The organism is Shewanella denitrificans OS217, from assembly GCF_000013765.1.
GTDB classification, from domain to species: Bacteria; Pseudomonadota; Gammaproteobacteria; order Enterobacterales; family Shewanellaceae; genus Shewanella; species Shewanella denitrificans.
The window spans coordinates 3,977,649-4,208,334 of record NC_007954.1 but is presented as its reverse complement, the minus strand read 5'-3'; the positions used below and the strand labels follow the sequence as shown (position 1 = coordinate 4,208,334).

At 46.1% G+C, this 230,686-nt stretch carries 182 protein-coding genes, 3 tRNA genes, 3 rRNA genes and 4 pseudogenes (2 of these 192 only partly in view); 120 read left to right on the top strand and 72 right to left on the bottom strand.

The window, feature by feature from the left end; translation table 11 throughout:
- From coxB to lexA, 3 genes are all read right to left on the bottom strand, one after another.
- On the bottom strand, positions 1 to 171 hold the 5' end (the start) of the coding sequence (gene coxB, locus SDEN_RS18280) for a cytochrome c oxidase subunit II (protein WP_011497932.1). 1,365 nt of this gene lie to the left of the window's left edge; only the first 171 of its 1,536 coding nucleotides appear in the window; its start codon is at positions 169 to 171; its stop codon lies off the left edge, out of view.
- A gap of 391 nt (positions 172 to 562) precedes the next feature.
- Positions 563 to 1,069, bottom strand: coding sequence for a cell division inhibitor SulA (locus SDEN_RS18275; RefSeq protein WP_011497931.1), 507 nt, complete (start codon positions 1,067 to 1,069; stop codon positions 563 to 565).
- On the bottom strand, positions 1,066 to 1,683 hold the full coding sequence (lexA, locus tag SDEN_RS18270) for a transcriptional repressor LexA (RefSeq protein WP_011497930.1): 618 nt from the start codon (positions 1,681 to 1,683) through the stop codon (positions 1,066 to 1,068). Before lexA ends, SDEN_RS18275 begins: the two co-directional genes overlap by 4 nt.
- Before the next feature lie 303 nt (positions 1,684 to 1,986).
- On the opposite strand from lexA, the gene plsB reads away from it, so the two are divergent.
- The 5 genes from plsB to SDEN_RS18245 all read left to right on the top strand — a co-directional run bounded on the left by plsB (position 1,987) and on the right by SDEN_RS18245 (position 7,696).
- Positions 1,987 to 4,410: a glycerol-3-phosphate 1-O-acyltransferase PlsB gene (plsB, locus tag SDEN_RS18265; protein WP_011497929.1), complete on the top strand. Its 2,424-nt coding sequence runs from the start codon at positions 1,987 to 1,989 to the stop codon at positions 4,408 to 4,410.
- On the top strand, positions 4,410 to 5,663 hold the full coding sequence (mtr, locus tag SDEN_RS18260) for a tryptophan permease (RefSeq protein WP_011497928.1): 1,254 nt from the start codon (positions 4,410 to 4,412) through the stop codon (positions 5,661 to 5,663). The genes plsB and mtr overlap by 1 nt, the downstream gene beginning before the upstream one ends.
- A 105-nt stretch (positions 5,664 to 5,768) precedes the next feature.
- Positions 5,769 to 6,551 carry a VOC family protein gene (locus SDEN_RS18255; RefSeq protein WP_011497927.1) on the top strand — a complete coding sequence of 261 codons (783 nt, stop codon included), beginning with the start codon at positions 5,769 to 5,771 and terminating at the stop codon, positions 6,549 to 6,551.
- Positions 6,552 to 6,772: 221 nt separating this feature from the next.
- The gene (locus SDEN_RS18250; RefSeq protein WP_011497926.1) at positions 6,773 to 7,369 is read left to right on the top strand and encodes a glutathione S-transferase family protein; all 597 of its coding nucleotides are present in this window, start codon (positions 6,773 to 6,775) and stop codon (positions 7,367 to 7,369) included.
- A gap of 54 nt (positions 7,370 to 7,423) precedes the next feature.
- Positions 7,424 to 7,696, top strand: a complete 273-nt coding sequence (locus SDEN_RS18245) for a hypothetical protein (protein WP_011497925.1) — start codon at positions 7,424 to 7,426, stop codon at positions 7,694 to 7,696.
- A gap of 97 nt (positions 7,697 to 7,793) precedes the next feature.
- Here SDEN_RS18245 and SDEN_RS18240 read toward each other — a convergent pair whose 3' ends face one another.
- The 4 genes from SDEN_RS18240 to rsmD form a co-directional block, all read right to left on the bottom strand.
- Positions 7,794 to 10,922, bottom strand: coding sequence for an efflux RND transporter permease subunit (locus SDEN_RS18240; protein ID WP_011497924.1), 3,129 nt, complete (start codon positions 10,920 to 10,922; stop codon positions 7,794 to 7,796).
- An 11-nt stretch (positions 10,923 to 10,933) separates the two neighbouring features.
- The gene (locus SDEN_RS18235) at positions 10,934 to 12,316 is read right to left on the bottom strand and encodes an efflux RND transporter periplasmic adaptor subunit (protein WP_011497923.1); all 1,383 of its coding nucleotides are present in this window, start codon (positions 12,314 to 12,316) and stop codon (positions 10,934 to 10,936) included.
- A gap of 111 nt (positions 12,317 to 12,427) precedes the next feature.
- Positions 12,428 to 12,853 carry a CopL family metal-binding regulatory protein gene (locus SDEN_RS18230; RefSeq protein ID WP_041405893.1) on the bottom strand — a complete coding sequence of 142 codons (426 nt, stop codon included), beginning with the start codon at positions 12,851 to 12,853 and terminating at the stop codon, positions 12,428 to 12,430.
- 357 nt (positions 12,854 to 13,210) lie between these two features.
- Complete coding sequence (rsmD, locus tag SDEN_RS18225) at positions 13,211 to 13,786, bottom strand: 16S rRNA (guanine(966)-N(2))-methyltransferase RsmD (protein ID WP_011497921.1); 576 nt, start codon at positions 13,784 to 13,786, stop codon at positions 13,211 to 13,213.
- 233 nt (positions 13,787 to 14,019) lie between these two features.
- On the opposite strand from rsmD, the gene ftsY reads away from it, so the two are divergent.
- The 6 genes from ftsY to yjeH all read left to right on the top strand — a co-directional run bounded on the left by ftsY (position 14,020) and on the right by yjeH (position 20,815).
- On the top strand, positions 14,020 to 15,483 hold the full coding sequence (gene ftsY / locus SDEN_RS18220) for a signal recognition particle-docking protein FtsY (RefSeq protein ID WP_011497920.1): 1,464 nt from the start codon (positions 14,020 to 14,022) through the stop codon (positions 15,481 to 15,483).
- Between the two features lie 3 nt (positions 15,484 to 15,486).
- On the top strand, positions 15,487 to 16,173 hold the full coding sequence (ftsE, locus tag SDEN_RS18215; protein ID WP_011497919.1) for a cell division ATP-binding protein FtsE: 687 nt from the start codon (positions 15,487 to 15,489) through the stop codon (positions 16,171 to 16,173).
- Entirely contained in the window at positions 16,170 to 17,135 is a 966-nt protein-coding gene (gene ftsX, locus SDEN_RS18210; protein ID WP_011497918.1) for a permease-like cell division protein FtsX, read from the top strand. The genes ftsE and ftsX overlap by 4 nt, the downstream gene beginning before the upstream one ends.
- 280 nt (positions 17,136 to 17,415) lie before the next feature.
- Positions 17,416 to 18,270: an RNA polymerase sigma factor RpoH gene (gene rpoH, locus SDEN_RS18205; RefSeq protein ID WP_011497917.1), complete on the top strand. Its 855-nt coding sequence runs from the start codon at positions 17,416 to 17,418 to the stop codon at positions 18,268 to 18,270.
- A 266-nt stretch (positions 18,271 to 18,536) separates the two neighbouring features.
- The gene (locus SDEN_RS18200) at positions 18,537 to 19,361 is read left to right on the top strand and encodes an HDOD domain-containing protein (protein WP_011497916.1); all 825 of its coding nucleotides are present in this window, start codon (positions 18,537 to 18,539) and stop codon (positions 19,359 to 19,361) included.
- A 185-nt stretch (positions 19,362 to 19,546) separates the two neighbouring features.
- On the top strand, positions 19,547 to 20,815 hold the full coding sequence (gene yjeH, locus SDEN_RS18195; protein WP_011497915.1) for an L-methionine/branched-chain amino acid transporter: 1,269 nt from the start codon (positions 19,547 to 19,549) through the stop codon (positions 20,813 to 20,815).
- Between the two features lie 30 nt (positions 20,816 to 20,845).
- On the opposite strand, the gene SDEN_RS18190 is transcribed toward yjeH, so the two are convergent.
- Together SDEN_RS18190 and SDEN_RS18185 are read right to left on the bottom strand one after the other, a co-directional pair.
- Entirely contained in the window at positions 20,846 to 21,295 is a 450-nt protein-coding gene (locus tag SDEN_RS18190) for a TerB family tellurite resistance protein (protein WP_011497914.1), read from the bottom strand.
- A 141-nt stretch (positions 21,296 to 21,436) separates the two neighbouring features.
- On the bottom strand, positions 21,437 to 22,015 hold the full coding sequence (locus SDEN_RS18185; protein WP_011497913.1) for a DUF2780 domain-containing protein: 579 nt from the start codon (positions 22,013 to 22,015) through the stop codon (positions 21,437 to 21,439).
- A gap of 251 nt (positions 22,016 to 22,266) precedes the next feature.
- On the opposite strand from SDEN_RS18185, the gene SDEN_RS18180 reads away from it, so the two are divergent.
- Positions 22,267 to 22,977: a hypothetical protein gene (locus SDEN_RS18180; protein WP_011497912.1), complete on the top strand. Its 711-nt coding sequence runs from the start codon at positions 22,267 to 22,269 to the stop codon at positions 22,975 to 22,977.
- Positions 22,978 to 23,049: 72 nt separating this feature from the next.
- On the opposite strand, the gene SDEN_RS18175 is transcribed toward SDEN_RS18180, so the two are convergent.
- Both SDEN_RS18175 and SDEN_RS18170 read right to left on the bottom strand, forming a co-directional pair.
- Positions 23,050 to 23,343, bottom strand: a complete 294-nt coding sequence (locus SDEN_RS18175) for a hypothetical protein (protein ID WP_011497911.1) — start codon at positions 23,341 to 23,343, stop codon at positions 23,050 to 23,052.
- A 198-nt stretch (positions 23,344 to 23,541) separates the two neighbouring features.
- Positions 23,542 to 24,510: a LysR family transcriptional regulator gene (locus tag SDEN_RS18170; protein ID WP_011497910.1), complete on the bottom strand. Its 969-nt coding sequence runs from the start codon at positions 24,508 to 24,510 to the stop codon at positions 23,542 to 23,544.
- Positions 24,511 to 24,622: 112 nt separating this feature from the next.
- Between SDEN_RS18170 and SDEN_RS18165 the strand changes: the two genes are divergently transcribed.
- The 3 genes from SDEN_RS18165 to SDEN_RS18155 all read left to right on the top strand — a co-directional run bounded on the left by SDEN_RS18165 (position 24,623) and on the right by SDEN_RS18155 (position 27,113).
- Positions 24,623 to 25,831: a multidrug effflux MFS transporter gene (locus tag SDEN_RS18165; RefSeq protein ID WP_011497909.1), complete on the top strand. Its 1,209-nt coding sequence runs from the start codon at positions 24,623 to 24,625 to the stop codon at positions 25,829 to 25,831.
- Between the two features lie 112 nt (positions 25,832 to 25,943).
- The gene (locus tag SDEN_RS18160; RefSeq protein ID WP_041405892.1) at positions 25,944 to 26,630 is read left to right on the top strand and encodes a tRNA-uridine aminocarboxypropyltransferase; all 687 of its coding nucleotides are present in this window, start codon (positions 25,944 to 25,946) and stop codon (positions 26,628 to 26,630) included.
- Positions 26,631 to 26,657: 27 nt separating this feature from the next.
- Entirely contained in the window at positions 26,658 to 27,113 is a 456-nt protein-coding gene (locus SDEN_RS18155; RefSeq protein ID WP_011497907.1) for a hypothetical protein, read from the top strand.
- A 160-nt stretch (positions 27,114 to 27,273) separates the two neighbouring features.
- Here the strand turns inward: SDEN_RS18155 and SDEN_RS18150 are convergent.
- Both SDEN_RS18150 and SDEN_RS18140 read right to left on the bottom strand, forming a co-directional pair.
- Positions 27,274 to 28,433 (bottom strand): IS3-like element ISSde8 family transposase gene (locus SDEN_RS18150; RefSeq protein WP_086022114.1). Its coding sequence is split into 2 segments (ribosomal slippage): positions 27,274 to 28,175 and positions 28,175 to 28,433, totalling 1,161 coding nucleotides; the frame shifts between segments, so codons are not numbered across the junction.
- Positions 28,434 to 29,500: 1,067 nt separating this feature from the next.
- Positions 29,501 to 30,505, bottom strand: a pseudogene (locus tag SDEN_RS18140) (IS4 family transposase); the annotation flags it as partial.
- On the opposite strand from SDEN_RS18140, the gene SDEN_RS21060 reads away from it, so the two are divergent.
- From SDEN_RS21060 to SDEN_RS18130, 3 genes are all read left to right on the top strand, one after another.
- On the top strand, positions 30,490 to 30,654 hold the full coding sequence (locus tag SDEN_RS21060) for a reprolysin-like metallopeptidase (protein ID WP_157599891.1): 165 nt from the start codon (positions 30,490 to 30,492) through the stop codon (positions 30,652 to 30,654). The pseudogene SDEN_RS18140 and the gene SDEN_RS21060 sit on opposite strands and share 16 nt — an antisense overlap.
- Positions 30,651 to 31,046, top strand: a complete 396-nt coding sequence (locus SDEN_RS18135) for a hypothetical protein (protein ID WP_041405891.1) — start codon at positions 30,651 to 30,653, stop codon at positions 31,044 to 31,046. Before SDEN_RS21060 ends, SDEN_RS18135 begins: the two co-directional genes overlap by 4 nt.
- Before the next feature lie 107 nt (positions 31,047 to 31,153).
- On the top strand, positions 31,154 to 31,939 hold the full coding sequence (locus SDEN_RS18130; RefSeq protein WP_011497904.1) for an ankyrin repeat domain-containing protein: 786 nt from the start codon (positions 31,154 to 31,156) through the stop codon (positions 31,937 to 31,939).
- 264 nt (positions 31,940 to 32,203) lie between these two features.
- Here the strand turns inward: SDEN_RS18130 and SDEN_RS20990 are convergent, their stop codons facing one another.
- Positions 32,204 to 32,332 carry a hypothetical protein gene (locus SDEN_RS20990; RefSeq protein ID WP_269571445.1) on the bottom strand — a complete coding sequence of 43 codons (129 nt, stop codon included), beginning with the start codon at positions 32,330 to 32,332 and terminating at the stop codon, positions 32,204 to 32,206.
- A 544-nt stretch (positions 32,333 to 32,876) separates the two neighbouring features.
- Between SDEN_RS20990 and SDEN_RS18125 the strand changes: the two genes are divergently transcribed.
- The 3 genes from SDEN_RS18125 (at position 32,877) to SDEN_RS18115 (ending at position 37,148) form a co-directional block, all read left to right on the top strand.
- The gene (locus SDEN_RS18125; protein WP_232279985.1) at positions 32,877 to 34,115 is read left to right on the top strand and encodes an amidohydrolase; all 1,239 of its coding nucleotides are present in this window, start codon (positions 32,877 to 32,879) and stop codon (positions 34,113 to 34,115) included.
- A gap of 199 nt (positions 34,116 to 34,314) precedes the next feature.
- The gene (locus tag SDEN_RS18120) at positions 34,315 to 35,640 is read left to right on the top strand and encodes a M16 family metallopeptidase (RefSeq protein ID WP_011497902.1); all 1,326 of its coding nucleotides are present in this window, start codon (positions 34,315 to 34,317) and stop codon (positions 35,638 to 35,640) included.
- Positions 35,640 to 37,148: a M16 family metallopeptidase gene (locus SDEN_RS18115; RefSeq protein ID WP_011497901.1), complete on the top strand. Its 1,509-nt coding sequence runs from the start codon at positions 35,640 to 35,642 to the stop codon at positions 37,146 to 37,148. The genes SDEN_RS18120 and SDEN_RS18115 overlap by 1 nt, the downstream gene beginning before the upstream one ends.
- Before the next feature lie 134 nt (positions 37,149 to 37,282).
- Here the strand turns inward: SDEN_RS18115 and trmL are convergent, their stop codons facing one another.
- Positions 37,283 to 37,744, bottom strand: a complete 462-nt coding sequence (trmL, locus tag SDEN_RS18110; protein ID WP_011497900.1) for a tRNA (uridine(34)/cytosine(34)/5-carboxymethylaminomethyluridine(34)-2'-O)-methyltransferase TrmL — start codon at positions 37,742 to 37,744, stop codon at positions 37,283 to 37,285.
- 137 nt (positions 37,745 to 37,881) lie between these two features.
- Between trmL and SDEN_RS18105 the strand changes: the two genes are divergently transcribed.
- The 6 genes from SDEN_RS18105 (at position 37,882) to SDEN_RS18080 (ending at position 43,474) form a co-directional block, all read left to right on the top strand.
- Positions 37,882 to 38,946 (top strand): WD40 repeat domain-containing protein, encoded by a 1,065-nt coding sequence (locus SDEN_RS18105; RefSeq protein WP_011497899.1) that lies wholly within the window; start codon positions 37,882 to 37,884, stop codon positions 38,944 to 38,946.
- Between the two features lie 271 nt (positions 38,947 to 39,217).
- Positions 39,218 to 40,393, top strand: a complete 1,176-nt coding sequence (nirK, locus tag SDEN_RS18100; RefSeq protein ID WP_011497898.1) for a copper-containing nitrite reductase — start codon at positions 39,218 to 39,220, stop codon at positions 40,391 to 40,393.
- A gap of 88 nt (positions 40,394 to 40,481) precedes the next feature.
- Positions 40,482 to 41,438, top strand: a complete 957-nt coding sequence (locus SDEN_RS18095) for a hypothetical protein (protein WP_011497897.1) — start codon at positions 40,482 to 40,484, stop codon at positions 41,436 to 41,438.
- A gap of 41 nt (positions 41,439 to 41,479) precedes the next feature.
- A complete protein-coding gene (locus tag SDEN_RS18090) occupies positions 41,480 to 42,118 on the top strand; it encodes an SCO family protein (protein WP_011497896.1) in 639 nt (212 codons plus the stop codon).
- Between the two features lie 73 nt (positions 42,119 to 42,191).
- Positions 42,192 to 42,671: a copper chaperone PCu(A)C gene (locus SDEN_RS18085; RefSeq protein ID WP_011497895.1), complete on the top strand. Its 480-nt coding sequence runs from the start codon at positions 42,192 to 42,194 to the stop codon at positions 42,669 to 42,671.
- Positions 42,672 to 42,880: 209 nt separating this feature from the next.
- Complete coding sequence (locus SDEN_RS18080) at positions 42,881 to 43,474, top strand: FMN-dependent NADH-azoreductase (protein WP_011497894.1); 594 nt, start codon at positions 42,881 to 42,883, stop codon at positions 43,472 to 43,474.
- A gap of 82 nt (positions 43,475 to 43,556) precedes the next feature.
- Here SDEN_RS18080 and SDEN_RS18075 read toward each other — a convergent pair whose 3' ends face one another.
- The 5 genes from SDEN_RS18075 to SDEN_RS18055 all read right to left on the bottom strand — a co-directional run bounded on the left by SDEN_RS18075 (position 43,557) and on the right by SDEN_RS18055 (position 50,812).
- A complete protein-coding gene (locus SDEN_RS18075; protein ID WP_011497893.1) occupies positions 43,557 to 44,483 on the bottom strand; it encodes a DUF3014 domain-containing protein in 927 nt (308 codons plus the stop codon).
- 147 nt (positions 44,484 to 44,630) lie between these two features.
- The gene (gene recG, locus SDEN_RS18070) at positions 44,631 to 46,706 is read right to left on the bottom strand and encodes an ATP-dependent DNA helicase RecG (RefSeq protein WP_011497892.1); all 2,076 of its coding nucleotides are present in this window, start codon (positions 46,704 to 46,706) and stop codon (positions 44,631 to 44,633) included.
- Between the two features lie 1,444 nt (positions 46,707 to 48,150).
- Entirely contained in the window at positions 48,151 to 48,774 is a 624-nt protein-coding gene (locus SDEN_RS18065; RefSeq protein WP_011497891.1) for a response regulator transcription factor, read from the bottom strand.
- On the bottom strand, positions 48,771 to 49,835 hold the full coding sequence (locus SDEN_RS18060; protein ID WP_011497890.1) for a sensor histidine kinase: 1,065 nt from the start codon (positions 49,833 to 49,835) through the stop codon (positions 48,771 to 48,773). The genes SDEN_RS18065 and SDEN_RS18060 overlap by 4 nt, the downstream gene beginning before the upstream one ends.
- A 302-nt stretch (positions 49,836 to 50,137) precedes the next feature.
- On the bottom strand, positions 50,138 to 50,812 hold the full coding sequence (locus SDEN_RS18055; RefSeq protein ID WP_041406536.1) for a tetratricopeptide repeat protein: 675 nt from the start codon (positions 50,810 to 50,812) through the stop codon (positions 50,138 to 50,140).
- A 1,099-nt stretch (positions 50,813 to 51,911) separates the two neighbouring features.
- On the opposite strand from SDEN_RS18055, the gene SDEN_RS18050 reads away from it, so the two are divergent.
- The 10 genes from SDEN_RS18050 (at position 51,912) to SDEN_RS20600 (ending at position 63,735) form a co-directional block, all read left to right on the top strand.
- Positions 51,912 to 52,661 carry an iron-containing redox enzyme family protein gene (locus SDEN_RS18050; protein WP_011497888.1) on the top strand — a complete coding sequence of 250 codons (750 nt, stop codon included), beginning with the start codon at positions 51,912 to 51,914 and terminating at the stop codon, positions 52,659 to 52,661.
- Positions 52,662 to 52,690: 29 nt separating this feature from the next.
- Positions 52,691 to 53,950, top strand: coding sequence for an MFS transporter (locus SDEN_RS18045; RefSeq protein ID WP_011497887.1), 1,260 nt, complete (start codon positions 52,691 to 52,693; stop codon positions 53,948 to 53,950).
- Between the two features lie 22 nt (positions 53,951 to 53,972).
- Entirely contained in the window at positions 53,973 to 54,257 is a 285-nt protein-coding gene (locus SDEN_RS18040; protein ID WP_011497886.1) for a 2Fe-2S iron-sulfur cluster-binding protein, read from the top strand.
- Between the two features lie 13 nt (positions 54,258 to 54,270).
- Positions 54,271 to 55,560 (top strand): ATP-grasp domain-containing protein, encoded by a 1,290-nt coding sequence (locus SDEN_RS18035; protein WP_011497885.1) that lies wholly within the window; start codon positions 54,271 to 54,273, stop codon positions 55,558 to 55,560.
- Complete coding sequence (locus SDEN_RS18030) at positions 55,553 to 56,830, top strand: ATP-grasp domain-containing protein (protein ID WP_011497884.1); 1,278 nt, start codon at positions 55,553 to 55,555, stop codon at positions 56,828 to 56,830. Before SDEN_RS18035 ends, SDEN_RS18030 begins: the two co-directional genes overlap by 8 nt.
- Complete coding sequence (locus SDEN_RS18025; protein ID WP_011497883.1) at positions 56,827 to 58,050, top strand: ATP-grasp domain-containing protein; 1,224 nt, start codon at positions 56,827 to 56,829, stop codon at positions 58,048 to 58,050. Before SDEN_RS18030 ends, SDEN_RS18025 begins: the two co-directional genes overlap by 4 nt.
- A gap of 410 nt (positions 58,051 to 58,460) precedes the next feature.
- On the top strand, positions 58,461 to 59,618 hold the full coding sequence (locus tag SDEN_RS18020) for an FAD-dependent oxidoreductase (protein ID WP_011497882.1): 1,158 nt from the start codon (positions 58,461 to 58,463) through the stop codon (positions 59,616 to 59,618).
- 2 nt (positions 59,619 to 59,620) lie between these two features.
- Positions 59,621 to 60,262 carry an HlyD family efflux transporter periplasmic adaptor subunit gene (locus SDEN_RS18015; protein WP_011497881.1) on the top strand — a complete coding sequence of 214 codons (642 nt, stop codon included), beginning with the start codon at positions 59,621 to 59,623 and terminating at the stop codon, positions 60,260 to 60,262.
- A 1-nt stretch (position 60,263) separates the two neighbouring features.
- Positions 60,264 to 63,320 carry an efflux RND transporter permease subunit gene (locus tag SDEN_RS18010; protein WP_011497880.1) on the top strand — a complete coding sequence of 1,019 codons (3,057 nt, stop codon included), beginning with the start codon at positions 60,264 to 60,266 and terminating at the stop codon, positions 63,318 to 63,320.
- Between the two features lie 247 nt (positions 63,321 to 63,567).
- Entirely contained in the window at positions 63,568 to 63,735 is a 168-nt protein-coding gene (locus SDEN_RS20600; RefSeq protein ID WP_198134609.1) for a hypothetical protein, read from the top strand.
- Between the two features lie 310 nt (positions 63,736 to 64,045).
- On the opposite strand, the gene SDEN_RS18000 is transcribed toward SDEN_RS20600, so the two are convergent.
- Positions 64,046 to 65,458, bottom strand: a complete 1,413-nt coding sequence (locus tag SDEN_RS18000) for an ATP-binding protein (protein WP_041405889.1) — start codon at positions 65,456 to 65,458, stop codon at positions 64,046 to 64,048.
- A complete protein-coding gene (locus tag SDEN_RS17995) occupies positions 65,458 to 66,138 on the bottom strand; it encodes a response regulator (protein ID WP_011497877.1) in 681 nt (226 codons plus the stop codon). The genes SDEN_RS18000 and SDEN_RS17995 overlap by 1 nt, the downstream gene beginning before the upstream one ends.
- A 276-nt stretch (positions 66,139 to 66,414) precedes the next feature.
- On the opposite strand from SDEN_RS17995, the gene SDEN_RS17990 reads away from it, so the two are divergent.
- Both SDEN_RS17990 and SDEN_RS17985 read left to right on the top strand, forming a co-directional pair.
- A complete protein-coding gene (locus SDEN_RS17990; protein WP_011497876.1) occupies positions 66,415 to 66,960 on the top strand; it encodes a Spy/CpxP family protein refolding chaperone in 546 nt (181 codons plus the stop codon).
- A gap of 62 nt (positions 66,961 to 67,022) precedes the next feature.
- A complete protein-coding gene (locus SDEN_RS17985; RefSeq protein ID WP_011497875.1) occupies positions 67,023 to 67,910 on the top strand; it encodes a cation efflux pump FieF in 888 nt (295 codons plus the stop codon).
- A 41-nt stretch (positions 67,911 to 67,951) separates the two neighbouring features.
- Here SDEN_RS17985 and glnG read toward each other — a convergent pair whose 3' ends face one another.
- The 4 genes from glnG to typA form a co-directional block, all read right to left on the bottom strand.
- Entirely contained in the window at positions 67,952 to 69,352 is a 1,401-nt protein-coding gene (gene glnG / locus SDEN_RS17980) for a nitrogen regulation protein NR(I) (RefSeq protein ID WP_011497874.1), read from the bottom strand.
- 65 nt (positions 69,353 to 69,417) lie between these two features.
- The gene (gene glnL / locus SDEN_RS17975; protein WP_011497873.1) at positions 69,418 to 70,455 is read right to left on the bottom strand and encodes a nitrogen regulation protein NR(II); all 1,038 of its coding nucleotides are present in this window, start codon (positions 70,453 to 70,455) and stop codon (positions 69,418 to 69,420) included.
- A 178-nt stretch (positions 70,456 to 70,633) separates the two neighbouring features.
- Positions 70,634 to 71,188 (bottom strand): DUF4124 domain-containing protein, encoded by a 555-nt coding sequence (locus tag SDEN_RS17970; protein WP_011497872.1) that lies wholly within the window; start codon positions 71,186 to 71,188, stop codon positions 70,634 to 70,636.
- A gap of 156 nt (positions 71,189 to 71,344) precedes the next feature.
- Positions 71,345 to 73,156, bottom strand: a complete 1,812-nt coding sequence (gene typA, locus SDEN_RS17965) for a translational GTPase TypA (protein ID WP_011497871.1) — start codon at positions 73,154 to 73,156, stop codon at positions 71,345 to 71,347.
- Positions 73,157 to 73,790: 634 nt separating this feature from the next.
- Here typA and glnA point away from each other — a divergent pair.
- Positions 73,791 to 75,200, top strand: a complete 1,410-nt coding sequence (glnA, locus tag SDEN_RS17960; RefSeq protein WP_011497870.1) for a glutamate--ammonia ligase — start codon at positions 73,791 to 73,793, stop codon at positions 75,198 to 75,200.
- Between the two features lie 368 nt (positions 75,201 to 75,568).
- Positions 75,569 to 76,792 carry a dicarboxylate/amino acid:cation symporter gene (locus SDEN_RS17955; protein ID WP_011497869.1) on the top strand — a complete coding sequence of 408 codons (1,224 nt, stop codon included), beginning with the start codon at positions 75,569 to 75,571 and terminating at the stop codon, positions 76,790 to 76,792.
- Here SDEN_RS17955 and SDEN_RS17950 read toward each other — a convergent pair.
- From SDEN_RS17950 to SDEN_RS17935, 4 genes are all read right to left on the bottom strand, one after another.
- Complete coding sequence (locus SDEN_RS17950; protein WP_011497868.1) at positions 76,761 to 77,906, bottom strand: aminotransferase class V-fold PLP-dependent enzyme; 1,146 nt, start codon at positions 77,904 to 77,906, stop codon at positions 76,761 to 76,763. The two genes, SDEN_RS17955 and SDEN_RS17950, sit on opposite strands and share 32 nt — an antisense overlap.
- Positions 77,903 to 79,084: a PrnB family protein gene (locus SDEN_RS17945; protein ID WP_011497867.1), complete on the bottom strand. Its 1,182-nt coding sequence runs from the start codon at positions 79,082 to 79,084 to the stop codon at positions 77,903 to 77,905. Before SDEN_RS17945 ends, SDEN_RS17950 begins: the two co-directional genes overlap by 4 nt.
- A gap of 214 nt (positions 79,085 to 79,298) precedes the next feature.
- Positions 79,299 to 79,946 carry a DUF2959 domain-containing protein gene (locus tag SDEN_RS17940; protein WP_011497866.1) on the bottom strand — a complete coding sequence of 216 codons (648 nt, stop codon included), beginning with the start codon at positions 79,944 to 79,946 and terminating at the stop codon, positions 79,299 to 79,301.
- Positions 79,947 to 79,962: 16 nt separating this feature from the next.
- A complete protein-coding gene (locus SDEN_RS17935) occupies positions 79,963 to 80,190 on the bottom strand; it encodes a hypothetical protein (protein ID WP_011497865.1) in 228 nt (75 codons plus the stop codon).
- Between the two features lie 94 nt (positions 80,191 to 80,284).
- On the opposite strand from SDEN_RS17935, the gene SDEN_RS17930 reads away from it, so the two are divergent.
- The 9 genes from SDEN_RS17930 (at position 80,285) to SDEN_RS17890 (ending at position 88,869) form a co-directional block, all read left to right on the top strand.
- Positions 80,285 to 81,226 (top strand): virulence factor BrkB family protein, encoded by a 942-nt coding sequence (locus SDEN_RS17930; RefSeq protein WP_011497864.1) that lies wholly within the window; start codon positions 80,285 to 80,287, stop codon positions 81,224 to 81,226.
- Positions 81,227 to 81,280: 54 nt separating this feature from the next.
- Positions 81,281 to 81,718 (top strand): D-aminoacyl-tRNA deacylase, encoded by a 438-nt coding sequence (dtd, locus tag SDEN_RS17925; RefSeq protein WP_011497863.1) that lies wholly within the window; start codon positions 81,281 to 81,283, stop codon positions 81,716 to 81,718.
- A gap of 53 nt (positions 81,719 to 81,771) precedes the next feature.
- A complete protein-coding gene (locus tag SDEN_RS17920; protein WP_049763106.1) occupies positions 81,772 to 82,326 on the top strand; it encodes a thioesterase domain-containing protein in 555 nt (184 codons plus the stop codon).
- 626 nt (positions 82,327 to 82,952) lie between these two features.
- Positions 82,953 to 84,495 (top strand): 16S ribosomal RNA (locus tag SDEN_RS17915).
- Positions 84,496 to 84,711: 216 nt separating this feature from the next.
- Positions 84,712 to 84,788 (top strand) — tRNA-Ile (locus SDEN_RS17910).
- A gap of 137 nt (positions 84,789 to 84,925) precedes the next feature.
- A tRNA-Ala gene (locus SDEN_RS17905) sits at positions 84,926 to 85,001 on the top strand.
- A gap of 498 nt (positions 85,002 to 85,499) precedes the next feature.
- A 23S ribosomal RNA gene (locus tag SDEN_RS17900) occupies positions 85,500 to 88,404 on the top strand.
- Positions 88,405 to 88,587: 183 nt separating this feature from the next.
- A 5S ribosomal RNA gene (rrf, locus tag SDEN_RS17895) occupies positions 88,588 to 88,703 on the top strand.
- The 16S, 23S and 5S rRNA genes sit together here with 3 tRNA genes alongside, the layout of an rRNA operon.
- A gap of 89 nt (positions 88,704 to 88,792) precedes the next feature.
- A tRNA-Asp gene (locus SDEN_RS17890) sits at positions 88,793 to 88,869 on the top strand.
- 713 nt (positions 88,870 to 89,582) lie between these two features.
- Here the strand turns inward: SDEN_RS17890 and SDEN_RS17885 are convergent.
- Positions 89,583 to 90,599, bottom strand: a complete 1,017-nt coding sequence (locus SDEN_RS17885; RefSeq protein ID WP_011495048.1) for an IS110-like element ISSde4 family transposase — start codon at positions 90,597 to 90,599, stop codon at positions 89,583 to 89,585.
- A gap of 307 nt (positions 90,600 to 90,906) precedes the next feature.
- On the opposite strand from SDEN_RS17885, the gene SDEN_RS17880 reads away from it, so the two are divergent.
- On the top strand, positions 90,907 to 91,659 hold the full coding sequence (locus tag SDEN_RS17880; RefSeq protein WP_011497861.1) for a Crp/Fnr family transcriptional regulator: 753 nt from the start codon (positions 90,907 to 90,909) through the stop codon (positions 91,657 to 91,659).
- Positions 91,660 to 91,770: 111 nt separating this feature from the next.
- Positions 91,771 to 92,682 carry a universal stress protein gene (locus SDEN_RS17875; RefSeq protein WP_011497860.1) on the top strand — a complete coding sequence of 304 codons (912 nt, stop codon included), beginning with the start codon at positions 91,771 to 91,773 and terminating at the stop codon, positions 92,680 to 92,682.
- Between the two features lie 61 nt (positions 92,683 to 92,743).
- On the opposite strand, the gene SDEN_RS17870 is transcribed toward SDEN_RS17875, so the two are convergent.
- Both SDEN_RS17870 and SDEN_RS17865 read right to left on the bottom strand, forming a co-directional pair.
- Entirely contained in the window at positions 92,744 to 94,396 is a 1,653-nt protein-coding gene (locus SDEN_RS17870) for a ShlB/FhaC/HecB family hemolysin secretion/activation protein (protein ID WP_011497859.1), read from the bottom strand.
- 207 nt (positions 94,397 to 94,603) lie between these two features.
- A complete protein-coding gene (locus SDEN_RS17865; RefSeq protein WP_041406521.1) occupies positions 94,604 to 95,824 on the bottom strand; it encodes a threonine/serine ThrE exporter family protein in 1,221 nt (406 codons plus the stop codon).
- Between the two features lie 151 nt (positions 95,825 to 95,975).
- On the opposite strand from SDEN_RS17865, the gene SDEN_RS17860 reads away from it, so the two are divergent.
- Together SDEN_RS17860 and SDEN_RS17855 are read left to right on the top strand one after the other, a co-directional pair.
- Positions 95,976 to 96,371 (top strand): MAPEG family protein, encoded by a 396-nt coding sequence (locus SDEN_RS17860; RefSeq protein ID WP_011497857.1) that lies wholly within the window; start codon positions 95,976 to 95,978, stop codon positions 96,369 to 96,371.
- 221 nt (positions 96,372 to 96,592) lie between these two features.
- A complete protein-coding gene (locus SDEN_RS17855) occupies positions 96,593 to 98,950 on the top strand; it encodes a YgiQ family radical SAM protein (protein WP_011497856.1) in 2,358 nt (785 codons plus the stop codon).
- A 95-nt stretch (positions 98,951 to 99,045) separates the two neighbouring features.
- On the opposite strand, the gene SDEN_RS17850 is transcribed toward SDEN_RS17855, so the two are convergent.
- The 6 genes from SDEN_RS17850 to gmk form a co-directional block, all read right to left on the bottom strand.
- Positions 99,046 to 99,978, bottom strand: a complete 933-nt coding sequence (locus tag SDEN_RS17850; RefSeq protein WP_011497855.1) for a calcium/sodium antiporter — start codon at positions 99,976 to 99,978, stop codon at positions 99,046 to 99,048.
- A 149-nt stretch (positions 99,979 to 100,127) separates the two neighbouring features.
- Positions 100,128 to 101,783: an AMP-binding protein gene (locus SDEN_RS17845; protein WP_041405887.1), complete on the bottom strand. Its 1,656-nt coding sequence runs from the start codon at positions 101,781 to 101,783 to the stop codon at positions 100,128 to 100,130.
- 344 nt (positions 101,784 to 102,127) lie between these two features.
- Positions 102,128 to 102,511, bottom strand: coding sequence for a RidA family protein (locus SDEN_RS17840; protein ID WP_011497853.1), 384 nt, complete (start codon positions 102,509 to 102,511; stop codon positions 102,128 to 102,130).
- A gap of 45 nt (positions 102,512 to 102,556) precedes the next feature.
- A complete protein-coding gene (spoT, locus tag SDEN_RS17835) occupies positions 102,557 to 104,662 on the bottom strand; it encodes a bifunctional GTP diphosphokinase/guanosine-3',5'-bis pyrophosphate 3'-pyrophosphohydrolase (RefSeq protein ID WP_011497852.1) in 2,106 nt (701 codons plus the stop codon).
- A gap of 27 nt (positions 104,663 to 104,689) precedes the next feature.
- The gene (gene rpoZ, locus SDEN_RS17830; RefSeq protein WP_011497851.1) at positions 104,690 to 104,968 is read right to left on the bottom strand and encodes a DNA-directed RNA polymerase subunit omega; all 279 of its coding nucleotides are present in this window, start codon (positions 104,966 to 104,968) and stop codon (positions 104,690 to 104,692) included.
- Positions 104,969 to 105,029: 61 nt separating this feature from the next.
- A complete protein-coding gene (gene gmk / locus SDEN_RS17825; RefSeq protein WP_011497850.1) occupies positions 105,030 to 105,653 on the bottom strand; it encodes a guanylate kinase in 624 nt (207 codons plus the stop codon).
- Positions 105,654 to 105,880: 227 nt separating this feature from the next.
- On the opposite strand from gmk, the gene SDEN_RS19955 reads away from it, so the two are divergent.
- From SDEN_RS19955 to yjjG, 6 genes are all read left to right on the top strand, one after another.
- Complete coding sequence (locus SDEN_RS19955) at positions 105,881 to 107,344, top strand: hypothetical protein (RefSeq protein WP_011497849.1); 1,464 nt, start codon at positions 105,881 to 105,883, stop codon at positions 107,342 to 107,344.
- A gap of 99 nt (positions 107,345 to 107,443) precedes the next feature.
- Positions 107,444 to 108,652, top strand: coding sequence for a phosphotransferase enzyme family protein (locus SDEN_RS17815; protein ID WP_011497848.1), 1,209 nt, complete (start codon positions 107,444 to 107,446; stop codon positions 108,650 to 108,652).
- A 315-nt stretch (positions 108,653 to 108,967) separates the two neighbouring features.
- On the top strand, positions 108,968 to 112,081 hold the full coding sequence (locus tag SDEN_RS17810; protein WP_011497847.1) for an efflux RND transporter permease subunit: 3,114 nt from the start codon (positions 108,968 to 108,970) through the stop codon (positions 112,079 to 112,081).
- Positions 112,082 to 112,084: 3 nt separating this feature from the next.
- Positions 112,085 to 113,173 carry an efflux RND transporter periplasmic adaptor subunit gene (locus tag SDEN_RS17805; RefSeq protein ID WP_011497846.1) on the top strand — a complete coding sequence of 363 codons (1,089 nt, stop codon included), beginning with the start codon at positions 112,085 to 112,087 and terminating at the stop codon, positions 113,171 to 113,173.
- A 456-nt stretch (positions 113,174 to 113,629) separates the two neighbouring features.
- Entirely contained in the window at positions 113,630 to 115,078 is a 1,449-nt protein-coding gene (locus tag SDEN_RS17800) for an MFS transporter (RefSeq protein WP_011497845.1), read from the top strand.
- Positions 115,079 to 115,133: 55 nt separating this feature from the next.
- Complete coding sequence (gene yjjG / locus SDEN_RS17795) at positions 115,134 to 115,814, top strand: pyrimidine 5'-nucleotidase (RefSeq protein WP_011497844.1); 681 nt, start codon at positions 115,134 to 115,136, stop codon at positions 115,812 to 115,814.
- 77 nt (positions 115,815 to 115,891) lie between these two features.
- On the opposite strand, the gene SDEN_RS17790 is transcribed toward yjjG, so the two are convergent.
- From SDEN_RS17790 to SDEN_RS17765, 6 genes are all read right to left on the bottom strand, one after another.
- Positions 115,892 to 116,701: an isocitrate lyase/PEP mutase family protein gene (locus tag SDEN_RS17790; RefSeq protein WP_011497843.1), complete on the bottom strand. Its 810-nt coding sequence runs from the start codon at positions 116,699 to 116,701 to the stop codon at positions 115,892 to 115,894.
- 75 nt (positions 116,702 to 116,776) lie between these two features.
- Complete coding sequence (locus SDEN_RS17785) at positions 116,777 to 117,487, bottom strand: sulfotransferase (RefSeq protein WP_011497842.1); 711 nt, start codon at positions 117,485 to 117,487, stop codon at positions 116,777 to 116,779.
- A 6-nt stretch (positions 117,488 to 117,493) separates the two neighbouring features.
- Positions 117,494 to 122,002, bottom strand: coding sequence for an EAL domain-containing protein (locus SDEN_RS17780; RefSeq protein WP_011497841.1), 4,509 nt, complete (start codon positions 122,000 to 122,002; stop codon positions 117,494 to 117,496).
- Between the two features lie 90 nt (positions 122,003 to 122,092).
- Complete coding sequence (locus SDEN_RS17775; protein ID WP_011497840.1) at positions 122,093 to 123,034, bottom strand: acyltransferase; 942 nt, start codon at positions 123,032 to 123,034, stop codon at positions 122,093 to 122,095.
- Between the two features lie 5 nt (positions 123,035 to 123,039).
- Positions 123,040 to 123,939, bottom strand: coding sequence for an acyltransferase (locus SDEN_RS17770; protein WP_011497839.1), 900 nt, complete (start codon positions 123,937 to 123,939; stop codon positions 123,040 to 123,042).
- Between the two features lie 76 nt (positions 123,940 to 124,015).
- Complete coding sequence (locus tag SDEN_RS17765; RefSeq protein WP_011497838.1) at positions 124,016 to 125,536, bottom strand: YifB family Mg chelatase-like AAA ATPase; 1,521 nt, start codon at positions 125,534 to 125,536, stop codon at positions 124,016 to 124,018.
- A gap of 523 nt (positions 125,537 to 126,059) precedes the next feature.
- Here SDEN_RS17765 and SDEN_RS17760 point away from each other — a divergent pair.
- The 4 genes from SDEN_RS17760 to SDEN_RS17745 all read left to right on the top strand — a co-directional run bounded on the left by SDEN_RS17760 (position 126,060) and on the right by SDEN_RS17745 (position 130,586).
- A complete protein-coding gene (locus tag SDEN_RS17760; protein ID WP_011497837.1) occupies positions 126,060 to 127,280 on the top strand; it encodes a hypothetical protein in 1,221 nt (406 codons plus the stop codon).
- A gap of 105 nt (positions 127,281 to 127,385) precedes the next feature.
- Positions 127,386 to 128,570 carry a KAP family P-loop NTPase fold protein gene (locus SDEN_RS17755; RefSeq protein ID WP_011497836.1) on the top strand — a complete coding sequence of 395 codons (1,185 nt, stop codon included), beginning with the start codon at positions 127,386 to 127,388 and terminating at the stop codon, positions 128,568 to 128,570.
- Positions 128,567 to 128,857: a hypothetical protein gene (locus SDEN_RS20895; protein WP_011497835.1), complete on the top strand. Its 291-nt coding sequence runs from the start codon at positions 128,567 to 128,569 to the stop codon at positions 128,855 to 128,857. Before SDEN_RS17755 ends, SDEN_RS20895 begins: the two co-directional genes overlap by 4 nt.
- Positions 128,858 to 129,278: 421 nt before the next feature.
- Positions 129,279 to 130,586 carry a hemolysin family protein gene (locus SDEN_RS17745; RefSeq protein ID WP_011497834.1) on the top strand — a complete coding sequence of 436 codons (1,308 nt, stop codon included), beginning with the start codon at positions 129,279 to 129,281 and terminating at the stop codon, positions 130,584 to 130,586.
- Positions 130,587 to 130,595: 9 nt separating this feature from the next.
- On the opposite strand, the gene ilvY is transcribed toward SDEN_RS17745, so the two are convergent.
- The gene (gene ilvY, locus SDEN_RS17740) at positions 130,596 to 131,477 is read right to left on the bottom strand and encodes an HTH-type transcriptional activator IlvY (protein WP_011497833.1); all 882 of its coding nucleotides are present in this window, start codon (positions 131,475 to 131,477) and stop codon (positions 130,596 to 130,598) included.
- Between the two features lie 243 nt (positions 131,478 to 131,720).
- Here ilvY and ilvC point away from each other — a divergent pair, with 243 nt between their 5' ends.
- From ilvC to ilvA, 5 genes are all read left to right on the top strand, one after another.
- Positions 131,721 to 133,199 carry a ketol-acid reductoisomerase gene (gene ilvC, locus SDEN_RS17735; RefSeq protein ID WP_011497832.1) on the top strand — a complete coding sequence of 493 codons (1,479 nt, stop codon included), beginning with the start codon at positions 131,721 to 131,723 and terminating at the stop codon, positions 133,197 to 133,199.
- A gap of 380 nt (positions 133,200 to 133,579) precedes the next feature.
- Positions 133,580 to 135,253: an acetolactate synthase 2 catalytic subunit gene (ilvG, locus tag SDEN_RS17730; protein ID WP_011497831.1), complete on the top strand. Its 1,674-nt coding sequence runs from the start codon at positions 133,580 to 133,582 to the stop codon at positions 135,251 to 135,253.
- Positions 135,250 to 135,531, top strand: a complete 282-nt coding sequence (ilvM, locus tag SDEN_RS17725) for an acetolactate synthase 2 small subunit (protein WP_011497830.1) — start codon at positions 135,250 to 135,252, stop codon at positions 135,529 to 135,531. The genes ilvG and ilvM overlap by 4 nt, the downstream gene beginning before the upstream one ends.
- A gap of 100 nt (positions 135,532 to 135,631) precedes the next feature.
- Positions 135,632 to 137,491: a dihydroxy-acid dehydratase gene (ilvD, locus tag SDEN_RS17720; protein WP_011497829.1), complete on the top strand. Its 1,860-nt coding sequence runs from the start codon at positions 135,632 to 135,634 to the stop codon at positions 137,489 to 137,491.
- A 1-nt stretch (position 137,492) separates the two neighbouring features.
- Positions 137,493 to 139,046 (top strand): threonine ammonia-lyase, biosynthetic, encoded by a 1,554-nt coding sequence (gene ilvA / locus SDEN_RS17715; RefSeq protein WP_011497828.1) that lies wholly within the window; start codon positions 137,493 to 137,495, stop codon positions 139,044 to 139,046.
- Between the two features lie 9 nt (positions 139,047 to 139,055).
- Here the strand turns inward: ilvA and SDEN_RS17710 are convergent.
- Positions 139,056 to 139,262, bottom strand: a pseudogene (locus tag SDEN_RS17710) (Ohr family peroxiredoxin); the annotation flags it as partial.
- Between the two features lie 398 nt (positions 139,263 to 139,660).
- On the opposite strand from SDEN_RS17710, the gene SDEN_RS20985 reads away from it, so the two are divergent.
- Complete coding sequence (locus tag SDEN_RS20985; RefSeq protein WP_259394868.1) at positions 139,661 to 139,786, top strand: hypothetical protein; 126 nt, start codon at positions 139,661 to 139,663, stop codon at positions 139,784 to 139,786.
- 245 nt (positions 139,787 to 140,031) lie between these two features.
- On the opposite strand, the gene SDEN_RS17705 is transcribed toward SDEN_RS20985, so the two are convergent.
- Complete coding sequence (locus SDEN_RS17705; RefSeq protein WP_011497826.1) at positions 140,032 to 141,561, bottom strand: SO_0444 family Cu/Zn efflux transporter; 1,530 nt, start codon at positions 141,559 to 141,561, stop codon at positions 140,032 to 140,034.
- Between the two features lie 2 nt (positions 141,562 to 141,563).
- Positions 141,564 to 142,079 carry a Zn(2+)-responsive transcriptional regulator gene (gene zntR, locus SDEN_RS17700; RefSeq protein ID WP_011497825.1) on the bottom strand — a complete coding sequence of 172 codons (516 nt, stop codon included), beginning with the start codon at positions 142,077 to 142,079 and terminating at the stop codon, positions 141,564 to 141,566.
- Between the two features lie 294 nt (positions 142,080 to 142,373).
- Here zntR and purH point away from each other — a divergent pair, with 294 nt between their 5' ends.
- The 3 genes from purH to nhaC all read left to right on the top strand — a co-directional run bounded on the left by purH (position 142,374) and on the right by nhaC (position 147,402).
- Positions 142,374 to 143,978 carry a bifunctional phosphoribosylaminoimidazolecarboxamide formyltransferase/IMP cyclohydrolase gene (purH, locus tag SDEN_RS17695; protein WP_011497824.1) on the top strand — a complete coding sequence of 535 codons (1,605 nt, stop codon included), beginning with the start codon at positions 142,374 to 142,376 and terminating at the stop codon, positions 143,976 to 143,978.
- A 201-nt stretch (positions 143,979 to 144,179) separates the two neighbouring features.
- Positions 144,180 to 145,478 (top strand): phosphoribosylamine--glycine ligase, encoded by a 1,299-nt coding sequence (purD, locus tag SDEN_RS17690; RefSeq protein WP_011497823.1) that lies wholly within the window; start codon positions 144,180 to 144,182, stop codon positions 145,476 to 145,478.
- Between the two features lie 448 nt (positions 145,479 to 145,926).
- The gene (gene nhaC, locus SDEN_RS17685; protein ID WP_011497822.1) at positions 145,927 to 147,402 is read left to right on the top strand and encodes a Na+/H+ antiporter NhaC; all 1,476 of its coding nucleotides are present in this window, start codon (positions 145,927 to 145,929) and stop codon (positions 147,400 to 147,402) included.
- Positions 147,403 to 148,504: 1,102 nt separating this feature from the next.
- On the opposite strand, the pseudogene SDEN_RS17680 reads toward nhaC, so the two are convergent.
- Positions 148,505 to 148,867 (bottom strand): annotated as a pseudogene (locus tag SDEN_RS17680) (transposase); the annotation flags it as partial.
- A 153-nt stretch (positions 148,868 to 149,020) separates the two neighbouring features.
- On the opposite strand from SDEN_RS17680, the pseudogene SDEN_RS17675 reads away from it, so the two are divergent.
- From SDEN_RS17675 to SDEN_RS17655, 4 genes and pseudogenes are all read left to right on the top strand, one after another.
- Positions 149,021 to 149,955 (top strand): annotated as a pseudogene (locus tag SDEN_RS17675) (transposase).
- A 538-nt stretch (positions 149,956 to 150,493) separates the two neighbouring features.
- Positions 150,494 to 151,087, top strand: coding sequence for a hypothetical protein (locus SDEN_RS17665; protein WP_157599886.1), 594 nt, complete (start codon positions 150,494 to 150,496; stop codon positions 151,085 to 151,087).
- A 150-nt stretch (positions 151,088 to 151,237) separates the two neighbouring features.
- Entirely contained in the window at positions 151,238 to 151,741 is a 504-nt protein-coding gene (locus tag SDEN_RS17660; RefSeq protein ID WP_011497819.1) for a polymorphic toxin type 44 domain-containing protein, read from the top strand.
- Positions 151,741 to 152,289 carry a hypothetical protein gene (locus SDEN_RS17655; RefSeq protein ID WP_011497818.1) on the top strand — a complete coding sequence of 183 codons (549 nt, stop codon included), beginning with the start codon at positions 151,741 to 151,743 and terminating at the stop codon, positions 152,287 to 152,289. Before SDEN_RS17660 ends, SDEN_RS17655 begins: the two co-directional genes overlap by 1 nt.
- A 35-nt stretch (positions 152,290 to 152,324) precedes the next feature.
- Here the strand turns inward: SDEN_RS17655 and SDEN_RS17650 are convergent, their stop codons facing one another.
- The 13 genes from SDEN_RS17650 to nadC form a co-directional block, all read right to left on the bottom strand.
- Positions 152,325 to 153,212, bottom strand: coding sequence for an IS982-like element ISSde7 family transposase (locus SDEN_RS17650; RefSeq protein WP_011497817.1), 888 nt, complete (start codon positions 153,210 to 153,212; stop codon positions 152,325 to 152,327).
- A 472-nt stretch (positions 153,213 to 153,684) separates the two neighbouring features.
- On the bottom strand, positions 153,685 to 155,013 hold the full coding sequence (locus tag SDEN_RS17645; protein WP_011497816.1) for an NAD(P)/FAD-dependent oxidoreductase: 1,329 nt from the start codon (positions 155,011 to 155,013) through the stop codon (positions 153,685 to 153,687).
- Positions 155,014 to 155,059: 46 nt separating this feature from the next.
- Positions 155,060 to 155,611 carry a GNAT family N-acetyltransferase gene (locus SDEN_RS17640; RefSeq protein ID WP_011497815.1) on the bottom strand — a complete coding sequence of 184 codons (552 nt, stop codon included), beginning with the start codon at positions 155,609 to 155,611 and terminating at the stop codon, positions 155,060 to 155,062.
- Between the two features lie 139 nt (positions 155,612 to 155,750).
- Entirely contained in the window at positions 155,751 to 158,138 is a 2,388-nt protein-coding gene (locus tag SDEN_RS17635; protein WP_011497814.1) for a bifunctional diguanylate cyclase/phosphodiesterase, read from the bottom strand.
- A 319-nt stretch (positions 158,139 to 158,457) separates the two neighbouring features.
- The gene (gene mutT, locus SDEN_RS17630) at positions 158,458 to 158,853 is read right to left on the bottom strand and encodes an 8-oxo-dGTP diphosphatase MutT (protein ID WP_011497813.1); all 396 of its coding nucleotides are present in this window, start codon (positions 158,851 to 158,853) and stop codon (positions 158,458 to 158,460) included.
- Between the two features lie 8 nt (positions 158,854 to 158,861).
- Positions 158,862 to 159,086: a DNA gyrase inhibitor YacG gene (locus SDEN_RS17625; RefSeq protein ID WP_011497812.1), complete on the bottom strand. Its 225-nt coding sequence runs from the start codon at positions 159,084 to 159,086 to the stop codon at positions 158,862 to 158,864.
- Positions 159,087 to 159,123: 37 nt separating this feature from the next.
- On the bottom strand, positions 159,124 to 159,867 hold the full coding sequence (gene zapD / locus SDEN_RS17620; RefSeq protein WP_011497811.1) for a cell division protein ZapD: 744 nt from the start codon (positions 159,865 to 159,867) through the stop codon (positions 159,124 to 159,126).
- Positions 159,868 to 159,876: 9 nt separating this feature from the next.
- On the bottom strand, positions 159,877 to 160,497 hold the full coding sequence (gene coaE / locus SDEN_RS17615) for a dephospho-CoA kinase (RefSeq protein WP_011497810.1): 621 nt from the start codon (positions 160,495 to 160,497) through the stop codon (positions 159,877 to 159,879).
- A complete protein-coding gene (locus SDEN_RS17610; protein ID WP_011497809.1) occupies positions 160,497 to 161,414 on the bottom strand; it encodes a prepilin peptidase in 918 nt (305 codons plus the stop codon). Before SDEN_RS17610 ends, coaE begins: the two co-directional genes overlap by 1 nt.
- A 157-nt stretch (positions 161,415 to 161,571) precedes the next feature.
- On the bottom strand, positions 161,572 to 162,840 hold the full coding sequence (locus SDEN_RS17605; protein WP_011497808.1) for a type II secretion system F family protein: 1,269 nt from the start codon (positions 162,838 to 162,840) through the stop codon (positions 161,572 to 161,574).
- Between the two features lie 176 nt (positions 162,841 to 163,016).
- Positions 163,017 to 164,726: a type IV-A pilus assembly ATPase PilB gene (pilB, locus tag SDEN_RS17600; RefSeq protein ID WP_011497807.1), complete on the bottom strand. Its 1,710-nt coding sequence runs from the start codon at positions 164,724 to 164,726 to the stop codon at positions 163,017 to 163,019.
- Between the two features lie 67 nt (positions 164,727 to 164,793).
- On the bottom strand, positions 164,794 to 165,210 hold the full coding sequence (locus SDEN_RS17595) for a pilin (RefSeq protein WP_011497806.1): 417 nt from the start codon (positions 165,208 to 165,210) through the stop codon (positions 164,794 to 164,796).
- An 856-nt stretch (positions 165,211 to 166,066) separates the two neighbouring features.
- Positions 166,067 to 166,942: a carboxylating nicotinate-nucleotide diphosphorylase gene (gene nadC / locus SDEN_RS17590; protein ID WP_011497805.1), complete on the bottom strand. Its 876-nt coding sequence runs from the start codon at positions 166,940 to 166,942 to the stop codon at positions 166,067 to 166,069.
- Positions 166,943 to 167,297: 355 nt separating this feature from the next.
- Between nadC and ampD the strand changes: the two genes are divergently transcribed.
- The 8 genes from ampD to SDEN_RS17550 all read left to right on the top strand — a co-directional run bounded on the left by ampD (position 167,298) and on the right by SDEN_RS17550 (position 183,370).
- Positions 167,298 to 167,867 carry a 1,6-anhydro-N-acetylmuramyl-L-alanine amidase AmpD gene (ampD, locus tag SDEN_RS17585; RefSeq protein WP_041405885.1) on the top strand — a complete coding sequence of 190 codons (570 nt, stop codon included), beginning with the start codon at positions 167,298 to 167,300 and terminating at the stop codon, positions 167,865 to 167,867.
- A gap of 80 nt (positions 167,868 to 167,947) precedes the next feature.
- On the top strand, positions 167,948 to 168,931 hold the full coding sequence (gene ampE / locus SDEN_RS17580) for a beta-lactamase regulator AmpE (RefSeq protein ID WP_011497803.1): 984 nt from the start codon (positions 167,948 to 167,950) through the stop codon (positions 168,929 to 168,931).
- Positions 168,932 to 169,271: 340 nt separating this feature from the next.
- On the top strand, positions 169,272 to 170,024 hold the full coding sequence (gene pdhR, locus SDEN_RS17575) for a pyruvate dehydrogenase complex transcriptional repressor PdhR (protein ID WP_011497802.1): 753 nt from the start codon (positions 169,272 to 169,274) through the stop codon (positions 170,022 to 170,024).
- Between the two features lie 101 nt (positions 170,025 to 170,125).
- On the top strand, positions 170,126 to 172,786 hold the full coding sequence (aceE, locus tag SDEN_RS17570) for a pyruvate dehydrogenase (acetyl-transferring), homodimeric type (protein ID WP_011497801.1): 2,661 nt from the start codon (positions 170,126 to 170,128) through the stop codon (positions 172,784 to 172,786).
- A 13-nt stretch (positions 172,787 to 172,799) separates the two neighbouring features.
- Positions 172,800 to 174,698 (top strand): pyruvate dehydrogenase complex dihydrolipoyllysine-residue acetyltransferase, encoded by a 1,899-nt coding sequence (gene aceF, locus SDEN_RS17565; RefSeq protein ID WP_011497800.1) that lies wholly within the window; start codon positions 172,800 to 172,802, stop codon positions 174,696 to 174,698.
- 237 nt (positions 174,699 to 174,935) lie between these two features.
- Complete coding sequence (gene lpdA / locus SDEN_RS17560) at positions 174,936 to 176,366, top strand: dihydrolipoyl dehydrogenase (RefSeq protein ID WP_011497799.1); 1,431 nt, start codon at positions 174,936 to 174,938, stop codon at positions 176,364 to 176,366.
- Between the two features lie 165 nt (positions 176,367 to 176,531).
- Positions 176,532 to 180,971: an EAL domain-containing protein gene (locus tag SDEN_RS17555; RefSeq protein ID WP_011497798.1), complete on the top strand. Its 4,440-nt coding sequence runs from the start codon at positions 176,532 to 176,534 to the stop codon at positions 180,969 to 180,971.
- 185 nt (positions 180,972 to 181,156) lie between these two features.
- Positions 181,157 to 183,370, top strand: coding sequence for a patatin-like phospholipase family protein (locus tag SDEN_RS17550; RefSeq protein ID WP_011497797.1), 2,214 nt, complete (start codon positions 181,157 to 181,159; stop codon positions 183,368 to 183,370).
- Positions 183,371 to 183,780: 410 nt separating this feature from the next.
- Here the strand turns inward: SDEN_RS17550 and hxpB are convergent, their stop codons facing one another.
- A complete protein-coding gene (gene hxpB / locus SDEN_RS17545; protein WP_011497796.1) occupies positions 183,781 to 184,458 on the bottom strand; it encodes a hexitol phosphatase HxpB in 678 nt (225 codons plus the stop codon).
- 433 nt (positions 184,459 to 184,891) lie between these two features.
- Between hxpB and acnB the strand changes: the two genes are divergently transcribed.
- Positions 184,892 to 187,489: a bifunctional aconitate hydratase 2/2-methylisocitrate dehydratase gene (acnB, locus tag SDEN_RS17540; protein WP_011497795.1), complete on the top strand. Its 2,598-nt coding sequence runs from the start codon at positions 184,892 to 184,894 to the stop codon at positions 187,487 to 187,489.
- An 87-nt stretch (positions 187,490 to 187,576) separates the two neighbouring features.
- Here acnB and SDEN_RS17535 read toward each other — a convergent pair whose 3' ends face one another.
- A complete protein-coding gene (locus SDEN_RS17535) occupies positions 187,577 to 189,019 on the bottom strand; it encodes a diguanylate cyclase domain-containing protein (protein WP_011497794.1) in 1,443 nt (480 codons plus the stop codon).
- Between the two features lie 205 nt (positions 189,020 to 189,224).
- On the opposite strand from SDEN_RS17535, the gene SDEN_RS17530 reads away from it, so the two are divergent.
- From SDEN_RS17530 to SDEN_RS17480, 11 genes are all read left to right on the top strand, one after another.
- Entirely contained in the window at positions 189,225 to 189,923 is a 699-nt protein-coding gene (locus SDEN_RS17530) for an LON peptidase substrate-binding domain-containing protein (RefSeq protein ID WP_011497793.1), read from the top strand.
- Between the two features lie 57 nt (positions 189,924 to 189,980).
- Positions 189,981 to 190,631, top strand: a complete 651-nt coding sequence (locus tag SDEN_RS17525; protein WP_232279984.1) for a sigma-70 family RNA polymerase sigma factor — start codon at positions 189,981 to 189,983, stop codon at positions 190,629 to 190,631.
- Entirely contained in the window at positions 190,624 to 191,289 is a 666-nt protein-coding gene (locus tag SDEN_RS17520; protein WP_041405882.1) for a ChrR family anti-sigma-E factor, read from the top strand. Before SDEN_RS17525 ends, SDEN_RS17520 begins: the two co-directional genes overlap by 8 nt.
- 211 nt (positions 191,290 to 191,500) lie before the next feature.
- Positions 191,501 to 191,932: a nuclear transport factor 2 family protein gene (locus SDEN_RS17515; protein WP_011497790.1), complete on the top strand. Its 432-nt coding sequence runs from the start codon at positions 191,501 to 191,503 to the stop codon at positions 191,930 to 191,932.
- A complete protein-coding gene (locus tag SDEN_RS17510) occupies positions 191,933 to 192,652 on the top strand; it encodes an SDR family NAD(P)-dependent oxidoreductase (protein ID WP_011497789.1) in 720 nt (239 codons plus the stop codon).
- Entirely contained in the window at positions 192,649 to 193,902 is a 1,254-nt protein-coding gene (locus SDEN_RS17505) for an NAD(P)/FAD-dependent oxidoreductase (protein WP_011497788.1), read from the top strand. The genes SDEN_RS17510 and SDEN_RS17505 overlap by 4 nt, the downstream gene beginning before the upstream one ends.
- A complete protein-coding gene (locus SDEN_RS17500; protein WP_011497787.1) occupies positions 193,902 to 194,726 on the top strand; it encodes a DUF1365 domain-containing protein in 825 nt (274 codons plus the stop codon). The genes SDEN_RS17505 and SDEN_RS17500 overlap by 1 nt, the downstream gene beginning before the upstream one ends.
- A 43-nt stretch (positions 194,727 to 194,769) precedes the next feature.
- Positions 194,770 to 196,050 (top strand): SAM-dependent methyltransferase, encoded by a 1,281-nt coding sequence (locus SDEN_RS17495; RefSeq protein ID WP_011497786.1) that lies wholly within the window; start codon positions 194,770 to 194,772, stop codon positions 196,048 to 196,050.
- Between the two features lie 46 nt (positions 196,051 to 196,096).
- Positions 196,097 to 196,609, top strand: coding sequence for a DUF2878 domain-containing protein (locus SDEN_RS17490; protein ID WP_011497785.1), 513 nt, complete (start codon positions 196,097 to 196,099; stop codon positions 196,607 to 196,609).
- 51 nt (positions 196,610 to 196,660) lie between these two features.
- The gene (locus tag SDEN_RS17485; protein WP_011497784.1) at positions 196,661 to 197,188 is read left to right on the top strand and encodes a chalcone isomerase family protein; all 528 of its coding nucleotides are present in this window, start codon (positions 196,661 to 196,663) and stop codon (positions 197,186 to 197,188) included.
- Positions 197,185 to 197,715: a DUF3833 domain-containing protein gene (locus tag SDEN_RS17480; RefSeq protein ID WP_011497783.1), complete on the top strand. Its 531-nt coding sequence runs from the start codon at positions 197,185 to 197,187 to the stop codon at positions 197,713 to 197,715. The genes SDEN_RS17485 and SDEN_RS17480 overlap by 4 nt, the downstream gene beginning before the upstream one ends.
- Before the next feature lie 81 nt (positions 197,716 to 197,796).
- On the opposite strand, the gene SDEN_RS17475 is transcribed toward SDEN_RS17480, so the two are convergent.
- From SDEN_RS17475 to hslV, 4 genes are all read right to left on the bottom strand, one after another.
- The gene (locus SDEN_RS17475; RefSeq protein WP_011497782.1) at positions 197,797 to 198,048 is read right to left on the bottom strand and encodes a DUF2999 family protein; all 252 of its coding nucleotides are present in this window, start codon (positions 198,046 to 198,048) and stop codon (positions 197,797 to 197,799) included.
- Positions 198,049 to 198,391: 343 nt separating this feature from the next.
- Positions 198,392 to 198,775, bottom strand: a complete 384-nt coding sequence (locus SDEN_RS17470; protein WP_011497781.1) for a gamma-butyrobetaine hydroxylase-like domain-containing protein — start codon at positions 198,773 to 198,775, stop codon at positions 198,392 to 198,394.
- 190 nt (positions 198,776 to 198,965) lie between these two features.
- On the bottom strand, positions 198,966 to 200,291 hold the full coding sequence (gene hslU, locus SDEN_RS17465) for an HslU--HslV peptidase ATPase subunit (protein ID WP_011497780.1): 1,326 nt from the start codon (positions 200,289 to 200,291) through the stop codon (positions 198,966 to 198,968).
- Between the two features lie 20 nt (positions 200,292 to 200,311).
- A complete protein-coding gene (gene hslV, locus SDEN_RS17460; RefSeq protein ID WP_011497779.1) occupies positions 200,312 to 200,836 on the bottom strand; it encodes an ATP-dependent protease subunit HslV in 525 nt (174 codons plus the stop codon).
- Positions 200,837 to 201,916: 1,080 nt separating this feature from the next.
- Between hslV and SDEN_RS17455 the strand changes: the two genes are divergently transcribed.
- Together SDEN_RS17455 and SDEN_RS17450 are read left to right on the top strand one after the other, a co-directional pair.
- Positions 201,917 to 202,930 carry an IS110-like element ISSde14 family transposase gene (locus SDEN_RS17455; RefSeq protein WP_011497235.1) on the top strand — a complete coding sequence of 338 codons (1,014 nt, stop codon included), beginning with the start codon at positions 201,917 to 201,919 and terminating at the stop codon, positions 202,928 to 202,930.
- 448 nt (positions 202,931 to 203,378) lie between these two features.
- The gene (locus SDEN_RS17450) at positions 203,379 to 204,425 is read left to right on the top strand and encodes an AlbA family DNA-binding domain-containing protein (RefSeq protein ID WP_011497778.1); all 1,047 of its coding nucleotides are present in this window, start codon (positions 203,379 to 203,381) and stop codon (positions 204,423 to 204,425) included.
- Between the two features lie 434 nt (positions 204,426 to 204,859).
- On the opposite strand, the gene SDEN_RS17445 is transcribed toward SDEN_RS17450, so the two are convergent.
- From SDEN_RS17445 to priA, 3 genes are all read right to left on the bottom strand, one after another.
- On the bottom strand, positions 204,860 to 205,456 hold the full coding sequence (locus SDEN_RS17445) for an SPOR domain-containing protein (protein WP_011497777.1): 597 nt from the start codon (positions 205,454 to 205,456) through the stop codon (positions 204,860 to 204,862).
- A 2-nt stretch (positions 205,457 to 205,458) separates the two neighbouring features.
- Positions 205,459 to 207,204 (bottom strand): arginine--tRNA ligase, encoded by a 1,746-nt coding sequence (gene argS, locus SDEN_RS17440; RefSeq protein WP_011497776.1) that lies wholly within the window; start codon positions 207,202 to 207,204, stop codon positions 205,459 to 205,461.
- A gap of 108 nt (positions 207,205 to 207,312) precedes the next feature.
- A complete protein-coding gene (gene priA, locus SDEN_RS17435; protein ID WP_011497775.1) occupies positions 207,313 to 209,517 on the bottom strand; it encodes a primosomal protein N' in 2,205 nt (734 codons plus the stop codon).
- Positions 209,518 to 209,649: 132 nt separating this feature from the next.
- Here priA and SDEN_RS19950 point away from each other — a divergent pair, with 132 nt between their 5' ends.
- From SDEN_RS19950 to SDEN_RS17325, 21 genes are all read left to right on the top strand, one after another.
- Positions 209,650 to 210,573 carry a FimV/HubP family polar landmark protein gene (locus SDEN_RS19950; protein ID WP_011497774.1) on the top strand — a complete coding sequence of 308 codons (924 nt, stop codon included), beginning with the start codon at positions 209,650 to 209,652 and terminating at the stop codon, positions 210,571 to 210,573.
- Positions 210,574 to 210,763: 190 nt separating this feature from the next.
- Positions 210,764 to 210,976: a 50S ribosomal protein L31 gene (gene rpmE / locus SDEN_RS17420; RefSeq protein WP_011497773.1), complete on the top strand. Its 213-nt coding sequence runs from the start codon at positions 210,764 to 210,766 to the stop codon at positions 210,974 to 210,976.
- Between the two features lie 408 nt (positions 210,977 to 211,384).
- The gene (locus SDEN_RS17415; protein ID WP_011497772.1) at positions 211,385 to 212,623 is read left to right on the top strand and encodes a malic enzyme-like NAD(P)-binding protein; all 1,239 of its coding nucleotides are present in this window, start codon (positions 211,385 to 211,387) and stop codon (positions 212,621 to 212,623) included.
- A 143-nt stretch (positions 212,624 to 212,766) separates the two neighbouring features.
- Positions 212,767 to 214,740: an RNase E specificity factor CsrD gene (csrD, locus tag SDEN_RS17410; protein WP_011497771.1), complete on the top strand. Its 1,974-nt coding sequence runs from the start codon at positions 212,767 to 212,769 to the stop codon at positions 214,738 to 214,740.
- A 169-nt stretch (positions 214,741 to 214,909) separates the two neighbouring features.
- Positions 214,910 to 215,788 (top strand): hypothetical protein, encoded by an 879-nt coding sequence (locus SDEN_RS17405; protein ID WP_011497770.1) that lies wholly within the window; start codon positions 214,910 to 214,912, stop codon positions 215,786 to 215,788.
- Complete coding sequence (locus tag SDEN_RS17400; protein ID WP_011497769.1) at positions 215,788 to 216,396, top strand: PilN domain-containing protein; 609 nt, start codon at positions 215,788 to 215,790, stop codon at positions 216,394 to 216,396. The genes SDEN_RS17405 and SDEN_RS17400 overlap by 1 nt, the downstream gene beginning before the upstream one ends.
- Complete coding sequence (locus SDEN_RS17395) at positions 216,393 to 217,049, top strand: hypothetical protein (protein WP_011497768.1); 657 nt, start codon at positions 216,393 to 216,395, stop codon at positions 217,047 to 217,049. Before SDEN_RS17400 ends, SDEN_RS17395 begins: the two co-directional genes overlap by 4 nt.
- A complete protein-coding gene (locus SDEN_RS17390) occupies positions 217,030 to 217,353 on the top strand; it encodes a hypothetical protein (RefSeq protein ID WP_011497767.1) in 324 nt (107 codons plus the stop codon). The genes SDEN_RS17395 and SDEN_RS17390 overlap by 20 nt, the downstream gene beginning before the upstream one ends.
- Before the next feature lie 15 nt (positions 217,354 to 217,368).
- Complete coding sequence (gene mshL, locus SDEN_RS17385) at positions 217,369 to 219,018, top strand: pilus (MSHA type) biogenesis protein MshL (RefSeq protein ID WP_011497766.1); 1,650 nt, start codon at positions 217,369 to 217,371, stop codon at positions 219,016 to 219,018.
- A gap of 11 nt (positions 219,019 to 219,029) precedes the next feature.
- On the top strand, positions 219,030 to 219,944 hold the full coding sequence (locus tag SDEN_RS17380) for an ExeA family protein (protein WP_011497765.1): 915 nt from the start codon (positions 219,030 to 219,032) through the stop codon (positions 219,942 to 219,944).
- Positions 219,941 to 221,200: a tetratricopeptide repeat protein gene (locus SDEN_RS19945; protein ID WP_011497764.1), complete on the top strand. Its 1,260-nt coding sequence runs from the start codon at positions 219,941 to 219,943 to the stop codon at positions 221,198 to 221,200. The genes SDEN_RS17380 and SDEN_RS19945 overlap by 4 nt, the downstream gene beginning before the upstream one ends.
- Complete coding sequence (locus SDEN_RS17370) at positions 221,197 to 222,957, top strand: GspE/PulE family protein (RefSeq protein ID WP_011497763.1); 1,761 nt, start codon at positions 221,197 to 221,199, stop codon at positions 222,955 to 222,957. Before SDEN_RS19945 ends, SDEN_RS17370 begins: the two co-directional genes overlap by 4 nt.
- Positions 222,958 to 222,959: 2 nt before the next feature.
- Positions 222,960 to 224,177: a type II secretion system F family protein gene (locus SDEN_RS17365; protein ID WP_011497762.1), complete on the top strand. Its 1,218-nt coding sequence runs from the start codon at positions 222,960 to 222,962 to the stop codon at positions 224,175 to 224,177.
- A gap of 32 nt (positions 224,178 to 224,209) precedes the next feature.
- The gene (locus tag SDEN_RS17360) at positions 224,210 to 224,734 is read left to right on the top strand and encodes a hypothetical protein (protein ID WP_041405878.1); all 525 of its coding nucleotides are present in this window, start codon (positions 224,210 to 224,212) and stop codon (positions 224,732 to 224,734) included.
- A gap of 153 nt (positions 224,735 to 224,887) precedes the next feature.
- Positions 224,888 to 225,505: a pilin gene (locus SDEN_RS17355; RefSeq protein WP_011497760.1), complete on the top strand. Its 618-nt coding sequence runs from the start codon at positions 224,888 to 224,890 to the stop codon at positions 225,503 to 225,505.
- Positions 225,506 to 225,655: 150 nt separating this feature from the next.
- Positions 225,656 to 226,174 carry a prepilin-type N-terminal cleavage/methylation domain-containing protein gene (locus SDEN_RS17350; protein ID WP_011497759.1) on the top strand — a complete coding sequence of 173 codons (519 nt, stop codon included), beginning with the start codon at positions 225,656 to 225,658 and terminating at the stop codon, positions 226,172 to 226,174.
- 180 nt (positions 226,175 to 226,354) lie between these two features.
- Entirely contained in the window at positions 226,355 to 226,828 is a 474-nt protein-coding gene (locus SDEN_RS17345) for a pilus assembly FimT family protein (RefSeq protein WP_011497758.1), read from the top strand.
- Complete coding sequence (locus SDEN_RS17340) at positions 226,818 to 227,372, top strand: type IV pilus modification PilV family protein (protein WP_011497757.1); 555 nt, start codon at positions 226,818 to 226,820, stop codon at positions 227,370 to 227,372. Before SDEN_RS17345 ends, SDEN_RS17340 begins: the two co-directional genes overlap by 11 nt.
- Entirely contained in the window at positions 227,372 to 228,208 is an 837-nt protein-coding gene (locus SDEN_RS17335) for a PilW family protein (protein ID WP_011497756.1), read from the top strand. Before SDEN_RS17340 ends, SDEN_RS17335 begins: the two co-directional genes overlap by 1 nt.
- A complete protein-coding gene (locus SDEN_RS17330) occupies positions 228,198 to 228,647 on the top strand; it encodes a hypothetical protein (RefSeq protein ID WP_011497755.1) in 450 nt (149 codons plus the stop codon). Before SDEN_RS17335 ends, SDEN_RS17330 begins: the two co-directional genes overlap by 11 nt.
- A 64-nt stretch (positions 228,648 to 228,711) precedes the next feature.
- Positions 228,712 to 230,686: the 5' end (the start) of a DUF6701 domain-containing protein gene (locus SDEN_RS17325; protein ID WP_157599885.1), read on the top strand. 2,612 nt of this gene lie beyond the right edge of the window; 1,975 of the gene's 4,587 nt are visible here — the first part of the coding sequence; the start codon lies at positions 228,712 to 228,714; its stop codon lies off the right edge, out of view.

The following is a 230,686-nucleotide window of genomic DNA, read 5'->3' as shown; positions in this document are numbered from 1 at the left end:
ACCAAAGACCACCAGGCCAATGACGCAGCAAATATACAAGATGATCATGTGCAGATCGTAGACTTTGCCACTGATCTCAGTCACACCTTGAGTCATGTTCAACGGCATTTCAGATGCCGCTAAGGGGGGTGCTAGCAGCACCACGATTAAACTATACAACCATTGCTTCACAAGACTTCTCCTCTGCCAATTGCAATAGCAACTACAAAGAAGAGTCACACAGTAAGTCTCAGCTCTATGCAAACTCTTCGGTTCCCAAACAAGCTTGATGACTTCAAAGCACCCTGGTGGTTGTAAAGCCAAAAAATGGCTTAGTGATCTCGTGCGCTACACCTGGTGCCTACGACAGAAATATCAATCTTTAATTGACGTTTCGTACTCGGTTTTTAACTGCCAAATCGAAACGTTTTATTTTTGTAAATGCTTTGTTACCAAACATCTACTGCTTACATTACTTGCAGATTAAATATTGATCAAGATCACTTTTAAATCTAATTCACTGAAAAAAGGTATAAAAAAGCCCCGCGTGATACGCAGGGCTAGTGATGCATGCCATTAAAATTTAATGAAAAGCACTCAGTTGAGTATTGGTTTTTAGTGGCATTTGGGCATTAATCATCATACTTTGCTGTAAGTGAGTGTTCACATCTTCAATGATGACACCCATGGCGCGTGCACTCTTAGCGACGATTTGCAGGCGGCGATTGTCACGCTCATCTAATTGCGTTGTCCAGGTAATCACCGCACTGGATGTACCACTTGTGAGTGCTTTTTCCATCGCCCACAGGGTTTCTACTTCATCTTTGGCGTGAACTAATAGGATGCGGTCCATCCTGACACCCGCTTGAGCGAGTTGTTGTTTATACGCGGTATGAGGGGGATTAATTAATACAATCCACTGGCCTTGTTGGCTTAATATCGCTAACTGGGCACATAATTGGCCTAATTCCGTGGCGCCTTGGGTGCTACTTCTTAAGCTTGCTATGGCCTGTGAGCTGCTGCTAGTTTGGCTGGGTGTGTCTAGCCAAAGTCCAGGGTGGCGAGGGGCGGTACCCATTAATTTTCTCATAACCAAGCTCCGTTACGTATGACGCCAACAGCAAGCCCTTCAATCGTGAGGCTTTGGCAGGTTAAATCGACTTTTATTGGTGCATAATCTTCGTTTTCAGCATGCAAATAAATCACATTACCTTTTTTCTCAAAACGCTTTACCGTGACATCATCTTCAACACGAGCGACCACCACTTGGCCATTTTTGGCCTCTTGCATCTTATGCACCGCCAGCAAATCGCCTTCGAGTATGCCGATATTTTTCATGCTGTCGCCACGGACCCTAAGCAGAAAATTTGCTGCAGGTTTAAACATATGGGGGTCAACTTGAAAATACTGTTCAACATGCTCTTGAGCCAGAATAGGTTCACCTGCAGCCACTTGGCCTATCAAGGGCAAGCCCAATTCAACTTCAGCATCCTCTTGAGTTAAGCGGATCCCTCTGGACGTGCCAGGCATGATTTCGATACAGCCTTTTTTAGCCAAGGCCTTTAGATGTTCTTCGGCAGCATTGGCACTTTTAAAACCAAGACGAGTCGCAATTTCTGCCCGAGTCGGTGGCATACCTGTATCGGCGATATTGCGTTTGATTAGCTCTAAAATCTCAGTTTGGCGTGGCGTTAACGGTCTCATGATGAATCCTGTCTTTTTATACAGTGACTGTCATTATATACAGTATGTTTGACCGCGCAAGGTTTAACCAAGTTTTTTTATCATTTTATTAGCGCTCTGTTTTTTGTTATTGATTTTTAAGGATTATATTATCTTTGGTTTGTTAGGGCGTTTCAGTGCTAAGCGGCTATTTGCAGCCTTTATTCAGATTTATACCGTGTTTTTTTCGCTATTTATGCCCGCTGGAATACTGAGGCTAGTGAAAGCTCAATAGATTCTGTTATTCTATGCGACCACAATCAGCGAGTATGTGTTGCTAAAAACATGTCTAATTACGACTCAATATTTATAAAATCATTACGTTGGATCCAAAAATGGCTGGTGCAGACCATAGTGGTTCCCCATGATCCTTTGACGGATTTGAATCTCGATCCCAGTAAACCAGTCGTCTATGTGATGAAAACTGAGTCCATCAGTGATCTTGCAGCCTTAAGCGGAATAACCGCAAATTTTGGTTTACCTAGCCCTTATGATCCGCTGACGTTAGATAAGGTGTCCATTGCTCGGGTTGTGTGTTTAGAAGGGCGTAAGCCCATGATAGGCCAACGTGAAGGTGGCGAAAAATTCTTAGACAGTTTCACTCAATTACTTGCCCTGCATAAACAAGATAAGCAATTAGATATTCAATTGGTGCCAGTGAGTCTCTACTGGGGCCGCACCCCAGGCAAGGAAGATGACACCATGAAAGCGGCGGTGTTTGAGCGTGAGAACCCCACTTGGCTGCGTAAATTTTTCATGATTTTGTTCTTGGGCCGACACAACTTTGTGCAGTTTTCTAATGCGGTTTCATTACGGCATATGGCCGATGAGCATGGTACGGATAAAAGCATTGCTCATAAGCTAGTGCGAGTGGCGAGGGTGCATTTCCGCCGTCAACGTAAAGTGATGACAGGGCCGCTGCTGCCCAATCGTCAGGCATTATTTAATGCACTATTGAAGTCTGAATCCATTAAGAAAGCCATAGAAGAAGAAGCGACCAATAAGAAAATCTCCATTGAGAAAGCCCGCGAAACCGCCATCGTCTATCTCGATGAAATCGCCGCCGATTACTCAGACAGCCTAGTGAGGATAACCGAACGTTTCCTGACTTGGTTATGGAACAAGCTCTACAGTGGCATCAATATTGAGCGCGCCGAACAAGTGAGGCAGTTGCACCATGATGGCCATGAGATAGTCTATGTGCCTTGTCATCGCAGCCACATGGATTACTTGCTGATTTCTTATATTCTCTATTATCAAGGCATGGTACCGCCGCACATTGCCGCAGGAATTAACCTTAATTTCTGGCCCGCAGGCCCTATGTTCCGTCGTGGTGGCGCTTTCTTCATTCGTCGCAGCTTTAACGGTAATAAGCTTTACACTGCGGTGTTCCGCGAATATTTAGACCAATTATTTGCTAAAGGCTACTCGGTTGAATACTTCACTGAAGGCGGACGTTCACGTACTGGCCGTTTATTAGCGCCTAAGACTGGCATGATTGCCATGACAATGAACAGCGTGCTGCGGGGTATCGAGCGCCCTGTGACCTTAGTTCCCGTTTACTTAGGCTACGATCATGTGATGGAAGTGGCCACTTACCATAAAGAATTAAGTGGCAAAAAGAAGCAGAAAGAATCGCTCTGGCAAGTGTTTGGCGCCATACGTAAATTGGGCAACTTCGGTCAAGGTTATGTGAACTTTGGCGAGCCGATTAATATGCAAAACTTCTTAACAGAGCAAGCCCCCGAATGGCGCGCTGAGTTAGCCAAAGATCCAGAGCAAAAGCCGAGCTGGTTTACTCCAGCGGTGAATGTGCTCGCCAATCGAGTGATGACCAATATCAATGGTGCGGCGGCGGCCAGTTCCGTGACCTTAACCAGTTTGATATTGCTGGCATCGGAGCAAAATGCCCTAGAGCGCACTCAGCTGGAGCGTCAGCTGGATCTCTATTTAAACCTACTTAAAAAAGTGCCTTATACCCCTTTTACCTCGGTCGCACAGGGGGATAGCCAACAAGTTGTCGATCATTGCTTAGGGTTAAATAAGTTTATTTCGACTCGGGATGCCTTAGGGGAAATCATTTCTATCGATCCTAAAATTGCTGTGACCATGAGTTACTATCGCAACAACATTATTCACCTTATGGTGGTGCCTTCGCTTATCGCCAGTTGTTTAGTGCAGTATGAAGTGCGCAGTAGAAGCGAAATCAAGGCAATCGTTAATGATTTCTACCCCCTGCTTAAGGCAGAGCTATTTATGGGGATTGCCGATCTGGATAGCTATATCGATGACATCATAGATTTACTTATCGAAGAGCAACTGGTTGAAGAATCAGCAGGTTTGAGCATAGTGGAGTCGCACATTTCTCAGCTATGGCTGATGGCGCAAACCGTGAGTGAAACCTTGCAGCGTTATGCCATCATCTTCAATCTATTGGCCCATAAGCCCAATGTCGAACGTGCCGATCTCGAAAATGACAGCCACCTGTTGGCCCAGCGTTTAGGTGCATTACACGGCATTACGGCGCCAGAATTTTATGATAAAAAACTCTATAACACCTTGAGCGTTAAGCTTAAAGAGCTAGGTTATCTGTCTGCGGTAGAAAAACAGGTGGACGTGGCGCGCATCAGAGATCATGCCAATGGCCTACTGTGGTCATCGGTAAGACAAACAATTATCGACAGCGTAGCTGCGGAGCATGGACACTAATGGCAAATCACATGAATGCGGCCAAGCATGGTCAGGGCAAGTCTCTATTTGGCGGGGCCATGATTATCGCAGGCACCACAGTGGGGGCGGGAATGTTTTCTTTGCCCGTGGTGGGCGCAGGCATGTGGTTTGGTTATTCAATGCTTATGCTAGTGGCGGTATGGTTCTGCATGCTGATGTCAGGCTTGTTGCTGTTAGAGGCCAACCTGCACTTTGAGCCTGGGGCCAGCTTCGATACCCTGACTCGCCATACCTTAGGGCGTTTCTGGCGCATAGTGAATGGCCTGTCTATCGCTTTCGTGTTGTATATCTTAACTTATGCCTATATCAGCGGTGGTGGCTCTATCGTTAACCACAGCTTAGGGACCTTGGGCTTAAGTTTGCCGCAAAGTGTGGCGGGGTTAGTGTTCGCCTTAGTACTGGCCTTGGTGGTGCTGATAAGTACTCAGGCCGTGGATAGAATTACCAGCATAATGCTGGGGGGAATGGTGTTAAGTTTCTTCCTCGCCATAGGTAATTTACTGCTTGAAATTGATATGCAAAAGCTTATTGAGCCAGACGGTGAGGCTAGCTATCTGCCGTATTTATTTGCGGCAATTCCCTTTGGGCTCGCCAGTTTTGGCTACCACGGTAATGTGCCAAGCTTAGTCAAATATTACGGCAAAGACCCAGGCACAATCGTTAAGGCCATCTGCCTGGGTACTTGCATCGCCTTGGTTATTTATAGCTGCTGGTTAGTGGCGACCATGGGCAATATTCCCCGCAGTATCTTCGCCGATATTATTGCTAAAGGCGGTAATATGGGGGTGCTAGTGGCCGCCTTATCTGAGGTGATTTCTAGTGCTTGGCTCAACAATATGCTGACCTTGTTTGCCAACCTTGCGGTGGCCTCATCCTTTCTTGGGGTGACCTTAGGCTTATTCGATTATCTCGCCGACTTGTTCGATTTTGACGATAGCCGTAAGGGACGGTTAAAGACTGCTGCCGTGACCTTTATTCCTCCTACGGTTTTAGGCTTGCTATTCCCCAATGGCTTCTTGATGGCCATAGGTTTTGCCGCCTTGGCAGCGACCATTTGGGCGGTAATAGTGCCAGCATTACTCGCCTACAAGGTGAGGAAGTTATCCCCAGACTATGACGGTTTTAAAGTGCCAGGTGGCACACCACTTATTATCCTAGTGGTGTTATTTGGTTTCATCACCGCGAGCTGTCATTTACTTGCCATGGCCGATATTTTGCCGGTTTATGGCTAACTTAAGTTAGTTTTTCTTATCAAAAAGTCTTCTTTTGAAGACTTTTTTGCTTTTCTGAACTTTTTTGTCTTAACTGTTTGAAGTTGCATAAATTAAGGCCAGATTATGAAAGTCACACACTATAACCAAGGTGAGCCTTGCTGGGCTGAACTTGCCTGTCATGATTGGCAAGGGGCTAAACGTTTTTACCAAGACTTATTTGATTGGAATGCCTTCGACATGCCCATGCCAGAGGGTAACTATACTATGCTGCAAATCGACAATGATGATGTCGCAGCTTTATATCAAATGCCGGCAGAAATAGCCGAAACTTCCCCTACACACTGGAGCATGTATATTGCCGTCGATGATGTGGATGCCACCATTGAACGAGTAAAAGCCGCCGGTGGTCAACTGCTCTTAGGGCCTCATAATGTTGGCGAGGCCGGCAAGATGGCCGTTTTTGCCGATCCTGAAGGCAGCCGTTTTGCCGTGTGGCAGGCCATTAATCATATTGGCATTAAACGCAGTCAGGAGAGCAATGCCCTGTGCTGGGTCGAGCTTGCCTGCCGTGAGACTGAGCAAGCCAAAGCGTTTTACACCAGCGCCTTAGGCTGGCAATGCAAATTAGCGGACATGCCAGCATTTGAATATAACGAATGGTATGTGGGTGAGCGGGCCATTGGCGGCATGATGGCAATGACAGAAGAGTGGGGGGATATGCCTGCCCATTGGATGCTCTATTTTGCCGTCGAGAATTGCGATGCCATGGTCGAAAAAGCTGTCGCCAGCGGGGGTAAAGTCTGCGTACCGCCGACGGAAATCGACAATGTCGGCCGTTTTTCGGTACTGGCAGATCCTCAAGGTGGGGTCTTCTCTGTGATAAGTCTTAAAGCCGGCACTTATTAGGCCGCACTTATATTTCAACTCCAGCCAGTTATCCTCAAAAAGCACTGTTTCTTCAGTGCTTTTTTGTTTTCTGTCTCGCTCATTTATGATACAAACATGGGCAAATTATGATAGAAGACAATGGCCGTTTCGAAGATCATATTTTAACCGCTTTGATTAATCCAAAAACTACGTAAGTTAACAGTGTTATGCCTGTGTTAATTCCATAAAAGGGAGATGAAATGAAACTCTATGGCGACGCGTTATCAGGGAATTGCTATAAAATACAATTGCTTTTGTCATTGCTGCAGCGGGATTACACTTGGTGTGAAATAGATATACTCAAAGGGGATACTCAAACGCTTGAGTTTCTTAACATGAATCCTAATGGCAAAATCCCTCTGCTGGAATTAGACGACGGACGGTTTTTATCTGAGTCCAATGCCATTTTAGGCTACCTCGCCGAAGGTTCGGTATTCGTGCCACAAGATCCGTATCTTAAGGCCAAAGTCTATGAGTGGATGTTCTTCGAGCAATATAGCCATGAGCCTTGTATCGCCGTGGCAAGATTTATTCAGAAATACTTAGCACTGCCAAAAGCGCGTGAGCAAGAGTATCAGGCTTTGCAAGCTAAGGGGCATAAGGCGCTGGCCATTATGGAACGACAATTAAGCCAATCTGAGTACTTAGTGGGAAATGTCTTTTCCTTAGCCGATATTGCCCTCTACGCTTATACCCATGTGGCTGATGAGGGGGGCTTCGACTTAGCGCAATACCCCAATATCCAAGCTTGGTGCAAACGTATCGAAGGTCAAAGCGGTTACCGTAAAATGGGTTAATTGTGGATGTTAAATATTGCTGTTAGTCATTGTTGAGGGAGAGATGAAGGACAAATGAAGAAATGGATGCTAGCGGCGAGTGCCGCCTTACTGCTTTTGGGGTGTGGGACTAAGCAAAATGCCAACTCAAATTATTATAGCCCACCCGATACCTGTGATGGTGCACCGGGTTGCGCAGTTTCCGCCATTATCGAGGGGGTGATAAAAACGGATGATGCCTCAAGAAAATGCGCCGATTTAAGGGGCGAAAATAAACAAGCCTGTGATCAGCAAGTTTCTGATATTAAAGAATCAATCCGAAAAGCCCAGGCCGAGCGCTCGCGATAGTGGCAAGGAAATAAAAAGCACTGAATGTTCAGTGCTTTTTTTAACCCGTCTTATTCAATAGCGTTGAGCTATTTATCCAGCTTTCTACTGTAACTTCTTACCGCAATTTTCTACCATAAATCAGCAGGTAAATAGCGGGGATAACAAATAACGATAATAACGGCGCTGTGACCATACCGCCCACCATAGGGGCGGCGATTTTTTGCATTACCTCGTTGCCCGTACCGCTGCCCCACATGATAGGTAATAAGCCAAAGAAGATGGTGGCGACCGTCATGGCTTTAGGGCGAATGCGCATCACGGCACCTTCCATTAAGGCTTGGCGTAAATCCTCTCGATTGCGCATCTCACCCCTGTCCGTATGGGCCTTGATGCTGTTGTTTAAGTAGACCTGCATCACCACCCCAAACTCGGCGGCAACCCCGGCTAGGGCTATCATGCCCACAGAAACCGCGACCGAAAGATTAAAGTCCAGCATAAACAATAACCAGGCGCTGCCCACTAAGGCAAAGGGTAGGCTGAGCATGATGACTGACGCCTGCACTAAGGAGTTAAAGGTGAGCATGAGCAAGATGAAGATCACTGCCAGCATCACAGGGATCACCAGCTGCATCTTAGCTTCTACTCGCTGCATATACTCGTATTGACCGGCAAAGCTGTAGCTATAACGAGGCGGTAACTTCACTTGAGCATCCAGTGCGCTGCGCGCCTGCTTGATGTAATCGCCGACAGAAATGTCTTTCAAATCGACGAATACCCAAGAAATGAGGCGGCCATTTTCACTGGCAAGCATGGGTGGACCATTGCTGATGACAAGGCTGGCAAGATTACTTAAAGGTATGTACTTGCCAGTTTTAGTCAGTACCGGCAAGTCTTTAAGCTTCTCTATATTGTCCCTAAGCTCTCTTGGGTAGCGGATGTTTATCGGGTAGCGTTCTTGCCCTTGAATGGATTCACCGACCTTCATGCCGCCAATGGCAATCTGAATGACATCTTGGATATCGGCCAAGGTCATGCCGTAACGGGCTGCCATCTTGAGATCGGGCGTGATATCAATATAACGCCCGCCACTGGTACGCTGGGCAAATGCCGACAAGGTTCCAGGTAGTGTGCTGACTATGGCTTCGATTTGTGTGCCTATGGCTTCAAGCTCGGCCACATTAGCGCCGGAGATCTTAATGCCCACGGGAGTACGAACCCCGGTGGATAACATGTCGATGCGCGTCTTGATGGGTTGCACCCAGGCATTGGTCATTCCTGGAATTTTAACCGTCTGCTGCAGCTCATTGATGATGCCCTCTAGGGTCATGCCGTCACGCCACTCTTCCTTTGGGTGCAGCATTATGGTGGTCTCAAGCATGGTTAGCGGTGCGGGATCTGTGGCTGTGACCGCGCGGCCCACCTTACCAAAGACTCGCTTCACCTCTGGGACTGTCTTTATCAAACGGTCAGTTTGCTGCAAGATTTCGGCGGCCTTGCCCGGGCTCACGCTTGGCAGAGTGGTGGGCATATAGAGTAAGTCACCTTCCTCCAGTGATGGCATAAACTCAGAACCTAGCTGACTCATGGGGAAATACGCACTGCCTAACGCCAATAGGGCGGCCACTAAGGTACTCTTAGGGAAGCGCAGCACTAAGTTGAGGCTAGGTTGATAGAGGGCAATTAGCATACGACTCAAGGGGTTTTTACGTTCATCTGGGATCTTGCCGCGAACGAAATACCCCATTAGCACAGGAATAAGCGTGATGGCAAGGAGCGCCGACGCCGCCATGGCAAATGATTTTGCATAGGCTAAAGGGTGGAACAAGCGGCCTTCCTGTGCTTCTAGTGCAAACACAGGGATAAAGCTTAAAGTAATGATAAGTAAGCTGAAAAAGAGTGCTGGCCCCACTTCAACTGCCGACTCTTTAATTAGCTCCCAGTGGGCCTCACCTTCGGGAGGTTTGCCGTGTTGCTCGCGGTAATGTTCCAAGTGCTTATGGGCATTTTCCACCATGACTATGGCCGCATCCACTACTGCACCTATGGCGATGGCTATGCCGCCAAGACTCATAATGTTGGCGTTCACCCCCATCAACTTCATGCCAATAAAGCTGATTAAAATTGATAACGGCAAGGAGATAAATGCCACTAAGGTAGAGCGGGCGTGAAGTAAGAAGATAAGGCAGACAAAGCCCACCACTAGCATCTCTTCAATCACCTTATTTTTAAGGTTATCCACTGAGTTGAGGATGAGCTGGGAGCGATCGTAAGTGACCACTAACTCTATGCCTTCAGGCAAGCCGTTTGCGACTTGGGCAAGCTTGGCTTTTACATTGTCTATTGTGGTTAAAGCATTGCCGCCGTAGCGCATCACCACTATGCCGCCGACCACTTCGCCCTGACCATCGAGTTCTGCGATACCGCGTCTTGCCGCTGGACCTGTGCGCAGCTGGGCCACATCTTTCATCAGTACAGGGGTGCCTGCCGCAGATAAAATCCCTAAGGGAATTTCGGCAAAGTCTTCAATAGTTTGACGATAACCCGAAGAGGTAATCATGTATTCCGCTTCGGCCATCTCGATGACAGAGCCGCCCACCGAACTATTCGAATCCCGTAAGGCATTTTGTATGGTGGACAAGTCAATTTGGTACAGCGCCAGTTTATGGGGGTCGACCACCACTTGATAGGCTTGTTCCATCCCGCCTATGGTCGCCACTTCCGACACGCCTTCGACGCTTTGCAGCTCAAGTTTTAAGAACCAGTCTTGCAGGGATCTCAGCTGAGCCAGATCATGGGTGCCATTGCGGTCGACCAAGGCATATTGAAATACCCAGCCGACCCCAGAAGCGTCCGGCCCAAGGGAAGGGGTGACGCCAGGTGGCAGCTGACCTTGAGTCTGCGACAGGTATTCTAATACCCGTGAGCGCGCCCAGTAAATGTCAGTGCCATCTTCAAAGATGATGTAGACGAAGGAGTCGCCAAACATGGAGAAGCCGCGCACTGTTTTGGCACCCGGCACAGCCAACATGGCAGTGGATAAGGGGTAAGTGATTTGATCTTCAACCAGTTGCGGCGCTTGTCCTGGGTAGGAGGTCTTGATGATCACTTGCACATCAGACAAGTCTGGCAATGCATCCAAGGGCAGAGTGCGCATGGATTGATAGCCTAACAAGGCGACAACTAAGGTCAGTAATAACACCATGGCGCGCTGATTAATGGCAGCACTGATAATTTTAGCTAACATAACAGGGCTCCTTAGCGGCCGTGACCGGCATGGGGATCAGGCTGTGCATTGCCGCTTAAGCGCTGCAAACTGCCCTGAATACTGGCTTCTGAATCCAGCAAGAATTGCCCAGAAACCACTACGTGGTCTCCTTCCTTCAGGCCTTCGATAATTTCTGCTTGCCCCTGTGCCATCATGCCAACTTTCACTGAAATTGAAGCAAAACCTGTAGACTCGCGCTGCACGACGACGCGATTTTCACGGCCGGTTAAGATCAAGGCTTCGGCTGGGATGGTGATGATGTCATGCTTAGGACCGCCAAACAGAGACACATCCACTAAGGTGCCAGGGCGAAGCAATTGTTTTGGGTTGTTCAGTTTCAATCTGACGCGCATCGCACGAGTCACGGTATCAAGCTCGGGGTAGATGTAATCTATGCTAGTGGGCAAATCAAACAGGCCTTGGGCCGCCGCTGTGACCTCGGCGCTTCGACCCACACCGAGCCAGCTTTGTTCGTTCTCGAATACGTCGGCAATGACCCACACGCTGGAGATATCGACTAATTCAACCAAGGTATTACCCGGTTGTATATACATGCCTTCACGTAAGTCGAGTTGGCTGACAATACCATCCTGAGGTGCATAAAAGGGCATCTTATAAATGGTGTTGCCGCTGGTTTCTAGCTTGGAAATCAAGTGTTCGGCGACCCCTAATAAGGTCAAGCGTTGACGCGCCTTTTCTTTTAAGATGCTGCCGCGCTTTTTGTCTTGCTTAAAATAATCCAGCGCCTGCATATAGTCGTCTTGAGCATTGATAAGCTCTGGGGAATACAACTCATACATGAGTTGGCCCTTTTTCACTTTCTGGCCCACGTTATGCACTTTTACTGTCTCTACCCAGCCCGTGATACGTGTGTGCATATGGCTGATGGCGTCCTGGTTGTATTCCACAGTGCCTATGGTTTTAACAAAGCGGTATAAGCTGCCTTTTTTCACCATTTGCGAGCGCATTCCCAGGGCTTGCTGCATTCCCCCTGAAACGCCCACCAGGATTTCCTGAGCGGCAGCGCCAACTGTGACTTTTTCCAGGTTCATGCCGCAGATAGGGCAAGTTCCGGGGGTATCTGAAATCACATGTGGGTGCATGGGGCAGACATATTTGATTTGTGCAGGCTTAGTGGATAACTCTTCAGCTTTGGCATTAAAAATTGCATCTGCTGTGGTTGTAGCCTTGTTAGTGGCAGGCTGGCTATCGTCCATGAGGCTATGATCGTGCTGACTGTGATCAACCTGAGCTTCAGTGGGCTGGGTGTTAACGGCATCGGGCTCAGCGGCGTTCGATATGACGGCTTGAGCGCTGTGACTGGCTGGTAAAAGCAAGGCACAGCCTATGACTAAAGAGATGATGTGTTTCATATTGACCTCAACTTTCGACCTTCATTAGGGCCGAGAAAGGTAATCTTGCTTATTAGGGCAAACTACCTAAGTGTGATTATTAATAACGAAAATTTGGCTGATGTGTTGTGACTAGGCGATGGGAGGTCTAAAAGCGGTGGCACCATCTTGAGAGCGGAACTGGATTGATGCAAAACGCACCCGAGTGCTGGGCACTTGCTGAGGCACATTGAAAAAAGCACTAAACAGGTTGGCTGTTAACACAATAGAAAGGCAATGGGTGCAATCGCTGTCACATTCATGGGGACCATCACAACAGTCAGGCGCTTGAGCCGGTTGCATCTCATTGGCAAGGCTTGTTGGCACTAGGTTATGACAATCTGACTCCTGGCTATCCTTGCCGTCCAGCTGAGAGACATTATGAGTCATGTTGTGGGAAGCGGGGCTTAGCATCATCTCGTTGGTCACCATGGAAGCGCCATTAGCCAACACACCTTGTCCGAGAAGGGACAAAATGGTGAACACAAGCAAGCAATGGCGTAACAATAGGTGCGTCATGGTTTTCCAGTATCGGAGCCTAAAACAAGCTCTTAAAACAAGAGCCATTAAAAATAGCATGCTAACAAGCAGCGCTTTCTAGGGAAAGATCTTCTGCGTCAAGCAGGCATTGACTCATTAACATAAAACAGCCTAAGAGTATCATGTTCAATAAAAAGTAACAGATGCAGGCATTATTTTCTGTTATTGAAGCTAAATATTAGAACTTGGACCCTAAAAGGCTTGCGCAATAGCTCATTAATGAGACCTAGATTAGGTTGATTATATTGCACTATTACCTATAACCATGGCTTATACGCCGACGCTAACCATGGCTTATACGCCGACGCTAACTCGGCACTTTCAAGCTGCGCTAATCTAAGGGCAATATTGCAGTAAACGGTAACTCACTTGACCCGCTGTTTTGTGTTTAAGCTCCTGCCAAGTACTAGGGATCTCTAACTGGCTGAGTTCTGATTCCGTTTCAAGGTAGATAAGCGCCTCAGGGTTTAACCAGCCATGTTCTGTGAGCAGCGCCATTGTCGGGTTGGCTAAGTCTTTACGAAAGGGAGGGTCGATAAAGACGATGTCAAAGCCTAGGTCTGTGCCTTGCTTCAACAAATTTAAGGTATCGCCATTGACCACTTCGGCATGGGGGCAGCTTAAGCTGGCTAAGTTTTGTTTTAATTGCTGGGCCGCACTTTTTTGCAGCTCAAACACTTTGGCAAAACTTGCATAACGCGACAAAGCCTCTAGGCACAATGCGCCGCTGCCGGCGAAACAGTCCAGTACTCGGGCACCTTTAATCTCTGGTGCTAGCCAATTAAATAAGGTTTCGCGCACCCTGTCAGTGGTCGGCCTAAGGCCTTCAAGATCATGAATAGGAAGGCGGCGAGAGCGCCACTGGCCGGAAATAATTCTCACCTGACCGCTGGCTTGTTTATTTTTGGTCATTTTTGCCTCGTGATTTTGCCTGAACTCAGAAAGTGGTAGACTAGGCCACCCTGTCAATGGGGGCGGTATTCTACCTCAAAATAGCCATTAGGGCGTAAGTTTACTGCACCCTGATGGGATATAGTGTAAATTCGACTTAAGCGAATGACCTAAAACGAATTTAGATAAAAATAGCCTCGATATTGAGCATTTATTAATACATTTATTTTACATACAGAGCATTGGTAGCAGACATGGCAAAGAAAGGCTTTTTTTCCTGGTTTCGTAAAGACAAAACCGCAGATGAAATCGATGCAACACAAAATGACTCAGCGAATGAAAAGTCGTTAGCAGAACAACAAGCGGCGCAAGCCGAAAATGCCCACCTTGAGGCAGAGCAGGCGGCGCAAGCGGAAGCGGCTCGACTAAAGTTAGAGCAGACAGAGCAGGCGGCCCAAGCAGAAGCGGCTCGACTAAAGTTAGAGCAGGCAGAACAGGCGGCGCAAGCAGAAGCGGCTCGGCTAAAGTTAGAACAGGCTGAACAGGCGGCACAAGCCGAAGCGGCTCGTCTAGAGTCAGAACAGGCTGAACAAGCTATTCAAGAAAAAGCCGCCCTAGACCAAATTGCCAAAGAGCAAGCACAAGCGTTAGCCGCAGCCGAGCTAGCCGCCAAAGAGCAAGCGCAAACTGTCGCCGAAGTGCCAGAGAACATTCAAGACGAACCACAGCAAAAGCCAGTCAAAGAAGGCTTATTTGCCCGTTTAAAACGTGGCTTGATGCGCACCAGTGAAAATATCGGCAGTGGTTTTATTGGCTTATTCAAAGGCAAAAAAATCGATGATGATTTATTCGAAGAATTAGAAGAGCAATTATTGATTGCCGATGTGGGGGTTGAAACCACCACTAAGCTGATTGCTAAATTAACCGAGCATGCTTCACGCAGGCAGCTTAAAGATGCCGAGGCGCTGTATGATCTGATGCGTGATGAAATGCAAAAGATGCTAGAGCCAGTGGCCATCCCTTTAGTGCCAGATAATAGCGAGGGGCCTTTTGTTATTTTAATGGTGGGCGTTAACGGCGTGGGTAAAACAACCACCATAGGTAAGCTCGCCAAGCAGTATCAGAGCCAAGGCAAATCTGTGATGTTAGCCGCAGGTGACACGTTCCGCGCCGCTGCCGTTGAGCAATTACAAGTTTGGGGACAACGTAACAATATTCCCGTGGTGGCTCAGCATACTGGTGCCGATAGCGCTTCTGTCTTGTTTGATGCCTTCCAAGCGGCAAAATCCCGTAAAGTGGATGTCTTGATTGCCGATACCGCAGGGCGCCTGCAAAACAAGAGCCACCTGATGGAAGAACTTAAGAAAGTGGTTCGCGTCATGAAAAAGCTCGACGCTAATGCCCCCCATGAGGTGATGCTAACCTTAGATGCGAGCACAGGGCAAAATGCCATTAGCCAAGCTCAGCTGTTCCAAGAAGCTGTGGGTGTGACTGGCATTACCTTAACTAAGCTCGATGGCACAGCTAAAGGCGGGGTGATTTTCGCTATCGCCGATAAGTTCTCTATTCCTATTCGCCACATTGGTGTCGGCGAGCAAATCGATGACTTACGTACTTTTAATGCCGCCGATTTTATCGATGCGCTCTTTACGCAAGAAAGGGTTCCTCAAGAAAAGGTTACTCAAGAAAGTGCGAGTCAAGCCAAGGCAGGACAATAAAACATGATCCAATTCGAGCAGGTCAGTAAAGTTTATTCTGGAGGCCAGACTGCCCTTAAAGAGGTGAACTTTCATCTTCGACAGGGTGAAATGGCTTTTTTAACTGGCCACTCGGGCGCAGGTAAGAGCACCTTGCTTAAACTTATCACTGTGATTGAGCGTGCGAGTGCAGGTCGAGTTGCGATCAATGGTTATGACATTGCCAAGGTCGGCCCTAAGCATGTGCCCTTTTTGCGCCGCCATATTGGGATGATTTTTCAGAATCACCACTTATTGATGGATAAGAGCGTGTTCGATAACGTGGCCTTACCCCTTATCATCGAAGGTTTTAGTCACGGCGAAATTCGCAAACGTGTTGCCGGTGCTCTGGATATGGTGGGGCTTTATGGCAAAGAGCGTCATCTGCCCATTATGCTTTCTGGTGGTGAGCAGCAAAGGGTAGGTATAGCCCGCGCCATAGTGAACAAGCCACCGCTGCTTTTAGCCGATGAGCCGACGGGTAACTTAGACCCTAAACTCTCTATGGATATTTTACGCTTATTTGAAACCTTCAACGATGCAGGTACTAGCGTGCTCATCGCCACCCATGATTTGGGCTTGATTGCGCGAATGAAATACCGCACTTTTACCCTGCGCCAGGGGCGTATGTTAGATAATGAAGAGATTGGCCAGCAAGGGGGCAGCTTATGAGTAAGAAAATTAAGTTGACCCAGAGCAAGCTGCCATTAAGCGGCCGTATCGTGATGTTTTTCGTGCGCCACGTGCAGCAAGGCATGGCAAGCATGGGGGAGTTATGGCGTGATCCCGTGGCTTCTGTGATGACCATGGCGGTATTAGGGGTGAGTTTAAGTTTGCCCGCAGCACTGCAAGTATTAGTTAAAAATGCCGAGACAGTGACACAGTCTTGGAACGATGCGGCTGAAATTTCACTGTTTATTAAAGAAAAACGCAGTGAGCAGTCCATCCAAAGCCTCATCGCACGGGTAAGGTCATTTCCTGAAGTCGAAAGCATTAGTTACATTAATCGCGACCAAGCCTTAGAAGAGTTTCAACGCCTATCCGGCTTTGGTGAGGCATTAGCGTATTTGGATGAAAATCCCTTGCCAGCGGTCGTCACAGTGACGCCTTCGGCTAAGTATTCAAAACCCGTGGCAGCAAGGGAGCTACTGAGAAAGCTTGAACGTGAACCAGAGGTGAGTTTCGGCCGCTTAGATATCGAGTGGCTTGAGAAACTACAAGCCATACTGGCATTGCTGGAGCGTACCGTATTGGCCATCGCTTTATTGTTGGTATTGGCGGTGATCTTGGTTATAGGTAATACCATACGCTTAGCCATCATGAATCGGCGCACCGAAATTGAAATCATGAAACTCGTCGGTGCCACTGAGGCCTTTATTCAACGACCATTTCTGTATACTGGGGTCTGGTATGGGGTGATTGGCGGCATATTGGCTTGGTTTATTATCAATATTTTGGTCTGGTATCTCGATGGCGCATTAGCGCAGTTGCTAGGCTTATATGGCAGCGAGCTTGAGATCCAAGGCCTGAGCTTTAGCGAGTTAATCTACCTGATTTTTATGGCATCATTTTTAGGTTGGTTTGGTTCTTATTTGTCGGTGCGTAAGCACCTAAGAGCCATAGAACCTTCCTAGTTAAGTTTTAATAAAGCCGCAGCTAGCTTATGCCGCGGCATAACTTAGGTTAATAAAAGTTAATTGATAACTTAAGGCACAAAAGTTGACATATGATGTCAGATAAGGAATAGTTCATCGGCGAAATGTGATGAATAAATCAAATAGATCTAAGCCTTACAAGGCCAATTTAACGAGCAATAACTTGTTTAATTGGGGCTTTTTTGAAAGTTTTCCATAAGTGCTTGGGTCTGTAGTTATACTTTTAGTTGTTTAAACCGCAAGGTTTGTAGGAGCGCGAATGACTTTTCAAACGCAATCGATGTCACTGACGGTCCCTAGGGGCAGCAGTAGTCTAGAGGCTTATATTCAATCTGTGACTAGCATTAATATGCTAGGGGCGGAGGATGAGCAGGCGCTGGCTAAGCGATTACAGGAAACTGGCGACTTACAGGCGGCGAAGCAGTTGATTATGTCTCACCTTCGTTTTGTGGTGCATGTAGCTAAAGGGTATGCCGGTTATGGCTTGCCTCAGGCGGATCTTATTCAGGAAGGCAATATCGGCCTGATGAAAGCGGTAAAGCGTTTCGATCCCGATGTGGGTGTGCGCTTGGTCTCTTTTGCTGTGCATTGGATCAAAGCCGAAATTCATGAATACGTGCTGAAGAACTGGCGCATCGTTAAGGTCGCTACCACTAAAGCACAACGTAAACTTTTCTTTAATATCCGTAAATCTAAAAAGCGCTTAGGTTGGTTCAGCGATGCCGAAGTGACTATGGTGGCAGAAAATTTAGGGGTATCCAAAGCCGATGTGACCGAAATGGAGTCACGGATGGCCGCGCAAGATCCTGCGTTCGATATTGCCAGCGATAACGATGATGAAACCGATTTCTCTCCAGTGCATTACCTTGAAGATCATTCATCCGATGTGGCGCAGCAAGTGGAAAATGCCAATTGGGAATCCAATTCTCAGTCACGTTTATTTTCAGCCATCAAAACCTTAGATGAGCGCAGCCAGCATATTCTGCAAGCCCGTTGGTTAGATGATGATAAAACCACACTGCAAGAATTAGCAGAAACTTATCAAGTTTCGGCCGAGCGCATAAGACAGCTTGAAAAAAATGCCATGAACAAGCTTAAGGCTTGCATGGAGTAACTAGCTCGCTGCTGTCTAGTGAAATAAAACCTGCTTCGGCAGGTTTTTTTATGGCTGGCTTTTAATGGCCAGCGAGCCTGCGACGGACAATAGACAAGTCGTGCTTATGGTAGAAGGTAACAGCCGTTCCATTTCGATTCATCCCCAAAATTATTCTGCTGTAATCCGCTAATCAAGATTCAAGCTGAGGTTGTTTTTCATGTGCTAAAGTCAATGAGGCGAGGGAGGAACGTGTCTGTGTATATGACAACTTTTAGGAGAAAAGCATGGAGCCAGCAGAATTGCTGAAAAAAATTCATCAGTTACCACGATTGCCCAAAGCCGTGAGTGAGCTATTAGAAGCGGTGAACAATGATCAAATTAGCATCAAAGACATAGCCGCTAAGGTGTCGCAAGATCCTCTGATGAGCGCGAGAGTGTTGAGGCTGGCGAACTCCTCCTATTTTGGTGCTAATCGCAAGGTGGCTAGCATAGATGCGGCAGTGGTTCGCTTAGGCATGCAAACCTTGAGAAATTTAGTCATAGCCTCAGCTGTGGTTGGGGCTGTGCCTAAAGCAGAAGGTGTCGACTTAGGCGGTTTTTGGGGGGCCACTTTTGAAGTGGCGCTCTATAGTCAAGAGTTGGCCAAGCATACCCATATCCCGCCAGAAGAGGCCTTTACTTGTGGGATTTTACACAATATCGGCGACCTATTTATCGCAACGGCTGCGCCGGATGCCGCTAAAGCCATAGATAAAGCGGTTATGGCAGGTGCCGATAAGCAAGAAACCGAACTAAAAATACTGGATTTCGATGCTGCCACCATAGGTGCGCTGCTCGCTCAATCATGGCGCTTTACTGATAAGCTAGCCGCAGGTATTGCCAATCAGTATCAACCTAAAGAAGCCGAGCTGTATTCAGATTTAGCTGGGCTTATGTACATGGCTAAGGCGTTGTTTAGCGGTTGGGATGAAATTGAAGATGATGCCATCACAGGTTGGCTTTCTGTGCAGGCCATGAATGCCGGACTTGAAATGGATATGTCCGATCTCGCGGCTGACTTATTAAAAGTGAAAGGCAGTGGTTTGGAAATGGGCCAATTACTGGCTTAAGCTTGGTTATTTATCCATTCGATGAGTTGATCAAATTTGTCCACGCGAGCTCCGTCATTATGGCGGTATATGCCAATTATGCAGTCATTTTGACATTAAAAGCGCTAACATTGGCTGAAAATAACTGCAGTTTGTTGAGCCAAGTCATTCTATAATGCCGCCACTAATCTCTTTAGGCAGTAACCATGAATCAAATTACCGCAACAATTGGTCGCTGGCAAGGCGCCGGTTTGATGGCCACCACTTTGCTTGGCACCGGGGTGTTTATACTACCCCAGATGACGATTGCCGTCGCAGGAGATGGCGCCTTGATTGCTTGGCTTATTTTAACCTTAGCCATCATTCCCGTGGCCTTAGTCTTTGGTTTACTTTCGGGCCGCTTTCCTCATGCTGGCGGCCCGGCTTACTTTATTGAGCGCGCATTTGGGCCGACATTGGGCCGCACCATGGGGCTTATTTTCTTATTAGTTATCCCCATTGGTGCACCAGCGGCTATCTTGATGACCTTTCAATTTTTCAATGCGTTGCTGCCTATGTCGGGTTGGAGTCAAGTGGGCGCCGAGCTTGGCATAGTGGCTTTATTATTTCTCCTTAATGTGCGCGGTATACAGGTGAGTGCCAAACTGCAATTTGCCTTAACCTTAGCCATAGTGGCTGTGGTGGTGCTCTTGTTTGGAGCCAGCGGCGCCGATGTGGCTCAATTTGAAGCATTAACCCTCACCAATATAGAGTTTGATGGGGTGATGTTGGCCATGGGAATAGGTTTCTGGAGTTTTCTTGGCATAGAGGCCATGACTCATCTTGCCAATGATTTCCGCCGGCCAGATAAAGACATGTTGCCCGCTATGATGATAGGGACAGTATTGGTGGGGATTATTTACCTTGCCTGTACCTTGTTGCTGCTGATGTTGCCCACGGGCACGACAGGGGTGGCCATGATAACGGCGTTCGATCTTTTACTCGGTGGCTATGGTGCCCAGGTGATAGGTATTTTGGGTATAGCCAGTGGCATTGCGACTGTGAATGTCTACTGCGCCAGTGGTGCTAGGCTGCTGTGGAGCTTTAGCCGTGACGGCATATTACCTAAGTATTTTGATAAGCTTAATGCGGCTGGCGTGCCATTAAGGGGGTTAGTCTTCTTGTTGCTGGCCATGGCTGTGGTGATAGTGTTGAGTTTTGTCACTGGCCAAGAGCTTGAGCATTTAATTGCTTGGAGCAACGGTATTTTTGTGATTATTTACTTGCTGGCCATGCTTTCGGCGATTCGGCTATTGAGTAAGCGCTTCTTACCTTTGATTATTACTGGCTGTTTTTTCTGTATTGGCCTTGGCTTCGCACTCGGTTCACACATGTGGTATGCCATTCTCATGGTCGCTTTGATAGCACCATTTCTGTGGTGGCAACACGGGCATTTAAGCCGTAAGCAGCTGACTAAGCTTGAGTCGCACACTTGATTGGCTGCTGAGTGATGTCACAGGCTAGCCTTACATGTTGGGGCTAGCTTGATTTCGCAATTGGATAAGCTCGCTGTGCTTAAGGTGTAATAAGTCGGCGACGCGTCTAATGATTTGGTCTTCATGCTGGCATAGCTTGTCATCGACGAATGACAGCTCCCACATGCTCAATACTAAGGCCTGTTTTTGCGCTAGGCTGAAATGTTCATTAATCTGCGCGGTAAACTCAAATAAAGAGGTGGAATCTTGATGGGCCTGCTGCCCTTGTTCAAACAGGGTTTTGGCAAGTTCTGCCGATAAGCTAAAGCGGGTTTGCAACACCTTAAGTAAATGAGTCACTTCATCTTGGCTTATCTCATGGTCGGCATTAATCACTTCAATCAACAAGCTCGCAGTGGCGAGATTAAGCTGGTGGGTTTGTTCGGCTGGGCTTAATGTGTGGCAATCTAATTGCAACAACTGCTTCAATTTGGCGATCATGGGCCTACCTCTTAAGGATGTAAGGTTCGAAACTATTAGTCTCACACTATCAGTCTAGATGCGGTCAGTGTATAAGTAATGCGCCTAAAAATATGCCTGAGGCTTTCACCACAGGCAAGTTAACTATTTTACATGCTTAATTTATAAAGCGTTTAAGCCTTGCATTAATAAATCTGCTGTAGCGCCACCATCTTGAGATTGCAGATAAGTTTTAGCAATTTCCACCATGGGGACAATCATGTCTTTTGGGATGCCCAGTTTTTCAAAACTGTCATAAACCATGGCTCCCCCTTGTAAAGAATTGCCTAAGTTACCACCGACTTTCGACAACAGTCCTGACATGCCGGAAGATTTGCTTAAGTTTGGCGCTGCGGCTAATAAGGTATCCATATTAGGAATTTGCTGGCTTATGCTGGCGAAATCTTGCTGACCGAGTTGGCTTTTAGCCAAGGTGAGTAAGCTGCCTAGACCGCCCTGGGCTTGGGCCTGGTTCAAATTAAGCTGTGACATCACATTGCTAAGGAGCCCCTGAGCTTCTGGCGTGCTAGCCATTTGGCCCAGTGCATTTACAGTTTCAATCTGAGCTGGGGATACAGTAGCCTTGGGGATGAGATCCGTAAGGCTGGCGGCCTGAATTGATGCGCTAAGGCTTAGCAATATGCCTAGGGTAAGGCTGGCCAATTTAATGTTAGGGCTAAGTGTGTTGGTAAGCATGTTCATGAAAACTCCGAAAAATAATAAAAGCCGAAAAATGAAAGTTAGCTGGGCTTAATGCCGTTGCAAACCTAGAGCGTAGGCTTAAGGTGGCCAATATCAGCGGTATAGGCTCGAGCAATCATACCTCCAGTGATGATTTTGTGACAGAAGATAAGCAGAACTTATGCTTAATGTGATTTGTCTTGTGCAAAGTCAGATGTTTTTCGGTATCCTAAGCCACTTAATTTTAGCCCTATAGATGATTGGAATTTCCCATGTCGCTGTCTGCCATTTTGACTGAAGCCTATAACTTTTTTCGTAACCATGTGAGCCAGCTTGCAGCTTTAACCTTGCCTTTGCTGTTGATCCAAGTGGTTATCCAGTTATGGCTAGGACAAGAAATGCTTCAAGCAGATCTTGAAAACCCAGTGTTTGGTCCTATTCATGGTGCGGCCATGATGGCCTTGCTGGTGACTTTCTCTATCTTGATCGCCGCCTTGACCTTGTATTTGCAGTTGCGCTCAGAAGGCCATGACCTTAAGCCGCTGGCTATTATCAAGGCGAGTTTCCCTTTTGTGCCGCCATTACTGTTGGCTGGGGTATTTTCAGGGTTGGCGATTCTGGCGCCTGTAATGTTGTTTGCCGCCTTCGGTCCCTTTTGGATAATAGGGTTAGTGGTCAGTTTTTATCTGTTCTCACGTCTGGCCTATGTGAACTTTATGGTGGTGGTTGAGCGCTTAACACCACTGCAAGCCATAAAGACAAGTTTTGTGTTTAGCGGCCCTTTAGTGCTGAAAACCATAGCCGTGATCTCGCTTTATATTCCCTTGTCTTTAGTAGGTGGCGCGGTAGCTGGACTTGCAAAAGCGGGTGGCTTACCTGTGCAGCTTATCATTGAAGTCGGTGTGGCGTTTTTGGGGTTATTTGTTAATGTCGCCCTGTATCGCTTATATATGGTGGCCCGTACGACGGATAAAACTGAATAATCTCAAGAAAGTAAACGCTGGGATTAACCTAATAAAAAACACCTCAATGGAGGTGTTTTTTTAATGTGGGTCTTATTTTGCTGGCTGATTGTCAAACTCAGTGGCGTTCACTTTATCTATATGAGGATCAGATTTATAGAGGGTAGATAGGCGCACTTTAGGGTATGTCTGGCCCATTTTAGGGGGTAGATAGTGACGACTAAAGCGACGTAGACCCAAAGTGGCGATTAGGGCTGCAATGGCGACTAGTGGCAAAATTAGCGGCAATAAAGCGAATCCTAAAAGGCCGAGTAAGCAATAACTAACAGCCAATAAAGGCGGCAGGGCCTTGAGCTTAAGTGTCAGCTCATTAAGGTTAAACCTCATATATCCTCAGTAAAATAGTTATTGTTATTGTGTTTTATTCTGGGGACTCAGTGTCACCTAAGGCGCAATACTCTGAAACAGTAAACTTGCTAGGTTCAGTGTGCCATAGAAAAGACTATTCAATGTGACAAAAAGTTCAATTTTTTTACATTAATAAAACAAACGCCCGCAGTGAACCCACAACTTAAGGTTGAGCTATTAGCTTTGCCGTTTAGTGGTGGCCTTGGCGGCACTGTCCACTATCATCTCACGCATCCATTTATGGCCAGGTTCTTGGTTATTACGCTCATGCCATAGTAATACATAGGTCATGGGGGTGAACGCCATTGGCAGGGGGATTTCTTCGAGGGCGTACAGCTGCTGCGCGTGGCGAGCAAAGCTTGAGGGCAAGGTGAAAATCAATTCGCTGTGAGCACAAATGCTGGCAGCGCCGTAAAAGTCGGGCACAGTAGTGCAAATGTTGCGATGTAGGTTCATGCTGGCAAGGTGATAGTCCAGCGCCCACCAGTCGTTGCCTTCACAGCGCACTTGCACATGAGGCATATCTAGGTACTGTTGTTGAGTCCATTGACCCATGGTCACTTGGGTTAAAATGGGGTGCCCTTTGCGCACTAAGCACACCTGGAAGTCGTTAAATAATGTTTTATGCTCTAAACCTTCAGGCAGTTTCTCAACCCTAAAGTTAGACTGAGGATGAATATCTCGGCCAGCAATGCCGAAATCAATTTGGCCTTGAAGTAAGTCTTGCATCGACTTTTCTGTCCACAGATAAGAATCTAACTTTAGATGGGGGGCGTTACTCAGTAATGGCCCGATAAAATAGGGGATCAAGGTTTCATAGGCACTTTCCACCATGGAAAAGGAGAATTGCCTGTGACTGCTGTTAGGATTGAACGTGGGCGGCTGAGTCAATTGATACAAGTGCTGCAGAACCCCAGGTAATTTTTGGGCTAGCGCCACAGCGTGTGCCGTGGGCTTCAAGCCGTGGGCTGTACGTTGAAATAACGGATCATCTAAGGTATCCCGCAGTCGATTCAAACTCTTACTCAGGGCCGATTGACTTAAGTGCAAGCGGTTGGCGGCGCGAGTCACGCTCTGTTCCTCCAGTAAGACTTGCAGTATGACTAATAAATTGAGATCGATGCGGGCTAGGTTATCTAGATTCATAGATATTCCTTAGGGGAAATTCAGTTTGGACATTATACCATTTCTGTTCATATCATGAATCGCTTATCATGGCGGCAGTGAATTTTAGTCGTAGTGAAAAAAGAGAAATATAATGCGTCGTAATCTGTTAGCCCTATTGATGTCTATGGTGGTGTTAAGCCCCTTGGCTATCGACATCTATTTACCTGCAATGCCCACCATGGCAGTGGATTACGCTGTGTCGAACAGCGAGATCCAATCGACCTTGGTGCTATTCTTATTTGCTATGGGCGTCGGTCAGATTTTAATTGGCCCTTTAGCCGACAGATTCGGCCGTCGTCCAATCGCGCTATTTGGCATAGTGCTTTATGGTGCCAGCAGCTTATTGGCCGCGGCGTCGGTGGATTTTTATTGGCTGCAAATCGCGAGAGTGCTACAAGGTCTAGCGGCATGTTCGACCTCAATAGTGGTCTTCAGCGCAGTGCGAGACTGCTATAGCGCCAAAGAAAGCATGACTATGTACAGCTATTTAAATGGTGCCATTTGCGTTATTCCGGCCTTAGCACCCACCTTTGGCGGTCTATTGGCGCTGGAATTTGGCTGGCGTTCAACCTTTATGTTTATGGCGCTGTATGCGGTGTTTGTACTCTTGTTTGTCGGCTATCGTTTCCCCGAGACGCGGCCGTTAAATACCGACAGCAAAGGCCCGATTTATCGTTGGGCTCGCTACAAGCCTGTGGTCGCCAATGTGCACTTTATGTTTTATGCCTTAGTCTGCATGGCCGCCATGGCTTCAATATTGGCCTATGTGTCTTACTCACCTGTGTGGTTGATCGGTGGTTTAGGTATGTCAGAGTTGATGTTCAGTGGTTTATTTGGTTTAAATGCTTTTGTGAACGTCACCGCCTGTTTTGCCGCTCCCTTGTTGGTGAGTAAGTTAGGCAACCGTAATAGCGTTATCCTCGCCCTGTCGCTCATGCTCAGTGCTGCTGTGATTGAAGCGGGATTGCAGCTGATGTTCACTCTGGACGGTTTACTGGGCGGGTTAGCATTTATGCTTCCTATGATGCTGTTATGTATAGGTTTTGCGCTTCTTCTTGGCCCCGCGACCACCATGGCGCTAGCAGGCTTTGGTGAACGAGCAGGAACGGCCACGGCCATGTTAGGTTTTATCCAGATGAGCGGCGCGGCCTTATTAACCGGTCTTATCCAATTAACGTCAATACCAGCACCTTATGCGGTCGCCTTAATCATGGGTGGCTTAAGCACAATACTGCTGCTGATGATGGCGACTAAAGGCTTGGGACATTGGCATCAAGAGCGTTTACAGCTGGAGCATTAATCAAGTCACGATATCATTTTTGCAACACCCTTTGCGCCCAGATTTTGCTAACCACAAGATCTGGGTATTTTTTTGCTACAATGATGCCATCCCGTCGATTTGAGAGTTCTCCGTGTCCCGCATTTATTGCCAAGGCTGTCAGTATCCTAAAAACGCTTGCCTGTGTGCTCATCTAAAACCCATGAGCTGCCTAACCCAAGTTATCGTTATGCAGCACCCTTCAGAGGTGAGCCAAAGTAAAAATACTGTGCATTTATTGAGTTTGGTATTGCCTGCCATGCGCCGCTATGTGGGGGAATCTTCAGCCGATTTTGAGGAATTACGTCAAGGGCTGGATCTGCAACATTGCTATTTAGTCTACCCCAGCGATAAGAGCCAGAGTGCCGAGCAAATCAGCATTGCTCTTGCTAATGCTAATGACGACGCTGCTTCTAGCAAGTGTGTCAGGGGGAGTCCGGCAAACAGTGCGCCCCGTACCGCGCCCCAAACTCAAACTAAGATCAGCATCATATTGCTCGATGGCACGTGGCGAAAAGCCTACCGTATGCTGCAATTAAATCCTTGGCTGCTGGAGCTACCTTCATTACACTTAAATTTTGAGGGACAGTCGCAATATCGGATCCGTAAATCCTCCCGCACTGACAGCTTATCCACCTTAGAAGCAGCGGCCTATACCATCCAAGCTTTAGAGCCAAATGTAGATATTGAGCCAATACTTAAGTTGTTCGATGCCATGGTGCAGGCAAGACTCGATGCCATGCCGACCCAGGTGAGGGCGCGTTATCATGATGATAAGTAGATAAGTAGATAAAAATAGGGAAATGTTATGCCGCGAATTTATCAGCAATACTTAAGATCCCACTTGGCGCAAAGGCGTTGGGCATTGAGCGCCATAGCGCCACTGATGTTTTGCTCAGGCCTGTTGGCGCAAGATAAACCCGTGATTAAGCTTAAAGCCCCGCTCAACAGTGAGCAAACCTTGGAAGCTAAGGCAGATGCCGCTCGAGATATATCATATAAGACTGAGCAGGTGCAGCTGAAAAAAGCTCGTCAAGGGGATCAAGCTCTACAGTTAAAAGCCCACAAAATTCTTAAGCAACAACAAGGCAATGATTGGCAAGCCGAGCAGCAACATAAAGCTGAGCAAGCATTTAGGGCCCGAACAAGCCGTGAACAAGGCTATCTAGAAGCTGCGCAGCAAGCCGCAACCCAAGAAAAGAAAATAACAGCCCCCCAAGAAGCAGTTGAAGAGAAACCAGCGCAGCTCAAGCAACAGGATTAAGCGTGTTTCGACATCCCATTCTCTAAAACAAGAAGTAGACGGTCGTCTCACAAATCAAAATTTAACAATGGGTGCCAGGATTAAATTCCAAGAAAAGAAAATAACAGCCCCCAAGAAGCAGTTGAAGAGAATGTAATGGTCAAGTTTTTCTGGAGAGATTTTAAGCCGCTTTTTTTAACTCATTATATTTTTGATGTGGCGTCTTATAATCTATTGCCGAATGTCTGCGTTTGTAATTGTAGAACTGAATATATTGCTCAACCACGCTCACTACTGCGCTGTGATTTATAAATGCTAAATGGTTTAATCTTTCAGTCTTTAAACTCCTAAAAAATCGTTCCATCACCGCATTATCCCAGCAATTGCCTCTACGACTCATGCTTTGCTCGATACCTAAGTGTTTTAGCCGCTCTCTAAACACTTTGGCTGAGTACTGACAGCCCTGGTCGGAGTGAAACATCAATGCCTGTGTATTGGGCCTCTTACGTTGTATCGCGTTATTTAAGGCCGCTGTCGCTAATGCTGCATTGGGTTGACTTGATAAGGCATACCCAACGATCTCTTTGGTTCCTAAATCAAGCACACAGGCTAAATAACTCCAGCCTTGATGTAATTTTATATAGGTAATATCACCAACCCAGTGAGTATTATAAGTCGTAGGATTAAACTGTCGTCTAAGTAAATTAGGGGCGTAAACTTGCTCCTCACCTTGATTAGGATAGTAATGCTTTTTCTTTGGCCTAATCGCCCTTAGCCCCAAGTTTTTCATGACCGTAGAAATAGCGTAAACACCTACTCTACAATCTAAATCAAGTAGTTCAGCCTGTATTCTTCGTTTGCCATAAGTAGAGTAAGAATCAGTGAAAACTTCCTCAACCAACTGCATAACTGACTGTTTATTAATACTTAACGGTATTGGTTTGTAATAGAAACTACTGCAACTTATTTCGAAGGCGCGACATAACTCATTCACTTTAAACTCGGGGTTTGCTTTCTTTACTTCGCGCATCATTTTAAGTTTTGATTGTCTCGAATGAAGAAAGCTGCAGCCTTTTTTAAGATATCATTATCCCTCATGGCTTGTTTTAGTTGGGCTTCTAGAAGCTGTATTCTTCGTTGGTCTTCAGTTAATGCTTTGGCATTTTCTGGGGTTTCACCGGCTAATTCAGCTTGATACTGCACTTTCCATCTAGACACCGCAGATTTACCGGCACCTGACATATCTTCAATTTGCTTGTTGGTGTAACCCTGTTCGACCATCAGCTTGGCATATTCTAATTTTTGAAGAGGGCTGATATGGACTGCGCTTTTTCTGGTCATGTTTAATACCGATAAGATTTTGTGTATTTTAAGCTGAAAATCACTCCAGTTTCATTAGACCATTACAGAAACCAGCGCAGCTCAAGCAACAGGATTAAGCGTGTTTCGACATCCCATTCTCTAAAACAAGAAGTAGACGGTCGTCTCACAAATCAAAATTTAACAATGGGTGCCAGGATTAAATTCTGGTTAGCATCGTTATTTATTGAAAGCATAAATATCCTCGGCTTAAATTTCACCGTACAGGCTTGCCATGGCATTCACTCGTCGACACGCCGTCAACTCGTCCATGAGGGCTCGAACATCCCGTCCATGGGATGGACGGCCGTCTCGCAAATTACCATGGTTCACCTTGTTAGAATTTGTGTAACTTGTTGACTTAAAAGACTAGGCCCTAAATGTAACTATGGGTGCCATCGTTAAATTAAGTTACGAGGTGAAATCGATAATTTGTGAGTGATGGAGCAGGCTAAAGTGAGGTACATAAGGTGATAAAGTTAACACGATATCAAGTAATTACCTGCCAACGAGTATAAAAAATGACTACCCCGGAAAAGCAAATTCCTATAGCATAAAGCATACCTATTAATCTCGATGCGGCATCGGCCATATTTGAGAATGAGTCAACACGCGATTTATGCCTTGCAAACAGCACAAGGCATAAATACTAAGACGTTAGCTGGTTACTTGAACGAGGAGGTATAATCCTCCTCTTATAACTTAAATACCGAATAATTGTTCAATTAACGGGCTGTATGTTTCGTAAAACCTGTATAGTCGATAAGCGAATCTAGCTATTGATATAGCAGTTTTAATAGTTTTGTCATTATGACTTTTGTTATTCATTATTTACTCCGATATTTTCTCCGGAATGGAGAAATCGAAGCGCAAGGTTTAACAGGCTGAAAATGACGATAGATTAATAAAGTTGAACTTAAACTTGAGTGCATATCAGCTAATAAGTCATTAAACTTGGACGCATAACGGCTGTCATTGTTTTTGCAAAAGACAAAGGCGCAAAAACAATACCAACCTACGCGCCAGTTAACGTGGCGCTGGGGAACCCCTCATAAATTTGGTCTGCCAGCGGTATGAACCAGTTTGATATATTCGTTTAATGCCCAGTAAATTATCGATGCTTTTAGTGTGTATTTTGGCCTTCGCCGCACTTCTTTTCCTAATCTTACAACGGATAATACAGCGCGATATTTGATGCTGTTAGCTTGGAAATCCTTCTGCCAGCCAAGATGCCTCGCGGCTATTCCTATACACCACAACAGTATTTCTGCCAGGATAGCGATAAGCAACAACACATCATATCGCTTTGGACACCGACTGCGACTTTGCCTTAGTCCCATGCCATATTGTGGGCTTTTTAAATCCCGAAAGGTTTCTTCAATTTGCATGCGTTTAGCATATAGCTCAACCACTTTTGCTGGATTGAAGTATTCAGGTGGTAAATTGGTCGCCAGCCGCCATGGCTCCTTACTGCCTAAGCGATAACTCTTTTGTGCGGTGTGGTTTCGGCCCGCTTTCGAGGAGAGTTTATCTTTACGTAATTTGGGCTTAGCCTTAAATAGATGTAAATGGCAGCTTAGCGGTGATTTACGTGCAAGCTGGACATTACCTATGTATTTAGCGGTTGAGTTTGCTTTTGGGTAGAGCGATTTGTTTGAATGCCAAGTGGTTTGCCCATGCAGCATAAAGCTTACATCCCCGCGCACTCTGCCGAGCCAAAACCAGCCATAACGTTCAACTTCCCTAAACCAGGTGTTTCGGTAACCTGCATCGGTCACTATGAGTGGGCAGCAGCCCCGAGGTAAAATTTTTTCTAGTTCAGCGAGAAAAGCATTGTGACTGCGTGGTGCATTGTAGTCAGTGAATAGAAAAGTCCGTTCATACAGAGTCACAGAGCGACCTTGAACGCTGATGGATGCGCGTAGCGTCATTATTCGAAGCTGTTTGCGAACATCAGACCAATCGACGAGAATAATGGGCATAGGGTTCGCGTCACAAAGATAGCGGGCATAACACTGATATATAGCCATTTTATCTTGTGATAAGTGTACATTGTTCTTTTACACTTGCACACGAGATAGGGCATAGTATTGGATTAATGCATCAATGGAATTCAACAACTAGTCTAATGAGCTACTCTTCAATGGAAAAAAATTCTATTTATTACAATCAAATGAATAATCTGTATGAGGCTTATAGATGATAAAAACAAGGCTGGTACTTATTTTATTGACATTTATTTTAGGCACTGTGTGGTTTTTTAATAGTAAAAATAGGGAAGTCGAGGTAATCGAGGGAAGTATCGTGCTGAAACATATTGTAAACTTCGAAGATTTAATTATTAAGGTTAAAGGGATTCGGTTATCTGACGTTGGGTATGAACGCCTAATATCTGTTCTTGATAAAACCACTTCTGTAAAAGACATACGTATTCATAAAGCAGAAGATATAACATCAGTTTTTGATTCCATAAAAGGAGTGCGGCGCGTGAAGCTCTTTTTATTCAATGGAGATAATCCTATGATGAAGGTTGAAATAGTAATTACTTCACCTAAAAATTACGATGTTGAACATGCAACACTTGTTATCAATTAACAAAATAAAAGGTCTAGAAAAAATCCGGACAACAAGTGTGCCAGGTACTCAGATTAATATGGGTATGGTATTGGGAGTATGTATAAAGTGATGGGGACTTCTTGTTAATGATTCAACATAATTTAAGTAAATATACATCGATTGTTTTGCTATGTTTTATTTCTGCTTGCAATGCTAGTTCTCATCAGCTTGAACGCAGTGAAAGTAACTATAGTGAAACCGTTTCAAATAAAGTGCTTATACACATGGATATAGAAACCATGTTTGCTAATTCTCAATTAAGATCATTAGCATATGCCGCAGGCAAAGGTAAAATGAGTCAAATTGATAAGTTATTGGAACAGGGCGTCGACGTTAACGCTAAAGGTACTAATAATGCTACAGTTTTGTTCTGGTCAATGAGAAATAAAAAGGGATTTGAATACCTATTGAAGCAAGGTGCAAATCCAAATGTTGTTTTTGGAGATGGCGGCTCCGTAATGCATTGGGTAGCTAGGAAGCGAGATTGTAGTATGTTGATGTCCGCTTTACAACACGGAGGAAACCCTAACTTAAAAGCTGGTATGTTTGGTGGTTCACCTGCCTTTGAAACAATTACAGCGGGGAAAAATGATGGTGTTCCTAATTGTCTTAAGTTGTTGCTATCAAAAGACGCCGATATTGACTTTCAAGATGAACAGGGGCAGTCGGTTTTACTTGCTGCAGCAGATCTAGCTAGATTTGATATCACACTTTATCTTTTAAAAAGTGGTGCAAATTCCAAACTGATGGACAACAAGCAAAGAACAGTTAGAGACCTTGTTAATTCGTATAAAGGCGCATTTATAAAAGGCAGCGTAACAGAGGAATATTGGTTGAAAGTTGATGCCTGGCTGTTGAATTCTGGAGAATAAAGGCTGTGCCAAAAAATAGATGTGGATAATTAAATTTGTTTATATATCGCTCCCGGTGAGCCAAGTTTAAATTTGCTCATGGGAGGCTTTTGGGCCGAATGTTTCGGTTTCACGTTTGGCGTTTTTTGTGAAAGTCTTTTTGTGTCATATACCTTGAAAGACACCGTAGGCTACTGAGTGGATAGCCTTAACCGAGGTCGTAATGTGTATTAGCCAAGAAACCATGATGCTGAACACCCCTAAAAGGACGTAACTGTAATGAATCTAAGTAAAATAATGCATTAGCGCAATAATGCTATTGGCTGTGAGCTTTTCAGTTAACGCCGAAGTGAGTTTAGGCACTGTGACTGTGCTGCAACAAAATAACGTGCCATCTATTCTAAAAAGAGTCAAATTTGTCGCTGTTCGATGACGCTTAATATGAAACGTTCACCTTCTGGGAATACTATTACCACCTTAAATTTGGTTTTAACAAAATTTAAGGTTGCCACGCATAGTTAAATTCTTGCTGAATTTTTAGAGTAAGATTTAAAGTCAACAGGTTACGAGATGCTGAAAAGAAGAGCTATGGATGTTTGCGAGAAGACCATCAGACGGCTTGCCAATAAAGAGTTTGACGTCGAACTGAGCTACACGGACCTATCTGTTTTAAATGGAGCGAGGCCTGTTGATGACGTCTTGTGAAGCAAATGGGTCATGGTGAGCCTGTAAATTAATGCCAATGCGTTATGGGGTTCACATTTATTTCTTCCTACAACAAACAAATAGAAACAATTTTATCGGCGGGATTAACATAAAACTGTTAACAAAATGAGTAAGAAGCGGTAGTTTGATGGGTTCAATAAAAATAACATTCTAGAGACTCATCATGCACCCTAGTTCAATTGCGTTATTGCTGACTAGCTCCTTAGTTGGTCTTGCAAGTTTAAGTACAGATATGGCCCATGCGGCCACGCCCACCGCCGCTGAACTCACGGCTCAGGTTGAGCAAAAAGTCATCACATGGCGCAGGGACTTGCATCAACATCCTGAATTATCAAATCGTGAATTTCGCACCAGTAAAGTCATCGAAAAACACCTTAAATCCCTCGGTTTAGAAGTCGAAACTGGCGTGGCCCATACCGGTGTGGTGGCCATCTTAAAGGGCGGCAAGCCTGGGCCACTCATTGGCCTGCGTGCGGATATGGATGCTTTGCCTGTTACCGAAGTGGTGGACTTGCCTTTTGCCTCTAAAGCGAAAGATAAATATCGCGGTCAAGATGTTGGGGTAATGCATGCTTGTGGTCATGACACTCATGTTGCCATGTTAATGGGTGTGGCTGAAAATCTTGTTAAGGTGAAAGACAGCCTAGCAGGGGACGTGATGTTTATCTTCCAGCCTGCAGAAGAAGGCGCGCCAGAAGGTGAAGAAGGCGGGGCGCAATTGATGCTTAAACAAGGCTTATTTGCTAAGCGTAAACCTGACCAAGTCTTTGGTATGCATGTGACCTCTAGCATGCCAGCTGGCATGATTGGCCTGCGCTCAGGCCCTGCCATGGCCAGTGAAGACTCTTTTACTATCAAGGTCACTGGCCGTCAGACCCATGGCTCACGCCCTTGGGCTGGGGTTGACCCTATTGTTGCTGCGGCGCAAATTATTACTGGGGTGCAGACCATCATCAGCCGTCAGGTGGATGTGACCAAGGCGCCCGCTGTGGTGAGTTTTGGTGCGATTAATGGCGGTATTCGCTCTAATATTATTCCTGATGAGGTTGAACTGATTGGGACTATTCGCACCTTCGATCAACCCATGCGCGCCGAAATCAAACTAAAGCTTGCCGAAATTGCCGAGCTACAAGCTAAAACCCTTGGTGCCACGGCGACCACCACCATAGAGGAAGGCTACCCTGTCACTGTGAATAACCCAGAGCTGGTGGCATTAATGCGCCCAGTGGTTGAGTCTGTGGTAGGTAAGGCTAACTTAATCGAGCCAGGGCTGATTACTGGGGCTGAAGACTTCTCTTATTACGCTTTGGAAACCCCAGGGATGTTTTTCTTTCTTGGGGTAACCCCAAGGGATCAAGATCATAAAACCGCGCCTAGCAATCATTCGCCGTCATTTTTTGTGGATGAAAGCGCCTTAAAGGTTGGGGTGCAGACCATGACTCAGGTGGCCTTAAGCGCACTGGGTCAATAATAGTGTTCAATTTTTGCTTGAAGCTCTGTCAGGGAGCAAACCCTGTTGAGCTACAAGCAGCCTTAAGCGCACTGGGTCAATAATGTTAATTTTGTGCGTGAAGCATGTTGAGGGCAGACCATATTCAGCTCCAAGCAGCCTTAAGCGCATTTAGGTCAATCATCAAGTTTACTACTCACCAGCTCATAAGGAGCGCGACATGAAACGCAGTTTTACTGCCCTGACGTTATTAATGGGGCTAGTTGCCTCATCGGTAGCACAGGCGACTACCGCCGAAGATATCAAGAGTTTTACCTTAGATAACGGCATGAAAATTATGGTATTAGAGGATGCATCCATTCCTAATGCCAACATGTATTTATTTTGGAAAGTCGGTTCTCGCAATGAAGTGCCAGGGATCACCGGAATCTCTCATTTCTTCGAGCACATGATGTTTAACGGCTCGAAGAAATACGGCCCTAAAATGTTTGACCGCACCATGGAAGCCGCTGGCGGCGCCAACAATGCCTACACCAGTGAAGACTTAACCGTGTATACGGATTGGTTTCCCGCGAACGCGTTAGAAACCATGTTTGATCTCGAGGCTGACCGCATTGCGCACTTAGACATTAACCCTGAAATGGTGGAAAGCGAGCGCGGTGTGGTGGCTTCAGAGCGCACCACAGGCCTTGAGAATTCAAATTGGCGCACTCTGCAAGAAGCGTTGAAGGGAGTGGCTTTTAGCGCTCATCCTTATAGTTGGTCTGTAATTGGCTATGAGTCAGATATTGCTGCCTGGACCTTAGATGATTTAGTGCAATATCATAAGACCTATTACGCACCTAACAACGCTATCGTTGTCGTGGCAGGTGACGTTAAGTTTGATGAAGTGAAGCGGTTAGCGACCCAGTATTTTGGTCCTATTCCAGCCCAAGCACCGCCAAAAGCTGTGCGCACCGTGGAGCCTGAGCAGAAGGGTGAGCGTCGCCTCTTTGTTGAAAAAGCCTCAGTGAGCACCCCCAATGTGATGCTGGCTTACCATGTGCCAGCGACCAGCGATGAAGACTATTACGCGCTTGATTTACTTAACTCTATTTTAAGCCAAGGTAATAGCTCACGTTTTTACAAATCATTAGTAGACAAGCAAGTGGCATTAGCCGCTGAAACTTACCTGCCAATGTCATTTGATCCTAACCTTTTCTATATTTTAGGTGTGGCAAATCAAGGGGTTGAAGCCCAGGTGCTTGAGAAAGCCATGATAGCGCAAATCAACTTGATTTCCACTGAAGGCGTTAGCCAAGATGAGCTTGAAAAAGTGAAAAATATCAAGCTAATGGAGTTCTACCAAACCATGGAAACCATTAATGGCAAGGCAAACACCTTAGGCACTTATGAGCTGTATTTTGGCAGCTTTGAAAAACTATTCAATGCACCAGAAGCCTACAACAAGGTGACTCCAGCAGATATTCAACGTGTGGCAGCCAAGTACTTAGTTAAAGCTAATCGTACCGTGGGCGTACTAGCAGCAAAAGAAGGGGCTGAGTAATGACAACGCCAATCAAGAATAAAACACCTCATCCTATCAAGGTTAACAATAAGCTGGCCCTAAGTGTGGCGTTAGCCTGCAGCTTAGGCTTAAGCGGCTGCGCAGCCACGGCCAATAGTGATACGGCTAAATCGGTTGCCAGCAAGCCGTTAGCGGCCAATGTGCCAAGTGCGACAATCAACCGTTTTGCTATGCCAGCTTATGAGACTGTGACCTTAGCCAATGGGCTAGTGATCAATTTAATGCCACAAAAAGAAGTGCCATTAATCAGCTTAAATGCGGTGGTGCGCGTCGGTGCTGTGGATGATACGGTTTCAGGTTTGGCCTATATCGCCTCACAAAGTTTGATGTTAGGCGCGGGTAAACTCACCAAAGCCGAAATAGAGCAAAAAATTGATTTCTTAGGCGCTAGCATCAACACCTCGGCGGATAAAGAAGGCAGCTATGTGAGTGCCAACTTCATGGCTAAAGATGTCGATACCTTATTGGCGATTTTCAGCGACGTCTTGCAGGCGCCAAGCTTTAATAGCCAAGAATTTGATAAGTTAAAGCAGCGTGAAATCGCTGGCCTTGCTCAAGAGAAAGAAAGCCCAAGAGCGGTTATTGGCCGCTATTTCGATAAGCTCGCCTTTGGCGATCATGCCTATGGCAAGCCGGTTTCGGGTAACAGTGAGTCGGTGGCCAAGATAAGCGTGAATGACTTGTTGGCGTTCCACTCAAGCCATTATCTTCCTGCTAACACTGCCATCAATGTGGTCGGTGATTTTGAACCAAGCGCCATGAAAGCTAAGCTTGAAGCCGCTTTCGGAGGCTGGCAGGGGACTAAAGCAGAATCTAACGTGGACTTAAGTGCCGGCCTTGCGGATTTCAGCCAAAGCCGAGTGCTGTTGGTGGATAAGCCGGATGCCATAGAGACCACTTTTCTGATTGGTGGTAAAGGCATCAGCCGTGACAACCCAGATTACGTTGGCTTGACTGTGGTGAACACCATCTTAGGTGGCCGCTTTACCTCATGGCTCAATGATGAACTTAGGGTTAACGCAGGGTTAACCTATGGTGCTCGCTCAGGGTTTACGCCTTACTCTAAGGCTGGGGTGTTCCAAATTAGTACCTTTACTAAGTCTGAAACCACCAAGGAAGCCATAGATCTTGCCCTGAAAACTTACGCCAGATTGTGGCAGAAGGGCATAGATCAAGGAACGTTAGATTCGGCGAAAGCTTATGTTAAAGGCCAGTTCCCGCCTAAGTTTGAAACCAGTGGTCAGCTTGCTGGATTATTAGCCGACATGTACCTCTATGGCTTTGATGATAATTTTATTAATCAATTCCAAGCTAAGGTCGATGGCTTAACCCTAGAGGAGACCCAGCGACTAGTGCGCGACTATTTCCCACAGGAAAACCTGCAGTTTGTGCTGATAGGTAATGCCAGCGTGATAGCGCCGATTGCCGCTCAATACGGTGAAGTCACGCAGGTCGATATTAAAGCCATGGGCTTTGATGCTAAGTAACTGACTGTTAATCTGACTCAAGGCTTGGGTTAAAAGCTCAGGTTAAAGCAAAAAAAGAACCCACAATGATAAATTGTGGGTTCTTTTATTTTTAGCATGCAAGAACCAAGAACCAAGAACCAAGAACCAAGAATCTAGGCCCCTTCAAAACCCAGTTGACGCCAAGCTTCATAACTTATGATGGCCACAGAGTTAGATAAATTTAGGCTGCGGCTGCTACTCATCATGGGGATACGTAAGCGTTGTTCGAGTGGCGCGGCATTGATGATGTCCATAGGTAAACCGCGGGTTTCTGGTCCAAATAAGAGTACATCATCTTTGGCGAACTCAAGTTCAGTGTGTGGGCGACTGCCTTTGGTGGTACACACCATAATGCGCTTTCCAGCCATAGCTTGAAGAAAGTCATCATAGTTTTTGTGGCGAGTCACGTTGGCTAAGTCGGCGTAGTCCAGGCCCGCGCGGCGAAGTTTTTTTTCTTCTAAATCAAACCCTAAGGGTTCAATCAAATGCAGGTGTGATCCATTGTTGGCACATAGTCGAATTATGTTACCCGTGTTTGGGGCAATTTCTGGCTCATACAGCGCGATATGGAACATGTCAGTCACCTTAAATTAATGAGCCCGGATTATACCATCACCTAAGCTAAAGCTCATCTGTCTCGGCTTGGCTCACATGGATGATAGTCATGGCATTGAACGCGGTAACGGCTTAATATCTTGATTATACCCTACTGATGAATATGATAATTTTGCAAAATACTCTTTTTAAGCCATTGGCTAAATGGCGTTATTTATCCATTAACAGGCTAGGTTTATTCACCGCCTTACTTTTATTATTCTTGCTCAGTGGTTGCGATAAAGCACCGCCTAGTCAAACCTCCTTGAGCCAACATAGGTTGGTTGAGGGCCGGCTGGTGGATGGCGCCCTGTCAAAAGATGGCTTGCTGGCCGTGACTTTGAGCCTGAACGGTGATGTAAATGTGTGGGATCTTGTCTCAAAACAGGCCTTTGTCACTTGGCGTAAGGCCGATTTTAATGACGATATTTATCAGTTAATGCTATCTGGGGATAAGCAATACTTATTGGCTGCGAGTCAGCGACAGTTGTTTTTACTGGATGTAACCACAGGTGAACGATTATTGAATTGGCAAGCCGAGGCATTTAATCCGGATGCCAACATTAGCAGCATTCACCTTAATTACAGTGCTAGCCAAATATTGGTGGGCATGAGTGATGGCTCAATTAACACTGTGGATAGAAGCAGTAACAGTTTGTCATTGTTTAAACAGCATTCAGCCGAAGTGAGTGCAGTGGCCTTTCTCTCCTCTTCAGACCAAGTGCTATCCACGGGTCATGATGGTGAGCTGCTAATATGGGCCACGGCAACGGGCAAGGTGCACAGAAGATTTGCATTGCCACATAGGATCATGAGTCTAGCGATAGACAGCGCTAATCGCCGCCTTTTTGCGGCCGATGCCTTAGATAATCATTTCATCATAGACCCAGAGAGTGCGTCATTTTCAAGCATGGACGCCCTAGGTGCCAGTGTTAACTTGCAGTATGTAGAGAGATACCGTTATTTCCGTCGGGCCCTGTTTGTTAAACATGGAAACATGCTGATCACAGCGACCTCCAAACAAGACATGATTGGCTGGGATAGCCAAAGTGGCGCTGAATTAGTCCATTGGCGTTTGCAGGCTTATTCTGCAAGCACAAGTGTTACTGCCATGGCAGTCAATGGCGAGGGGCAACTGGTGACATTAAGCTCTGATGGCGCAATTGAGCTATGGCCCCTTTAAGCATTGGTGCAAAGTTGCTAGATGCTATGCCTAGGATAGGCGCTAAGTGATTGTAAAAATTGATGTTAGATCATTATTTTAATCTGAAGTTGATCACACTTCAGGCCTTATTGTTACTCTCTTCAAGCTTTTGCTAATTCGACTCCCACCACTTGATCTAGGTCAATTGTGATTTTCATAACCCCTGTATGCTTTTCCTTGTGATGCCCTTATTCAATGATTTTCTGCAGATAAAACGTCAGAAAACCCCATTACCCAAACGGAGCTCGATATGGAAAACAAGACTTCTACAACTCAAAGCACGGTGAACGAACAGCGCCGTAATTTTATCAGCGGTTCGATTGGTGCAGGCCTTGTGGGCGCAGGTATTGCTGCTGGGCTAGTGTCATCGTCGGCCCAGGGAGCCACAGGTAAGAAACTTGACCGTATGGCCAATTACACCGCCGATCAACTCGAGCGTGTGAAGCAAGTTCTAGTGGCGCCCCCTATGGTGCCCGTGCATGAGCAAGTGGCTAAGGGTAAGCCCAAGGTTATCGAAGTCCGTCTTGAGGTAGAAGAGAAACAAATTGAGCTTGAAAATGGCACTAAAGCTTGGGTATGTGCCTTCAACGGCAGCGTGCCTGGGCCACTCATTGTGTGCCATCAGCATGATTATGTTGAGCTGACCTTAGTGAATCCTAAGACCAATATGCTGGCGCATAATATTGACTTGCACTCTGCCACAGGTGCATTGGGTGGGGGGGAGTTAACCTTAGTGTCACCCGGTGAGACTGTCACCTTCAGATTCAAAGCCACTAAAGTGGGAACTTTCGTGTATCACTGCGCACCTGGTGGGGTGATGATCCCATGGCATGTGGTGATGGGTATGAATGGCGCCATTATGGTATTACCCCGTGAAGGCTTAAGTGACGGTGAGGGTAATCGCCTAACCTATGACAAGGCCTATTACATAGGTGAACAGGACTTCTACATAGCTAAAGATGATCAAGGTAAATATAAAGCCTATGACACTGTGATGGGCAGCATGAATGACACCTTAGAGGTAATGAAGACACTCACGCCATCCCATGTGGTATTTAATGGCGCCGTGGGTGCGTTGACAGGCAAAAACTCCATGACAGCCAAGTTGGGTGAATCTGTGTTGTTTATTCACTCACAAGCCAACCGTGATACCCGCCCACACATTATTGGCGGTCACGGCGACTATGTGTGGAACACAGGCTCATTTAGCGACCGTCCAGCTCGTGATTTAGAGACTTGGCACATTGCCGGTGGTTGTGCTGGTGCGGCTTTATACACCTTCTTACAACCCGGTCTATACGCCTATGTGAACCATAACCTGATTGAAGCCATCATGAAGGGCGCAGCGGCGCACATTAAGGTAGAAGGTGAGTGGAATGACGACTTGATGACTCAAGTGAGCAAGCCGTCACCCATTAAGGCTTAGCGTCCTATGACACTGGCTCAAGGCTGTCTTGAGCCAATATCCTAGGCAGATGTCTATACAGGTATAAACCAGACATGAGGGATTGACCATGTTGCGACTCTTGGCTTTGTTCCTGGTGGTTTGTATAAGCGCTAACGCTTATGCAGCTGAATTGATTAAAGATTACTTGATTAACGCTCAAGTATATCAATGGTATGGCGATTTGGATGCCAGCCAGCAGTGGCATGAAAAATACCCCAATGCCAAGGTCGATTTAAAAGAATATGCACCAGAACTGATTCGAGGGCAGTCACAAGGGGAGCCACTAGAACAAGCCTATTGGCAAACCGGGGCGCACCATATTCTCGATATCAGTCCGTTGCCAGAAAGCACGCCAGGGCTCACTCAAGTGCGAGTCACTGTAGAGTTTTATCCACAAGCGGATAATGATGAACCCGTGCAGGGATATTACTTGCAGCAATTACTCAGTTTTGAGCACCAGAGTCACAGTTCGAGCCCCAGTTTGAATTCAAGCTTTAGTCCACGTTTGAGCAAGGTTGAAACCGAGTTTATCGAGCAAGATGACTTCGGTTCACGTTTCATTGCCAGCAGCGACACTAATTTAATTCGCGGCTTCTTGTATCGTTGGACTCTAGGCTTGGATGAGCCAGAGACGGACAACTTAAGCCTATGGCTGAGTCCCGAGGCTAAGCTAGCTTTAGCCGAGGCGCAAATCACCAGCATAGCGGATTATCAAGCCTATCTTGGCGGACTTGGATTAACCCAGAGCCGCAGAGCCATAAAAAATCTGCAGATCCAGCCTGTGAGCGCAGCAAAAGCCATATCAGCAGAACAAGATAGTATTGAAGGCAGGCATTCTCGAGTGGAATATCGAGTGGAATTTGAATATCAGTGGAGTGCCCTCAATGGGGAGGGGGAAATTGAAATGGCCAATATCGGGGTGGTTATTTATTTGCATGTTCAGCAAGGTAGGGTGCAAGTAAAGGGGTATCAAGAGCAATATCTTGCCCCTAAAACGGACTTGGGCGCCGAGATCCGCTGTTAGCTAACGCGTCACTGTCACAGCCGCACAATGGAGTTGATGAGATGAAGAAAACACTGAAAAAACTAATGACTATGTTAGCCGCAGTGCAGCTATACCTAGTATTGGCGCTGTTTGGCAGTAGTGTGGCCTTGGCGCAAATGCCCGTTCTGAAAGGCATAGGTGGAGAGTTCAGCCTAAAAAGCAGTAAGGGCGGTGAGGTGAGTCTGTCTGACTTTAAAGATAAAGTCGTGCTGATGTTTTTTGGCTACACCAATTGCGCCGATATTTGCCCCACCACAATGGCGCATATCAGCCAGATGATGAACAAATTAACGCCTGAGCAACGCAGCAGAGTTCAAGTGCTTTTTGTTAGCATAGACAGCGATTATGACACCCCCAAGCATTTAAATAAGTACTTAGCCTATTTTGACCCCAGCTTTATTGGGCTGGTGGATGAACGGGAAAAAATCGATTATGTGGCGAAACTGTTTCACGCCGATTACATTAAACTCGCCAATGATAAGGTGACGACTGAGTTCAAGAAGTTATCGTTAGATGATGAAAAACAAGAACAAAAAGGGTACCTCTATTCCCACAGCGCCAAAATTTTTGTGATGGATACCCACAGCCGGGTGCGGGGCTTCTTCTATGCGGGTACGGCGATAGAAGACATGAGGCAGCAAGTGATTAGCTTGCTCTAATCGCACCAAGAGCAACAGCATCCAGCTATCGACAATTCAACTATTAAGCCACGCATTGATTAAGGATAGAAAAATGAAACACGCTCCCTCATTTATGACGTTATTAGCATCGGCAAGCCTCATCTTAGGTATCTTAAGTAGCCAAGCCTTGGCGGCAGATATCATGGTTGTGGATGCGTGGTCACGGGCCATGCCGCCCACGGCTAGAGTACTTCCTGTTTATCTTACCTTGCATAATCATGGCGATAGCCAGGTCTCTTTGATAAAAATCAGCAGTAAATTGGGCGCCGTAGCATTGCATAATACTGTGATGGAAAATGACATGATGCGCATGCAAGCTGTGGATAAGATAGTGGTGCAAGCCAAGCAGCAAATTAAGCTCGCCCCCATGGGTCTGCATGCCATGGTAACGGGCTTAACTCAAGCCGTACCCGGCGAAGGGGATGTGCTGCCGCTGACGTTAAGCTTTGATAACGGGGAACAAATGAGCATTAACGCCTTAGTGCGTAAAGTGGCAATGCCAGAGGCTGCGGATAAGCATGCCCATCATTGACCCAGCACCAATCACATTGAGCTTGCTGCCCCTTAGCGGCTTGAATGCTGGTATTATCTGGCGCTAGAGTGCTATACATTTCTATTTTATCGAATGGAATGCTTTATAAATTGCGATTTTATTCTTTTAATTAGACCAATATACTCATTTCATCGGTCGGCCAGTATGAGTGTCGACCTCCCTATAAATGAGCATATTGGAGAGAGAAAATGGCGAAGGTTCTAGTATTAAAATCGAGCATTTTAGGTGATTACTCACAGTCATCGGCATTAATCGGCCACTTGATGAGCCATTGGCAGCAACAGGGCGCACAAATGACAGTAAGGGATTTGGCGGCCGATCCCGTGCCTGTACTCGATGGTGAGATCGCCACCGGAATGCGTGGTGGTGATAATCTATCGCCGCGCCAGCAGCAAGTGTTGGACCTGTCTGATGAATTAATTGCTGAGCTTAAGAGCCACGATACCTTAGTGATTGCCGCGCCCATGTATAATTTTTCAATTCCGACTCAGCTTAAAAACTGGATAGATCTGATTGCCCGTGCGGGCGTCACCTTCACTTACACTGAAACGGGTCCTAAAGGGTTACTGGAAGGTAAGAGAGCGGTTGTGGTCACGACGCGCGGCGGCATGCATAAAGAGGGCGCTAGCGATCATATCGTGCCTTATCTTAAGACAGTGCTAGGTTTTATCGGAATAACTGAGGTGGAGTTTGTTTACGCAGAAGCCCTAAATATGGGACCAGATGCCACGGCCCAAGGCCTTTTAGAAGCAAAAACCGCGCTGGACAGTCTAACGGCGTAATTTAGCGACGGGTAATAAAAAACGCTTGCTCTAAGAGCAAGCGTTTTTGTCATCAGAATATGCCTAACATATTGCTTAACATCTATTGATTGTCTAATAGCAGTTGCAGTTTTTTCACCGCGGCTTTTATTTTGCGGGTGTTTTCTGGGCCCATACGGATCAAGAATTTTTGTGCGTTGGGTAAGGCTTCTAAATTGTGTTCGGCAAAGTGGTAGTTCACAGTGACAGACTTAAGTTCGATGGGATCTTCTATGATAGGGGCATCCAGCACCATCTTCATCGCTTGTTGCATTCTTGCATCGAAGCTGACGTCGCTGTAACCCAGCTCTTCGAAGGCTTCGTTAAACAAAGGCGTGAGCTCCTTGTAGGTACTGAGTAGCTCTTGCTCATTAAGGCCGGCAACGAAGTTTGCGTAGAGATCATATCTGTGGAAACTGTCTGGATTGATGAAAATCTTATTGGTAATTTCGCTGACGCTAAAGTTACGGTCTGGCCCCTTGATAGGGCTTGCCTTACGGACAAGCTCACCTTGAGCTAAGTTATCCACAAAAACCACGAACTGGCGCGCCATATCTTTCTTTAAAATCAGCGGCTCTATCTTCATACCATTGGCAATGGCTAAGGTTTTCGATTCGATAAAATCATCACTTTCGGCTAGGGCTGGTAAAGGTTCGACCGGCTTAGCGTCTGCTGGGTTAGCTGTCTGTTGATCTGTTGTGCCTGATAATTCTTGGCTATTGTTGCCCTCTATTTGTGAAGAGGGTATACCTGTTGCAGCTAGCTCTTGCTCTTCGATAGGATCTTGCTCGATAGGCGTGGTAGGGATACTGTCAGGCAGCTCTACTGGAGTTATCAGTTGTTCTGGCATTTCATCGCTATCGCTACTGATGTAGAAATAACCGCCCACGGCCAATAAGGCAATGACGGCAATAGCGATAAGGGGAGTGTTGTTGCCTGATGACGGCTTTTCTGTGGTTGGGCTAATTCTGTCTTCTTGATTAACTTGCATGTGAATTCCTTGGCTAAAAAAACGGTTCGTAACACGGTTGCGCTAGGGTGGAGCCTTAAAATTGTTCACTTAGTACCATTCTGCAAAATTCGCTGACTTTGTCTAGCATTTACCGTGTTTGGTGCGATATATATTTGAGTTTATTGATTATGCTTGTACGTATTGCTGCCTATGACCTAGCCAGCGAGTGATAATTCCATCGACCTGCTCTGGGGCTTGTTGCATCATGTGTACCGCGAGCTTCTGTATATGAGGGATGAGATATTGATCCCGCACTAAGTCGGCAATCTTAAGTTCTGCCAATCCTGTCTGCTTTGTGCCTAGCACTTCACCTGGGCCGCGAATTTCTAAATCTTTCTGGGCGATAACAAAGCCGTCGTTGCTGTCCCTTAATACCCCAAGGCGTTTAGTGGCCGTGTAGGATAACGGCGCCTTATAGAGTAACACGCAGTGACTGGCAATAGCGCCTCGTCCCACTCGGCCGCGTAATTGGTGCAGTTGGGCTAGGCCTAAACGTTCGGGGTTTTCTATCACCATTAGGCTGGCATTGGGCACATCGACCCCCACTTCAATGACGGTTGTCGCCACTAATAAATCCAATTCTCCCATCTTAAATTGCGCCATGACCGCCTGTTTATCGGCGCTCTTCATTCGCCCGTGGACTAAGCCGACCTTAAGTTCTGGCAGAGCTATGGCGAGTTCCGCGGCCGTGTCTTCGGCGGCTTGGCATTCTAATACTTCGGATTCATCGATTAAGGTGCACACCCAATAGGTTTGGCGTTTATCTGTCTTGGCCGCCTGCTGCACCCTAGCAATGACCTGCTCGCGGCGTGTATCGGGAATGGCCACGGTAGTGACTGGGGTACGCCCCGGCGGCAATTCATCGATGACTGAGGTATCAAGGTCGGCATAGGCCGTCATGGCCAACGTGCGCGGAATAGGGGTCGCCGTCATGATCAATTGATGGGGATGAAACCCTTGGCTAACCCCTTTTTCACGTAATTCTAATCGTTGATGCACGCCAAATCTGTGCTGCTCGTCGATGATAATCAAGGCCAGCTTATTGAAGGCTACATTTTGTTGAAATAATGCATGGGTGCCGACCACCATCTGCGCCGCGCCCGAGGCGATGTCTTCCAAGGATTGCGCCCGCGCCTTGCCCTTAAGCTTACCCGCAAGCCAACCCACCTTAATGCCTAAAGGTTCAAACCAGGCACTAAAGTTGGCGCTGTGTTGCTCGGCCAGTAATTCTGTCGGTGCCATCATGGCCACTTGATAACCATTTTCTATGGCTTGCAGCGCCGCGAGCGCCGCCACTAAAGTCTTACCTGAGCCTACATCCCCTTGCACAAGGCGCATCATGGGCTGGGGCTTTTCAAGATCTGTGCTGATATCAATCCCCACCCTTTGCTGGGCTCCCGTGGGGGAGAAAGGCAGGCTTGCGAGGAAAGGGTTTAATAATCTGCCCGACGCCGCCATGGGCATAGCGCTATCTTGGTTGCTGCGCTGACGCAGCTTTAACATGCTTAAGTTGTGGGCCAATAATTCTTCTTGAATTAGCCTTTGTTGGGCCGGATGTTGACCTTGCTCTAAGGCCTCTTGACTGACATGATTTGGCGGGCGGTGCAAAATTTGCAATGCTTGGGGCAGGCTTAAATTATTGGGCCTAAGCTGCTCTGGCAGGCGTTCAACTAAGCCGCCCTGGGCCAGCATCACAAGCGCCTGCTCGGTGAGTTTTAGCCAGCTAGCCTGCTTTAAGCCCTCAGTGGTGGGATAAATTGGCGACAGGGTTTCACTGGGAGTAAAGCTTTCATCTGAATCGATAATTTTATAATCGGGATGGACGATTTCAGCTTGATGGCTGCCACGTCGAATTTCACCATAGGCGCGGATAAGGGCGCCATTTTGCATGCTATTGCGCTGGGCCATGGTGAAATTAAAAAACTTAAGGGTGAGGCTGCCGGTATTATCACGCACCTGACACACTAGCATGCGTCTGCGACCTTGGAGTATTTGACTCGAGTGTATATGGGCTTCTATGGTGCCGTAGCTGCCCGGTGGCAAACTGGCAATAGGGTAAACTTGAGTCCTGTCTTCGTAGCGCAGCGGCAAATGAAACAGCAAGTCCTGCACTGTTTGTATGCCAAGCTTAGCCAGTCTCTCGGCCATCTTTTTAGCGACGCCTTTGAGTTCTGTGACAGGGGTGATATCCAGTTGCTTCAAGTCGTTAGTACCAAAACACTGTAAATTTATACATATATTAACAGAGTCTCTGGGGATGGCAATATTGGATTGGTCTGGCTGATTTTTGATCTGGTTTTGAATCTGATTAGTTAGCTAAGAGTTTAGCTTAGTTTTTTGTGAGTAATCCGTGCAGTACAAGATTTTACAATAGCCCTAACAATTGCCCTCACCCATGCATTTACGTTGCAGTTAATGCTAGGTCGCTGAACCCATACTTCGACATAAAATATACCCATAGTCTGACAAATCGGAACAACAAAAAACTCAAATAGAAAAGCGTAGTTTTACTACGTATGTCGATTTAACCTTTGCAAACAGACAATTGGATAAAAATAAGTTAACTGAAACTCTGCCATACAGGCTCACCATGGCATTCACTCGACGACACGCAGCAAGTCCGTCCTTGGATGCTCGGCCGACCCGTCCATGAGTCGGACGGTCGGCTCGCAAATCGCCATGGTTCACCTTTTTAGCATTCGTACAATCTGTTAGCTCTTAAAATCTAGTCCCATGCCTATGTTAAGCCTAACAGTACATTCACAGGTTACATCAACTCCCCCTCGAAGTTGCCGAAATACGACGATTAAAATACCGTGAAACCATCAGGGATGATGGTTAAGGCTCGTAGGGCACATGGACGTGCCGTCGAGCCGTTAGGTATTTTCTTCGTCGGATAAGGAGCAACAACTTCGCGGGTGGCACAGGGGAGTTCCAAGAGGGGAGAATGCTGTTGTTTTCCCCTCTTGGCCAGTGCAGAGTGGAACCCTGCGACTTTGATCCAAACGGTGAATAATCATCTTGGGTGATTGCGCTTATGAGCAAGAGGCAAGGCCGCTCCATAGCATCCTGCTATCACGGCATTCGTGAATCCATTCACATCAGATGCCGAACTGGCTTTATAATATGGATGTTATTGTTTGGACGTTATTCTGACAAACAAGGAATGAGGCAAAACGTGTCCTTGATCATGATGCATGTCGCTAAATACGCCGATTTTAAATCTAAACGGCAACTCAGATGTTAATGAGAGGGTGTTGGGCTAATGACTTGAGCCTATCTCGTGCTCTTCCGATTATCTCATTTGTCATTGAAGTGTGATCTAATTGAAAAATAGGCTTTAAAAGCTTAACAGTAACACTGAATTTTATAGACACATCATGGTAATTTGCGAGACTACCTTCTACTTCTTGTTTTGAGAATAGGACACCGAAGAGAGCCATAGGGACCCAGTTGCTGTTATAAGGAGTTACGCGTGTCGACGAGGTAATGCTATGGTGGGTCGATCATTTAATATTAATATTTTAGATTATATTTTTGATACCTAAAGCCATCATGAATTTGATAAGACTTCAATCGTAATCGGTATTACGTCAGAACTGCAGGGATGCTGCGCTAAATGATCAGTCCGTTAATAGAATTAGCATCAGAGCCAGCCTTTTTGGCGGGCGATGCGGGCGGCATCGATGCGATTAGCGGCGTTAAGCTTAGCGATGGCCTCAGATAAATAATTGCGTACCGTGCCTTCGACGATAAACAGACTGGCGGCGATGTCGGCAGTGGATTTACCTTCACTGGCCAGACGCAAGGCGCGGCGCTCCTTGTCGTTTAATGGGTCGATATCGCCGATGGCGAGCACCGCAAGCTCTGGCGCGATAACGGGTTTACCGGCCATGACTTGCTTAATGGCGTGAATGAGGTCATCGGACGGTGCGTCCTTGAGTAAGAAGCCATTCACCCCGGCCTCAAGGGCGCGCTTAATGTACCCGGCGCGACCAAAGGTGGTCAGCACGATTACCTTAGTTTTTGGGCTGGCATCACCTTGGTTATCCCGCAGCCACTGTGCCAGTTCAAGGCCAGTGCGGCCGGGCATTTCTATGTCGGTGAGCAGTAAATCGAAGGGCTGCTGGCTGAGGGCATGTTGCTTGAGTAGCTGCAAAGCCTGCTCACCATCCTCTGCCTGAGTGATGTCAGCAAAACCGCCCAAGCTTAATAGGGCCGCTAAGGCGCCGCGCACCATGGCCTGATCTTCTGCCAGTAATATTTTCATTGTTGCGCTCCGCCGGCTTGGGCTTGATTAATAGGGTTCGTCAGTGGCAGCCTGACACAGAAACGATAATGCCCTTGGGTGGTGTAATTAAAGCTGCCGCCAAGGGCACTGACCCGTTCACGGATCCCCCTAAGGCCATTGCCTTCTGTGATGGGGCTTGCCTTGGCATCGTCTGCCATTACTAGCTCAAGTTCGCTGCCCTGTTGCTTGAATTGAATGCTGCAGTCTTGTGCTTGGCTATGTTTTAGCATGTTACTGACCCACTCGGTGAGAATAAGGATGAGCTGGCCCTCTGTGTTGGGGTCGAGCTTGGGAATATCCCCTTCGAGTCGAGCCGCTATGCCTTTGTCCCTTAAGGATTGCAGCAAAGGTGACAGGCTAGCGTCCAGGCCCTTGTGTTTATAACTTGAAACGGTATCGCGCACTTGGGTCAGGCTTTCCCTGGCAATAAGGCCCAGCTCTTGTAATTGCTGGCGGGCTAAATCCAGTTGATTGGCGGCCACTAGCTTGTCGGCAAGTTCGGCCTTGAGGGCGATGCAGCTTAGGCTGTGGCCCATGATATCGTGTAAATCTCGGGCGATACGCTCGCGCTCAAGCATGGTCGCAAGGGTGTGAATTTCATTGCGAGATTGCAGTTGTTGACGTTTTATCTGATGGCGTTTTCGCTCCACCACCCCAAGCACGCCCACGGCGAAGACGATTAACATGCCGTAGAGGGTAAACATATAGTGCTCAAAACCCACTGCAATATTGAGGCTTAGCAAAATAAGGCTAATAGCCGCAAACCCCAGCAGTGCACGCTTTAATGGATAGAAGAAGCCGATAAAAAAGCCACAAAAGCTGAAAAATGATAACGAACCTGTGCTGAGCGGCGTCACCAAGCAGGCCAGCACAATCATAGCCATAATGGGGTAAATCGCTTTTTGGCTATTGCTATTGTAGGCCCAAAAATAGCAAGCCACGAAAGGCACTAAGGCCGCTAACACTAGCCCAAAGGTAAGCGGCTCAAATGGCATGAAATACAGGGGGATAAAATAAAATATCAGGTTAATCAGATACACCCAAGCGTATTTGTTCTCATCATTTTTAGCCGCATTAGCTGCTGCATGAGGGCTGCGGGACTCAAAGTTTGGCTGATTAACGTCAGCCTCAACAATGTCTGCTTCAATAGACGGCACCTTGGGGATGGATTTTGACATCTTGCCTCCGAAAAAAACTGATCCACTATCAATCAAACAAGTCATAATATACTGATTATAATGATGAATTTATATGTTAATTTTTATATGTTAACTGTTATATATTAATTAAGGTGGGTGTCAGCGCTATGGCGTGAAATGCCCTCTGGCTTACACCCAGTGAACTAGTTTGCTGCGCTTTGCTTATGTTGGGATAGCAGAAATTGCGCCCAGCCATAATTGGCATCCACAGTTAACGCTTGCTGCCAATCTGCGATGGCTCCAGTCATATCACCTTGCTCTTGTTTCGCCAGCCCTCGCCAAGTGTAAGCTTCGGCATGGCCCCAACAGATATCATCACAGGGCATTGCATAATATTCAATGGCTTGTGAGCTTAAGCTAATGGCCTTATCCATACCACCCCCAAATAAACTTGGGGTATTAAAGGCGCTGATCGCCGCCACTAACGCCACCCTGGGGTTATCGGCAGCCAGTGCTCTAGCCTGGGTTAACAGGGTCGATATTTTAAACCCAAGAGTGGCGCCTTTACTGCTGTCAAAAGCGATTTGCATGCCATAGACGCTTGCCAGCAAGGCTAATGGTTCAGGTGCTGCTTCGATTGAGATTATCTGCTCTAACTGGGTTTGTGCAAGCCCTAGGGCTTGGGTGGCGGTATTTCTTTGCCCTAGAATATTGGCGCTAATGGCTAGGCGATAGTTGGCATAGGCAGTGGCATAACTCGCATCCGTTCCTTGGCTTAGCCGGGTTAAACCTGCAAGATTCATGCTATTGGCGGCGCTATCTATGGCGGCAATACTGCTAGATGATTGCGCTAGGCTCAAAGGGCTTATCAGCATCATGCTAGTCAGGCTAATTGCTGTGATTAGGCGGCGTAACTGACGGGTTTGTTTGTTGCTCAGGCCATTGTTTTTAAAAATTTTGTTTCCAAAGTTTTTGCTTCTCAGAGATGTGTTCAATAATTTTTGTGTGTTCATATCAAGCTCCATTTGTGCTGTGAGTACGGTTATTGCAATAAGTGCAGTCAATCATCAATCGAGGCGACGAGACCGCCGCAATGCAGACCAGATAAACTTATCTTTCTGGTGTGGCATCAGTATCTGCCTATTACGCGGGCGACATCAGGCACAAAGGTCATGAGTTTGAGATGACAAATGTCATTGAGGGTAAAGCGGCAGAAAGCGAGTGTTAGCCGCAGCTTATCGAATGGTGAGTTGGTTGAGGTCGACTGCCTAACTATCAAAGCCAAGTCGTGCTCTGTGTTTAATTGCGAATACAGCTAAATATTGTCATTTATATCTCCGACTGCGGCAGCATGTATTCCAATTTTAATGCCTTAAATGTGTAAATAAATGTTAACGATTTAAGTGGGTAAGATTAGATTTTCCTGCTTGAGCTAAATAAGTTGCAAATGAAAGTGTGGTGACTCACTAATTCAGTTCAATTAAATTAAAAATTGAGTTAAAACGCTCATCATTAAGAAAGTTAATGAACGAGACGGTATTAATATTTTACTTATGTCATTTTTTAGTGGGGTTATGAGCTGCGCTGTAAGTAATTAATGCCACAGAAGGTGCGTCTTCTCATAGTTTAACGGATGCTTTTGCTTTAAATAGTCGTAATAGGTGTTAATGAATAGATATTTATAACACCTTTATTGTATATGCAAATGAACCCAGATTAAGTGATGATTTGTTATTGGTTAACCTATTTTTGGCACTGTGAACTAAAGTATTCTAACGTAGATTGCAATAATAAATTTGAATTTAAATCATCAAACATTAATTTGTTACTTTTTTGTTGCACTTGATTCGTCAATGTTGTATTTTCGCACATCTTTACTGGCCCTGTGGTTTTTTGTAAAGAAATAGTGAGTTTTTTTTGGGGTCATTTGAGACGTGATTCCAAAAAAATTGTCATCATATATAAGGAAATAAGAAGATGAATAGAGTGATCTCTGTCGGTTTCGAACACCCCAAAAGCTACCTTGACTCAAACCAAAGTGTTGAAGCTAAGAGTCGTATTGATTCATATATAGATAAAAAAATGGATGAATGGAACAAGGAGGTTGTATACGCTAAGCACCTTTATGAGCCTAGCGTGAATAAAGAATACTATAAACGTCATATGATAGAACATGTGTGGCGTATTCGTATGAGTCGTACAGTGCAAGCAAAAGCTTTACACCAGATTGCCAAAATATCTCCGGAAGCTGCTCAGTTATATGCACGTTATCAAGATGAAGAAATGCTACATGACATTCTTTTCAAGCAAGATGCGCTAGCATTAGGTGTTACTGAAGATACTATTAAAAACACCGAACCTATGTTTGCCACTCGTCTTCTGATGGGATTTAAGTATTTTGTTGCTGAGCATGAGAATCCTTTGGGTGCCGTTGCTTACAGCTATCTGGTTGAATATGTCACAGCTAAGATTACTCCGGATCAGGTTAGCAACCTTAAATCGGAGCTTGGTTCTGAAAACATCAAAGGCCAAGTTGCACACATCAACACCGACTTAAGCCATGACCATTCTGGTGATATGTGGGAAATTGTACGTGCTCTACTGTTCACTGAAAGTGATATTGAAATGTTCATCAAATATATTGATGAAATTCAAGATTTACTTGCTATGTACTTTAAAGAGCTATATGAAAAGACCATTGCAAAAAATGAAAGTCAGGCAGCGTAATTAATTAGTGCTAAAGCCAGCATGGGATCATGCTGGCTTATTATTTTGGTAAAATTATGTTTGCTTTGCTGTTTGAAAATCTAAATTTTTCTAGATTTCTTATCGGGCGTTTCTTGGCGCTTACCTCCGATCAACTGTTGCTTTTTGCAATTCCATTGATCGTTTATCGTAATACAGGAAGTATCACTCAAAGTGGTCTAGTGTTTTTTCTTGAATGGCTCCCTAGGGTTATTTCTTTGCCAATAGCAGGTACGCTTGCTGATAGGTTTGGCGGTAGAGTGCTATTTCTCGTTTCCGATTTGGTGCGTGGAATTAGTTGTTTACTAGCAGCGTTTATGCTTTTGAACTACAACCAATACAGTTTCTATATTTTAAGCTTACTTGCCATTGTAAATGCGTTTTTTCAAGCTCAATCACTAATAGCTGTGGAGTCTTTGGTTCCTAGGTTGTTTGAGCAATCCAAATTAATTCAGGTGCAATCGATGTTGCAAGCATTGATGCAGCTTTCTATGATTTTTGGACCTATAGTTTGTGGCGTATTGGTCCTTGTTATGGACAAGTCCTTTTTATTGTTGGTTGCGGCGATTGTTTACTTACTTTGTGTGTGTAATACCTTTTCCCTAGGATTTGAACAACCGCTAAAAAGTACTGATTCTGGGAAAAAAGTCAGTATTTTTGAACAGCTTCGCTTGGCTTCTAATTTGATTTATCGTCAGCCTAAACTTAAGCGCCTGACATGTGAATCGATGACTATCAATTTGCTATTAGGTGTGATGCTAGGCTTAGCATCTATTATTGCTATCTCTAAATTTAATGTTACCGATCAAACGTTCAGCCTATTGCAACTTGCACTTGGAGCTGCATCTGTGGTGGCCTTATCTTTTAGTAGCCAAGTGTTTAGCCGTTTCGATGGTATGAAGGTTTTCTTATGTTCGATTTGGCTGGTTTTTGGCGGCTGCTTGATTGCTGCTATTGCCTCCGAGTTTTGGGTATTTACATTGGGCTACTCAGTAATGATTGCCGCGCTGGCCTTTTTTAACGTTTATATGCGTGCAGAAAGGGTCAAACTTATCCCAGCAGATGACAGAGGGAAAGTGATTGGCATTATGGTGATGTTTAATCAGTTACCTTTGCCTATCGCTGGGGTGTTAATTGCTGTTTTTTCAGAGTCTGTGGGTCCGCAAAATCTGATATTGATGGTGATTGCCATTAACTGTCTTATTTACCTTTTATCTTATTTCTTGATTAGAGTTCGGCCTCGTAGTGAGGTTCATGAATCTACCAAATAACAGTAAACACAGAGAATAAGCTATGCCAGTAGTAAAACTAAATAGAAGTGGGCTGCAAGTCTCACTCGCAAACAATTGCACGCTTTCTGAACTTGATAATGCTGAACAGTCAGAGTTAATGTTTGGATGCCGTGCGGCAGCATGTGGCTCATGTGCAATAAAAGTTGTCGATGGGCTGGAAAATCTGTCTCCTAAGAAAAGCAGTGAGAATCATCTGCTTGATATGTTGTGCATGAATGATGATACACATAGGTTGGCTTGCCAATGCAAGCTATTCGGGGACATAACAATAGAAGCATTAGAATAAGGAAGATTCATCAATGAAAGGAATCATTTCGCTAATCCATGGTGGAAAGACCTTTGTCGACCAAATCCATTCTGCTTGCCAGGATGCGGGGATTGAACTGTACGTTATCTCGTCAAATACTGTTGATGCAGATCTGCTCCAAAACATGTCTGATAAGGCTACCGTATTGGAAGTCATAGAGGGCACGGATCTCAATTTTGAGAGTGTGTTGAGTTTCGTGGAGAAACTACAACAAAGCAATAAACAAGCGCTGGCTTGCATCAGTGTTTGGGAAAATTATCGACCATTAATGGCTAGGTTAAACCAGGCTTTGGGAGCACAAGATATGTGTCCAGAGCAAGTTAATTTGTTACGGGATAAACACTTGTTACGCAAGGTGCTTTATGACGCAGGCCTCAGCCAGGTGAACTCCAGAATTTTGACTCAGGAAGTGTTTATACAAATTCAGAAGAATCGAGAGTTGGCCTTTGTTAAGCCCAGACAAGGTATTGCTTCTTATGGTGCATTTAAGCTAAGACCAAGCACCCAGTGGCAGCAAATCACCGAAATTGCTGAGCAGATCCAGTCGGATGCCGTATTCAGTTCAAGCTTTGCCGATGAGGTTGAGTTTGTTGCGGAAGACTATATATCGGGCGTCGAGTTTTGTTTTGAGATCATTCACCATGATGGCCAATGTAATCTGATTGCAATCCATGAAAAATTGGAAGTTGGTGAGCAAAACTTAACTACATTAGAGAATGTCAGTGCGTCCCCACCCATTTCTTTGAATCGCAAGCAAATAGAGCAAGCAAATTTATGGGTCTCTTCCATATTTGAGCGTTTGGAGTTAGGTTCAGGTTGCTATCATCTGGAAGCGAAATTTGATAATAATCAATGGGAAGTTATTGAAATTAATCCAAGAATAGGTGGCTCTTATATCAATGAAAGTGTCGCTCATGTTGCGGGTTATTCTCTATTAGAGCTGTGGATCCGTTCACTATTACGTGCTGGTTGTAGCGAATATCAAGCGTTTCTAAAAGTACTGAGTCCCCATTCTGAACAGTTTTTTGAGCGTCAGCAGGGTTCATATTTTCGAGTTTTCTTTGCTGAACCCAATAGAACTATTAGCCGTCTGAATTTTAAGTTAGGCACACCACCGATACACAAGAAATTACTGATGAAAGAAGGACAAACAACACCGAATGCCAGTCGGGAACTTTTTATGGCACAAGCACTTTGGTCCTGGTCTGTGTCGCAGGACAGTGTTCAGACTCGTGCTCAAATTAGTGAATCCCTCACGGCACTAGAGGTCGAGTATGAATAATATTTTTTTGATCCTGGGGTGTGCCAAGCAAAGGTGGCAAGATCTAGAAATTATATGTGAGTATGTCAAAAAAACTTACAGTTTGACTACCATGCTTATGGTAAATAAGGCCCATAAAGAGTTTTATTCAGTTTGCGATCAGGTTATAGAAGTCGATTTAAGTGATCAGAACTTTATTGCATTAGCATCTCGTTTATTGAGTGAGCAGAAAGTGAGTGGTGGATTGTTGTTTGCTGATCAGGCTCTATTGCATGGCACTAAATTGTTTGAGCAGCTTGGGATTGTGTGTGACAACTCCGAGTTGGGGATCAATTCGTATTCTAAGCTTGAATTCAGGCGCCAAGAAAAGCGTTATTTCTCCCATGCAGCTAAAACGCATTACTTCGTGCCCGAATTTTCGAAAGTGAATAGCCTACAAGATGTACATGCATTTGCCGTCAAGTACCCAGATGGTTTTATTCTTAAGCCTATTAGCGAAGGTGGGAGTCGTGGTGTACTTAAGTTGCATGCACAATCAGATTTTGGAGCGGCTTACAAACAAGTTGAATGCTATCAGGCTGATGGCTTGATGTGCGAGCAACTTATCCCAACTTTTCGTGAATTCTCCTTTGATGGTGTGGGAGATATATCGTTTATCACAGAGAAACTGGTCGCAACTGGTGCTCACCCTGTTGAAGTCGGTCAGATTGTACCAGCAGAGTTAACTTGTGATTCTGCTGAGAAAATTAGTGCTCACGGCCGGTTGATGAATCTTTGGGTGGGGCAACAGCTTGGAGCATTCCATAATGAAATTGCTTACTTGGAGAGTCAAGGATCTACCGCTGCTATAGAATCGAATCGACGTTCTGGTGGTATGGGGATATGGAATCTAGCCGAAAAGGTGTTTGGTGAGAATCTATTTCATCGATGGGTTGATGTGGCTATGGGTCAGACAGTGGAGCACATTCCATTGAATGCGACAGGCAAAGCGATGTCTTGCATGTTAGGCAGCCGTGAAAATTTGATTGATGATTTGACAATGATAACGGCTCAAATACAAGAAGTACTAGCGTTTGAGCTTGGCCCTGATATCGAGTTGTTTTCGTTACGTTGGTTACATACCCAGCCACATATGCTCCCCTCAATCCCCCAGTCTAATTTCGACTTTCTCGCTGAAGCCTGTATCTATTGTGCTCACTTCGATTTGTCGAATCAAGCCTTATATGAGCGGGTTCAGCGAGCGTGGGACAAATGCCTTTATATAGGGATGAAAGAGGAAAAATGCGCATGAGCAAGACACTATCTATTTTAGTTTTACATCGGGTACCGTTCGAGAATGTTGGCTACGACCAAGTTATAGATCATGACCTGCACCAGGTGACTTATCTTGGTTTGGCCTCCCCCATGAGCAAGTTGCCTAAAGACTTGCCTTGCCACAAGGTTGTCATTGAGCAATTGGATCTTCTTGTTGACTCGGCCGTTGCCCTCACTCAAGAGCAAGGGATTGAGTTTGATTACATTATCGGGGTCTCCGAATATCAACTTTTTGATGCCGCGCTTATTCGTGAACGATTAAACATTCAGGGCCCTAAACCACATGATGTACTACGGGTTCGCGATAAACTCGTTATGAAGCATCAGGTACAAGCTGCTGGCTTGCATGTTCCTCGTTTCTTTGAGTTAGCAGAAGTAATGACTCAGGAGTTGACCGGGCTACAGCAGTTGATTTTGAAGCCTAAAGACGGTGCCTCTAGTGAAAATGTCATCAAGTATGCTGATTTGGAGGCTTTGCGGAGTGCGATAACAAGTTCTGCCACCGGCATTCCTGTTCTGGATAACGATAAAAATTTCAAAAACTTTGAAGTTGAAGAGTTTGTAGAAGGCCCAATACTGCATCTGGATGGCATAGTCCAAGGTGGGGTAATAGATACTTTTGTGGCGAGTACTTATGAAGGAACCTGCTTAGCATTTGCAGAAGGGGAAGCGTTAGGCTCTTACCAGATACAAACTGAGCCAAGGCTCATGGATTGGGCACAGGCAGTGATCACTGCGCTGGCTATTGATTCGGGGGCCTTCCATCTCGAGGTCATTGAATCAGGCGAACGATTGGTGTTCCTTGAAATTGGTCACAGGGCGGGTGGTGCCAATGTAGTGAGAACTTTTGAACTGAGAACGGGTATCAATCTGCATCATGCCAATTTGGCTACTCAGCTGCGTCTTCCTATCCATAGGCAAGAGGTGAACACGCATAAAAGCTATGGCTGGTTTGTGTTTCCTGGTCATCATTATGATTGGGATAAATGTCGCCTTGAAGGGCATGAAGATATTAAAATTCACCACCAAATGTTTGAATGGAACCAGTTGTCCAACGAGCAGCCTCTCACAAAACATATCACTTATCAGAAAAAAGAAGTGCCTGCAGCCGGTATTATTCAAGGCGATGACTCTATTCAGGTGCAGAACTTTATGCAACGGGTTTTGCAATATATTCAGGTACAAGAGGCTGTATAGAGTCTACCCAAATTTGAGTTCAAGGATGAACTCAAATAATTGATCAAGTAAGACTGCACCACGAGCTGTAACTGAGGAAGCCTGTCCAGATGCTAGCGATATCGTCCAAAGTGACGAGGAGTGGTTAGCCATGCTGGCTGGATCGGCCTTGATCAACTTTGGACTTACGTGTCTTTAAAGGCATGAGGTTCATCCCTCTGCAACCCGGCTTTCTAGTTTGACTGGATGTGGGTTGGCTTTTAAGGCGAGGGATCCAGTTAACTGATTTGCACAGAGCGGTCTGAGGTGTCACAGGGAAGAGTTTTGGACTGCAGGTTTTTGTCAGAATGAATACAGGCGAGTATCGAGAAATATTGGATTTCGCTATTGGCAGGTTTAGTCACACGATTTTTTGCGGATAATAGAGAGAAATGGAATTTTATTTAATTGTTGTGGGAAGCGGGTTAGCTGGCTATGGATTGATAGAAGAAATCCGTCACTATAGTAAAGATATGTCGATACTTATACTTACTGAGGATGATGGGCATTATTATTCCAAACCAGCATTATCTACAGGGTTTAGCCAGTCACTATCCGCCGATGATTTGGTCGACAAAACGGCTGCTCAAATGGCTGAAGAATTCAACATAGATATTAAAAGCTTTACCACTGTGACCGAATTGAATCCTGAGCTTAATCAATTACGTGTCGATGGAGTGACCTATAATTACAAAAAATTGGTACTGGCGACTGGGGCATCACCGATCAGGCTATCCTGGCCAGAAGATGTTAATTCTATGGTTTTTCCTATTAATAATCGCCTTGAGTATCAGGAGTTTAGTCACAAGTTGACAGGGAAGAACCGGGTTGCCGTGATCGGCTCTGGTTTGGTAGGGGCAGAATATGCCAATGACTTGGCCATGGCGGGTAAGCAAGTTAGTGTTATTTCAATGGATGAGCGGTTGTTGCAACGCTTGGTTCCCTGCCAGATATCAGATGCGTTGCAGACACGTTTGGGTGATCTAGGAGTCCGGTTTGAGTTTGATTCTAAAGTGATCGCTGGTCATCTTAACACTGAGCAAGAACTTGAATTGACTCTTTCTAACGGCCAGCAGCTTAAGGTTGATATTATCTTATCAGCGGTGGGCCTCTCACCTAACCTTCATCTAGCCGCGGAGGCTGGAATAGCAACAGGGCATGGGATAAAAGTGGATTTATCCCTACAAACCAGTGCTAAAAACGTGTACGCACTAGGAGATTGTGCCGAAATTCAAGGTCTAGTGCGTATGTACCTTATCCCTCTTAATTTAAGTATTAAGGCATTGGCCAGAACTTTAACTGCAGCAGATGAGCTCCCCGTCAAGGTCAGCTTTGGAGCTATGCCTGTGTTAGTGAAAACGCCTAGTTGTGGGATCGTATGTGTTCCCCCACCATCTGAACTCAAAGGCCAGTGGCGAGTTGCAGGCGAAGCACCGCATTTGCAAGCCGAGTTTGTAGATGAAGAGGGAAAATTGAGTGGCTTTGCCTTGAGTGGAAAAAAGTTGCTTCAGCGCATGACTATGCTCAGACAATTAACAGGAAATCAATAGCGATGAAGCTCGGTGTTTTGATTATACCCACAGTGTGTATCTGGTTGGCATTCTCTTTTAGTGCTTCAGCCCAACAAGAGCAGGTAGAAAGTATCCCTTTTTATGGTGTTGTGAGTTATTACAAGCTCAGGCCTGTTTACTCTCAGTTTGATGGTGTATTGGTAGATGTATACGTGAAAGGCGGTGACAGACTCGAGCCTAACCAGCCATTGGTCAAAATTCAGCGAGAAGAAATAGGGTATGAAGCTATTTTTATTCGGAATACATTGGAGAGTGCGGTTGTGTCCAGATTGGATGTTCAAGAAGGGCATAAGGTTAATCGTTTCAGTCAAATCATGATGATAGCGGATTATAGCCAGTACTTAGTCAAAATTGATGTTTCGCAGCAGGATTTACTTAAGTTGAGAGAAATAGGGAATGCAGAAGTTATTTTCTCACCCAGCTCGGCAGAGCCATTAATAAAGACTGGTAAGCTTCATTCCATCAATGAGCCTAATCAGGGTGACTTTGGTCTATATCAAGTTGAAATTATTGTGGATTGTGCTCAACGTTGCGCACAACAAATTCGCTCTGGCAGCATAGCCAAAGTGATTCTTCACTCGGCCCACCCAATGCAAAAAACAGCCATGCGAAGTGGTCATTAACATGTTCAAATTACTCAGTCAAAATCGTGGAGGAATAATCTCTCTCACACTCTTTTTAGTGTGCTTTGGTTTGTACCAATTTGTACAGTTACCAATTTCATTATACCCCAACACCAGTAAGCCTGTGGTCGAATTGCAACTCTTCTACAAGCAAGATATGGGGCAGTTTATGCAGTTTTGGGGCAGTAAAATTGAAGCCTCGTTAAAGAACATCAAAGATGTAGAATTGGTTGAAGGGGAATACCGTCAGGGAGAGGCCGTCTATTACGTGCATTTTGACTGGAGCAAAGATAATGATGAAGCTATTCGCGATGTTGGCTCAACGGCAGCATTCTACCAGGCCCAATTGTCACGAGAACTGCCCCCATTCAAGCTAAAATTTTATAATCCAGGTAGTGAGTGCTATCTGGTGGTCGAGTCTGACTCGTTATCAGCAGTTGAGCTGAGTCATGTGTTAGCCAACCAATTACAACCAGCGTTAAATGAAATTCCTGGTGTATCTAAATCTTTGGTTACCGAATTTGGCGAAAAACATATCTCTGTGCAGATAGACCCGTTAAAAGCAGCGGAGTTCAAGTTAAAAATTCATGATGTCATTGATATAGTACAAATGCATGAATTTGATTACGCCCTTGGCAGTTTGAGCACATTAAAAAACGGCAAAATTGCCTTGAGTGTTGAGCGTGGAGTAAAGAGCCTAAAGCAAATCGAACAGATCACAGTAGGGAAAATCCTTGGCAGGGAAATTAAACTTAAGGACATTGGTGAGGTAGTCGTCGCGCAGTCTAAAATGTCACGTATGTTGCAACTTGATGGCAAGAATGCAGTTGCAGTTGCGGTTTGGCCTAAACCAGACGCCAATTTGTATCAGGTGGCGCGTGATTTCTTTAGCGTCAGTGAAAACTATGTGAAAGACATAGGCACTATTACTGTGCTAAATGATCCCTCTAATTTTATCGGTAAGGCAATAATTGCTGTGCTTTATGCCATTCTTACCGGAATGGCAATTGCAGCCTTGTCGGTGTTGCTGTTCTTTCGTTCGTTCAGTAAAACCTTACTTGTGTCGTTATCAATGCCGTTTTCTTTGATGGGGGCGGGCGCGATCATGTATTTTAGCGGTGTGGGTATCAATTTGTTGTCGCTGGGAGCAATGAGCGTCTCCATTGGCATGGTCATCGATGGTGCTATTGTGGTCGTCGACAACATTTACTACCATCAAAAAAAGCAGACAGGGGTGGGGGTTTTTGGTGCTACACGCGAGGTTGCGCCATCCATTCTGGCATCGGTTATCACTACAATTATAGTGTTTTTACCTATGGCTTTTACATCGCCGATAGCATCTGCTTTACTGAGAGACATTGCCTTTGTGGTCGTTTCGATAATGCTGTTCAGCGTGTTTGTTAACTTGGTTTTTTTGCCAGTAATATTGTCATTTTTACCTAATAAACCGCAAACTAGTGCAGGCGTGGGGAGAGCGGTAGATCGTCTCCTTGACGGCTGGGCAAACCTTTATTTATGGTGTTTGCGTCAAGTATTGAGGTATAAAGTCCTACAAATGTGCTTTGCCGCTTGCGTACTCGGGCTAGGGCTGTATACCGCTCAGTTGTTTCCGAGCATCAAACAGGAGCTTATTGCCCAGCCCGAAGCAGAAATCATAGACGTGATCGTTGGATTCAAAAAAGATGGCCTCGAAATGGAAGATCGTGTTCAGTTAGCTGAAAATGTTCGTCAACAAATCGAAAATGAATTTAGCGACAAGATTAAATTAGCCTATACCGATATACGCACTAATGCTGCTTATATCTCACTACATCTCAGCAGTCATGAAGTGTTTGAACAAGTGTTTTCCCAGATGCAGCACTCATTACAAAACACTAATGACGTGGATTTGGAAGCGGTTCCTTGGATCACCTCTGCGCTGGCGGTACCTGATTATCCGGCGTTGCGTTTACTGGTAACTGGGGACTCGGAGCAGGAAAGACGCGAGTTGCTAGATAATGTCCAACAGCATTTTAAGCTCCTAGATCCGGTTTCTAGAGTAAAAATCACACCGAATCCACGACGCACGACTAAACTGGCATTAACACTCAAGCAGGGGGCTTTATCACAGTTATTTCCGTTGGCCGAACATAAGCACATTCAGCAACAACTGGCCGACTATGTCGGTATGGCGATTGAGGAAAAATACCTCGCGCAGGTGGAGTTGGAAGGGGAGAAGCTGATGCTGTATTCCCAGCTGGGGAGTGAATTAGTGCATCGAGTTGAAGCAATTGGCGATTTGCCTTTTTTTTATAAAAACAAGGTGTATCACCTCAGGGATTTACTAGACATTCAGGCTATTAAACAGTGGGAACGGTATTACAGTCGTAATACACAGCCTATTTACATGGCAGAGGTCTGGCTCAAAAGCAGCAGCACTGCGACCGCACAAGAAGTGCTTGAGACCTTGTATCAGACTCTTCCTAAAGATAAGGCCATCCCGTTTATTGTTGACCAACCAGATTTAGAGGTGAAACAGGGGATAGAATCACTGATTAAAGCCTTGTTATTAGCTTTCTGTTTGGTGTTTTTGTGCGTTCACTTTATGTTCCGACGATTACTGGTGGCAGTGATTATTTGTGCGGCAATTCCGTTTGGGATTCTAGGTGCTTTACTGGCACTTGCACTGTTCAATAGCACCTTATCCCTTAACTCTATGCTTGGCATCATTATGTTGTGTGGAGTATCGGTTAATAACTCCATTATTTTTGTCGACGTATATCGCAGAATCGCATCCGAGTTCGACAATCAGATTGAGGCTATTTTGGCGGCGGCAAAAATGCGTTTTAGAGCCATTATGGTAACTAACCTGACCACGATAGCAGGGCTCGCTCCTTTGGCTTATGGCCTGGGGAGTAGCGGGAAAATTCTACAGCCCTTGGGGATTTCGGTTACCTTTGGAATCGCAATAGCAACAGTATTTACTATGTATTTAATCCCAATATTACTTTTGTATTTCATGCCTTTGAAGAAAAATAGTCAAGATCAGCAATGGCAAGTAACCATAGCAGCTAATTAATCTGAAAGTCGGTAATTGATCAAACCTTTATGCCGCAGACATTGGAAACTTATATCGAACTAGAAGGTGAGGCTGAGCGAAACCGCCTTGTTAGAAAATACTTGCTACGATTAGGAGGGTTGCTTGACTAGGAAGGCGCATTTCGATACCGATATTTGTGAAACCAAGGTACACATGTGAACATCAGCTGTTAAGTTAAGTTAAGTTAAGTTTTGAGCAGTATCAAGATGAAGAAGGGTTCGTGTGGTTGATTGAAGATCTTGATACATTTTTCGCCTCAAATGAAGAAAAACACCCGAAGCAAATTAAATTGGCGCAAGATATTGTTGATGCAATCAATGATCCTGAAATGCCTCAAGGGTTAAGAGAAGAGTCGCAGAAATTAGAGCCAGTAACTATGCGACTAAATGAATAAAAAATCATATTAAAAATAATATCGCTATATAGACGCTGCCAGTGAGTCAAGGCACTAATTTGCTCAACGGCTTTACTCTTGTTGCTGTTTTGATGCGACGCTTCACGATTAACTACCTTGAAAAACACCGCTGATTGCATGGCAAAATTAAATGCATCAGGACAGGTCTTTCTAACACCGGGGCATTGGTGTGGTGAGCCGATCCTTCGGGCTGCTTTAAGTAATTGAGCAAGGCCAAGCTTGTTGCCATGCTCAATGCCCAAACCCCACATAGCAGCTGAAATCTGTATTTTCTTAATTCAAGTGAGCATTAACTCACAGGTAACTTGATGGTGAGTTTTAGGCCCTGTTGTTTATCACGGCTGGCACTGAGATTTTCGGCGATGATGCTGCCTTGGTGTAGGTGAATGGCAGCTTGCGTGATGGCAAGGCCTAGGCCCCAGCCGCCACTTTGTCGGTCGCGGGCGCTATCGGGGCGATAGAAGGGTTTGAAAATGGCTTCAAGCTCAGCTTCCGGCACGCCTTGGCCATCGTCTTGGATGGTAATGACTACTTGTTCACCTTGGAGTACCGCCGCTATGGTGATGTTGGCACTGGCATAGCGAATGGCGTTTCTCAGTAGATTTTCTATGGCGCGGCTCAATGCCTTAGGGTAGTGGCTTAACTGCAAGGCTTCGTCAACAACAACCTGCAAGTGTTTCCCTTGTTGCTCGGCTTCAAATTCGGCGTCATCCAGCACTTGGCTTAAGGATTCGGCGAGGCCAAGGCGCCGCTTATTTTCATGATTGGCTAAGCTCACTCGCGATAGGGTCAGTAGCTCGCTTATTAGCGCTTCAAGCTGCAGGGCCTCATAACTTATGCGCTCTAATTCTTCACTGTGCTGGCCCTTCTTACGGGCCAAGGCCAAGGCAAGTTGTAACCGCGTCAGTGGGGTGCGCAGTTCATGGGAGATATCCCCCATTAATCGCTGTTGGTTGTTTACCATGCTCTGCACTGCATCGGCCATGGTATTAAAGGTGCTCGCCAGCTGACCCATTTCATCTTGCCTGTGAGTGATGCGCTCACTCACCCGGCTGGTTAAATCTCCCTTGGCGAGCGCATGGGCACTGCGCTTTAGGGAGCTGAGTGGCTTGCCCAAATACCAAGCAAGCAGGGCGGAAAGTAGGCCTGAGAGGAAAATGGCGATGGCGGCGGTAAGCAACTTGTTGTCGGCGAAGAAGAAAAACCACGGCCTAGGGTGATGGTCTGGCAATCTACCTATGATTTGGTAAGCCTTGCCATTAACCTTAAAGGCATAGGGGCCAAAGAATAACTCATTTTTAAATTGATGGCTGATGGCCTGCTCGGCTTCTTCGGCCATGAGGATAAATTTTCGTAAGGCGCGGGTGGGGTGACGTGTGTGTTGTATTCGACCTTCGGCATCTAATAAGTAAAAGCTGGCACGCTCGAAGGGGGCACTGCGTCTTACAGGGGGATCTCTTGGTGGCTGCCTCATCGGCCGGCCGCTAACGGGAAAGCCATGACTCAGTATTCGCGGATGATCTTGAATGCGCTCACTGGCGCGCACTAATAATTGTTGCAGTTGCGGTGTCAGTGGCGCCCTGTCATGGCTTTGTTGTAATAAAGGCAGTAGCGAGACAAAGGCGATGATAACTGAGCTACAGAGCCAGAAGCCGAGCAACAGCTTAATGAATAAATTACTGGGAAGACGAAGATTTGCCATCATGGGATCCAAATATAACCTTGGCCGCGTATGGTTTTCACTCTAGGGCGACCATCGGCGCGCTCGGGGAATTTCTTACGCAAATTTGATAGATGCATGTCCAGGCTTCTATCGAAGGGCATGAGTTTTTTGTGCAGCACGGTTTCGCTTAACGTCTCTTTGCTGACTAACTCACCGGCCTGTTTTATCAGAGCGTGTAGTAAAGAAAACTCAGTACCAGTCAGTAAGATGAGCTGTTCTTTACAGCTAACTTCTTGGCGGGCGGGATCTAATTTAATATCACCACACTTGAGCTCGTCGCGGGGTTCGTTAGCGGGTTTCTGCGCCCGGCGAAGAATGGCACGTATTCTTGCAACCAGCTCCCTGTCGTTGAAGGGTTTAGGTAGGTAATCATCGGCGCCAATTTCAAGGCCAACCACCCTGTCTATTTCATCCCCTCTGGCGGTGAGCATCAGCACTGGGGTTTGTTTGTGTTGCCTCAAGGCCTTGAGTAAGTCAAAACCATTGAGTTTTGGCAGCATGACATCCAGTAAAATTAAATCGAATTCTTGCTTGAGCGCATTATCCAGACCCTGCTGACCATCATAGGCTTGGGTTAAGCTAAAGCCTTCTAACTCAAGTAATTGGGCTAATAATTCTGAAAGCCCATGGTCATCGTCGATCAATAAAATGCGGTTCATCTGCTACCTGTACCCGTTAATGCTGAATTATTACTTTAGCTTGCTTGAACGGCAATGAATAGCAAGATTGCACAGTTTTACACTTATCTATAAGTGATTGATTTATTAGAGTACGTAGTTTGATACAGACATTTACACTGCTTTACTTAAGCCATACCCTCATTGACCTTGCAATCTCTATACTGGCTTCACTCTCTCAGCGCTAAGGTTCGACACCCGGCGTGAGCTAAACACAATAAGCTAATTCTTGATGTAAGTTAACCAAAGGTAATGACAATGAATACATTTAATAATCCAGTTAAAATGAACAGGTTTGCTGCCAAGGTTGGCGTGTTGGTGCTGTTAGCAGGCTCAGTCTTGTTAGTGAGTCAGGTTCAGGCCACAACCACTGAGCTTGAAGCCCAAGGCGCGACCCAAGACAAGGGTGAATATAGAACCTTTGAGCACAAGGCCGGTCACAAGGGGGAACGCCATAGCGGCCACCGTGGTGGCATGCTTAGGATGTTGCATAAGCTGGAGTTAACCGAGGCGCAAAAAGCCGAAGTGAAACTTGTGATGGAGAAATATCAGCAGGGCGGTGAGCGTCCCACTCAAGAGCAGCGTGAAGCCCACAGAGCCCAAGTGTTAAGCCTTATTACTCAAGCTAATTTTGATGAAAATGCGGCGCAAAATCTAGTGCTTGAAAAGCAGCAACAGCATCAAGCTGCCATGGTCAATAAGCTTAAGATGCAAAATGAAATCTATCAGTTACTTAATGAGGAGCAAAAAGCACAATTTACCACACACTTTACAAAAATGGCGGCTAAACACAGTCGCCGCTAATGGCAAAAGCGCGTTATAGTTAGGCATAGTTTAATGAAATTTACGCTTGCCAAAAACAGCCTATGCCGACTATGACGCCAAGTTCTACTGAAACTAATTATGATTTTTGGGTAAAGCTCGCCAGCCGAGCAGCCATTACTGTGGCATTTACCTTGATTGCCATTAAGCTGGCAGCCTGGCTCTATTCAGGCTCTGCCAGTATGCTGGCTTCCTTGACCGACTCCGTTGCCGATGCACTAGCGTCAGTGGTTAATTTTATTGCCATTCGCTATGCCATCGCCCCCGCCGATAAAGAACACAGATACGGCCACGGTAAAGCCGAGCCTTTAGCGAGTTTGGCGCAAGCGGCGTTCATTTTAGGTTCGGCATTCTTGTTGCTGTTTTATGGCGCCGAGCGGTTAATCAATCCTGTAATCATGGCCCATACGGATTTAGGCATTATTGTCTCACTTATCGCCATAGTGCTGACTTTTGCGTTAGTACTAGTGCAAAAACGCGCCCTAGCGCAGACACAAAGCAGTGTCGTGGCGGCCGACGCCTTACACTATAAATCTGACTTGTTGCTTAATGCTTCAGTGGTGCTGGCGTTGGTGCTAGCTCAGTACGGTTGGTGGTGGGCCGATAGTGTGTTTGCCATCGCTATCGCACTATTTATTGGGGCTCAGGCGTTGGGGCTTGGCTATACGTCGGTGCAGACTTTGCTCGACCGTGAACTCGACTCACAGACTCGGCTTAACATTATTCAGCTGGCCCAAGCGGATGCTAGGGTGCGTGGGGTGCATGATTTGCGTACCCGTCAGGCGGGGAAGACCACCTTTATTCAGCTGCATTTGGAGCTCGATGGCCAACTTAGCCTTAAGGACGCTCACAGCATAGCTGCCGATACGGACTTAAGGATAAGGGCGGCGTTCGATGATGCTGAGGTGATAATCCACCAAGACCCTGTCTAACTTTTATCGCCCTCACTGTTTACTCACGTAAAACCCATGGCTCACAGTGATAGGTCTTTAAGCTTACGCGTCAAGGTATTACGACCCCAGCCTAAATGCTTGGCGGCATCCTGTTTATGACCTGAGGTATGTTTCAGCGCCGTGGTGAGCAGAATACGCTCAAACTCGGGTTGAATGTCGGTCAACAAGTTGGTTTGTCCCGCGGCCAATTGGGTTTCAAGCCACAAGATGAGCGCGCTCTGCCAGTCGGCAGTCTCGTGCACTTGGCTAACATTGGCGGTGGGCTTTATTAGTTCTGGTGGTAAATCTTGCGGCAATACTTCCTGACCGGATGCCATCACAGTGAGCCAGCGGCAGGTATTTTCTAATTGTCTGACGTTACCCGGCCAAGGTAATTGCGCCAACTTGATAGCGGTTTCCTTGGCGAGCACTTTGGCTTCGACCCCCATCTCCTTGGCGGCGCTGGTAAGAAAATGCTTAGTCAATTGGGCGATATCTTCGCGGCGCTGGGACAAGGGCGGCAGATGAATGCGGATAACATTGAGGCGATGAAATAAATCTTCGCGAAATTGCCCTTGCTCGACCGCTTGCTCTAAATTTTGGTGAGTGGCGGCTATGATGCGAACATCCACTTTCACCACATTGTGCCCTCCCACCCGATAAAACTGACCATCGGCCAAGACTCTGAGTAAGCGGGTTTGCACTTCTTGAGGCATGTCGCCAATTTCATCTAAAAACAAGGTGCCGCCATTGGCTTGTTCGAAGCGACCTTGGCGCACAGATGAAGCGCCAGTAAAGGCGCCCTTTTCGTGGCCAAACAATTCAGACTCAATCAAATCCTTAGGGATAGCCGCCATATTAAGCGCGATAAACGGCTTGTCTTTGCGGGGGCTGTGTTTATGCAGTGCACCCGCCACCAATTCTTTACCTGTGCCCGACTGGCCATTAATCAACACGCTAATGGAGGAGCGAGATAGCCGGCCGATGGCGCGAAACACTTCCTGCATCGCCGGCGCTTCACCGATGATTTCCGGTGTCTTGACTTGGCTTTCAACAATGGGGGCGCTGGCTTGTTCTTTGCGATGGGCGAGGGCACGTTCCGCAAGCGCAATGGCTTCATCGATATCGAAGGGTTTAGGCAGGTATTCAAATGCACCGGCTTTATAGGCGCTGACGGCGCTGTCGAGATCCGAGTGGGCCGTCATGATGATCACCGGAATATGCGGATAATGCAGCTGCAAGCGATCTAAAAGCGTCAAGCCATCTGTGCCTGGCATGCGAATGTCAGAGATAATAACCTGTGGCTGAGCGACGTCTAGGGCTTGCCATAGGGACTCTGCCGCCGCAAAACTTGCGGTGCTAAGCTTGGCACTGTGTAAGGCTTTTTCTAATACCCAACGTATTGAGCTGTCATCGTCGAGGATCCAAACTTGTTCACTCATATTTTGTGTTCCTCAATGGACTCTTTCTATAGCGATTTCTGCTGGCTTATCCATTCGCTGAATTGTTACTGAAATGGCAAGGTTAAGGTAAATTCCGTGTGCCCTGGTGAGGAGGTGCAATCTATGCGGCCCCCATGAAGCCTAGCGATATTGTGAGCGATGGAGAGCCCCAAACCTGAGCCTTGCTCGCGCCCTGTGACCATAGGGTAAAATAGTGTGTCTATGATTTCGCTGGGCACCCCTGGGCCATTGTCGATAACGGACAAGGCCAGTGCGAGTTTGTGGCGCCGATTTCCCATGGTGACCTGATGTTGAGTGCGGGTCTTAATCAAAATCTCACCGCCACACTGCTCAAGGGACTGGATGGCGTTCTGCACCAGATTGATGACAGCTTGCTGCAATTGCTCGGGATCCATGGACATATCTGGGATGGACGGATCATAGTCACGCACTATGGTAACGTTCGCAGGCTGGGTCATTTCCAGCAGTTGCAATACTTTTTGCACCACTTGATGAATGTTGTGCAAGCTATGCTGGCTGGGACGTTGGGGTCCAAGTAAGCGGTTGACTAAGTTACTGAGCCGGTCGGCTTGTTCAATGATCATGCTGGTAAATTCTTTAAGCTCAGGTTCTTTAAGCTCTCTTGATAGCAGCTGGGCAGCGCCTCTTAATCCCCCTAAGGGGTTTTTGATTTCATGGGCGAGATTACGCACTAAAAATTGCGCTGCCTGTTGCTGGGCATCGAGGTTGAGTTGCTGATGAATGCGCCGCTGCTGGTCCACTTGCCTTAACTCTAATAGGCCAAATTGAGGATCATTCTCTAACGGAATTAGGGTCAAATCCACAGTGTGCAATTGACCATCTAAGGTCATTAGGCTAGCCGTATTTACCGTCAGGCCCTGATTTGACGCTATGGCGTCTTGCAGCAGGCTTGGGGCGATGGCGAGTTCTTGGTATAGCTCAGGCAAGGTGCTCTCTAACAACCTATGGTTGCCAAGGCCAAGCAACTGCTCGGCCGCGGCGTTGGCAAAACAGGGTTTGAGCTGTTTATCTATCACCAGCACGGCAGTGACTAAATTATTTAATAGATTATTGCTGTCCATTAGCCATCCTAGATTAGCAAACTCAATTGAGAATGCGCACCATTGTGGTGCAAAGCCTATGATGCACCACTATGGTGCAAGCTGCAAGCTTGAGATCTGTGAGTGAATTTGGCGAAGCGGAAAACCTAGCTGGCTTAGCTATCTATATGATAATTATATTAAATAATCACTTGACAGCTTAAGGGGTTACTTGAGGTTTAATGTTCGCTTGATGAAGAAAAATTCTTCTCGAGGAACTAGATGCAAGGACTTTGCCGCTTTGGCTGACAAGTTGGGCAATAAGGGAGTGTTCACCACGCTCGACGGCTTTGAGATCAAAATTGGGGCTAGTCTGAGCTTGGCCATAGGGCTTTCCGTCTAAGACTAATTGGATTAATGTGCCTCTTGGCGCCTCTGGAAATATCGATATCTGGGCACTGAAGTCACCATTGTTATCCCTGACCGTCGCCTCTTCAGTGGGTGAGACTATGTTGACTTGGTATTGGATATCAGCATCTGCGATGGGCTCTGCTTGGTCTTGGTTTTTTATGTTGCCGTGGCTGACTTTGACTTCATTGCGGGTGTTTTCTTTTGAGTCAAACACCTGTGCATTTTTTACCGGCGTATCTGAATAGTGCACCTTGCCATTTTCATCCACCCAACGATAGACGGTATCGGCAGCTGCAGGGCCTGCTAGCAGTAAGCTTGCGAGGAAAGCGCTTAATAGCAGGCTTGGGTATAAAAGTGTGCGCATCGGCAATCCCGTTCGAGAAAATCTCAGTAGTTCCAGCCTAGCTGTTTTTCGAGTTTAATTCAGCTTTTTTGAGCAATCTTATTTGAGCAATAAAAAGCCCCACTCAGTAAACTGGCGGGGCTTTATTGAGTCAAGCTCAAAGATTAAAACAAACGATTAGCTACGGTTATGACGCTTACGTTCGTTTTCAGTTAAGAATCTCTTACGAACACGGATGTTCTTAGGCGTGACTTCGACTAATTCGTCATCATCGATGAACTCAAGCGCTTGCTCAAGTGACATGTTGATTGGCGGAGTCAGTACTTGCGCTTCGTCAGTACCAGAAGCACGCATGTTGGTTAGCTGCTTACCTTTCAAACAGTTAACTGTTAGATCGTTAGAGCGAGCGTGAATACCAACAACTTGGCCTTCATATACTTCAGCAGCGTGGCCAATAAAGAGGCGACCACGGTCTTGTAGACCAAATAATGCGAAGGTTAATGCTTTACCGGTAGCGTTTGAAATCAATACGCCGTTAGCGCGTTGACCAATGTCACCACCTTTGTGCGGTGCATAGTGATCAAACGAGTGGTAAATCAAACCAGTACCAGAAGTAGCAGTTAAGAATTCAGTTTGGAAACCGATTAAACCACGGCTTGGGATGATGAAGTCGATACGTACACGACCTTTACCATCAAGCTGCATGTCTTTCATTTCAGCTTTACGGATACCCAATTTCTCGATAACAGATCCTTGATCTTCTTCTTCAACGTCAACAGTTAACGTTTCGAATGGCTCACAAAGTTCACCGTCGATAGTCTTAAGAATTACTTCTGGGCGCGATACGGCTAACTCGTAACCTTCACGACGCATGTTTTCAATCAAGATTGAAAGGTGTAATTCACCACGGCCTGATACACGGAAACGATCTGGAGATTCAGTTTCTTCAACACGTAGTGCTACGTTGTGAACTAATTCAGTTTGTAAACGCTCAAGAATGTTACGTGAAGTCACATACTTACCTTCTTTACCCGCGAACGGAGAAGTGTTTACTTGGAACGTCATTGTCAGTGTTGGTTCATCAACAGTTAACGGCGGCATAGCTTCAACGGCACCAACGGCACAGATGGTGTCAGAAATCTTAAGCTCGCCTAGGCCTGTAATCGCAACGATGTCACCAGCGTTTGCAATGTCTACTTCGTGACGGTCAAGACCCATGTAACCTAATACTTGGCCCATTTTACCGTTACGGGTTTTGCCATCAGCGCCAATAATAGTGACTTGCTGGTTGGTCTTAACGCTACCACGGTTGATGCGACCGATACCGATAACACCCACGTATGAGTTGTAGTCGATTTGAGAAATTTGCATCTGGAATGCACCTTCCGCGTCAGCGTCAGGGAAAGAGACTTTCTCAACGATGGTTTGGAAAAGTGGAGTCATGTCTTCGCTAACGACATCTGGATCTAACGTCGCGAAACCATTTAATGCTGATGCATATACAATTGGGAAATCTAACTGCTCGTCAGTTGCACCTAAGTTGTCGAATAGGTCGAATACTTGGTCAATAACCCAATCAGGACGCGCACCTGGGCGGTCAATCTTGTTGATAACAACGATTGGTTTAAGGCCTTGAGCAAAGGCTTTCTTAGTTACGAAGCGAGTTTGTGGCATTGGGCCATCAACTGCGTCAACCAGTAGCAATACTGAGTCAACCATAGATAGAACACGTTCTACCTCACCACCGAAGTCGGCGTGACCTGGGGTGTCAACGATGTTGATGCGGTAGTCATTCCACTTAATAGCAGTGTTTTTTGCCAGAATGGTGATACCACGTTCTTTTTCAAGATCGTTAGAATCCATAACCCGCTCAGTAGCTTCTCCACGAGATGCAAGGGTTCCTGACTGCGCCAACAATTTGTCTACCAAGGTTGTTTTACCATGGTCAACGTGGGCAATAATGGCGATGTTACGTAAATTCTCTAGCACGGATAAACCTCTAAACCATCAAAAAAAAAGGGGGCTTTATAGTGTTTGCATAATGATAGACACTATAAAAAGCGTGCCATTCTACTCCACAGGGAGCATTGCGGATAGGATTATTTTTGAGCAAGGCTAAAACAATCCCTTTCTGGACCGGCTTTTCTTAGGGCTCAGAGGGCCAGTTTTGAGCCATTTCGCTCAAGAGATGAGTTCACCTGCTTCTTTTGACGCTATATTGATGACAATAATAGAACGGGCTTAAGCTGAAATCTAAATTAAGGGGCGGTTAGTGCTGAGGCTTAGCTGCCCTTTGAAACTAGCCAAGGGCCAAGTATTGACGCTCTTCGGCAGCGAAGGCGCTGCAACTGCCTGTTCATACTAGTATGGCTTGCACCATAACGGTGCGTTGTGCTGCACCATTATGGTGATTATTGGTTTTTTAGACATAGCGTAGATTTTATATTCACAATAATATCAATGTATTATATTGTTGGCATGTAAATCGCTTTATGTGGAATATCTTCATCGATGCATGATTTTATTGCAGCATAAGAGTGCATAGGCAAGCGCACCTTAAATTGACCATCGATGAACCTAAATTATAAAAAGGCACCCCCTTTATCTTACTGGAGAGTCAAGCATGTCTGTTGAATCAGTGTTAAAGCAACTTGTAGAATTAGAAGTTAAGTTTGTTGATTTACGTTTTACCGACACTAAAGGTAAAGAGCAGCACGTTTCTATTCCTTCTCATCAAGTCAATGAAGACTTTTTTGAAGACGGTAAGATGTTTGACGGTTCGTCTATCACAGGCTGGAAAGGCATTAACGAATCTGACATGGTGCTGATGCCAGACCCAACGACGTTCGTGTTAGATCCTTTCACAGAAGAAACCACAGCACTTATTCGTTGTGATATTTTAGAGCCTGGTACCATGACAGGTTATGACCGTGACCCACGTTCTATCGCTAAGAAAGCTGAAGCTTACTTAGTCTCTACCGGTATCGCAGACACTGTTTTTATTGGTCCAGAGCCAGAATTCTTCTTATTTGATGACGTGCGTTTTGGCACGGATATGTCGGGTTGTTTCGTTAAAATCGACGCGAAAGAAGCGGCGTGGAACTCAGGCACTAGCTATGAAGATGGCAACACAGGTCACCGTCCTATGGTGAAAGGCGGTTACTTCCCAGTTGCTCCTGTTGATTCATCACAAGACTTACGCTCAGCCATGTGTCTAGTGCTGGAAGAAATGGGTCAAGTGGTTGAAGCCCATCATCATGAAGTGGCTACCGCAGGTCAGAACGAAATCGCTACACGTTTTAACACCCTAACTAAGAAAGCGGATGAAATCCAAATTCTTAAGTATGTGGTTCATAACATGGCTCACGCTTATGGTAAGACGGCAACCTTTATGCCTAAACCAATCGTGGGTGACAATGGTAGCGGTATGCACGTGCATATGTCGCTTGCTAAAGACGGCACTAACCTGTTCGCTGGTGACAAGTATGCAGGGTTAAGTGAAATGGCATTATTTTACATTGGCGGTATTATTAAACACGCCCGTGCATTGAATGCTTTTACTAACCCAAGCACTAACTCGTACAAGCGTTTAGTACCACATTTTGAAGCGCCAGTGATGCTAGCGTATTCTGCGCGTAACCGCAGTGCGTCAATCCGAATTCCTGTGGTACCAAGCCCTAAGGGTCGTCGTATCGAAGCGCGTTTCCCAGATCCACATGCAAACCCATATTTAGGTTTCGCGGCACTATTAATGGCAGGTCTTGACGGTATTCAAAACAAGATCCATCCAGGTGAAGCTATGGATAAAGACTTGTATGACTTACCGGCTGAAGAAGCGGCTGAAATCCCACAAGTGGCAACATCTCTTGAAAATGCCCTTGAAAACCTTAAGGCAGATCATGAGTTCTTAACTAAAGGCGGCGTATTTAGCGAAGATTTCATCCAGTCTTATATCGCCATCAAGACTGCTGAAGCTGAGCGCGTGGCCCGTACCACTCACCCATTAGAGTTTGAGATGTACTACAGCCTATAAGCTATAAGTATTGCTGCGAGGTGAATGATTGACCTTGCGACATCAAATATTAAAAGCCCAGAGCATGCCTCTGGGCTTTTTCTTTTTATGACTGAGTGTATATACGCAAATAACCTTAAGATACGAGTCTCAGAGTGCCCTAGGCGCTCCGTCCCGGCGAGTTTTAACCAACTTTATGCTGCGTTGACTATTTTTAACTTAGTCCACTAGGTCTGCAAATAGCCGCCTTGCCTAAAGTAGGTTAAATTCCCGCTGCATTCTGCATCTTGATGTTACTTGGGTATAGTACTTGCTTAGCATCGCATGAGTGGTTAGCTTGGTGGTTAATTTATCTATTTGGTGTTTAGTATTTATCTATAAGGCTGATTATGTGGCAAAAATTAACCCCCTATCATGATGCTATTATTCTCTTGGCTGCATTGCTATTGGGCAGTGTGCTGGGATTAGTTTGGCCGACACAAGCGTTAGCACTGCAGCCTATAGGGCAAATCTTCCTCAACCTTTTGTTTATGATCATAGTGCCCTTGGTGGCGATTAGCGTGACGGCCTCCATTGCCCGTATGACAGACTTGAAGCGTCTTGGACGTATTTTAGCTTTGATTATGGCGGTATCCATTATGATGGCGGCCATTCCAGCTGTGGGGATCACCTTGCTGGCTTTAGTGTTTGATCCCGCTCAAGGCGTGCAATTGACCCTAAATGAGGCTGTTGACACTGGCACAGGCAGTATGGATTTCGTGAACCTGCTAACCACCAATGATTTTGCCGGCTTGTTATCTAAATCCAATATTTTGGCCTTGATTATTATGTCTGTGCTCACAGGTATCGCTATCGGCCAGTCCGGCACAGATGGCGAGCGGGTCTCTGGTATGTTGGCCAGCCTCAATACCGTGGTGATGAAGCTAGTGTCTATCTTAATGAAGTTAGCACCCCTAGGCCTTGGCTGTTATTTCGCCGCCACTATGGCAAGTCAAGATGTGTCACTGTTAGGTACTTTTGCGCGGGCAATAGGATTGTTTTTCCTCGCCACCTTAGTGTATTTGATTGTTGGCTCAAGTTTCTATGCATGGCTTGGCGGTGGTCGCCAAGGTGTACGCATCTTTTGGCGTCATGCCATCACTCCTGCGGCTACGGCTCTAGGCACTAGCTCCTCCCTTGCCACCTTGCCAGTTAATTTGCGGGCGGCGCAAAAAATGGGCATAGATGATGCCACTGCCGAGATTTGTTTGCCGCTGTTAGTGAACCTGAATAAAGGCGGCGCCGCCATGATAACTGCCCTAAAAATCGTGTTTATTTATTCACTGCTTGGGCTGGCGTTCACCCCCGAAGTGTTTGCCTTAACCATCTTGATTGCCGTGTTGTCGGCGTTTGTGATTGGCGGGGTACCGGGCGGCGCTTTTTTAGGAGAGATTTTTATTGTTACTACCTTGGGCTTGCCGCTGGAAACCATCCCTATTTTAGTGGTGCTAGGGGCGGTCACAGATGCGGCTTCTACTGTGGTGAACGTAGTGCACGACCTTAATGCGACTCAAATTATTGAGCGCATCATGGGAGGCACCACTAAGACAGAGATTGAGTCACCTGGTCAATAAATTGCTCAATATCCTTGAGGTCATTATAAAGGTGGGGCGAGACTCTAACCCCTAGGCATCTGGCATCCACGGCGATATTGACGGCTTTCAAAGCATTAAGTATTTGGGTTTGTTTGTCTTTGAAATCGAGGATCACAGTGCCGCTGCGCTTAGCTGTATCTGTTGGGGAGTTCAATTGTTGAGGGAAAGCTTGGATCAGCTTATCGACTAAGTGTTGATTATGGGCTTGCAGCACAGTGGGCGCCTGTTGATTAAAATAGCCTATGCTGTGGGCTGCTAGAGCATAGGGGGCTATGCTTGGGGTGCCGCCCCAAAATCTCAATGCACTGGGGTGATAGCGAAAATCGTGGATATTAAATTCGAAGGGATTCTCATGGGAAAACCAGCCCACATCCACAGGTTCACAATCGGTTAAATGCTTAGGGTTCACCCATAAATAGGCCGCTCCGGGTCCTGCACATAGCCATTTCACCGCTGAGCCAATCATAAAATCAACATCAAGCTGCTGTAAATCTAGGTTTATGATGCCAGCGGACTGAGCCACATCCACCAAGCTTAAACAATCTAGCTGCTTACTGAGATCAACTATCTCTGCCACCGGGGCCTGCTGACCTGTGTTGGAGTACACTTGGCTGATAAATACGAGGCTGATACTTGGCTGCATATATTGCTGCCAAGTGGCTATGTCTGTGATATCAGCTTTTTGTGGGATAAAGCGAATGTCACAATCGGGAAGAGCACGACTCAGAGCAAAGCCCATGCTAGGGAAGTCTTGCTCGCTCATCAGAATTTGTGCCTTTGGCGCGCGAAGTCTAGGGTGTGACATCACTAATTTGCACAGGGCGCTAGATAGATTCACCTGAGGGCAGAAACACTCGGGCTTATGATTAAAAAGCGTGGCTAGCGCCTGTTGAAACTCAGTGATAATGGCAAGCCATTGACCCCAGGGCTCAGTATTACCCTCTTGCCAGGGGCTAAAAAAATCATTCACAAAAGCGGCGTGGCTAGTGATAAGCGGCCGCCCCACAGAATGGCTCAACAGATAAACCCCGTGTTTGGGTAAGCAGAAGTCTTGTTTGTATGAGCGTATTTGAGTTTCAGCTGTCATTATCATATTAGTAGGCTCGCTTTTAGCGCCTCAATATCATCGAAACGTGTGGCGATGTCCCGTCTTGGGCTGGCTGCGCGTTTGTCTTTAAGCTTCTCAAGGCTTGCAAGCAGTACTTCTAAAGGTGGGCCACTGGCGGTGACGGTATCCAGATGCTGCTGCCCGAGTTGTTTTGATGGCGCTGTGATGTATTTGCTGACTAGCTGCTCATGATGTTGAATTGCTGTGGCGCCATGAAGTTCACAGGCTGTTAAAAACTCGCGCAAATTTGCTTGATACCAAGCTTGCTGGCTATGTTCTCTGGCATTGAGAAAATCATTCATCAAGCTTTCTCTTCGCATACAGTCCCTCAGCAGGGTCTGATCTTCAGGCATCATGTAGAGAAACTTATCCACTAATAACTGGGAATAGCTGGGATCATTGGCGACGCACAAGCCTAATTGTAAGTCGATGACATTGATGCCAGCAAAATCACCGGCGTTAGCACCGCGAAATACCTGCGAGCCAACCCGGTAAGGTTTGTAATAGGGGCGGACACAATTGAAAAAACGTTCGCTGTCTAAGCGCTCAAAAAGAATAGCGTTAGAGTCAATCACTTGCTGCAGCGCCTGTTGACACACAATAAGTAAGTCATGGCTAATGGGGTGCGAAATACCCAATGGCTGAATTTTTAGTAGTGCATCTGCAGCGCGCTTGTAGGCCAAAATGCCGCGAGTATTGTAATCCACAAACAGCTTTTCATCAGCCAAGCTAGTAAAGCGTTTATAGGTGCCATTAATAGCACTGTTGTGACTGGTGAGGTGGGCTGTGGCAAAACGCGGCGTAACCCCTATTGAAGCCCCTATGTGCATCGCCAGCGCCGAGGCTTCTGTTAAAGGGGAGTGGGTTTCGCGGCTAGGTTCGGTGATTTCGTGGCGGCGACAAGCTGCCATATACAGGCCGACATTACCGAGTAAATCGAAAGCGGCATCGAAGCCTTGATCAGTATTACCTTCCAGTAATAAGGATTTAATAAGCGCTCGGCCTTCATTTTCTAATGCCAGCTTGATGTCTTGGCCAATGCCTGCGACGTTGGCTTTATCGGATTGCTGAAAATATAAGACTTCTAATTCATCGTTGAGTTCGACAAAACGGTGACGGATCCATTGGTCGAAGGCATAAGTATTAGTGGTTAATGCTTTCATTTCATTCCAACAAAATTAACTTCCCATAAAGTTAACCTAGCATGATAGTTGGCTGAATTTTAATCTGAACTGATTGAAATCTGTGGATTAAATAGACTAAAGATGTAAAGTTTAACTTCCGAATGATGGCTGGCGAGGTTGTAAATGGTTCGCTGGGATAAAATGGATGCCCTTTGAGCTCATGGCCAAAGGACATCACAGCATTTTAAGGGGGTTAGCCTTGACTCATTGACTCAATAAAGCGGTTGGAATCGCGGATAGACTTGTTCATGGCTTTGAGCAAACTTGCGATGTCTGTCTTTAAAGTGCCGAATTCACCTTTAATGGCACCTATGGCTTGAGCGTTCAGGTTATGCTTCAAATACAGCATATTATCTTTCATCGCGGTCAAAATAGGTGGCATCTTAGCCTCGGCGCGACGCATACTCTTGAGTAAGGTATTGTAGAGTCTCTGAGTTTCTTTAAGCTTGGTTTGGCTGCTATTACGCAGGCTGGCTTTGCTTATTTCATCGATTTCTGCCTGCCATTCTTCGAATAAAGCATCGGCGACATCTTCGACTCGCTCGATGCGATCACTGACCCTATCTGCCGCGGATTTTGCCGACTCGTATTCATCTTTGGCTTTTTCATAGCTGGCTTCTAAATTGCCGCCGTCTATCGCTAATAAGCTTTGTAGCTCCTCGAGTGCCGAACTAAATTCTTGCTGAGCATCCTGTTGCGACTCTTTGGCGTCTTGGACCCTGTCTAGCATGATGTCACGCTTATGATAGCCGACTTTCTCCATGGCGCCATAATAGGCGCTTTGACAAGCACTCAGGCATAAACAACCACTAAGTAGCAGTAAAGATAAGTATTTTTTCATCATTTCTACTCTATATTTATTGGGTGCTCGACTTAAACATGGCGGCATCTATGATGCTCCACAGATGGAAAATACCGCCAATTACGGCAGGAATGATCAACACCCAGAAAAAGTAACCTAGACCTGTGATAATAAAAAACAGTAAGGCGGCTAGGATGCGACCCTGTACCAACTGGCCGAGTCCGGGGATAAAAAAACTTGCAATGGCGGCAATGACATTGCCTGCTGAACCTTGTTGTGACATCAATTTGCTCCCAAGCGTTGTAAAATTCGTGTTATAAAGTGCTAAAACATAGTAACCAGTTAAAACCCTAATACCAATTTTTTAAAGGATAATTGTGGATATACAACAACAGACACGTGGATTTCGCTATTTCTATATATCCGTTTGGCGATTTATCTTACATCTAAAAGCCCGTTTGATTGATGATCAAATCAATATTCGTGCCGGACATTTGGCTTATGTGACCTTGCTTTCCTTAGTGCCTATGATAGCCGTGACCATGTCCATGCTATCGGCCTTCCCCGTTTTTAAAGGCATACGTGTCAATATAGAGTCCCTCGTTTATTCATATTTTTTACCCGCAGCAGGGGATTCGGCTCAGGTCTATATCAATGAGTTTGTTAATAATGCTTCTAAAGGAACCTTCGTCGGCATCATTGCCTTATTAGTTGTGGCTATTCTATTGATATCGGCGATAGACAAGGCATTGAACAATATCTGGCGAACAACGGAAAAACGCTCCTTAGTGGTGTCCTTTTCGATGTATTGGATGGTACTGACTTTAGGGCCAGTATTAATGGGGTCAAGTTTAGTGGCCACCTCTTATGTGGTCTCCCTCGAGCTCTTTAGTCAAAGTGAATTATCTGGTCTGTTACCTTGGCTGGTAGAACGATTACCTATGCTGTTCTCTGTGGCATCTATCTTATTACTGTATATGGTAGTGCCGACTCAAAAAGTGAGGTTTTTCCACGCCTTGCTCGGTGCAGTGGTGGCGGCGCTACTATTTGAGGCGGGTAAGCGTGCCTTTGCCTATTACGTGACTCAATTCCCAAGTTATGAAGCCATCTATGGTGCATTGGCCACAATTCCAATCTTGTTCGTTTGGGTGTATTTATCTTGGATGATAGTGCTGGTGGGTGCCGAAATAACTGCGGCTCTGCCTGAGTACTTAGACGACCCTTTCGAAAAGGACGGCACTAAGGCAACCACAGCCTTGACTGAAAATAAGGAAGTAGATGAAAGTGAGCCTAATCAGGGTAACGATACGATAGCGTGAGGCCGGTCATAGCTATTTTCCATCAGATAACAGGTGTTGAGGAATTAAGCGTAAATGATAGCGTTAATACAAAGAGTCAAATCTGCCAGCGTGCAGGTAGATGCAGAAATAGTAGGTAAAATTGATAGTGGGCTATTAGTGTTTCTGGGCGTTGAGCAGCAAGATAATATAGAGGCCATGGAAAAACTGGCGACGAAAGTTATCAGCTACCGGATATTCAATGATGAAAACGGCAAAATGAACTTAAGCCTTAAGCAAGCGGGAGGCGCATTATTGTGTGTATCACAATTTACTCTGGCGGCCGACACGGGCAGAGGCCTTCGACCTAGCTTTTCAAAGGCAGCGACGCCAGAACAAGCCAATCATCTTTACGAAGCCTTTATTGACTACTGTCGTCTGCAAGGAGTTGAAACCCAAATCGGCCGCTTTGGTGCAGATATGCAAGTGTCACTGATTAACGATGGTCCAGTGACCTTTAATCTACAAGTATAGTTTTCTCAACTACAGACATAGGTTTCGCCATGGATAGCATCAGCACAGTGGCAATGACAGAGACAGCAGCAGAAACACAAGATGCCAAGGGCTGCGATCTTATAAAGAGAGATCTGCTCAGCCAACTTGAACGCACTTGGCACCAGACAATCCCAGTTAGTGAGTTTATGCAAATAGCGCCGCTCAGTTTTGATGATGAAATGTTCACGGTGACAGCCCCATTAACCCCGAATATTAATCTACATCAAACTATGTTTGCCGGCAGCATCTATACCTTAATGACACTAACAGGTTGGGGCATGGTGTGGTTACAGCAAAAGCGTCAGGGTATAACAGCAGACATAGTGCTAGCCGACGCCAAAATAAAGTATCACGCGCCAGTGACTGAAGCTCCAATGAGCCAAGTGATTTGGCCAGCGTCTACTAAGGCGCAGCTTGACAGCCAAACTGAAAGCCAAGCAACTGCGCCCTTAATATTGAATAGTGACTTTGCTGACTTATACCGTCGCAACAAGATGAGCCACCACTTAGAAGTGCACCTTTATAGCGGTAAAATCTTATGTGCGACCTTTAACGGCCGTTATGTGTCACTTAAAAAGCCAATATGAGTCATTAAATCGATTGTATGGCTATTTTTACGTTAAGAACTCTTCTTATTGGCACCATAAAAACTCAAATTGTGGGTAACTTTGGGGGTAAATGGTGCATATCGTGTAGTTAAGTGGATAAGATGCAAAAAGATCGCTAAAAGGCGATTTTTTTACACAAAAGCGCTTGCGTAAAATTCTAAGCTCCCTATAATGCGCAACCACTGACACGGCAAGCGGCTCAGGCCATTATTGCGGTAACTAACGAGTCAGTTTGAAACCTTCAAATAGAATGTTTCAAAGCGAAAAGAAAGTTTGAAAAAACACTTGACGCTGACAACGGATTGCGTAGAATACGCAGCCCAAGCCAACGACCTAGCGTCTAACGGCCGCTGAATAAAAAACTAAGTTTTTTATGTTAGCAACGTTCTTTAACAATCTAATCAAGTAATCTGTGTGGACACTCACAGGTATTGAGTTATTCGAAATTGCTTCTTCTTAGGAAGAGCAATCAAAAAATTACAACTCAATGCAACGATGAATGTCCATAGCAATATGTACAAAAGACTTTGTTAACTTCGGTTGATAAAGCAATCAGAATTCATTGAGCCGTTCTCCACTCTTAATTGAGTGGGAACAAAAAACTTTAATTGAAGAGTTTGATCATGGCTCAGATTGAACGCTGGCGGCAGGCCTAACACATGCAAGTCGAGCGGCAGCGGGAAGTAACTTGTTACTTTGCCGGCGAGCGGCGGACGGGTGAGTAATGCCTAGGGATCTGCCCAGTCGTGGGGGATAACAGTTGGAAACGACTGCTAATACCGCATACGCCCTACGGGGGAAAGGAGGGGACCTTCGGGCCTTTCGCGATTGGATGAACCTAGGTGGGATTAGCTAGTTGGTGAGGTAATGGCTCACCAAGGCGACGATCCCTAGCTGGTCTGAGAGGATGATCAGCCACACTGGAACTGAGACACGGTCCAGACTCCTACGGGAGGCAGCAGTGGGGAATATTGCACAATGGGGGAAACCCTGATGCAGCCATGCCGCGTGTGTGAAGAAGGCCTTCGGGTTGTAAAGCACTTTCAGTCAGGAGGAAAGGTAGCGTGTTAATAGCACGTTGCTGTGACGTTACTGACAGAAGAAGGACCGGCTAACTCCGTGCCAGCAGCCGCGGTAATACGGAGGGTCCGAGCGTTAATCGGAATTACTGGGCGTAAAGCGTGCGCAGGCGGTTTGTTAAGCCAGATGTGAAAGCCCCGGGCTCAACCTGGGAATTGCATTTGGAACTGGCGAACTAGAGTCTTGTAGAGGGAGGTAGAATTTCAGGTGTAGCGGTGAAATGCGTAGATATCTGAAGGAATACCGGTGGCGAAGGCGGCCTCCTGGACAAAGACTGACGCTCATGCACGAAAGCGTGGGGAGCAAACAGGATTAGATACCCTGGTAGTCCACGCCGTAAACGATGTCTACTCGGAGTTTGGTGCCTTGAGCACTGGGCTCCCAAGCTAACGCATTAAGTAGACCGCCTGGGGAGTACGGCCGCAAGGTTAAAACTCAAATGAATTGACGGGGGCCCGCACAAGCGGTGGAGCATGTGGTTTAATTCGATGCAACGCGAAGAACCTTACCTACTCTTGACATCCACAGAAGCCAGCAGAGATGCAGGTGTGCCTTCGGGAACTGTGAGACAGGTGCTGCATGGCTGTCGTCAGCTCGTGTTGTGAAATGTTGGGTTAAGTCCCGCAACGAGCGCAACCCCTATCCTTATTTGCCAGCACGTAATGGTGGGAACTCTAGGGAGACTGCCGGTGATAAACCGGAGGAAGGTGGGGACGACGTCAAGTCATCATGGCCCTTACGAGTAGGGCTACACACGTGCTACAATGGCGAGTACAGAGGGTTGCAAAGCCGCGAGGTGGAGCTAATCTCACAAAGCTCGTCGTAGTCCGGATCGGAGTCTGCAACTCGACTCCGTGAAGTCGGAATCGCTAGTAATCGTGAATCAGAATGTCACGGTGAATACGTTCCCGGGCCTTGTACACACCGCCCGTCACACCATGGGAGTGGGCTGCAAAAGAAGTGGGTAGTCTAACCTTCGGGAGGACGCTCACCACTTTGTGGTTCATGACTGGGGTGAAGTCGTAACAAGGTAGCCCTAGGGGAACCTGGGGCTGGATCACCTCCTTACCTATACGACTAACTCATACCTGAAAGTGAGCAATCGCCTTGAGTGTTCACACAGATTACTTGATAGAAAGAAAGAGAAAGATATCGAAAGGTATTTTTGAGGATTTTGATTCTTAATCAAGGCACTTGATGAGTCTCGCAGGGAGTGTGCGTTTAGCACATGACTGAGAAACGAAGAAAGTAACGCCGAGTAAGGCTCAAAAGACCAAAAAGAATGGGTCTGTAGCTCAGCTGGTTAGAGCGCACCCCTGATAAGGGTGAGGTCGGTGGTTCAAGTCCACTCTGACCCACCAAATCTTCCTTTATACTGCGTTATAAAGTTCGTCGTTTAGCAGGCTAAACGTCCTCACTTTATGCCTTGTCTAAAGTCGATTTGGCTTCGCCAACCATTATGGTTGGTACCGTGATATGTTTCTCGACTGTATGTAAAGGGGTTATAGCTCAGCTGGGAGAGCGCCTGCCTTGCACGCAGGAGGTCTGCGGTTCGATCCCGCATAGCTCCACCATTCTCTTTAAGAGATACATACATTAGGACAGAGATGCCAAAGATAAACGCAATTTTATCTTTGGCTTTTTTAAGCCCGCTCTTTAACAATTTGGAAAGCTGATAGTACTAACTAAAAGGCGCAGAAATGATGATTCGTTGTCGTTTGTGTGATTAGGTTAGTGCGAAAAATAATATTGATGCGCAAGCATAAATATGAGTTCTCAAAACACTTTATTAAGTGTCTTGAATATTTTTAAAACTAAGGCGTGTCCACTTCCTACCCGGAGGTGAGACAAGTAAAAACCAAGCTGGTCCCACTCTTTATTGAGTGAACGTATGACTCAGTGTTTTTCTTACTTTATCTCGATAAGGTAAGCGCAGTGATTCGATACGGTGTCTAAGCCGTGGAGCGAATGAGAAAGGAGTGTAGCAGCGCTACATGACTGACGAATGAGGTTCACAATAACGACAGCGTGATGAATAACAAGCGAAAAGAAGAAACCTATCTGGGTTGTATGGTTAAGTGACCAAGCGTATACGGTGGATGCCTTGGCAGTCAGAGGCGATGAAGGACGTAGTAACTTGCGAAAAGCGTTGGCGAGCTAGTAACAAGCATTTGAGCTAACGATGTCCGAATGGGGAAACCCGGCCACACAAGTGGTCATCATAACGTGAATACATAGCGTTATGAGGCGAACCTGGGGAACTGAAACATCTAAGTACCCAGAGGAAAAGAAATCAACCGAGATTCCCCTAGTAGCGGCGAGCGAACGGGGATTAGCCCTTAAGTCTATGGGGTGTTAGTGGAATGGTCTGGAAAGTCCAGCGGCACAGGGTGATAGCCCCGTACACGAAAACTAACCGTAGATGAAAACGAGTAAGGCGGGACACGTGACATCCTGTTTGAATATGGGGGGACCATCCTCCAAGGCTAAATACTCCTGACTGACCGATAGTGAACCAGTACCGTGAGGGAAAGGCGAAAAGAACCCCTGTGAGGGGAGTGAAATAGAACCTGAAACCGTATACGTACAAGCAGTGGGAGCGGTTCTTGAGACCGTGACTGCGTACCTTTTGTATAATGGGTCAGCGACTTACATTTTGTAGCGAGGTTAAGCGAATAGCGGAGCCGTAGGGAAACCGAGTGTTAACTGCGCGTTTAGTTGCAAGGTGTAGACCCGAAACCGAGTGATCTAGCCATGGGCAGGTTGAAGGTTGAGTAACATCAACTGGAGGACCGAACCGACTAATGTTGAAAAATTAGCGGATGACTTGTGGCTGGGGGTGAAAGGCCAATCAAACTCGGAGATATCTGGTTCTCCTCGAAAGCTATTTAGGTAGCGCCTCGAGCGAATACCATTGGGGGTAGAGCACTGTTAAGGCTAGGGGGTCATCCCGACTTACCAACCCTTTGCAAACTCCGAATACCAATGAGTACTACTCGGGAGACAGACAGCGGGTGCTAACGTCCGTTGTCAAAAGGGAAACAACCCAGACCGTCAGCTAAGGTCCCAAAGTACTAGCTAAGTGGGAAACGATGTGGGAAGGCTTAGACAGCTAGGATGTTGGCTTAGAAGCAGCCATCATTTAAAGAAAGCGTAATAGCTCACTAGTCGAGTCGGCCTGCGCGGAAGATGTAACGGGGCTAAGCTAGTCACCGAAGCTACGGGTGCATTTCATTAGAAGTGCGCGGTAGAGGAGCGTTCTGTAAGCCGTTGAAGGTGAAGGGGTAACCCACGCTGGAGGTATCAGAAGTGCGAATGCTGACATGAGTAACGATAAAGGGGGTGAAAAACCCCCTCGCCGGAAGACCAAGGGTTCCTGTCCAACGTTAATCGGGGCAGGGTGAGTCGACCCCTAAGGTGAGGCCGAAAGGCGTAATCGATGGGAAACAGATTAATATTTCTGTACTTCTGCTAACTGCGATGGAGAGACGGAGAAGGCTAGGCTAGCGCGGCGTTGGTAGTCCGCGTTTAAGGTGGTAGGTTGAATTCTTAGGCAAATCCGGGAATTCGTACTTTAATGTACAGGCTGAGAGCTGATGACGAGTCACTAAGGTGATGAAGTAGTTGATGCCATGCTTCCAGGAAAATCTTCTAAGCTTCAGGTTAGTAGGAATCGTACCCCAAACCGACACAGGTGGTCGGGTAGAGAATACCAAGGCGCTTGAGAGAACTCGGCTGAAGGAACTAGGCAAAATGGTACCGTAACTTCGGGAGAAGGTACGCTGCTGTTGGTGATGGGACTTGCTCCCTAAGCTGACGGCAGTCGCAGATACCAGGTGGCTGCAACTGTTTATCAAAAACACAGCACTGTGCAAAATCGCAAGATGACGTATACGGTGTGACGCCTGCCCGGTGCCGGAAGGTTAATTGATTGGGTTATCTTCGGAGAAGCTCATGATCGAAGCCCCGGTAAACGGCGGCCGTAACTATAACGGTCCTAAGGTAGCGAAATTCCTTGTCGGGTAAGTTCCGACCTGCACGAATGGCGTAATGATGGCCACGCTGTCTCCAGCCGAGACTCAGTGAAGTTGAAATTGCGGTGAAGATGCCGTATACCCGCGGCTAGACGGAAAGACCCCGTGAACCTTTACTATAGCTTGGCACTGAACATTGAACCTACATGTGTAGGATAGGTGGGAGACTTTGAAGCATGAACGCTAGTTTGTGTGGAGTCGTCCTTGAAATACCACCCTTGTAGTTTTGATGTTCTAACCTGGACCCCTTATCGGGGTTAGGGACAGTGCCTGGTGGGTAGTTTGACTGGGGCGGTCTCCTCCCAAAGAGTAACGGAGGAGCACGAAGGTTGGCTAAGTACGGTCGGACATCGTACGGTTAGTGCAATGGCATAAGCCAGCTTAACTGCGAGACATACACGTCGAGCAGGTACGAAAGTAGGTCATAGTGATCCGGTGGTTCTGAATGGAAGGGCCATCGCTCAACGGATAAAAGGTACTCCGGGGATAACAGGCTGATACCGCCCAAGAGTTCATATCGACGGCGGTGTTTGGCACCTCGATGTCGGCTCATCACATCCTGGGGCTGAAGTCGGTCCCAAGGGTATGGCTGTTCGCCATTTAAAGTGGTACGCGAGCTGGGTTCAGAACGTCGTGAGACAGTTCGGTCCCTATCTGCCGTGGGCGTTGGATGATTGAAGGGAGCTGCTCCTAGTACGAGAGGACCGGAGTGGACGAACCGCTGGTGTTCGGGTTGTCATGCCAATGGCATTGCCCGGTAGCTACGTTCGGAATCGATAACCGCTGAAAGCATCTAAGCGGGAAGCGAGCCCTAAGATGAGTCATCCCTAGAGCTTTAAGCTCTCTAAAGGGCCGTAGGAGACTACTACGTTGATAGGCAAGGTGTGTAAGCGTTGTGAGGCGTTGAGCTAACTTGTACTAATGACCCGTGAGGCTTAACCATACAACCCAGATGGGTTTTACTGATAACCTTAGTAATAGAAATAGAGCGCTTAATAAAGTGCGAACTCAAGCTCCTAAAAGAGCAATCAGCTTTCCGAATTATTAAATAAGGTAACAGCAGGTCCTAGGTTCTAGGTCCTCGCAGCGCAACGCGCGCCCTAGTACCTTGTTTAAACAAAATTTGTCTGGAAACCATAGAGCTGTGGAACCACCTGATCCCATTCCGAACTCAGAAGTGAAACACAGTATCGCCGATGGTAGTGTGGGGTCTCCCCATGTGAGAGTAGGTCATTTCCAGGCGCCTAATTTCTCGTAAGAGAAAGTCTCCTGATAATGACATATCAGCGACTTAAAAAGAATTTAGCATACTGCGTAAGCAACTTGCTAAAGGAGCGGTAGTTCAGTTGGTTAGAATACCGGCCTGTCACGCCGGGGGTCGCGGGTTCGAGTCCCGTCCGCTCCGCCAACTTTAGATGAAGGCCTTTGCAGAAATGCAAAGGCCTTTTTCGTTTTAATTGAAAAAGGCAAAGCGGTAGTTCAGTTGGTTAGACTCTTTATAAACAGAAGGCGGCCTGTCTCACGTGCCGTAGGCACATTCGAGTCCCGTCCGCTCCGCCAACTTTAGATGAAGGCCTTTGCAGAAATGCAAAGGCCTTTTTCGTTTTAATTGAAAAAGGCAATGCGGTAGTTCAGTTGGACCAACAATGTTCCAGACATTGTTTGGCATTCACCCTTCCATGGGGATTTTAGACTCTCTATAAATAGAAGGCGGCCTGTCACGCGTGCCGAAGGCACACTTTCGAGTCCCGTCCGCTCCGCCACTTACATCGAGGCCTCGTCATAAGACGAGGCTTTTTTGTATCTGAAATTTATATGCAAACTCGAAGCGAGCGGTCTTTCTCGGCCATATATGGACCCATCCGGTTTGCAAGGCATTCGATATTAATTTTGAGAAGAGTTCATTGCACCCATATATTCGGCCTATTTATGAGATTACCTCTGGCCCTGATGGATATGTGCTTCTACTTTCCTTATCATCCTTACGGCTTCTTTAGAGCCTATGCCGAAAAAAGGTTTTAAGTAGATCAGTCTGACTGTCTCATCATCAAATCAAGTGTCTAAGCAACTTGGTGGTTGGTAAAAAATTATCGTTAAAACATCAACATCGGCTTTGGATCTTTATACTGCCATCCGATATTCATCCTCTCTTGCTGCAATGACCCATGCTATTCGCGCTAGCTTGTTAGCCACTGCAACGCAAGCTCTGTTAAATCCTCGCCTTTCTGCAAGTGCTATTGCCCAGCGACTAAATCTATCTCCTTTACCATCACTATGGTAAAGGACAGCTCTTGCTCCATGGATAAATAAAGTTCGAAGATAAGCATTGCCGCGTTTACTGATCCCCAGCAAATTATCTTTACCGCCACTGCTGTGCTGTTTTGGCACTAGGCCGCACCATGCAGAAAAATGCCTGCCATTAGTAAAGTCTTTGCCTTCTCCTACTGCGGCATAAAATGCAGTTGCTGTTACAGGACCGATACCTGGTACACTTTCTAAACGCTGACATACATGATTGTTCTTCGTCTCTTGCTGCACCTGATTGTCACAGCGTTTAAGCCGCTCCTCGATACCGTTAAACTCTTCGTACAGTTGATAGAAAATGCTTCTACCTTTGGCGGTTAACTCATTGTCGGCGTTTTCTAGAATATCTGGCAGTTTTGACCTAAAAGACGCTTTTCCTTTTGTGATGACAATCCCGTACTCAGCGAGCATTCCTCTGACCTGATTAACCAGTGCAGTAGACTGCTTGCTAAGCCTTTCTCTCATTCGGTGTAACATCTGAATATCTTGTTGCTCTGCGGGCTTAGGTTGTACAAAGCGCATGTTAGGTCTTTGGGCTGCTTCCGCTATAGCAAGTGCATCGTTATAGTCATTTTTATTTCCCTGCCTGTAGGGAACAACATACTGAGGTGCTATTAATTTGACTTGATGGCCTACTTTCTCAAATTCCCTTGCCCAGTAATTTGCTCCACCACAGGCTTCCATGACGACCAGGCAGGGCTCTATCTGAGCAAGAAAGTGGAGCAAGTCTTTACGCTTTATCATCTTCTTTTTGACTAGTTTTCCCGCTTTGTTTACACCAACAAAATGAAAAACAGACTTTGCGATATCTAAACCAACTGTAGTAATCTTCATGGTGGACCCGTCCTCTTTGTTGATGAGTTTTAGCAACTACATCGTGGCCCATTGCGAGGCCGATTAAAAGTGGATGGGTCCATTCCATTATCCATGGCCTTCAAGACATTTGGTCATGCATGCTCTTCGTAGTTCAGTTGGACCTATTCGTTGCAACAAGCAGGTCCCATGTATTTTTTAGCATTCAACCCACTAATCCCATTTAAGATGTTTCGATATAGATCACACTACTCTAGTTGAAAATGAACTAGATTAGACTGCGATCTTTGTACTCAATTTACTGCGTATTATGCTTAAGGATGAAAGCATGTTAGCGAATCAAAATGTGAGAGCTAGGGTGCAAAATCACCAGCTCTTTTCTTCACTGAATGAGGCTCAGCTAGCTAAAATTTTTGCTACTGCTAGTCTTCTGCATATCAAGCCTGAACAAATGCTGTTTCATCAAGGTGAGTTAGCAAGCCGTTTTTATTTTGTCTTGGCTGGAACCCTACAGCTGTTTCGAACTAATGTTCAAGGACAAATGAAGGTTATCGAGGTGGTGCGTAGCGGTTGCACATTTGCAGAAGCACTCATGTTTAATAAGCAAACTCGCTTTCCTGTATCGGCTCAATCTGTGTCTGAGTGTGCTCTCGTAAGTTTTGATAGCGAGACTTATTTGCAGTTACTGAAACACAATCCCGATGCTTGCATCGCCATTATGGCTGATTTAAGTGTACGTATCCGTAAGCACATTAATGAAGTCGAAATGGTGTCGTTGCAGAATGCTCAGCATAGGTTATTGCTATTTTTACTCCGAAAGATGACCGTAGTTGGAGATAACCAAGGCGAAATTACTTTGGATATTCCTAAACGTTTACTGGCATCCCGTCTTTCTATTCAGCCTGAGACTTTCTCACGTTTGATTAAAAAAATGTCTCAAACTGGGCTCATTGCTGAGTCGCATGGGGTTATTCGTATTCCTGATGTGGCACTGCTTTATGCCAGCACAGATATTTCAATAACCCAGCCGACTTTCAATCAACAAGGGCCGAGCAGTGCTATTCCCCTAGTCTGCAATTAATCATCTGTAATTCATCTGGATTTGAGGGCAAGTGTTTCGACTGCGACTACACTTATATAGTTACTCAATTCACTTGCTTAGGATTTATCTGCGGCAGGTGATTTAAGCTTTATGGCTTTAGAGTGGCTTTCAAATAAATCCAAGCAGGGGGAAGTGATGGAAAGGGTGTTTATCATAGCGGCAAAACCAGAGGCCAGTGTCGATGTACTCGAACTTGGATTAAGTATCGCCAAATCCTTAGGGATGGTGGCAGAGGTGTTCGACTACCTTTATGAGCAATTTAATGGTGATGAGAAATATAATCCTAGGCTCGCCGGCGTCGCTAAACACGATATGTTAGCGGAAGCTAAAAACCGTCACACTCAATCCTTAGAAAAACTCGGCGCAGTGTCAACGCCATTGACCATAGAATGGGGCAGTCATCTTGCAGAGCATGCTATCTCCAGAGCCTCACCTGCGGATTACCATTTAATGATTAAAGCCGTGCATCCGGTACAGAGATTTATGCCTACTGACTGGCATCTAATACGTAATGCACGTATACCTTTGCTGCTTGTTACGGAGAAGCCGCTCAAGAATAGTAATATTACCTTAGTGAGCCTTAATCTGGATGATCCTAATGGTGATGAGAAAAACTTCTCATTGGTTGCACAAGGGCATAAATTAGCCAAAGCAACTGACACCGAACTGCATCTGGTGTTTGTTAAAAAAGTCTCAACCGTGATGAGAGATCTCGATCTTAGTTCACCTCAAGCCGAACTTGATGCGGCTCATGCAAAATACGATCAACGTTTGCAAAGTTTTGGCGTCGCAACAGAAGCACTGCATCTAATGGTCGGGGATCCAAAATTGTGTTTGATTGACCTGTCGTGCAAGCTTAAGAGTGCGTATTTAGTGGTAGGTACTGAGCAGCGCAAAGGCTTGATGGGATTGATGATAGGCAATACCGCCGAGGCGATTTTAGAGCATATTCATTCTAACGTTTTAGTGGTCCCCAGTAAGGGTGAGCCTTTACCTATTTAACCATCCAGTCGTATAGCCTCAACGCTTATTGGACGTTGAGGCGCTACAAGAATGCTGCGAATTAAAAGTGGCTTTTAACCTGTAAACGCCATTCCCACGCATTCACTTCCTGACCGTCGGTAAAAGGCACGGTTAAATCAATATGGGCCACATTGCCATAACTGGATTTAGATGAATAAATCCGTGCGCCTATCCCCACACTGCCAATGACGCCTTTCGCCTCATTATTGATATCGTTGCCGCCACTGGCTTGGCCTACATCTACAAAGGCCGCCCAACCTAGTTCGGCTAATTGGTATAAATTGATATTAGGGTAATAGCGCAATTCACTGGTGGCCGACCACTGATTATCACCATGTTGATAATCATTGGCATAACCTCTTACACCGGTTTCGTCTCCTAGGGCAAAAGGCATATCGATATAATTATTTTTCGAGGTGGCAATACGGGCTTTTGCATAGCCGGTCCATTTTGGATCAAACTGGTAAAAATATTCTGCTTGTAGTCCTAGATTAAAAAAGTCTGCCTGATTGGTCGACCAAGTCCCTTTGCCATCGATAGACAAGAGCAATAAATGATCATCGGCTCGGTAGCCTCTGCTACTAGAAGCCAACAAGTGGTAGCCAAGTGCACTGCCATCCACATCATTGACTTCAAAACCTAGACGTACTCTATGATGCCATCCTAGATTGAAATCTTCATTTTTATTAATAAGGTATACATTGTTTAACACGGTGAAATCATCTTGCAGATATTCGTAGCCAATCCAAGGGTATAAAAAGTCTCTGTCTTGGGGTAATGGGGTCGCTGGGAATAGGCTATCTAAACTCGGTGAAAACTGATGTTTATCTTGAGTGATACCGAGTGTGAAGCGAGATAGCTCATCGCTTTGCTTGTCGATTAAAAGGCCAAAACTCAGGTTGGCATAATTGACTTCATGCTCAAACTCCCCAGTATCTACTCCGTTCTGCCTTAGGGTGTCGATGCGAAGATCATCTAAGTATTCAGCGCCATAGCGATACTGGCTGCTCAGTTTATAGAAGGGTTTGTCGAATAATAAATGTGTGGTTTGCCCGTCACTATTATCGGAAAACTCAGCGCCAATAGTCGCGTGCTTTATATAATTAAAGGGGGCTTCGAAGGCAAATTTATAACCGCTTCTGTCTTCATTTGATTGATAACTCATGCGAGTTTTAATGCCATAGCCCAATAAGTTGTCTTCTTTTATACCGAAAGAGTAACGGGTATCGCCACCATGTTGGCTAAGATTCATCGTAGGTAATAATGACCAATTATCCCAAGTTTCAACTACTAAGGTGTCATTGGCTTTAGTGTCAGATGAGGGATCCTTTTGGGCGACGGTAATAGTAGCGTCACGTATAAAAGACTCATAGCGTAGTAGCCGCTGGGCTTCTTCTATTTCTTTTTCTGTGAGGCTGTCTCCCTCGATGAAGGTAAGCTTATGCTTAATCGTGCTTTCACGGCTATTGATATGCAGTTGATTTGCCCAGCGATGAATAAAAAAACTGTCAGGATCGGACAGGTCAAAAATGGGATGAGCGATAACGACAATATTTGTGACCTTAGTCTTGGCCGTGGATCCAGCATTATTGTCGGCAAGTTGTGGCTGCAGCGCTTGTTCGCTTAGGGCGTGAGGGCTTGGCATGCAAATTGATACACTAAGCAAGGTTATTGCCAAAGGGCCTTTCGACATATAGATCATCCTGTGTCCGTATCGATGAATCGGCGAAACAAGTTAGCGAGGCGCTAAAATATTTACGATATAGCTAGCTTAATAACAGACCGGAACGGGGCCAGTGTCAAGGAGATAATGAAATGATTTTAAGTAATATTTTCACCTTCCAATATCAATGCCTATGCTGGAAGGTGAATAAATATATTGCCTTAATTACAGAAAGGGCTACAGGCTGCGTCTCGGGGGAACAACCACGTTAGCAAATATGAGCCCGGCGATAAGTGACATAAAAATCAAGAATATTTGCGAGCCTAAATGGCTCTGATTGAGCATGGTTTCACCTGAGATAAGGGTATTAAGGCCAATGTAGGTTTTACTTCCCGGCACCAAGATCACTATGCCTTGTAGTAGCGCTATGGAGGCGGGAGCTTTCATCCAACGCGCATAAAGATTGGAGTAAACACCAACCGCTAAGGCACCGACAAAAATGCCAATGGACTCCCCTAAGTAAATCCCCCCTAACATCGCGGAGAAGAAGGCGACAATCCCAGCGAATACCCCCCAAGGAGAATCCCTCAAACGAGCTTTAAAGATGATAACCAGTGACATTGATAGCATGGGCACGGCTGACCATATAGCCCAACGTGGCAGAGGCTCAGGATCGATATAAATGGCATCACCAAAAATAGCCTTGCCAATGGTCATGCCCAATACGCCGCCAAAATACAATTTAAACAATTGCATTATGGCGTCCATGATGCGCGCTGTCCCCGAAATTAAATCACGGGCGGCAAGTTCGGCAAGCCCTAAGGTGAGCGCTAGGCCAGGGACAAAAATAATCACTCCAGATAAGATGGCCACAGGCAGGTTAATGCTGGGGTCTATCTTAGCTATCCCGCAGGCCAAAATGGCACATAAGACCGCCGCCATTGGCTCGAGCATCTCAGCGACTCGCTTTGAGCGTTCGGCCCAAAAAACTAAGCTGTAAACCATTAAGGCTAACATGGCAGACCAAAATACATCATGCCAGCCGGTGCCCATTAACATGGCAAAAGCCCCTGCGCTGGTACCAAAAGCTAGCATGGTTAGCTTATGGCCATAGGGGTTGGGTTTATTGGCGATTTCTTCAAGCCTGTCTAAGGCTTCTTGCAGTGTTCTTTGACCTGAGCTTAACTGCTCAACTAACTCGAAGGTACGGGCCAGTGAACCAAGATCAAGATCCCCTGGTTTTACACGAGCCACATGATTGTATTCTTGCTCCGAATCATGCTGTAGCACGAAGGTCATGGAGGTGGGAGAAATTAAAAAGTAGCCTTCAATGCCCAAACTCGATGATACGGTCTGCAGGTGTGACTCGAGGCGATAAGCTGGAGTACCGAACTTATGTAGCGCTTTGCCTAGTTTGATGATAAATCTACGTTTCTCAATAAACTGTTGATTGTCCACAGGCTTGTCATCACTCTTGTAAATGGCTAGGCTAAGATTAGCGCGCATAGTAACCGATAAGGCTCGGGGATTAAACCTTGGATTAAGCTTAATAGGTATAGTTGAGCCAGTTGATAAAAATCTAGTCATTATAATAATAAAGGAAAGTACCATGTCATTCATGATCTCAGGTTTGTATGTCAGTTTGACGGCACTGTTTACCATAGTGCTGTCATATCGAGTCGTGCGTTTAAGGCGGATAAATAAAGTGGGTCTAGGCACAGGCAAGAATCCTGAATTGTCTTTGGCAACAAGGGTGCATGCTAACTTTATTGAAAACGCCCCCTTTGCCATGGCGTTACTCTTGGTGAGTGAAGCGAATGGCATGCCGATTATCTTATTGCATGCTTTTGGCACTGTGTGGCTAGTGGCGCGTATGCTCCATGCGATTGGTCTGACACAAGGACAAGGGGGCTATCATTTTGGGCGTTTCTGGGGGGTTCTACTGACTTGGTTTGTGCTGCTTGGGCTCGCGGTAGCTAATATCGGTTTTTTCCTTGGTTTATAATTGCTGATTGAAGCACGGCTAACCTCAAGGCTTTGGTATTAATCAGCCTTTGAGTCATATTTAGGGGGCCACTTGGCTCCCTTGGTTTATTATTAGAAAAATCGCAGCATATTTTTTCAGTTTGTGCGTTTTTCAGTCACACTTAGGCATGAGGTGCTGCTATACTCCGCCTCCGTTAACGCTAGCGTATCATTCGTCATTACTCTCGTTGGGCCAAAAAAATGCAAGTTGAATCCACATTATTTCGTTTCCCTAAATACTGGGCTAACCAAGCAGGCTCGGCACCTTTTTTGCCTATGTCACGCAAGGAAATGCATCAACTAGGTTGGGATAGCTGTGACATTATTATCGTCTCAGGCGATGCCTATGTGGATCACCCAAGTTTTGGTATGGCGGTTATCGGCCGTATGTTAGAGGCTCAAGGCTATCGAGTGGGGATCATCGCGCAGCCGGATTGGTCCAGCAAAGATGCCTTTATGGAATTGGGGCGACCTAATTTATTTTTCGGCGTGACCGCAGGTAACATGGATTCTATGATCAACCGTTACACGGCGGATCGCAGAATGCGTCACGACGATGCCTATACCCCAGACAATGTCGGTGGTAAGCGTCCTGACCGCGCCGTGACTGTGTACACCCAGCGCTGCAAAGAAGCCTTTAAAGATGTGCCTGTGGTTATTGGCGGCATAGAAGCCAGTCTACGCCGTATCGCTCATTACGATTATTGGTCAGACAAAGTGCGCCGCAGCGTAATTTTTGATGCTAAGGCCGATATTCTCATTTACGGTAATGCTGAGCGTCCTTTGGCCGAAGTCGCCCGTCGACTCGGTGCTGGCGAACCCATCAGCAGTATCGACGATGTTCGCGGCACTGCTGTGATCCGTAAGACGCCAATGCCAGAATGGCGCGGCATGGATTCACGTAAAATCGATCAGCTGCATAAAATTGAACCTATTCCTAACCCCTATGGTGCCGATGATGTCGGTTGTGCCAATTTATCTGGCCCTACGGATGCAAAAATTTTCGATAACGATGCACCTAAGCCCATCAGTGTGCAGCCACCTAAGCCAAAACCGTGGGAAAATACCTACGTTCTGTTGCCGGCGTTTGAGAAGGTCAGTGAAGATAAGTATCTCTACGCTCACGCTTCACGTATTTTGCACCAAGAGCAAAACCCTGGTTGTGCCCGAGCCTTATTTCAACCTCACGGTGACCGTGGTATTTGGGTTAACCCACCGGCGTGGCCGCTCAATACCGATGAAATGGACGGGGTATTCGATTTGGCTTATCAGCGTGTGCCACACCCTGTGTATGGCAAGGCGAAAATCCCTGCCTATGACATGATAAAAACCTCGATAAATATCATGCGTGGTTGTTTTGGTGGTTGTTCATTCTGCTCTATCACTGAGCATGAAGGCCGTATTATTCAGAGCCGTTCACAAGAATCAATCGTTAAAGAAATCAAAGATATCCAAGATAAAGTGCCAGGTTTTACTGGGGTAATTTCCGATCTTGGTGGCCCAACAGCCAACATGTATCGTTTGGGTTGCTCAAGTGAAAAAGCAGAGAAAACCTGTCGCCGCTTATCTTGTGTGTTTCCGGTAATTTGTGGTCATTTGAATACAGATCATAAGCACACAGTGGACTTGTATCGCGCTGCCCGTGATGTGCCAGGCATTAAGAAGGTGCTTATCGCCTCTGGGGTGCGTTACGATTTAGCCATACAAGACCCAAGTTACATCAAAGAATTGGCTAAGCATCATGTGGGCGGTTATTTAAAAATTGCCCCTGAGCACACCGAAGAAGGCCCATTGAGCAAGATGATGAAGCCGGGCATGGGCACTTACGATAAATTCAAAGAGTTATTTGATAAGTTCTCCAAGGAAGCGGGTAAGGAGCAGTTCTTAATTCCTTATTTTATTTCGGCGCATCCGGGTACCACCAACGAAGATATGGTGAATTTAGCACTGTGGCTAAAAGGACAGAAGTTTAAGCTAGATCAAGTGCAAAACTTCTATCCATCGCCTATGGCCAATGCCACCACGATTTATCACACTGAGCTTAACTCATTGAAGAATGTGAAACATGACAGTGAGCAAGTGACCGTACCTAAGAAGGGCCGTCAACGCCGCTTGCATAAAGCTTTATTGCGTTATCACGATCCAGCCGGTTGGCCACTCATTCGTGAAGCCTTGATTGCCATGGGTAAAGAGTCACTGATTGGTAATAGTCCTCATCAACTGGTACCAGCCGAAACTCGAGCCGAGCGCAGTGGTAAGCAATGGGGAAAAACCGCCAGCAGTAACTCAGGTGGCAACAAAGCCGTCGCTAAAGGTAAGGCTAGCCCCAAAGGCGCAGCAAAAGACAAAGGCGCTGAGAAAGGTCAAATGGCGATGACGCGTTTCTCATCCAATCAATTTGAAGACCGTAAACAGGCGGGTGAAGAGGGGGCTAAATCAGGCCGTTCTTCAAGTGGTACTAAAGCCTCGAATAAGAATAAATCGAGTCACACTGGAGCTAAAAAACCTTTGGGCGCTAAGCCCAAATTTGGCACCAAAGCGAGCCAAGGCAAACACTAATTCAAGTGCTTTGCAGAGGGGGTTCTCACTCTGGTGCACATTTAACCGTACTAACAAAAAAGGGTGACACATGAGTGTCACCCTTTTTATTGGTATTAGATCACTTGTGATACCAGGTGCCCCGTGTAGCCTAAATAACCTGCCAGCAATACCGCCCCTTCACGTCTGCCAATTCTAAAACCTGTGTAGGCAAACGGTAGTACTAGGATGGCAAAGATCAGCATGGCAGCAAAATCACTGTCGTTAAAGCCTAAGGCAGACACAGGCTGAATTAATGCTGTCGCACCTAAAATACCTAATATATTGAATAAGTTAGATCCGACTACGTTACCTATGGCTATATCACTCTGGCCTTTAAGTGCCGCCACCACTGAGGTGACAAGCTCCGGCATACTTGTGCCAATGGCCACTATGGTAAGGCCTATGATGATTTCGCTTATGCCAAATAACTTAGCTAAATCTACCGCGCCATCTACAAACAAGATCCCGCCGCCGACTAGCATGGCAATGCCGACCACAATCAGCAGCACTGACAACCAAGGTGCTTGTGGCTGAGTATCTATCTCAAGCTCTTGTGCATCATCTTTGCCGGCGCTCATATAGCTAAAGACCAAATACCCCACCAACAAACTAAACAGGATTGCACCATCGATAAAGCTCACTACACCATCGAGCAGTAAAAACCACACCAATACAGAAGCCGCGATCATCAAGGGGATATCACGCCTGACCATTTGTGACTGCACCTGGATGGGGCGAATAAGTGCGGTAATGGCTAGAATAAGACCGATATTAACTATGTTGGAGCCAACCACATTGCCTAAGGCTATACCTGAGTTACCTGCGAGAGCCGATTTAATGCTTACCGCTAACTCTGGGGCGCTGGTACCAAAAGCCACTATGGTTAAGCCTATGATAAGAGGCGCTATGCCTAAACGTAGTGCTAAGGCGCTGGCACCGCGAACTAGGGCCTCAGCACCAAAGGTGAGAATTAAAAAACCGCCGATAATAGCTAACGCAATTAACATAATGTCCCGCTGATATGAGAGTAATAGGAGTGGCCGTCTTAGCTCACCGATTTGCGGCTATAGTGACAGAATATGTCAAAAAAATACACGCCATGAGCGTGTATTTTTTGTTCTAAGCAGCAACCGAATGGTTATAGCCTAAGGAATTGTTATAATTCATCTTCCCAACGAACTTGGGCGCCTCTAACCCCGTCTACCTTCTCGCTAAAGGCTTTCTCTAGCACGTGACGCTTAATCTTAAGTGTGGGTGTCAGTACATCATTTTCTATGGTCCAAGGCTCTTTCACCACCACCACGGCATCGACGTGTTCATGGGATTCAAGGTGTGGATTCACAGCATCTAAGGTGGCCTTAATCGAGGTACGTACTTCTTCACGGGCCTGCAGTGATGCGCCTTCTGAGAGCTGCACTAAGGCCACAGGATGAGGTAAGCCCGAGCCAATCACACAAATAAGTTCTATGTGTGAGTCTTGCGCTAATTTACGTTCGATGGGCACTGGGGCGACATACTTGCCTTTAGAGGTTTTGAAGTTATCTTTGACGCGTCCCGTGATGCTGATGCAGCCATCGGCATCGATTTCACAAATATCACCGGTGCGGAAGTAGCTATCATCATCGAATGCGGCTTTGGTGGCTTCCTCTTGCAGGTAATAGCCTGTCATCAGTCCTGGGGTTTTTAATAGCAACTCACCATCATTGCCCCGGCGCACTAGACAGCCTTCAACAGGGCGGCCCACAGAGCCAATTTTATTGGCATCGAAAGGGTAGTTGATGATGGAGTAAGCGCAGTTTTCCGTCATGCCCCAAGCTTCACAGATATCCATGCCTAGATTGTGATACCACTGGATGAGAGATGCCGGAATTGGTGCAGAACCCGAGCCCAAAAGACGGCAGTGTTCTAAGCCTAATTCCTTTTGGATCTTGTGTTTCACTATGCTGCTGACGATAGGGATCCTCAGCAGTAATTTAAGTCTGCTAGCGCCAATCTTATTGATGATATTCAGATGGAACAAGGTCCACAATCGTGGAACAGAGAAGAATACCGTAGGCTTGGCTCGTTTCACATCTGCCACAAAGGTATCTAAACTTTCAACGAAAGACACGGTCGAACCTGAAAGAAATGATGAGCCTTCAACCGCCACACGTTCGGTGATATGCGCTAAGGGTAGGTATGAGAGTAAGCTGTCTTGAGTGTTAGTGCGTAAATCTCTGACCACGGCTTCACAGGTCCAGCCATAGCTGGCAAATGTTTGAATGACACCCTTGGGTTTGCCGGTGGAGCCCGAGGTATAGATAAGCGTCATGACATCATCTGGCTTAGTGGTAGGCGCTTCTACTAAGGGGGAGCCTAAATTCAGCAGTTGATCCCATTGATATTGAGATGGCATGGTTTCATAGGGCATGGCTAAGCGAAGCAAGTCGCCACCAATGGCTTCTTCTTGCTCGCTCCAGTGGTCTAGCTTGCCGACAAAAATAGCCTTAGCGCCACTGTGTTCAAGCACATAGCGTATGGTTTCAGTATTGGCCGTCGGGTAAATGGGCACACTAATATATCCCCCTTGCATTAAGGCCAGATCGGCAATAAACCACTCGGCGCAGTTTTTAGACAGGAGAGCCACCTTGTCACCAGGCGCCAGTCCAAGATGACGTAAGGCTCCAGCAATTTTATGCACTTGTTGCTGAACCTCACGCCAGGTTAAATTTTTAAACTTACCTTCTATAGGCTGGCGTAAATAGACTTGGTCGCCTTGGGTCTCGACCCAATGGGACAACATTTGTATCGGGGTCTTAATGAAGTTTTCCATCGACAGTTCCATGTTCGTTGTTGTTATTTTGATTGTTGCTTTGTTGTTACTTAAGCACTGCCAACTCAGATCATAGTCTCTATGATAGGGCTCTTGCGATAAGTTCAAACGCGCGTTTTAACTAGTATGGCGAGTTTTATTAGCCTGTGCAATTGCTTTGCTGGTTAATCTGGTAGCGGTCAAGCAAAAAACGAATATTTGTAACAATAGTACAACATCAAAGTGGGGTGATGAGTTTGTTGGGTTTGTTTTATGGGGTGTGTTGTGGGAGGTACAGGCCAAAATTTAACACAAAAAAGGCGCCGTAGCGCCTTAAGTTGATGCAAAGGAATCTAGGCTGAAGCCTATAATTCCATGATGCCATCCATTTCCACTAACGAGTCTTTTGGCAATTGTTTAACACCTATGGCGGCGCGAGCAGGATAAGGCTGGCTAAAATAACGGCTCATGATTTCATTCACTGTGGCGAAGTGGGATAAGTCAGTTAAAAAGATATTTAACTTAACTATGTCTGCCATAGTGCCGCCAGCCGCTTCACACACAGCGGTTAAATTTTCAAACACTTGCACCACTTGAGCTGAAAAGTCATCGCTAATCATGGTCATGGTTTTAGGGTCAAGAGGGATTTGGCCCGATAAATACACGGTCGAACCGACTTTTACCGCTTGTGAATAAGTGCCGATGGCCTGTGGAGCCTTGTCGGTTGCGATGATAATTTTTTCAGCCATAACGTCCTCTACTCTTGTTGTTTATAGTTAAATTAATTGTTTTTCTTATCGATTTCTCGATGTGCGTAATACTTCTGGCAGTACGCGGATGCGGCGCATCACGTTCGCTAGGTGCACCCTGTCAGTCACTGCGATGCGTAAGTTAATCATATAAACACGGCCGTCACGCTCTTCGGTGCTGAGATTGTGAATGTTTGAACCCGTGGCGGCAATGATAGAGGTGATCTTGGCCAGAGCGCCTTGATGGTTAACAATTTCAACCCGCAAGTTAGCTTGATATTCAACGCCGTCGACATTATCCCACTGTACAGGGATGTATTTATCTGGCTCGCCTTGATAACCGCGAATATTGGCACAGTTTTCCATATGAACCACTAGCCCTTTACCCGGGCTGACGTGGGCAATCACAGCGTCACCAGGAATGGGGCGGCAGCAGTTTGCGAACGTGACTAACATGCCTTCTGAGCCACGGATTGGCATTAAGTTGTTTTCTTTATTTTCATTATTATCAACAAGATCGCCTAACAGCCTTTGAGCTATGACTATGCTCATAGCGTTGCCAAGGCCGATATCGGCTAACAATGAATCGAGATCTTTGTGCTTAGTTTCGCGGATAACTTTTTCAAGCTGCTCTTGAGGTATGCTTTCAAGCTTATTGACCCCCAGAGCATGATTGAGCAGGCGTTTACCTAGGACTATGGCATTGGCGCCTTTCATGCTTTTCAGCACTTGGCGAATTTTGCCACGAGCCTTACCTGTGACCACAAAGTTAAGCCAGGCCGCATTGGGCCTCGCGCCTTTAGCGGTAATAATCTCGACTGTCTGGCCTGAAATCAGCGGCTGACTCAAAGGGTAGGCCTGACGATTCACCCGCGCGCCCACGCAGGTGTTGCCGACATCGGTATGCACTTCATAGGCAAAGTCGACGGCGGTAGCGTTGACGGGTAACTCTAAAATGCGCCCTTCTGGGGTAAACACGTAAATTTCTTCGGGGAAGAGTTCAGTTTTAACGTTTTCAACGAATTCAAACGAGCTGCTGGCACTCTGTTGCAATTCGAGCAAGCTTTGCATCCACTTACGCGCACGTACCTGGGTGGTACTTTGTGCCGATGATGAGGTGCCATTTTTGTACATCCAGTGGGCGGCGACCCCTTTGTCCGCCATCTGATCCATCTCTTCGGTGCGAATTTGCACTTCAACAGGGACAGCATGGGGGCCAAATAAGGAAGTGTGCAGCGATTGGTAGCCATTGGCCTTAGGGATGGCTATATAGTCTTTAAAGCGCCCAGGTCTGGGTTTATACAGGCCATGCATGGCCCCCAAGACGCGATAACAAGTGTCTATGTTGTTGACTACGACTCTAAAGGCATAGATATCCATGACTTCTTGAAATTGCAGCTCTTTACTGCGCATTTTTCGGTAAATGGCGTAGAGGTTTTTCTCACGACCTTTGACGAAGCACTTGATCCCAGCTTCCTCTAAACGTGCAGCTATACCGGCTTCTATGGTATTGATTAACTCTTTGCGATTGCCTCGTGCGGCCTTGACCACTTCTTTTATCACCCGATAGCGCATAGGGTAATAGGCTTGAAAACCTAAGTCTTCCAGCTCAATTTTGATATTGTGGATACCCAGTCGATTAGCAATCGGGGCGTAAATTTCTAAGGTTTCTCGGGCAATGCGGCGGCGCTTGTCCGGCCTTAAGGCGCCTAAGGTGCGCATATTGTGGGTGCGATCGGCGAGCTTAATTAAGATGACTCGAATATCTTGAGTCATGGCCATCATCATCTTGCGAAAGTTTTCGGCTTGGGCTTCTTTCTTGTCGCGGAATTTGATTTTATCTAGCTTAGAAACCCCTTCCACCAATTCAGCGACCGTCAAACCAAATAACTCAGTGAGTTCTTCTTTGGTAACTGGGGTGTCTTCTATGGTGTCGTGGAGCAGGGCAGCCATCAAGGACTCATGATCGAGGCGCATGTCGGCTAAGATGCGGGCAACCGCAACAGGATGGGTAATGTAAGGTTCGCCACTTGTGCGCATTTGCCCTTCATGGGCATCACGCGCAACTAAATAAGCCTGCTTGAGTAATTCTACCTGCTCCGGCTCTAAATAGCCGGAAGCAGATTCCTTTAGACCTTCAAACAGATACAAGTGGCGTCTCCAATTACATAATGGACCTTAAAGTGTGCGACCTTCAGCAATAGCTGAAACAGCAGCAACTTCAGCCGCTTCACGATCACGCACAGTTTGACGCTCGTCTGCGTCTAATGTGGTTGCATTGACTAGACCTAATTCGATTTCACGAAGTGCGATAACCGTAGGTTTATCGTTCATCTCATCAACCATAGGGTCTTTGCCTTGCACGGCTATCTGACGTGCACGACGGGCAGCAACCAAAATCATATCAAAACGGTTGCCGATTTGGTCTACGGCGTCTTCTACAGTTACGCGAGCCATGTGTGAAACTCCAGTGTTATCTAATAAGGAAAAAATGACGCAAAATTGTACACTATGACAGTCAGTCTGCCAACAGATCGACAAGCATATCATTGTGCGTATGGAATTGACTAGCACAGGTTAATCTTTGACTGAAAATGATGCTTTTAAGATCGGCTAGCGCTTGTTCAAAATCGTCGTTAATTATCACAAAGTCATATTCATTATAGTGTGACATTTCTGACACAGCTTGTGCCATGCGTGCCGCGATAACGTCGCTGCTGTCTTGGCCGCGACCAGTGAGGCGGCGCTCCAGTTCTGCCTTAGAGGGAGGCAGAATAAACACCCCTATGGCCTCAGGCATAATTTTTTTGACTTGCTGGGCGCCTTGCCAATCTATGTCTAAAAACACATCTATGCCTAAGCTTAAGGTGTTTTCGATCACTTGGCGTGAAGTGCCGTAGAAATTACCGAAGACTTCGGCTGATTCGAAAAAGGCATTTTCAGCAATTAATGCTTTAAATTGTTCAACAGAGACGAAATGATAATGCTGACCATCGACTTCACCCGGGCGCGGTGCGCGGGTGGTGTGGGAAACTGAGACTTGCATATCTTGTGGTTTATCTTTTAGCAGTGCCGTAATTAAAGAGGACTTTCCAGCACCACTCGGGGCTGACACGATAAAAAGATTTCCACGAGCGCTCATATTTCAGTATCCAACAGGTCAATTGCAAAGCGGCATTATACTCCAGTGGTTGGCCCTTATGCTAGCTTGGACTAGGGATGCTGCGTTGCTATGGCGGTCAAATGCAGGCTGAGGGTTATTTCCAGACAGATATTTTTGCGGTAAACCTAGGCTAGACGCTGACAATTGCAGATAAATTCGGTACGCTGCTGCATGTTTGTCGATTTGTGCATAAATAGGATTATCCTGTGCTGTTAAAAACCCTCCTCTGCCGCCAAGGGCGAGACAATGCGCTACGTATTATGGCGATCAATACCGCTGGTTATATTTTCTTGAGTCTTATTGGTATTTTATTCCCTAATAGTTTGATTATTCTATTTTTTAGCTTTCTCACTCTACCCTTGGTAGTACTTTCAGCCAAACGGAGAATGTATGATAGCGGTAAAAAACTAGGCTTTGCTTGGCTTATCTGCGTGCCATTGTTGGGCTTTGGTTTGAGCCTGTACTTTGCAGCGCCTGTTGGCGTGTTGGCGGGTTTATTCTTCTTTGGTTTGGCAAGCTCAGGGTATTTAGCCTTCCTGCCTCGCGTCGATAAATCTGTAAAACCTTATGTTCATGGCTACATAGGGCCACATGTCTCAGCAGAGATTAAGTTGGGGGACGTTAAATTTCGTCAAGAGCCTATCTTACGCACGGCGCCAGCTGCGGCAATGCATAAGGATGACAATCTCAGTAGCAATACTCCTTGGCAGCTAGATGAGACAGAAATAGCCACAGCCTATGACACCCAGCCTAGTCTTGATGATTCAAGTCTTAATGCGGGCCATGTGACGAATGTTAGCCATCAAGCCATGGCAGCTTCAAGGCAAGAAAGTATTGAAATTACTCAGCCCATGAGTACTCAGGCCCCAGACACTGAGCAGGCAGTAGAGAGCCATATAACACTCGGAAATACAGACAATAGAATAGAAACTGCTGCAGTGAAATTAGATGCCTTTATTGCGGATGCTGTTAGTCCAAACTTAGATGAACTTGGCACAGAAGAAATAGACTTTGGCTTGAATGCACGTAAGCAAACTAAGCCATTTTCTGAAGAAAGATTAACCGGTGAGCGCTGGATAATAGATAAAGCCGCGCTTAAATCTGGTTCAATCACAGAGTTATTGAAAACTTGGCTTATCTGGGCCGATGAACATAGAAAGCCGCTACTGCTCGGGGCTAAAATCACCGCAGCGCTGTCAGTAGCCGTGTTAACAGTTTACCTTATTGTTGCCTTGGTTAGTTTTATCAGTGGCCTAAGTGGGGCTGATGAGCCTGAATCCTTTAGCCCTCCAGCTCAAGTGGCGGCTCAAGTATCACGGGTGACATTCCCCGATGGTTTTGAGCTGGTACTTTATGATGATGTATTGGCATTCCGCTGGCTTGGGGATGACGGCGAGGCTAAAGATTTGTGGCGTTTAGATACCGCCAAAGGTGACACACGTTGCAGCGAACTCACCTTTAACAATGGCAGCAAGTATCGTCCGTTGCAGGTGAGCCTACTCAATGACAGTGCCACAGAGGCTAAATTCTCGCCTTTGGATACCCAAGGGATCATCAATGATATTGCCCTTAGGGGTAGCGTTAAGCTGTGTGGTTATAATTTCAGCCTCACAGGTAGTCAATCCGCCTTGGGTAAAAATAGCCGCTTCTCTGACTTCTTGAGTTATTAACCCTTAGACCTTAAAGCCTAAAGTAAAATTGAATCGCAGCCAATGGCGCTGCTTATAAACGTACAGGCAAAGGATTGGCCATAAGGATAAGTTAAATTTATGTCGGGAACGACCTTAGACAATTGCACGGCTCAAATCAGCACCACTAAGTTGACCGCAGGTGGGATAGCTGAAGATAGCTTAAACCTTATTTATCAGTTCGTGTTGCCTGAATATACCCAGCATTTTTGTTCAGACATGACTCAGAACAAAAGCAAGAAACAGGCTTTTTCGGCGATGACAGTCGCTCCTTTAGGTGATGGTCTGATAAACCGCACCTATTTAGTGAGCGCACCGATGGGCCAGTTTGTGCTACAGAAAATAAATTGCCATGTGTTTCCTGCACCTTGGACCCTGATTAACAACTCGGCGCGGATTTGCGATTATCTTAATCAACAAGTGACGGCGGGTCAGTATCAACTTTCTGCCATTAAACCATTAGCCACCGACAGCGGAGTATTGGCGCTGGATCTTGGGGGCAAAGGGTTTTGGCGGCTGTTATCTTATGTGCCCAATAGCCTGACACTTAGTGAGGTGAATGATGCACAGATGGCACTGCAAGTGGGCAGCACCTTTGGCCATTTTGCGGCAACCTTAGCTGAGCTTGAACCTAGCAATATAGCGGAAGTAATAGAAGATTTTTTAAATTTACCTAAGCGACTTCATCAACTGCAGCAAGCGGCTCAGCAAGATAAGCATGGTCGTCTCAGTGGCTGCCAGTCTTGGGTGGATATGGCCTTAAATCAGCATGACTTAATTAATGAGCTTGCCAGTTTAGAGACAAGCCTTCCCCGTAGAATTTGTCATAACGACACTAAAATTAATAATATGCTTTTTAGCGCCACCACAGGTGAGCCGCTGGCGGTTATCGATCTCGATACCTGTATGCCAGGTTATCTTATGTATGACTTTGGTGACATGGTGCGGGCCTTTTGTTCACCAGTGGCTGAAGACTCCCTAGATCTTGAACGCATCGAAGCCCGCCCCGAGCTGATACTAGCCGCCGCCAAGGGGTATACCTATGCCCTTAGGGACACGATAACTGAGGCTGAGCAGCTAAGTTTATGGCTTGGGGTCAAGGTGATGACTCTGATGCTGGCAAGTCGGTTTCTGAGTGATTATCTGCAAGGTGATGAGTATTTCGCTGTGACGCGCCCACAACATAACCTGCAGCGGGCGGTGAACCAATTTACCCTTTACCAGAGCCAACTGGCCCAAGATGACGCCATGCGAGCGGCATTTTCAAGGGCTAGGCCAGTAAGAGTGTGAAATCAATCAGCTCATTGTCTTAGTTGTCACTTGGGTAAGGTGTATTTTGTATCGCCCAAACCCGAATGAGACTTCTTTACTTTATCTTGGTCTACAGATAATTTAAAGTGCAAGTACTTGAGTCGGATGTATATTTGTCATCATCTGATTTTTTAATCTGTAATGACCGTCGCTATCAATACAAAAGAGACAGGTGCGCCTCGTTGAAACATTTGTTAACCAAATTTAACGGTATGGTACATAAAAAAAGTCGTTAGTATTGCTTGTAATATTTTGCCAACGGGATGGCTATAGACCCACTGCTAGGAATGCACTATGAATTTAACCAAGATCAGCACAGAAAATATCGCTGGTACCTTAGTCACCCTGTTACTCATCTGTATTTTTGGTCTTATGGCCATCGCTAGGCTACCTATTCAGTTGTTACCTGACATAGAGCGGCCGCAGATATCTGTCTTCAACAACTGGCGCAGCGCCGCGCCCCAGGAGATGGAATCTAACATCATAGAGCCCCAAGAAAACGTGCTACGTCAAGTGCCAGGTGTGGTGGAGATGACCTCATATATTTCTCAGGGTTTTGGTGCAATTACTCTCACTTTTGAGGTTGGTAACAATATGCAGGAGGCGATGATCAATGTGATCAACGCTCTTAACCAGACGCCACCCCGACCGCTGGACGCCGATGAGCCGTATATTAATGCTGGTGGCAGTAGTGGGGGGACTAACCTCGCCTCATTGCTTATTCGCATGGCACCTGAAAATCCAGATACAAATTTTGTCAAGTATCAGAAACTTATTGATGATGTTGTCGAACCTAGGCTCAGGCAAATTACAGGTGTCGGCAGCGTAAATTTGCAGAGTCGCCAGTCTAAAGAGCTTCATATTGAATTTGATCCCTACCGCGCTGCAGCCTTAGGGATCACCTTAGAACAGCTGCGTAATACCCTTTCAAGGGCTGCTGATATCTCTGGTGGCACAGCCAAGGTGGGCCGCCGTCAATATACTGTGCGCTTCATTGGCCAATACACCCCAGAAAACTTAGGTAATCTTATCGTTACCTATAACGAAGGTCGCCCTGTGTATCTCAGTGAATTGGCTGAAGTTAAAATAGGCACCGCAGAGGTAACTGGTTTCACTAAGCGAAATGGCTATTCTGCCTACTATATGACGCTTGATGGCACTTTCGATGCCAATACTGTCTCGGTATTGGATGGTGTGAATCTGGCTATCAGTGAGCTTAATGCCGGAGCCTTAAAAGAAGCAGGTCTTGTGATGGATTTGTCTTTCGATGCCTCTGTGCACATCAAGCGAGCGATTTTACTGGTCAAGGGGAATCTTGCTATTGGGGTTGTGCTCGCGCTCATAATACTGTTTGCCTTCTTGCGGAATTTCAAGGCGACCTTGATGATCGCCTCCACAATTCCTGTGGCACTGCTCATCGCCTTCTTTTCGCTAGAGGTTATGGGACGAACCTTAAATGTCATCTCACTGGCTGGCCTAGCATTTGCCGTAGGTTTAGTGCTGGATGCGGCCATCATAGTGCAGGAGAATATCGTTCGTCTGCTGCAACAGGGGAAGACTCTGCAGCACGCCGTCCTTGAGGGAACGACCCAAGTGCGAGGTGCCTTGTTGGCCTCGACCGCCACAACGGTCGCCATCTTTCTGCCTATTCTCTTTATGCCCGGGGTCGAGGGCCAGCTGTTCTCCGATTTGGCACTGACCCTGTCGGTGGCTGTGGTGTCTTCTTTTGTCAGCGCGATTATGCTGATCCCAGTATTTAGCCTGTTGTGGCTGAGAATGCCACCCATGGATGGCACGACGATCGCAAGGGACGAGCTCTGGCAGAAGGTCACACTCTTGGTCAAAAGGCTCACAGGCACACGTAAACTGGCGACGCTTTGGTGTTCGACGCTTATCCTAGGTGCAGGGATTCTGGCCTTTGCCATCATGCCCAGACCCGACTTCCTGCCACAGGCCAAATCGGATGGTATTGTGACTTTCTTTTCCTTGCCGCCAGGTACAAATATCGAAAATGTAGAGACAGAGATAGGCGACACCATTATTGCCCGTCTTAAACCCTATTATGATAAAGAAAAACAGCCCTTTATAAGTGGCTATAATTTCTCCATATATTCTGCTTTTAATGTGTTATTTATTTATCCACAAGATCCCGAGAAGTCAGACGACATGATAGCCCTGTTGCAGGACGAAATACTCATAGATCTGCCAGACACTCAGACCTTCAGTAATCGCTCCTCTTTGTTAGAGTTTGGCTTCAATGGGGGACGAACAATCAACATAGATTTACAGGGGCCCGACATGGAAGCCCTGATGGAATCTGCGAGTAAAGGTATGGGCATAATCAATGAAGCCTTACCTGGCGCGGTTGTCAGACCCATCCCCGGCCTGTCCATGGCTCAACCTGAATTGCAGTTAATTCCAGATGAGCGTCGCATAGCTCAAGCGGGTGTTGATAAAATTCAAATCGCCAACGCAGTGCGTGCCTTTACATCGGGCTTGTTTGTTGGCGAATACTTCGATGGCAATGAGCGCATGGACATTTTGCTCAAAGGTCCCAAGTGGCAGGTGCCTGAGCAGCTGGCTGCAACACCAGTGTTCACTCAGGGGGCGGGCATTCAGACCCTAGGAGAGTTGGCCCGCATCGAACGTACTGTGGGTCCGACCCAGCTGCAACGGGTTAACGGTAAGCGTAGCGTCAGCTTATTAATTTTCCCGCCGGAGAATATGACCCTAGATGAGGCGATGGAGCTTATCAATACCAAGGCGCTGGATGAGCTCAAGGCAGCATTGCCAGAAAACAGCTCAATAAAGTTCAGGGGGGGTGCCGACAAATTGGATGAAACCATTACCAAGATGGGCAACAACTTTTTGCTGGCCGTGCTGATCCTCTTCCTGCTGATGGCGGCCATGTTCAAGTCAGCCAAAGATAGCTTATTGGTATTACTGTCCATGCCACTAGCCTTGTGTGGCGGCGTGGTTAGCTTGAGCCTACTTAATCTGTTCAGTTTCCAGAGTCTGGATTTGCTGACCATGATAGGCTTCATCATCTTACTGGGTTTGGTGGTCAACAACGCCATACTCTTAGTGGATCAGACGCGCCAGGGCAGCCGCGATGGCCTGACCTTAGATGATGCCATTTATCAGGCCGTGTATACCCGTGCCCGTCCCGTCTATATGAGTACCCTGACCAGTATCTTCGGCATGTTGCCACTAATGCTGGTGCCTGGGGTTGGCAGTGAAATCTATCGAGGTCTGGCGGCGGTGATCGTCGGCGGCATGAGCTTCAGCGCCCTCTTTACCCTGATTTTGATGCCCAGCCTGCTCAGGCTCACCTCGTCCGCCAACCTAACAAGCGCTTCAGCCAATGCGAACACTATGGCGGCCAACGCGCCAGTCTCAAGGAGTTAATCGATGAAAACTACTATTCTCTCAATCCTGGTACTGACCGCATCCTTGAGCAGCTTAGCTAGTGCCGCCGAGGCACCGCCGGCACTGGTCAGCGTTAAACTCGTGGAAAACCGTCCCTTGTCGCCTAAGGTCATGGTGGTGGGATCTATACACTCTCGCAGTCAGGCCGAACTGACCTCGGGTATAGAAGGACGTTTGGCATGGGTGCAAGAACCCGGCATTCACGTGTCGCAGGGCGACATAGTCGCCAAGGTGGAGCAGACACAGTTGCTGTTACAGAAGGCCCAACAGGAGGCACAGATAGAATACGAGAATGTGGCGTTTATTCGCCTCGGGCGGGAATTTGAGCGTTTGGTGAAATTGAATGCCAGTAACAGCGCTTCGGAAACCGAGCTTGATAAGGCACGCTCGGACCGAGATTTGGCCGCTGCCAGCCTAAAGCTGGCTCAGATCAAGCTTAAGATGATCCTCGACGACTTGGACCGCAGTGAGGTCAGGGCGCCCTTCGCAGGTATCATCACAGCGCGACTGCACCAGGCGGGCGAGGATATAGGCCGCTCTGTGGTGATTGTACAGATGACAGATCCCGACGATCTAGAGATCCGCCTGTATGCGCCGCTGAAATACAGTCGCCGAGTCAATGTGGGCGATGAGTTGAACATCTATCACACCGAAGGTGAGTTCACTGCCAAGATCCGCAGCCTGATCCCGGTATCCGATATCCGCTCCCAGACCTTCGAGGCCCGTATTGATCTGCCAGCGGACATGCGCGAACACTTCAGTGTCGGCGAGCTTATCTCACTGGCGCTGCCCATCGCTCCCAAGCAGTTGACTACACTGGTACCTAGGGATGCGGTGATCCTGCGTTCTAGCGGTGCCTACGTGTTCAAGATTGATGCCGACAACAAGGCCATCAAGACCCAAGTCATTCTGGGCGATGGTGAAGGTGAGTGGATAGCCGTCGAAGGCGAACTGGCAGATGCCGATCCTGTGGTGGTTCGCGGCGCAGAGACGCTGGAGGATGGCCAGCAGGTGACACTGAAAACCACCCAAGGCTTGGCCAGCGCGGCGACCATAAGCGCGGGCACATAGGCTAACGGCCTAGACTCCTTGCTCTCTACTTTTTGTTTGAATACAAACCAAAATATACAATGATATTGTTTTATAATGACTATCTTGATGGGCTCTCAAGCTGATCCCAAGGAATTGCTTAGCCTTTATTTGAGATTGCTAAGGCTGGTAATACCAATCGTATTAATTATCTGGTCATTCAGCGGGAGTTCCAAGGGGATTAATCAAGGCGAAGGCTTGAAGGCATAGTGGTGCTATGTCAAAAGTCTTCAACGCAGAGAAATCCCCTTTGAAACCCGCCCTAGGGAGCATCTCAAGCGTTCCACTTCTTCGTTGCATTAATTTGAAAGGGAATAACCCTTACTGCATTAATGCGCCTTAAATTGAAAAGCTTGAGGTGCTCTGATTGATCATATAATTAATGTGATTGGTATAATCACTGTGAAATAACTCCACCCTCAAGACAGGGAAGCATGCATGCCTGATAAGGACCATATCCATCAGCACTGTCGACGCGCTCGCGCTAGCTGGCTTAGGGGGACCCTGCGGCGCTCACAGCAAGAAGCCGCAGCCTCTTCCACCATGACGGCCACCAGTGATAATTTTTTTAACGCTTATGCCATTTCATTGGGCGCAAGCCTTGGGCAAATGGGCTGGGTGGCAGGTTTACCTCAATTGTTTGGTTCTGTGGCTCAGTTGATATCGGTCTGGCTTGCGAGCCACTTCAGTAGAAAGCAGTTTATTGTGATCTGTGCTTTACTGCAGGCCTTAGTGGTGGTGATGATGGGCGCGCTCGCCGCCTGGGCGCCGGATAACGCAGTGTGGTTGTTCATTGCTTTAGCTGTGGGATATCACGGTTTTATTAATCTTATTCAACCTCATTGGCGGGCGTGGATGGGCAGCATAGTGCCGCAACGTCGCCGAGGGGCTTTTTTTGCTGCCCGTACCCGCCTGACCATGGTCGCCTCGTTAAGTGTGTTCGTTTTGGGGGGCGGGCTGCTGACATTGAGTCAGCACTGGGGCATGACCTGGCTAGGTTTTACCTTATTATTTTCCTTTGCTGCCATGGGGCGTTTTACGTCGGCGTGGCTGCTATGGCAGATGCACGATCCAGATGACAGCGGCAAAGACAAAGACATCGCTTTTATTGTCACACTTAAAAATTTTAAACTGGCATGGCAGGACAGTTGTTTTCGAAAATACAGCTTATTCATCGCCAGCATGCAGGGCATGGTAGCCATCTCGGCGCCCTATTTTGCGGTATACATGTTGGAAGTGCTGCATTTTAGCTATTTAGAATTTGTCATCGTCAGCGTGGCGTCCATAGTGACTCAATTTATCAGTTTGAGTTTTTGGGGCCGCTTCAGTGATAAATTTGGCAATCGCTATGTGATGGTATTCACCAGTTGTTTAATCCCCATCTTGCCGCTGTTATGGTTATTCTCTGCCGATTACGGCTATATCATACTGGTTCAAGCTTTGTCAGGCCTAGCATGGAGCGGCTTTACCTTGAGTACAGCCAATTATTTATATGACATTAGGCCTCATCAGTCAGACTTTGCTACTTATGCTGCCTTGCAGGCCGCACTCGGGGCGGGTTTTGTGTTTATTGGCGCCTTAGCGGGGGGCTTGATCACGGTTTCTTCGGCGGAGTTGTTAATATGGTTCAAGCAAGATATCGGGCTCACAGGGCCTATTTTTACTGTGTTTGTGCTATCTACCTTGCTGCGAAGCCTAGTGAGTTACTGGTTTTTACCTAAACTCGATGAACCCAAAGTGCGCCCAAGGCCCGAGTTACTTAAAGTAATCTTTCGCATCGGCCGTTTTAATGCCATCACTGGCATGAGTTTAGATTGGCTCACGGTAGTGAAAGACAGCAATAAAAAGCCCAGAAATGACCCGCATCCACCCCAAGATACCCAGTAGCGATTCAGTTGTCGTTATTCAGTAGCAGTAGTTTTCAGTAACAGAAGAGAGATGTATGAAGTTAGCTTACCAATGGATTTTGTTCGACGCCGACGACACTTTATTCAGTTTTGACGCCTTTGCTGGCCTTAAGCAGATGTTTGCCGATTTTGATTTAGATTTCAGCTTAGATGATTTTAGTTTTTATCAGACCATCAATAAGCCGCTGTGGGTGGATTATCAGGATGGCAAAATTAGCGCTAAAGAATTGCAAAATAACCGCTTTATTCCTTGGTCGCAAAAACTGGGTGTCTCAACGCAAACCCTTAATAGCGCCTTTTTAACTGCCATGGCCGATATATGTCAGCCGCTTCCCGGTGCCCGAGAGTTGGTGGACGCGTTAACCGGTAAGGTCAATTTAGGCATTATTACCAATGGTTTTACTGAGCTTCAACAAATACGCCTAGAACGCACTGGCTTTAGCGGCGCTTTTTCTCCTGTAGTGATTTCAGAGCAAATCGGTCAGGCAAAACCTCACGCAAGTATTTTTGAACATGCATTCTCTTTAATGGGTCACCCAGCTAAGGACGGTATTTTAATGGTAGGTGATAACCTGCATTCGGACATACTCGGCGGTATTAATGCCGGTATAGATACTTGCTGGCTCAATCACCATGGTGCGGCGACAAGCAATGGCATAACTCCCCGCCATCAGGTGGCGTCACTCACTGAGCTGAAGGCTTTGTTACTAGGATAACCATTTGGTTTGAAAACTGTCGCCGTGCTTAGTGAGTGCCGCGACAGTTGTCAAAACCTCAATGCCCTTGGGTTGAATTAAGGCTGGCGACAAGACTCCATCATCTCGTTCATGGTGTTAAAATCCAATCTGTCCTTAGTGGTAACGGCTTGAACAGCATTATTAGGGGGGGGCATTGTCGTTAAGGTCGTATAGGCATTAATAAAGCTTAAGGGGCCAGTGGTGAAACGGCAAATTCCCGCACTATGCAGCGTTTTGATCAAGGCGGCATCGGCATTGGTCATCATGAAGTTCAGCGGCATATGGACCCGTTTAGCAAGATACTTGGCCAGCAGCTCTGAACAATTACCTGGAATGAATCCGCAATTAGCCCCCGCAGCTTGGTAAGAGATTAACCGTGAAGCTGTCATCTCCATCGCCATTTCATTCTTGGCCAATCCCCTTAAGTAAACATCGGTTCTGGCATTTATAAAGAGTGTCTTCCCTAGTGTGGTCGCTCGGATCGCCGTAATTTTTTCAATGAGTTGTTCAGGGGCGTGTGCACCATCTTCTATGTTGATCCCAACGACACCTAACTTGGCTAACTCACAGGCAAGCTGGGCAACTTTTTCAGGACACTGACTGTAACCAGATTCAATATCAACACTCACGGGCAGTTTAGCGACGCGCATTATGTTTTTCATAGCGTGGAGCAGGGTGTCCATGGGCAGGACATCGCCATCAGGGTAGCCATTGGCCCAAGCTATGGCTGCGCTGCTGGTGGCTAGGGCTTTTTGATCGTTAGCTTGAGCTAACAGGGCGCTGGCGGCATCCCAGATATTGGTGAGCACCAGAGGCGCAGTACTCGAGTGTAACTCGGTAAAGGTGTTTAGATTTAGTTCCGACATGTTCAGCTCCTTGAGATAAGGGGGATAACTTAACCTTATGGATTTCCCTATGCTGGCGGAAAACGGAACTGAACCTTAACTCAGTGTGTAGTCAAAAAACTTGCGCTTATTAGGGCCGCTTAAGTTGGCACTGACTTTGTTTGGATGCTTATATTCATCCCAACTGGCGACATTGCGACCTATGTTAAGGTGGGGGAAATTAAGTGGCGCCGATTTGATACTAGATGCAAGGTCTTGAGGCGCTAATTCAATAAATTCAAGCAATCGGTTTAAACTGCCCACTTGGTTAATATTTATTTTTAGCAAATCATTCCGGCCAGTAAAGTATTCCTCAACCGTCTGTTGATGTTCAAGATAGCACTGCTTTAGGTGGACCTCATCGAAGGGGTTGGTGACGAGATTAAGTTTAAAGCTGTGGTTAAAGCTGCGTTTCATTATAGGATGGAAGCGGCCGGTGTGTTCATCCAGATGAATGAGCATTCTGCCGAGTAGCATTTGCATCGAGATTATCCATGGCGCGATATCACGGCTTAAATAGACAAACTTAGCCCCCGGGAATAATCCATCTAATTGTTTAAAATCAGAAAAAACCGGCGCATCGGCGATGGCGTCAGCTTGATAAAAGCTCTGCTGAGTAAAACCTTGATGGGCGACTTTTAACCCTTGTTCTAACAGAGCCACACAGACGCTGGTGGTGCCTGTGCGGGGCAGGCCAATAATGAATATTTTACCTGTGGATTGAGCCTGAATTTGAGTACTTGGACGACTGACTGAGCTTAGCGGCATAACTGGTTAGCTTTTTTTCAATAAGGCGAGTGCATCTTTCGCTGACAAAGGCTTACTGAGTAAGAAGCCTTGTACTTGATCGCAGCCTTCATTCAATAAAAAGTCCAGCTGTTCCGGAGTTTCAACCCCTTCAGCGATCACGTTGAGATCTAGGCTATGGGCCAAGGCTATGATGGCACTGGTGATAGCGGCATCGTCGGGATCTTCTGTGATATCACGAACAAACTCACGGTCAATTTTTAAGGTGTCTATGGGGAAGCGTTTCAAATAGCTTAAGCTCGAATAGCCAGTGCCGAAGTCATCTATGGCTATGGTTAAGCCTAAGCTCTTAAGCTGGGACAAAATAGCGACAGAATCTTGTGGGTTGCCCATGATCATAGATTCTGTGAGCTCGAGCTCTAAGGCACTGGCTGGCAGACCAGAGACTGCCAGCGCCACTTCTATGGTCGAAATGATGTCTGCTTTAAGTTGCCGAGCGGATAAATTCACCGCGATGGAAACGTCTCTAAAGCCTAGTTCATGCCATTGAGCCAGTTGGTTACAGGCTTGATTAATGGCCCAATGGCCAATCTGGTTAATAAAGCCAGTTTCTTCCGCTAGGGGGATAAATTCAGCGGGTGAAATAAAGCCTAAACTTGGGTTGTTCCATCTTAGTAGAGCTTCAAAGCCAACAATCTTCTTGGTGAAAATATCGTACTTAGGCTGATACACCAAAGATAATTCGTTTTCTTGAATGGCAAGTTTTAAACCGGCTTCCAGCTGCACATGACGAGTCGCATATTGATTTAATTGATCGGTATAGAACTGGAAATTGTTACGGCCAACGGATTTAGCGTGATACATGGCGGTATCGGCATACTTAATTAGCGAACTGACGTCATTGGCATCATCGGGATACAAGCTTATCCCTATGGAAGGCGAGATTGTCAGGTTTTTATCATCGAGTAAAAACGGCTTCTGGAAAGCATTAAGGATTTTCTCAGCCACTAAAGTGACGGCATTCAGCTTAGTTACCCCTTCTAGAATAATGGTAAATTCATCACCACCAAGGCGAGCCACGGTATCACCCTCGCGAACAGCTCTCTGCAACCTATGGGCGACGGCTTTAAGCAATAAGTCGCCGATATGGTGACCCATGGAATCGTTGATATGTTTAAATCTATCCAAGTCGAGGAAGAAGAGGGCGACAATATTTTGGTTTCTGTGAGCCTTAGTAATGGCTTGATCTAGCCTGTCTTGGAACAAGGTACGGTTAGGCAGATGAGTGAGTGGATCGAAATTTGCTAAGATACGTAGGTCTTCTTCGGCTTTCTTACGGGCGGTAATATCGGTAAATACCGCCACGAAATGGCTCGTCTCACCTTTATTGTCTATCACTTGGTTGATTTCAAGCCAGGCGAGAATGCCTTTCTTGTCACGAGTGCGAATTTTCAATTCACCCGCCCAATGCTTATGCTTTAATAGCTGGGTTTCCACTTGATTATAGAAATCTCGTCCTTGGGAGGAAATTGCTAAGAATAAAAAGTGCTTATTTGTGACTTCATCAGGCTCAAATCCTGTGATGCGAGTAAATGCAGGGTTGACTGAGCGGACACGATAATCCAGTTCACCCACCACCACAGCTTCATTCATGCTGTAAAGCACCTGAGAGGACAGTTTTAGCTCATTTTCAATGACTTTACGGCTGGTGATGTCTTTATGAGTGCCCGCCATGCGTATAGGGGCGCCATTGGTATCTTTCTCGACCACTTTACCCCTGTCCAGTAACCAGATCCAACTGCCCACTTCATCTCGAATACGGTATTCGGCCTCGTAGAACTCACTATTACCTGCAATGTGCTCATTAAGTAGCAGTTGCACTTTAGGTCTATCTTCGGGATGGATGCTGTTGATTAGCGTGCTTTTGCTGCGGCTAAGACTTTGAGGGTTACTCATATTGGTGCGAAACACTTGATTGTCTGGAATATTCCAATCCCACATGCCATCGCCTGAGGCCCATAAGGCTAATTTGAGTCGCTCTTCAGAAGCCTTAATGCTGGTCTCAAATTCGTTTTGTTTTTGTTGCTTTTTTTGACGAGAATGTATTGCTTGTAAGATGAAAATACACCCCAGTAAAATATAGATAATATAGGCTAGAGTGGTGCGATAAATCGGCGGAATCACCTCTACAGAAACACTTAGTCTACTTTGGCTGTAGTCATTATGCTCTAGGGCGTGGCGTACTAATAGTTCGTATTTACCCGGTGCTAAATTGGTGTAGGTTATCTCGTTCTTACTGCTACGCTCACGCCACTGGTTATCGACTCCAACAAGGAAGTAACTGAATCGATTTAGCTCAGGGTAATTGAAATTAAGCGCCGATACTTCGAAGCTAACTAGTTGTTTGTCAAATGGCAGTTGAATTGTTGGTGGCTGGTTTAGATCCAGTAGTCGATAGTGTTTATCGCCTAGCACATAGCCAGTTAATGCGAGTTTTATTGCCGGCCTTTGGGCTGGAATTTGACTTGGATTGAACAAGTTGATGCCGTTAATACCACCAAACCATAAGGTGCCATCTGTGTCTTTCCATTTGACTGCGCCATTGAATTCTGATGATTGCAGCCCCTCATATTCATTGAAGGCAGTTAATACCTGTTTACTTGGATTGTAGCGGGCAATACCTGAGTTCGTGCTTAACCATAAGTTAGCTTGTTCATCTTCTAACATGGCATAGGTGGTACGGTTGACTAGATCTGAGTTGGCTTTTATCGATTCAAAGGAAATATCGCCATTAAGATCCAAGATCACCTTATTGGCACCGCCATGGGTAGAGATCCAAAGGTCGCCGTCACGAGTGACTAGAAAATCACGCACCTTATTATCGCTAAGACTATTGGCTTTATTCGGTTGGGCTTGGTAATGAGTAATTTGATGATTTTTGAGATTAAGTCTAATTAGTCCTGTCAAACTGCCTAACCATAAAATGTCGTTATGGTAGAAGACTTTTCTAAAATTGCTCTCTTCAAAGTTTATGTTACCTTGAGGTGCTAACTCATGTATTTTGAGCTTACCGTCTTGTAGTGAGAACAGGTTTTCGGCGCTGACAGCCCACAAGGTACCTTTATTATCTAAGGTGATACTCTGTAATTTAATCTGTTGGTCGGCGAGCGTTTGATCTAAAGGAATGAAGCTGAGTTTTCCCAGGTGCAATTTAGCCAAGCCGTAGTTAGTAGCAAACCAAAGTTGGCCTTGCTTATCTTGTATTATTTCATAAACTGTTAGATTCAAGTGCTCAATCTTGAGGCCTAACGCATCGGCAAACAACTGATTGTGATAGCGTTGTTGACCTTGCTTGATGGATTTAACCCCAGCCCCTTCAGTCCCAATCCAGAAAGTACCCTCAGCGTCCCTGAATAGGGCACGGATCATATTCGCGACCCTCGGCTGGCTGGAATGATAATCATAGAGGTGGTTAAAATAATGCTGATTGATATTGAGTTTATCTATGCCTGAATAGCCAGTACCCAACCAAAGGGTGCCGTCATCATCAAGCAATAATGACTGTATCGTGTTTTCTGTTAGGCTATGCAGTTTACGGGGCTGGTGCTTATGCACTCGGCTCTGCCAGTGTGATTGCTGTATATTGAGTTCGATTAGGCCAGAGTTGGGACCAATAGCCCAAATTTGTTCTGCCGGGCTAACAACAAAGTCTGTGATATGCGCGGCTTTGCCTTGTTGGTCTTTTCTTTCCCAGATAAATTCTTTTTCTTGGGTGGCTAAGTTATAACGCCATATTTGATTGTCTATAGCCATCCACACCGAATAGATGGAGCTGGCATGCGCTCGGTATAAGGTTTGCTCTGATGGTAAATCTAATCTGATGATGCTGTTGTTATCAATGGCAAAGGTGCCACGTTTTTCAGTGCCAACAATAACGTATTTATCATCTATATTGGTCAAGCTAGTGATATGAGGCGCACTATTTTGCCCTAAGGTCACTCGAGTGATGTCGTGAGTGTTTAGTGAGAGTAAAAACAGCCCAGTGCGGGTGCCAATCCAGAGGGTTTCACCTATAATACTCAGGTTCGTTACCCTGAGATCATTAAGGCCGTGGCTCTTGTCAAAACGGGTGAATTTTCTACTGTTAAGGTCGAGCCGATTCAAGCCATTATTTAAGGTCGCGACCCATAATCCGCCGTTAGGTTCTTGAATAATGTCGGTAATAAAGTTACCTGAAATGCTATTGGATTTATTGTTTTGTTTGATAAATAGCTCAAACTCTATGCCGTTATAGCTGTGCAGGCCATCTTGAGTACCAACCCATAACATGCCAGCCTTATCCCTAAATAAGCGGGTAACAGAGTGCTGATTTAAATCATATTTGTCGGTAAAATGTTCAAACTTAACTTCATAATTGAGCTCAGTGTCAGATTGGGCCAACACTGGAAAAGACAGTAAGAAAATTACCAGCCCTTGTATCAATACAAGGGCCAAAATGAGCGGATGAGTGGCAGTAAAGGTAACTCGTAAATTCAATAGACACCTATAAAATGAATGAAGTCGTTTAGTTGAGTACACTTTATACTGCACGGTATTGTATTTGAATTTACTTGTGAGTACAAAACGCTAACCTCTATTTATGCTCGACTGAGCCAGCTTACTGATTTTATTTTTATCTTCTTGTATTAGCTCATGGATTAGTTGATCTTTTTCCTGCCACACTTGATTGAGCCAACGCTGAAACTGGGCCCTGTACTCTGGATTTGAGAAGTATAGTTCAGCATCTACTTGTGGCACATCTAAACACTCCACTCGCATGGTTATTTTACTGATCTTGCCTAGCATCATGGCTTTTAAGGTGTCTTCTGGCGCATCTGGATAAACTAAAGTGAGGTTTAACACTTGTGTAAACTGCTCCCCCATGGCTGAAAGGGTGAAGGCTATGCCGCCAGCTTTGGGTTTAAGCAAATAGCGATAGGGCGATGCCTGTCTCTGATGTTTCTCACGGGTAAAACGGCTACCTTCAACATAATTGATGATAGAGGTGGGCATATGTTTGAATTTTTCGCAGGATTGACGTGTGGTGCGTAAATCCTTGCCTTTAAGCTTAGGGTTTTTCTTTACTTTGGCAGGGCTAGTACGGTCCATAAATGGCATATCTAAGGCCCAACAACCTAAACCTAAGATGGGCACATAAAGCAGTTCTTTTTTTAAGAAGAACTTTAGCATGGGGATGTTGTTGCGCAACAAATAGCTTTGTGCGGCGATATCTAGCCCACTGATATGATTACTGATTAACAAGTACCAGTTTTTGTTATCCAGTTGCTCTAACCCTTTTACGTCCCAGTCAATCTTAGCGATTAAATTAATAATCACCCCATTAAAGAGGGCCCAGCACCACATAAAGTGGTTCATCACATGAGTGATCGCAATCCGGCCTTTAACTGTCGGGATAAACAGCTTTATTATGCCGCCTATGCTAATCAATCCGCCCCATAGAAACGTGCTCAATACAAATAAGCTACCGCTCAATAAGAATAATATTGGCCCAGGTAAAAACGACAACATAGAGCTTATGCCTCTGGATGTTGGCTTGTGCTAGCCAAGTGGGTAATGACGCGATCTTTGTCTTGCCAGATTTGGTTGAGTTTTTCTTGGAAGGCAATCTTAAACTCTCTGTCAGTCATATAATCGCCCTTAAGCTGCTCAGGAATAGGGCTGATTTCCACATGTACTTTCACTTCGTCTAGCTCGCCACAGATATACTGCCAATAGCTGGGGACCTTGTTAGGGTAGTAAATAGTGACGTTGACTAAAGTATGTATGTGATCGCCCATGGCGGATAACGCAAATGCCATGCCACCTGCTTTGGGTTTAAGCAGATGCTGAAACGGTGAATCTTGTTTGGCATGTTTGGTGCTGTTAAAACGTGTGCCTTCGACAAAGTTCATCACACTCACAGGCTTAGTCTTAAATTTCTCGCACGCCTTGCGGGTGATCTCTATGTCTTTGCCCCTAAGTTTTGGGTTTTTCTTCAATTGAGCCGTGGTGTAACGGCGCATAAAGGGGAAATCCAGCGCCCACCAGGCTAAACCTAACAGCGGCACATAGATCAATTCCTGCTTTAAGAAGAATTTTAGAAAAGGAATTTTACGATTAAAGACCCGCTGTAAAATTAAGATATCGACCCAAGATTGATGATTGGCAATCACCATGTACCACTGCTTCTCGCTAAAGTGAGTGTCACCCGTTAATTGAATGTTTACCGGGTGAAAACAGGCTTCAATCACAGTATTGACGCTGATCCAATTAGTGGCGCAATGATCGAGTATATAGCTGCAAAAGCGGTTGGTTAGCGCTATTGGCAAGAGCTTCACTAGGCTAAAGGCAAGTATTGGGGTCACCCAAAAAATGGTATTAATTAGGTAGCAAATGAAGGCTATGTAGCCTTTAATTTTCTGAAACAGCGACATTGAGCCTCCTTAAATGGAGGCTTATGTTACCCGCACTCTGGCTTAGGCTCAATCAACAGTGTGATAAATTACCTTTTTATTGCTGTCTAAGACGAGCGATTAACCTGTCCATGGCCCGATATCCTAGGGCTTGGGCCAGATGCGCCCTGTCGACCTTAGCTTCTTCTTGCAGATCGGCAATGGTGCAAGCCACCCGCTGAATTTTATGAAAACTGCGTACTGAAAGCCCTAAAAGTTGCACGCTTTGCTCAAGAAAAATGAGGTTAGCTTGGTCAAGATTAGCCACTTTTTTCAGTGCTTTTGGACTAAGTTCATTATTGAGTACCCCAGAGCGTTCAAGTTGTTTTTCTCTCGCCTTTCTCACTCTGGCGGCGACGCTGATACTGGTTTCGGCTTGTATGTTCGCTTGACTCAAGGCGCCGCTTGGGAGTTTAGGCACATCTACGGTGAGATCGAACCTATCCAAAAATGGCCCAGATAGCCGCGAAAGGTAACGCTGAATTTGATCTGGCGTCGAGCGGGCTTTATCAACATTACCACAAGGGCTTGGGTTCATGGCGGCAATCAATTGAAAGCGGCTGGCAAAGGTGAGCTTGGCTGCCGCCCTTGATATCACCACTTCACCAGTTTCCATGGGTTCACGCAGACAATCTAATACCCTGCGGGGGAACTCAGGCAATTCATCGAGAAATAAAATACCCCTGTGGGCCAATGAAATCTCCCCAGGCTTAGGCACACTGCCGCCACCCACCAAAGAGATGGCCGAACAGGTATGATGAGGCGAGCGAAAGGGGCGCTGCAGAAAATTGTGGCTTGGAGTGTTCAGCCCAGCGACAGAATGTATTGCCGCCACTTCTATCGCTTCTTGATAGCTCAAGTTGGGCAGTAGAGGGATAATGCGACTCGCTAACATACTCTTTCCCGTCCCAGGCGGTCCCATAAGTAATAGGTTATGCCCGCCAGCGGCGGCAATTTCTAAGCCTTGTTTGGCCTGATATTGGCCGATGACATCACTTAGGCAAAGTTTGGGGTCGACAGCTGACTCAGTTATCCATTGGGTCTGATTATCGACCTTAGGCAGTTGGCCTTGGCCATGTATAAAGGCCGCTAGATGCTGTAAATCGGCAACGAAATGGCATTGCTGGTAACCCACTAATTCGGCTTCATGGCGATTATCCAGCGGCATAAACATAGGATGGCCATCATCCCTCGCGGCTATGATGGCAGGCAGCAGGCCCACACAGGGGCGAACTTGACCGGTTAGTGCTAATTCACCGACAAACTCAGCATCCGCAATGGCTTTCTTGGGAATTTGCTCGGAGGCGGCAAGGATCCCAATGGCGATGGGTAAATCGTAGCGCCCCCCTTGCTTAGGTAAATCTGCTGGGGCTAAATTTACTGTGATGCGCTGCATCGGGAATTCAAACCCTGCATTAATTAGCGCACTGCGCACCCTTTCTTTGGCCTCTTTTACCGAAGCCTCAGGCAAACCCACTAAGCTAAAGCCCGGCAGGCCATTGCTTAAATGCACTTCCACTATGACTTTAGGGGCTTGTACGCCACAGCTTGCACGAGTCATGACACATGCAATTGCCATAACAAATCCTTTTGTTGTTGCTTGAATTACCATTAATAATAGTTGAATAGCAATTGAACTGTTGTTTGAGGCGATTTTTTGAGTTCTAGCTGTAATTGTGAACGAAGTGTAAATTTTAACCCAAACGAACATCTGTCGCTTGTGCAGAGAATTACCGAAATTGGCTCATCAATGTTGAATTCGAGCTTAGATAATGGTGAATCATGGCGTGCAAAGTAAGGTGCTGCAGTGTAGCCCTTAAGCCTGGTAAAGTGCAGTGGGTTAACTTTTCAGGGGAAGGGTAGGAGTTTTAATTTCATTAAGATGTCGCGAAAGGGGGATTCGAAGTTTGCGCTATCGGGTATCGAGACGCATCACAATTTGTAAATTTATTGTGAGCAATGAATGACAATCTGTTTGTAAAGCCAAAATAACTTCAGTATCATAAATTATTAACGGATTGTTTTACTCTTTGCTGGTTACACTCAGCGTATCGCAGAGTGTCGATAGTTCTAGCGTGTAAATAAATTTGATGGAGATATCAGTGAAATACTGTTCACTTAGCCTTGCTTTACTGTGCTTTTACGCAAGCAACTCATTTGCGGCACTCGAAGTCATTACTGCGTTAGAAAAGCAGACTTTCAACACAATCGAACAAGAATACAATATTGATACTTTGCTCATCACAGTCAACGACAGATTCTCCCAACTGAATAAAAAAGCCTATGACATAGAAGGTCTAAAGAAAGGGATTGCTTTAGAGCAACAGCGTTATGATGAGCTTATTGCCGAGTTACCTAGAATTATTCGAGCTAAAACGGCACTTAGCCAAACCTATAAACAAATTGAATCTGCTATAGATGCTGTCGATCAATTAACCAAAAAAATCAAAGATGACAGTGAGCTTCTTAAAGCGGAAAAAATAGACATACTCGCTGAATATGAAGCGGTAAATAAAAAGCGCGCCGATAAAAGCCAGCTTTTATTTAAGCTCAAAACTGATATCACCAACCGCTTACTTGCCGATTTATCCAAGCCTGACAGCACGCTTCCTGTGACCATTAATGGTTCTACTGAATGTTCAAAGTATCAATCAATTGCAGATTGTTTAAAAGAATCTAAAAGTGGCATCTTATCGAGTACTCGTAACGAATCACCATTTTTAAACGAAAAAAGTGTGCTGTTGTCCTATGAAGTAGTAGAAGCCAACATGAATATGAAGGGCGAGCTGACATATAAAGCAACCATGCAGTTTAAGCCTTCTTATAACAATAAAACGGACATTAGATTAAATGAAGAGCTAGGCCTAAAGTCGGCGATGATAACCTTAATCAGTAATGTGCCAGCAGATTGGTATATTAATGGGGTAAAAATCGGCACAGGTAACAAGCTCTCACACGAAATTCCACTGGGTAAGCACGGCATTTTAGCGTCATATAAAAATCAAGATAAGTCCAGTGTGGAAAAAATTGAAGCCAGCGGGACGTTCAATTATAAATTCAATCAGTCAACTTTTACGTCGCCACCCAATAGCATTGCTAATGAGGTTACTGCAACAGCCTCAAAAGGCGTGTTAAAGCCTACAGCACAACAGCAGCCTGCTAAAAAACCTGACGCCACATATACTTTTTTCTCAGATAAAAGCAGCGATAAGTTGGATGATAAAGATCCATCAGCAGAAAAAATTAATGAATTCTTTATGGGTGCCAGTCCAATTGTTAAAAAACAAACGATTGAGATCACTAACGAGCCTATCAATAAGTAACATCTCAGTGGCTGTTGTAGCCTAATCACTTATTTAGCAGCACTGAATAAAGAAAAGCCATATCCGAAGATATGGCTTTTTTGTTAAATTGCTGAGGAGATAATTATGGAAAAGGAAATCCCCGAAATGTTTGCTAGCAATTACCAAGATTGGCAACCCATATACAACTGGGATACTTGTAAAGCAGGGCGAAAAGAATACGGAAAATTTCTTTGCTCATTCCTGACTAGCAGTAAAGATGATTTAGTAGTCAATCTTAATGGTTCGTGGGGCACGGGCAAGACAGAATTACTGCGGCGTTTGTATGTCGAATTAGCAGAACGTCAGCATCCGGTCGTCTACATCAATGCGTGGGAAAGTGATTTTTGTGATGATGCCTTGTCGGTCATTAGTAGCGAGTTTTTAAATCAACTGGAAGTGGCTTTTGGTCATAACGGAGATCCAAAATGGTTATCCAAATTTAACAATTTAAAGCAAAAATTGGGCAAAGCTTTGAAGTTTGGCTCTCTTGGTGCAACGATGAATGGAGAGCCTAATGCTGCAACCCTTTTGGGGGCTACGAGCGCAGCGGTCAACGAACTTCCTGATTTAGCCAGCGCAGCTGTGAGTGACAATAATATTCGGCTCATAGAGAAGATTTCTTCTAATCATGCTAATCGCGTTCAAGCGATGAAAGAGGTTAGAGAGCAAATTTCTGCACTAGCAGATACGATGCAAATGGTCTGTGAGGCTGAGCTTCCGATAGTTGTTCTAGTCGATGAACTCGATCGCTGTAGACCAACCTATGCGATTGAAATGTTAGAAGTGATTAAACATTTTTTCGAAGCCAGAGGCTGCGTATTTCTAGTGGCGACAGACACCGTAGCATTAGAGCATTCTATTAAGGCCGTTTATGGTGCTAGCTTCGAGTCAGAGAAATACTTAAGGCGCTTTTTTGATAGAAGAATTGCCTTGCCTCCGCTATCAATAACTCAGTATCTCAAAGCGAAAGCGCTAGATTTTACTCGATATCAAACTGACCAGTTACGCCTATTCCCATTTACGGCTATTAATGCACAGCTGATTAAGATATTTGCGTTATTGTTTGAAAATGCACAGATGAGCCTCAGAGATGTCGAGCAATCTCTGCAGAAGTGTGTTGCTAGTTTAGAGTACTTACAATCCTTAGGGACTAGGCCACAAATTGTGAATGTCATAGTCTTGATGATGGGATCATTGAGCAGCAATTATCGCCCAAATCGTTTCAGGATAGATCTTCAGATAAAATATTTTCCTATGGAACTGGTTTGAGTCATAGTTCATCAGTGCATGATTTTGATAAACACCAGTTGTCTTTGGTTGTGCAAGGGATAACAACGGTTAGGTTTAATGGTAACTCGTGCGGCTATCCTTGTGAGCCGAATGAAACGACTTTGTTGATTCAGCATAATGACTATTCTAATAATACTTCTTTTAGAGAATATGAACTATTAAATGATATTAATGGTTTAATTGAATTTTATTGGGATGAAAATGTTAAATATTTCCTCTGGGATGACTACAAGAGAATCATTGAATTATCAGGTTATATTGAGTAATGCGTAAGGACTAGTATGGCTCAAGGCTTGATGTCTGACAGGCAACACAGAGGCTAATGGACGTGTAATGGTGATTTACGAGCCGACCGTCCGCCCCATGGACGGGGCGGTCGAGCTATAGGGACATACTTGCGCGTGTCGGGGAGTGAATGCCATTTTGTGGCCGTACTGTAGTCTCCTAGTCTGCATCATCTAGCCCATTGCAGTGGCCTAACTTGTGAGCGAGGGCGCTAACTTTTGCTAGGCGGTCTTAAAGCGCTCGAGTATAATTGCGCCGTTTTTAATCAACTCAGTCAGTTTATACCGGCGGCGTTGATAAGCTAAAATTGAACTAGCCCCCCCAAAAAGTGCATTGTCCTAAGCCGTTAGGTCGACACTATTATATTTTCTATTCCCTCTGGGGAGTGGATGCAGGTGTATCATGAGTGTTACAGATAGTTTTTTGATTATTCTAGTGTTAATTGGAATAAGTTGTTTCTTTTCCATGTCAGAAATTGCCCTCGCGGCTTCCCGTAAAATTCGCCTGCAGCAGATGGCTGATGAAGGTGATATCCGCGCCGATAAAGTCCTTAAATTACAGTTGCATCCCGGCAGTTTTTTTACTGTGGTGCAAATCGGTCTTAATGCCGTGGCCATCATGGGCGGTATCGTGGGCGAAGCCGCCTTCAGACCGTATTTCTACGACTTGCTCGCGCCTTGGCTTAGCCAAGATTGGCTTGGGCAAACCAGCTTTGTGATGTCATTCGTGTTCGTTACCGCGCTGTTTATTCTGTTCGCCGATTTAATGCCTAAGCGAATTTCCATGGTGATCCCAGAACAAGTGGCGGTCACTTTAGTGACGCCCATCATCTTCTGTATCACTTTTTTAAAACCCTTAGTGTGGTTTTTCAATGGCATGGCAAATCTCATCTTCAAATTGTTACAAGTGCCGACGGCCCGTAACGACCAAGTCACCCATGATGATATTTATGCCGTGATGAGTGCAGGCACAGAAGCTGGGGTGCTCGATAAGGGCGGCCAGCAGATGATGGAGAATGTGTTTGAAATGCAGTCTGTATCTGTGACCTCAGCCATGACTGCCCGCGAAAGTTTGGTTTACTTCTTAATGCAAGATAATGAAGAAGAGATCAAGCGTAAAATTACCGCCGATCCCCACAATAAATTCCTCGTCTGTGATGGTCAGTTAGATATGATCAAAGGCTATGTGGATGCGAAAGAGCTGCTGCTGAAGGTGATTAATGGTGAGAAAATCACCCTGATGAATGATTCCTTAGTGCACAACTGTTTAATTATTCCTGATACATTAAGTCTTTCAGAATCAATGGACTACTTTAAAAGTAATCGAGCGGACTTTGCCGTGGTGATGAACGAATACGCCCTAGTGGTAGGCATAGTGACCACCAATGACTTGCAAAGTGCGGTTATGGGCGCTTGGTCGCTGCACGAAAGTGAAGAGCAAATCGTCGCTAGGGATAATAATTCTTGGCTGGTAGACGGCGTGACCCCCATTACCGATGTGATGCGCGCCTTTGGCATTGAAGAATTCCCTCAGAATCAGAACTATGAAACTATCGCCGGCTTTATGATGTACATGCTAAGAAAAATTCCTAAGCGTACTGATTTTGTTAACTTTGCCGGCTTTAAGTTTGAGGTGGTGGATATCGACTCCTACAAGGTGGATCAACTGCTGGTAACCCGTATTACCGACGCCGAGCCGGAAGAAGAATAGCCTTCAGATTTATTCTATTGCCCAGCTTGCTAAAAACGCCTTGAGGACAGCTTCTTCAAGGCGTTTTTTCTTGCAGCAAAAACCTAACTCAAAAGCTGGAATGGTGATAGGTGAAGCCAGCATTTGAATGCGATCGCGCACTGGGCTGTTATTAATCACCACCTCTGGGCTAATCGCGACCCCGCAGCCTAAAGCCACCATGGAGGCTATGGCTTCTTGGCCGGCCACTTGGGCATAAATATTGGGTTTAAATCCCATTGCTTTAAACCAGTTATCGGCCCTTTGGCGCCCTGGGCCATGCTCTGGCACGATATAAGGCAGGTCTTGCCAAGCAATGTTTGCTTGGCTAATAGCCTGCTGCACTGGGCAAGTTATGGTGGGCACGATTAAGCTCAAGGGCACCTTATCGATGGCGGTGAAAAACAGGCTGCTAGCGAGGTTATCCGGCAGGGCTATGATGGCAATATCGGCGCGATTGCGATTAAGCTCATTCACGGCATTGGCAGCATCGCCGGTGGCGAGTTTGATATCCACATTGGGGTGAATGCTTCGAAAGCGGTCCAGCAGTTTAGGCAAATGGCTGTAAGCGGCGGTGACCGAGCAATACAAGCTTAACTGGCCATGAAGTTGAGCTTGTTGTGGATCAACCTTGCCCTTAAGGCTGAGCCATTGGCTTAAGGTGTGCTCGGCAAATAATTTAAACTCTTTGCCTGCATGAGTTAATGCCACACTGCGATTATCGCGTTCAAAAAGTTTACCGCCCACTTCATCTTCTAGGCGTTGCAAGGTACGGCTCAAGGTCGAAGGGCTCATGTGCATCTGCTCTGCTGTCTTAGCAAAGTGCAGACTGTCACATAAATGCAGGTAGAGTTTTAGACTGCGAATATCCATCGATGATCATTCCAAACAAGGTGATAGATTTCATTTTGCCTATGATTGCAAAAAACGCAACATCAAATTCCTTTTATATCATTTTAAGCAATAACAAGCTTGGGCTATAGTCAGAACATAAGCTGAGTGATTGGTTTCAACCTGTGGAGTTATCACTAGGGTAATAAACACTCGGCGCCCAGTTTTTTAAGCTGGCCCTAGGGGCAAGTTTGAATGAGTCGCTTTGATTAGAGGAAGACGCAGATGGCTAACTATTTCAATTCACTAAATTTACGTCAACAATTGGCGCAATTGGCACAGTGCCGCTTTATGGACCAAGGCGAGTTCGCCCAAGGCTGTGAGCACCTTAAAGGTTGGAATATTGTCATCTTAGGCTGCGGCGCGCAGGGGCTAAATCAAGGCCTAAACATGCGTGACTCAGGCCTCAATATCGCCTTTGCCTTACGCAGTGCCGCCATAAGTGAAAGGCGCGCCTCATGGCAAAAAGCCACGGATAACGGCTTTAGAGTCGGCACCTTCGAAGCGCTTATTCCCGATGCGGACTTGGTGCTAAACCTTACCCCAGACAAGCAGCATTCGAACGTGGTTAACACCATAATGCCCCTGATGAAGCAGGGCGCGACCTTGTCCTATTCCCATGGCTTTAATATTGTCGAAGAAGGCATGCAAGTACGCAAAGATTTAACTGTGATCATGGTGGCACCTAAGTGCCCAGGCACCGAAGTCCGTGAAGAATACAAACGCGGCTTTGGTGTGCCAACCTTAATCGCTGTGCACCCAGAGAACGATCCTAATGGTGATGGTCTAGTGATAGCTAAGGCTTATGCCAGCGCCACCGGCGGTGACAGAGCTGGGGTGTTATTGTCATCCTTTGTGGCGGAAGTAAAATCTGATCTAATGGGCGAGCAAACTATTTTGTGCGGCATGCTGCAAACTGGCGCCATCTTAGGTTATGAAAAAATGGTCAGCGACGGCGTTGAACCTGGTTTCGCGGCTAAGCTTATTCAGCAAGGCTGGGAGACAGTCACAGAAGCGTTAAAACATGGCGGCATCACCCACATGATGGACAGGTTATCAAACCCGGCCAAAATCAAAGCCTTCGATACCGCAGAAGAATTAAAAGTGCTACTTAAGCCATTATTTGAAAAGCACATGGATGACATCATCAGTGGTGAGTTTTCTCGCAACATGATGGCCGATTGGGCCAATGATGATGCCAACTTACTGCGCTGGCGCGCCGAAACATCGGACACAGGTTTTGAGAATGCCCCTAAGAGCCAAGAACCCATAGATGAGCAAGATTACTTTGATAAAGGCATCTTCTTGGTGGCCATGATAAAAGCCGGCGTTGAGCTAGCCTTCGATACCATGGTGGCCGCAGGCATAGTGGAAGAGTCGGCCTATTATGAATCGCTGCACGAGACTCCGCTAATCGCCAATACCATAGCGCGCAAACGCTTGTATGAGATGAATGTGGTGATTTCAGATACCGCCGAATATGGCTGTTATCTATTTAATCATGCAGCAGTGCCGCTACTTAAGGATTACGTGAATGCCATGCCAGCTGAGCTGTTGGGTAAAGGCTTAGGTAATATAAGTAATAAGGTTGATAATCAAAAGCTTATACAAGTCAATCAGGCGGTGCGCCACACAGGTGTTGAGCAGGTCGGCGCTAAGCTTCGTGGCTATATGACCCAAATGAAAGACATAGCGGCGAGCTAATAATCACAGGGGAAATGGCATTAACTGGGTTAATTTGTGAATATGTGTTGCCTTTTAAAAACAGAATGTGGTATCCCTATAGGACAGTTTTTAGCAGCCCATTTTAGACGCAAGTTTTCTTTGGCTATGTTAACCGCCCCATAGGGTAAACAAACTAAACCCATTTTAGGACACCATTATTTAATGTTGAACCAAGTCAGCGCCATTATCCTCGTGATTATTACCGTAGTGATTATTAAGTCACAGCGGGGGTGGCGTTTGGCAATAAAAATGATCTAAAAAATCAAACATTGCAAAAACCCCCGCTCCGAAAGGACCGGGGGTTTTTTCGTTTTACGAGTTATAAAACCTAAGCTGATGACAACAAAGAGATAAACATTATGGAAACAGGGCATAAATTAAGAGGGGCAGACGCAGTGATCAAAGTATTGGCTGCCCATGGCGTAACCACGGTATTTGGCTACCCGGGTGGCGCAATTATGCCAATTTATGATGCCCTCTATGGCGGTGGTGTGGAGCACCTCTTGAGTCGTCACGAGCAAGGCGCCGCCTTTGCCGCTTTAGGCTATGCCAGAGCCAGCGGTAAAACTGGGGTGTGCTTTGCAACCTCAGGCCCAGGTGCCACAAATCTTGTGACTTCTTTGGCCGATGCCTTGCTTGATTCTGTGCCCATGGTGGCCATCACAGGGCAAGTGTCTACCGCTGTGATTGGCACAGATGCTTTTCAAGAAGTGGACGTTTTAGGCATGTCGCTTTCCTGCACTAAGCACAGTTTTATGGTCACAAAAATTGAAGATTTAATCCCTACCTTGTATCAGGCCTTTGAAATCGCCGCCTCGGGTCGCCCAGGCCCAGTGCTGGTGGATATCCCAAAGGACATACAAATCGCCGAGCTTGAATATAAAACCCCGTTACTTGCGGTGACCCCAGAGCCCAAAGCCGCTCAAGTCGATATCGATGCCGCCCGCGCATTATTGGCGGCAGCCCAAAAGCCCATCTTGTATGTGGGCGGCGGCGTAGGCATGGCTGGTGCGGTTGAGCCGTTACGAGATTTTATCAAGGCCACGGGCCTGCCTTCGGTAGCCACCTTAAAAGGTCTTGGGGCCATCAGCCACGACACCCCAGGCTACCTTGGTATGTTGGGCATGCATGGCACCAAAGCCGCCAATCTTGCGGTGCAAGAATGTGACTTGCTGGTGGTAGTGGGTGCTCGTTTCGATGATAGAGTCACAGGCCGTTTGGCAAGCTTTGCCTGTAATGCCAAGGTGATACATTTAGATATCGATGCCGCCGAGCTTGGCAAGTTACGTCAAGCCGAAGTTGCCATCGCTGGGGATTTACGTGAAGTGTTGCCAGCGTTATCGCAATCTTTGAGTATCAGCCCCTGGCAGCAGAGCGTGTATGAACTTGATCGCAGCCACCGATGGGACTATGAGCACCCAGGAGATCTTATCTACGCCCCTGCTATGCTGCGCCGCTTGGCGAATTTATTACCCGAAAACAGCGTGGTCAGCTGTGATGTAGGCCAGCATCAAATGTGGGTGGCTCAGCACATGTGGTTTCGCCGCCCTGAAGATCATCTCTCTAGTGCAGGCCTTGGCACCATGGGCTTTGGTTTACCCGCCGCCATCGGCGCGCAGGTGGCACGGCCCAATGCCACTGTGGTTGCCGTGTCTGGGGATGGCTCCTTTATGATGAATGTGCAGGAGCTCACCACCATTAAGCGTCGCAAACTGCCGGTAAAAATACTGCTGATAGATAATCAAAAGCTTGGCATGGTGAAGCAGTGGCAGCAGCTATTCTTTGAAGAAAGGTACAGCGAAACGGATTTATCGGATAACCCAGATTTTGTGCTCATGGCCTCAGCCTTCGATATCCCGGGGCGCAATATTCGCCATGCCGATGAAGTGGAGCAAGGGCTACAGGATTTACTCAATGCTAAAGGGCCTTATTTGCTGCATGTCTCAATCGATGACAGCTTTAATGTTTGGCCGCTAGTGCCACCGGGTGCGAGTAATAGCGATATGATGGAACAAATGGAGAAGCAAACATGAAGCATGCACTGGAACTAACCTTACAACCTAGCCCCGAAGTGCTTGAGCGGGTGCTACGAGTTATGCGCCACCGCGGTTTTAGCGTGACGAATATGCAGATGAAAACGAATGAAGATGCCAGCATAGTATTAGCGGTGGAAGTGGAAACCGAGCGCGCCATTGAGCTATTAAGCAATCAATTAGACAAGCTCTATGATGTAGCCGAGTGCCGCCTAATGCCAGCGCCTTTTGCGCTTAATTCGGCAGTAGCCACACAGGCCTTAGCGGCTAACGCTTAAGTGCTATTTTTGCTTTATAACGCTATTTAAATTAATAAACTAGCTATTTAAATTAGCTATTTTTATTCACTGATGAAATACATTTTAAAAGGATCTCACCATGCCAAAGTTACGCTCAGCAACCAGCACAGAAGGCCGCAACATGGCAGGCGCTCGTGCCCTATGGCGAGCCACAGGCATGAAAGATAACGACTTTGGCAAGCCCATTATCGCCATTGCCAATTCTTATACTCAGTTTGTCCCAGGGCATGTGCATTTAAAAGACATGGGCGACTTAGTGGCAAGCGCTATCGCAGAAGCGGGCGGTATCTCTAAAGAGTTCAACACTATAGCCGTCGATGATGGCATCGCCATGGGCCATGGCGGCATGCTTTATAGCTTGCCGTCACGTGAGTTAATAGCCGACAGCGTCGAGTACATGGTCAATGCTCACTGCGCCGATGCTTTAGTGTGTATCTCTAACTGCGACAAAATCACCCCTGGGATGTTAATGGCCGCATTAAGGCTAAATATTCCTGTGGTGTTTGTCTCTGGCGGGCCGATGGAAGCGGGTAAAACTAAGCTTTCCGATAAAATCATTAAGCTCGATTTAGTCGATGCCATGGTCGCCGCCGCCGATAGCAGCGTAAGTGAAGAAGACAGCGCCAAGATTGAGCGTAGCGCCTGCCCAACTTGTGGTTCTTGCTCTGGCATGTTTACTGCTAACTCGATGAACTGTCTAACCGAAGCGCTAGGGTTATCTTTGCCCGGTAACGGCTCCATGTTAGCTACCCACAGCGATCGCCGCGAACTGTTTTTAGAGGCGGGTCGCAGGGTGATGGCGTTAACCAAACGTTATTATCATGATGACGATGAAACGGCACTGCCGCGCAATATCGCAAGCTTCAAGGCGTTCGAGAATGCCACGGCGCTGGATATCGCCATGGGTGGCTCGTCCAATACCGTGTTGCATTTATTGGCAGCCGCTCAAGAGGCTGAAGTGGATTTCACCATGGCGGACATTGACAGAATATCTCGCAAAGTGCCGCATCTGTGTAAAGTCGCCCCTTCGACGCCTAAATATCACATGGAAGATGTCCACCGCGCTGGCGGGGTGATGAGCATTCTAGGGGAGTTAGATAGAGCTGATCTGTTGCATACAGATGTGCCCCATGTGGCAGCTGACAGTGGCGAGAATTTATCCCATGTATTGGCGCGTTACGATCTAGTGCAAACCCAAGATGAAAACGTGAGGCGTTTCTTTAGTGCAGGCCCTGCTGGTATTCCTACCACCAAAGCCTTTAGTCAGAGCTGTCGCTGGCCGAGTGTCGATGATGACAGGCAAAATGGTTGTATTCGCAGCCGTGAATTTGCCTTCAGTCAAGAGGGCGGCCTTGCTGTGCTATCGGGCAATATCGCCCCTAAGGGCTGTATCGTCAAAACCGCTGGCGTGGATGAAGATAATCTCACTTTTGTGGGCCGCGCCCGCGTTTATGAGAGCCAAGATGATGCGGTGGCAGGGATTTTAGGCGGTGAAGTGGTGGCTGGGGATGTGGTGGTTATTCGCTATGAAGGCCCTAAAGGTGGCCCCGGCATGCAAGAGATGCTCTATCCCACCTCTTATTTAAAGTCTCGCGGCCTTGGCGCTCAATGTGCCTTGATCACAGATGGGCGTTTTTCGGGGGGCACCTCGGGCTTATCTATTGGCCACGTGTCACCAGAAGCCGCGTCGGGGGGCGCTATCGCGCTTATCGAACAAGGCGATGAAATCGTCATTGATATCCCAGCGCGCACCATAGTGCTGAATGTCAGTGATAGTGAACTTGAAGCGCGCCGCCAAGCCATGGACGCCAAAGGCGTACTCGGGTGGAAGCCGCTTAATCGCCAGCGTTATGTGTCGTTAGCCTTGAAAGCTTACGCCCTATTGGCAACCAGCGCCGACATGGGTGCAGTGCGAGACCGCACTCTGTTGGAGGGTTAGCATGTTGGCATTAGCATCAGAAACCCAGCGGGATTTAGCCCAGTATTATTTACAGAAAATCTTGCTGTCATCCGTGTACGACATCGCTAAAGTAACACCGCTCACTAGCCTTAATAAGCTGTCGGCGCGCTTGGGCTGTCAGGTGTTTTTAAAGCGCGAAGACATGCAGCCGGTGCATTCTTTTAAGCTGCGCGGTGCTTACAATCGCATTGCTGAGCTGACTTCGGATGAATGTCAGCGGGGTGTGGTGTGCGCTTCTGCGGGTAATCATGCCCAAGGGGTGGCGATGTCGGCGGCAAGTCGCGGCATAGATGCGATTATCGTTATGCCAAGTACCACCCCAGATATCAAAATCGATGCCGTGAAACGCCTCGGCGGTAATGTGCACCTTTATGGCCAAGGTTTTGATCAGGCGAATGAATATGCCATGGGGTTGGCTAAGACTCAGGGGCGAGTTTATATCGCGCCCTTCGATGATGAAGCTGTGATCGCAGGCCAAGGTACTATCGCCCAAGAGATGCTACAGCAGCAGCGAGACATTGAAAGGGTCTACGTTCCTGTAGGCGGTGGCGGTTTAATCGCTGGCATCGCCGCTTATTACAAGGCCGTGATGCCGCAGGTGAAAATTATCGGCGTAGAGCCAGAAGATGCCGCCTGCTTAAAGGCGGCACTGTTAGCGGGTGAGCCTGTGACTCTATCCCAGGTGGGGTTATTTGCCGATGGCGTGGCGGTCAAGCGCATTGGCGCTGAGCCTTTTCGACTCGCCAAAGAATACGTCGATGAAGTGGTAACCGTAAGCTCAGATGAAATCTGCGCCGCCATCAAGGATATTTTTGAAGACACCCGCGCTATTGCTGAGCCCGCCGGGGCGCTAGCATTGGCAGGGCTTAAGAAACACCTTGGAAAAACAGGCAAGGGCGAGAAAGTGGCGGCTATTTTAAGTGGCGCTAATGTGAATTTTCATAGCCTGCGTTATGTGTCTGAGCGCTGCGAACTAGGCGAGCAAAAAGAGGCGATTCTTGCGGTCAAGGTCCCAGAAAAATCCGGCAGTTTTCTGCGATTTTGCGAGCTGTTAAATAAGCGGGTGATGACAGAGTTTAACTACCGCTTTAGTGGTCGCGACCAAGCCGTGGTGTTTGCGGGTATTCGCTTAAGCAATGGCGCCGAGGAGCTGGCAGAGATTATCGCGACCCTTGAGTCTCAAGGGTTTGAAGTGCAAGATTTATCACAAGATGAAACCGCAAAACTGCATGTGCGCTACATGGTGGGCGGCAGACCGCCAGAGCCTCTGCAAGAGCGGTTATTTAGCTTCGAGTTTCCAGAGCACCCCGGCGCCTTACTTAAGTTTTTAACCACATTGCAAAGCCAGTGGAACATCAGTTTGTTTCATTATCGCAACCACGGCGCCGCATTTGGACGAGTATTAGCAGGTTTTGAAGTACCAGCCAGCGATGCCTTACCCTTTGCGCGCTTTTTAACTGAACTTGGCTTTGTCTATCAAGAAGAAACCCACAGCCCAGCGTACCAGCTGTTTTTGAATACGCCTGCAGTGTAGGTGTTTAAACTCTTGCCCTGCGACAAATTTCATCGCGCCAATAAAACAGGCCGAATAACCCGCAGCAAACAGTTGCTCAGGATTCGTGCCCGGGCCACCTGCGCCGCCTAATTCTTTCGGCGTGCTTAGCTGTATATCGAGTTTGTTATCTGAAGAGACTGAGCGACCTTCACGGCCACCGGTTGTTTTAGCTTGTGCTGTATAGATAAGTTCCATCAGCTGCTCCTAGTGTTCAAGGTTAATCATGTATTGGCCCGATAAAACATAGCAAAAGTATGTTTCATTCTTGAGAATGAAATTATGTTATCGCGATAATCAATTTTTTGATGCCATGATGTCGGCTTCAATGTTTGTTTTTTAGACATTTAAGGTCTATCTTTAGTGTTAATTATTCTAAGTGAGCCCTAGGCAAATAAAGACGACTTAGTGTTAATATGAATTGTTGAACATTAATAAAAGGAAGGGGATCTCGCACTTTTGCTATTGAATTTTTTATTGTTTTTATAACTTTCGTTTTTATGAATTACGCAGTTTTCACTAGGCTTGATGCCAAGGTTTATTGCTAGAGTTTTACTATGGGCAGATACATTTAATCTAGAAGATTGGAGTCGAACATGAGTAAAGGACAAAACGCTAAGAAAGATACTAAAAAGCAGCCGCTATTATCCGCCAAGGAAAAGCGTGCCGCTAAGCAAGCAAAGAAGAACCCGCAGGTCTTTTTAGAAAAAGCAAAGAAGTAACAATAATTAGATAACAGATGTTGTACAGGTAAAAGTAGTGATATACAGCAAAACCTTAAGTGTTTTTTCTGCAATCTAGGTACAGCGTTAACCTAGTCTTAGGTGTCTAGGCTGTCCCTTTAGCTGTTTCAGCTAGATGTTATTGTTGTGCTAATGTTTAAACCGATGTTAATTAACATCATTCATAAAAATACCGAGCCTTGGCTCGGTATTTTTTTGTTTATTATTGCTATGAATACCAAGAGTTACGAGCAGCAATCTCGTCTTAGGGCTTTCTTTGGGATTTTATCGACAATCACTTTAGCCATTAAGATTGCCAATATAATGCCAGAAGTCACCACTAGGCTGTGTGGCAACAAGGCGTGCTCCTCACCAATTTGTGGCATTACCACGAAGCCAAACGTATCCACTAGATAGTTCACCAATATCCCAAAGGCCAGCGCCACACCTAATACACCGCCGAGATAACCAAACAAGGCGCGTTTGCCTAGCTCTTTTACCACCACGCCTAAAGTCGCGATATTGGTTGCAGGCCCTGCCATCATAAATACCAGTACCGCGCCGGGTGAAACCCCTGCTAATAATAAACCTGCGGCAATTGGCGTCGATGCTGTGGCGCAGATATACATAGGTACAGACACTATTACCATCACTAGCATAGCTAAGATGCCATCGCCCCATTGAGCTAAGAAGTCTGCAGGAACATAGGTTTGCACTAATGCGGCAAAAAATAACCCCACCAATAACCACATGGTGGTATCGCGGACTAAATCAGTGGCGGCGTAATGTAATCCAGTGCCAATGCGGCTGATAATAGACTCATCTTTAAGCTCAGTCGCCGTGTCTTGGGTGGCGGCGCAACAAGCCTCGCTATCTGTGCTTTCAGTGTGAGAGTGGGTGTCCTTACTCACAATTTTACTCTCAGGAACGCTCGCGCAACAGCTGCTGGTTTTAGTGGCTGCAGTGCCCGCGATAGCGTTTGGCGCTGCAGTTTCAGCTACAGTACTTTCACTTGTATTAGTACTTGTATTAGTACTTGTATCCGTATTAGTACTTGCGCAGCATGAGCTGGTCTTTACTGGTGTCGGTGCTGCGATTTCATTAAATAACTCCGGCGCTGCAGTGTCAGCCTCGGCATTGGCTATGTTTATTTCAGGTGGATCAATTTTGCTGCTTGGGCAGCATGAGCTGGCATTGCTAACTGGTGCAGCAGTGTCGGTTTTAGTGCTGGCACAGCATGAACTGCTGCTAGATTTTACCACAGCTTCTACGGTGACCGCTGGGCTAGCTTTGCTGGCACAGCAACAACTTTTTGAGGGCGTTTCCGCCATATTGCTGGGGCTTGTCGGTGCAGACGTTGCTACGGGTTTACTCGGTTCAGCTTCATCTTTGCCAACCAAAAGTCCAGCGACTATGGCGCTGGTAATGGCGGCTATGGGTCTGATGATGGCCATAAAAGGTCCGAGTAACACATAAGACACAGTAATGGAGTCGACGCCAGTTTCTGGAGTGGAGACTAAAAATGAAGTGGTGGCCGCTTTTGAAGCACCAGAGCGGCGAAGCCCAACGGCAGCGGGGATAACGCCGCAAGAACATAAGGGCAGCGGCGCACCAATTAAGGCAGCCTTGACCACAGATTTAACCCCGTGACCACCAAGCTGTTTTTGCATCCACGCCATGGGCACAAAGACTTTGAGTAGTCCGGCCAATATCAGGCCTAACAGTAACCAAGGCGCCGATTCTAAAAAGAGTTCAGCAAAATTAGCGAATAACATGTCTAGCGCTCCTGTTGATGTGAATGGTTTTTTTGATCACAAGCTTGATGCTCATCTTCATACCGGTGCCCATGCTGGTGTTGATGTTTACGCTCAGGTTTAGGTTCAAGCTCTTTACTGCTGGATTCCAACGCCTCTAAAATGGAGCAATGCTCGGCGCTTTCAGGGCCACCGCAGCAAGCATTCGATAAACTTTGCAATGAGTTAGCAAAATGGCTCAATTCTTGGATTTTGGCTTGCACTTGAACAAGCTTACTGTCCACCATGCCTTTAACATCGGCGCAGGCCCAATTGGATTTATCCAGCTCAATGGACAGCAGCTCGGCAATTTCATTTAAAGTAAAACCCACGGCTTTAGCACGAATAATAAAGCTTAAGCGGGCCTTATCATGATCGTTATAGAGTCGATAGCCTGCGTCTGAACGACTCGATGGCGCTAATAGTCCGTGTTTTTCATAGAATCTTAAGGTGTCAGCCTTGATGTCACATTGGGCTGCCAGTTCACCGATACGATACATATGACCTCCAAAAATTGAGCGGATGACGACTAATAATAGCTTGAGTATAAACCTTGGAGTTTAATCTAAGGTCAAGACTTTTTACTCACAGTTTGAGGTAATGTAAAGTCCACTTGGTTGTTCTGATTTCAATATTGTGTAATCACACAGAAAGTACACTCACAGAAAGGCTTTTACGGTAAAATACGCCCGCTTCACTGAGGGCAAAAGGGGTTTTTGGAAAGTAGAACGGCAAGTTTTAGTTCTATTTTCCGAAAGATCCTTGCAACCAAAAGAAGTGGACCCTGTACCTACATGAATACTGTCAGACCTATTCGTCGCGCGCTGTTAAGCGTATCAGATAAAACTGGGATCCTTGAGTTTGCCCAAGCTTTGCATGCTCATGGTGTTGAATTATTGTCTACTGGAGGCACGGCGCGTTTATTAGCCGAGCACGGCCTCCCTGTCATCGAAGCGTCAGATCACACTGGGCATCCGGAAATTATGGATGGTCGGGTCAAAACTTTACATCCCAAAATTCATGGTGGCATTTTAGCGCGCCGTGGTCAGGATGAGGCTGTGATGGCTGAAAACAACATACTGCCAATCGATCTTGTGGTGGTGAACTTATATCCCTTCGCTAGCACAGTGGCCAATCCAGATTGCACCTTGGCAGACGCGGTTGAGAATATCGACATTGGCGGCCCAACCATGGTGCGCGCTGCGGCTAAAAATCATCAAGACGTCACTATAGTCGTTAACGCGAGTGATTATGCTCGCGTATTAGCGGAAATGAAGACTAACCAAGGTTCAACGACCCTAAAAATCCGTTTTGAACTCGCCGTTGCCGCCTTCGAGCACACCGCCGCCTACGATGGCATGATAGCCAACTACTTCGGTAACTTAGTGGCCATGGACGCTGATACTAGCGACGAGCAACAAGCTCTGCACCAAGAGTCTAGCTTCCCGCGCACCTTTAATAGCCAATTTATTAAGAAGCAAGATTTACGTTACGGTGAGAACAGCCATCAAAAGGCCGCTTTCTATGTGGATCCGCAGATAGATGAAGCCTCGGTCGCCAGCGCCATTCAGCTACAAGGTAAGGCATTGTCTTACAACAATATCGCCGATACCGATGCCGCCCTTGAGTGTGTGAAAGAATTCGACGGCCCAGCCTGCGTTATCGTTAAGCACGCTAATCCTTGTGGTGTGGCGCTAGGTAAAGATTTGCTCGATGCCTATAACCGCGCCTACCAGACAGATCCTACCTCGGCCTTTGGCGGTATTATCGCCTTTAATGGTGAGTTAGATGCGGCAACCGCCAGCGCCATCGTTGAGCGCCAATTTGTTGAAGTCATCATAGCGCCAAGCGTGAGCCAAGCTGCTCGCGATATCGTGGCGGCCAAAGCCAATGTGCGTTTGCTTGAGTGCGGCAAGTGGGAAACTAAAACCACAAGCCTAGATTACAAGCGGGTTAATGGTGGCCTTCTAGTGCAAGACAGAGATCAAGGCATGGTGGGTTTAGCTGACATCAAAGTCGTGTCTAAGCGTCAACCCACAGAGGCCGAGCTTAAGGATTTACTCTTCTGCTGGAAGGTGGCTAAATTTGTTAAATCTAACGCCATAGTGTACGCCAAAGAAGGCATGACAATCGGTGTGGGCGCAGGCCAAATGAGCCGAGTCTACAGCGCTAAAATTGCCGGCATTAAGGCCAGCGATGAAGGCCTAGTGGTGGAGAACAGCGTTATGGCATCGGATGCCTTCTTCCCGTTCCGTGATGGTATAGATGCCGCAGCTGCGGCTGGCATTAGCTGCATCATTCAACCGGGCGGTTCTATTCGCGATGAAGAAATAATCAAAGCCGCCGATGAACACGGCATGGCCATGGTCTTTACCGGTATGCGCCATTTCCGTCATTAATTTATGCCGTTGTTAACTAAGGCTATCGCTTCTCTAGCGTGTTGTTAGACATATTAGGGAAGCGATTATTTAAATTTTGTTTTAACGAATTAGAGCACAGCCATTTTTTCAAGTTCAATGAAAGCACGCGTAGCTTATCGATATAAGTGAGCATGCTTGAAGCAGAAATAGGGAAAATGGCGCGGCTATAAAAGGATAAAAATGAAAGTATTGGTTATCGGTGGTGGCGGTCGTGAACATGCCTTAGCCTGGAAAGCAGCACAGTCCCCGCAAGTTGATAAGGTATTTGTCGCGCCAGGCAATGCCGGCACCGCGCTTGAGCCTAAGCTAGAAAATGTGGCCATAGAGGTGACAGACATCCAAGCTTTAGTGGCCTTTGCCAAAGACAATCACATCGAGCTCACCATAGTGGGCCCAGAAGTGCCGTTAGTGTTAGGGGTTGTCGATGCGTTCAATCTAGCTAACTTACCTATTTTTGGCCCAACCCAAGGCGCGGCCCAGCTTGAAGGCTCAAAAGCCTTCACCAAAGATTTCTTAGCCCGCCACAATATTCCCACCGCCGCTTATGGCAACTTTATTGATATTGCTGCTGCTAAAGCTTATGTTTCTCAAGTGACTGAAAAAACAGGCTTCCCAATCGTTATTAAGGCCGATGGTTTGGCGGCGGGCAAGGGCGTAATCATAGCCCAAGATAAGAGTGAGGCTGATGCAGCCATTGATGACATGCTCGCCGGTAACAAGTTTGGTGAAGCAGGCTCTCGAGTGGTAGTTGAAGAGTTTTTAACTGGCGAAGAGGCAAGCTTTATCGTGATGGTGGACGGTAAAAATATCCTTGCCATGGCGACCAGCCAAGACCATAAAGCCCGTGACAATGGCGATAATGGCCCCAATACTGGCGGCATGGGCGCGTATTCACCGGCGCCTGTAGTGACTCAGACAGTGCATGATTGGACCATGAATAACGTTATTCGCCCAACAGTGGATGGCATGGCCGCAGAAGGCAATGTCTATAAAGGCTTCTTGTATGCTGGCCTTATGATAGCCCCAGATGGCAGCGCTAAAGTATTAGAATATAACTGCCGCTTTGGCGACCCTGAAACCCAGCCGATTATGATGCGCCTTAAGTCTGACTTGGTTGAGTTATGTCTTGCCGCTACCCGTGGTGAGCTAGATAAGGTCACTGCCGAGTTTGATGAGCGCCCAGCCGTTGGCGTGGTGATGGCTGCTGGTGGTTATCCCGATGCCTACCGCAAAGGTGATGTGATAGCAGGGTTAAGCCTTGGTGACAATCAGGGCAAGGTGTTCCATGCAGGCACAGCAACCCAAGATGGCCATGTTGTTACCCATGGCGGTCGAGTGTTATGCGCCACCGCCCTTGGCAATAGTGTAACCGCAGCGCAAAAAGCCGCCTATGCCTTAGTGGAAACCGTGCATTGGGATGAGGTGTATTTTCGCACCGACATCGCCTATCGGGCCATTGCTCGAGAGCAACAAGCTTAAGGTCCCTCTGGCTAACAGTGAGTTAAAGGCAGGCTATTGGCTGAAGATAAGCACTAAATCTTAGTTTAATATTAAACCCCGAAATGCCCCGCGCATCTCGGGGTTTGTTATTTTCGAGATTAGGGTGCTAGGGGAAATCATCAATTTGTATGCTTGCAATAAATTTTTCCAGTTCAAATTGAATGCTTAGTCGTAACTGTCAATGGATTGTGCATATTTAGTGGTTGTTGGCGGGTATTTACTCGAAGGGAGGGCTTAAGCGCTGACTGGCTCTGATGTTGGGGGTAAATCAAATATCGACTTAGATCACAAAACTGTGTCAGGATAGCGGCTGTCACAAGTTTGTAACTAAGGCTTCAAACTTAGCAACAACCTTTCAAGTGGCATTTGATTAACGCCCAGATTTGCCAATAACCATACTTATAATAATGACAATAGGAAGTAGTTTATGCCTGCGCATACTCATAAGCGTCCCACCTTGCTCGATGCATTAATCCCTATCATAGCGCTGGTTGCCATGCTGGTTGCTGCCGTGTATTTGTTTTCATCGGACAGTTCATCGGGTGCTAACCAAATCGCGCTTATTCTGGCGGCCTGTATTGCAATCGTCATAGGTTATAAGAATGGCTACAGCTGGAACGAGATGGAAAAGGGCGTAGTACGCAGTGTGGGCGTCGCCACCGGCGCCTTGTTGATTTTATTCAGTGTCGGCTCCTTGATTGGCACCTGGATTTTATCCGGCACTGTGCCCACCATGATTTTTTATGGCATGAAAATTTTAAACCCTGATTATTTCTATGCCGCCTCCTGCCTACTTTGCGCCGTAGTGGCCTTAAGTATCGGCAGTTCTTGGACCGTCGCGGGCACTTTAGGTATTGCGCTGGTGGGTATTGCCTCTGCCATGGGGCTAAGTGTTGAAATGACAGCCGGCGCCATCATCAGTGGCGCTTATTTTGGCGATAAGATGTCGCCCATGTCCGACACCACTAACCTAGCGCCAGCGGTGGCGGGCACAGATATTTTCAGTCATATCCGCCATATGACTTGGACCACAGTGCCCAGCATCATCATTGCCTTGATTGGATTTTTATTCTTAGGGCTAAATGCCGAGGCCACCCCAATTGAAACCAGCTTAGCTGAAACCTTGGACTTAATCGATCGTACCTATCAGCCTGGGGTGCATTTACTCTTTCCATTATTGGTGGTGCTGTTTCTCGCCTTTAAGAAGATGCCCGCCTTTCCCACCGTGATTTTAGGCACCTTAGCAGGGGCGGCCTCGGCAGCAATTTTTCAATTCGATAACGTGGTGAGCTTTGTTCACGATGACAGCTTGCCGCCCATGGTCGCCTTAGTAAAAGGCATCTGGATTGCCATGTTCGATGGCTATGTGGCCAACACAGGCGATGCGGTATTAGATAGCCTGTTAAGCCGAGGCGGCATGAGCAGCATGGTGACCACGGTATGGTTAATTCTGTGTGCCATGGCCTTTGGCGGCGTGATGGAAGTCACGGGTTTACTGGCGCGTATTTTGGAAAACATTCTTAAATTAGTGACGGGGACCAGCAGCCTTATTATCACCACATTAGCCTGCTGTATCGGCGCCAACATCATCACAGCGGATCAGTTTATCGCCATCGTCTTGCCAGGGCGTATGCTAAAGCTGGAGTACACTAAGCGTAAATTAGCACCGGTCAACTTAAGCCGCGCCCTCGAGGATTCGGCCACTATCACGAGCCCCTTAGTCCCATGGAATACCTGTGGTGCCTTTATGGCCAGCACCTTAGGTGTGGCCACCATTGCTTATTTACCTTATGCCTTCTTTAATCTGGTTTGCCCTTTTGTTAGTGCAGGTTATGCTTACTTTAACTTCAAAATAGAGCCATTAGTTGAAAGCGAATCGCCAACGGCAGAAGCGGCGGTTTAACACAACGAGATAAACCCCATTGAGCAAAAAGCCTCGCAGGTATTCACATGCGAGGCTTTTTATTTAGCTTAATTGGCAACCTCGGGCATTGGACTAACGTCCTGAGAGACGCCCATTCTTACTGAAAAAGTTCAACGGTAAAAAAAGGTCCCTGTGGGCTCGGGCGCAGCATCCCTGCTGCCTCATTCAAGAGATAGACTCGAGCCATTTAGTCCAACACCCTCTCATTAGCTTCAGTGTTACCATTCAGCTTTTATCAACAGGCATTAATTGAACTACTCATTGATAAACTTTGGCCGGGTTTTAACTCGTTTTTGTCCAAACTTTGTTTGGATCAAAGTCGCAGGGTTCCACTCTGCACTGGCCAAGAGGGGAAAACAACAGCATTCTCCCCTCTTGGAACTCCCCTGTGCCGCCCGCGAAGTTGTTGTTCCTCATATGACGAAGAAAATACCTAACGGCTCGACGGCACGTCCATGTGCCCAACGAGCCTTAACCATCATCCCTGATGGTTGCACGGTATTTTAATCGTCGTATTTCGGCAACTTCGAGGGTAATTGGTGCAACACTGGGAGTGTACTGTTAGGCTTAACATAGGCAGGGGACTAGATTTTACGAGCTAACAGATTGCACGAATGCTAAAAAGGTGAACCATGACGCTTCACCACGTGAAAGGCAAGCCGATCGTCCGACCCATGACATTTCTTTGGCATCCAGCCATGAAGGCATTTGTGAATCCTTTCATATCAGACGGGGTGACCGACTTGAGTTTAAATCAAGAGCCAAGGACGGACTTGCTGCGTGTCGTTGAAACTTTTTTATGACAGAAATGGGCCATGGCGAGCCTGTATACAGAAATTTCAGTGACAGGTTTCAAGCCTTCAGCTACTGACTTTTTCGAGGAAGGATTAAATCGTAATTGGTATCAGATCCCCGATGATTGGCCTGATTTACTGTTGGTGTGGGCCGGTCAACCTGGAGTTGACCTGGCCCGCTCAAGCGAGTTGGCGAAAAAGAAGTTACAGGGCAACGACTTTTGTCACGGGCCCCTCCCCATTGGGACGTTCGAGGGGAATAATTTGCATCGTGAGATCAATGAAGTCATTATGAGTATCTCTTGCTGGGCTTCAGTTTTAATCGGCACGAAGCGAATGCTGGGCCTGAAGCTGGCTTCATAAATCGCCATGGCATCATTTTTATCGTTCTTGCTGCCGCGCACAAAGGGCGTGACATGTTGGGCGGGGATAAGCTTAACTCTGTGCCCCATGGCAAGAAACTTACGCCCCCAATAATGGGAGGAATAACAGGCCTCAAAGACCACATCGCAGACTGGCTGCTGCGACATGAACTCGCTCAGCTGTGCGCGATTTAAGCGCTTGCTGAACACTTGTTTGGCGTGTTCATCCATCCCCAATAATTGAAATACATTTTTTGCCAAATCAATCGAAATAGTGCTAACTTTCATGGTGGACGCTCCTTAAGTAACTGTATGGTTCAACATCAGTTTGGCGCATTGACGCCGTATTAGGGGGCGTCCATCTCATCACCCAAGATTTCTGGCGAAATAGTGACCGCTTTACTACGCTTTAGTTATCACTTTTTTTATCGGTATTAGATGATGGCCAGACCAAGGAAAACCATAGTCAGTTTGGATGACACGCCGTATTATCATTGTTGCTCGAGGGTCGTTAGAAAAGCGTTCTTGTGCGGGATAGATAACAGCACTGGTGAGAACTTTGAGCATAGGCGCGGCTGGGTAGAAGGGCGGATGTTTCAGTTGGCGACTATTTTTTCAATGGACATTTGTGCCTATGCCGTGATGTCAAATCATCTGTATATTGTGCTTAGGGTCGATGCCGAGCAAGCACAGTTATGGTCAGATAAAGAAGTACTCACTCAATGGCATAAAGGTTTTAAGGGCACCTTGTTAACCCAGCGCTTTGTCAAAGATGAACCCTTAGATGAGTTTGAACTTAACACGGTACAGGACTTAATAGCGGTATACCGTGAACGCCTTACTGATATTAGTTGGTTTATGCGCGCCTTGTGTGAGCCAATAGCCAGAATGGCCAATAAGGAAGATTCATGTACCGGTAGATTCTGGGAAGGACGCTTTAAATCGCAGGCCCTGCTCGATGAAGCCGCGGTATTAGCCTGCATGGCCTATGTTGACCTCAACCCGTGCGCGCAAAAATGGCTGCCACGCCAGAAACTTCTGATTACACAGGTATTCAAAGGCGTATCAAATCAGCCTTGAAAGGCGAGCAACCGAAAGAATTATTGCCATTCTTAGGCAATGAACGTGACAATATGCCTAAAGGGCTGATGTTTAGCGCAAAAGATTACCTCATGTTAGTAGAAGACACCGGCAGAATTATTAGGGGAGACAAACGCGGTGCTATCAGCCACAGCAGCCAGCATATCCTCGATAGACTCAACATCCCCACTGAAAACTGGCTTAAAATCACAGAAGACTTTGGCCATTTATTTAAAGGTGCAGTAGGTTCGCTGCAAGCTCTGAGTCAATACTGTGAACACCTAGCGCGAAAGTGACGACAAAGCGCCGCCAATTGCCAGCGTTGGCTCTGCGGTTAAGCCGTTATCCTTCACTTTAAGATTAACATCCATTTATGCTCAGCTTCATTTCAGCTTGAGCTAGATAACAGCGTCCGCAACACGCAACACACTCATATCGAAATTTATTCCTTGCTTCGATGAAGTTGATGGCTGATTTCCACTATTTTTGAGCTTTACATTTCGTTGTGAACCAGCGGTAGATAGTCAAAAGTATATCGTCACAGCGTAACTGAGAGAGAATCATCTGAGGTAAGAAGAATGGGTGGCTATGTTGTCTTTATGTTGTCCTTAAACAGGTAAAACTAAGTTGAGAGGTGCAATCGCCTTCCTTAAAGGCGAACGCTTGATATCAAGTACAATTGAAAGGTCATAAACTTGACTCTTTTTAGGATGGCCGTTTACTGCTTAATTTTCAGAGAGTTGAATTCAAGGATTGTCAAGTACTGGATATTTACAACACAAACAACACCGATGTAGTAAAATTCTTGACTTTACTGCAACGAATGGTTAGCTTTTGCAATTTGCACTTAAAAAGGATTTTGGCACAAAAATGAGAAACATAAGACTAATTACAGGAATTTTAACTCTATTAATATCTTTTGATTTATTGGCGGATAATTGCCCTATTTTATTACCTAACTCAAGTGCAGAGGTTTCAACCAATACATTATCAACATGCGTAAAACTAAAAAACTTAAATTATGAAAAAACTTACTTCGTTGCTGACCCCAGCTTCCAAAAAAATGCAGACTATAATATAAAAATTGAAACTGTAGCAGGTATTACTATATTAGATAAAAATCAATTATCTAATATCTTTAGCACAAGCGCTAAGTTAAACACAAACTTAAACACTGAAATAAAAATTATTTTAACTCCAATAACTCAAGATGTTAAGTATAGATACTCCATTATTCATGATGAAAATACATCTACAGGTGAAACCTCAATTTATATAGGATTACACTCAAAAAAAGTAAAGACATTTGTAGATCCACCACCTTGCCGTGGATGTGAAGTTAACAATACACCTATTGATACTCTGATAAATTTATATTCTCATACAATGAATTCAGCTGTTACAAGCTCCGCAGCTGAAGTATCATAATGTTCTAACTCTAACCGCCCTCCAGAAAGTCCACCAAAAAATAGAAAAACAGGTGAAAAGCTTAATATCAACGGTGTTTTAAGGGAATCACGATCATGGACTATAAATATTGAGAAAACTCATTCATCTGGAGCGCAATTTTCTGCAGGAATGGCGCGCTTGGTTGTCATGCATCGAACAGGAGGCGCTTTGGACGTAGCCCATTCTCAGGAATCAGATTACATAGGTTCAGCTTCAATGGGGAATTTCCTTTATGGTGCGAATGCTAAGGCTATGGGTTTTACAGAATCGACGATTTTAAGAGGCGCTGCTTTTTACCAAGCCATAGGTAATGATTTTTGGTCCAATTTACCACACGGTATTTATAACTATGTGACGAATACTGGAGATAATCCTGGAGATCCAGAACAGACCCTTGCAGGTGTCCGTTATCATGATGAAGTATTTATGAAAAACCAATCCGATCCTTCTTCTGTTTCATGTGCAGATGCCGGTTCAGCTGGAAATGCTTTGCTGCCTGGTGGTGGTGAAGGAGGAAACCCCGGTGGTGGCGCTGGTGGTGGATCGGGTGATATTGGTGGCGGTAGTGGACGAGGCACTAAATGGTGCTTTTATCAAAAAGGCTTTCCAACTTATTGCTGGATTACGCCATAATGTTAACAAAAAACTCAATTAAAGATACGATACTCTTTTATAATCGAGATATTCAATTGAATAAATTATTTATTGCATTGCTTACTCTTTGCCTTATGGCTTGTGATAACAGGCCTGCACCATCATTTTATGATGTCGAAAAAAACTTTTATGATAACAAAATAATTTTTAATGAGTTAGCGGCAACTTTCTGTGATTTAGGGCTAAAAAAAAATTTCGGTAATAACAATCATTGGTTTGGCTATAATATTGATACTGTTGAAGATAAATTAAGAGACAAAAACTTGGATCGTTTGCTAAAAAAAATCGGAGCTAAGTTAATCACTTACCAAGAAACAGAATCAAATCAGTGTAGCTTAATTATTGACTACTCTACCCGTGGCTTTGCTGGAACTGGAATTAGTTATCTATATAGCTATCAAGTTGAACATCCCATGCCTTTTAATAGTAAGGAGCATACGTTTGAGAAAATTTCAAATCTGGGGCTTGATATGAGTTTTGACAAGGCATTAGAAAGTGGATGGTATTTCTCCTTCAAATATACTTAATAATTTACTCACTCGTTAACTAACCTGAGATCGGTTTAAGCCATAACAGAAATCGCATTGAAATCGACATCTGTGATATTAAGTTGTGGCTTACTCTCTTTGAGTTGATAGGCAATTAAACCGCCAATCATATTCAGCATAAAACCATGCACACTTCTATGCCTCGAATGCTCGATTTGTGAGATATTCTTAAGCTGATCATTGATCGTTTCTATAATAAATCTTCGTGAAAGCATTGCCCTATCCCACAGTGATAAAACCTTCTTTTTCATGTTCTTGCGAACATTGTTTACTAGTGTTACGCCTTGCTCAAGTAGCTCGCTTGCCAACGCTTTACTGATATAGCCTTTATCCGCATACAGCTTGTCCATAGCATTCACCACCATGCCTGAAACAGGCTTAGTGTCATGGGTATTGGCTGGAGTAATTTTGGCGGCAACAATCCCCCCCTTATGGTTAACGATGAGGTGAAGCTTGAACCCGTAGAACCACCCCATGGTCCCTTTTCCGCGGCGAGCAAGGCCAGATAACGTTTTATGTCGTGGAATTCGCAAATTGTGGCAAACCTTTACGCTGGTCGAATCGACAAATTCAATCCCCGTAGGTAGACTTCTGATGCTGGAGAAATAGCTGCATAGTGGCACGACAGCTGTCGGCATAAGCTCAATAAAACGGGTATAGCTGAGTAAGTTGGGAAACTCAGACTTGAAAAATCGAGCAAGATATCCAGTGTAGTAATTTTTGAAGTCACGATGATGAGATGTATGGAAGAGTATGATAATAGTCATTATTTCGCTCATGCTCATTCTGCTTGAACGTTGGCGCTTACGCGTGCCATCTGTTACGCATTGTTTTTTCCATTGCGGCATGAATACAGCACAAAAATCATCGACATCACAAAATACATCCACTAAATTATCCATAAGCCCTCTGCGTGATTTGTTCCTTCTTGGTCGAAAGATCTGATCACAAAGAGGGCGATTAGTTCAGTTTTTTATCCCGAGTTGAGGTTAACTAATATTAAAAAGGTGAACCATGAGTGTTTGCGAGACGACCGTCCGACCCATGGCCGCTCTCTGGCATCCATGCCATCACGGCATTCGTGAGTCCTTTCACATCAGACGGGATATTCGAGCCCTCATGGACGGCTCTTGATCTCACTAGAAATTGGCGTGTCGACGAGATTTTTTATTAAAAAAATGGGTCATGACAAGCCTGTACGCAGGAGTTTCAGTGATTTACTTTTGAGATTTAATTGTTCAGAACAAATTTTCTAGCTCATTTTTTGTCTAAATTCGCTTTGACGTTTTTTATTCTAAGTGTTCTAAAAAGCCTCGCTGGTATTTGCTGGCGAGGCTTTTTATTTGTATTCAGCTAAATGTTAAATACCCAAGATTAGCCGAGTTTGTCTTTAAGCCAGCCGTAATGGTAATAACCCCATTGGCCTAAGCGTCTGGCCTGAGCGAAGGGCATTACGGGCAGAGGTGCTTGATAAAGCGGTAGGGCTGGTGCAGTTTTTCCTGCCATCATTTGGGCGAGGCGAAAGCCTGCTTGGGCGCTAAAAGACACTCCAGCGCCGCAATAGCCTAAGCTGTACCCCACACCATCTTTACCATAAACATGGGGCATATCATCCATGGCCGCTGCGATCCAGCCGGTCCAGTTGTAGGCGACAGCCTTGTGTTTGAGTGTTGGGAAACACTTATCCAATGCCTGTTTTAGCCGCTGGCCATAAATAGGGTTGGCGCCATCTTTGCCCCATACGGCGCCGCGGCCACCAAACAGGATGCGATTGTCCGGCAGCAAACGGTAATAATATTTAAGGATGCGGGTATCCATGGTGACTTGATGGGTCTTAAGTCCGGCGCTGATGAGTTCATCCGCTGACAGGGGTTCAGTGACTATCACATTGCTTAAGATGGGCAGGAACTTATTGTCTATACGCGGGTTAAAGTGCTTTGGGGTATAGGCATTGCCGGCGCAAATCACTTGGTCGGCAATCAATTCACCCTTGTCAGTTATCAGCCTGTGTTGACCGTTTTCTTCTATCCAATCGAGCACGCAGGATTGCTCGCTTATGGTGACACCTTGACTAAGCACGGCATCTTTATAGCCTAAGAGTAGCTTGAGTGGGTTTAAGCCAAAGCCATCTTTTAAGCGCAGGGCGCCGAAGGCTTGGCCGTGGTTCATGTAACGCTCGCAGAAATCTTGCCCCGAGATAAACTCGGCGCCATCGCCAAAATGTTTGAGAATAAATTCACTGGCGCCTTTGAGTTTTTCCATGGCCTTGGCATTGTGAGCCACTTTTAAATAACCCTGTTCTTGAGGCTCGCAGTCAATACTATGCTGCTTGATGAGGCCATCGACTCGAGATACAGCTTCGCTGAATTCTTGATAAATCCCCTTAGCGGTAGCTAAATCCCAGCGCTTCGCCATATCGGCATAGCCTAAGCGGCCTGATCCTTTGAGCACAAAACCTGCATTGCGGGCGCTGGCACCAAAGCCTACACGGTTGGCTTCGAGTACATGACAATCGATATTGAATTCACTGGCAAGGTAATAGGCTGTCATCAGCCCAGTGTAACCGCCGCCTATGATAGCCACTTGGGTGCGCTGAGTGCCAGTTAATGAGGGCAATAGGGCTGGGAGCTCAATAGTGCTGGCCCAATAGCTATTGGCTTGAGGCTGGCCGGCGGGATTGGCATTGATTAAGGGATCGTACATAGTTCACTCTTTTTATTATTGTTATTCAGTTTTTGATGATTAGTTACTAGAAGTTAATCAGCATTTCACAGGCAGTACAGTGGCAATCATTGCCACAGAGTACGCAGAGATAGTCACTGCCATCATTGGCTTGATTCCATCTGCCTGGGTGCTCTTTAATCAAGCGGCCACCGGCCTTAGTGAAGTAGCGCACCGCCGCATTGTGTGGGCTTTGTTTCCATAGGTGACTAACGCCAGCTTTGGCACCTTGGGCTTTAACGGCCGCGATGGACTGTGCTAACAAGTCACCGCCTATGCCTTGGCCTCTGGCTTTTTCGGCTAAAGTGTTGGACTTAAAGTAGCAGACCTTATCTATTTCAACCCCCCAAAGGGCGGGGCTACACCATTCATCTAAGGTCCACTGATTGGCCGTAAATGTCAGCCTGAAACCTATGATTTCACCTGCTTGCTCTGCGACAAAGTGCGCATTAATGCCGTCTTTTATCCCTAGCTGGTAATAATGTTTGAGCGTGTCCAAGTCTAGGTAGTTGGCACCATGCACTTGCTCCCCAAGGGAAATGACTTGAGCAAAATCGCTTGGTGTTAGGTTTCTTATCATCTTCTTTCCACACTCATTATCTGTATTTTTTAGGTCTAATTAACTCAGGGCGGCTTTCTCATTCGGCCAGGATGGAATATATCACGATGTTAATCTGTTGTGATATTTAGGTGGTATCTAGGTGAACCCTGTTGCCATGCTAAATGATATAGCCTTGAGTGTGCTTTTGTTGGGTAAAGGTTTGCTGAGCTATTTGGGTTTGGTTTTCCGCAAGCCACAGTTTCAATTTGGCCAGTGGCATGGGGCGGGCAAAATAGTAACCTTGAATATCCCAGCAACCTAGCTGTAATAGCTTATGCACTTCTGTTTCTGTTTCGACCCCTTCGGCAATCAAGCTCATGCCTAACTCATTGCCGATATTAATAATATTTCTCACCATCACATCATCCCCCTTTCCCAGTGGGGTGATAAAGCTACGGTCCACTTTTAAGGTGTCGAAGGGTAAATTACGTAGGCGCTCAAGGGAGGAGTAGCCCGTGCCGAAGTCATCGAGGTGGAATTTATAGCCTTTGTCCACTAAAGCGCACATGGTGGGTAGAATTTCTGTTTCTGATGTGGCGATCATGCTTTCGGTTAGCTCTAAATGTATCGCTGAGCTGGGTAACTGATATTTAGTGGCGCAGTCGACTATATCTTCCTCCAAATTAGAGTCACGAAATTGGCGCACGGATAAATTAATATTACAGATAAGGTCGGGGTAGTTAAGCCTAAGGTCCGCCAGTGAAGCGCCGACATTATCGAACACTTGCTTACCCAATTTAGTGATCATGCCCGAGGCTTCGGCAATTTTGATAAACTCATCGGGAGGAACGAAAATTCCATCTAAAAACCAGCGGGATAAGGCTTCCATGGCGACAACCTTTCCATTGCGAGCATCGACAATAGGTTGAAACCAGACTTCCAATTCTTGGTGGTTAAGGGCTTCTTGTAACGCTTGCTCTAATTGCAATCGACGTGAGACGGCATCCAGTAAATCCACTCTAAATACGACGGTTTGATTTCTGCCCTTACGCTTGGCTTCGTACATGGCAAGATCGGCATTGCGGATCACATCTTCTTTAGATAAAGCGGATTTTACTGCCGCTAAACCAATCGAGGCTTTTAACTTAAGTTTATGGCCATTGTATTCAAATGATTCATAAATTTGTTGATGTAAACGCTCGGCAAAGGGCAGCACCATTTCAGGTTCGACATTTTCTAATAAAATGGCAAATTCATCTCCCCCTAGGCGTACCACAGTATCGTAGTTTCGAACCATGGCCAGCATGCGTTTGGCAACGAGTCTGAGTATGTCATCTCCAGCACTGTGGCCTAAACCATCGTTTAATAATTTGAAACTATCGAGATCTAATAGCAGCAAGGTACTGATGAATTTTGGGTTTCTTTGGTGGTGATTCATATTGGCATCTAAACGGGACATGAGTAAGCGGCGGTTGCCTAAGCCCGTTAAGGCATCATGCTCAGCCAAATAACTTAAATCATCATGACGTTTGCCCACTTCACTAATAAACTCATTTAGGGATATGGCTAAATTATCTAGCTCATCCTTGCCCACTATTGGCCAATGAATGCTTTGCTCAGGCGCTTGTCTGTGTTGATCCGCAAGCGCTGAGAATAAGCGTATTCTTTTCAATACTTTAAAGTTCATTATCCAAAAGACTCCCAAAAGGGAAATGAGACTAAGGCCGGCCACACTTAAGGCCAATAATAACAAGGTTAAGCTACGCTCTTCTTCAAGGAAGGTGCCTCCTTGTACTTTTATCTTGGCGGGTAGCCCAGCAAGGTTTTTATCCACTATCCAATGGGGCTCATCATTCACTAGTAGGGTATGGATTTCCACTTGCGCATTTTGGCTAATAGGCGCAGGTAATAACTCAAAATCGACTAGAGTCATGTTTTTGAAACCTTGCATAATCTTGCTATCGAGCTTGCGGATAAAAAATAAATAGCCACTAGGGTCATGGCTTTTGATTGTGTCTGTGATGGTGGAGCCAGTGATCATTATGGCGTCAGTGCCCACCCATGCTAGTGCCGTATTGGCACTGAGCTTATCAGGCGTCATCAAGCTTGGGAGTAATGCTGAAAATGTTTGCCAGATGGACTCAGGCATAGGCACTAACTCGTTGTCCATCACCAGATGCGGCGCAGTGACTAAACTGCCATCGAGGTGAGTAATGATAAAACCATTAACTTGAATGTTTATCAGTGATTCTGGAACCAAGTTTTCTTGGATAAATTCGGGGTTGGTGCCTAAGGTGAATTGCTCGGTATCATCCCAATGGGCATAATCGGTGAGGAGCAGTTCAAAAGATTGACGGCTTTGTTTAAAGACCCCATTCACTCGCATGAGCTCTTGCTCATAGTGCTTAGCATCGAAACTATCGAAGCGAGCCTCCATCAATTGGTGGGCAAAAAATAGAAAGCAGGCACCAGTGGTTAGCAAGAGTGCCGACATACCGACAAGCATCCAGCGGCCTAAACTTTGGTGGGGTTTGTATTGGGGAGTCTGGGCTAGATCCATTAGCATATGCAATCCTCGATTGAGCACAGATCTGAGTGTAGTCAGATAAATCGAAAATGAGCAATATTCAACCAATAGATAAGTGTAAATTTAATCTTTATACCCATCACATTGGTTTTGTTCACGTTAACAGTGTCCGCATGGTTAATGTGATATTGTTATATGGCTATCATTGGCTTAAAAGGTTCTCAAACAGTCTAAGTAGTTTGGGATGTATTTGGTTACCTCTCTTGTGGCCAGCGCCATCGCCACCTTTTTATGGCTTTGTGTGTGAGTTTACGGTTCCCATTCTTTGAGTGGCCTTGTATTCAGTTTGCTGCTGGTACTAGCCGAGTTCCTGGTATATTTTTTCTAAAATAGGCAGGTTGGCTTCGGGGAACTCATAATCTTTTAATTGTGCTTGGTTGACCCAGACTATCTGCTGACCTTCAACGCCAATCGCTTCACCGCTAAAATCTTGGACTAAATGTATGTCTAGCAAAACTTGTTTATCTGGGTAATCGTGGCTGATGGACATAAAAACCGAGCTCGAAACGACAGAGAGATTCACTTCTTCTTTCAATTCGCGGATCAAGGCTTGGGTGACAGTTTCATCGGCTTCGACTTTACCGCCGGGAAACTCCCATTTGCCACCTTGATGTAAATGACCATGACGTTTAGCCAGCAGAATTTGCTGCTGTGAATTGACTATGATGCCTACGGCAACATGAACACGTTTCATCGGCTTAGTTATTCCTTAAAAAAATCGTCTTGTTCGAATCCGGCATCATCCAGAAGATCAGGATCCAGTAGACCCGCTTCGAATGGGGATTTTACCGGTATAACGTGTTTTTCTGAAGCCCAATCGCCTAGGTCGATAAGTTTGCAGCGCTCACTGCAAAAGGGTTTGAATTTAGCATCGTCAGTCCATGGGACAGACGATTGGCAGATGGGGCACTGGACAACTAATGACATAATATAAGGTTTCTTCCATAAGCAAGTTAAAGGTATTTTAATGGTTGGCGCTACAGGTAGCCAGAAAGAATTGAATGCTTTTGTCAGAATGCTTCTGCTGCTGGAAATCAACGAAATGGATCGCGAAGCGATTTCTGTGACCACTAATGATCGGGTAGCACTCACTGTCTGCAGTGAGCTTAACTCGCACTAAAGAAAGTACTTGGGTGCAATCCTGTTGATAAAAGCCCGCGTGAGCTGTGGCGGGGACAAACTCAGCCGTACTGCGGCTCAATTCCAGCAATAAACAAATGGGCTCTAACAGTGGGTGGTAGTGAGTTAGCCAAGTGGTAAGATCTTGCTGTCTATCACTCCAAGATTTGGCGAGCCAGCAGTGCAGTTGGGGCAAATCAAAGTTACAACAGGCGCCCAGCATGGAAAACTTCTGTCTAAGTGCACTAATGAATTTATCTTGCTTGAGTGCGACACCAATGCGTTCTGGTTGCTGTAGTGGCCCCTTGGCTTGATTGAGTCTATTTATCAATAGATTAATCTGCTGGGTATCGGCGTGAGGCAAGTCTTGCCATTTATTAAGCACTAGAATTTGTCTATCCAAATCTTTGAGCACTTCAGAGCGAAAATCACACCTATCTGTCATTTCGCATAATGAAAACAAGGGATAAAAGCCATTGTGCTGCTGATCAGAGGCAATCGCCTGGGCTAATTGCTGAGCTAAGTATTCCAGACGCAGATAGCTGCGTACTTTTTCATTTAAAGGTTGCTCATAAATCAGCGGTTTCATTGTGATAGCTTATCGCTCCCCTTGGGTAACTTGTGCTTGGCGTAAATATTCTTGATGCAACTTAGCGACAGCCTGACGTAAATAGTCAAAATCGCCAGTATTTTCGATGATCTTATTGGCTTTTTCGAGCCTAAGTTCACGACTTATCTGGCTGGCGATAATTTTTTGTACTTGTTCTGGCTCGACATTATCCCGGCTTGACGTTCTGCTTACTTGTAATTGTGGTGAAATATCCACCGCTAAGGTGCTGTTGACTAACTTATCTAACTCATTTTCGAATAGCAAGGGTGCAACCAGAATGACATAGGCAGATTGGGCTTGTTCAATCTGGGAAAACATCAGCTGGCGGATCATGGGGTGTAATAAGTTATTCAGCCATTCTCTTTGCTCAGGCTGGTCGAATATTTCTATCCTGAGTTTTGCTCTATCTAATTGGCCATCTGCTTGCAATACTCGCTCACCAAAGTGACTGACTATGGCCTTAAGGCCTGTGCTTTCAGGGGCTACGACCTCACGAGCGACAAGGTCGGCGTCGACTATGGTTATTCCATGTTGGTTAAACATATCTGAAACAGTGGTCTTTCCACTGCCTATGCCACCCGTGAGGCCGACTATAAATTTATGTTCCATCACAAGAAGGTGCCTAGATACCAATTAACTATGTCATTGCCCCAAATAAGCGCTATCCAACCAGCCATGGCGATGTAAGGACCAAATGGGATCGGATTTCCTTGATTGAGTTTTTTACTTAAAATCAGCGCAATCCCGACAACTGCACCCACTAATGAAGACAGTAAAATTATCAATGGCAGCATTTGCCAACCAAGCCAGGCGCCAAACACCGCCAGAAGTTTAAAGTCACCGTAACCCATGCCTTCCTTACCCGTAACGAGTTTAAATAGCCAAAACACCGACCATAGGCTCATATAACCAGCAATTGCCCCTATGATGGCATCAGTCGGACTTGTGAATACGCCTTGTAAATTAATCAACAAGCCTAGCCAAAGCAGCGGCATAGTAAGCTGGTCTGGCAATAGCATTTCATCGAGATCTATGCCAGTCAATGCTATCAAGACAAAGGTCAGTAGGGAGGCAAACAAAAACTGACTTGTAGGGCCAAAGTGCCAAGCTAAGACAGCAACCATAAGCCCTGTGAGTAGTTCGATAACGGGATAGCGTACAGAAATAGCCTGTTGGCACTGAGCACACTTTCCTTTTAGCATGCACCAGCCAAGGATAGGTAAGTTATGCCAAGGCTTAATGGCGGCATTGCATTTAGGGCAGCAGGAATTAGGCACTACCAAGTTATAACGTTCGGGGAAACTATCTAACGGTTTTTCTAAGCGTTTCAGGCTGACGTCTTTGACTATATCCGGGTGATACTCTTGTAAGTATTGATTACATTCAGCTTGCCACTCACGCTTCATCATTACAGGTAGACGGTGGATAACCACGTTAAGAAAGCTGCCTATGGTGGCGGCAAAAATAAAGCAAACACTGATAAAAATAACAGGATATTGGCCCATAAGGGCGATAAATTCACTCATCTGTACTGGTTCTTTTAGTTGTTATAAATTAGGTTTTACAAATTCTTTTATATAAATTTGATTGTTATAAATTACTTAGAATAAATCAATTGTCATCAGCTAGTTATCATTGCTGCTAACTGCTAACTGCTAACTGCTAACTGCTAACTGCTTAAGCTTAGCTGACAATTTTACCCATTTGGAAGATAGGTAGGTACATGGCAACGATAAGGCCACCAACTAGAGTGCCTATCACCACCATCATCACAGGTTCGATTAAACTAGATAGTCCATCCACCGCATCATCCACCTGCATTTCATAGATGTTCGACACCTTGTTGAGCATATTATCCAGTGAACCAGATTCTTCGCCTATCATCACCATTTGAATGAGCATATCAGGGAAAAGGTTAGTAGTACGCATGGCGACATTCATCTGCATGCCTGAAGTCACTTCTTGCTTGACTTTAAGTAATGCCTTGCGATACACGGCATTACCGGAGGCGCCAGCGGCAGATTCTAAGCCATCGATTAATGGCACACCTGCCGCAAAGGTGGTGGCTAAGGTACGGGCAAAGCGCGCCATGGCGCCTTTATGTAAAATATCGCCAATGGCGGGGATTTTAAGCACTATTTCATCGACTCTGTCCCGCACCATTTGCGAGCTTCTGTGTGCTCTCACGAACAAGAAAATCGCTAACCCTATGGCAGCAAAAATAACATGCCATGAGGCTTGCAAGGCACGTGAAATACCCAGTACTAGTTGGGTAAATGCGGGCAGTTCTGCGCCAAATCCGGCGAAAATATCTTCAAATTGTGGCACCACGAATAGCAGGAGTAACACAGTGACCGCCACCGCAACCACAACTACGGCGGCGGGGTAGAACATGGCTTTCTTGATTTTTGACTTGAGCGCCTCGGCTTTTTCTTTATAGATGGCGATGCGATCGAACACCAGATCTAAGGCGCCAGAATGCTCGCCTGCTGCGACTAAATCCACATAGAGGTCGTCAAAATAGCGCCTGTGGGGTCTTAGTGCATTAGAAAGAGGAATACCCGATTGCACATCGGCGATGATAATGGCGAGGAGTTCACGCATTTTAGGTTTTTCATGGCCACGGCCTAATAGTTCTAAAGTGGTGACTAAGGGCACGCCAGCGGCCAACATAGTTGCAATTTGGCGAGTGAGCATGGTGGTATCCATGGCATTAATCTGTGGCTCGAACAGCTTAAATAACGGGGCCGATTTTTTATTGACCCCTTTGGGGGTTACCCCTTGTGATTTGAGTATGCCCTTGATTTCACTGATACTGGTGCCACGTAGCTCACCTGCGGTTTTCTGACCATCTCTATTTACACCTTTCCACTGAAAGGTAAACACCTTAGGCTGATGCTTAACATCATTTTTCTTTTTTGCAGGCCTTTTACTTGCGCTGGCAGTTGCCATAAAGCCGCTCCTTGGGTGACATTATTGGAAAAGTATAGTGTTAACATAGCATTTAAATCAGCGGTTTGGATGCTTTTGAACTGGAAATTTTAGCCACTTTCTAATACGAATAACTAAGCTAGAGATTAAAATATGGCTATTCGCTAAGCGCTTAGCACAAGAGCTAAGCTCAAGCGCTAAGAGCTGGTGATACGATTGATCTCGGCGATGCTACTTAGGCCTTGGATTACTTTTAACAGACCCGATTGGCGTAAATCCCGCATGCCTTGCTCTTTGGCGATGCGGGCAATTTGCAATGAGTTACCGCCTTCCATTATGGTGCGGGCAATATCATCAGACATCTTCATCACTTCATATACGCCTAAACGGCCCTTATAGCCACCGGAGCAAAACTCACAGCCAACGGGCTTAAACACAGTGAAACCTTTGTCGATATCAGCTTGTTGAAAGCCTAAGCGCTGCAGCTCGGCCACAGGAATATCTTCGGCATGTTTGCACTCGGGACACAGGCGCCTTGCCAAACGCTGAGCGATAATTAAATTCACCGAACTTGCAATGTTATAACCAGGCACACCCATGTTAATGAGGCGGGTTAGGGTTTCCGCCGCCGAGTTAGTATGCAGTGTCGATAGCACTAAGTGGCCGGTTTGCGCCGCCTTAATAGCGATTTCTGCAGTTTCCAAGTCACGTATTTCACCCACCATGACCACATCCGGATCTTGGCGCAAAAATGAGCGCAGGGCTGACGCAAACGTCAGGCCGGCTTTTAAATTGATATGGACCTGATTCACCCCTTCGAGGTTAATTTCAACTGGGTCTTCTGCGGTGGAAATATTACGCTCTTCGGTATTGAGAATATTAAGACCTGTGTACAAGGACACGGTTTTACCTGAGCCCGTGGGGCCTGTGACTAAAATCATCCCCTGAGGCTTGGCGAGCATTTCTTCATAGAGCAAGCGTTGATCGTCTTCATAGCCAAGTTTTTCAATACCTAACTGCGCCGATGAAGAGTCCAAAATACGCATTACGATTTTCTCACCCCAGATGGTGGGCAAGGTGCTAACACGAAAGTCGATAGATTTAGTGCGGGATAGCTTCATCTTGATGCGGCCATCTTGTGGCACGCGGCGCTCGGCAATATCAAGTTTTGACATCACCTTTAAGCGGGCCGAAATACGCCCGGAAAGTGCCACTGGCGGCTCTGAGACTTCATGGAGTATGCCATCGATGCGAAAACGAATGCGATAGCGCTTCTCATAGGGCTCAAAATGCAAATCTGAGGCGCCTTTACGTATGGCATCGGTGAGGATTTTATTAATGTAAATAACGATGGGTGCATCGTCACTGCTTTCACCGCCTGGCTCTTCATGACGCTTGTCTGTGTCGGTGATTTCAATGCCAGCGAGGGCGGCTTCATCCATGCCGTTTAGATCTAACCCAGTAATATCATCTTCGATGACCTTCTCTAGGGCCTTGCTGAGCTTATCGTCTTCCACCAAAATGGCTTCGGCGTGCAGGCCTAAGCTAAATTGAAAATCTTCCAATGCGGTAATATTGGTGGGGTCAGAGGTAGCAATATAGAGGCGATTACCGCGCTTAAATAGCGGTAAGCACTGATGTTTGGCGATAAGTTTTTTATTTAATAAGTCTTCCGCGATGGCGGCAACATCGAATTCTGCTAAGTCTAATAGCGGGGTGGCATATTCTTCATGGCACAGCTCGGCAATTTCACGAGCGGATAAGTGCTTGCCGTTAATCAGGGTTGCTACTAGCGAGTGTTTATTTTTACGTGAATCGGCGATGGCGGAGGCCATGATGTCTTCGCTAAGGAGACCCTTGCGAATAAACAAATTGGAGAGGCCTAGATGAAGCGCAGTTGAGGGCATGTATGCTCGCTGTTAAATATAAAGGAGGGCAATGATTGCCCTCCTTCTTCTAGATACCTTTTATACTTTAGATCCCAGCACCATCTTGACACTGGGCTGCTGTAGCACCTGACCCAGTCGTTGTTGCTGTGAAATCTACTGCCCCAGTCGGGTTAATGGCTGCAGTTACTGAACAACTACCTTCATTAAAAGTAATGCTACCACCAGTTCCTTCCGCAAAAGTACCAACTGCAGCACCTAATTCAGGAACATTTAGCATGTCTTGATTAATTGAGTCACAGGCAACACCAGATTGCACACAGGTTACGGCTTTAGATGTATACGCGCCCAATCCTTTCATTGCCGCGCCACCGTGAGCAGCACCAGTGTAATCACGGTATGCAGGCAGTGCGACTGCAGCTAAAATACCTATGATCGCCACTACGATCATTAATTCGATTAACGTGAAGCCTTTGGCGTTTTTCATTTGCTTAATTGATTTCATATTATTTCTCCATCGAGTCCGTATTCTAGCGTCATCCCTGGTTTAATATTACATCCTGTAAAGCTACGCTGCGGCCTCAAGTTTTAAGTTGCTTCTAAAGCGATCAAGCATTTACGCTTAATGTGCTTCTGCTGTTGTGCCACTTGCACTAGCGTAAGCACTAGATTTTGTGGCGGTTTGAAATTCAGTTGTTTTTCATCGTTACATTTTGCTTGATGAAAATTGGCTTCCTTTCGTATGTCGTTTCGGCAAAACAGAGATATTTAAAAGGTGACCTAAATTTGGCTAAGGTTTAGCTATTCCTACACTTTCCACACTTACCACACTTTCTACATTTATACTTTCGAACACTTAGTTCCTAAACTATCCTGCTCAAGAAAGCATTCCTGTTCAAGAAAGCCTGCGGTCGAAAGCTGGGTTGAAAATGATTGTCGAAATAACTTTAGTCTAGCCTTAAGTGGGTCGCCTTATATTTTTAACATCGCTGTCTGGCCGAAAGGCCATCTCGCCTGTGGTAAAAGTTAGTATAAAGTTACTGAAATTGAAATAGCCACAATGCATAAAAATCAAAAAAACAATTAAATATTGTTAGCTTGCGTGTTTTTAGAGCTTCAAGTTATAACATTTTTTTGACACTTGAGCTAACCTTAGTGATTAATTGGCTTTTGCGTTTTCCTGCCGGTTTATTGACGTGAGTCAAAAGTATTAAGGATGCAATTGTTGCTGGGCTCTGGCTGAAATTGTTGCTTAAAATATAACCATGACAAGCGGGTGAAGAGGCCATCATAGGAAGGCTAGATGGCGTTTGGCTATTTAGGTAGAGCTATTAGATAGAGCTAGTAGATAACACTAAGGGTTATTTTAGCCGCAGTGATAAATCCAGCGCCCTAACATGCTTAGTTAATGCCCCCACAGAAATATAATCCACCCCTGTTTTAGCAAAGTCGGCCAAGGTATCTAAGGTGACGTTGCCTGAGACTTCAAGCTTTGCGCCTCTGCCGCCTTCTTTATAGGCATTATTGATTGCCACAGCTTCAAGCATCATGGTGATATCGAAGTTATCTAGCATTATGATGTCGCAGCCACCATCGAGGGCTGCCTTCAGCTCATCGAGGGACTCAACTTCCACTTCGACCGGCTTATCATTATGTAATGCTCGCGCCGCTTGTATGGCCTCAGCGATACCGCCACAGGCCATGATGTGGTTTTCTTTAATAAGGAACGCATCAAACAAGCCAATGCGATGATTCTTACCGCCGCCACAGGTGACAGCATATTTTTGCGCAGTGCGAAGGCCAGGGATGGTTTTTCGAGTATCGAGCAGGCGAGTCTGAGTGCCAGCGAGCTTATCAACATAACGCTTAGTCAGGCTTGCCACCCCAGATAAGGTTTGAATGAAGTTCATTGCGGTGCGCTCACCGGTTAAAATCACTCGGGCTGAGCCAGAGAGCTCACACAATACCTGATTCGCAACCACCAGATCGCCATCATCCACATGCCAGTGCAGGGCAACTTGACCGCCCAATTGATTAAATACCTGTTCGGCCCATGCTTTGCCACAGAAAACGCCGTCTTCACGGGTAATCAGTGTGCCTCTAACCTGCTTTTCAGCAGGGATAAGCATAGCCGTGATATCGGCATTAAGCATGGCTTCGACACTTTGATGCTCGTTATGGCCTAAATCTTCATTGAGTGCGGTTTTGACTGAATGGCGGATGTCATTTTCTAACATAAAAATTCCTTGCTACAGGCTGACTCTGACAACTTCATTGTGCGATTTACAGCAGGCGAAGATGATGGCAGATTTTAGCGTCATGGGATCTTGTTTAATACTCAATAGATTAACATACTTGTATTTAGGACTTAGTAGTTTTTTGTCAGTAAGATAGCTGTTAACTTATGATGATATTAACGTTGATATTAACAATAGGGCTAGGCAGATTGCGGCTTCACTTTGCCCGATTGCTATTCACTAATTATCATTCCCTAAGTAACAAGTAACAAGTAACAAGTAACAAGTAACAAGTAACAAGTAACAAGTAACAAGTAACTCAAGCTATTTGAGCACAGAGAAAATGGAACCCAAGATGAATGACGGATTGAGCTTAACTCACGGCTGGTTAAATGAAGCGCGTCATTGTTTATCGCCGCACTTTAATGCGCGCCCCAATGCTGAGGTCAGTCTGCTGGTTATTCATAATATCAGCTTGCCAGCAGGGCAATTCGGCAAGCCTTATATTGACCAGTTGTTTCAAGGGTGTCTTGCCATCGATGCCGATGCCAGTTTTGCTGAGCTTGAAGGTTTGCGGGTATCGGCACATTTCTTAATTCGCCGCGATGGCGAGCTAGTGCAATACGTCAGTTGTGACGATAGAGCTTGGCATGCGGGGCTCTCTGAGTTTTTGGGTCGACAAAATTGCAATGATTTCGCCATTGGCATAGAGCTTGAGGGCACAGATTCTATCCCCTATAGCCAAGCGCAATATCAGTGCTTAACTGCCTTAACCTTGGTGTTAATGGCGCAATACCCTATGATTAGCCTAGATAATATTGTTGGTCATTGTGATATTGCTCCCGGGCGTAAGACGGATCCCGGTGAAAGTTTCGACTGGGCAGCTTATCGAGCCGAATTAGGCGCGAGCTTGGCTAGACGCTAGCCCCTGTTGTATTAACAATATCTGAAGTTAAGAAAAGTTATGATCTTTTAACCCCAGCCCAGCATTAGGAAAACATCAATATGGCACTTTTTTCGCTGCTTATCGCCATCTTAGTCGAGCGTTTGCGTCTGCTGCCCAGTCAGTGGCAATTTGATGCATTAATGCAAAGCTATCATAAGCGCTTTTGGGATCGGGATTCATTAGCTTCTACCAGTGGCGCCTTGTTAGCCATGGCATTGCCAGCGATTATCTTAGGGTTAATCTTGTATTTGCTCGATGGGTTATTTTTCGGATTATTTAATTTGCTCGCGTGGATTTTTGTGTCTGTTATCTGCTTTAGCCACCAAAACCTCAGAGATACCTTTAAAAAATATATCCAAGCGGCGTGTCGCAGTGATGTGCAAGCAAGCTTTCGCTATGCCAGCGAACTCGATTGCTGTGAGTGTCTCGATGCGGTAAATGAACGTGACTTAGGTGCCAAGGTCGGGCAAATATCGGCCTGGATCAACTATCGCTACTATGGCGCGGTCGCGTTATTTCTTATTTTCTTAGGCCCAGTGGGTGCCGTCTTGTACTGCACTGTGCGTTACTATAGTCAGCGAGAATTAAGTCTTAATAATCAATTACAACATTGCCAAACGGCTAAGCAAGCGCTGCTAGAACAAGGTGTTGTAGCTGACAATGCCGAGCTTGCAGATGAACCGAGCCATATTAAGATGCCGTTAGTGCAAGAAATTCAAAAGTTATTGGATTGGCTGCCCAGTCGTATTTTTAGTTTTGGTTTCGTATTGAGTGGCCAGTTTTCATCGGGAATGCTGATTTGGCGTAAGCTGGCACTGCAATGGCATAGTGGTGCTAAAACCTTGATTACCGAGACAGCCTTAGCCTCAGAGGCGAGTATAGTGTCCGAAATGCTTGCCGATGACACCCTAGATAGCGACTCTGCTAAAAATGCCCCTCTGAGCGTGCGTGAAACCTTGGCGCTACTTGAACTCAGTAAGCGTAACTTTATCCTGCTACTGACGGTATTGTCTGTGCTCACTATTTTTGGCGTGGTCAGTTAGCCTCATCAGCCCATGTGGAGCGAGCAGGCAGCTGTTGGCTCTCTCCATTGTCTTTTGCCTTACTTTATTAACTCAAACTTCGATTGGTTCCCTTGGTTAGCTTCATATTATGTCACTCTGGCTAATAGATAAGATGGATTTACCTCCAGTTTGTCAAATGGTCTGACCCCTTGTCGCGATTTTTCGTCTATGCTGTGGGTTTGCGCTTTGTAGCACTGTTATAAGCTAATACCATTGGTCGGGTGAGTTTGGTCTCCCTAGACATAAATTAGCAGATTTGATAAAGTGCGCGCTCTCATATAAATTGGTAAGACCAATTGACAGAATGATTGAGGGCCAGATGGCTTATAGCAAGATTACCCAGCCAAAGATTTCTGATGTGATCATGGAGCAACTCGAACGTATGATCCTCGAGGGCAGCTTACAGCCAGGTCAGAAACTCCCCCCAGAACGAGAACTCGCCGTGCAATTTGAAGTGTCACGGCCTTCTTTGCGTGAGGCTATTCAAAAATTAGAGGCCAAAGGCCTGCTAATGCGCCGTCAAGGTGGAGGCACTTATGTTAAGGAACAACTGTGGCAGAGTCTTGCCGATCCCATCGTTGAGCTGATGCACAACGATTCGGAAAGTCAGTATGACTTACTGGAGTTTCGCCATGCCACCGAAGGCATGATGGCCTACTTTGCAGCGCTACGTGGCAACGATGCCGATATGCAAAATATTCAAAATTGCATTCTCGAAGTTGAAAAGGCCACAGAAATAGAGGCCCAAGCGGATGCCATAGTACGATTTTATCGCGCCGTCGCCGAGGCCTCACACAATGTGGCCATGTTGCATTTAGTACTCAGTTTAACTCCTGTGCTGCATAAAAATGTGGCCCAGAACCTGGAACTTCTCAGCCGACGCGAAGAAGCCTCCAAAATGGCAAACGAACACAGACGAGCCTTGCTTGCTGCCATCGTTCGCCGTGATCCTGACGCCGCCCGCGAAGCCTCTAATGAACATTTAAGTTACATTGAAGAGATCATGCTGGCAGTGCGGGAAGAAGATAGTCGATTGCAGCGTAGTCTGCGACGTTTAAAGAGCGGTGGATAGGCCAAGCTCTTTAAGCGCCAAGCCTGACACTTTAGTTCATTTTAAAACATAAACTTAATCTGCAATTGTGGGTTAAGCAAACGTATAGGAAAGCATTGCCAATGTCTGAACATATGCTAAAAGATGTTGATCCACAAGAAACTAGCGAGTGGTTGTCTGCTTTAGAATCTGTTGTACGCGAAGAAGGTGTGGAACGTGCTCAGTACTTACTTGAACAAGTACTAGATAAAGCTCGCTTAGATGGCGTTGATATGCCGACTGGCGTGACTACCAACTATGTTAACACCATTGCCACCAAAGATGAGCCAGCGTATCCAGGGGATACCACATTAGAGCGCCGTATCCGTTCTATCATACGTTGGAACGCAATCATGATAGTGTTGCGCGCATCGAAAAAAGATTTAGATCTTGGCGGCCACATGGCGTCTTACCAATCTTCAGCCGCGTTTTACGAAACCTGTTTTAACCACTTTTTCCGCGCACCTAATGAAAAAGACGGTGGCGATTTAGTCTATTATCAAGGCCATATCTCCCCAGGTATTTATGCTCGTGCCTTTGTTGAAGGTCGTTTAACGGCGGATCAATTAGATAACTTCCGTCAGGAAGTGGATGGAAAAGGCATCCCTTCGTATCCACACCCTAAATTAATGCCTGAGTTTTGGCAGTTCCCAACGGTATCTATGGGCTTAGGTCCAATGTCGGCCATTTATCAAGCGCGTTTCTTAAAATACCTTGACGGTCGTGGCCTAAAAGATACTTCTGCGCAGCGGGTTTACGCCTTCTTAGGTGATGGCGAGATGGACGAGCCAGAATCTCGTGGCGCTATTTCGTTTGCTGCCCGTGAAAAACTCGATAACTTATGTTTTTTAATTAACTGTAACTTACAGCGCCTCGACGGCCCTGTAATGGGTAACGGTAAGATTATTCAAGAGCTTGAAGGTTTATTCCGTGGTGCAGGTTGGAACGTTATCAAGGTGATTTGGGGTAACAACTGGGATGCGCTAATTGCCAAAGACACCTCAGGTAAGTTATTGCAATTAATGAATGAAACCGTTGACGGTGACTATCAAACCTTTAAATCAAAAGATGGCGCTTATGTCCGTAAGCACTTCTTTGGTAAATATCCAGAAACTGCGGCATTAGTGTCTGATATGACAGATGCAGAAATCTTCGCCCTGAAGCGTGGTGGTCATGAGCCATCTAAGCTGTACACGGCTTATAAAAACGCGCAAGAAACTAAGGGGCGCCCAACGGTTATTTTAGCTAAAACCGTTAAAGGTTATGGCATGGGTGAGGCCGCAGAAGGTAAAAACATCGCTCACCAAGTGAAGAAAATGGACATGACCCATGTGCTTCAATTACGTGATCGTTTAGGCCTACAAGATCTGTTAACCGATGAAGTGGTCGAGTCTTTACCTTATTTAACTCTTGAAGAGGGTTCTAAAGAGCACGAGTACTTACATGCTCGTCGTAAAGCGCTACATGGCTACACGCCGCAGCGTTTACCTAATTTCACAGAGAGTTTAACCCTGCCCGCACTGGAAGAATTTACGCCACTGCTTGAAGAGCAAAAGCGCGAAATTTCATCAACAATGGCGTTTGTGCGTACCTTAAATATTCTGCTTAAAGATAAAGGCATCGGCCAGAATATCGTGCCAATTATTGCCGATGAAGCACGTACCTTTGGTATGGAAGGCTTATTCCGTCAAATAGGTATTTATAACCCATCAGGTCAAACTTATACTCCTGAAGATCGCGCCGTTGTGTCTTACTATAAAGAAGCCACCTCAGGTCAAGTATTGCAAGAGGGGATTAACGAGTTAGGTGCTATGTCATCTTGGGTTGCCGCGGCAACTTCGTACAGCACTAACAATTTACCCATGATCCCTTTCTATATTTACTACTCTATGTTTGGTTTCCAACGTGTAGGTGATATGGCATGGCTTGCAGGTGACCAACAAGCGCGTGGTTTCTTACTTGGCGCAACAGCGGGTCGTACTACCTTAAATGGTGAAGGTTTACAGCATGAAGATGGCCACAGCCATGTTCAAGCAAGCACGATTCCTAACTGTATTTCATACGATCCAACATTTGCTTATGAAGTCGCGGTTATCATCCAAGACGGTATTCGTCGTATGTATGGCAACCAAGAAAACGTGTTCTATTACTTAACCTTAATGAATGAAAACTACGCCATGCCAGCCATGCCAGCAGGTAGCGAAGCAGGCATTCGTAAGGGGATTTATAAGCTTGAGTCGCACAAAGGCAGCAAGAAAGTACAGCTAATGAGCTCAGGCACAATAATGAACGAAGTACGTAAAGCGGCGCAAATTCTAAGTGAAGAATATGATGTGGCATCAGACGTATTCTCAGTGACCTCATTTAACGAGCTTGCTCGTGATGGTCAAGACACTGAGCGTTACAACATGCTGCACCCTGAATCGGACGCCAAGCAAGCTTATATCACCACAGTCTTGGGCATTGAGCCTGCGATTGCTGCGACTGACTATATGAAGAACTATGCTGAGCAAGTACGTGCTTACATGCCGTCTGTGTCTTACAAAGTATTGGGTACCGATGGTTTTGGCCGCTCAGATAGCCGTGAAAACTTACGCCGTCACTTTGAAGTCAATGCCGGATATGTGGTGGTAGCGGCGCTGAGTGAACTGGCTAAACGTGGCGATATCGAAAAGTCAGTCGTAACACAAGCGATTGCTAAGTTCGCTATCGACACCGAAAAGACCAACCCATTATACGCATAAGAGGCAATATACAATGGCAATCGAAATTAATGTACCGGATATAGGTGCGGATGAGGTTGAAGTTACTGAGATCTTAGTTAGCGTAGGTGACAAGGTTGAAGAAGAACAATCGCTGATTTCTGTTGAAGGCGATAAAGCTGCAATGGAAGTACCAGCCTCTGCTGCGGGGATTGTGAAAGAAATTAAAGTGAAAGTGGGCGACAAGGTCGCGACCGACTCATTAATTATGATTTTTGAGTCAGATGCCGCGCCTGCAGCATCACAAGCACCCGTTGCCAGTGCTGTACCACAAGCGTCTGTCGCTAGTGCGTCAGCGGCAAGTGCTGCTCCTGTGCTAAAAGAAGTGCATGTGCCAGATATTGGCGGCGATGAAGTGTCAGTGACCGAAATTTTAGTTAAGCTTGGCGACACCATTACCGAGGAGCAAGCCTTATTTAGCGTTGAAGGCGACAAAGCGGCGATGGAAGTGCCTGCACCCTTTGCAGGTGTGCTTAAAGAAATCAAAGTGGCTGTTGGCGATAACGTCTCAACTGGCTCACTTGTGATGGTATTTGAAGTGGCAGGCAGCGCACCAACTGCGGCTCCTGCAACACAAGCTGCTCCACAAGCGGTAGCTGCAGTGGCAACCACTGCAGCGGTTCAGGATGTTAACGTACCCGATATCGGTGGCGACGAAGTCATAGTTACCGAAGTGATGGTAAAAGTGGGTGACACAGTTGCAGAAGAGCAATCTTTAATTAGCGTTGAAGGCGATAAAGCGGCTATGGAAGTGCCAACACCATTTGCTGGAACCGTGAAGTCAATTATTGTTAGCCAAGGCGATAAAGTATCAACTGGCTCATTAATTATGACCTTTGAGGTGGCGGGTAGCGCGCAAGCTGCGACTCCTGCAGTCAGTGCACCCGTTGCAGCGACTCAAGCGCCGGCGGCTCCTGCACAAACAGCTTCTGTAGTGGCAAAAGAAGATTTTGTTGAAAACAGTGCTTATGCCCATGCATCACCTGTTATTCGCCGCATGGCCCGTGAGCTAGGGGTTAACCTGGCTAACGTAAAAGGCACTGGTCGCAAAGGTCGTGTGGTTAAAGAAGACGTGCAAAACTACGTGAAAGCGGCGGTCAAGCAAGTTGAATCTGGCGCGGTTAAATCAGCAGGTAATGGCGGCGGTGAGCTAAATCTACTCCCATGGCCAAAAGTTGACTTTAACAAGTTTGGCGAAACTGAAGTTAAGCCTTTATCGCGTATTCAGAAGATTTCTGGTGCTAACCTTCACCGTAACTGGGTGAAAATCCCTCATGTTACTCAGTGGGATGATGCCGATATTACCGAGCTTGAAGACTTCCGTAAGGCACAAAATGCACTAGAAGCTAAGAAAGATTCTGGCATGAAGATCACCCCACTGGTGTTCATCATGAAAGCGGTCGCTAAAGCCTTAGAAGCTTATCCAACGTTTAACTCTTCATTATCAGAAGATGGCGAAAGCTTAATTTTGAAGAAGTATGTCAACATTGGTATTGCGGTTGATACGCCAAACGGTCTTGTGGTGCCTGTGTTTAAAGATGTCAATAAAAAAGGCATCCACGAGTTATCGAACGAGCTTAAACAGGTATCGAAAAAAGCTCGCGATGGCAAGTTAACGGCATCTGATATGCAAGGCGGCTGTTTCACTATTTCAAGCCTTGGCGGTATTGGCGGCACAGCATTTACACCAATAGTCAATGCGCCGGAAGTGGCTATCTTAGGTGTGTCTAAATCTGACTTTAAACCAGTGTGGAATGGTAAAGAGTTCGCTCCACGCTTAATGCTACCGTTGTCACTATCATACGATCACCGTGTGATTGACGGCGCTGATGGAGCAAGGTTTATTACCTATCTGAATCAGTGCTTATCAGATATTCGTACCTTAGTGTTGTAATACCTATACCCAGTCAACTTCAAGATGCAAAGTAATGAGTGGCTCCTAAAAGGCGAGGTTGATTGGGTATAAAGGCTGCTTGAGAATTCAGGCAGCCTATTTTGTTTACATAAAGAGACGAGTGAATCGAGCCTACTAGGATTGTGATTAGTGTTAAACAAAGTGTAAAATGCGCTCAACTAACATGATCTGGCTACAAGGCGGTTTGCCCGCCAATTGCAAAGGATAGAGGAAAACATGAGCAACGAAATTAAAACTCAGGTAGTTGTATTAGGTGCGGGTCCTGCGGGTTATTCTGCGGCGTTTCGTGCAGCAGACCTAGGCTTAGACACTGTCATTGTTGAGCGTTTCAGCACTTTAGGTGGTGTGTGTCTAAATGTTGGTTGTATCCCTTCAAAGGCTTTATTGCACGTTGCTAAAGTGATTGAAGAAGCTAAAGCCGTTGCTGCACACGGCGTCGTGTTTGGCGAGCCAAAGATTGATTTAGACAAGTTACGCGGTTTTAAAGAGAAAGTGATTGGCCAGTTAACCGGCGGATTAGGCGGCATGTCTAAGATGCGTAAAGTTAACGTGGTTAACGGTCTGGGTAAATTTACCAGCCCTAACACCCTTGAAGTGACGGCTGAAGACGGCACAGTCACTGTGGTGACTTTCGAGCAAGCCATTATTGCTGCAGGCTCACGCCCAATCAAACTGCCATTTATTCCCCATGAAGACCCACGTATTTGGGATTCGACTGACGCCTTAGAACTAAAAGAAGTACCAGGCAAGATGTTAGTCATGGGTGGCGGTATCATCGGCCTAGAAATGGGCACAGTGTTCGCATCCCTTGGCAGTAAAATTGACGTGGTTGAAATGTTTGACCAAGTTATCCCAGCTGCAGATAAAGACGTTATTCGCGTGTTTACTAAGAAGATTAAAGACAAATTTAATCTTATGCTAGAAACCAAAGTGACAGCGGTAGAAGCCAAAGAAGATGGTATCTACGTCACTATGGAAGGCAAGAAAGCCCCAAGCGAGCCAGTGCGTTATGACGTAGTGCTAGTGGCCATTGGCCGTACGCCAAATGGCAAGCTCCTCGAAGCCGAAAAAGCCGGTGTTGCGGTTGATGAACGTGGTTTCATCAATGTAGACAAGCAATTACGTACTAACGTACCGCACATCTACGCTATCGGTGATATCGTGGGTCAACCTATGCTGGCTCACAAAGGCGTGCATGAAGGCCATGTGGCGGCAGAAGTGATTTCTGGCATGAAGCATTACTTCGATCCAAAAGTTATCCCATCGATTGCCTATACAGATCCGGAAGTTGCTTGGGTTGGTCTGACTGAGAAAGAAGCTAAAGAGCAAGGTATTGCTTACGAAACGGCGACGTTCCCATGGGCAGCCAGCGGCCGCGCAATCGCTTCAGATGCCAGCGATGGCATGACCAAGTTAATTTTCGACAAAGAGACTCATCGCGTTATCGGTGGTGCTATTGTTGGCGTTAACGGCGGCGAGCTATTAGGTGAAATTGGTTTAGCCATCGAAATGGGTTGTGATGCTGAAGATTTAGCCTTAACCATCCATGCTCACCCAACTCTGCATGAGTCTGTAGGCCTTGCTGCAGAAATGTATGAAGGTTCGATTACCGACTTGCCTAATCCTAAGGCAAAAAAGAAGAAGTAATTGATTAGATTTTAGAAAAAGCATCCTTAGGGGTGCTTTTTTTTATTCTAAAATCAGTCATGAGTGTTATATTTGTCCGAACAAACTGGATATTTTAACTTATTGTCAGCAAGGATGAAGACTAAAGCCCATAATTCAAGCGACCTATTTTCGAGTATTTAGCCCATGCCTTCTATGCTAAAACCGTTTTTTGTTATTCTTCTTTTATTCATCAGTTGCATTGTGCCTTCCATGGCGCAAGAACTCGTGCAGAGAGTGTTTAGTGCCAGAGATGGCCTATCCACAGCAACGATTAATGACATAAGCTTTGGTGAGGATGGCTTTGTGTGGCTCGGAACTGAGCAGGGGCTGTACCGATTAAGTAACTCTAAGATCCGCCGAGTAGACAAGACGGCAGGCGAGAGTCAGCTATTCGACAGTTATATCAATTTAGTGACCAATATCGATTCGGATCATCTACTCGTCAGTAGCCAAACTCGGTTATACATCTATAACATCCCCACTAATCGTTTCACCGAAATGGGAAAAACCTCATCGAGCCGTTACTTTGCTGATGAAGGCGTTGTTTCCTATGTTAGGCAAGCAGATGGTCAGTTACTCTTGTTGACATTTTCGGGCAAGTTGTATCGCTTCAACTCACAAGATTTTAGTTTACAGCTCATACATAAAGGCAAACTTGACGATAAAGTCAATTGGCGTCACATGCTACAGCTCAGTGACAACAGCTTACTGTTTGCCAGTGCCCATACACTTGAGATGCGCAGCGCTGAAGGCGAGCTACTGACAAGCCTGCCTTGGAAAGAGTCCTATGGAGCGATACGGGGACTTTTTAGGGATAGCAAAGGGCGATTATGGATTTTGTCTAGCAAGGGCTTACATAAACTCGAACAGGCGACCTCGAGCCTAGAAATCATTTCAGAACTGCCTTATTTTATGAGCCGAATGCTAGAAGACAAGCAGGGGAACTTGTGGATTGCGAGCCGTAAAGGCTTGATCTTATGGCGACCCGAAACGGCTGATTATGTGCTCTATGGTGATGAGCTTAAACAGCGGGCACGGATAGATTATATTCATGACATGGCCGTGGATGACAGCGGAATTATTTGGGTGGGGGGCTCTGGAGATGGTCTGGCGCTGATTGCTCCCCAAGCTGACTTTTTAAGGGATGTTTACAGCAAAAGTTCAAAATATAAACTCGACACTGAGATGGTGTGGTCCATTTATTCCGAGGGAGATAAAACCTGGCTGGGTACAGATGGCAGCTTAGCCGTTATCCATGAGTCCAGCAGCACGTCTCAGGGTATCATCCCTCCAGGTTTTGAGGTGAATGACAGCATTTATCGGCTTAATAGTTTGAATGCTGATTATCTCGTGCTGGGTACCAGTAATGGTTTGTTTGTGGTGCACAAACAAACGGGCGAAAGTATGAGTTTTGCTACTTGGACTCAGGGAATTGAGTCATTGACGGGCCAAATCGTATTGAGCATAGAAGCTGACTGGAGTATGCCAGGTCGTCTCTGGTTTGGTACCAATAAAGGCTTATATTATTGGCAGTCTGGGATGAAAGATCCTGTGGAACATGTTTTAGCACTAGGACAAGATGCCCCCTCTCGTACCATTATTTTTGCGACGCTGCGTGATAGTTTAGGCAGACTCTGGCTATCGGGTAACCGCTTCTTCGGTTATTTGGATGAACAAGGTCAATATGTCTCTAAACTAGGGCTTTTTTCTCAAGAAATACCGTCGAAAATCGGCTCGTTTCTGGAGGTTTCTCCCGGAGTGATTTGGTTTGCTTCCCTGCAGCAAGGCCTGTTTGAATACCAAATCAGCACTGATAGTCTGCACTCTTTAACCCGAGATTGGCAGCTCGACTGCGATGCAATTTTATCTATGGTGAGCACAAAGACGGCCAATTTTATCCTGTGTAATGCCATTTTGGTGCGCCAAGATAAAACCACTGGCGAAATAACCACGCTAGATCAGAATGATGGTTTTATCTCTGATGAATTTAACGAAGGCAGTGTGTTTTATCGGCAGGATAAAGGGCTCTATCTAGGCAGCCCTGATGGGGCTATGTTAGTTGAACCTAATAAATTACAGCATCGTCAAAACACCAATCGCGTGTTTCTCGAATCTGTCTCTGTCTATTATGGCAAAGACACTCATACCTATTTGCGACCCCAGGCGCTGAGTGTCATAGAGCCTGGGGCAAACCTTATCAGTTTTCAGCTGAGCAGCACAGATTACCTCGATGATACACCACTCACCTTACAATACCGTATTTTGAAAAAGAACGACCCGTCGGAGCGGCCATTTTTGCTACTGGAAGATCAGTCTCAGCTGAATATTTCAGGTCTGAATGCGGGTGAATATACCTTAGAAATTAAGCATAAAAATAACGGTGTCTGGGTGAGTGATGCCTATCGTTTCGATTTTGAGTTGACACAAAATTGGTGGCAATCCCAATGGTTTAAATGGCTTGTGTCCTTGTGTATTTTCATCGCATTCATTTCCATGCTCTGGTATCGACATCGGCAAGTCGAACGATTTAAGAAAATCAATCAGGCATTAGTGGACAGTGATGACAGATTAAGGCAGGCGTTGCGAGGCAGTGACTCAGATCTGTGGGAGTGGCGCAGCGATACGCAAATGATTTATTTGGATAACAACGCGGGCTTATTAGGTGATGCAGATTTTGTACATTGCCCTCTGTCAGAATTGCCAGTACATGAGAATGACAGGGATAGGGTCCGTGGGGAATGGATAGCCTTGCTTGAAGATAAAGGTGAACTGTTTGAGTCAGAATATCGTTATTACCGACCCGATGGCAGTTGTGGTTGGTTAAGGGTAAGGGGCAGGGCTGTGGATTATCAGCCTGGCACTGGCGCCATTGCACGGGTGGCAGGGATTTACAGTGATATTTCAGTTCAGCGAGAGCTTGAAAGTGAGATTAATTTATTAGCCCAAGCCTTTGAGAATACTACCGAAGGTATGCTGATCCTGGATGCAAATGAAACTGTGATCATCAGTAACTTGGCGGCAAATTTAATTTTCACCACTAAACCTAATGAACTCATAGGCTTGTCATTATCTGAGTTGGTGCGTAAGAGTGAGATAAACTTGAGTGTCGATGGGTTGCTCGGCAATGGTACCTCATGGAATGGTGAGCGAGAATTACTTCGCCGAGATAAGCGCACTTTTCCGGCTTGGATCAATATTTCAATGATGAAAGCAGAAAACAGCCTAATTAAACATTATGTGTTGGTGTTTTCAGATATTAGCGAGCGCAAACAGAATGAACTTAACTTACGTTATTTAGCCAATAATGATGTGCTTACAGGGCTTGCCAACCGCGCCATGTTTACGCGGCGCTTGACGCAAATTATTTCGTTCGCGACATTAAATGATGAAAAACTGGCCTTGTTATTCCTAGACCTAGATAGGTTTAAACATGTTAACGATTCTTACGGCCACAGCATGGGGGATGCCCTGCTAGTGGAGGCTGCGCGGCGGTTGCAATCTTGCCTGACAGAGAATCACCTCGTGTGCCGTTTTGGTGGCGATGAGTTTGTTATCTTACTGCGAGATGCAGGGGATATCGATGGTATTAACCATGTGGCAGACAGTTTATTAAAGACTATAGAGCAGCCTTTTAAACTAGAAGGGCGTGAGTTCTTTATTTCCACCAGTATTGGCATTAGCGTGTGGCCCGATGACAGTATCGATCCCGAAACCTTAATAAAAAATGCCGATTTAGCCATGTATCACGCCAAAGAGGAAGGTCGGGGGAATTTCCAATACTATTCATCTGAACGTAATGCCGAGGCACTGTATCATTTACGCCTTGAGGCGGATTTACGTAAAGCCATAGAGCGTGACGAGTTTACCCTTAACTATCAACCTCAAGTGGATATTTTACATCAAGACAGGGTGGTTGGTGTGGAGGCATTGATCCGTTGGCACCATCCTGAAGATGGCTTAATTAGGCCAGATATTTTTATTAAAGTGGCCGAGTCTTGCGGCCTGATTGTGGATATCGATCGCTGGGTATTTAAACAAGCCTGCCAAGATGCGGCCCGTTGGCATACTGAATTTGAACAATCCTATAAATTGTCGGTTAATGTGTCCGCGGTGAGTTTTAGACAGGCAGATTTTATTGACGGTTTGAAAGACATATTAACAGAAACAGGCATGCCGGCGTCTTTGTTGACGGTTGAAATTACCGAAGGCGTGTTAATGAAAGAGCTGCATGTGGCCAAGGCCCACCTGCGTAAACTTAAAGCCTTAGGGGTTAAAGTCTCTATCGATGATTTCGGCACTGGCTACTCATCTTTGGCGTATTTACGTCACTTCGAGGTGAATAGCCTTAAGATAGACAGGTCCTTCTTGATTGACATAGGCGTTAATAAAGCCGATCAGGCCATTGTCAGCAGTATTGTTGAACTGGCACGTAATTTAAAGCTTGAGGTGGTTGCCGAAGGGGTGGAATCTCATGAACAGCTTGAGCAAGTGTTCAGCCGAGGTTGTTATCTTATTCAAGGCTATTATTTTGCCAAACCCATGGCAAGAAATGAGCTGGAGATATATCTGGGGCTCGACAGTTAAATGCACGTAGGCTTGAAGGCGATTAGGAATAAAATTATTGATTAAAATGCATGCTTAGCCGTCTGTTTTTTAATGTAAAATATTCTCATGTGCTAAAATTGTCAGCAGTCTTATATTAGCCGGATTTGTGTGTTCAAATGCGGCGTTTTCTTTATTTTAGTATGTTATTTTGGTTGGGTTATTCGATGAATTGGCGCGCTCCCCTGTATTTTATCTGTCTGATACTTGCATCTAATGTAAGTGCCAAAGAAAGGCCCACAATAGGCTTAGTGCTCAGTGGCGGCGGCGCTAAAGGCGCGGCCCATATTGGGGTGCTAAAAGTCTTAGAGGCCAATAATATTCCAGTGGATTATATTGCGGGTACCAGTATTGGTGCTTATGTTGCTGGCATGTATGCCCTAGGCTATCGCGCCAGTGAAATAGAAGCCATCATGCTCGGCTCAGATTGGTCAAAAGGATTTTCAGACACCATTCCCCGTGAACAACTGGCCTATCGTGACAAACAGCAGCGGGATCAATTCAATATTCCCATTAGCTTAGGCTACAGCCAAGGACAGCTCAAAGGCCCCACAGGTTTATTGCAAGGGCAAACCATGTCGCAGTTATTGCAATACTCCACCGACTTAGTGGAGCAGTTTGGTGATTTTGATCAACTGGCCATCCCCTATCGCGCCGTGGCGACAGATTTGGTGACCAGTGAAGCTGTGGTGTTAAGTAGTGGCAGCATAGTACAGGCCATGCAGGCTTCGGCGACGGTGCCTGGCGCGCTGCAACCGGCAAGCATTAATGGCCGTTTACTTATCGATGGCGGCATAGCCAACAACATGCCGGTGGATGTGGTGAAAGCCATGGGCGCGGATATTATTATTGCCGTGGATATCGGCTCGCCACTGGCAAGGCATGAGCAGCTCAACAGCACGATTGCCGTGCTTGAACAATTATCAACTATCCTGACCAATGCCAGCAGTGCCAGGCAAAAAGCCTTGCTGTCTGAGGAGGATATTATTATTCGCCCCGCCATAGACAATTTAAGCACCACAGATTTTAGCATCATGGGCTTGGCATTAACTTTGGGCGAACAAGCGGCCAGTTTTCAGTTGGCAAAATTGTCAAAATTGAGCATGGGCACCGAGGAGTACCTTGCCTATCAGCAGGCAAAACAGCGTAAAAGTCTTAGATGGTTAGATCAATTGAGCAAGCCTTTAGTGGCGGTGAAATTCGACAATCAATCTAAGGTCAGTGAAAGCTTGCTGCAAGAAAAGTTCGATTTAAAACCCGGTGATATCGTCACTAAAGCTTCGTTGGATGCGGCCTTGAAACGGGTGTATTCACTGAATAAATTCGAGCGTGTCGATGCCGAATTTGATGACAGCAAAGCCGGGCGTATACTCACCCTTAAAACCAAAGCTAAATCTTGGGGCCCCAATTACCTGCAGGCAGGTTTTAATTGGGAAGACGATTTTACCTTGGATTCTGTGGTGGCCATATCACTGGCTTATACCATGACAGATTTAACCGACAACGATGGTGAATGGCGCAACGAGTTGGAGCTGGGTTATAAGCAGCTGGTTGCTACCGAGTTTTACCAGCCCTTGGATAGAGATCAAAAATTTTATAGTCGAAATAGATACCAATACGAGAGCCGCAAAAATGACATCTATGATGATCAAGGCCGTAATTTAAAGTTGGAGAAAGACGTGAGTCGCTTCGATTTTGGCATAGGCTATAACTATTCAGATGCAGGTATTGTGGAATTAGGCCTAGTGGCCGAAACCGGTGTCATAAGCAATGACGCCATAAACATGCGAAACCTTGATTACTCATCATTTGGCGGTTATATCAAGGTGGCCTATGACACCTTGAACAGCATTAGTTTCCCCACCGAAGGCAATCGTTTCAGTGTTAATGCTTACTTAAGAGATGACGACTTCAGCGGGATAGTTTTTACTGATAACCAAGATTTGGCATGGCAAATTGAAGCGGATTGGAAGGGGGCATTAAACTTAGGCCATCATGCCATAGTGGGTAAAGTCGCCTTGGCGACAACCGAGAATGACGGTAACGATACCTTGCAGCTTGCTGAGCTTGGCGGCTTCTTGAATTTATCAGGTTTTCATAAACACGGCTTAGTGGGCGCCCATAAGGTCTTCGGTGCCTTTATTTACCAATATGATTTGGGACGGGATGTATTGATCACAGATTTACCCCTGTACCTAGGCACCAGCTTGGAAGGCGGCAATGTCTGGTATGAGCGGGATCTGGTTGATTTAAATGATTTAATCTACTCTGGCAGTTTGTACTTAGGCACAGACACCACCTGGGGCCCCGCCGCATTAGGCTTTGGCTTAAGTGACAATGGCGAGAAAGCCTTCTACCTGTTTATCGGCAAGAACTTCTAAGCCGCTCGCGTCTTAACATGCAAAGCAGCAACAAAATGGGCCAGTGAATTTAGCTTCACTGGCCCATTTTTTATAGTGTGTGGTTAATACCAATCACATTAATTATGTGATCTATCAGAGCACCTCAAGCTTTTCAATTCAAGGCGCATTAATGCAGTAAGGGTTATTCCCTTTCAAACCTCATTCTTACACAGGAATGCAACGATGAAGTGGAACGCTTGAGATGCTCCCGAGGGCGGGTTTCAAAGGGTATTTCTCTGCGTTGAAGACTTTTGACATAGCACCACTATGCCTTCAAGCCTGCGCCTTGATTAATCCCCTTTGAACTCCCGCTGAATGACCAGATAATTAATACGATTGGTATAATACATTTATCGTTGTAGCTTATTCAGCTATCGTTTTAGCTTAACTTATCCAATAAGCTTGTCTAATAAGCCTGCCAATTGAGTTAAATCCCTTAGTTGATGGTGAGCTGCTGCCCAACGGGCTTGGCTGGCTTGATGGGGCGCGGGAATTATAACAGTTTGCATAGTGGCGGCGCGGGCGGCAATAAGGCCGTTGAATGAGTCTTCTATGGCAAGGCAGTGCTCTGGGGCTAAACCTAGGGCGTGAGCACAATTAAGGTATACCTCAGGGTGAGGTTTTCCATAGGTGAGATTTTCAGCCGAGCAGCGCACTTCAAAATAATCCGTAATGTTAAGCTTGTTCATTACCGCAGTAATAATGGCACTGGATGATGAGGTGGCGAGGCCAATTTTAAGCCCACGCTGTTGGCAGGCATTAAGGGCCTCAATAACCCCTTGCATAGGCGTACCACTTAGGTTTATTTCCTGCACGACTTCAGTGACTATCTTATTTGCTACAGCAAGATTATCGTAGTCATTTGCAGCGACCCAAGGGTGGCGGGCATACCAGTAATGCACTACTTGATCGATCCTAAGCCCAGTGGTTTGTTCAGTATCCTCAAAGGTTAAGGGTACACCCAAGGCTGTCATGACTTGGTATTCAGCCTGTTGCCAGTTAGGTTCAGAATCAATTAAGACTCCATCCATATCGAAAATAACCCCATGAATTTGACTGGTTAACATTTAGGCTCCTTAAGCGTGAATGTGAGTGGCCAAGGTTTGGCTATAAAACGAGATTTTTTAGCTATGTTTGTTAATGAATGCACAGCTTTTATCCCTAAGTGATTATTTTTTTATAAAAAATTTTCTTAAAACCCTGAAGTTGTACTGCGGATATTTTAATCGCAGCTAGGTATGTAAGTCATTGCTTTAAATTTAAAAATACAAAGATTCAAACTAAGGTCTAGTTTTAATCTTTAGCGCTAAGGGCTAAATTGACATAAGCCACAGAAATAAGTCCAGATTTAATCAGGCTAACAGTGTGAGCCGATTCATACTTATTCAAAGCTGTAGTATACTGAATATCGGATTTCAGGCCCGAACCTGTGGAATTGTTAGCCTTATCACTATGGCGTGCAGTTTTGCTGTGAGGCGTTAAACAAAGAGGAATGTTGCCGTGCTAGAAGCATATCGTAAACACGTCGCAGAACGTGCTGCAGAGGGCGTAGTCCCTAAGCCATTAGATGCACAACAAGTGGCTGAACTGGTTAAGTTAGTTGAAACACCTCCAGCAGGTGAAGAGGCATTCATCCTCGACTTGCTCGAAAATCGTATTCCACCAGGCGTAGACGAAGCCGCTTATGTTAAAGCGGCTTTTCTTGATGCTGTCGCCAAAGGCACAGTGTCATCATCTATCCTAAGCGCAGCGCGCGCCGTTGAACTGCTTGGCACTATGCAAGGCGGTTACAACATTGAGCCGTTAATCGCTCAATTAGAGAACTCAGCACTGGCGCCATTAGCAGTCAAAGCGTTATCAAACACCTTGTTAATGTTTGATTCTTACCACGATGTGGTTGAGAAAATGCAAGCGGGTAATGATCACGCTAAGCAAGTGGTTGAAGCTTGGGCCAATGCAGACTGGTTCTTAAACCGTCCAAAATTAGCCGAAAAAGTCACCTTAACCGTATTTAAAGTGGCTGGCGAAACCAACACAGATGACTTGTCACCAGCGCCAGACGCATGGTCACGTCCAGACATCCCATTGCATGCCTTAGCTATGCTGAAAAACGCCCGTGACGGTATCGTACCTGATGAGCCAGGCGTTGTGGGTCCAATTAAAGAAATCGAAGCCCTTAAAACGAAAGGTCATCCACTGGTTTATGTGGGTGACGTAGTAGGTACTGGTTCTTCACGAAAATCTGCCACTAACTCAGTGTTATGGTTCATGGGCGATGATATCCCTAATGTGCCTAACAAGCGTGCTGGTGGTTTCTGCTTAGGTAACAAGATAGCACCCATTTTCTTCAATACGATGGAAGATGCCGGTGCATTACCGATAGAGCTGAACGTTGATAACATGGAAACCGGTGATGTTATCGATATCTACCCTTATGCAGGGCAGGTTAAGCGTCACGGTACTGACGAAGTCATCTCTGAGTTTGAGTTAAAAACCGAAGTCTTGTTAGACGAAGTACGCGCCGGTGGCCGTATTCCGTTAATCATTGGCCGTGGTCTAACCGATCGTGCTCGTGAAACATTAGGCCTTGACGTGTCTAAGGTATTCGTACGTTCACAAGACGTTGCCGATACAGGTAAAGGTTACACTCTCGTTCAGAAGATGGTGGGTAAAGCTTGTGGTGTTGCCGGTGTTCGCCCTGGCCAATACTGTGAGCCTAAGATGACCTCTGTGGGTTCACAAGACACTACCGGTCCTATGACCCGTGACGAGCTAAAAGATTTAGCTTGTTTAGGTTTCAGCGCCGACTTAACCATGCAGTCTTTCTGTCACACTGCGGCTTATCCAAAGCCAGTTGACGTTGACACTCACCACACACTGCCTGATTTCATCATGAACCGTGGCGGCGTTTCACTGCGTCCAGGTGATGGTGTAATTCACTCGTGGTTAAACCGTATGCTACTGCCTGATACCGTAGGTACGGGTGGTGATTCGCATACCCGTTTCCCAATTGGTGTGTCTTTCCCTGCAGGTTCTGGCTTAGTGGCGTTTGCTGCTGCAACGGGCGTTATGCCACTTGATATGCCTGAATCAGTATTGGTGCGCTTTAAAGGTGAAATGCAACCAGGTATCACTTTACGTGATCTTGTGCATGCTATCCCGCTTAAAGCCATTGAAATGGGGCTATTAACGGTTGAGAAGAAAGGCAAGATCAACGCTTTCTCTGGCCGAGTATTAGAAATCGAAGGTCTTGAAAAACTTAAAGTTGAGCAAGCGTTCGAGCTTTCTGATGCATCCGCCGAGCGTAGTGCTGCAGGTTGTACTATCAAGCTAGACAAAGAGCCAATCATCGAATACCTAAACTCTAACATAGTGATGTTAAAGTGGATGATAAGCGAAGGTTATGGCGATCGTCGTACCATTGAGCGTCGTATCACAGCGATGCAAGATTGGTTAGCCAACCCAGTGCTGATGGAAGCCGATAAAGACGCAGAATACGCCGAAATTATCGAAATCGACTTAAACGACATCAAAGAGCCAATCCTATGTGCGCCGAACGATCCTGATGATGCGGTACTGTTATCAAGCGTTGCACAAACTAAGATTGACGAAGTGTTCGTCGGTTCTTGTATGACTAACATAGGTCACTTCCGTGCGACCGGTAAGATGTTAGACAAGTTCGCGAAAACACTACCAACACGTTTGTGGATTGCGCCGCCAACTAAGATGGACCGCGATCAGCTAACTGAAGAAGGTTACTACTCTATCTTCGGCCGTGTGGGTGCTCGCATCGAGATCCCTGGTTGTTCATTGTGTATGGGTAACCAGGCACGTGTTGCTGAAGGTGCGACTGTCGTGTCGACGTCTACGCGTAACTTCCCGAACCGTTTAGGTACTGGCGCAAATGTATACTTAGCTTCGGCTGAGCTTGCAGCAGTCGCGGCCTTATTGGGCCGCCTGCCGTCACCAGAAGAGTATCAAACTTACGCTAAAGAATTAGATGCTACGGCAGCTGATACTTACCGTTACTTGAACTTCGATCAAATCGATTCTTACACTAAGAAAGCCGACAGCGTGATTTTCCAATCCGCAGTCTAATCACTTAGGCAAATATCGAGACTAAAAATGCCAGCAGTAATGCTGGCATTTTTGTTTCTAGCTTGTGCTCATATCTTGGTTTTGACCTTAACTACACTCTTGAATGCGATTCCCGCCACGCTTTTTGGCTTGATACATGGCGGCATCAGAGCTGGCTAATAGCTGTTTTTCATCTATCCCATGTTGTGGATAATGGGCTATGCCTATACTGGGGAGAATATGCAGTAATTGATCCGTGATATGAAAAGCTTGGTTAAGGGCGGTAAGTATTGATTGGGCGATTTTTAAGCTGTTGTTTTCACTGCCAACATCATCGAGTAAGATCACAAATTCATCCCCTCCAAAACGCGATACCGTATCCGTCTTTCGTACGCAATGCAGAATACGTTGAGCCGTTATCTGCAGCAAGGCATCGCCGATGTGATGACCGCAGTTATCATTAACCCACTTAAATTTATCTAAATCGAGAAACAGTAACGATAAGCGGGTATTTTCTCTGTGGGCGTGCGCTAATGCGACTTGTATGCGGTCATGAAACAGGGCTCGGTTGGGTAATTGGGTTAGCTGATCGTAGAGTGCAATGTGCTTAAGCTTAGTGATCATCTGCTGCCGTTCAATTGCAGAGGCAATTTGGGTGGAAACAAACCCCATCAGCTCTTCATCTTGCTGAGTGTAAGCCGTGGTATTGATGCCGCTGTGCATCATCAAAACACCGATGATGTCTTGCTGTAATTTTAAAGGAACACCGAGCCAGCAGGCTTGACTGCGTTTTACTATGTTGCGAATTTTTACTGAATGCTCTGAAAGGGAATCAAGATTGACCAGTAAGGGGGCAGCCTTATGGATAACCTGACGACAAAATGCTGAATTGTTTGAGTCACCTTGATCTGTAGTCAAATTAATTGAATTGAGTTGCTTAAGGCTGGTGCTTTTAAGGGAATTTTTAGTCGGCTCATCAAGGTAGGGGACACTTGTGTCCGCTGTCTTAGCTGTGTCTGTGTCATACAGAAAACTTAATTCACAGGTATTAGCGTCATAGGCTGCAATGGCAAAGTGAGCTGCTGGCAGCAGTTGTTCAATAATATGGTGAATGCCTTGATAAAAGGTGGGTAAATCATCTGCCAGATGAGCGGCTTCTGAAATAGCATAAAGCGCGGCCTGGCGGCGCTCGATATTTTTGCGTCTGGTGATGTCGCGGGCGATAGCGATTCTTTGCTGATGATCTTCTGACCAGCGCGCCGACCATAAAATATCCACTATTTGGCCATCTTTACGCACGTAACGATTTTCGAAATGAGTATTTTCATGGCCTTGCATTATATTTAATGCCGCCGCTAAGGTGCGCTCTCGGTCGGCAGGAAATACCAGGTCAAGCACCTTCATGCCGATCATTTCGTCGGGCCGATAGCCAAAAATCTGTTCGGCACTGGCACTGACAAACTCAAAACGGCCAGATTTATCGACGACGCAAATGGCATCGATTAACAGATCGATAAAGCGACCCAGGTTTTGGTGTTCATCCCGGTTCACATTGAACTCCAATCGTTAAGCTTATGCCGTTCTCTTTGCGAGAGGATACACGTGCTTTTGTTTAATCAGATTAGCTTAATTCATACTCCTGCACCATGTTAGTTCACGATTAAGCACCAATATAATTGAAGGTGATCCAGAGGGAGGCGTGCCACGTATCTTCATAATAGATGTAGTTTATTGAGGGACTGAAGTGAACAAGACAATGATCAAATCTGCTAGCTCAAGCTTATCTATGCATGAGGCAGCTTGTAGCAAGAGTCACTCCCAAGCGCATAGGGATTGTCCAACTCAGTTAGCTATTTTTCCATTACCAATATTTCTTTTGCCTTCAGGTATTACCCGATTACGAATATTTGAACCTAGATATCTCACTATGATTTCAACATCAAGTGACGGTAGAGGCTTTGTGATCGCAACTTGTGATAAAGGCACTGAAGCCCAGCTGCCAAAATGGGGGGCAAGAGTGCAAGTTGTGGATTTTCACACAGACAATGGTGTGCTCGTGATTGATGTACAAGCGGTACATCTAGTGTCCTTGGGTGATACCAAGCGCCAAAATGATGGCTTACTCATCGCAGATGTCCAATACCTTGACCATTGGGCAACATTAGAGAAACCTGCAGCTGGAGGATGTTCATTAGAGATTCAAGCACATCAGCATCCCAGTGAGCAGATGAACGCTTTGGTGCATGTACTTAAGAAAATAGTTTCCCAACATAGTTTACTCAGCAATGTTTATCAAAACTTGTACTTAGCGTCGCCCCAATGGGTTTGTGCTCGCTTTTTGGAGATATTGCCATTATCTTTGAATGAGAAAGAAAAATTCATTGAACCTAGGGCCTTAGAGCATATTCAATCCTTTCTCTTTACCTTAGTTTTGGGTTCGGAGATTTATAATTGATCCTTTTGCTGTTGGCCTGCGTATCAATTCATTCAGTGCAGTTGTGGCGGGTGAGTGATGCAATACAGTGTGAGTAGCAGCATGAAAAACAGCGCGCCAAATAAGGATGGCTCAATCGAGGCTAATCTGACTGATTTACAAGTTCAAACTGAACTTTATCAGTGGCTTAGCTTGGTAAGTCATCAAAGAGACAAGCAGGCCTTCACTGAACTGTTTCAGTTTTTTGCGCCTAAAATTAAGCGTTTTGGCATGCAGCGTCTAGGCAGTAATGACAAGGCCAATGAGCTGGTGCAAGAAACCATGTCCAATGTTTGGCGCAAAGCTCACCTTTATGATGGGGAGAAAGGGGCTGCAACCACTTGGGTTTATACCGTAATGCGTAATGCTTGTTTCGATATGTTAAGGCGAATTAAAACCAGAAATGAACAGCTATTAGGTGATGATATTTGGCCTGTGGAACAAGCACTAGCAGAAAACAACCCCGAGTCAGAGACCTTTAGCGACCATTTGATGGAACAGCACATGCGTGAGCATATTAATAAGCTGCCTTCTTCACAACAAACGGTAGTGAAAGGGGTGTATTTCCAATCCCTGTCTCAAGAACAGTTAGCCCAGCAGCTTGACGTGCCACTCGGTACCATTAAATCGCGACTCAGACTTGCATTGGCAAGGCTTAAGCTGCAAATGAGAGATGAATATCATGATTAATTACCACCCGCACAAGCCAGTATTAACAAGTTTTGTTGATGGAGACTTGCCTGCATCCATTAGTATCATGATTGCCAGCCACGTGGAGCTTTGCGCCCAATGTAAAACGCAAGTTCAGCTGTTGACAGATCAAGCCGCCATGGTCCAATTCGAATCCAATGCCGAAGACTTTGATACTTCAGACATGGATTTAGATGCTTTGGCTATGATAGATACTATTACCCAAATAACGGCAGATAATCACGACTCCCTGCCTCAAACTGTGACTGAAATCGCCATTGCAGGGCAGCGGATCCCCTTACCCAGAGCCCTTAAGTCTGTGGCACTAAAACCCTGGCAAGGTCTAGGGAATTTATCCCGTGCGCGGCTCGACCTTCAAGACGATGAGCGGCGTATGAGTCTGCTGTATATCGCACCCGGTGGCAGTGTTCCCCGTCATACCCATCAAGGTTTTGAAATTACCTTGTTATTACAAGGAAGTTTTGAAGATGAAATGGGCCAGTACCACACCGGCGATTTTATCTGGCTCGATGGCAACCACACCCATCAACCTGCCACCGCAGATGGCTGCGTGTGTTTGACCGTTTCCAGTGATGCCATTCGTTTCACTCAAGGCATGAGTCAGTTGCTTAATCCCATAGGTAAATTTATTTATTAGTGTCATTGGCTAAGCGGCCGTTGATTATTAATTTTTACAACTCTTAATAAAGCGTTCGTTAAAGTGATCTTACTTCGACTTGGTAACGTATTAACTTTCTATAGATTTACCCTTTATTGACTCGATATTAATAAGGTGTTCAGCGCAGCGCCTTATTAGCTGATGCCCCCACAGAGCACTATTTAAGATAAACATAATAGGAAGCAAGGCTATGACTCCGTCATCTTGGTTACAAGGATTTATCTCTGTCTACAGTTCACTCAAGGCTGATAATTTGGCTTCACTGGGCACGATTTACCATCCAGAGGTGGAATTTATTGACCCTATGCACAAGGTGAAGGGCTTGGTGGCCTTAGAGGGCTATTTCAAGCAACTGTATCAGAGCGTCATCAGCTGTGACTTCGTTATCGAACAACTACTGGAAAGCCAAAACCAAGCTGCCATCTACTGGACCATGACACTGCGCCATAGTGCGCTGGCTGGTGGCGCTAGCATTAAAGTTGAAGGTCACTCTCAGCTACAGATGGTAGATAATCTTGTTATTTATCATAGAGATTATTTCGACCTTGGCGCTATGTTGTATGAGCAGGTGCCGCTTTTAGGTGCTGTGATTAAATACATTAAACAGCGGGCGGGCCAATAGATGCGCATCATGATAACGGGGGCGACATCGGGTATAGGTAAGGCCTTGACCTTAGCGTATGCCCAAGCTGGACACCAAATTATTGCCTGTGGCCGAAACCATGAAAAACTCAATGAGCTGGCGGCAGTGTCACCCAATATCGAAACCTTGTGTTTTGACCTTTCTGAATATGGATCTTACCCAAGCTTGTCGCCAGAACAAGTGCCACTGGACCTGCTGATGTTAAATGCCGGTGATTGTGAATACATCGATGATGCGCTGGCATTCGACGCTAAGCGTTTCGAAAAAATTATCAACATCAATTTAATTTCAGTGGCTTATTGTCTACAAGCTTGGTTGCCACAGATAAAGCCCATGGGGCGCTTGGTGTTAATCAGTTCCAGCGCTCAATTCTTACCCTTGTCCAGGGCTGAGGCTTATGGTGCATCAAAAGCGGCGCTGACTTATCTTGGTCGCACCTTGGCCATAGATTTAGCTAAGCATCAAATCCAAGTTACCTTGGTTCACCCAGGGTTTGTCGATACCCCGCTCACTAAGCGTAACCGTTTTGCCATGCCAATGCTTATCACCAGCGAGCAAGCGGCGACAAATATTATTCTCGGGCTGGAAAAGGGGCAAAGTGAGATTGCCTTCCCGAAATTATTTATATTTCTTATCAGATGTTTAGCCATATTACCCCAGGGGCTTTGGCGTAGGCTGGCCTTAAGGATGTCATCATGAAAAAAATTGCCATCATAGGCTCGGGGATCTCGGGATTAACTTGCGCATACTTACTGGATAAAGACCATGAGGTCAGTGTATTTGAGAAAAATGATTATGTCGGGGGACACACGGCCACGGTGGATGTGCATCATTTGGGTCGGGACTACGCCATAGACACAGGCTTTATCGTCTTTAATGACAGAACCTATCCCTATTTTAACCGCTTGTTGGCACTCTTGGGTATTGAAGGCCAAGATACTCAAATGAGTTTTAGTGTCCACAATCGCCAGACGGGATTTGAATATAATGGTCATGGTATCAATGCTTTGTTTGCCCAACGAAGCAATGTGTTTAGCCTTAAATTCTGGCGCTTGATTGGCGAAATACTTAAGTTTAATCGCTTATGCAAGGCCGAGTTTTATACGGGAAACATTAATCCTGAAGCCAATTTAGGTCACTTTCTGCGTCAGCATCAGTTTTCTGATTTTTTCTGTCAGCATTATATTTTGCCTATGGGGGCGGCAATCTGGTCCACCAGTTTATCTGACATGAAAAAATTTGAGCTTAAATTCTTCATCCGCTTTTTCTATCACCATGGTCTGCTCAATATTAGCGATAGGCCCCAATGGAAAGTGGTGCCTAAGGGGTCTCGCTCATACGTAGAGGTGATCTTAGCCGCGCTGACTAAGCCTGTGCAAACGAGTATCGATATCGACTCTGTCAGTCGAGGGGAGGACGGCGTGTTAATCCATTTCGAGAATGGCCAAAGCCAGCGTTTTGATGAGGTGATTTTCGCCTGTCATTCCGATGAAGCCTTGCGTTTACTCGCCGACCCCAGCCTTGATGAATCACGGATTTTAGGCGGCATACCTTATAGCCCTAATGAGGTCATACTGCACACAGACATTAGCCTATTACCCGACAGAGAGCTGGCTTGGGCCAGTTGGAATTACCGTTTAGATGACACAGTCTCACGGCCTGCAAGCGTGACCTACAACATGAATATTTTACAAAATATTGAGAGTGATACCACTTTTTGCGTCACCTTGAATCAAGGTGAAAAAATTGATCCCAACAAAGTGTTAAGGCGTTTTGTTTACCATCATCCGGTACTCAACGAAGCCAGTGTCGCCGCCCAGCAAGAGCGTGAGCTTATCTGCGGGAAAAAAGGCTGTCATTTTGTCGGTGCCTATTGGTATAGCGGATTTCATGAAGACGGCGTTCGCAGTGCCTTAGATGTGACCCGCAGATTCGGTCAAAGCCTGTGATGACTCCATCTTCTAAGGTGAAGCAGGGCGCAGCCGAGGAGCACAGTGGCATTTACCTTGGCAAGGTGCGTCATCGCCGTTTTGGTGCCATTGGTCATAGGTTTAGTTACCAGATTTACATGATGGGGCTAGATCTTGATGAACTAAACCTCGAGCACCCGCGCTGTGTTGAGACTTCGTCCAGAGGGGAAGGCCTGCCCGCCATCCTAAAACGCAGCGTCATTTTTGGTCGCCGCTGGTTTAACCCGATCCGATTTTATGAAAAAGATTACCTCAGCAGTGAACCAGGCAGCTTAAAGCAACGTATTGGCAATAAAGTGAATGCCCTAGGGGGCAAATGGCAGGCCAACGGCAGAGTCTTTTTACTGGCCCAGTGCCGTTGTATGGGGCTGTATTTTAGTCCGATAAACTTATTTTTTTGTTACGACGATAAGGATAAGTGCCAATACATGCTGGCAGAAGTCAGCAATACCCCCTGGAAGCAAAGACATTACTATTTGTTGGCCTTAGCGGATGAGATGATTTCTAAGAAAGCGTTTCATGTGTCACCTTTTATGGATTTGGACATGGATTACCACTGGCGCGTCAGCCCTCCGGACCAGCACGCCATGGTACATGTGGAAAATCATAAAGAGACTAAGGTGTTTGATGCCACCCTAGCGTTAACTAAAAGGCCAATAACGTCGGCTAATTTATTCAGAACCTGGTTATTTAGCCCTGCCATGACCCTGTCTATGTTACTGGGCATTTATTGGCAAGCATTGAAGTTATGGTTAAAACGAGTGCCCTTTATTGCCCATCCGCAGGCCAATAAGAAATCTTAATTGGATAGCGATTTTTTGGGGATACATTAACAGTGAGGTTCAGATGGAAGAGTTTGCTAAATCCACAGATAAATTTGTTCAGCAGTCTAGTGTCACAGTCTCAGTGAAGAACAATAGCTATCGCAGCCTAGTGTTGAATTTATTAGATAAAATCCAAGGTGCTAGCATAGAGCTTATCGAGCCTAACCACATTAGCATTCATGGTCAAAGAGACGCCGAACTCAGGGGGCAACTGGTTGTTCATGATACTGGTTTCTATAAAGACTTAATCACAGGTGGCAGCATAGGTGCGGCCGAGGCATTTCTTGATGGAAAATGGACGAGCCCAAATCTCACCCGCTTAGTGCAAGTGATGGCTAGAAACCAAGCTCAGCTAGATGCCTTAGAGAGTAAAATGCAGTGGTTAGCTAAATTGAAAAACCTCTTGATAAAGCGAAAAAATATCAACACGGAACAGGGTTCTAAGCGAAATATTCTAGCTCATTATGATATTGGCAATGAACTTTATGAGCGCTTTTTAGATAACAGCATGTTGTATTCTTGCGCTATTTATAACGAGCAAGCTCAGTCTTTGAGCCAAGCTCAGCAGAATAAGATGCGCACCATCTGTGAGCGCCTTGAATTGGCTGAGGGTGAACATGTATTAGAAATCGGCACAGGTTGGGGCGGCTTGGCCATTTTTATGGCGCAAGAGTATGGCTGTAAGGTTACCACCACTACGATTTCAGAGGCGCAATTTGCCTTCGCTCAACAACAGATCATTGCCTTAGGCTTAACAGACAAGATCACTTTACTGAAACAGGATTATCGTAAGCTCTCAGGGGAATACGACAAGTTGGTGTCCATCGAAATGATCGAGGCCGTGGGTCATGAATACTTAGGCGCCTTTTTTGAAACTTGTTCAGGGCTGTTAAAGCCCAGTGGCAAGATGTTAATTCAAGCCATTACCATAGCCGATAGCCGCTATGACAAGTACAGAAAAGGGGTCGACTTCATACAAAAATATATCTTCCCAGGCGGCTGCTTACCCTCAATTGCCGTGATGACAGCCCAGCTTGCAGAGCGTACCGATCTCGTGGTGCACGAAATACAAGATATTGGCCTGCATTATGCCAGAACCTTGCATGATTGGCGGTTAGCCTTCGAAGATAGCTGGGACGAGCTTAAAAGCCTTGGCTATAGCGAAGAGTTTAAACGCCTATGGCTGTTTTATTTCAGCTATTGCGAAGGGGCTTTTCGAGAGCGAGTGATAAGTACTCATCATCTTGTGGCTCGTAAGCCGCGTTTTGTAAGCAAGAATGACGCTGACATTGTCAATTATTAGCTTTGGCTCTTATCACCAATAGGCACTTGAAAGGCAAGGGATCAATATGAAACCATTTTGGCCGCTTAATCTGCTTTTATTTCAATGCGCCTGGTTTAGTGCGGCATTTTATCCGACTCAAGCACCTTGGATTATGGTCTTGCTGTTGGCACTGCATTTTTACTTCTCTCCCACGCCCAAGGCAGATGCCAAGTTGACCCTCTTAGTGCCAATTGGGATATGTGTGGATAAGTTGATGATGCACTTTGAGGTCTTCAGTGGCGGGCAAGGGATATTTCCCTTGTTTCTATTGCTCTTGTGGTGTTTTTTCATACTCAGTTTAAATCACAGCTTACTCTGGGTAACCCGGGTGAGTGTACCGATACAGATGCTATTGGGCTCCATTGGCGGGGCCAGCAGTTACTGGGCGGGCATCCAGGCTGGCGCCCTTGAAACCAGCCTTGAAACCCCTTGGTTGTTAGCCATATTAATGTGCGTATGGGCCTTATTGCTACCTTGGCTGATTTATTGTCATCAATTATTGGTAACTCGAGCGTTTAGCAATCACGCAAGTCACTAGTGGTTAACGCAGGGCGATAGCTCAAGGTTAGTCAACAGATGGAGGTGTCCTATGTATAAATACCTGTTACTGCTTGTGCTGTTTAGCTCAATGACATCAGCTACTGTGGTGGACAAGATGCATAAACTGGGGGCTGGAGAAATGAGCTTTTTGTTTTGGCGCTTGTATCGGGCAGAATTTTATAGCCTAGATAGCGGCTTATCGGCCGCGGTTAAGCGTGATGCTAAGGCGTATTTAACCCCAAGCAAAGAAACCGCTCTGCGGATTGAGTATTTCAAGCAAATTGATAAGCAAGACTTGCTCGATGCCACCGAAGATCAATGGCTGCACTTGGGCTATGATCAGGCCAGCATCCAACCTTGGCTAACTTCATTAAATGTTATTTGGCCCGATGTTGCCCCCGGTGATGTATTAACCTTGGTCATTAGCCCAGCAGGTGAGAGCCAGTTCTACCTTGGCGAACAAGCCATAGGTGGGGTAGAGGATACTGACTTTGGCGTTGCATTTTTATCGATCTGGTTATCTCAACAGACTTCTCAACCAAAACTTAGAGCACAATTGCTAGGGTTAACCTCATGAAGAAAATAATCTTATTAAGTTTTTTGTTATTACTGAGTGCCTGTGGCTCAGCCGGTTTAGATGACTATAAAAACACCTCTCCTGAATTAAAACTAGAGCAATTTTTTGAAGGTAAGCTCAAAGCCTACGGCATGGTATTCGATCGCAGTGGTAAGCTATTGCGCCGTTTTGAGGTTGACTTAATAGCCCATTGGGAGGGCGATAAAGGCGAAATAAAAGAATGGTTTGTATTCGACGATGGCGAGAAAATGACCCGGATATGGCAGCTAGTGCGTGAAACGAATAATAGTTACACAGGCACTGCCAGCGATATTCTGGGTACCGCTAGGGGCCGCACTCAGGGTTCGGCACTATTTTGGCAATACGAGATGAATATTGAGGTTGACGGCAGCACTTACCAGATAAGCTTAGATGATTGGATGTATTTAATGGACGATAAACGTTTATTTAACAAGACGGATATGACTAAATTTGGTGTTAAAGTCGGCGAAATTATTCTCTATATCGAGAAACTTGATCCCAAGTAATTTTGCCTGTGGAAAGATAAATAACAAAATGGCCAGAATCCTTAAGAGACTGGCCATTTTGTTACAGCTTGGGCACAGCAGTTACTTTTGTAACTGGGCCTTAGCCGCTTCGACTTTAGAGAAATCCAACCCAAGTTCAAGTACGGCTTCCTTGATTAATCCTGGATTTTGCATCACTAAGGCCATCAATTGCTGTAGTTTTTCCGCGGGGATCCCTAACTGAGTAATAGCATTCATCGCCATTAGTGGATTTTCAGTCAGGGTTTGAAATAGCTGATTAATGCTAGCGTCGCTGACATTGTGTTCTTTTAAGATGGCAATAATCGGGTTCATTGCAATACCTTGTTTGGTTATGGTGATGGTTAAAATAACGCAGAAGCCAATTCTACCACATTAGCGGTATTGGACCGCCATGGGTATAATACCAATCGTATTAATTATTTGGTCATTCAGCGGGAATTCAAAGGAGATTAATCAAGGCACAGGCTTGAAGGCATAGTGGTGCTATGTCAAAAGTCTTCAACGCAGAGAAATCCCCTTTGAAACCCGCCCCTTGGGAGCGTCTCAAGCGTTCCACTTCATCGTTGCATTCCTGTGTAAGAATGAGGTTTGAAAGGGAATAACCCTTACTGCATTAATGCGCCTTGAATTGAAAAGCTTGAGGCGCTCTGATAGATCACATAATTAATGTGATTGGTATAAGCCCTTCTCGTGAACCGTGTTCGGCTTTGAGGCGGGCAAGATAGTCTTGCCACAGCTGTGTTTGTTGGCTGCCAAGACGATAGAGCACTTCCCAGCTGTAAATGCCTGTGTCGTGTCCATCATCGAATACGAGTTTTACCGCGTAATTCCCCACGGCTTCTATGGCCTTGATATTGACGTTTTTCTTATGAGTGACCAACACTGGGCTGCCATGTTGCTGCACTTCTGCCGACGGGGAGTAGACCCTAAGTAACTCACAACTTATGTCAAAGCTTTGATTGTCATCAAAATTGACCTGAAGCAACCTAGATTGGCGCTTAAATTTAAGGCCAACCACCTTAGGAATGTGTGTATTCACGCTGGGCTCACTGGTTAGTGTGGCATTATTAACTCATTATAGAAAAAGCAAAGCGATTTTATGCCACTTTGCTTTACCCAATGTACTCTGCTTGTTGTCATATTCTGCTAGAACCTAGAACCTAGAACCTAGAACCTAGAACCTAGAACCTAGAACCTAGAACCTAGAACCTAGAACCTAGAACCTAGCATTACAGAATAAAGCGGCTCAAGTCTTCATCTTGCACTAAGGTATCTAAATGCTCGGTGACATAGTCAGCATCGATAACAAAAGCACTGCCGGACTTATCTGAGGCATCGAAAGAGATGTCTTCCATCAGCTTTTCCATCACGGTATGCAAACGGCGGGCACCAATGTTTTCGGTGCGCTCATTCACTTGCCAGGCGGCTTCTGCAAGCTTGTCTATCCCCGACTCAAGGAAGGAGATGGTTACGCCTTCAGTGGCCATTAGTGCAATATATTGCTCGGTTAATGAGGCATTTGGTTCGGTTAAAATGCGTTTAAAGTCATTGGCGGTTAAAGGGTCTAACTCCACGCGAATGGGCAGACGGCCTTGTAACTCAGGAATCAAATCCGAGGGTTTTGACATCTGGAATGCACCAGAGGCGATAAACAGAATATGGTCGGTTTTCACCATGCCGTGTTTCGTGCTTACCGTACAGCCTTCAACCAATGGCAGTAGATCACGTTGCACCCCTTCACGGGATACGTCTGGTCCCGAAGTTTCGCCGCGCTTACAAATTTTGTCGATTTCATCTAAGAAGACGATGCCGTTTTGTTCAACCAGATCTATGGCCTGCTCTTTAAGATCTTCTTGATTCACAAGCTTTGCCGCTTCATCTTCAATCAGTTGTTTAAAGGCATCTTTAATTTTAAGTTTCTTACGCTTAGAAGTGCTCTGACCTAGGTTTTGGAATAACCCTTGCAACTGATTGGTCATTTCTTCCATGCCAGGAGGCGCCATGATTTCAACGCCAATCTGCGGCGCGGCGATATCGATGTCGATTTCTTTATCGTCTAGCTGACCTTCACGGAGTTTCTTGCGAAAAATCTGTCTAGTGCCTGAATCGTCTTTCTTTTCGCTGTCCCAGTCTTCTTTGGCTTTAGGCAAGAGGGCATCTAAGATGCGCTCTTCGGCCAATTCTTCGGCGCGAAAACGGCATTTTTTCATCTGCTGCTCGCGGGTCATCTTTACTGCAGAGTCGGTGAGATCGCGAATGATCTGTTCGACTTCTTTGCCCACGTAGCCCACTTCGGTAAATTTAGTGGCTTCAACCTTGATAAAAGGTGCGTTAGCAAGCTTGGCGAGACGACGGGCAATTTCCGTCTTACCCACACCAGTTGGGCCTATCATAAGGATATTTTTCGGGGTGACTTCTTGGCGTAAATCAGGGGCTAGCTGCATTCTGCGCCAGCGATTACGCAGCGCCACAGCAACCGCTCGTTTGGCCTTATTTTGGCCTATGATATGGGCATCGAGCTCGTGGACGATTTCCCTAGGTGTCATCTCAGACATAAGTATTCCTCTGGCTCGACTTAATAATCAAGCTGTTCGATGGTTTTGAATTGGTTAGTGAAAACGCAAATATCGCCTGCGATAGTCAACGACTTATCGGCAATCTCTTGCGCGCTTAATTCGGTGTTTTGCAATAACGCCAGTGCCGCGGCTTGGGCATAATTACCGCCTGAACCTATGGCAATAAGATCGTGTTCTGGCTGCACCACATCGCCATTACCTGTGATGATAAGCGAGGCTTCAGTGTCGGCAACCACTAGCATGGCTTCGAGCTTGCGCAGCATCTTGTCGGTGCGCCAATCTTTGGCCAGTTCCACCGCCGATTTCAGTAAATGGCCTTGATGCATTTCAAGCTTAGCTTCGAAGCGCTCGAACAGAGTGAATGCATCTGCGGTACCGCCAGCGAAACCTGCCAATACCTTATTGTGGTACAGACGGCGCACTTTACGGGCATTGCCTTTCATTACCGTGTTGCCAAGGGAGACTTGGCCATCACCTGCGATGACGACTTGGTTATTGCGGCGTACTGATACGATAGTGGTCACGTTAATTCCTCTTAGGTAAACATCAACGGCTCAAGCATTTGAACATCAGGCTTAAAAAAGTCAGCCGTTGCAGCTAGGTAAAGTTGGTAGATAACACAGATATGGGGATGACAGGCTAAAAAACAAGAGTGGCGGCGACTCTTTTCCAGTAACAATATGTCTCTATGGGTTTGGGGCAGTCTCCCTGCTGCCCTGACACCTTCCCATTAGCAGCAGCGTTGCCATTTAGGTATAAAAGTCAGCATGCTCCTGCATGTGGATGATGACTAAGTGCTGACAAGTTTTTGCTCCAAAGTGTGTTAGCAAGATGTCAAAACTTCGTTTGGATTAACGTCGTGGGGAGTTGGTGCAACCTGTTAATGTACTGTTAAGGTTAACATAGGCGTAGGTTTAGACTTTAAGAGCTAACAGGTTACGCTAATGCTACAAAGGTGAGCTATGAGTTTTTGCGAGACGACCGTCTGCCCCATGGACGGGGCAGTCGAGCATACAGGGACCACTCTTGTTAAAATCAAAAGTGCTGCGTGTCGAAGAGCGAAAGCCATAGTAAGCCTGTATGTTAGAGTTAACTTGTTTTTTGCCCCAAAGCTTGTTTGCAAGATGTCCAAACTTCGTTTGGATCAAAGTCGCAGGGTTCCACTCTGCACTGGCCAAGAGGGGAAAACAACAGCATTCTCCCCTCTTGGAACACCCCTGTGCCGCCCGCGAAGTTGTTGATCCTCATCCGACGAAGAAAATACCTAACGGCTCGACGGCACATCCCTGTGCCCAACGAGCCTTAACCATCATCCCTGATGGTTGCACGGTATTTTAATCGTCGTATTTCGGCAACTTCGAGGGGAGTTGGTGCAGTCTTTGACTGTACTGTTAAAAGTGAACATAGGAATGGTTCTGGATTTTAAAAATTAGAAGGTTACATTCAAATTTATGAGGTGAGCCATGAGTGTTTGCGAGGCGACCGTCTGAGACAGGACGTCGAAGCGAGCTACAGGGATGATGGGATGGACACCTCTTGTTAAATCGGCGTCATTTGCGCCATATTGAATTTGTGCGTTCAATAACTAACAAAAGGTGTCCAATATGAAAGTTACACTAATAGGAATTGATTTAGCAAAAAATGTCTTCCAAGTTTGTGGTATTAACCAAGCAGGGAAGTCGGTTTTCAACCGAGCTCTAAAGCGCTCACAATTGATGGCTTTTCTGTTTAAATACCCCGATAGCATCATTGCTATGGAAGCTTGTAGTGGCTCGAACTATTGGGGGCGAGAGCTGTTAACTAAAGGCTTCGAAGTTCGCCTCATACCACCACAGCATGTGAAACCTTTTGTTAAAGGCAATAAGAATGATCGAAATGATGCATTTGCCATATGTGAGGCAGCATTAAGACCTAATCTCACTTTTGTGCAGCCCAGAACGCTTGAGCAAACTGATATGATCCTAGCTCATCGGATCCGTGAGCGGAATGTAGAGAATCGTACATCTTTAATAAACCAAATAAGAGGATTATTAAATGAATACGGCGTAGTTATCGCCCAAGGTAAAGAGCGGCTAAAACTGGCGATACCAGAGCTCTTAGAAAATGCTGACAGCGGTTTAACTGAAATCGCCAGACAACATTTTCAAGCTCTTTTAGAAGAGTGGAAGCAAGTGGATAGAACCATTAAAAACTTAGAAAAAAATATCAAAAGCCAAGCTAAATTGAATCATCAGACCAATCGGTTAATGGGCATAAAAGGTGTTGCAGAAATTACAGCAACAGCTGCGGTCGCCTTTGCTGGCAACGGTGCGCAATATCATAATGGTCGTCACTTTGCTGCTAATTTGGGACTTGTTCCAAGAGAGTACTCAAGTGGCGGTAAGCAAAAACTAGGCAAAATAACTAAGCGTGGAAATAACTACCTAAGGCGGCTTCTTGTCCAGGGAGCTTGGTCAATCATACGTTATGTCGGAAATAGCACTGACCGTATGTCAGTGTGGGCGAAAAAGTTGATTGAGCGTCGAGGTAAGCACAAGGCCGCTGTTGCCGTAGCCAATAAACTAGCACGAATAATTTGGTCAATGTTGTACAACCAAACAGAATACAGAGCTAATTAGAAAGAGTTTAGTAATAACACATCCAACGATGCGATGAAGTGTAATGAAGTAACAGGTAAAACCGGCCTTTGCCAATGCTGAGAAAGTACACGGGAGCGTATAAACCCGTAGGGACGATAAGCTACAAAGGCGCGGTACTCATTAGGGCCAGAGAATAATACTTTCTCATAAACAGGCCGGATATACGTATGCAGTTTTACCCACTGTTGCTCAATAATATCGCTTGAATTAAGTGAGGTGTCCATATAGGTATTTACGTGTGTCGATGAGTAAATTACACTCCTGCGATATCTGCTTTCTAGCAACAAACTCTCACAATCGCACTTGAGCACATGTCGAAACTGGATTATGTTATTGTTCTACAATGGCTGACCAGATTTTTGTTTGATTTTTGTTTTACTGATATTTTTAATACTAGCAGTGTAGCTTAGGCACAAAGGTAATGAAGATGGCATCATTCGAAACAGAGAGTGCAAGACGATTCCTAACAGAATTTGAGCAAATCTTATCCAATCCCAAATTGCATTTTTTTTACTGTGAATGGAAGTTACTTCTTGCTATTCGCGAGAGACGTTTTATGTGGGCTGCAATATCTGAAAATGTTCATCAGTATCCGCATTTTTATAAGGCATATTTGGCAATCAAAGGTTCGATTGTTCTTCCTTATGATAAACTTTTTCCAGTATCCCTACAAAATTGGATTAATGATGCTTCTAGGCTTTGCCTTAATGTTTTACTTGATGGAAGCAAAGCGAATATTGATGCGCTGATAATGCACATAGACAGCGGCGGCCATTATGAAGAATGCGTACCAAACTACTATAAACTTTGCGTGAAGGGCTTTAGAAAGGTAAGCAACATTTGCTCAAAGTATCCATTAGGTTCTCAAGAGATAAAAGATGTTGTCGACAATGCTGCCTCAATATTTGCTACTGGAGGTCATTCGGATGCGAGCCGTCTTAATAAAATACTTAGTATTAACATTGATAAGTACGGTTCAAATGCCATAAAAATACTTCACCTTGTTCAAGAAAAAGAGGGCAAACAACTCGAGTTCAAGTCATCATTTAATTATGATGTTAACAATGATGAGCGCAGTAAAGTACTAAAATATCAATGCACTAAGACAATTTCAGCCTTTTTGAATTCAAAAGGTGGAACCTTACTTGTAGGTGTTGATGATAATGGGAAAATACTTGGATTAGAAAAGGACTTATCATATGTAGGCTATAATCAAGACAAATTCGTCCTTAAATTCAAAGATACTGTTAAAGCCGCTTTAGGTGCAAAGATTTCTAATTTGGTTGAATGGTCTCTTGAAGAAGTTGGTAGAAATTTGTTTGTTCTAATTGTAGAAGTAAAACCCTCTCCATTTCCCGTTTTACATAATGAGAAAGAATTCTTCATAAGGTTCAACCCTTCAAGTGATCGCATATTAGACAATAAAGACTATCAAAGATATGTACAAACTAGATTCAAGGATCTAAGCGCATAACAATGAAAATTGTTAATTTAAAGTTCATTTGTTCATAGTTAATATTATCAACCGAAGCAAGAAACATAGGTCAAACAATGGGATTTTTCCATACTTTTAGTAATCCCAAACTCACGAATTAGAGCTAAAAATCTAACAAGGTTTTGTCTACAAATGAGTTTGGCTTGAGTTCTGGAAATATAGCCCGATTGCAAAGATAGGCTGTAATCTTTTAAGGCTAATGGGCCCACAAAAACTGAAAAGGTGAACCATGGCGAGCTTTGTTCGGCGGGGTATCAGGGTGAATGAACGGCCTTGTTTGCTTAAGCGGCTATTTACCTAGCATAAAAATTACCCAGCATAAAAAACGCTAACCTGAGGTTAGCGCTTTTGGGTTTTAGCTTGGGCGTTTTTTGTTTTAGCTGTTAGCCTCGCGGCGGTTTTCCAGCGACTGTCTACTGCCACAGCCAGATTTGGCAGCCGTTGATTTTGGCGTTTTGCAGCGTGTGCTTGTTGCGTTCGGCGGCGCGCTTATTGTCGTAGGGGCCTAAGATCACTTTATACCAAATGCCGTTAGTGCCTGAAGACTTACGCACTTCGGCATTGATGCCTTGGAAGGCGATCATGGCTTTCATTTGATTGGCCTGAGACTCTTGCCTGAATGAGCCGCACTGCATCTGATAAGGCCCTGCTGACACCATGGCGTCGGCGGGGATATCCACCTCGACACTCTTGTTTTCAAGCTCTTTAAGATAAGTCCATTCCTCTGTCGGCTTAGGCGGCAGGGCATTGGGGTCTTTCTTAGGTTTGGCTTTTTCTGTGATTTTTTCTGTGGTTTTAGTTTGGGCCGCGCTCGCTTTTGGGGCTTTAGTGGCTGCAGGCGTATCACCCGCGCTGCCATTGATGCTCCAAAGAAAATAACCAAAGCCAGCTAGCAGCAGTATTACCAAGACTAACGGCACAAAGGGCACATTTGCCCCTTGAGTTGACTTTTTCTTAGACTGGCGCGCTTTGGCGCCACCGGGTTTGCGGTTTGCGTAGTCGCGGCTCATGGTTACATCCGCTCTAAGGTTTCAATACCAAGGAGTGAAAGTCCCTTGTTAAGGGTGTTGGCCGTGAGTTTTGCCAGCAATAAACGGCTGCCTTGTTGTGCTGGGGTATCGGCTGCCAGTACTGGGCAGGCTTCGTAGAAACTTGAGAAGGCGCCTGCTAACTCATACAAATAGTTACACAGCATATTCGGCTGCGCCTTGTCGGTCATCTTGTACAGTGTCTCACCAAATTGGGCGAGCTTGGTGGCCAGCTCCTTTTCCTTATCGTGCTCTAACACTATCTTGGCATCAGTTAAATCTATGTCTTCGGCGCGCTTGAAAATGCCCGCGACGCGAGTGTAAGCGTACAGCAAGTAAGGCGCGGTATTGCCTTCAAAGCTTAGCATTTGCTCGAAACTGAAGATGTAATCACTGGTGCGGTTCTTCGACAAATCAGCGTATTTCACTGAGCTTATGCCGACCACGCGGGCGATTTCAGTCAAGGTGGCTTCATCCATGTCTGGATTCTTGCTGCGCACTAGCTCTAAGGCGCGATTGTTGGCTTCATCGAGTAAGTCGACTAACTTAACCACACCACCAGAGCGAGTCTTAAACGGACGACCATCTTCACCGTTCATGGTGCCAAAACCATTGTGCTCTAACTGCATGTCTTTACGTACAAATTTTGCCAGTTTTGCCAGGCTAAATACTTGTTGGAAATGCAATGCTTGGCGTAAATCCACAAAGTACAAGGCGCGATCGGCTTTCAGTACTTTAGAGCGGTAACGCATAGCCGCTAAATCTGAAGTGGCATACAAGTAGCCGCCATCGGCCTTTTGAATAATGACAGGCAGTGGCTCGCCTTCCTTGGTGCGAAACGCTTCTTGGAACACCACTTTGGCGCCATTACTCTCGCTGAGTAAGCCTTTGGCATCTAAATCTTTAACCACTTGCTCAAGATCGGCATTGTAGGCACTTTCACCGTGAACATCGGCGCGGGTTAAGCTCACCCCTAAACGCTCGTAAACGTCATGGCAATGGCTGAGGGAAATGTCGTTAAATTCTTGCCACAGTTTATTGCAATATTCATCACCGGATTGCAGGGCAACCACGAGTTGACGTGCACGGGTGGCAAAGTCAGTGGACTCATCGAAACGCAATTTGGCGGCGCGATAAAAGGTTTCCAAATCGGATAATTCTAATTGGGCTTGTTCGCCATTGGCGGCGCGCAGCTCTTCCATGTAGGCCAGCAGCATACCAAACTGGGTGCCCCAGTCACCCACGTGGTTTTGACGTATGACCTTGTGACCTAAAAATTCTAAGGCGCGCACCACACTGTCACCGATAATGGTGGAGCGTAAATGGCCGACGTGCATTTCCTTGGCAAGGTTTGGCGAGGAATAATCTACCACTATGGTTTGTGGCTCGGGCAAGGTGATGCCAAAATGTTCGTCGTTGAGGGCTTGCTCTAACTGCGTGGCTAAGGCGTTGTCATCGATGAAAAAGTTAATAAAACCTGGGCCGGCAATTTCAACCTTGGCCACGTGTGACGAAGGCGGCAAATTGTCTATGATAAGCTGCGCCAGTTCCCGGGGATTTTTACCGGCAACCTTGGTGAGCATCATGGCTAAATTAGTGGCTAGATCCCCATGGGTTTTATCTTTAGTGCGATCGACCTGGATGCGAGCTTGAAAATCGGCTGGCACAATACCTTGATTTTTAAAGGATTCGATAGTTTGTTCTAATAAAGATTCAATATGTGATTTCATGGGCGTTTGTTAGCACTAACTTATTAAAGGAATGATGTCGACGAACCGCGTATTTTAGCCGTTTTATAGACCTAATAGCTATGGCGAACTGGGTTTTTATCGGTTTTTTTACATTAAATCTTGTGGATCCCGGTCAATACTCCAGCGGCAGCGGCGTCCTTCTGGCAGGGCTTCTATCTGAGGCAGCGCCAGCTCAAATTCTTGTTGCAGTCTTTGTCTGTGTTTGGCTTGGAAAATAAGCTGGCGGCGATAGCGTCCCGCTTTTCTATCCAGTGGCGCTGGCATGGGGCCAATCACTTCAAATTCATTATCTTGGGGCAATAATTTAGCCACTTGCCTGAGGAAGTTATCCGCATCTTCGGCGAGGTGAGCATCGGCCCGTAATAGCACCATGTTCCAGGCCGGTGGCAATAGCGCCAGCTGGCGCTCTTTGAGTTGGCCACGGGCAAAGTCACCGTACCCTTGGCGCAATAAATCCCTCAAGATGACGTTCTCACTCTGACGGGTTTGCAGCAATACCTTACCAGGCTTGTCGGCGCGGCCCGCGCGGCCAGAGACTTGGGTATAGAGCTGGCCAAAGCGCTCTGGGGCCCTAAAATCTGCGCTGAATAGCGCGCCATCCACATCTAAAAGCCCCACTAAGGTGACATCGGGGAAGTGATGGCCCTTGGCCAGCATCTGGGTGCCGACTAAGATCTTGTACTCCCCCTTATGAATGCCTGCCAGTTGTTTTTCAAGCGAGCCTTTGCGGCGAGTGGTGTCTCTGTCGATGCGCACCACTTTGTGCTGGGGAAATTCTTTCTCTAGGGCTTTTTCTAATTGCTCTGTGCCTATGCCGTGACCCATAAGCATGCTACTGCCGCAGCTGTGGCACTGTTTAGGGATGGCGTATTGATTACCACAATGGTGACAGCAAATCTCATTAAGGCCTTGGTGCAAGGTAAAATAGGCATCGCAGCGGTCGCATTCATGTAAATGGCCGCATTCATGGCACAAGAGCGCGGGAGCAAAGCCGCGCCTATTCAGGAACAACAATACTTGATTGCCGGCATCCAAGTGCATGCGCATCTCGTTGATTAAGGACGTCGACATGCCTGATTTTAGCGGTTGGCTGCGAATGTCTATGATGCCTTGTTTTACTTTTTGCGCCGCACCGGCGCGCTCGCCCAGTTCCAAATGGCTGTAACGGCCACTTAAGGCATTTTGCAAGCTCTCCAGTGAGGGGGTCGCCGTGCCTAAAATGACCGGGATATTCTCCAACTGGCCCCGCATCACGGCTAAGTCACGGGCGTGATAACGCACCCCTTCTTGCTGCTTAAAGCTGGCATCATGTTCTTCATCTAAGATGATAACCCCAGGATAAGCCATGGGGGTAAACAGCGCCGAGCGGGTGCCTATGATGATGGCGGCTTGACCGCAGCGGGCCATGCGCCAGGCATCTAATCTTTGATTGTCAGTCAGGCCTGAATGGATAACCGCCACATCCACCTTAAAACGGCGCTTAAAGCGACTAATGGTTTGCGGCGTCAAACCGATTTCAGGCACTAGCACTAAGGCTTGTTTACCCTGCTTAAGCTGAGTTTCTATCATAGCCAAGTACACTTCTGTCTTACCAGAGCCTGTGATGCCCTCCAGTAAGGTGCAGGCAAAGCCCGTTTGCTGGGTGAGTACAGCCACGGCTACAGCTTGCTGTTTATTAAGCTTATGGGGCGCTTCACCTAGATTTAGCGCCTCACGCCAGCTTAAATCGACGTTCAATTGCACTTGGACTCGCTGCAACCAGCCCTTGGTCTCAAGGGCTGTTAAGGCTGGCTTACTGAGCCCTAAGGCAGTAAATTCATCTTGGTTCAGGCCTAGGCTTGGCGCTTGTTGCAGTATTTCCAGCAACTTTTTTTGGGCAGGGGCACGTTTTAAACTGATGGGTTCGAGTTGTTTACCTGAGTCTGTGAGTTCAAAGCGGGTGATGTCTTGCCCTTGCGTGTCTGCGCCTTTTCGCAAAGCAACCGGCAGTGCCTGACTGAGCATTTGCCCTTGGCTGGTGAAATAATATCTTGCTGCCCAAAGGGTTAATTTATAAAGTGCTGTAGGTAATATAGGCTCATGGTCTAAAATGGCGCTAATGGATTTAATTTGCGTGGCAGGCAATGAGCACTCATCACTTATCGCCGTGATAAGTCCAATTAATTGCTGACGCCCAAAAGACACCTTGACTCTAAGGCCGATGTGCAGTGTTTGTTTTATTGTCTCTGGCACGCGATAGGTAAAATTTTGTCGCATGGGGACGGGTAAGGCGAGTTCAACAAACACAGGCATAAAATGATTTCGTGGTGAATTTTGTGTCAGTGTAACCTTAATGCCCTAGGTTATAAATAGAGGCCGCTGTGTGCTAAATAGCACGGCTTGAATTGCAACTTATAAGAATAACTAATCAATAGGACGAGATAGATGCATAAAGGATTTATATTTAACACCTTATTTCTAGTTTATACCTGTCTATACCTTCTACCCGTTGAGGCCAATGTCGACCATGTCAGTATCAATAGTCGTCAATCTGAGTTAGGACAACATCCGCAATTAAAAGTGAATCTGGTGGCGGACAAGAATGAAGTCTCTAAATTGGCCTTTTATGTGCAGCAAATGCACGGCAGCGATAAACAACAAGAACAGCTGATGGTTAGGCCCATTAATAACTATCTCTTGATGGTGACAGGCACCGAAGAGGTGACGGATAAGCAAGCGAAATTAATAGTGCAAAGATATCGCAGAGGCAACTGGAATACTTATCTTGAGCTGCCCTTGTTCGATTCGCCTCATTCAGAAAAGAGTGCCACCTTAGTGCAATCAAAAGCCATTAGCCAAAGTATTGCCGGTGTGAAGGCTCAGGCGGCACAAAATCCCGCCTCATCTGTCAGCCGTTTCGCCAGCAATAGTGTCAAAGACGTCAAGGCCAAGGCGGTGAAGACCCAAACCCCTGAACCCACTATTGAAATGAACACAGCATCCTCAGATAAGCCTGCGGTAGAGGCAAGCAAAGTTAACCCAGCTCCTGAGGCTCAAGCCCCTGGGAGTCAAGGCATTTGCCGCTTACCCTATGAGGCGGGGCAGACGCTTTGGCGCATTGCTAACCATTACGCTCCCAGTTGGCGAGTGAATATATATGGTGCCATGCTAGCCATCTATAATAGCAATCCCCAGGCATTTGCCGGCGGCGATATTCAACGTTTGATGGTGGATGCCGAGCTGATTTGCCCGACACGTACTGAGTTAAGTCAATATTTGGATAAAGACATAGATATCCTTAAGTTTGAAATCCAATTAGCTAAAGCCCAGTTAGTCAAAGAGAATAAGCGTAAAGCGCAAGGGAACTGATGGGATTGCTAAGGGTTAGCGCTAGGCGCAACCGCTTGGCCAGACTTGGCGCTATCGCTGATAAATTCTACTTGTTTGCCATGGGGGCTTACTGTATTATTGCGCGCCTAAAACACTCAGTTATTAACTTCATGTGGTGTCCGACTTCGGGTTGGAAGAGCGACATGGCCTTCAATTAAGGTATCCCAAAATGAAACCAGGTATTCACCCAACGTACGCAGAAATCACCGCAACTTGTACTTGTGGCAACATCATCAAAGTAAATTCAACTGCTGGTAAGAGCTTGCATTTGGACGTATGTGGTGCATGTCACCCATTCTACACTGGTACTCAGAAAGTTGTTGACACTGGTGGTCGTATCGACAAGTTCAACAAGCGTTTCGGTATACTTGGCAAGAAGTAATCATTACTTCTGCATAGAAAAGGCGCCTAGGGCGCCTTTTTTGTTGGATTTTTTTTGATAAGGCTGTGAGCCCATTCGGCAGAGTTATATTTTGGCCATCAAAGTCAATATCTTGTTATTTAAACAACATTTCCAGCCAGTATTCAAACAAAACTGTCATTTTCACGGTCGGATCTTGTTATAAAACTACATCCTTTAAGTGTTTGATTTCTAATGTGATGCATAGCAGCCTTTGCTAAGCTAAGGCCAGCACTATTAAACAAATGTGACCAGTGGGTTTTATTGATTTTTTGATTTATAAAGCCCGATGTTTAGCGTATCTTAAAGGCCCTCAGTAGCAAGCTTGGCTTGCACTGGCTATATATTAAGACTTCCCTCATATTAATTGCTGCATTTCAGGATGTTAAAATGTCAGATATTCGTCAACAAGCCCTCGACTATCATGAATTCCCCGTACCAGGTAAAACAGCGGTTTGCCTGACTAAGCCTGCGCAAACTAGCCATGATCTCGCCTTAGCTTATAGCCCAGGGGTTGCAGAGCCCGTGAGAGAAATCGCTGCCAATCCAGATGACGCCTACCGTTACACCAATAAAGGCAACACGGTTGCGGTTATCACTAATGGCACCGCCATTTTAGGTTTAGGCAATCTTGGCCCCTTGGCCTCTAAACCTGTGATGGAAGGTAAGTCATTATTGTTCAAGCATTTCGCCAATATTGATTCCACGGATATCCAAGTTAAGCACTTGACCACAGAAAGCTTTATCAACACGGTCGAAGCCATTGCCGATACCTTTGGCGGCATTAACCTTGAAGACATTAAGGCGCCTGAGTGTTTTGAGATAGAACGTGAGCTTATTGCTCGCTGTAATGTACCTGTGTTTCATGACGATCAGCATGGTACGGCCATAGTGACCGCAGCGGGCATGATTAACGCATTAGAAATTCAAAATAAAAAAATTGAAACGGCGATTTTTGTCTGTTTAGGTGCAGGGGCTGCGGCAATTGCTTGTATGAGCATGTTAGTTAAGTGTGGCGCGCTGCGTGAAAATATCTATATGCTCGACAGGCAAGGGGTTATACACACTCGCCGCGATGACTTAAACGAGTATAAGGCGCTATTTGCCAACAATACCGATAAGCGCACCTTGCAAGATGTGATTAAGGATGCCGATGTATTCTTAGGTGTATCCGGTGCTGACTTGCTTACCGGTGAGGATATTGCGTTAATGGCGCCCAATCCTGTGGTATTTGCCTGTTCGAATCCCGACCCTGAGATTAAACCTGAACTTGCCCACGCTATCCGTAAAGATCTCATCATGGGCACGGGTCGCAGTGATTACCCCAATCAAGTGAATAACGTATTGTGTTTCCCGTTTATTTTCCGCGGCGCCTTAGACGTGAGAGCGTCGTGCATTAATGATGAAATGAAGCTTGCCGCCGTTTATGCCATAGCCAAGCTCGCTAAAGAGTCTGTGCCTGACAGCGTGCTTGCAGCATACCCTAACGTCAGTTCATTAAGTTTTGGCGCCGAATATGTGCTGCCAAAGCCTATGGATCCTAGACTGCTGCCCAATGTGGCTCGTGCAGTGGCGCAAGCGGCAATAGATTCAGGGGTTGCGCGGCTGACAAACATGCCAAATTATTAAGCCGGCTGTAAAGTCTGTGAGATAAATTGAAAGGAGCCTAGGCTCCTTTTTTGCTGTTAGATGGTATTCATTGGATTGTTCAATATGTTAGTCTCACTTTAGGCACCCATAACAAGAATAAGATTCCCCAGGATAGCCGCGAGATGAAGCTCACTAAAATTCTTACAAAAAAACTGACTAGCTTTTGGCTACTGTCGCTGATGGCGGTTGCCTGTGTATTTTTACTTTGCGCCGGCATCAGTTTTATTCAACTCACCTACAAGTTTCAGCAGCAACAGGTGAAAGATTTTAATACCTTAATGACCCAACAAGTGCAGCACTTTAGCCACTTAGAAAACGCGGCCATTAACCAAGTACAGCGAGATGACGAACAAGGGCGTTCTCAAGCACAGTTGGCCCATTGGTTACCGCAGCTCTTGGCTAATTATCACACTGTGGAGTTTCGCTTATTTGAGGGCGATAAGCTTAGGTACAGTTACAATAATGGTGCCAATCTGCAACAGGGGGTACGCTACAAACAGGCCTTAGACGGGCATTGGCGTATGGAGCTTGTGCTGGTGGCGCCATTTTATTTACACGCGTTAAGTTGGCAAGAGTACTGGGTGTTATTGATAGGTTTTGCCGCTATTTTTGCCCTCGTCTTCTACGGTCAGCGCTGGTTTGCCCAAGAGCTTGATGGGGTCGAGGAGCTTGCGATGCGCAGTCATCTCATCTTAGATGGTAAGCTTGAGCAAGCCTTAGCCAGTGCCGGCAGCGGCAAACCTAGGCTTATCAATCGTGCCCTGACTCGTTTGTTGGAGCAGTTACAAGATGCTCAGCGAGAGCGTGGCCGATTTGATAAATTTATTCGCTCCAATGTGTTTCTCGACCCTCAAACCCGCATAGGTAATCAGCTATTTTTCGTGAATCGTCTCGATGGACTCAGCCAAGATCAGCAGATGATTTCCCATGGGGCTATGTACCTTATTGACTTTGCCGATCTGGACATAGCTCAACAAGAAAAAGGCGATCAGTTTATTGCGGATTTCTTAACCCAGTTGGTTAACAGTGTGAACCAGGCCTTAACTGAGCATGTGGACAGTATTTTTAGCCGCAGAAGTTTTCAGCAGTTCGCCATAGTGGTGCCTCAGCTGTCGTTAACTGAGGCGGACTCACTGGCCAATAAATTGCTAAAAATTTGCATCAGTCAGGCGGGTAAAGATTTTCCTAATCAAGATAATTTCGTCCACTTAGGGGCCGCCTTTTATCGGGCTGGGGATAATCAACAGCAATTGCTCGAAGAAGCCGATATGGCGCTTAAAGCCGCGCAGTTACAAAGAAGCAATAATTGGTTTATGTATGATAAGGGCGCGGTGGATGAAGAGATTGCCAAAGGCTCGGTGCGCTGGCGAAGTTTCTTGGAATCAAGCTTACTCAATAAGCGGGTGATAAGTTTTTCTCAAGGGGTGTTTGATAGCGATAATACGCTACATCACCATGAGGTCTTCAGCCGTATTCGTGATAATCAAGGCAAGGATGTGCGCGCGACCTTATTTATCCCCATGGCCAATAAGTGCGGCCTGATGCCGCAAATTGAGCGGCAGCTGCTGGAGCGAGTATTTTTTACCTTAATGCCCCAAAGCCAAGCTAATTACAGTGTGAACTTAAGCTTAGACTCTCTTACTAGCCGCGCCTTTATGCGCTGGCTCAAGACTCTATTATTAGAGCACAGGCCTTTAGCCACCCGGCTTATTTTTGAAATATCAGAAGATATTATTGTTAAACACCAGAGCAAGTTGACCACACATTTAGACATGTTGAAAAAAATGGGCGCTAAACTGTGTGTCGACCACGTAGGACAACAAGTGGTGGGTACACATTATATCCAAGAATGTGATTTTGATTTTGTGAAGTTGCATAAATCTATCATTCGAAAAATCCATTTACGCTCAGAAAATCAATTATTTATAAGAAGCTTTATTGGCGGTTTATACCGCGCCGAAGTGCAAGTGTTTGCCGAGGGAGTAACAAGCTTCGAAGAATGGCAAACCTTAAAGATTTTAGGTGTGAGCGCCGCACAAGGTGAATTTCTCGGTGAAGTACAAGAAGCTAATTACACTGTGAATGTTTCTAAATAGAGCAAAGATGTTATAGTAAATTCACTGGTAAAAACGGTGATATTTTTCTATAAAATTAAAAGATTAGTGGTTATTATGGGACTAAACTCTGCTGGCTCTGTCGGCTGTTTTAGAGGCATTTTGCCTGAGCTGCGATCGATTTGCAGAGTATATGGAACAGGAACTTGGAATGGTGGAAGGATTTTTGAGAAAACTTTCTTTCTGGAAAACCAGCAAAACGGATCTGACCTTAGGGGTGTTTATCACCCAATCCAGTCTATGTGTTTATCAAGCTGAGCAGGGCAATGAAGTTGAAAAAAGTCAGACGTTCCCGTGTTCGGACGGGGATTGGCATAAGGCTTTTTCCGCGATATATCACCAGTTCGGTGCCGCGAAATTAGAAATTGTGCTGGCGAATCAGTACTATCAATTGGTGACTGCGGATAAACCCAATGTGGCAGATGATGAATTAACCCAAGCATTGCTATGGTCAGTCAAAGACATGGTCTCTGAGCCTGTGACCAACATTCATTTGGATTATTTTGAATCCAAAGCCGTAGTCGGTAAAGTCAATGTGGTGGTCGCTTCCAAAACCTTCCTCAGCCAAATAGCTAAAGCCTGTGAGGACAATGCCCTGACCATCAAGGGGATAAGTATAGAGGAGCTGGCTTTTAGTAATTTGTCCTTAAACGACTCTCTTGCACATCTGGTGGTCAATCACTTACCCGATAAAGAATTATTATTAACTGTCTTGAAAGACGGTGAGCTGTTGATGCAGCGCCGTGTGCGCGGCTTTACCAAGTTACATTTGGCCCAGAGTGACGAAATTAAAATGGGCCTAGCGGATAACTTAAGCCTTGAAATTCAGCGCTCTATGGATTATTTCGAAAGCCAACTTAGGCAGGCTCCTGTGGCGGCTATTGAGCTACTCATGGACGGTGAAAGCCAAATGTTGGCTCAGTTATTGTCGGCAAACTTCAACCAAAAAGTCACCGCCGTGGCCCATGCCAGCATGGATATCCAGTTAGCCAAATTTGCTTTGGCAGAGCAGGCAAGGAGACTGAATTGATGAAGTCACGGGTTAATCTGTATTCTGCAAGTTTACTGCCCGCAAAATTAAGGCTGACTTTTACTCGGCTAAGCTTGGCACTGGCGGCAACTGTGCTGCTAAGTTTGTTGGCCGTGGCTTTGCTCTCTTGGGAGTCACAGAAGCTAATGGACCAGATTTACCTTGCCCAGAGTCAAGCCGATGAACTTAATGACGAAAAAGCTCGCTTAGAGCTTGAAATTGCCGCCCGTAAACCCAGCCAAGCGCTGGTGGATAAATTGCAATTAGCCGAGCAAAGATTGAGCTTAAAGCAAGGGCTAAAAGGTGAATTATTACAACGCAATGCCGTGGTTAATCCAGGCTATTCCCAGCTGCTAACTGAATTAGCCTCGGTCAGTGACTCTAGCATCTGGTTAAGCCGTATTTCAGTGCGTGAAGGTGTCTATGAATTTGAAGGTTTCGGCCAAGCACCTCAGAACATACCCCAGTGGATTGAGCGTTTAAAATCCAGTCAGATCTTAACAGGTTATGCATTTTCATCCATGACCTTAGACAGGGGGGAAGGGTTACCCTTAGCCTTTAAACTTAGCAGTAAATTGGTCGGTTCTGATAACAGGGAGGCCAAATGAAGCAGCAGTGGCAAGCGTTAGCCAGCAAATTTAATGAATTAAGCCAGCGTGAACGTGTTTTGGTCGGGTTTGCGAGCTTAGTGTTAGTCGTATTTAGCTGTTTTATGCTACTTGAACCTATGTTGTTGGATAACCAGCAAAGGGCGCAGCACTTAAAGGAGCTGCATCATTCCAATCAAATGGCGTCTCAGTCTATTGCTGTGTATCAACAAGGCTTGAGTTTAGATCCCGATGCCGATTATAAGCAGCGCCTTGCCATGCTAGAGCAACAGCTGATATTTGTGGATGCCGAACTTAGCGAACAAATGGTGGATATGATCCCAGCGGATTATATGCCAGCGGTCTTGGCACAACTCTTAAGTCAGGTAAAAGGGTTAACCCTGCTAGGCTTTAGCTCGCTGCCACCTCAGGCTCTGTTAGGCTCAGAAGAAGTTAACAAGTTGAATTTATACAGCCATGGCATCAAGTTGACCCTAGAAGGGGATTATTTTTCCTTCTTAAACTTCGTCAAGGCGGTTGAAGCCATGCCAGATAAGCTCTATTGGAAACGCCTCGATTATCAAGTGGCTAGCCACCCTAAGGCGAGTATTGAACTTGAGCTTTATACCTTAAGCATTAATAAGGACTTTATCAGTGTTGCTAAACATGACTAAGGCAAGCGTCAACTTGAGCATAGGAGCAGCTTTGCTGCTGATGACTCCAAGCGTCAATGGTCAGGTCTTACGTGATCCAACCTTACCAGCGGGCCAAGTCGTGGCTGCGGGCAGTCAGGCGGCGCAATCTGGGTTAGTGCTTAGCAGCATTATTAAAGGCAGTGAAAACTACGCCGTGATTAATAATCAAATTCTTAAGGTGGGAGAGCGTATCGAAGGGCTTAAGTTGGTGCATATTGGCCACAAGGATGTCACCTTTTCAGATGGTAAAAAATTGACTTTATTTCAAGTGATAACAGAGTGATAGGATAATAATAACATGACAGCAATTCGCTACTTAACTCCGCTGCTATCCCTGTGCTTACTGGCTTGCCAAACCACAGATAGACCCGATCCTAAAGCCAGCAAGGCCTCACTCAATGAGTCATTGCAAACCAGTGCTAAGGTTACCCCTCCCCCTGCGGCTATGCCTGGTAATGTGCAAAACGAGTTCAGCGGCGCCGGCATTTTACCGCCGGCATTATTACCCCAAGAAAAACGCTTCGATGTGGCAGCAAATAACGTCGATGCGAAAGTCTTTTTCCCAAGCTTAGTGACGGGCACGCCTTTTAGTGTGGCCGTTCACCCTGAGGTGCAAGGCAGTTTATCTTTGTCCCTTAAAGGCGTGACGCTTTCAGAAGTGATTGCGGTTGTTGAAGACCTTTATGGCTATGAAGTCAGCCGTGAAGGGCGAATTTTGCGTATTTTCCCTGCGGGCATGCGCACCGAGACCTTCCCATTAAATTACTTATATATGGAGCGAGAAGGCCTATCTTTGACTTCTGTAAGCTCTGGCCGAGTTTCAGATGGCAACAATAATTCCAACTCAAACTCCAATTCAAGTTCTGGTTCTGGCTCCAGTAACAGTGGCAGTGGCGGCTCAAGCAGCAGCGGCTCTGAGCAGTCTAATGGCACCTTTATTCGCTCTGTGACTAAATCTGATTTTTGGGGCGAATTGCAACAAACCTTAGTCTCCATTGTGGGCAGTACCAATGGCGGCAGGCAAGTGGTGGTCACGCCTCAGGCGGGGTTAGTGACAGTCAGAGCCTACCCCAATGAAATTAGGCAAGTGCGCACTTTCTTAGAAACAGCAGAGACTCATCTACAAAGACAAGTCATTTTAGAGGCTAAAATTGTCGAAGTGACCTTGTCAGATGGCTATCAGCAAGGCATTCAATGGGACAATGTCTTAGGTCATATCGATAGCACAAATATCGAATTTGGCACAGCCAAGGGCCCTAATCTTTCAAACAGTATTACCAGTGTCCTCGGTGGAGTCACTTCGCTGAGTGTCAAGAATACCGATTTTAGTACCATGATAAGCTTACTGGATACCCAAGGGGACGTAGACGTACTCTCAAGCCCCAGAGTCACGGCCTCCAATAATCAAAAAGCGGTGATCAAGGTGGGCAATGATGAGTACTTTGTCACTAAGGTGTCTTCAACCACAGTGACGGGCACCAACCCCATTACGACTCCTGAAGTGGAATTGACTCCCTTCTTCTCAGGCATAGCCTTAGATGTGACCCCACAAATCGATAGTGAGGGTAATGTGTTGCTGCATGTTCATCCTTCGGTGATTAAGGTCACTGAACAGATAAAAGACATTCAAATTAATGGCTCATCGTCAGAGTTACCCTTAGCGCAAAGTGAAATCCGAGAATCTGATACTGTTATTCGCGCCGCCTCGGGTGATGTGGTGATTATCGGTGGTCTGATGAAGAGTGATAATGTGGAAATGGTCTCAAAAGTGCCCTTGTTGGGGGATATCCCTCTGTTAGGTGAAATCTTTACTAACCGTTCGAAACAAATGAAAAAGACTGAGCTTATCATAATGTTAAAGCCCACTGTGGTAGGCGTTGATACCTGGAGAGAAGAGCTTAAGCGTTCTAAAGATTTGCTGGATCTTTGGTATCCCAAAAGCGAGTAGGCTGAATCCCCATGTATTTGGCGCACTTTGGTTTATCACAACTGCCTTTTGGCTTAACCCCTAATACTGGATTCTTTTTCGGCCTAATCCCCCATGTTGAGGCGCTGCAAGTGTTGCAAGTTGCTCTGGAAGGGGGCGAAGGCTTTATCAAGGTCACAGGTGAGGTGGGCACAGGCAAGACCTTAGTGTGTCGCAAGTTACTAAATAGCCTACCTAAACAGTATCAAAGCGCTTATCTACCCAATCCTTATTTGACCCCAGATGAGCTGCGTTGGGCGCTTGCTTGCGAGTTGGGGCTTAAATGTCAGACAGGGTTAGATCAGCGGCAATTAACTCACTGGATAACCAAGCGTTTATTGGCATTAAGCCTAGGTGGGAAACAAGTGGTCTTGGTGGTGGATGAAGCCCAAGCACTACCGGATGAGAGTCTAGAAGCCCTACGATTGCTCACCAATCTGGAGTCTGAGCAACGTAAACTCATTCAGCTGGTTCTTTTTGGTCAGCCAGAGCTTGATGAGCGGCTGCAAACCCATCAATTTCGTCAGTTAAGGCAAAGGATTAGCTTTAGTTATTGCCTGCGGCCATTAATGTGGGATGAAGTTCAAGCTTACATCCAGCACAGATTGGCCGTCGCAGGCTATCAAGGCGATGCGTTATTTAGTGATAAAGACATTAAAATGCTCACCCAAGCTTCAAGGGGAATACCAAGATTGATTAATATCCTCGCCCACAAGTGCTTGCTGTTATGTTACAGCCAAGGAGAAGCTAAGGTGTTGAGCCGCCATTGTATCGCAGCGATTGCCGATACTCAGGATGCACAGCTTCTGCCTGAAAGCCCTGTCACTGGTTGGGGCGTTGGCGTGATACTTGCTCTTTTAATGGTGACGGCTGTCGCTACGGCACAAACTTGGGGTTATCTGTTATGAGTCTTATCAATCAAGTGCTGCAAGATTTAGATAAGCGTCAGCCAGCGTCAATCGCCATCGATAAGCCAGAGGGGGCTGATTTTGTTCGACCCGAACTGCAATTTAAGTCCCAACAATCGTTCAAAAACAAGCCCAGCAAGGTAGCGCTTACTTTAGTGAGCTTAGTGGTCAGCTTGGCTATGGTGGCGGGTGTGTGGCAGCTGTATCAAAACCAAGGTTTTCAAGACCAAGGAACTCAAGGCCAAGACCCCCAACAATTGTCTCAACCAGTAATCAGCGCCGCCAATATGGTTGTGGCTGAACCCGCCAAGGATGTGGTCAATCAAGAGGTGGCCGTAGCAATGATTGCTGCTGAAGGCAGTGTTGAGCAGCAGATTGACATGCGCACCGACTCAAAGCCCGCGCTTGCTAAAATTGTGCTCAAGCAGTCGCAAACTATCACGCCAGAGCCAATCACACCTGAACCAATAGCATCAGTGTCAAAAGCGTCCAAACCCATCACACCAGAGCCAATAGCAGTAGAACCTATGACGCACAAGCTCATACCTCAGCAGTCCGCATCACTTGCAGTGGCCGGTGACAGTGCTGCGGTTCCAGTTGTTTCTGATGCTGATGCCGAGCTTGATGCAGTACCGCCAGCTCAAGGTAACATGGCAGTAACCGAAGTGGTGCTCACGCTCCAGCAAAGGGCAAATAAGCTGATGATAAAGGCCGAGACTGCTGAAAACAAGGGGCGTTTTGCCGAGGCGAAACGGGATTATTTACAAGTATTAGCCTTGGTTCCCGAACAAACTGAGGCCCGTAAGAAGCTGCTTGGTTTGTATTATGCCCAAGGAGAGCTCAGTCAGGCGATGGCGTTAGTGGAGCAAGCTATCAGCAGCAATCCCGAGCCTTGGCAATGGCTGTTACTTAAAGCCAAATTGCAACAGGGCGGTGGCGCTCTATCAATGGCCTTAGCGACCTTAGATACCATTCCAGATCAAGGAATATGGGCCAAAGACAAGTGGGCAGCGCAAGGTGATATTGCCCAGAAGCTAGGTGAGTTTGCTATTGCAGCGAAAGCTTTTACTGCACTCACCTTAGTGGACGCAGATAAAGGGTTATGGTGGATGGGGCTTGCCTATGCACAGGATTCGCAGCAGCAATACTCTCTCGCACGCCAATCCTACCTCACGGCTATGCAGCGGGCAGGATTATCATCATCGGCTAGAACATTTATCGAAAACAGATTGAAAGAATTAGGAGAGCGTCGATGAAACCTAAGTTAAAGATGCGTCTTGGGGATTTACTGGTTCAAGAGCAGATCATATCCGATGCACAATTACAGCAGGCCCTTGGGGAGCAGCGTTCATCTGGGCGTAAATTGGGGCGAACCTTAATCGATCTCAAGTGCATCACAGAAGAGCAATTGCTGCAGTTTTTATCTCAACAGCTTAATCTGCCATATTTGGATATTCGCAGTAAGACCATCAGTGCCGATACCGTTGCCCTGCTGCCTGAAGTACAAGCCAGACGTTTTCGCGCCTTAGTTATCGAGAGCGATGACGACAGTGTGCTCGTCGCCATGAGTGATCCGGCCGACTTACAGGCCATAGATAACATTGAAGTATTGGTAGCACCTAGGCAGTTACGGCTTGCTGTAGCGCCTGAGCAGCAGCTTCTGGATGCCTTCGATAACCTCTATCGCCGCACAGATCAAATTGCAGAAATCGCCGGAAAGCTGGAAGAAGAATATGCCGCCGATGATATGTTTGATCTTGCCAGCCTCACAGAGGGCGACAGTGATAATGAAACCACAGTGGTTAAACTATTACAGTCCATATTTGAAGATGCGGTGCAGATGCGTGCCTCGGATATTCATATTGAACCTGGTGAGAAAGTACTGCGTATTCGTCAGCGTATCGATGGTCAGCTGCATGAAACCTTGCTCAATGAGGTTAATATTGCCTCTGCCCTGGTGCTGCGCCTTAAGCTGATGGCAGGCCTTGATATCTCGGAGAAACGCTTACCTCAAGATGGCCGTTTTCGCATTGAAGTTAAAGGCCACAAAATCGATATTCGTATGTCGACTATGCCCATCTACCATGGCGAATCTGTGGTGATGCGTCTACTGGATCAATCCGCTGGCCTATTAACCTTAAATGAAACCGGTATGCCGGCCAATATTTTGGCAAGGGTTAAGCATCAGATAAAACGCCCCCATGGCATGTTGTTGGTGACAGGTCCCACGGGTAGCGGTAAAACCACCACCCTATACGGTATCTTGAGCGAGCTGAACACGGCAGACCGCAAAATTATCACAGTTGAAGATCCGGTGGAATATCAATTGCCTAGGATAAACCAGGTTCAAGTCAATCATAAGATAGGCCTAGATTTCTCCAACGTACTGCGCACCACCTTACGCCAAGATCCCGACATCATCATGGTGGGCGAGATGCGCGACAGGGAAACGGTAGAGATAGGCCTAAGGGGCGCATTAACCGGTCACTTTGTGTTATCGACCTTGCATACCAATGATGCCGTCACCAGTGCGCTACGCTTGCTGGACATGGGAGCAGCAAGTTACTTAGTCGCCAGTGCACTGCGAGTAATTATCGCCCAGCGTTTGGTGCGTAAAGTGTGCGCTAATTGTGTTAAAGATTATCATCCAAGTGCTCAAGATTTGGTATGGCTTGAGAAAACCAGCAAGATTAAAATTAACCCCGCCAATCTTAAGATAGGCTCAGGTTGTCAAAGCTGTAATGGTTCAGGTTATCGTGGCCGAGTGGGGGTGTTTGAGATTTTAGAGCTTGACGATGTCATGGTGGATGCCATGCGCTCAGGAGATCCGCAGCAGTTTGCTCGCGCCGCCCTGAAAAGCCCTAATTTTATTCCGTTAGCCGATTCTGCCATGGCCTATTTAGATCAAGGCGTGACTAGCATAGAAGAAGTGGCCAAGCTCATTGAAGACATGAGCGAGTCAAAAGTCCCATTATCTGAGGACATTATTAGCCAGCAAGGCATTGAGGGATAAGCATGCCCATCTATCAATATCGAGGTCGCAATGCCCAGGGGCAAGCTGTCAGCGCCGAGCTTGAATCGACTAGCGAAAGTAGCGCCGCCGATACCTTGATGTCTCGGGGGATCATTCCCCTTGAACTAAAAGAAGTGAAGCAGCGGCACTCCTTTAGCCTTGGGGGCTTATTTACTCCAGGGGTGTCTTTAGATGAGCTGCAAATTTTTACAAGGCAAATGTATTCACTGACCCGCTCTGGCATTCCTATTCTGCGTGCTATTGCTGGTCTGTCTGAGTCGACTCACTCTAAGGTGATGAAAGAGGCCTTGGAAGATATATTAGAACAATTAACGGCAGGTCGGCCCTTATCTTCGGCGATGAATCAATATCCTAAGGTGTTCGATGCCCTCTTTGTGTCCATGATCCATGTGGGAGAAAACACAGGTAAGCTTGAAGATGTGTTTATTCAGCTATCAAGTTATATCGAGCGCGAGCAGGAGACCCGCAGGCGAATAAAATCGGCGATGCGCTACCCCATGTTTGTATTGGGGGCGATAGTTATTGCCATGGTTATTCTTAATATCATGGTTATTCCTAAATTTGCCGATATGTTTTCTCGCTTTGGCGCCGAACTCCCTTGGGCCACTAAGCTGCTCATAGGTACCTCCAGCGCCTTCGTCAATTATTGGCCTGCCATGCTGCTTGGCACTTTTGGGGTATTCTTCGGCATTCGTTATTGGCACAGCACGGCGGAAGGTGAGAAAAAGTGGGATAGATGGAAGTTGAGCATTCCCGCTGTCGGTTCGATTATTGAACGTTCTACCTTAGCGCGCTATTGCCGCAGTTTTTCTATGATGCTCAGCGCCGGCGTTCCCATGACTCAGGCCTTGAGTCTGGTGGCCGATGCGGTAGATAACGCCTATATGCATGATGCCATCGTCGGCATGCGGCGCGGCATAGAGTCCGGTGAGTCTATGTTAAGGGTGTCAAATCAGAGTCAACTGTTTACCCCCTTAGTGCTGCAAATGGTGGCCGTGGGGGAAGAGACGGGACAAATCGATCAGTTATTAAATGATGCTGCCGACTTTTATGAAGGTGAAGTGGATTACGATCTGAAAAATTTGACCGCCAAACTCGAGCCCATATTGATAGGCTTTGTTGCTTGTATTGTGTTAATTCTGGCCTTGGGGATTTATTTGCCCATGTGGGACATGCTCAATGCCGCTAAAGGGGGCTAGTATGATAAGTCTAAGACCATTAAGGCATGTCTATGCATAGCCAGCAACAGGCAGAGGGTGAAATGCTAGGACTCTATGGTCGTATGGTGACCTTAGTCTTGGTGTTAATTATCTTAGGATTTTTAGGCTGGCGCTATTTCAATGGGGTCGAGGAGGTTCGTAGCCAAAGTTTAGCCTTGGAGCACAGGCGACTTATCACCACCTTGCCTATGATCCGCAGTCAATGGTTGTCTTCTGGGCGTCCTCACAGCATCAAGTTAGAATGGCAAGAGTGGCATGCTAGCGAGGTCAATGCTGTGCCAGCGTCTCTGCAAGCCCAAGATGGCGCGTCTGTGTTGATGAGCACCGCGGGTTGGCCGCAACTGCGGAATTTAGATTATCTAGGTTGTGAACGCCTGTGGTTACAGCTTTTAGGCAGTAATTTAACTGAGCTTAACATTATCGCGGCTTATCAAGGAAACAGCCAAAGTTGTCGTTATACTGCCCTGGATGGTTCGGCATTAACTTATCAACAAACCACAGGTGAAGTCGTGTTTTGGCGTGCAGGCGAGAATTAATCCTAGCTATCGCTTTTTAAAAGGGATTAAACTGCTAATATAAAAAATAAATATCAAATTTTTAAATGTAAAAGTTCATAACAAGGTTTAGGTGTTCTTCAGGCTGATAGCCTAGAGAGTATTACTGCTAATATCACAGCAAGGTGAGTGAGTATGAAATTGAAACAACAAGGTTTTTCTTTGATTGAGTTGGTCATAGTTATCGTTATCCTTGGCCTACTCGCGGCGACCGCCATTCCGCGTTTCTTAAACGTCACCGATGATGCTGAAAATGCCAGCGTCGATGGGGTTGCTGGTGGTTTAGCAACGGCAGTGGGTTTTGTTCGCGCCCAATGGGAAGTGGACGGCAGGCGTAATAATTCGGTGATCCTCGATGGGACGCGTATCTCTCTAGATACTCGTTTTGGTTTCCCGACAGGCAGTACTAATACCGACGTGACCAGCATGTCCGATGCCAGTTGCCAGCAAGTGTTTAATAGCGTGCTGCAAAGTGCCCCCCGTAACGTGCTGTATACCTTAGATGCTCGCAACCAGCGTTATACAGTACGTATGCTCAATGGTGTCGGTGGTTCTTCAACCGCTATCGATGGCACTACAGTCACAGGGCTGGATTTATGTGTCTATCACCAGGTGGCATCGCTGATCCTGGATGAATCGTCTGGAGTTGCCTTACCACCACCGGACTTAACCACCTCTAATGCCAAAGGCTTGACTTATAACCCTGGTACAGGTCAAGTATTAAGCTTTACTCAGACGCCTTTCACACCTTAAGCTTAGGTGCATTAAGCTTGTGATTGAAAAGAGAATTAAAGTATGTTCTTATCTGTTACAAGTTTAAAGGCAGTCTAAAGTGTGACTTGGCTTACCTAGACTCAAGGCTTTAAAAAATACCCCATTTTGCTTATCAATAAGGTTAGATAGATGAAAAGACAACAAGGTTTTACCCTGATCGAATTAGTCGTAGTGATCATTATTTTAGGTATTCTTGCTGTCACAGCAGCGCCTAAGTTTATGAATCTACAAGGTGATGCGCGTATTGCGGCATTAGATGGATTAGAAGGCGCATTAAAAGGTGCTAATAGCATAATTCACTCTAAGTCAATCATTGCAGGCACTAATACCCTTGCAACGTCCACAGTTAATGTTGGCGGTACAACAACAGTTTCTATCGCTTATGGTTATATTACTTCTGGGGCTTCTGTTGCGGATATTGAAACAAACATAGAAGCAGCTCTCGATATTGATTTTCAACAACTAACCGACAATACGACCACAGTAACAAGTGATTGGGGCGTAAGACGAATTAACGATGCTACTTTCAGACTTATACCTCAAAGTAGAACGGCAAACCCGGCAGCAGCCAGTGCATGTTATTTACAATACACTAGGGCTACCAATACCCTAGATCCAGTTTATCTATCTGTGACAACTGGCTGTTAAGCGTATCTAAATTTAAAGCCTGCATCGCAGGCTTTTTTTTTGCCTATTGATGGCAAAGTACATGATTGTAGAACAGAATAATTTGCCATACTCAAACAGTTATAAGACACTAAAAGTCAGTATTTCCCGATTAAGGACATGGTTAACTTGACGAATAACGCAGCTAAAGTGGGATTTTCAATGACACAGCATTCAGGTTTTACCTTGGTGGAGCTGGTCACAACCATAATTTTAATTGGAATTTTAGCTGTCACTGCCTTGCCGCGCTTTATTGGCCCCACATCTTACAGTGCCTACAGTTTACGCAGTGAGTTTTTAGCCGAGCTTAGGCTGGTACAACAACTGGCCCTAAACAACACTGACAGATGCTATCGCCTGCAAATAACGCCAAACCAATACCAATTAACTCATTTTGCTAATCGAACTGGGCCCACTTGCGGCGGGGCCATAGCCCGTGTCGATGATCCGCAGCTCTTGGCTGGTGGCGCGCGGCTGGTGCTACTAGACACAAATAGTGATAGCTTTAACATAGATTTTGATATTAATGGCCGGCCGCAACTCAATTGCAACGCCAATAACAACTGCATTCAAACTGTTGCTGATGAGAGCTTAGTGATTGCCATTTCCGCCGAAGGCTACATGTATGAGAACTAAGTCCATCAAAGGAAGAGGTACAGCGCAAGCAAAAGCCGCAACAGGCAATCAAGGCGGTTTTACCTTGATGGAGCTGGTGGTGGGTATGCTAGTCATGAGTATTGCCATTGTCATGATGACCAGCATGTTGTTTCCACAGGCGGACAGGGCCGCAAAAACCTTGCATAGAGTGCGCTCGGCTGAACTTGCCCACGGTATCTTAAATGAGATTTGGGGCAAGCGTTATGATCAAAATACTAATGCCAACGGCGGTGTACCAGCATGTGGTAGTCCATTAGGCTTGCCCTGTAGCCTTGAAACTGAGTTTGGACCTGATGGTACAGAAACCCGTGAGCAGTTTAACGATGTCGATGATTACCATGGGTTAAGCGAAACCAATTTAATGCTTAACTCAAGCCAAAGCTATAACGACTTTTACCCTAACTATCGCCTCGCAGTGAGTGTTGTTTTAGGCGCTGCGGCTAATACTAAGTTAGTAACTGTCAATGTGACTACTCCAGATGGCGAAGTGATCACTTACCAAGCCTTGAGGAGTAATTACTGATGCGAAGTCGCACAACAGGATTCACCTTGGTTGAATTGGTCACCGTTATCTTAATTTTAGGGGTGATGGTGATTGGCGTTAGTGGCTTTATTATTTTTGGCACCCGTATTTTTGTTGAGTCATCTTCGGTGGATCAAGTGCTAGGTCAGAGCCGCTATGCTATAGAACGCATGACCCGAGAACTAAGAGGCGCCGTGCCTAACAGTGTGCGCCTCAGTAATAATGACAACTGGCAATGCCTAGAGTTTGTGCCCATTGAAGCCAGTACTTCTTACTTAACGATGCCGATAGCCCCGGATACACCAGCGGCGAATACTGGCACTGTGATTATTGATGATCCTGATAATAGCCAGATAAGTGCAGGCCAATGGGCCTTGATTTATCCCTTAACTGACACAGAGGTTTATGACGTCAGCGAGGCAAAGCGCTTTCAGCTCGCGAGTGTGGCTGTATTAGCAGATGCCTTAACCTTAGGTTTTGCCACTCAAGTGCGTTTTGAACAGGCATCCCCCAGGCAGAGGGTGTACTTTGCCAGCCAAGCCGTGAGTTACTGTTTCGAGCAATTAGTGGCAGGTGTACCCGGCGATTTGTATCGCTATTCGGCCTATGGTCTACAGCAGACTCAACCCAACCCCAATACTATGCCTGTTACTCGGGTGCGTTCCTTAATGGGGCAAAACATCATTAATGAACTCAGTATTAATGCAGACTTACCTCTATCTCTGACACCTTCAAGCTTAATGACTAATGCCATAGTGCAATTGCAGCCTAGGTTTCGCGTGCTTGGGGAAACTTTTCAATATCGCCACCAAGTGCAGGTGATCAATGTCCCTTAATAGAGGTCGTTTAACCAACAAACTTCACTCCGCTTTGCCGCTAAAACAGCGGGGCAGCGCCTTAGTCATGAGTATTTTTGTGATCACTGTGATGTTCTTATTGGCAGCAGCGCTGATTAATATTGTCAGTGATGCTGATGACAGTGTTAACCAAGAAGTATTAGGTACCAGAGCATTAGCGACGGCGAACAGTGGCGCCGATGCGGCGTTAGCTAGGTTATTCCCCTTAGCGGGTGGTGTCAGTAATTGCGATGCAGTTACTACTCCTGCTTGGACGCCGCCCGCGAGCCTGGGCTTTAGTGGTTGCCGTGTCACCTTAGAATGTTTTAGCTACTCAGTAGGAACGCAAACTCAATATCGAATTATCAGCGAAGCCATTTGCGAGTTAGGAAATATGCGAGTCAGAAGGCAAGTGGAGGTTGAAGCCCGTGACAATTAATTATTCACTCAAAACTGATGTTAGTGGCGCGCACGCTTGGCGAAAAGTGCTATTGGCTTTGGTTATGTTGACAGGTTTATTTGGCGTACCTGCACAGGTAAGCGCCGCGTGGGATAAGACTTTTATTGAAGGCATTAACGCCTATGACAGTAATGCCACCATAGGTTTTGCCAATTCGGCTTATCTCTTTAATGCCCCCAATAATGCGAAGTTGCCAGCAATCACAGTGTTCGATCAGCATGGTGCCTGTGTAGCAGCTAATGGTAATAACAAAGCCAAGTCCTGTAAGGACACCACGCCCTTGGCTGTACTCCCCAATGATCGTCTCGCCTTTAGTCAATGTACTTCTGCTAGCAGCACCAATATTGGCCCCCCGAGTTTTTCGACCCCCAGTATCTCTGTGCCTCAAGGGGAGTACGCTAATGTCAGTTTAAGCGGTGGCAGTGACAAAACACTCAAATTTACCACCCCTGATGGCATCTATAAGCTGAAAAGCCTGTCGGCATCCTCTGGGAGGTTGGAGTTATCCTCTGGCCAGTATTGGATAGAAACCTTATCCATTAATAACGGTGTGACCTTGGTTTTTCCAGCCAGTGGCACTGTGACTTTTTTTATTAAAAATAATTATACCCATCAAGATCTCAACCTTATAGGCGCACCTGAGCGATTTGTGATCTACAACTACGGTGACTTTACTCTTAATGGTAGCGCCCGTTTAAATGCTTATGTGGTGGCGCAGGGCACGGCAACCTTAGAGGGGAGTGCGAGCTTAACTGGGGCCATCACTTCAAATCAAGTGCGTCTCAATGGTGGCGCTAGTGTGACCTTTGCCGATACTGTGGCCCGTGTTACCACAGTGCCTAATTGCACCCTGCCAACACCGCCTGCTGTATTCCATATGCAATTTGGCCAATCTCTTTCGGGCAGCAATACTGTATTATTCGATAAACCTTTCGAGGCCGGTGTCACGCCATTAGTTTTTGCTATGGCGACTGTGTCTAAAACCAATAGCAACAGTGACGGTCCGGCCACAGTAACAATCAGTAATATTTCCGCCACTGGCTTTAGCTGGACTCAAGTTGAACCGCCATCCCCAGGTAATCGCTATGTAAAATCTGTGCCTATGCCTGAAGTGCATTGGATTGCCGTGAGTCCAGGTACCCATGAGTTGTCTAATGGCACTCAGCTCATCGCGGGGAGTGTGCAAATAAACCAAGCGTTGTTAGGCAGTAATAGCCCCTACACTCAAGTGACTTTGCCTACTGGGCAAAATGTGGTGCTTAATCAATTACAAAGTAAAAACAATAATTGCTGGTTGACCAGCACCTCACAATTTACCGCTAACGGTATCGAACTTGCGCTCGATAGCTCAGAAGTGCGCACGGGTAATACTCGTTGCCAACCAGGTGATATAAGCCAGTTAAAGAATGAAACTCTGGCCTATATGGCGCTGAGCCAAGGCACTGGAACCATTAACCTCAATGGCGACAATGTGAAGTTTCATTTTGGCAATGGCCAGACTGGAACGGGTTCTTCTGTAATTGATTTGGCAAACCAATGTGGCTATACCACGGCGTTAAGTGGCTTTGACGGCATACCCACCTTGGTGGCCGGTAAAACTTCCAGATATGGCGGTGATGGCGGCTGGTTAAGACGTTGCCAGCTAGACTCTACAATGATGAGTATGGTGGTGGATGAAGACACCTATCAGGACAGCGATCGCAGTCATGTATGGGAGAATTATAGTTTTGTGGCACTGGAGAAAATCAACGACAGCTTAAGCTGTTTTAATGATGACTTTAGCCGCACCGAGATAGGCGATGACTGGGCTCACAAGGTATTAGGCAGTTCGTTAGCGCCATCCATCACTAATGGGCGCCTGCGTTTAACGTCCGCTATAGGCAATCAAGCCACCTCGAGCACTTATCAGCGGCTGTTTCCAGCGGCCGATAATCTGGTTGAAATTGAATTTGATTATTTCGCTTGGTCGAGTCAAGCAGGCACAGGTGCCGATGGCATAGCAATTATTTTATCAGATG

Excerpts from the sequence above, each read along its gene's own strand:
- coaE (WP_011497810.1), bottom strand. The coding sequence starts at position 160,497 with ATGGAACATAAATTTATAGTCGGCCTCACGGGTGGCATAGGCAGTGGA.
- dtd (WP_011497863.1), top strand. The coding sequence starts at position 81,281 with ATGATAGCGTTAATACAAAGAGTCAAATCTGCCAGCGTGCAGGTAGAT.
- SDEN_RS17360 (WP_041405878.1), top strand. The coding sequence starts at position 224,210 with ATGCATAGCCAGCAACAGGCAGAGGGTGAAATGCTAGGACTCTATGGT.
- SDEN_RS17935 (WP_011497865.1), bottom strand. The coding sequence starts at position 80,190 with ATGTCACAACAAGGTTCAGCAGGCAATGTCATTGCCGCCATTGCAAGT.
- SDEN_RS17355 (WP_011497760.1), top strand. The coding sequence starts at position 224,888 with ATGAAATTGAAACAACAAGGTTTTTCTTTGATTGAGTTGGTCATAGTT.
- SDEN_RS17515 (WP_011497790.1), top strand. The coding sequence starts at position 191,501 with ATGACTCCGTCATCTTGGTTACAAGGATTTATCTCTGTCTACAGTTCA.
- SDEN_RS18020 (WP_011497882.1), top strand. The coding sequence starts at position 58,461 with ATGGAATTTTATTTAATTGTTGTGGGAAGCGGGTTAGCTGGCTATGGA.
- SDEN_RS17640 (WP_011497815.1), bottom strand. The coding sequence starts at position 155,611 with ATGATAAGAAACCTAACACCAAGCGATTTTGCTCAAGTCATTTCCCTT.
- SDEN_RS18200 (WP_011497916.1), top strand. The coding sequence starts at position 18,537 with ATGGAGCCAGCAGAATTGCTGAAAAAAATTCATCAGTTACCACGATTG.
- hxpB (WP_011497796.1), bottom strand. The coding sequence starts at position 184,458 with ATGTTAACCAGTCAAATTCATGGGGTTATTTTCGATATGGATGGAGTC.
- ftsX (WP_011497918.1), top strand. The coding sequence starts at position 16,170 with ATGAGTAAGAAAATTAAGTTGACCCAGAGCAAGCTGCCATTAAGCGGC.
- aceF (WP_011497800.1), top strand. The coding sequence starts at position 172,800 with ATGGCAATCGAAATTAATGTACCGGATATAGGTGCGGATGAGGTTGAA.
- plsB (WP_011497929.1), top strand. The coding sequence starts at position 1,987 with ATGTCTAATTACGACTCAATATTTATAAAATCATTACGTTGGATCCAA.
- SDEN_RS18275 (WP_011497931.1), bottom strand. The coding sequence starts at position 1,069 with ATGAGAAAATTAATGGGTACCGCCCCTCGCCACCCTGGACTTTGGCTA.
- SDEN_RS17520 (WP_041405882.1), top strand. The coding sequence starts at position 190,624 with ATGATTAATTACCACCCGCACAAGCCAGTATTAACAAGTTTTGTTGAT.
- SDEN_RS17920 (WP_049763106.1), top strand. The coding sequence starts at position 81,772 with ATGACAGAGACAGCAGCAGAAACACAAGATGCCAAGGGCTGCGATCTT.
- ilvD (WP_011497829.1), top strand. The coding sequence starts at position 135,632 with ATGCCAAAGTTACGCTCAGCAACCAGCACAGAAGGCCGCAACATGGCA.
- SDEN_RS17815 (WP_011497848.1), top strand. The coding sequence starts at position 107,444 with ATGTCGGGAACGACCTTAGACAATTGCACGGCTCAAATCAGCACCACT.
- lpdA (WP_011497799.1), top strand. The coding sequence starts at position 174,936 with ATGAGCAACGAAATTAAAACTCAGGTAGTTGTATTAGGTGCGGGTCCT.
- SDEN_RS17990 (WP_011497876.1), top strand. The coding sequence starts at position 66,415 with ATGAATACATTTAATAATCCAGTTAAAATGAACAGGTTTGCTGCCAAG.
- SDEN_RS17940 (WP_011497866.1), bottom strand. The coding sequence starts at position 79,946 with ATGAAAAAATACTTATCTTTACTGCTACTTAGTGGTTGTTTATGCCTG.
- ilvA (WP_011497828.1), top strand. The coding sequence starts at position 137,493 with ATGTTGGCATTAGCATCAGAAACCCAGCGGGATTTAGCCCAGTATTAT.
- SDEN_RS17445 (WP_011497777.1), bottom strand. The coding sequence starts at position 205,456 with ATGAGCCGCGACTACGCAAACCGCAAACCCGGTGGCGCCAAAGCGCGC.
- SDEN_RS18075 (WP_011497893.1), bottom strand. The coding sequence starts at position 44,483 with ATGCAAGTTAATCAAGAAGACAGAATTAGCCCAACCACAGAAAAGCCG.
- SDEN_RS18125 (WP_232279985.1), top strand. The coding sequence starts at position 32,877 with ATGGCCCATGCGGCCACGCCCACCGCCGCTGAACTCACGGCTCAGGTT.
- SDEN_RS17605 (WP_011497808.1), bottom strand. The coding sequence starts at position 162,840 with ATGGCAACTGCCAGCGCAAGTAAAAGGCCTGCAAAAAAGAAAAATGAT.
- mtr (WP_011497928.1), top strand. The coding sequence starts at position 4,410 with ATGGCAAATCACATGAATGCGGCCAAGCATGGTCAGGGCAAGTCTCTA.
- SDEN_RS18065 (WP_011497891.1), bottom strand. The coding sequence starts at position 48,774 with ATGAAAATATTACTGGCAGAAGATCAGGCCATGGTGCGCGGCGCCTTA.
- SDEN_RS18095 (WP_011497897.1), top strand. The coding sequence starts at position 40,482 with ATGTTGCGACTCTTGGCTTTGTTCCTGGTGGTTTGTATAAGCGCTAAC.
- SDEN_RS18175 (WP_011497911.1), bottom strand. The coding sequence starts at position 23,343 with ATGAGGTTTAACCTTAATGAGCTGACACTTAAGCTCAAGGCCCTGCCG.
- glnL (WP_011497873.1), bottom strand. The coding sequence starts at position 70,455 with ATGGACAGCAATAATCTATTAAATAATTTAGTCACTGCCGTGCTGGTG.
- SDEN_RS17855 (WP_011497856.1), top strand. The coding sequence starts at position 96,593 with ATGCAAGTTGAATCCACATTATTTCGTTTCCCTAAATACTGGGCTAAC.
- SDEN_RS18035 (WP_011497885.1), top strand. The coding sequence starts at position 54,271 with ATGAAAGGAATCATTTCGCTAATCCATGGTGGAAAGACCTTTGTCGAC.
- rpmE (WP_011497773.1), top strand. The coding sequence starts at position 210,764 with ATGAAACCAGGTATTCACCCAACGTACGCAGAAATCACCGCAACTTGT.
- SDEN_RS17365 (WP_011497762.1), top strand. The coding sequence starts at position 222,960 with ATGCCCATCTATCAATATCGAGGTCGCAATGCCCAGGGGCAAGCTGTC.
- SDEN_RS17495 (WP_011497786.1), top strand. The coding sequence starts at position 194,770 with ATGGAAGAGTTTGCTAAATCCACAGATAAATTTGTTCAGCAGTCTAGT.
- SDEN_RS17785 (WP_011497842.1), bottom strand. The coding sequence starts at position 117,487 with ATGCCGCTAAGCTCAGTCAGTCGTCCAAGTACTCAAATTCAGGCTCAA.
- SDEN_RS17790 (WP_011497843.1), bottom strand. The coding sequence starts at position 116,701 with ATGTCGGAACTAAATCTAAACACCTTTACCGAGTTACACTCGAGTACT.
- purD (WP_011497823.1), top strand. The coding sequence starts at position 144,180 with ATGAAAGTATTGGTTATCGGTGGTGGCGGTCGTGAACATGCCTTAGCC.
- SDEN_RS17880 (WP_011497861.1), top strand. The coding sequence starts at position 90,907 with ATGTTAGCGAATCAAAATGTGAGAGCTAGGGTGCAAAATCACCAGCTC.
- SDEN_RS17415 (WP_011497772.1), top strand. The coding sequence starts at position 211,385 with ATGTCAGATATTCGTCAACAAGCCCTCGACTATCATGAATTCCCCGTA.
- rsmD (WP_011497921.1), bottom strand. The coding sequence starts at position 13,786 with ATGACCAAAAATAAACAAGCCAGCGGTCAGGTGAGAATTATTTCCGGC.
- SDEN_RS17555 (WP_011497798.1), top strand. The coding sequence starts at position 176,532 with ATGCCTTCTATGCTAAAACCGTTTTTTGTTATTCTTCTTTTATTCATC.
- mutT (WP_011497813.1), bottom strand. The coding sequence starts at position 158,853 with ATGAAACGTGTTCATGTTGCCGTAGGCATCATAGTCAATTCACAGCAG.
- SDEN_RS18250 (WP_011497926.1), top strand. The coding sequence starts at position 6,773 with ATGAAACTCTATGGCGACGCGTTATCAGGGAATTGCTATAAAATACAA.
- ftsE (WP_011497919.1), top strand. The coding sequence starts at position 15,487 with ATGATCCAATTCGAGCAGGTCAGTAAAGTTTATTCTGGAGGCCAGACT.
- SDEN_RS17625 (WP_011497812.1), bottom strand. The coding sequence starts at position 159,086 with ATGTCATTAGTTGTCCAGTGCCCCATCTGCCAATCGTCTGTCCCATGG.
- SDEN_RS19950 (WP_011497774.1), top strand. The coding sequence starts at position 209,650 with ATGCATAAAGGATTTATATTTAACACCTTATTTCTAGTTTATACCTGT.
- SDEN_RS18190 (WP_011497914.1), bottom strand. The coding sequence starts at position 21,295 with ATGATCGCCAAATTGAAGCAGTTGTTGCAATTAGATTGCCACACATTA.
- SDEN_RS17480 (WP_011497783.1), top strand. The coding sequence starts at position 197,185 with ATGAAGAAAATAATCTTATTAAGTTTTTTGTTATTACTGAGTGCCTGT.
- SDEN_RS17660 (WP_011497819.1), top strand. The coding sequence starts at position 151,238 with ATGGCGCGCTTGGTTGTCATGCATCGAACAGGAGGCGCTTTGGACGTA.
- nadC (WP_011497805.1), bottom strand. The coding sequence starts at position 166,942 with ATGTTAGAAAATGACATCCGCCATTCAGTCAAAACCGCACTCAATGAA.
- SDEN_RS18000 (WP_041405889.1), bottom strand. The coding sequence starts at position 65,458 with ATGGCAAATCTTCGTCTTCCCAGTAATTTATTCATTAAGCTGTTGCTC.
- SDEN_RS17845 (WP_041405887.1), bottom strand. The coding sequence starts at position 101,783 with ATGGAAAACTTCATTAAGACCCCGATACAAATGTTGTCCCATTGGGTC.
- yjeH (WP_011497915.1), top strand. The coding sequence starts at position 19,547 with ATGAATCAAATTACCGCAACAATTGGTCGCTGGCAAGGCGCCGGTTTG.
- yjjG (WP_011497844.1), top strand. The coding sequence starts at position 115,134 with ATGAAGTTAGCTTACCAATGGATTTTGTTCGACGCCGACGACACTTTA.
- SDEN_RS18230 (WP_041405893.1), bottom strand. The coding sequence starts at position 12,853 with ATGACGCACCTATTGTTACGCCATTGCTTGCTTGTGTTCACCATTTTG.
- SDEN_RS17970 (WP_011497872.1), bottom strand. The coding sequence starts at position 71,188 with ATGCGCACACTTTTATACCCAAGCCTGCTATTAAGCGCTTTCCTCGCA.
- SDEN_RS18120 (WP_011497902.1), top strand. The coding sequence starts at position 34,315 with ATGAAACGCAGTTTTACTGCCCTGACGTTATTAATGGGGCTAGTTGCC.
- SDEN_RS17705 (WP_011497826.1), bottom strand. The coding sequence starts at position 141,561 with ATGTTATTCGCTAATTTTGCTGAACTCTTTTTAGAATCGGCGCCTTGG.
- SDEN_RS17395 (WP_011497768.1), top strand. The coding sequence starts at position 216,393 with ATGAAGCAGCAGTGGCAAGCGTTAGCCAGCAAATTTAATGAATTAAGC.
- SDEN_RS18155 (WP_011497907.1), top strand. The coding sequence starts at position 26,658 with ATGCCGCGAATTTATCAGCAATACTTAAGATCCCACTTGGCGCAAAGG.
- pilB (WP_011497807.1), bottom strand. The coding sequence starts at position 164,726 with ATGCCCTCAACTGCGCTTCATCTAGGCCTCTCCAATTTGTTTATTCGC.
- SDEN_RS18185 (WP_011497913.1), bottom strand. The coding sequence starts at position 22,015 with ATGAACATGCTTACCAACACACTTAGCCCTAACATTAAATTGGCCAGC.
- SDEN_RS18105 (WP_011497899.1), top strand. The coding sequence starts at position 37,882 with ATGAATATGATAATTTTGCAAAATACTCTTTTTAAGCCATTGGCTAAA.
- SDEN_RS19945 (WP_011497764.1), top strand. The coding sequence starts at position 219,941 with ATGAGTCTTATCAATCAAGTGCTGCAAGATTTAGATAAGCGTCAGCCA.
- ilvG (WP_011497831.1), top strand. The coding sequence starts at position 133,580 with ATGGAAACAGGGCATAAATTAAGAGGGGCAGACGCAGTGATCAAAGTA.
- SDEN_RS17370 (WP_011497763.1), top strand. The coding sequence starts at position 221,197 with ATGAAACCTAAGTTAAAGATGCGTCTTGGGGATTTACTGGTTCAAGAG.
- SDEN_RS17510 (WP_011497789.1), top strand. The coding sequence starts at position 191,933 with ATGCGCATCATGATAACGGGGGCGACATCGGGTATAGGTAAGGCCTTG.
- SDEN_RS17955 (WP_011497869.1), top strand. The coding sequence starts at position 75,569 with ATGTGGCAAAAATTAACCCCCTATCATGATGCTATTATTCTCTTGGCT.
- SDEN_RS17860 (WP_011497857.1), top strand. The coding sequence starts at position 95,976 with ATGTCATTCATGATCTCAGGTTTGTATGTCAGTTTGACGGCACTGTTT.
- SDEN_RS17810 (WP_011497847.1), top strand. The coding sequence starts at position 108,968 with ATGAATTTAACCAAGATCAGCACAGAAAATATCGCTGGTACCTTAGTC.
- SDEN_RS17875 (WP_011497860.1), top strand. The coding sequence starts at position 91,771 with ATGGCTTTAGAGTGGCTTTCAAATAAATCCAAGCAGGGGGAAGTGATG.
- SDEN_RS17945 (WP_011497867.1), bottom strand. The coding sequence starts at position 79,084 with ATGAAAGCATTAACCACTAATACTTATGCCTTCGACCAATGGATCCGT.
- SDEN_RS18040 (WP_011497886.1), top strand. The coding sequence starts at position 53,973 with ATGCCAGTAGTAAAACTAAATAGAAGTGGGCTGCAAGTCTCACTCGCA.
- SDEN_RS17805 (WP_011497846.1), top strand. The coding sequence starts at position 112,085 with ATGAAAACTACTATTCTCTCAATCCTGGTACTGACCGCATCCTTGAGC.
- SDEN_RS17840 (WP_011497853.1), bottom strand. The coding sequence starts at position 102,511 with ATGGCTGAAAAAATTATCATCGCAACCGACAAGGCTCCACAGGCCATC.
- SDEN_RS17340 (WP_011497757.1), top strand. The coding sequence starts at position 226,818 with ATGAGAACTAAGTCCATCAAAGGAAGAGGTACAGCGCAAGCAAAAGCC.
- SDEN_RS17645 (WP_011497816.1), bottom strand. The coding sequence starts at position 155,013 with ATGTACGATCCCTTAATCAATGCCAATCCCGCCGGCCAGCCTCAAGCC.
- SDEN_RS17765 (WP_011497838.1), bottom strand. The coding sequence starts at position 125,536 with ATGGCAATTGCATGTGTCATGACTCGTGCAAGCTGTGGCGTACAAGCC.
- SDEN_RS18235 (WP_011497923.1), bottom strand. The coding sequence starts at position 12,316 with ATGAAACACATCATCTCTTTAGTCATAGGCTGTGCCTTGCTTTTACCA.
- SDEN_RS17335 (WP_011497756.1), top strand. The coding sequence starts at position 227,372 with ATGCGAAGTCGCACAACAGGATTCACCTTGGTTGAATTGGTCACCGTT.
- aceE (WP_011497801.1), top strand. The coding sequence starts at position 170,126 with ATGTCTGAACATATGCTAAAAGATGTTGATCCACAAGAAACTAGCGAG.
- SDEN_RS18030 (WP_011497884.1), top strand. The coding sequence starts at position 55,553 with ATGAATAATATTTTTTTGATCCTGGGGTGTGCCAAGCAAAGGTGGCAA.
- SDEN_RS17455 (WP_011497235.1), top strand. The coding sequence starts at position 201,917 with ATGAAAGTTACACTAATAGGAATTGATTTAGCAAAAAATGTCTTCCAA.
- priA (WP_011497775.1), bottom strand. The coding sequence starts at position 209,517 with ATGCCTGTGTTTGTTGAACTCGCCTTACCCGTCCCCATGCGACAAAAT.
- SDEN_RS17950 (WP_011497868.1), bottom strand. The coding sequence starts at position 77,906 with ATGATAATGACAGCTGAAACTCAAATACGCTCATACAAACAAGACTTC.
- SDEN_RS17405 (WP_011497770.1), top strand. The coding sequence starts at position 214,910 with ATGGTGGAAGGATTTTTGAGAAAACTTTCTTTCTGGAAAACCAGCAAA.
- argS (WP_011497776.1), bottom strand. The coding sequence starts at position 207,204 with ATGAAATCACATATTGAATCTTTATTAGAACAAACTATCGAATCCTTT.
- nirK (WP_011497898.1), top strand. The coding sequence starts at position 39,218 with ATGGAAAACAAGACTTCTACAACTCAAAGCACGGTGAACGAACAGCGC.
- zntR (WP_011497825.1), bottom strand. The coding sequence starts at position 142,079 with ATGTATCGTATCGGTGAACTGGCAGCCCAATGTGACATCAAGGCTGAC.
- SDEN_RS17530 (WP_011497793.1), top strand. The coding sequence starts at position 189,225 with ATGATCAAATCTGCTAGCTCAAGCTTATCTATGCATGAGGCAGCTTGT.
- ampE (WP_011497803.1), top strand. The coding sequence starts at position 167,948 with ATGGCACTTTTTTCGCTGCTTATCGCCATCTTAGTCGAGCGTTTGCGT.
- SDEN_RS17500 (WP_011497787.1), top strand. The coding sequence starts at position 193,902 with ATGACTCCATCTTCTAAGGTGAAGCAGGGCGCAGCCGAGGAGCACAGT.
- SDEN_RS17655 (WP_011497818.1), top strand. The coding sequence starts at position 151,741 with ATGTTAACAAAAAACTCAATTAAAGATACGATACTCTTTTATAATCGA.
- SDEN_RS20985 (WP_259394868.1), top strand. The coding sequence starts at position 139,661 with ATGAGTAAAGGACAAAACGCTAAGAAAGATACTAAAAAGCAGCCGCTA.
- glnG (WP_011497874.1), bottom strand. The coding sequence starts at position 69,352 with ATGAGTGAACAAGTTTGGATCCTCGACGATGACAGCTCAATACGTTGG.
- csrD (WP_011497771.1), top strand. The coding sequence starts at position 212,767 with ATGAAGCTCACTAAAATTCTTACAAAAAAACTGACTAGCTTTTGGCTA.
- SDEN_RS17345 (WP_011497758.1), top strand. The coding sequence starts at position 226,355 with ATGACACAGCATTCAGGTTTTACCTTGGTGGAGCTGGTCACAACCATA.
- SDEN_RS18115 (WP_011497901.1), top strand. The coding sequence starts at position 35,640 with ATGACAACGCCAATCAAGAATAAAACACCTCATCCTATCAAGGTTAAC.
- rpoZ (WP_011497851.1), bottom strand. The coding sequence starts at position 104,968 with ATGGCTCGCGTAACTGTAGAAGACGCCGTAGACCAAATCGGCAACCGT.
- SDEN_RS18080 (WP_011497894.1), top strand. The coding sequence starts at position 42,881 with ATGGCGAAGGTTCTAGTATTAAAATCGAGCATTTTAGGTGATTACTCA.
- purH (WP_011497824.1), top strand. The coding sequence starts at position 142,374 with ATGAATACTGTCAGACCTATTCGTCGCGCGCTGTTAAGCGTATCAGAT.
- SDEN_RS17770 (WP_011497839.1), bottom strand. The coding sequence starts at position 123,939 with ATGTCGCTGTTTCAGAAAATTAAAGGCTACATAGCCTTCATTTGCTAC.
- SDEN_RS17775 (WP_011497840.1), bottom strand. The coding sequence starts at position 123,034 with ATGTTGTCGTTTTTACCTGGGCCAATATTATTCTTATTGAGCGGTAGC.
- SDEN_RS17490 (WP_011497785.1), top strand. The coding sequence starts at position 196,097 with ATGAAACCATTTTGGCCGCTTAATCTGCTTTTATTTCAATGCGCCTGG.
- SDEN_RS17485 (WP_011497784.1), top strand. The coding sequence starts at position 196,661 with ATGTATAAATACCTGTTACTGCTTGTGCTGTTTAGCTCAATGACATCA.
- glnA (WP_011497870.1), top strand. The coding sequence starts at position 73,791 with ATGTCTGTTGAATCAGTGTTAAAGCAACTTGTAGAATTAGAAGTTAAG.
- SDEN_RS18245 (WP_011497925.1), top strand. The coding sequence starts at position 7,424 with ATGAAGAAATGGATGCTAGCGGCGAGTGCCGCCTTACTGCTTTTGGGG.
- SDEN_RS17350 (WP_011497759.1), top strand. The coding sequence starts at position 225,656 with ATGAAAAGACAACAAGGTTTTACCCTGATCGAATTAGTCGTAGTGATC.
- ilvM (WP_011497830.1), top strand. The coding sequence starts at position 135,250 with ATGAAGCATGCACTGGAACTAACCTTACAACCTAGCCCCGAAGTGCTT.
- SDEN_RS18015 (WP_011497881.1), top strand. The coding sequence starts at position 59,621 with ATGAAGCTCGGTGTTTTGATTATACCCACAGTGTGTATCTGGTTGGCA.
- SDEN_RS18165 (WP_011497909.1), top strand. The coding sequence starts at position 24,623 with ATGCGTCGTAATCTGTTAGCCCTATTGATGTCTATGGTGGTGTTAAGC.
- mshL (WP_011497766.1), top strand. The coding sequence starts at position 217,369 with ATGACAGCAATTCGCTACTTAACTCCGCTGCTATCCCTGTGCTTACTG.
- SDEN_RS17525 (WP_232279984.1), top strand. The coding sequence starts at position 189,981 with ATGCAATACAGTGTGAGTAGCAGCATGAAAAACAGCGCGCCAAATAAG.
- rpoH (WP_011497917.1), top strand. The coding sequence starts at position 17,416 with ATGACTTTTCAAACGCAATCGATGTCACTGACGGTCCCTAGGGGCAGC.
- SDEN_RS17650 (WP_011497817.1), bottom strand. The coding sequence starts at position 153,212 with ATGGATAATTTAGTGGATGTATTTTGTGATGTCGATGATTTTTGTGCT.
- SDEN_RS18255 (WP_011497927.1), top strand. The coding sequence starts at position 5,769 with ATGAAAGTCACACACTATAACCAAGGTGAGCCTTGCTGGGCTGAACTT.
- SDEN_RS17800 (WP_011497845.1), top strand. The coding sequence starts at position 113,630 with ATGCCTGATAAGGACCATATCCATCAGCACTGTCGACGCGCTCGCGCT.
- SDEN_RS17450 (WP_011497778.1), top strand. The coding sequence starts at position 203,379 with ATGGCATCATTCGAAACAGAGAGTGCAAGACGATTCCTAACAGAATTT.
- ilvY (WP_011497833.1), bottom strand. The coding sequence starts at position 131,477 with ATGGATATTCGCAGTCTAAAACTCTACCTGCATTTATGTGACAGTCTG.
- SDEN_RS17635 (WP_011497814.1), bottom strand. The coding sequence starts at position 158,138 with ATGCTAATGGATCTAGCCCAGACTCCCCAATACAAACCCCACCAAAGT.
- SDEN_RS17885 (WP_011495048.1), bottom strand. The coding sequence starts at position 90,599 with ATGAAGATTACTACAGTTGGTTTAGATATCGCAAAGTCTGTTTTTCAT.
- SDEN_RS18025 (WP_011497883.1), top strand. The coding sequence starts at position 56,827 with ATGAGCAAGACACTATCTATTTTAGTTTTACATCGGGTACCGTTCGAG.
- SDEN_RS18085 (WP_011497895.1), top strand. The coding sequence starts at position 42,192 with ATGAAACACGCTCCCTCATTTATGACGTTATTAGCATCGGCAAGCCTC.
- SDEN_RS17995 (WP_011497877.1), bottom strand. The coding sequence starts at position 66,138 with ATGAACCGCATTTTATTGATCGACGATGACCATGGGCTTTCAGAATTA.
- ampD (WP_041405885.1), top strand. The coding sequence starts at position 167,298 with ATGAATGACGGATTGAGCTTAACTCACGGCTGGTTAAATGAAGCGCGT.
- SDEN_RS17380 (WP_011497765.1), top strand. The coding sequence starts at position 219,030 with ATGTATTTGGCGCACTTTGGTTTATCACAACTGCCTTTTGGCTTAACC.
- hslU (WP_011497780.1), bottom strand. The coding sequence starts at position 200,291 with ATGTCTGAGATGACACCTAGGGAAATCGTCCACGAGCTCGATGCCCAT.
- SDEN_RS18170 (WP_011497910.1), bottom strand. The coding sequence starts at position 24,510 with ATGAATCTAGATAACCTAGCCCGCATCGATCTCAATTTATTAGTCATA.
- pdhR (WP_011497802.1), top strand. The coding sequence starts at position 169,272 with ATGGCTTATAGCAAGATTACCCAGCCAAAGATTTCTGATGTGATCATG.
- SDEN_RS17985 (WP_011497875.1), top strand. The coding sequence starts at position 67,023 with ATGCCGACTATGACGCCAAGTTCTACTGAAACTAATTATGATTTTTGG.
- ftsY (WP_011497920.1), top strand. The coding sequence starts at position 14,020 with ATGGCAAAGAAAGGCTTTTTTTCCTGGTTTCGTAAAGACAAAACCGCA.
- SDEN_RS17550 (WP_011497797.1), top strand. The coding sequence starts at position 181,157 with ATGAATTGGCGCGCTCCCCTGTATTTTATCTGTCTGATACTTGCATCT.
- SDEN_RS17595 (WP_011497806.1), bottom strand. The coding sequence starts at position 165,210 with ATGAAATCAATTAAGCAAATGAAAAACGCCAAAGGCTTCACGTTAATC.
- SDEN_RS17505 (WP_011497788.1), top strand. The coding sequence starts at position 192,649 with ATGAAAAAAATTGCCATCATAGGCTCGGGGATCTCGGGATTAACTTGC.
- nhaC (WP_011497822.1), top strand. The coding sequence starts at position 145,927 with ATGCCTGCGCATACTCATAAGCGTCCCACCTTGCTCGATGCATTAATC.
- SDEN_RS17755 (WP_011497836.1), top strand. The coding sequence starts at position 127,386 with ATGGAAAAGGAAATCCCCGAAATGTTTGCTAGCAATTACCAAGATTGG.
- SDEN_RS17400 (WP_011497769.1), top strand. The coding sequence starts at position 215,788 with ATGAAGTCACGGGTTAATCTGTATTCTGCAAGTTTACTGCCCGCAAAA.
- SDEN_RS17870 (WP_011497859.1), bottom strand. The coding sequence starts at position 94,396 with ATGTCGAAAGGCCCTTTGGCAATAACCTTGCTTAGTGTATCAATTTGC.
- trmL (WP_011497900.1), bottom strand. The coding sequence starts at position 37,744 with ATGTTCCATATCGCGCTGTATGAGCCAGAAATTGCCCCAAACACGGGT.
- SDEN_RS18045 (WP_011497887.1), top strand. The coding sequence starts at position 52,691 with ATGCTGGCTTATTATTTTGGTAAAATTATGTTTGCTTTGCTGTTTGAA.
- gmk (WP_011497850.1), bottom strand. The coding sequence starts at position 105,653 with ATGAGCGCTCGTGGAAATCTTTTTATCGTGTCAGCCCCGAGTGGTGCT.
- SDEN_RS18090 (WP_011497896.1), top strand. The coding sequence starts at position 41,480 with ATGAAGAAAACACTGAAAAAACTAATGACTATGTTAGCCGCAGTGCAG.
- SDEN_RS17475 (WP_011497782.1), bottom strand. The coding sequence starts at position 198,048 with ATGAACCCGATTATTGCCATCTTAAAAGAACACAATGTCAGCGACGCT.
- SDEN_RS17745 (WP_011497834.1), top strand. The coding sequence starts at position 129,279 with ATGAGTGTTACAGATAGTTTTTTGATTATTCTAGTGTTAATTGGAATA.
- SDEN_RS17610 (WP_011497809.1), bottom strand. The coding sequence starts at position 161,414 with ATGAGTGAATTTATCGCCCTTATGGGCCAATATCCTGTTATTTTTATC.
- SDEN_RS18240 (WP_011497924.1), bottom strand. The coding sequence starts at position 10,922 with ATGTTAGCTAAAATTATCAGTGCTGCCATTAATCAGCGCGCCATGGTG.
- SDEN_RS18180 (WP_011497912.1), top strand. The coding sequence starts at position 22,267 with ATGTCGCTGTCTGCCATTTTGACTGAAGCCTATAACTTTTTTCGTAAC.
- SDEN_RS18130 (WP_011497904.1), top strand. The coding sequence starts at position 31,154 with ATGATTCAACATAATTTAAGTAAATATACATCGATTGTTTTGCTATGT.
- SDEN_RS18135 (WP_041405891.1), top strand. The coding sequence starts at position 30,651 with ATGATAAAAACAAGGCTGGTACTTATTTTATTGACATTTATTTTAGGC.
- SDEN_RS18010 (WP_011497880.1), top strand. The coding sequence starts at position 60,264 with ATGTTCAAATTACTCAGTCAAAATCGTGGAGGAATAATCTCTCTCACA.
- SDEN_RS17330 (WP_011497755.1), top strand. The coding sequence starts at position 228,198 with ATGTCCCTTAATAGAGGTCGTTTAACCAACAAACTTCACTCCGCTTTG.
- SDEN_RS17850 (WP_011497855.1), bottom strand. The coding sequence starts at position 99,978 with ATGTTAATTGCGTTAGCTATTATCGGCGGTTTTTTAATTCTCACCTTT.
- lexA (WP_011497930.1), bottom strand. The coding sequence starts at position 1,683 with ATGAGACCGTTAACGCCACGCCAAACTGAGATTTTAGAGCTAATCAAA.
- ilvC (WP_011497832.1), top strand. The coding sequence starts at position 131,721 with ATGGCTAACTATTTCAATTCACTAAATTTACGTCAACAATTGGCGCAA.
- SDEN_RS18050 (WP_011497888.1), top strand. The coding sequence starts at position 51,912 with ATGAATAGAGTGATCTCTGTCGGTTTCGAACACCCCAAAAGCTACCTT.
- zapD (WP_011497811.1), bottom strand. The coding sequence starts at position 159,867 with ATGAAACCGCTGATTTATGAGCAACCTTTAAATGAAAAAGTACGCAGC.
- SDEN_RS18055 (WP_041406536.1), bottom strand. The coding sequence starts at position 50,812 with ATGATGCTGATAAGCCCTTTGAGCCTAGCGCAATCATCTAGCAGTATT.